Origin of the sequence: Streptomyces sp. RKAG293 (genome assembly GCF_023701745.1) — a bacterium.
Taxonomy (GTDB): domain Bacteria; phylum Actinomycetota; class Actinomycetes; order Streptomycetales; family Streptomycetaceae; genus Actinacidiphila.
This window is the reverse complement of the sequence record NZ_JAJOZB010000001.1, coordinates 4,543,335-4,772,678: the sequence shown is the minus strand read 5'-3', so window position 1 is coordinate 4,772,678 and position 229,344 is coordinate 4,543,335. Positions and strand designations below refer to the sequence as shown.

205 protein-coding genes, 4 tRNA genes, 3 pseudogenes and 1 riboswitch (1 of these 213 cut by a window edge) are annotated in these 229,344 nt (G+C 70.7%); of the genes and pseudogenes, 91 read left to right on the top strand and 121 right to left on the bottom strand.

Going from position 1 to position 229,344, the window contains the following annotated elements; genetic code table 11:
• Positions 1-1,084: the 3' portion of a M18 family aminopeptidase gene (locus LNW72_RS21170; RefSeq protein WP_250976840.1), read on the top strand. It extends 206 nt beyond the left edge of the window; 1,084 of the gene's 1,290 nt are visible here — the last part of the coding sequence; the start codon falls outside the window, past its left edge; its stop codon occupies positions 1,082-1,084.
• A gap of 129 nt (positions 1,085-1,213) precedes the next feature.
• Positions 1,214-1,438, top strand: coding sequence for a DUF6458 family protein (locus tag LNW72_RS21165; RefSeq protein WP_250980246.1), 225 nt, complete (start codon positions 1,214-1,216; stop codon positions 1,436-1,438).
• A gap of 39 nt (positions 1,439-1,477) precedes the next feature.
• Here the strand turns inward: LNW72_RS21165 and LNW72_RS21160 are convergent, their stop codons facing one another.
• Entirely contained in the window at positions 1,478-3,301 is a 1,824-nt protein-coding gene (locus LNW72_RS21160; protein ID WP_250976839.1) for an NHL domain-containing thioredoxin family protein, read from the bottom strand.
• Between the two features lie 39 nt (positions 3,302-3,340).
• Between LNW72_RS21160 and LNW72_RS21155 the strand changes: the two genes are divergently transcribed.
• Positions 3,341-3,835, top strand: coding sequence for an LURP-one-related/scramblase family protein (locus tag LNW72_RS21155; RefSeq protein ID WP_138351247.1), 495 nt, complete (start codon positions 3,341-3,343; stop codon positions 3,833-3,835).
• Between the two features lie 49 nt (positions 3,836-3,884).
• Here LNW72_RS21155 and LNW72_RS21150 read toward each other — a convergent pair whose 3' ends face one another.
• Together LNW72_RS21150 and LNW72_RS21145 are read right to left on the bottom strand one after the other, a co-directional pair.
• Positions 3,885-4,727 carry an SGNH/GDSL hydrolase family protein gene (locus LNW72_RS21150; RefSeq protein WP_250976838.1) on the bottom strand — a complete coding sequence of 281 codons (843 nt, stop codon included), beginning with the start codon at positions 4,725-4,727 and terminating at the stop codon, positions 3,885-3,887.
• Between the two features lie 112 nt (positions 4,728-4,839).
• Positions 4,840-5,616: a carbon-nitrogen family hydrolase gene (locus LNW72_RS21145; RefSeq protein WP_250976837.1), complete on the bottom strand. Its 777-nt coding sequence runs from the start codon at positions 5,614-5,616 to the stop codon at positions 4,840-4,842.
• Between the two features lie 134 nt (positions 5,617-5,750).
• Between LNW72_RS21145 and LNW72_RS21140 the strand changes: the two genes are divergently transcribed.
• A complete protein-coding gene (locus LNW72_RS21140) occupies positions 5,751-6,575 on the top strand; it encodes a maleylpyruvate isomerase family mycothiol-dependent enzyme (RefSeq protein WP_250976836.1) in 825 nt (274 codons plus the stop codon).
• An 18-nt stretch (positions 6,576-6,593) separates the two neighbouring features.
• On the opposite strand, the gene LNW72_RS21135 is transcribed toward LNW72_RS21140, so the two are convergent.
• From LNW72_RS21135 to pdhA (LNW72_RS21110), 6 genes are all read right to left on the bottom strand, one after another.
• Positions 6,594-7,874 carry a nitrate/nitrite transporter gene (locus LNW72_RS21135; RefSeq protein ID WP_374117301.1) on the bottom strand — a complete coding sequence of 427 codons (1,281 nt, stop codon included), beginning with the start codon at positions 7,872-7,874 and terminating at the stop codon, positions 6,594-6,596.
• A gap of 2 nt (positions 7,875-7,876) precedes the next feature.
• Positions 7,877-8,545 (bottom strand): GntR family transcriptional regulator, encoded by a 669-nt coding sequence (locus LNW72_RS21130; RefSeq protein ID WP_250976834.1) that lies wholly within the window; start codon positions 8,543-8,545, stop codon positions 7,877-7,879.
• An 80-nt stretch (positions 8,546-8,625) separates the two neighbouring features.
• On the bottom strand, positions 8,626-8,820 hold the full coding sequence (locus LNW72_RS21125; RefSeq protein ID WP_138351241.1) for a hypothetical protein: 195 nt from the start codon (positions 8,818-8,820) through the stop codon (positions 8,626-8,628).
• Positions 8,821-8,960: 140 nt separating this feature from the next.
• Positions 8,961-10,358 (bottom strand): dihydrolipoamide acetyltransferase family protein, encoded by a 1,398-nt coding sequence (locus LNW72_RS21120; RefSeq protein WP_250980245.1) that lies wholly within the window; start codon positions 10,356-10,358, stop codon positions 8,961-8,963.
• A gap of 56 nt (positions 10,359-10,414) precedes the next feature.
• The gene (locus LNW72_RS21115; RefSeq protein ID WP_250980244.1) at positions 10,415-11,389 is read right to left on the bottom strand and encodes an alpha-ketoacid dehydrogenase subunit beta; all 975 of its coding nucleotides are present in this window, start codon (positions 11,387-11,389) and stop codon (positions 10,415-10,417) included.
• An 8-nt stretch (positions 11,390-11,397) separates the two neighbouring features.
• Positions 11,398-12,534, bottom strand: a complete 1,137-nt coding sequence (pdhA, locus tag LNW72_RS21110; RefSeq protein ID WP_250976833.1) for a pyruvate dehydrogenase (acetyl-transferring) E1 component subunit alpha — start codon at positions 12,532-12,534, stop codon at positions 11,398-11,400.
• A gap of 308 nt (positions 12,535-12,842) precedes the next feature.
• Here pdhA (LNW72_RS21110) and LNW72_RS21105 point away from each other — a divergent pair, with 308 nt between their 5' ends.
• The 3 genes from LNW72_RS21105 to LNW72_RS21095 all read left to right on the top strand — a co-directional run bounded on the left by LNW72_RS21105 (position 12,843) and on the right by LNW72_RS21095 (position 15,107).
• The gene (locus LNW72_RS21105; RefSeq protein ID WP_250976832.1) at positions 12,843-13,508 is read left to right on the top strand and encodes a response regulator transcription factor; all 666 of its coding nucleotides are present in this window, start codon (positions 12,843-12,845) and stop codon (positions 13,506-13,508) included.
• Positions 13,509-13,871: 363 nt separating this feature from the next.
• On the top strand, positions 13,872-14,057 hold the full coding sequence (locus tag LNW72_RS21100) for a hypothetical protein (RefSeq protein ID WP_250976831.1): 186 nt from the start codon (positions 13,872-13,874) through the stop codon (positions 14,055-14,057).
• Positions 14,058-14,072: 15 nt separating this feature from the next.
• A complete protein-coding gene (locus LNW72_RS21095) occupies positions 14,073-15,107 on the top strand; it encodes a phosphotransferase (protein ID WP_250976830.1) in 1,035 nt (344 codons plus the stop codon).
• A gap of 36 nt (positions 15,108-15,143) precedes the next feature.
• Here LNW72_RS21095 and LNW72_RS21090 read toward each other — a convergent pair whose 3' ends face one another.
• Entirely contained in the window at positions 15,144-16,703 is a 1,560-nt protein-coding gene (locus LNW72_RS21090; RefSeq protein WP_250976829.1) for a protein kinase, read from the bottom strand.
• A gap of 210 nt (positions 16,704-16,913) precedes the next feature.
• Here LNW72_RS21090 and LNW72_RS21085 point away from each other — a divergent pair, with 210 nt between their 5' ends.
• Complete coding sequence (locus tag LNW72_RS21085) at positions 16,914-18,641, top strand: protein kinase (protein WP_250976828.1); 1,728 nt, start codon at positions 16,914-16,916, stop codon at positions 18,639-18,641.
• Positions 18,642-18,757: 116 nt separating this feature from the next.
• Here LNW72_RS21085 and LNW72_RS21080 read toward each other — a convergent pair whose 3' ends face one another.
• The 12 genes and pseudogenes from LNW72_RS21080 to pdhA (LNW72_RS21025) all read right to left on the bottom strand — a co-directional run bounded on the left by LNW72_RS21080 (position 18,758) and on the right by pdhA (LNW72_RS21025) (position 33,238).
• Positions 18,758-19,303, bottom strand: a complete 546-nt coding sequence (locus tag LNW72_RS21080; protein WP_138351235.1) for a bacterial proteasome activator family protein — start codon at positions 19,301-19,303, stop codon at positions 18,758-18,760.
• Between the two features lie 142 nt (positions 19,304-19,445).
• Positions 19,446-22,298 carry an ABC transporter permease gene (locus LNW72_RS21075; protein WP_250976827.1) on the bottom strand — a complete coding sequence of 951 codons (2,853 nt, stop codon included), beginning with the start codon at positions 22,296-22,298 and terminating at the stop codon, positions 19,446-19,448.
• Positions 22,295-23,032 (bottom strand): ABC transporter ATP-binding protein, encoded by a 738-nt coding sequence (locus tag LNW72_RS21070; RefSeq protein WP_138351233.1) that lies wholly within the window; start codon positions 23,030-23,032, stop codon positions 22,295-22,297. Before LNW72_RS21070 ends, LNW72_RS21075 begins: the two co-directional genes overlap by 4 nt.
• Before the next feature lie 59 nt (positions 23,033-23,091).
• Complete coding sequence (locus LNW72_RS21065) at positions 23,092-23,799, bottom strand: PadR family transcriptional regulator (RefSeq protein ID WP_250976826.1); 708 nt, start codon at positions 23,797-23,799, stop codon at positions 23,092-23,094.
• Positions 23,800-23,875: 76 nt separating this feature from the next.
• Positions 23,876-24,208 (bottom strand): hypothetical protein, encoded by a 333-nt coding sequence (locus LNW72_RS21060; protein WP_250976825.1) that lies wholly within the window; start codon positions 24,206-24,208, stop codon positions 23,876-23,878.
• A 630-nt stretch (positions 24,209-24,838) separates the two neighbouring features.
• A complete protein-coding gene (locus LNW72_RS21055) occupies positions 24,839-25,795 on the bottom strand; it encodes an NAD(P)H-quinone oxidoreductase (RefSeq protein WP_250976824.1) in 957 nt (318 codons plus the stop codon).
• A 10-nt stretch (positions 25,796-25,805) separates the two neighbouring features.
• Entirely contained in the window at positions 25,806-26,810 is a 1,005-nt protein-coding gene (locus tag LNW72_RS21050; RefSeq protein WP_250980243.1) for a potassium channel family protein, read from the bottom strand.
• Between the two features lie 257 nt (positions 26,811-27,067).
• Positions 27,068-28,669, bottom strand: a complete 1,602-nt coding sequence (locus LNW72_RS21045) for a molybdopterin molybdotransferase MoeA (protein WP_250976823.1) — start codon at positions 28,667-28,669, stop codon at positions 27,068-27,070.
• Positions 28,666-29,615: pseudogene (locus LNW72_RS21040) on the bottom strand (NTP transferase domain-containing protein). The gene LNW72_RS21045 and the pseudogene LNW72_RS21040 overlap by 4 nt, the downstream one beginning before the upstream one ends.
• Before the next feature lie 91 nt (positions 29,616-29,706).
• Entirely contained in the window at positions 29,707-31,053 is a 1,347-nt protein-coding gene (locus tag LNW72_RS21035) for a dihydrolipoamide acetyltransferase family protein (protein WP_250976822.1), read from the bottom strand.
• On the bottom strand, positions 31,053-32,075 hold the full coding sequence (locus LNW72_RS21030) for an alpha-ketoacid dehydrogenase subunit beta (RefSeq protein WP_250976821.1): 1,023 nt from the start codon (positions 32,073-32,075) through the stop codon (positions 31,053-31,055). Before LNW72_RS21030 ends, LNW72_RS21035 begins: the two co-directional genes overlap by 1 nt.
• A complete protein-coding gene (gene pdhA, locus LNW72_RS21025; RefSeq protein ID WP_250976820.1) occupies positions 32,072-33,238 on the bottom strand; it encodes a pyruvate dehydrogenase (acetyl-transferring) E1 component subunit alpha in 1,167 nt (388 codons plus the stop codon). The genes LNW72_RS21030 and pdhA (LNW72_RS21025) overlap by 4 nt, the downstream gene beginning before the upstream one ends.
• Positions 33,239-33,399: 161 nt before the next feature.
• On the opposite strand from pdhA (LNW72_RS21025), the gene LNW72_RS21020 reads away from it, so the two are divergent.
• Entirely contained in the window at positions 33,400-33,882 is a 483-nt protein-coding gene (locus LNW72_RS21020; protein WP_250976819.1) for an Lrp/AsnC family transcriptional regulator, read from the top strand.
• Positions 33,883-33,941: 59 nt separating this feature from the next.
• Here the strand turns inward: LNW72_RS21020 and LNW72_RS21015 are convergent, their stop codons facing one another.
• The 3 genes from LNW72_RS21015 to LNW72_RS21005 are packed head-to-tail and all read right to left on the bottom strand — an operon-like array spanning position 33,942 to position 36,877.
• Positions 33,942-34,706 carry an alpha/beta hydrolase gene (locus tag LNW72_RS21015; protein ID WP_250976818.1) on the bottom strand — a complete coding sequence of 255 codons (765 nt, stop codon included), beginning with the start codon at positions 34,704-34,706 and terminating at the stop codon, positions 33,942-33,944.
• Positions 34,707-34,763: 57 nt separating this feature from the next.
• Positions 34,764-35,366 carry a TetR/AcrR family transcriptional regulator gene (locus tag LNW72_RS21010; protein WP_250976817.1) on the bottom strand — a complete coding sequence of 201 codons (603 nt, stop codon included), beginning with the start codon at positions 35,364-35,366 and terminating at the stop codon, positions 34,764-34,766.
• An 8-nt stretch (positions 35,367-35,374) separates the two neighbouring features.
• Positions 35,375-36,877 (bottom strand): 3-hydroxyacyl-CoA dehydrogenase, encoded by a 1,503-nt coding sequence (locus tag LNW72_RS21005; RefSeq protein ID WP_250976816.1) that lies wholly within the window; start codon positions 36,875-36,877, stop codon positions 35,375-35,377.
• A 121-nt stretch (positions 36,878-36,998) separates the two neighbouring features.
• Here LNW72_RS21005 and paaN point away from each other — a divergent pair, with 121 nt between their 5' ends.
• Both paaN and LNW72_RS20995 read left to right on the top strand, forming a co-directional pair.
• Positions 36,999-38,675, top strand: a complete 1,677-nt coding sequence (paaN, locus tag LNW72_RS21000; RefSeq protein ID WP_250976815.1) for a phenylacetic acid degradation protein PaaN — start codon at positions 36,999-37,001, stop codon at positions 38,673-38,675.
• 136 nt (positions 38,676-38,811) lie between these two features.
• Positions 38,812-39,585, top strand: a complete 774-nt coding sequence (locus LNW72_RS20995; RefSeq protein ID WP_250976814.1) for a TrmH family RNA methyltransferase — start codon at positions 38,812-38,814, stop codon at positions 39,583-39,585.
• A 65-nt stretch (positions 39,586-39,650) separates the two neighbouring features.
• On the opposite strand, the gene LNW72_RS20990 is transcribed toward LNW72_RS20995, so the two are convergent.
• Together LNW72_RS20990 and LNW72_RS20985 are read right to left on the bottom strand one after the other, a co-directional pair.
• Complete coding sequence (locus LNW72_RS20990) at positions 39,651-41,015, bottom strand: HTTM domain-containing protein (protein ID WP_374117300.1); 1,365 nt, start codon at positions 41,013-41,015, stop codon at positions 39,651-39,653.
• Entirely contained in the window at positions 41,012-41,869 is an 858-nt protein-coding gene (locus LNW72_RS20985; RefSeq protein ID WP_250976813.1) for a DUF5819 family protein, read from the bottom strand. Before LNW72_RS20985 ends, LNW72_RS20990 begins: the two co-directional genes overlap by 4 nt.
• Positions 41,870-42,058: 189 nt before the next feature.
• Between LNW72_RS20985 and paaA the strand changes: the two genes are divergently transcribed.
• The 6 genes from paaA to LNW72_RS20955 all read left to right on the top strand — a co-directional run bounded on the left by paaA (position 42,059) and on the right by LNW72_RS20955 (position 46,886).
• Positions 42,059-43,033: a 1,2-phenylacetyl-CoA epoxidase subunit PaaA gene (paaA, locus tag LNW72_RS20980; RefSeq protein ID WP_250976812.1), complete on the top strand. Its 975-nt coding sequence runs from the start codon at positions 42,059-42,061 to the stop codon at positions 43,031-43,033.
• Positions 43,033-43,320 (top strand): 1,2-phenylacetyl-CoA epoxidase subunit PaaB, encoded by a 288-nt coding sequence (gene paaB / locus LNW72_RS20975; RefSeq protein ID WP_374117299.1) that lies wholly within the window; start codon positions 43,033-43,035, stop codon positions 43,318-43,320. Before paaA ends, paaB begins: the two co-directional genes overlap by 1 nt.
• A complete protein-coding gene (paaC, locus tag LNW72_RS20970; protein WP_250976811.1) occupies positions 43,317-44,033 on the top strand; it encodes a 1,2-phenylacetyl-CoA epoxidase subunit PaaC in 717 nt (238 codons plus the stop codon). The genes paaB and paaC overlap by 4 nt, the downstream gene beginning before the upstream one ends.
• A gap of 11 nt (positions 44,034-44,044) precedes the next feature.
• Entirely contained in the window at positions 44,045-44,590 is a 546-nt protein-coding gene (gene paaD, locus LNW72_RS20965) for a 1,2-phenylacetyl-CoA epoxidase subunit PaaD (RefSeq protein ID WP_250980241.1), read from the top strand.
• Positions 44,591-45,646, top strand: coding sequence for a 2Fe-2S iron-sulfur cluster-binding protein (locus tag LNW72_RS20960; protein WP_250976810.1), 1,056 nt, complete (start codon positions 44,591-44,593; stop codon positions 45,644-45,646).
• An 85-nt stretch (positions 45,647-45,731) separates the two neighbouring features.
• Complete coding sequence (locus LNW72_RS20955) at positions 45,732-46,886, top strand: acyl-CoA dehydrogenase family protein (protein ID WP_250976809.1); 1,155 nt, start codon at positions 45,732-45,734, stop codon at positions 46,884-46,886.
• A 23-nt stretch (positions 46,887-46,909) separates the two neighbouring features.
• On the opposite strand, the gene LNW72_RS20950 is transcribed toward LNW72_RS20955, so the two are convergent.
• The 3 genes from LNW72_RS20950 to LNW72_RS20940 all read right to left on the bottom strand — a co-directional run bounded on the left by LNW72_RS20950 (position 46,910) and on the right by LNW72_RS20940 (position 49,835).
• A complete protein-coding gene (locus LNW72_RS20950) occupies positions 46,910-47,242 on the bottom strand; it encodes a rhodanese-like domain-containing protein (protein WP_250976808.1) in 333 nt (110 codons plus the stop codon).
• A gap of 122 nt (positions 47,243-47,364) precedes the next feature.
• Positions 47,365-48,216, bottom strand: coding sequence for a hypothetical protein (locus LNW72_RS20945; RefSeq protein WP_374117298.1), 852 nt, complete (start codon positions 48,214-48,216; stop codon positions 47,365-47,367).
• 170 nt (positions 48,217-48,386) lie between these two features.
• Positions 48,387-49,835: a DUF2252 domain-containing protein gene (locus tag LNW72_RS20940; RefSeq protein ID WP_250976807.1), complete on the bottom strand. Its 1,449-nt coding sequence runs from the start codon at positions 49,833-49,835 to the stop codon at positions 48,387-48,389.
• Positions 49,836-50,076: 241 nt separating this feature from the next.
• Here LNW72_RS20940 and LNW72_RS20935 point away from each other — a divergent pair, with 241 nt between their 5' ends.
• Positions 50,077-52,647 carry a SpoIIE family protein phosphatase gene (locus LNW72_RS20935; protein WP_250976806.1) on the top strand — a complete coding sequence of 857 codons (2,571 nt, stop codon included), beginning with the start codon at positions 50,077-50,079 and terminating at the stop codon, positions 52,645-52,647.
• 152 nt (positions 52,648-52,799) lie between these two features.
• On the opposite strand, the gene LNW72_RS20930 is transcribed toward LNW72_RS20935, so the two are convergent.
• The gene (locus tag LNW72_RS20930; protein ID WP_250976805.1) at positions 52,800-53,237 is read right to left on the bottom strand and encodes a helix-turn-helix domain-containing protein; all 438 of its coding nucleotides are present in this window, start codon (positions 53,235-53,237) and stop codon (positions 52,800-52,802) included.
• A 136-nt stretch (positions 53,238-53,373) separates the two neighbouring features.
• Here LNW72_RS20930 and LNW72_RS20925 point away from each other — a divergent pair, with 136 nt between their 5' ends.
• Positions 53,374-54,021, top strand: coding sequence for an NAD(P)H-dependent oxidoreductase (locus LNW72_RS20925; protein WP_250976804.1), 648 nt, complete (start codon positions 53,374-53,376; stop codon positions 54,019-54,021).
• A gap of 101 nt (positions 54,022-54,122) precedes the next feature.
• Here LNW72_RS20925 and LNW72_RS20920 read toward each other — a convergent pair whose 3' ends face one another.
• Positions 54,123-54,560, bottom strand: coding sequence for a MarR family transcriptional regulator (locus LNW72_RS20920; protein ID WP_250980240.1), 438 nt, complete (start codon positions 54,558-54,560; stop codon positions 54,123-54,125).
• A 230-nt stretch (positions 54,561-54,790) separates the two neighbouring features.
• Between LNW72_RS20920 and LNW72_RS20915 the strand changes: the two genes are divergently transcribed.
• Positions 54,791-56,164 (top strand): MFS transporter, encoded by a 1,374-nt coding sequence (locus LNW72_RS20915; protein WP_374117417.1) that lies wholly within the window; start codon positions 54,791-54,793, stop codon positions 56,162-56,164.
• An 88-nt stretch (positions 56,165-56,252) separates the two neighbouring features.
• Here LNW72_RS20915 and LNW72_RS20910 read toward each other — a convergent pair whose 3' ends face one another.
• Positions 56,253-56,828, bottom strand: coding sequence for a TerD family protein (locus LNW72_RS20910; RefSeq protein ID WP_138351212.1), 576 nt, complete (start codon positions 56,826-56,828; stop codon positions 56,253-56,255).
• Between the two features lie 169 nt (positions 56,829-56,997).
• Complete coding sequence (locus tag LNW72_RS20905; protein WP_250976802.1) at positions 56,998-57,522, bottom strand: PadR family transcriptional regulator; 525 nt, start codon at positions 57,520-57,522, stop codon at positions 56,998-57,000.
• A gap of 148 nt (positions 57,523-57,670) precedes the next feature.
• Here LNW72_RS20905 and LNW72_RS20900 point away from each other — a divergent pair, with 148 nt between their 5' ends.
• The 6 genes from LNW72_RS20900 (at position 57,671) to LNW72_RS20875 (ending at position 63,515) form a co-directional block, all read left to right on the top strand.
• Positions 57,671-58,237: a hypothetical protein gene (locus tag LNW72_RS20900; protein WP_250976801.1), complete on the top strand. Its 567-nt coding sequence runs from the start codon at positions 57,671-57,673 to the stop codon at positions 58,235-58,237.
• Between the two features lie 6 nt (positions 58,238-58,243).
• Positions 58,244-59,593 (top strand): carotenoid oxygenase family protein, encoded by a 1,350-nt coding sequence (locus tag LNW72_RS20895; protein WP_250976800.1) that lies wholly within the window; start codon positions 58,244-58,246, stop codon positions 59,591-59,593.
• A 93-nt stretch (positions 59,594-59,686) separates the two neighbouring features.
• Positions 59,687-60,409 carry an MIP/aquaporin family protein gene (locus LNW72_RS20890; RefSeq protein ID WP_250976799.1) on the top strand — a complete coding sequence of 241 codons (723 nt, stop codon included), beginning with the start codon at positions 59,687-59,689 and terminating at the stop codon, positions 60,407-60,409.
• An 88-nt stretch (positions 60,410-60,497) separates the two neighbouring features.
• Positions 60,498-61,109, top strand: a complete 612-nt coding sequence (locus tag LNW72_RS20885; RefSeq protein ID WP_250976798.1) for a TetR/AcrR family transcriptional regulator — start codon at positions 60,498-60,500, stop codon at positions 61,107-61,109.
• On the top strand, positions 61,093-62,727 hold the full coding sequence (locus tag LNW72_RS20880; protein WP_250976797.1) for an acyl-CoA dehydrogenase family protein: 1,635 nt from the start codon (positions 61,093-61,095) through the stop codon (positions 62,725-62,727). The genes LNW72_RS20885 and LNW72_RS20880 overlap by 17 nt, the downstream gene beginning before the upstream one ends.
• Positions 62,724-63,515: a crotonase/enoyl-CoA hydratase family protein gene (locus LNW72_RS20875; RefSeq protein WP_250976796.1), complete on the top strand. Its 792-nt coding sequence runs from the start codon at positions 62,724-62,726 to the stop codon at positions 63,513-63,515. Before LNW72_RS20880 ends, LNW72_RS20875 begins: the two co-directional genes overlap by 4 nt.
• Positions 63,516-63,622: 107 nt before the next feature.
• On the opposite strand, the gene LNW72_RS20870 is transcribed toward LNW72_RS20875, so the two are convergent.
• Both LNW72_RS20870 and LNW72_RS20865 read right to left on the bottom strand, forming a co-directional pair.
• The gene (locus tag LNW72_RS20870; protein ID WP_250976795.1) at positions 63,623-65,203 is read right to left on the bottom strand and encodes a VCBS repeat-containing protein; all 1,581 of its coding nucleotides are present in this window, start codon (positions 65,201-65,203) and stop codon (positions 63,623-63,625) included.
• Positions 65,204-65,455: 252 nt separating this feature from the next.
• Positions 65,456-65,538, bottom strand: a tRNA-Leu gene (locus tag LNW72_RS20865).
• Positions 65,539-65,952: 414 nt separating this feature from the next.
• Here LNW72_RS20865 and LNW72_RS20860 point away from each other — a divergent pair.
• The 6 genes from LNW72_RS20860 (at position 65,953) to pknB (ending at position 73,922) form a co-directional block, all read left to right on the top strand.
• Positions 65,953-66,813, top strand: coding sequence for a DUF3662 and FHA domain-containing protein (locus tag LNW72_RS20860; protein ID WP_250976794.1), 861 nt, complete (start codon positions 65,953-65,955; stop codon positions 66,811-66,813).
• 10 nt (positions 66,814-66,823) lie between these two features.
• A complete protein-coding gene (locus LNW72_RS20855; protein WP_250976793.1) occupies positions 66,824-67,339 on the top strand; it encodes an FHA domain-containing protein in 516 nt (171 codons plus the stop codon).
• Positions 67,340-67,426: 87 nt separating this feature from the next.
• Positions 67,427-68,896, top strand: coding sequence for a PP2C family serine/threonine-protein phosphatase (locus LNW72_RS20850; protein WP_250976792.1), 1,470 nt, complete (start codon positions 67,427-67,429; stop codon positions 68,894-68,896).
• Between the two features lie 22 nt (positions 68,897-68,918).
• On the top strand, positions 68,919-70,301 hold the full coding sequence (locus LNW72_RS20845; RefSeq protein ID WP_138351201.1) for an FtsW/RodA/SpoVE family cell cycle protein: 1,383 nt from the start codon (positions 68,919-68,921) through the stop codon (positions 70,299-70,301).
• Positions 70,298-71,770 carry a penicillin-binding protein 2 gene (locus LNW72_RS20840; RefSeq protein WP_250976791.1) on the top strand — a complete coding sequence of 491 codons (1,473 nt, stop codon included), beginning with the start codon at positions 70,298-70,300 and terminating at the stop codon, positions 71,768-71,770. Before LNW72_RS20845 ends, LNW72_RS20840 begins: the two co-directional genes overlap by 4 nt.
• Before the next feature lie 178 nt (positions 71,771-71,948).
• Positions 71,949-73,922, top strand: a complete 1,974-nt coding sequence (gene pknB, locus LNW72_RS20835; RefSeq protein ID WP_250976790.1) for a Stk1 family PASTA domain-containing Ser/Thr kinase — start codon at positions 71,949-71,951, stop codon at positions 73,920-73,922.
• Positions 73,923-74,101: 179 nt separating this feature from the next.
• Here the strand turns inward: pknB and LNW72_RS20830 are convergent, their stop codons facing one another.
• The 8 genes from LNW72_RS20830 to LNW72_RS20800 all read right to left on the bottom strand — a co-directional run bounded on the left by LNW72_RS20830 (position 74,102) and on the right by LNW72_RS20800 (position 79,892).
• Positions 74,102-74,779: a Bro-N domain-containing protein gene (locus tag LNW72_RS20830; protein WP_308402145.1), complete on the bottom strand. Its 678-nt coding sequence runs from the start codon at positions 74,777-74,779 to the stop codon at positions 74,102-74,104.
• A gap of 45 nt (positions 74,780-74,824) precedes the next feature.
• Positions 74,825-75,058 carry a hypothetical protein gene (locus tag LNW72_RS41705; protein ID WP_308401997.1) on the bottom strand — a complete coding sequence of 78 codons (234 nt, stop codon included), beginning with the start codon at positions 75,056-75,058 and terminating at the stop codon, positions 74,825-74,827.
• An 85-nt stretch (positions 75,059-75,143) separates the two neighbouring features.
• Positions 75,144-75,836, bottom strand: coding sequence for a class E sortase (locus tag LNW72_RS20825; RefSeq protein WP_250976789.1), 693 nt, complete (start codon positions 75,834-75,836; stop codon positions 75,144-75,146).
• A 44-nt stretch (positions 75,837-75,880) separates the two neighbouring features.
• Entirely contained in the window at positions 75,881-76,891 is a 1,011-nt protein-coding gene (locus tag LNW72_RS41700) for a class E sortase (RefSeq protein ID WP_250976788.1), read from the bottom strand.
• Between the two features lie 544 nt (positions 76,892-77,435).
• On the bottom strand, positions 77,436-78,074 hold the full coding sequence (locus LNW72_RS20815; protein WP_250976787.1) for an aminodeoxychorismate/anthranilate synthase component II: 639 nt from the start codon (positions 78,072-78,074) through the stop codon (positions 77,436-77,438).
• Positions 78,071-78,283 (bottom strand): hypothetical protein, encoded by a 213-nt coding sequence (locus tag LNW72_RS20810; RefSeq protein ID WP_250976786.1) that lies wholly within the window; start codon positions 78,281-78,283, stop codon positions 78,071-78,073. Before LNW72_RS20810 ends, LNW72_RS20815 begins: the two co-directional genes overlap by 4 nt.
• Positions 78,284-78,344: 61 nt before the next feature.
• Positions 78,345-79,067 (bottom strand): class E sortase, encoded by a 723-nt coding sequence (locus tag LNW72_RS20805; protein WP_250976785.1) that lies wholly within the window; start codon positions 79,065-79,067, stop codon positions 78,345-78,347.
• A gap of 42 nt (positions 79,068-79,109) precedes the next feature.
• Positions 79,110-79,892: a DUF881 domain-containing protein gene (locus tag LNW72_RS20800; RefSeq protein ID WP_250976784.1), complete on the bottom strand. Its 783-nt coding sequence runs from the start codon at positions 79,890-79,892 to the stop codon at positions 79,110-79,112.
• Positions 79,893-80,032: 140 nt separating this feature from the next.
• Here LNW72_RS20800 and crgA point away from each other — a divergent pair, with 140 nt between their 5' ends.
• Complete coding sequence (gene crgA, locus LNW72_RS20795) at positions 80,033-80,287, top strand: cell division protein CrgA (RefSeq protein ID WP_250976783.1); 255 nt, start codon at positions 80,033-80,035, stop codon at positions 80,285-80,287.
• A 265-nt stretch (positions 80,288-80,552) separates the two neighbouring features.
• Here the strand turns inward: crgA and LNW72_RS20790 are convergent, their stop codons facing one another.
• Positions 80,553-81,401 (bottom strand): rhomboid family intramembrane serine protease, encoded by an 849-nt coding sequence (locus LNW72_RS20790; protein ID WP_250976782.1) that lies wholly within the window; start codon positions 81,399-81,401, stop codon positions 80,553-80,555.
• An 84-nt stretch (positions 81,402-81,485) separates the two neighbouring features.
• On the bottom strand, positions 81,486-82,019 hold the full coding sequence (locus LNW72_RS20785; protein WP_250976781.1) for a peptidylprolyl isomerase: 534 nt from the start codon (positions 82,017-82,019) through the stop codon (positions 81,486-81,488).
• A gap of 331 nt (positions 82,020-82,350) precedes the next feature.
• Between LNW72_RS20785 and LNW72_RS20780 the strand changes: the two genes are divergently transcribed.
• On the top strand, positions 82,351-83,085 hold the full coding sequence (locus LNW72_RS20780) for a DUF5324 family protein (RefSeq protein WP_250976780.1): 735 nt from the start codon (positions 82,351-82,353) through the stop codon (positions 83,083-83,085).
• A gap of 181 nt (positions 83,086-83,266) precedes the next feature.
• On the opposite strand, the gene LNW72_RS20775 is transcribed toward LNW72_RS20780, so the two are convergent.
• The 3 genes from LNW72_RS20775 to LNW72_RS20765 all read right to left on the bottom strand — a co-directional run bounded on the left by LNW72_RS20775 (position 83,267) and on the right by LNW72_RS20765 (position 88,541).
• A complete protein-coding gene (locus tag LNW72_RS20775) occupies positions 83,267-84,916 on the bottom strand; it encodes an MFS transporter (protein ID WP_250976779.1) in 1,650 nt (549 codons plus the stop codon).
• Between the two features lie 46 nt (positions 84,917-84,962).
• Positions 84,963-88,385, bottom strand: coding sequence for a BTAD domain-containing putative transcriptional regulator (locus tag LNW72_RS20770; RefSeq protein WP_374117297.1), 3,423 nt, complete (start codon positions 88,383-88,385; stop codon positions 84,963-84,965).
• Positions 88,386-88,468: 83 nt separating this feature from the next.
• Positions 88,469-88,541: transfer RNA gene (locus LNW72_RS20765), tRNA-Ala, on the bottom strand.
• Between the two features lie 100 nt (positions 88,542-88,641).
• On the opposite strand from LNW72_RS20765, the gene LNW72_RS20760 reads away from it, so the two are divergent.
• Both LNW72_RS20760 and LNW72_RS20755 read left to right on the top strand, forming a co-directional pair.
• Entirely contained in the window at positions 88,642-89,193 is a 552-nt protein-coding gene (locus LNW72_RS20760; protein ID WP_138351188.1) for a DNA-binding protein, read from the top strand.
• 29 nt (positions 89,194-89,222) lie between these two features.
• Positions 89,223-90,539: a serine/threonine protein kinase gene (locus LNW72_RS20755; protein ID WP_250976777.1), complete on the top strand. Its 1,317-nt coding sequence runs from the start codon at positions 89,223-89,225 to the stop codon at positions 90,537-90,539.
• A 6-nt stretch (positions 90,540-90,545) separates the two neighbouring features.
• Here the strand turns inward: LNW72_RS20755 and LNW72_RS20750 are convergent, their stop codons facing one another.
• The 13 genes from LNW72_RS20750 to dnaA form a co-directional block, all read right to left on the bottom strand.
• Complete coding sequence (locus tag LNW72_RS20750) at positions 90,546-91,862, bottom strand: hypothetical protein (RefSeq protein ID WP_250976776.1); 1,317 nt, start codon at positions 91,860-91,862, stop codon at positions 90,546-90,548.
• A complete protein-coding gene (locus LNW72_RS20745; RefSeq protein WP_308401996.1) occupies positions 91,862-93,256 on the bottom strand; it encodes a hypothetical protein in 1,395 nt (464 codons plus the stop codon). Before LNW72_RS20745 ends, LNW72_RS20750 begins: the two co-directional genes overlap by 1 nt.
• A 48-nt stretch (positions 93,257-93,304) precedes the next feature.
• Complete coding sequence (locus LNW72_RS41695) at positions 93,305-93,808, bottom strand: VWA domain-containing protein (protein ID WP_308401995.1); 504 nt, start codon at positions 93,806-93,808, stop codon at positions 93,305-93,307.
• Between the two features lie 206 nt (positions 93,809-94,014).
• Complete coding sequence (locus LNW72_RS20740) at positions 94,015-94,155, bottom strand: DLW-39 family protein (protein ID WP_018559211.1); 141 nt, start codon at positions 94,153-94,155, stop codon at positions 94,015-94,017.
• Between the two features lie 180 nt (positions 94,156-94,335).
• Positions 94,336-94,409, bottom strand: a tRNA-Ile gene (locus tag LNW72_RS20735).
• 62 nt (positions 94,410-94,471) lie between these two features.
• Complete coding sequence (locus tag LNW72_RS20730) at positions 94,472-95,173, bottom strand: DUF3566 domain-containing protein (protein WP_250976775.1); 702 nt, start codon at positions 95,171-95,173, stop codon at positions 94,472-94,474.
• Between the two features lie 3 nt (positions 95,174-95,176).
• Complete coding sequence (gene gyrA, locus LNW72_RS20725; protein ID WP_138351183.1) at positions 95,177-97,762, bottom strand: DNA gyrase subunit A; 2,586 nt, start codon at positions 97,760-97,762, stop codon at positions 95,177-95,179.
• 41 nt (positions 97,763-97,803) lie between these two features.
• Positions 97,804-99,837: a DNA topoisomerase (ATP-hydrolyzing) subunit B gene (gene gyrB, locus LNW72_RS20720; RefSeq protein ID WP_308401994.1), complete on the bottom strand. Its 2,034-nt coding sequence runs from the start codon at positions 99,835-99,837 to the stop codon at positions 97,804-97,806.
• 257 nt (positions 99,838-100,094) lie between these two features.
• Entirely contained in the window at positions 100,095-100,676 is a 582-nt protein-coding gene (locus tag LNW72_RS20715) for a DUF721 domain-containing protein (RefSeq protein WP_250976774.1), read from the bottom strand.
• Positions 100,673-101,806, bottom strand: coding sequence for a DNA replication/repair protein RecF (gene recF / locus LNW72_RS20710; protein WP_250976773.1), 1,134 nt, complete (start codon positions 101,804-101,806; stop codon positions 100,673-100,675). Before recF ends, LNW72_RS20715 begins: the two co-directional genes overlap by 4 nt.
• Positions 101,807-101,834: 28 nt before the next feature.
• Positions 101,835-102,713, bottom strand: a complete 879-nt coding sequence (gene gnd, locus LNW72_RS20705) for a phosphogluconate dehydrogenase (NAD(+)-dependent, decarboxylating) (protein ID WP_250976772.1) — start codon at positions 102,711-102,713, stop codon at positions 101,835-101,837.
• 86 nt (positions 102,714-102,799) lie between these two features.
• Complete coding sequence (dnaN, locus tag LNW72_RS20700) at positions 102,800-103,930, bottom strand: DNA polymerase III subunit beta (protein ID WP_138351178.1); 1,131 nt, start codon at positions 103,928-103,930, stop codon at positions 102,800-102,802.
• A gap of 844 nt (positions 103,931-104,774) precedes the next feature.
• A complete protein-coding gene (gene dnaA, locus LNW72_RS20695; protein ID WP_308401993.1) occupies positions 104,775-106,544 on the bottom strand; it encodes a chromosomal replication initiator protein DnaA in 1,770 nt (589 codons plus the stop codon).
• A 396-nt stretch (positions 106,545-106,940) separates the two neighbouring features.
• Between dnaA and rpmH the strand changes: the two genes are divergently transcribed.
• The 9 genes from rpmH to LNW72_RS20650 all read left to right on the top strand — a co-directional run bounded on the left by rpmH (position 106,941) and on the right by LNW72_RS20650 (position 113,609).
• Complete coding sequence (gene rpmH, locus LNW72_RS20690) at positions 106,941-107,078, top strand: 50S ribosomal protein L34 (RefSeq protein WP_138351176.1); 138 nt, start codon at positions 106,941-106,943, stop codon at positions 107,076-107,078.
• A 19-nt stretch (positions 107,079-107,097) separates the two neighbouring features.
• Positions 107,098-107,469: a ribonuclease P protein component gene (gene rnpA, locus LNW72_RS20685; RefSeq protein WP_138351175.1), complete on the top strand. Its 372-nt coding sequence runs from the start codon at positions 107,098-107,100 to the stop codon at positions 107,467-107,469.
• On the top strand, positions 107,466-107,798 hold the full coding sequence (gene yidD / locus LNW72_RS20680) for a membrane protein insertion efficiency factor YidD (protein WP_250976771.1): 333 nt from the start codon (positions 107,466-107,468) through the stop codon (positions 107,796-107,798). The genes rnpA and yidD overlap by 4 nt, the downstream gene beginning before the upstream one ends.
• A 3-nt stretch (positions 107,799-107,801) precedes the next feature.
• Positions 107,802-108,941, top strand: coding sequence for a membrane protein insertase YidC (gene yidC, locus LNW72_RS20675; RefSeq protein ID WP_250976770.1), 1,140 nt, complete (start codon positions 107,802-107,804; stop codon positions 108,939-108,941).
• A 26-nt stretch (positions 108,942-108,967) separates the two neighbouring features.
• The gene (locus LNW72_RS20670) at positions 108,968-109,486 is read left to right on the top strand and encodes a R3H domain-containing nucleic acid-binding protein (RefSeq protein WP_250976769.1); all 519 of its coding nucleotides are present in this window, start codon (positions 108,968-108,970) and stop codon (positions 109,484-109,486) included.
• Between the two features lie 103 nt (positions 109,487-109,589).
• Complete coding sequence (gene rsmG, locus LNW72_RS20665) at positions 109,590-110,354, top strand: 16S rRNA (guanine(527)-N(7))-methyltransferase RsmG (protein ID WP_250976768.1); 765 nt, start codon at positions 109,590-109,592, stop codon at positions 110,352-110,354.
• A gap of 233 nt (positions 110,355-110,587) precedes the next feature.
• Positions 110,588-111,637 (top strand): ParA family protein, encoded by a 1,050-nt coding sequence (locus tag LNW72_RS20660; RefSeq protein ID WP_138351170.1) that lies wholly within the window; start codon positions 110,588-110,590, stop codon positions 111,635-111,637.
• Positions 111,634-112,728, top strand: a complete 1,095-nt coding sequence (locus tag LNW72_RS20655) for a ParB/RepB/Spo0J family partition protein (RefSeq protein ID WP_250976767.1) — start codon at positions 111,634-111,636, stop codon at positions 112,726-112,728. Before LNW72_RS20660 ends, LNW72_RS20655 begins: the two co-directional genes overlap by 4 nt.
• A gap of 263 nt (positions 112,729-112,991) precedes the next feature.
• Positions 112,992-113,609, top strand: a complete 618-nt coding sequence (locus LNW72_RS20650; protein ID WP_164295675.1) for a GNAT family N-acetyltransferase — start codon at positions 112,992-112,994, stop codon at positions 113,607-113,609.
• 100 nt (positions 113,610-113,709) lie between these two features.
• Here the strand turns inward: LNW72_RS20650 and trxA are convergent, their stop codons facing one another.
• From trxA to LNW72_RS20615, 7 genes are all read right to left on the bottom strand, one after another.
• Positions 113,710-114,048, bottom strand: coding sequence for a thioredoxin (trxA, locus tag LNW72_RS20645; RefSeq protein WP_250976766.1), 339 nt, complete (start codon positions 114,046-114,048; stop codon positions 113,710-113,712).
• A gap of 47 nt (positions 114,049-114,095) precedes the next feature.
• Complete coding sequence (gene trxB, locus LNW72_RS20640; RefSeq protein ID WP_250976765.1) at positions 114,096-115,046, bottom strand: thioredoxin-disulfide reductase; 951 nt, start codon at positions 115,044-115,046, stop codon at positions 114,096-114,098.
• Positions 115,047-115,147: 101 nt separating this feature from the next.
• Complete coding sequence (locus LNW72_RS20635; RefSeq protein WP_250976764.1) at positions 115,148-116,047, bottom strand: hypothetical protein; 900 nt, start codon at positions 116,045-116,047, stop codon at positions 115,148-115,150.
• Entirely contained in the window at positions 116,044-116,721 is a 678-nt protein-coding gene (sigM, locus tag LNW72_RS20630; protein ID WP_164295677.1) for an RNA polymerase sigma factor SigM, read from the bottom strand. The genes LNW72_RS20635 and sigM overlap by 4 nt, the downstream gene beginning before the upstream one ends.
• A gap of 21 nt (positions 116,722-116,742) precedes the next feature.
• Positions 116,743-118,449, bottom strand: a complete 1,707-nt coding sequence (locus tag LNW72_RS20625; RefSeq protein ID WP_250976763.1) for a protein kinase family protein — start codon at positions 118,447-118,449, stop codon at positions 116,743-116,745.
• 124 nt (positions 118,450-118,573) lie between these two features.
• Complete coding sequence (gene murJ / locus LNW72_RS20620; protein WP_374117296.1) at positions 118,574-120,412, bottom strand: murein biosynthesis integral membrane protein MurJ; 1,839 nt, start codon at positions 120,410-120,412, stop codon at positions 118,574-118,576.
• Between the two features lie 306 nt (positions 120,413-120,718).
• Positions 120,719-123,058, bottom strand: a complete 2,340-nt coding sequence (locus LNW72_RS20615; RefSeq protein ID WP_250976762.1) for a DUF6049 family protein — start codon at positions 123,056-123,058, stop codon at positions 120,719-120,721.
• A 205-nt stretch (positions 123,059-123,263) separates the two neighbouring features.
• On the opposite strand from LNW72_RS20615, the gene LNW72_RS20610 reads away from it, so the two are divergent.
• Positions 123,264-124,679 (top strand): CCA tRNA nucleotidyltransferase, encoded by a 1,416-nt coding sequence (locus LNW72_RS20610; protein WP_250976761.1) that lies wholly within the window; start codon positions 123,264-123,266, stop codon positions 124,677-124,679.
• A gap of 112 nt (positions 124,680-124,791) precedes the next feature.
• On the opposite strand, the gene LNW72_RS20605 is transcribed toward LNW72_RS20610, so the two are convergent.
• The 4 genes from LNW72_RS20605 to LNW72_RS20590 all read right to left on the bottom strand — a co-directional run bounded on the left by LNW72_RS20605 (position 124,792) and on the right by LNW72_RS20590 (position 128,815).
• Positions 124,792-125,580: a proline-rich domain-containing protein gene (locus tag LNW72_RS20605; protein ID WP_250976760.1), complete on the bottom strand. Its 789-nt coding sequence runs from the start codon at positions 125,578-125,580 to the stop codon at positions 124,792-124,794.
• A gap of 48 nt (positions 125,581-125,628) precedes the next feature.
• Complete coding sequence (locus tag LNW72_RS20600) at positions 125,629-126,918, bottom strand: MFS transporter (RefSeq protein ID WP_250976759.1); 1,290 nt, start codon at positions 126,916-126,918, stop codon at positions 125,629-125,631.
• Between the two features lie 146 nt (positions 126,919-127,064).
• A complete protein-coding gene (locus tag LNW72_RS20595) occupies positions 127,065-128,144 on the bottom strand; it encodes an inositol-3-phosphate synthase (RefSeq protein WP_250976758.1) in 1,080 nt (359 codons plus the stop codon).
• A 20-nt stretch (positions 128,145-128,164) separates the two neighbouring features.
• The gene (locus tag LNW72_RS20590; protein WP_250976757.1) at positions 128,165-128,815 is read right to left on the bottom strand and encodes a PadR family transcriptional regulator; all 651 of its coding nucleotides are present in this window, start codon (positions 128,813-128,815) and stop codon (positions 128,165-128,167) included.
• 379 nt (positions 128,816-129,194) lie between these two features.
• On the opposite strand from LNW72_RS20590, the gene LNW72_RS20585 reads away from it, so the two are divergent.
• Positions 129,195-131,951 (top strand): transglycosylase domain-containing protein, encoded by a 2,757-nt coding sequence (locus LNW72_RS20585; RefSeq protein ID WP_250976756.1) that lies wholly within the window; start codon positions 129,195-129,197, stop codon positions 131,949-131,951.
• 93 nt (positions 131,952-132,044) lie between these two features.
• A complete protein-coding gene (locus LNW72_RS20580) occupies positions 132,045-133,586 on the top strand; it encodes a glycosyltransferase 87 family protein (RefSeq protein WP_250976755.1) in 1,542 nt (513 codons plus the stop codon).
• Positions 133,587-133,654: 68 nt separating this feature from the next.
• Here the strand turns inward: LNW72_RS20580 and LNW72_RS20575 are convergent, their stop codons facing one another.
• From LNW72_RS20575 to LNW72_RS20565, 3 genes are all read right to left on the bottom strand, one after another.
• Positions 133,655-134,686, bottom strand: coding sequence for an alanine racemase (locus LNW72_RS20575; protein WP_138351155.1), 1,032 nt, complete (start codon positions 134,684-134,686; stop codon positions 133,655-133,657).
• A 36-nt stretch (positions 134,687-134,722) separates the two neighbouring features.
• The gene (locus LNW72_RS20570) at positions 134,723-135,844 is read right to left on the bottom strand and encodes a peptidoglycan bridge formation glycyltransferase FemA/FemB family protein (RefSeq protein WP_138351154.1); all 1,122 of its coding nucleotides are present in this window, start codon (positions 135,842-135,844) and stop codon (positions 134,723-134,725) included.
• 97 nt (positions 135,845-135,941) lie between these two features.
• The gene (locus LNW72_RS20565) at positions 135,942-136,244 is read right to left on the bottom strand and encodes a hypothetical protein (RefSeq protein WP_164298569.1); all 303 of its coding nucleotides are present in this window, start codon (positions 136,242-136,244) and stop codon (positions 135,942-135,944) included.
• Positions 136,245-136,500: 256 nt separating this feature from the next.
• On the opposite strand from LNW72_RS20565, the gene rpsF reads away from it, so the two are divergent.
• The 8 genes from rpsF to LNW72_RS20525 all read left to right on the top strand — a co-directional run bounded on the left by rpsF (position 136,501) and on the right by LNW72_RS20525 (position 142,812).
• Positions 136,501-136,791, top strand: coding sequence for a 30S ribosomal protein S6 (gene rpsF, locus LNW72_RS20560; RefSeq protein WP_138351152.1), 291 nt, complete (start codon positions 136,501-136,503; stop codon positions 136,789-136,791).
• 65 nt (positions 136,792-136,856) lie between these two features.
• Positions 136,857-137,471 carry a single-stranded DNA-binding protein gene (locus LNW72_RS20555; RefSeq protein WP_250976754.1) on the top strand — a complete coding sequence of 205 codons (615 nt, stop codon included), beginning with the start codon at positions 136,857-136,859 and terminating at the stop codon, positions 137,469-137,471.
• Between the two features lie 43 nt (positions 137,472-137,514).
• Positions 137,515-137,751, top strand: coding sequence for a 30S ribosomal protein S18 (rpsR, locus tag LNW72_RS20550; RefSeq protein WP_031512678.1), 237 nt, complete (start codon positions 137,515-137,517; stop codon positions 137,749-137,751).
• Positions 137,752-137,768: 17 nt separating this feature from the next.
• Positions 137,769-138,215, top strand: a complete 447-nt coding sequence (gene rplI, locus LNW72_RS20545) for a 50S ribosomal protein L9 (RefSeq protein ID WP_138351150.1) — start codon at positions 137,769-137,771, stop codon at positions 138,213-138,215.
• Between the two features lie 231 nt (positions 138,216-138,446).
• Positions 138,447-140,054 (top strand): phenylacetate--CoA ligase family protein, encoded by a 1,608-nt coding sequence (locus LNW72_RS20540; protein ID WP_250976753.1) that lies wholly within the window; start codon positions 138,447-138,449, stop codon positions 140,052-140,054.
• A gap of 3 nt (positions 140,055-140,057) precedes the next feature.
• On the top strand, positions 140,058-140,618 hold the full coding sequence (locus LNW72_RS20535; protein WP_250976752.1) for a DUF4188 domain-containing protein: 561 nt from the start codon (positions 140,058-140,060) through the stop codon (positions 140,616-140,618).
• Complete coding sequence (locus LNW72_RS20530) at positions 140,615-141,730, top strand: hypothetical protein (RefSeq protein WP_250976751.1); 1,116 nt, start codon at positions 140,615-140,617, stop codon at positions 141,728-141,730. The genes LNW72_RS20535 and LNW72_RS20530 overlap by 4 nt, the downstream gene beginning before the upstream one ends.
• Positions 141,727-142,812, top strand: a complete 1,086-nt coding sequence (locus LNW72_RS20525; RefSeq protein WP_250976750.1) for a hypothetical protein — start codon at positions 141,727-141,729, stop codon at positions 142,810-142,812. Before LNW72_RS20530 ends, LNW72_RS20525 begins: the two co-directional genes overlap by 4 nt.
• On the opposite strand, the gene LNW72_RS20520 is transcribed toward LNW72_RS20525, so the two are convergent.
• A complete protein-coding gene (locus LNW72_RS20520; protein WP_374117416.1) occupies positions 142,790-144,157 on the bottom strand; it encodes an MATE family efflux transporter in 1,368 nt (455 codons plus the stop codon). The genes LNW72_RS20525 and LNW72_RS20520 overlap by 23 nt on opposite strands.
• Positions 144,158-144,608: 451 nt before the next feature.
• Here LNW72_RS20520 and dnaB point away from each other — a divergent pair, with 451 nt between their 5' ends.
• A complete protein-coding gene (dnaB, locus tag LNW72_RS20515) occupies positions 144,609-146,075 on the top strand; it encodes a replicative DNA helicase (RefSeq protein ID WP_374117415.1) in 1,467 nt (488 codons plus the stop codon).
• Positions 146,076-146,181: 106 nt separating this feature from the next.
• On the opposite strand, the gene LNW72_RS20510 is transcribed toward dnaB, so the two are convergent.
• Positions 146,182-146,748, bottom strand: a complete 567-nt coding sequence (locus LNW72_RS20510) for a dihydrofolate reductase family protein (protein WP_250976748.1) — start codon at positions 146,746-146,748, stop codon at positions 146,182-146,184.
• Between the two features lie 97 nt (positions 146,749-146,845).
• On the opposite strand from LNW72_RS20510, the gene LNW72_RS20505 reads away from it, so the two are divergent.
• From LNW72_RS20505 to LNW72_RS20485, 5 genes are all read left to right on the top strand, one after another.
• Positions 146,846-148,243 (top strand): serine hydrolase domain-containing protein, encoded by a 1,398-nt coding sequence (locus LNW72_RS20505; RefSeq protein ID WP_250976747.1) that lies wholly within the window; start codon positions 146,846-146,848, stop codon positions 148,241-148,243.
• Between the two features lie 110 nt (positions 148,244-148,353).
• The gene (locus LNW72_RS20500) at positions 148,354-149,103 is read left to right on the top strand and encodes a DUF4097 family beta strand repeat-containing protein (RefSeq protein ID WP_250976746.1); all 750 of its coding nucleotides are present in this window, start codon (positions 148,354-148,356) and stop codon (positions 149,101-149,103) included.
• 204 nt (positions 149,104-149,307) lie between these two features.
• Positions 149,308-149,952: a haloacid dehalogenase-like hydrolase gene (locus LNW72_RS20495; RefSeq protein ID WP_250976745.1), complete on the top strand. Its 645-nt coding sequence runs from the start codon at positions 149,308-149,310 to the stop codon at positions 149,950-149,952.
• A gap of 321 nt (positions 149,953-150,273) precedes the next feature.
• The gene (locus tag LNW72_RS20490; RefSeq protein WP_250976744.1) at positions 150,274-151,782 is read left to right on the top strand and encodes a globin domain-containing protein; all 1,509 of its coding nucleotides are present in this window, start codon (positions 150,274-150,276) and stop codon (positions 151,780-151,782) included.
• Positions 151,775-152,557, top strand: coding sequence for a pyridoxamine 5'-phosphate oxidase family protein (locus LNW72_RS20485; protein WP_250976743.1), 783 nt, complete (start codon positions 151,775-151,777; stop codon positions 152,555-152,557). The genes LNW72_RS20490 and LNW72_RS20485 overlap by 8 nt, the downstream gene beginning before the upstream one ends.
• 75 nt (positions 152,558-152,632) lie before the next feature.
• Here the strand turns inward: LNW72_RS20485 and LNW72_RS20480 are convergent, their stop codons facing one another.
• The 4 genes from LNW72_RS20480 to LNW72_RS20465 all read right to left on the bottom strand — a co-directional run bounded on the left by LNW72_RS20480 (position 152,633) and on the right by LNW72_RS20465 (position 156,187).
• The gene (locus LNW72_RS20480; protein WP_250976742.1) at positions 152,633-153,145 is read right to left on the bottom strand and encodes an NUDIX hydrolase; all 513 of its coding nucleotides are present in this window, start codon (positions 153,143-153,145) and stop codon (positions 152,633-152,635) included.
• Between the two features lie 166 nt (positions 153,146-153,311).
• Positions 153,312-154,211: a LysR family transcriptional regulator gene (locus tag LNW72_RS20475; RefSeq protein ID WP_250976741.1), complete on the bottom strand. Its 900-nt coding sequence runs from the start codon at positions 154,209-154,211 to the stop codon at positions 153,312-153,314.
• A gap of 211 nt (positions 154,212-154,422) precedes the next feature.
• Positions 154,423-155,565, bottom strand: coding sequence for a cystathionine gamma-lyase (locus LNW72_RS20470; protein ID WP_250976740.1), 1,143 nt, complete (start codon positions 155,563-155,565; stop codon positions 154,423-154,425).
• Between the two features lie 244 nt (positions 155,566-155,809).
• Complete coding sequence (locus LNW72_RS20465; RefSeq protein WP_250976739.1) at positions 155,810-156,187, bottom strand: phage holin family protein; 378 nt, start codon at positions 156,185-156,187, stop codon at positions 155,810-155,812.
• A gap of 58 nt (positions 156,188-156,245) precedes the next feature.
• On the opposite strand from LNW72_RS20465, the gene LNW72_RS20460 reads away from it, so the two are divergent.
• Positions 156,246-156,563, top strand: coding sequence for a cupin domain-containing protein (locus LNW72_RS20460; protein WP_250976738.1), 318 nt, complete (start codon positions 156,246-156,248; stop codon positions 156,561-156,563).
• Positions 156,564-156,706: 143 nt separating this feature from the next.
• Positions 156,707-156,925, top strand: coding sequence for a DUF5326 family protein (locus LNW72_RS20455; RefSeq protein ID WP_250976737.1), 219 nt, complete (start codon positions 156,707-156,709; stop codon positions 156,923-156,925).
• 124 nt (positions 156,926-157,049) lie between these two features.
• Here the strand turns inward: LNW72_RS20455 and LNW72_RS20450 are convergent, their stop codons facing one another.
• The 3 genes from LNW72_RS20450 to LNW72_RS20440 all read right to left on the bottom strand — a co-directional run bounded on the left by LNW72_RS20450 (position 157,050) and on the right by LNW72_RS20440 (position 160,344).
• Positions 157,050-158,543 (bottom strand): flotillin family protein, encoded by a 1,494-nt coding sequence (locus LNW72_RS20450; protein WP_250976736.1) that lies wholly within the window; start codon positions 158,541-158,543, stop codon positions 157,050-157,052.
• A gap of 158 nt (positions 158,544-158,701) precedes the next feature.
• A complete protein-coding gene (locus LNW72_RS20445) occupies positions 158,702-158,902 on the bottom strand; it encodes a hypothetical protein (protein WP_250976735.1) in 201 nt (66 codons plus the stop codon).
• Positions 158,903-158,973: 71 nt separating this feature from the next.
• A complete protein-coding gene (locus LNW72_RS20440) occupies positions 158,974-160,344 on the bottom strand; it encodes a YibE/F family protein (protein WP_250976734.1) in 1,371 nt (456 codons plus the stop codon).
• A 61-nt stretch (positions 160,345-160,405) separates the two neighbouring features.
• Positions 160,406-160,518, top strand: a riboswitch (TPP riboswitch).
• On the opposite strand from LNW72_RS20440, the gene thiC reads away from it, so the two are divergent.
• Positions 160,512-162,329 (top strand): phosphomethylpyrimidine synthase ThiC, encoded by a 1,818-nt coding sequence (gene thiC / locus LNW72_RS20435; protein ID WP_285369658.1) that lies wholly within the window; start codon positions 160,512-160,514, stop codon positions 162,327-162,329. Its footprint overlaps the riboswitch before it by 7 nt.
• Before the next feature lie 52 nt (positions 162,330-162,381).
• Here the strand turns inward: thiC and LNW72_RS41230 are convergent, their stop codons facing one another.
• From LNW72_RS41230 to LNW72_RS20410, 6 genes are all read right to left on the bottom strand, one after another.
• Positions 162,382-162,510: a hypothetical protein gene (locus tag LNW72_RS41230; RefSeq protein ID WP_285369657.1), complete on the bottom strand. Its 129-nt coding sequence runs from the start codon at positions 162,508-162,510 to the stop codon at positions 162,382-162,384.
• A gap of 92 nt (positions 162,511-162,602) precedes the next feature.
• Positions 162,603-164,057, bottom strand: coding sequence for an amino acid permease (locus LNW72_RS20430; protein WP_250976732.1), 1,455 nt, complete (start codon positions 164,055-164,057; stop codon positions 162,603-162,605).
• Positions 164,058-164,214: 157 nt separating this feature from the next.
• The gene (locus LNW72_RS20425) at positions 164,215-165,171 is read right to left on the bottom strand and encodes a hypothetical protein (protein WP_250976731.1); all 957 of its coding nucleotides are present in this window, start codon (positions 165,169-165,171) and stop codon (positions 164,215-164,217) included.
• Between the two features lie 715 nt (positions 165,172-165,886).
• Positions 165,887-166,777 (bottom strand): hypothetical protein, encoded by an 891-nt coding sequence (locus tag LNW72_RS20420; protein ID WP_308401991.1) that lies wholly within the window; start codon positions 166,775-166,777, stop codon positions 165,887-165,889.
• Between the two features lie 149 nt (positions 166,778-166,926).
• Positions 166,927-168,171 (bottom strand): metallophosphoesterase, encoded by a 1,245-nt coding sequence (locus LNW72_RS20415; RefSeq protein ID WP_250976729.1) that lies wholly within the window; start codon positions 168,169-168,171, stop codon positions 166,927-166,929.
• Positions 168,172-168,451: 280 nt separating this feature from the next.
• A complete protein-coding gene (locus LNW72_RS20410) occupies positions 168,452-169,552 on the bottom strand; it encodes a LacI family DNA-binding transcriptional regulator (protein ID WP_250976728.1) in 1,101 nt (366 codons plus the stop codon).
• Between the two features lie 293 nt (positions 169,553-169,845).
• Between LNW72_RS20410 and hisC the strand changes: the two genes are divergently transcribed.
• The 5 genes from hisC to LNW72_RS20385 all read left to right on the top strand — a co-directional run bounded on the left by hisC (position 169,846) and on the right by LNW72_RS20385 (position 179,117).
• Positions 169,846-170,919, top strand: coding sequence for a histidinol-phosphate transaminase (hisC, locus tag LNW72_RS20405; protein WP_250976727.1), 1,074 nt, complete (start codon positions 169,846-169,848; stop codon positions 170,917-170,919).
• 240 nt (positions 170,920-171,159) lie between these two features.
• Entirely contained in the window at positions 171,160-172,668 is a 1,509-nt protein-coding gene (locus tag LNW72_RS20400; RefSeq protein ID WP_250976726.1) for a cytochrome ubiquinol oxidase subunit I, read from the top strand.
• 16 nt (positions 172,669-172,684) lie between these two features.
• Positions 172,685-173,686: a cytochrome d ubiquinol oxidase subunit II gene (gene cydB, locus LNW72_RS20395; RefSeq protein WP_250976725.1), complete on the top strand. Its 1,002-nt coding sequence runs from the start codon at positions 172,685-172,687 to the stop codon at positions 173,684-173,686.
• A gap of 83 nt (positions 173,687-173,769) precedes the next feature.
• Complete coding sequence (cydD, locus tag LNW72_RS20390; RefSeq protein ID WP_250976724.1) at positions 173,770-177,318, top strand: thiol reductant ABC exporter subunit CydD; 3,549 nt, start codon at positions 173,770-173,772, stop codon at positions 177,316-177,318.
• Between the two features lie 53 nt (positions 177,319-177,371).
• Positions 177,372-179,117 (top strand): GAF domain-containing protein, encoded by a 1,746-nt coding sequence (locus LNW72_RS20385; protein ID WP_250976723.1) that lies wholly within the window; start codon positions 177,372-177,374, stop codon positions 179,115-179,117.
• A gap of 33 nt (positions 179,118-179,150) precedes the next feature.
• On the opposite strand, the gene LNW72_RS20380 is transcribed toward LNW72_RS20385, so the two are convergent.
• The 5 genes from LNW72_RS20380 to LNW72_RS20360 form a co-directional block, all read right to left on the bottom strand.
• Positions 179,151-180,017: a Cof-type HAD-IIB family hydrolase gene (locus LNW72_RS20380; protein ID WP_250976722.1), complete on the bottom strand. Its 867-nt coding sequence runs from the start codon at positions 180,015-180,017 to the stop codon at positions 179,151-179,153.
• Between the two features lie 126 nt (positions 180,018-180,143).
• Positions 180,144-181,106 (bottom strand): MerR family transcriptional regulator, encoded by a 963-nt coding sequence (locus tag LNW72_RS20375; RefSeq protein WP_250976721.1) that lies wholly within the window; start codon positions 181,104-181,106, stop codon positions 180,144-180,146.
• Between the two features lie 16 nt (positions 181,107-181,122).
• Entirely contained in the window at positions 181,123-182,016 is an 894-nt protein-coding gene (locus LNW72_RS20370; RefSeq protein WP_250976720.1) for a metal-dependent hydrolase, read from the bottom strand.
• Positions 182,017-182,090: 74 nt separating this feature from the next.
• A complete protein-coding gene (locus LNW72_RS20365; RefSeq protein ID WP_250976719.1) occupies positions 182,091-183,953 on the bottom strand; it encodes an SDR family oxidoreductase in 1,863 nt (620 codons plus the stop codon).
• Positions 183,950-184,819 carry a M24 family metallopeptidase gene (locus tag LNW72_RS20360; RefSeq protein WP_250980236.1) on the bottom strand — a complete coding sequence of 290 codons (870 nt, stop codon included), beginning with the start codon at positions 184,817-184,819 and terminating at the stop codon, positions 183,950-183,952. The genes LNW72_RS20365 and LNW72_RS20360 overlap by 4 nt, the downstream gene beginning before the upstream one ends.
• Before the next feature lie 297 nt (positions 184,820-185,116).
• Here LNW72_RS20360 and LNW72_RS20355 point away from each other — a divergent pair, with 297 nt between their 5' ends.
• The 4 genes from LNW72_RS20355 to LNW72_RS20340 are packed head-to-tail and all read left to right on the top strand — an operon-like array spanning position 185,117 to position 188,867.
• Positions 185,117-186,196 carry an ABC transporter ATP-binding protein gene (locus LNW72_RS20355; protein ID WP_250976718.1) on the top strand — a complete coding sequence of 360 codons (1,080 nt, stop codon included), beginning with the start codon at positions 185,117-185,119 and terminating at the stop codon, positions 186,194-186,196.
• Entirely contained in the window at positions 186,186-187,148 is a 963-nt protein-coding gene (locus LNW72_RS20350; protein ID WP_250976717.1) for an ABC transporter permease subunit, read from the top strand. The genes LNW72_RS20355 and LNW72_RS20350 overlap by 11 nt, the downstream gene beginning before the upstream one ends.
• Complete coding sequence (locus LNW72_RS20345) at positions 187,145-188,116, top strand: ABC transporter ATP-binding protein (RefSeq protein ID WP_250976716.1); 972 nt, start codon at positions 187,145-187,147, stop codon at positions 188,114-188,116. The genes LNW72_RS20350 and LNW72_RS20345 overlap by 4 nt, the downstream gene beginning before the upstream one ends.
• Before the next feature lie 31 nt (positions 188,117-188,147).
• Positions 188,148-188,867, top strand: a complete 720-nt coding sequence (locus LNW72_RS20340) for an ABC transporter permease subunit (RefSeq protein WP_250976715.1) — start codon at positions 188,148-188,150, stop codon at positions 188,865-188,867.
• Between the two features lie 37 nt (positions 188,868-188,904).
• Here the strand turns inward: LNW72_RS20340 and LNW72_RS20335 are convergent, their stop codons facing one another.
• Positions 188,905-190,161, bottom strand: a complete 1,257-nt coding sequence (locus LNW72_RS20335) for an MFS transporter (RefSeq protein WP_250976714.1) — start codon at positions 190,159-190,161, stop codon at positions 188,905-188,907.
• Between the two features lie 54 nt (positions 190,162-190,215).
• Positions 190,216-190,926 (bottom strand): FadR/GntR family transcriptional regulator, encoded by a 711-nt coding sequence (locus tag LNW72_RS20330; RefSeq protein ID WP_250976713.1) that lies wholly within the window; start codon positions 190,924-190,926, stop codon positions 190,216-190,218.
• Positions 190,927-191,053: 127 nt separating this feature from the next.
• Here LNW72_RS20330 and LNW72_RS20325 point away from each other — a divergent pair, with 127 nt between their 5' ends.
• Positions 191,054-191,674, top strand: a complete 621-nt coding sequence (locus tag LNW72_RS20325) for a YceI family protein (RefSeq protein WP_250976712.1) — start codon at positions 191,054-191,056, stop codon at positions 191,672-191,674.
• Between the two features lie 82 nt (positions 191,675-191,756).
• A complete protein-coding gene (locus LNW72_RS20320; RefSeq protein WP_250976711.1) occupies positions 191,757-192,518 on the top strand; it encodes a rhomboid-like protein in 762 nt (253 codons plus the stop codon).
• Here LNW72_RS20320 and LNW72_RS20315 read toward each other — a convergent pair.
• From LNW72_RS20315 to LNW72_RS20270, 10 genes are all read right to left on the bottom strand, one after another.
• Entirely contained in the window at positions 192,463-193,794 is a 1,332-nt protein-coding gene (locus LNW72_RS20315; RefSeq protein WP_250980235.1) for a PLP-dependent aminotransferase family protein, read from the bottom strand. The genes LNW72_RS20320 and LNW72_RS20315 overlap by 56 nt on opposite strands.
• 149 nt (positions 193,795-193,943) lie before the next feature.
• On the bottom strand, positions 193,944-194,789 hold the full coding sequence (locus tag LNW72_RS20310; RefSeq protein WP_250976710.1) for an HAD family hydrolase: 846 nt from the start codon (positions 194,787-194,789) through the stop codon (positions 193,944-193,946).
• Entirely contained in the window at positions 194,786-196,063 is a 1,278-nt protein-coding gene (gene serS, locus LNW72_RS20305) for a serine--tRNA ligase (RefSeq protein ID WP_250976709.1), read from the bottom strand. The genes LNW72_RS20310 and serS overlap by 4 nt, the downstream gene beginning before the upstream one ends.
• Before the next feature lie 518 nt (positions 196,064-196,581).
• Positions 196,582-197,508: a prephenate dehydratase gene (gene pheA / locus LNW72_RS20300; RefSeq protein WP_250976708.1), complete on the bottom strand. Its 927-nt coding sequence runs from the start codon at positions 197,506-197,508 to the stop codon at positions 196,582-196,584.
• A 50-nt stretch (positions 197,509-197,558) separates the two neighbouring features.
• On the bottom strand, positions 197,559-198,857 hold the full coding sequence (gene efeB, locus LNW72_RS20295; protein WP_250976707.1) for an iron uptake transporter deferrochelatase/peroxidase subunit: 1,299 nt from the start codon (positions 198,855-198,857) through the stop codon (positions 197,559-197,561).
• Complete coding sequence (locus tag LNW72_RS20290) at positions 198,854-200,743, bottom strand: copper resistance protein CopC (protein WP_250976706.1); 1,890 nt, start codon at positions 200,741-200,743, stop codon at positions 198,854-198,856. Before LNW72_RS20290 ends, efeB begins: the two co-directional genes overlap by 4 nt.
• Positions 200,744-200,754: 11 nt before the next feature.
• A complete protein-coding gene (locus LNW72_RS20285) occupies positions 200,755-201,237 on the bottom strand; it encodes a copper chaperone PCu(A)C (protein WP_250976705.1) in 483 nt (160 codons plus the stop codon).
• Positions 201,234-201,878 carry an SCO family protein gene (locus tag LNW72_RS20280; protein WP_250976704.1) on the bottom strand — a complete coding sequence of 215 codons (645 nt, stop codon included), beginning with the start codon at positions 201,876-201,878 and terminating at the stop codon, positions 201,234-201,236. The genes LNW72_RS20285 and LNW72_RS20280 overlap by 4 nt, the downstream gene beginning before the upstream one ends.
• A 153-nt stretch (positions 201,879-202,031) precedes the next feature.
• Positions 202,032-202,751 carry a YcnI family protein gene (locus LNW72_RS20275; protein WP_250976703.1) on the bottom strand — a complete coding sequence of 240 codons (720 nt, stop codon included), beginning with the start codon at positions 202,749-202,751 and terminating at the stop codon, positions 202,032-202,034.
• Between the two features lie 111 nt (positions 202,752-202,862).
• Positions 202,863-203,645, bottom strand: a complete 783-nt coding sequence (locus LNW72_RS20270) for a hypothetical protein (protein WP_250976702.1) — start codon at positions 203,643-203,645, stop codon at positions 202,863-202,865.
• A gap of 205 nt (positions 203,646-203,850) precedes the next feature.
• On the opposite strand from LNW72_RS20270, the gene LNW72_RS20265 reads away from it, so the two are divergent.
• Positions 203,851-204,294 carry an ATP-binding protein gene (locus LNW72_RS20265; RefSeq protein WP_138351102.1) on the top strand — a complete coding sequence of 148 codons (444 nt, stop codon included), beginning with the start codon at positions 203,851-203,853 and terminating at the stop codon, positions 204,292-204,294.
• A gap of 33 nt (positions 204,295-204,327) precedes the next feature.
• Here LNW72_RS20265 and LNW72_RS20260 read toward each other — a convergent pair whose 3' ends face one another.
• The 3 genes from LNW72_RS20260 to LNW72_RS20250 all read right to left on the bottom strand — a co-directional run bounded on the left by LNW72_RS20260 (position 204,328) and on the right by LNW72_RS20250 (position 208,096).
• Positions 204,328-204,888, bottom strand: a complete 561-nt coding sequence (locus tag LNW72_RS20260) for a winged helix-turn-helix domain-containing protein (protein ID WP_250976701.1) — start codon at positions 204,886-204,888, stop codon at positions 204,328-204,330.
• Between the two features lie 75 nt (positions 204,889-204,963).
• A complete protein-coding gene (locus LNW72_RS20255) occupies positions 204,964-206,415 on the bottom strand; it encodes an aminopeptidase P family protein (RefSeq protein ID WP_374117294.1) in 1,452 nt (483 codons plus the stop codon).
• A gap of 136 nt (positions 206,416-206,551) precedes the next feature.
• Positions 206,552-208,096: a PP2C family protein-serine/threonine phosphatase gene (locus LNW72_RS20250; RefSeq protein ID WP_250976699.1), complete on the bottom strand. Its 1,545-nt coding sequence runs from the start codon at positions 208,094-208,096 to the stop codon at positions 206,552-206,554.
• A gap of 42 nt (positions 208,097-208,138) precedes the next feature.
• Between LNW72_RS20250 and LNW72_RS20245 the strand changes: the two genes are divergently transcribed.
• The 3 genes from LNW72_RS20245 (at position 208,139) to LNW72_RS20235 (ending at position 210,233) form a co-directional block, all read left to right on the top strand.
• The gene (locus LNW72_RS20245; protein ID WP_250976698.1) at positions 208,139-208,375 is read left to right on the top strand and encodes a hypothetical protein; all 237 of its coding nucleotides are present in this window, start codon (positions 208,139-208,141) and stop codon (positions 208,373-208,375) included.
• Positions 208,376-208,675: 300 nt separating this feature from the next.
• Positions 208,676-209,362 (top strand): bifunctional DNA primase/polymerase, encoded by a 687-nt coding sequence (locus LNW72_RS20240; RefSeq protein ID WP_250976697.1) that lies wholly within the window; start codon positions 208,676-208,678, stop codon positions 209,360-209,362.
• A 223-nt stretch (positions 209,363-209,585) separates the two neighbouring features.
• Positions 209,586-210,233, top strand: coding sequence for a hypothetical protein (locus LNW72_RS20235; RefSeq protein WP_250976696.1), 648 nt, complete (start codon positions 209,586-209,588; stop codon positions 210,231-210,233).
• Between the two features lie 268 nt (positions 210,234-210,501).
• Here LNW72_RS20235 and LNW72_RS20230 read toward each other — a convergent pair whose 3' ends face one another.
• From LNW72_RS20230 to LNW72_RS20220, 3 genes are all read right to left on the bottom strand, one after another.
• Complete coding sequence (locus tag LNW72_RS20230) at positions 210,502-211,464, bottom strand: DUF5926 family protein (protein WP_250976695.1); 963 nt, start codon at positions 211,462-211,464, stop codon at positions 210,502-210,504.
• 173 nt (positions 211,465-211,637) lie between these two features.
• Entirely contained in the window at positions 211,638-212,183 is a 546-nt protein-coding gene (locus LNW72_RS20225; RefSeq protein ID WP_250976694.1) for an ATP-binding protein, read from the bottom strand.
• A gap of 143 nt (positions 212,184-212,326) precedes the next feature.
• Positions 212,327-213,157 (bottom strand): glycerophosphodiester phosphodiesterase, encoded by an 831-nt coding sequence (locus LNW72_RS20220; protein WP_250976693.1) that lies wholly within the window; start codon positions 213,155-213,157, stop codon positions 212,327-212,329.
• Between the two features lie 179 nt (positions 213,158-213,336).
• On the opposite strand from LNW72_RS20220, the gene LNW72_RS20215 reads away from it, so the two are divergent.
• Entirely contained in the window at positions 213,337-215,094 is a 1,758-nt protein-coding gene (locus LNW72_RS20215; protein WP_250976692.1) for a trypsin-like peptidase domain-containing protein, read from the top strand.
• Positions 215,095-215,193: 99 nt separating this feature from the next.
• Here LNW72_RS20215 and LNW72_RS20210 read toward each other — a convergent pair whose 3' ends face one another.
• From LNW72_RS20210 to LNW72_RS20200, 3 genes are all read right to left on the bottom strand, one after another.
• Positions 215,194-215,865, bottom strand: a complete 672-nt coding sequence (locus LNW72_RS20210) for a response regulator transcription factor (protein ID WP_250976691.1) — start codon at positions 215,863-215,865, stop codon at positions 215,194-215,196.
• Positions 215,858-216,910 carry a histidine kinase gene (locus tag LNW72_RS20205; protein WP_250980234.1) on the bottom strand — a complete coding sequence of 351 codons (1,053 nt, stop codon included), beginning with the start codon at positions 216,908-216,910 and terminating at the stop codon, positions 215,858-215,860. Before LNW72_RS20205 ends, LNW72_RS20210 begins: the two co-directional genes overlap by 8 nt.
• Before the next feature lie 164 nt (positions 216,911-217,074).
• Complete coding sequence (locus LNW72_RS20200; protein ID WP_250976690.1) at positions 217,075-217,617, bottom strand: hypothetical protein; 543 nt, start codon at positions 217,615-217,617, stop codon at positions 217,075-217,077.
• 200 nt (positions 217,618-217,817) lie between these two features.
• On the opposite strand from LNW72_RS20200, the gene LNW72_RS20195 reads away from it, so the two are divergent.
• Positions 217,818-217,904 (top strand) — tRNA-Ser (locus tag LNW72_RS20195).
• 60 nt (positions 217,905-217,964) lie between these two features.
• Here LNW72_RS20195 and LNW72_RS20190 read toward each other — a convergent pair.
• Both LNW72_RS20190 and LNW72_RS20185 read right to left on the bottom strand, forming a co-directional pair.
• On the bottom strand, positions 217,965-218,195 hold the full coding sequence (locus LNW72_RS20190) for a hypothetical protein (RefSeq protein ID WP_250976689.1): 231 nt from the start codon (positions 218,193-218,195) through the stop codon (positions 217,965-217,967).
• A 165-nt stretch (positions 218,196-218,360) separates the two neighbouring features.
• A pseudogene (locus LNW72_RS20185) lies at positions 218,361-219,280 on the bottom strand (bifunctional DNA primase/polymerase).
• 338 nt (positions 219,281-219,618) lie between these two features.
• On the opposite strand from LNW72_RS20185, the gene LNW72_RS20180 reads away from it, so the two are divergent.
• From LNW72_RS20180 to LNW72_RS20140, 9 genes and pseudogenes are all read left to right on the top strand, one after another.
• Entirely contained in the window at positions 219,619-219,927 is a 309-nt protein-coding gene (locus tag LNW72_RS20180; RefSeq protein ID WP_250976688.1) for a hypothetical protein, read from the top strand.
• A gap of 248 nt (positions 219,928-220,175) precedes the next feature.
• A complete protein-coding gene (locus LNW72_RS20175; protein WP_250980233.1) occupies positions 220,176-221,411 on the top strand; it encodes an acyl-CoA dehydrogenase family protein in 1,236 nt (411 codons plus the stop codon).
• Positions 221,408-222,334, top strand: coding sequence for an OB-fold domain-containing protein (locus LNW72_RS20170; protein ID WP_250976687.1), 927 nt, complete (start codon positions 221,408-221,410; stop codon positions 222,332-222,334). The genes LNW72_RS20175 and LNW72_RS20170 overlap by 4 nt, the downstream gene beginning before the upstream one ends.
• A 1-nt stretch (position 222,335) precedes the next feature.
• The gene (locus LNW72_RS20165; RefSeq protein ID WP_250976686.1) at positions 222,336-223,355 is read left to right on the top strand and encodes an acyl-CoA dehydrogenase family protein; all 1,020 of its coding nucleotides are present in this window, start codon (positions 222,336-222,338) and stop codon (positions 223,353-223,355) included.
• Positions 223,352-223,798, top strand: a complete 447-nt coding sequence (locus LNW72_RS20160; protein WP_250976685.1) for a MaoC family dehydratase — start codon at positions 223,352-223,354, stop codon at positions 223,796-223,798. Before LNW72_RS20165 ends, LNW72_RS20160 begins: the two co-directional genes overlap by 4 nt.
• Complete coding sequence (locus tag LNW72_RS20155) at positions 223,795-224,979, top strand: lipid-transfer protein (RefSeq protein WP_250976684.1); 1,185 nt, start codon at positions 223,795-223,797, stop codon at positions 224,977-224,979. Before LNW72_RS20160 ends, LNW72_RS20155 begins: the two co-directional genes overlap by 4 nt.
• Positions 224,980-225,040: 61 nt before the next feature.
• Positions 225,041-225,886, top strand: coding sequence for a DUF1906 domain-containing protein (locus LNW72_RS20150; RefSeq protein ID WP_250976683.1), 846 nt, complete (start codon positions 225,041-225,043; stop codon positions 225,884-225,886).
• Between the two features lie 203 nt (positions 225,887-226,089).
• Positions 226,090-226,605 (top strand): SigE family RNA polymerase sigma factor, encoded by a 516-nt coding sequence (locus tag LNW72_RS20145; RefSeq protein WP_138359153.1) that lies wholly within the window; start codon positions 226,090-226,092, stop codon positions 226,603-226,605.
• A 69-nt stretch (positions 226,606-226,674) separates the two neighbouring features.
• A pseudogene (locus LNW72_RS20140) lies at positions 226,675-226,899 on the top strand (fatty acid--CoA ligase); the annotation flags it as partial.
• 111 nt (positions 226,900-227,010) lie between these two features.
• On the opposite strand, the gene LNW72_RS20135 reads toward LNW72_RS20140, so the two are convergent.
• On the bottom strand, positions 227,011-228,144 hold the full coding sequence (locus LNW72_RS20135; protein ID WP_250976682.1) for a methyltransferase domain-containing protein: 1,134 nt from the start codon (positions 228,142-228,144) through the stop codon (positions 227,011-227,013).
• The gene (locus tag LNW72_RS20130; RefSeq protein ID WP_250976681.1) at positions 228,141-229,016 is read right to left on the bottom strand and encodes a radical SAM/SPASM domain-containing protein; all 876 of its coding nucleotides are present in this window, start codon (positions 229,014-229,016) and stop codon (positions 228,141-228,143) included. Before LNW72_RS20130 ends, LNW72_RS20135 begins: the two co-directional genes overlap by 4 nt.
• Between the last annotated feature and the right edge of the window lie 328 nt (positions 229,017-229,344).

Here is a 229,344-nt window from a genome sequence, read left to right as displayed (position 1 = left end):
CGTCCCCGAGGGCGCCCGTCCAGAGACCCCGTTCCGGATCATGGGCGCGCACACCGACTCGCCGAACCTGCGGGTGAAGCCGCGCCCGGACATGGGCTCGGCGGGCTGGCGGCAGATCGCCGTGGAGCTCTACGGCGGCCCGCTGCTGAACAGCTGGCTCGACCGGGACCTCGGGCTCTCCGGCCGGCTGACGCTGCGGGACGGCACCTCGCGGCTGGTGAACGTCGACCGGCCGCTGCTGCGCGTCCCGCAGCTCGCCATCCACCTGGACCGGGGCGTCAACGACAACGGCCTGACGCTGGACAAGCAGCGGCACATGCAGCCCGTCTGGGGCCTCGGCAAGGTGACCGACGGCGACCTGATCGACTTCCTCGCGGAGGAGGCCGGGGTGACCGGCTCCGAGGTCACCGGCTGGGACGTGATGGCGCACGACGTGCAGCCGCCCGCCTACCTGGGCCGCGACCGTGAGCTGCTGGCCTCGCCCCGGATGGACAACCTGCTGTCCGTGCACGCCGCCACGTCCGCGCTCGCGGCCGTCGCCGGGCAGGACCTCGCGTACATCCCCGTCCTCGCCGCCTTCGACCACGAGGAGAACGGCAGCGAGTCCGACACCGGCGCGCAGGGCCCGCTGCTCGGCAACGTCCTGGAGCGGTCCGTGCACGCGCGCGGCGGCGACTACGAGCACCGGCAGCGCGCGCTGGCCGGCACGGTCTGCGTCTCGTCCGACTCCGGTCACGCGGTGCACCCCAACTACGTCGAGCGGCACGACCCCACGCACCACCCGCGTGCCAACGGCGGTCCGATCCTCAAGACCAACGTCAACCAGCGGTACGCCACCGACGGCTCGGGGCGCGGCATCTTCACCGCCGCCTGTGAGCGGGTCGGGGTGCCGTTCCAGCACTTCGTGTCCAACAACTCCATGCCGTGCGGCACGACGATCGGTCCGATCACCGCGGCCCGGCACGGCATCACGACGGTCGACGTCGGCGTGGCGATCCTGTCGATGCACTCCGCCCGTGAGCTGAGCGGCGCGGACGACCCGCACCTGCTGGCGAGCGCGCTGAAGTCCTTCATCGAGAGCTGACGCGGGTCCGGCGGAGACCCGCCAACTGCACTGCCGCGCATGGCCGTTCCGGTCGGGGGTAGACGCCCCATCGGAACCAACCGGATCGGAACCGACCGGAACGGCCAACGCACGACGGAGGCGGACACCATGGGCATCGGCGGCTGCATCGCACTGATCGCGGTCGGCGCGATCCTCACTTTCGCGACCGACTGGCACATGTCGGGCGTCAATGTCGACCTGGTAGGCCTGATCATGATGGCCGTCGGGGCGATCGGCGTCGCGGCCTACGTCAGCATCTTCAAGCGGCGCCGGCTGCAGACCGTACGGGGTGGCGTGGAGCCGGTGGTCGAGGAGCGCCGCTACTACGAGTGACGGCCGGCGGGGCCGCGCTCCGGCCCCGCCGACACCACGTCACTCGCCCGGGTCATCCATCCCTGCCAGCACCAGCGCCAGCCGGCTCGCGCCGGCGGCGGCCAGCCGGACCGGGACACCCCAGTCCTGCTGGTGCATATGGCAGGCCGGGTACTCGTTGTCGGGGTCGTCGTCGCACGAGGCGGCCATCGCCGACACATGCAGCACCCCCTCGGCGACCCCGGGATTCAGCACCAGGTCCCGCCCCAGGCCGGTGCCCTTCCCCTCGCCCTCCAGCAGGAGTTCCGGCGGGGTCGAGCCGACCACCAGCCGCGTCGACGGGCCGTAGCGCTCGTCGCTCTTCTGCCCGGCGGGCGCGGTGAAGACCACGTCGAGACGGAACGGCCCCGCGGCCACCTCCGTCGCCGGCCGCTGCGTGCGGTGCGCGGCCGACTCCACCCGCACCGCCTCCTCGGGCAGCCGCAGCCGGGTGAGCCGGTGCCGGGCCGACTCGACCACGACGACGTCCCCGCCCACCAGCACCGCGTCCGACGGCTCCCGCAGATCGGTCGCGAGCGTCGTCACCTCGCCGGTGTCCGGGTCGAAGCGGCGCAGCGCGTTGTTGTACGTGTCGCTGATCGCGACCGATCCGTCGGGCAGCGCGGTGACGCCCAACGGGTGCTGCAGCAGCGCCTGTTCCGCGGCGCCGTCCCGGTGGCCGAAGTCGAACAGCCCGGTGCCGACGGCGGTCCGCACCACGAAGCCGGCACCGTCGCTCTCGACCCAGCGCACGGCCGACGTCTCCGAGTCCGCGACCCACAAACGGTCCCCCGCGGCCGCCAGTCCCGAAGGCTGCGCGAACCACGCCTCGTCGGCGGGCCCGTCGACCAGCCCCTCGTTGGTCGTGCCGGCCGCGACCTCGACGGTCTCCGTCGCCGGGTCGTACGCCCACAGCTGGTGCACCCCCGCCATCGCGATCCACACCCGTCCGGCGAACCAGGCGACGTCCCACGGTGACGACAGCGCCACCTCGTGGGCCGGCCCCGCCGTCGGGAACCCCTGCCACCACTGGCCGCCGGTCCCGGCGAGCGTCGTCACCCCGCCGGTCGCGAGGTCCAGCCGGCGCAGCGCGTGGTTCACCGTGTCCGCGACGACGACGGAACCGTCCGGCAGCAGCGCCAGCCCCTGCGGCTCACTGAACCGCGCCACGTCAGGACCGCCGTCCACCAGCCCGCGCTCCCCGTCGCCGAACCGCCGCACGACGGTCTCGCCGTCCGCACACAGTTCCACGAGCTGGTGCCGGGTCGTGTCCGAGACGAGGAAACCGCCGTCGGCGAGCGCCAGCGCCTTCCCCGGGAACCGCAGATGCGTCGCCACCGGCTCCGGCGCCACGTAGGGCCCGTCGCCCCGCCGCAGCGTCCCCTTGGCGCCGTGCTCCGCCTCCAGCTCCGTGACCAGCGCCTCCAGCGCGTGCGCATGCCCCTCACCGGCGTGCTGCGCGACGACGTACCCCTCGGGATCGACGACCACCAGCGTCGGCCACGCCCGCACCGCGTACTGCTTCCACGTCCCGAGCTCCGGATCGTCGAGCACCGGATGATGCACCTCGTACCGCTCCACCGCGTCCACGACCGCCTGGTGCTCCGCCTCGTGCACGAACTTCGGCGAGTGCACCCCGATGATCACGACGGTGTCCCGGTGCTTCTCCTCCAGCTCCCGCAGCTCATCGAGCACATGCAGGCAGTTCACACAGCAGAACGTCCAGAAATCCAGAATGACAATGCGTCCTCGCAGGTCAGCGAGGGTCAGCTGCTGATCACCGGTATTGAGCCAGCCGCCCTTGCCGATGAGTTCTGGGGCCCGGACGCGCGCACGTGCAGTCATACCCCCATCCAACAGCACGCCCGGGGTAGACATTCCTCCATGAAATACCTGGTGCGGGAGAAGCTGTTCGCGATCGGTGACGACTACTGGATCGAGGACGAACGCGGTGATCGGGCGTTCTACGTCGACGGGAAGGTCCTGCGGATCCGGGAGACGCTGGAGCTGCGGGACGCCCGGGGGGACGAGGTCGCGGTGATCCGGAAGAAGCTGGTGAGCCTGCGGGACACCATGACGGTGGAGCGCGGCGGGGACGTGCTGGTGACCATCAGGAAGAAGCGGCTGACGCTGCTGCGGGACGTGTTCCGGGCGGAACTGGCCTCGGGGGAGGAGCTGGAGGTCCGCGGGGACATCGTCGACAAGGAGTTCGACATCGAGTACGAGGGGGAGCGGCTCGCGCGGATCTCCCGTAAGTGGTTCCGGATGCGGGACACGTACGCGATCGATGTGGAGCGCGAGGACGCGGACGCGGGGATGCTCATCGCCATCGCGGTGTGCGTGGACCGGATGGTCGACAAGGAGCACGGCGACGACTGAGCCGGGGAGGGGGAGGGCAGGCGCCCTCCCCCCACCGGATTCCGCCGGGCTACCGCGCGGCCGCCGCCAGCACCGCGTCGGCCATCGCCTGCTCGCCCCGGGCGTTGGGGTGGAACGGGATCGACGGGTTGGTCGGGATGAGGCCCTCGGTCCAGCGGGTGGCGTCGTCGCGGCAGACGTCGCGGTCCGCGCTGGCCGGGTGGTTGTCGACGAAGTCGGCGCCCTCGGCGTGGGCGACGCGGGCCAGCATCGTGTTCAGGCTGTTCTCGAAGTCGTTCAGGAAGGCCATGTCGCCGCCGGTGAAGAGCACGCGCGGGCGGCACGTTTTCGCGTCGTCCGGGATGAGGTTGAGGTAGCCGACGAGCAGCACCCGGGCGCGCGGGGAGCGCTGATGGATCGTCCGGAGCGCGGCGGCGACCTTCGGCTCGGCCGCCCCGATCCGGTCGTCGAGCCCGCTGCCGTAGCTGTTGGCGCAGGGCTTGCCCGACGGGTCGAGCAGACCCAGGGCGCTGCACTTGACGATGATCCCGGTGAACCCGACGTCGTTGCCGCCGATGGTGAGCGTCACCAGACCGGTGTCCTGGGTCAGTGCGTCGAACTGGCCCCCGGAGGTGAGGGTGCCGGTGTCCGCTCCCGCGCAGGTGACGTCCGTGAGGGTGGCCGACGCGAGGCGCGCGGCCACCAGGTGCGGGTAGTTGTGCGTGGAGCGCATACAGCCCGCGTCCGCCTCGTCCGGTACGCCGGGCGCCGAGGCGGCGGAGTCGCCGAGGGCGGCGTAGCGGACGGGCGGCGGGGGAGCCGACGCCGACGCCCCGGCGGCGGGTACGCCGATCAGTGCGGCGGCCGCGAGGGCGGTGAGGAGGGCGGCGGCTCGGGACAGGGTCTGGGACACGGAGGGCTTCCTGACGCTGGGCGACACGATCACTACTGTGCGTGATCGTGTTGTCGCGCCGTCCGCGAGTCAAGCACCGCCCGGCCGCCGCGCGGCGGCCGGGCGCCTCCGCTCAGCCGAGGCGGCGGTCCCGCAGTACCGGGAAGTCGTGCCGGGTCTTCGTGACGAGGGCGGGGTCGAGGTCGACGGTGAGGAGCTCCTCGCCGGTGCCGGCCTCGGCGACGATGTCGCCCCACGGGTCGACGACCATGCTGTGGCCGGCGAGCTCGACACCCGCGTGGGTGCCCGCCGTCCCGCAGGCCAGGACGTAGGTCTGGGACTCGACCGCGCGGGCCCGCGCGAGCAGCCGCCAGTGCTCGCGCCGCTTCGCCGGCCAGCCGGCCGGGATGACGAGCATCTGGGCCCCGGCGTCGACGAGCAGCCGGAACTGTTCGGGGAAGCGCAGGTCGTAACAGGTCGCCAGGCCCAGGACGGTGTCCGGGAGCTCGACCGTGACGATCTCCTCGCCGGGCGCCATCAGCGCGGCCTCGCCCTGGTCGAAGCCGAACCGGTGGATCTTGCGGTAGGTGTGCCGCAGCTCCCCGTCCGGGCCGAAGACGAGCGAGGTGTTGTAGAGCGGTCCGTCAGGGTCGCGCTCGACGATGGAGCCGGCGTGCAGCCAGACTCCCGCGTCCCGCGCCGCCGCTGACATCGCGTCGGTGGTCGGCCCGTCGAGCGGCTCCGCCTCCGCCGCGAAGGTGTCCGACGCGAAGGCCCCGACCGGCCACAGTTCCGGCAGTACGACCAGATCCGTCCCGCCCTGGGCGCGCACCAGCGCGGCCACCCGGTCGCGCCGGTCGGCGACCGTTTCCTTCAAGTCGACGTCGATCTGCAGCAAAGAAGCGCGCATACACCCACCGCCCATACGTTTGGTCGTCAAGTCGGGCCTACCATCGTCACTCGAAAGCACTGCGTGGGTACCCGCGCGGAGCGTAACTTAGGCGCACACCACCACGACCGCGCATCGATCCGTCGAGGGGTCCCGTGACCGTCCACAGTAAGATCCAGCCGTACATCGACGCCTGGACCCACTCCATAGAATCCATAAACGAATTGGTCGCCCCCCTCGTCGAGGGTGAATGGAACCGGCCGACCGAGTGCCCGTACTGGTCGGTGCGCGATGTCGTGTCCCACGTCATCGGCTACGAGTGCGAGATGCTCGGGGATCCGCGCCCGATCCACACCCTGCCGAGTGATCTGCGGCACATCACCAGCGAGTTCGCGCGCTACATCGAGGTGCCGGTGGACACCCGGCGCCACCACACGGCCCCGGAGATGACCTCCGAGCTCGAATACACGATCATCCGGCGCTCCCGCCAGCTGCGGAACGAGTCGCGCGGGCCCGAGCAGAGCATGCGCGGTCCGATGGGCCAGGAGATGACCCTCGAACACCTGCTGTGGATGCGGACCTTCGACGTCTGGGTCCATGAGCAGGATCTGCGCCGGGCGCTGGGCACGCCGGGGAACCTGGCGTCGCCCGCGGCCGTGTACGCGCGGGACTTCCTGCTCCGCGGGCTGCCGAAGACGATCGCCAAGGACGCCGGCGCGCAGCCGGGTTCCGCGGTGGTCTTCGACATCCACGGCCCGCTGGAGTTCATGCGGACGGTCCGGATCGACCAGGAGGGGCGCGGCACGATCGACTCCGCGGTCTCCCTGGGCCCTGCCGTGACCTTCAGCACCGACTGGGAGACGTTCCTGCGGCTGGTCTGCGGGCGGGTGCGCCCGGCGGCCGTCGCGGACCGGGTGAAGGTGGAGGGCGACCAGGGGCTCGCGAACGCGATCCTGGCGCACATCGCCCTCACCCCGTAGGCGTCCCGTTCCCACCCGCTACACCGGCACGTGCACGCTCTCGACGCGGCTGACCGCGATCCGGTCCTTCTCCAGCCGGGTCGCGCGGCCGCGCAGCCGCAGGATCTGGAAGGTGCCGATCGCCTGGAGCACGAAGACGCTGCACCAGGCGATCCGGTAGTTGTCGCCCGTCGCGTCCAGCAGCACGCCGATCGCCAGCAGCGTGATCATCGAGGCGGTGAAGCCGCCCACGTTGACGATGCCGGAGGCGGTGCCGAAGCGCTCCGGCGGGTTGGCCGGGCGCGCGAAGTCGAAGCCGATCATCGACGCGGGGCCGCAGGCGCCCAGCGCGACGCACAGGCAGATCAGCATCCACAGCGGGACGTGGCCGCCGGGCCAGGAGAGCACGGCCGCCCAGGCGACGGTGCTCGCCCCGATCGCGGTCAGCGTGATCGGCATCCGCGCGCCGTGGTGACGGGCGATCAGCTGGCCGAAGAGCGTGCCGAAGACCATGTTGGCGAGCACCACGAGGGTGAGCATCGACCCGGCCGCCCCGCGCGACATGCCCTGGTCCTCCACCAGGTACGGCAGCCCCCACAGCAGCAGGAAGACCATCCCGGAGAACTGCGTCGTGAAGTGCACCCACATCCCGAGCCGGGTGCCGGGCTCGCGCCAGGCGGAGACGATCTGGTGGCGCACATAGCCGAAGCCGGCGTGCTCGGCGGGGGCCGGCTCGTAGCCGTCGGGGTGGTCCTTGAGGAACAGCAGCACCAGGACGAGGACGAACGCGCCGACGATCGCCGTACCGGTGAACGTGGCGGTCCAGCCCGCCGAATGCAGGATCCGGGAAAGCGCGACCGTACTGATCAGGTTGCCCGCGACGCCGAAGAGCGCGGCGGCCTGCGCGATCATCGGGCCCCGGCGGGCCGGGAACCAGCGCGAGCCGAGCCGCAGCACGCTGACGAACGTCATCGCGTCACCGCAGCCGAGCACCGCCCGGGCGGTCAGGGCCATCCCGTACGAGTGCGACAGCGCGAACGCGAGCTGGCCGGCGGTGAACAGCACGATGCCGATGGTCAGCACCTTCTTGGTGCCGAGCCGGTCGACCATCAGGCCGACGGGTATCTGCAGCCCCGCGTAGACCAGCACCTGGAGGATCGAGAAGGTGGAGAGCGCGGACGCCCCGATGTGGAAGCGCTCCGCGGCGTCGATCCCGGCCACGCCGAGGCTGGTGCGGTGCACCACGGCGACCATGTAGACGAGCGTGCCGATGCCCCACACGGTGGCGGCACGCCGCCCGCCGGGCGGTTCGCCGTTCATGCTCATGCGTCCCCCCGGGCCATGACCTTCACCCACGAGACATGGCGGTGCACCAGGGCGGCGGCGCGGACGCCGTCACCGTCCCTGAGCGCCGCGAGGATCTCGCCGTGCTCCACCAGGTTCTTCGCGACGCGGCTGGGTTCTGCGTGCATCGTGGCCACGCCCATCCGCAACTGCCGGTCGCGCAGCTGGTCGTAGAGGTGGGCGAGGATGCGGTTGCCCGCCGCCCGGACGATCTCGGCGTGGAAGCAGCGGTCGGCGACCGCGAACGCCGCGAGGTCACCGGCGTCGGCGTGCCCCTGCTGCTCGGCGAGCAGCTCCTCCAGCCGGGCCAGCAGCGCGGGCGGCGCGGCGGGCACCAGCTTGGCGACCGCGTGCTGCTCGACGAGCAGCCGCGTCTCGACGACGTCGGCGATCTCCTGCATGGAGACCGGCAGGACGAGCGCGCCCTTCTTCGGGTAGAGCTTGATCAGTCCCTCCGCCTCCAGGCGGAGCAGCGCCTCGCGCACCGGCGTACGGGACACCCCGACGGCCTCGGCGAGATCACCTTCGGTGAGCAGCGTGCCGCCCTCGTAACTGCGGTCGAGGACGCCCTGTTTGACGTGGACATAGACCCGCTCGGCGGCGGGCGGCGGCTTGGCGGCCGGAGCCACCACGGAGGCGGGAATCATGATGGACGCATCATAGATACATCACGTATCCGCGAGAAACCCGCGTCCGCGATACGGACCGGCCGGCCCGTGCGGCCCCGTCAGGGGTGCAGGCTGCTCACCACGTTGGCCGTCGCCGTGAGCCCGTTCTGGATGCTCGGGGCGACGCTGGAGCCCGCGAGGTAGAAGCCGAGGAAGACGCAGACCAGTGCGTGCGAGACCTTCAGCGATCCGCTGCGCAGGAAGACGACCGTCATGATCAGGAGCAGCAGGATCGCGGATACGGATACGGCCACGGTGTCCCTCCGGGCTGAAGCTGGGTTTCCCCCTAATATCGCCACAGATCCGGCTTTTCATGACGGATGGACACGGCAAAGAGGCCCGGACGTTTGTACGTCCGGGCCTCTTTCGCGTGACACTCGGCCGCGCCGCTGAACTACGCCCAGGTCAGCAGGCGCTTCGGCTGCTCCAGGAGCGCCGCGACATCCGCGAGCACCTTCGAGCCCAGCTCGCCGTCGACCACCCGGTGGTCGAACGACAGGGCCAGCGTGGTGACCTTGCGGACCTTCACCTTGCCCTTGTGCACCCAGGGCATGTCCTTGACCGCGCCGAAGGCGAGGATCGCGGACTCCCCCGGGTTCAGGATCGGCGTACCGGTGTCGACGCCGAAGACGCCGACGTTGGTGATGGTCACCGTGCCGCCCTGCATCTGCGCGGGAGAGGTCTTGCCTTCCCGTGCGGTCGCCACCAGCTCACCGAGCGCGGTGGCCAGTTCGGGCAGCGTCTTCGCGCCGGCGTCCTTGATGTTCGGCACGATCAGCCCGCGCGGGGTCGCCGCGGCGATGCCCAGGTTCACATAGTCCTTGCGGACGATCTCCTGGCCGGCCTCGTCCCAGGTCGCGTTCACCTCGGGGTTCCGCCGGATCGCCACCAGCAGCGCCTTCGCCACCAGCAGCAGCGGGCTGACCTTGCGGCCCTCGAACGCCGGGTCCAGCTTGAGCTCCTGGACCAGCTTCATCGTCCGCGTGATGTCGAACGTCACGAACTCCGTGACGTGCGGCGCGGTGAAGGCGCTCGCGACCATCGCCTGCGCGGTGGCCTTGCGGACGCCCTTGATCGGCGTACGGATCTCCCGGGCACCCGGCTCCACGACGACCGCGGGACCCGCGGCGGCAGCGGCGGGCGCCGCCGCCACGGCGGCGGGCTCGGACGGCGCGGGCGCGAGCGCCGCGTGCACGTCCTCGCGGGTGATGGTCCCGTCCCGGCCGCTCGGGACGACCGAGCTCAGATCGATGCCGAGGTCCTTCGCGAGCTTGCGCACCGGGGGCTTGGCCAGCGGCCGGTCCCCGGCCGGCGCGGCGAGGCCGGTGGCCCCGTTCACGCCGTGGCCGTTCAGCTCCGCCGCCGGCCGGCCCTTGGGCCGGTCCGCCGGCTGGGCCGGGACCGCGCCCGGCGTCCTGCGGGCCCGGCGGACGGTCGACGCCTCGGAGACGCCGTAGCCCACCAGCACCGCCTGCCGCTTCGCCGGCTCGGCGGGCGCCGCGGGCGCCGCTTCGGCCGGCACGGCCGCGGCCGGGGCCACGGCGGCGGCCGGAGCCTCGTCCGGGGCGCCCGGGGTGGTGTCCACCGAGATGATGGCGGTGCCCACGTCGACCGTCTCCCCCTCGGGGAAACGGATCTCGTGCACGACGCCGTCGAACGGGATCGGCAGCTCGACGGCCGCCTTCGCCGTCTCGACCTCGCACACGACCTGCCCGTCGGTGACGGTGTCACCCGGCTTGACGTACCACTTGAGGATCTCGGCCTCGGTGAGTCCCTCGCCCACATCGGGCATCTTGAACTCGCGGAAGCGCTGCGCAATGTCGGTCACAGTCACGCTCTCCTCGCCTCTCAGTACGCCAGCGCGCGGTCGACGGCGTCGAGTACGCGGTCCAGGCCGGGCAGGTACTCCTCCTCGAGCCGGGCCGGCGGGTACGGGGCGTGGAAGCCGCCGACCCTCAGCACGGGAGCCTCGAGGTGGTAGAAGCACCGCTCGGTGATCCGGGCGGCGATCTCCGCGCCGGTCCCCAGGAAGACGGGAGCCTCGTGCACGATCACCAGCCGGCGGGTCTTCTCGACCGACGCCTGGATCGTGTCGAAGTCCATCGGCGACAAGGACCGCAGGTCCACCACTTCCAGGCTACGACCCTCCTTGGCGGCGGCCGCGGCGGCCTCCATGCAGACCTTCACCATGGGACCGTACGCCGCCAGGGTGAGATCGGTGCCGGCGCGGGTCACCCGGGCCTTGTGCAGCGGGCCCGGAATGGCCTCGGTGTCGACCTCGCCCTTGTCCCAGTAACGGCGCTTCGGCTCGAAGAAGATCACCGGGTCGTCGCAGTCGATGGCCTGCCGCAGCATCCAGTAGGCGTCCTGCGGGTTGGACGGCGAGACCACCTTCAGGCCCGGGATGTGCGCGAAGAGCGTCTCCGGGGACTCGCTGTGGTGCTCGACCGCGCCGATGCCGCCCGCGTACGGGATGCGGATGGTGACGGGCATCTTGACCTTGCCCAGCGCCCGCGCGTGCATCTTGGCGAGCTGCGTGACGATCTGGTCGTACGCGGGGAAGACGAAGCCGTCGAACTGGATCTCGACGACCGGCCGGTAGCCGCGCAGCGCCAGGCCGATCGCGGTACCGACGATGCCGGACTCGGCCAGCGGGGTGTCGATGACCCGCTCCTCGCCGAAGTCCTTCTGCAGGCCGTCGGTGATGCGGAAGACGCCGCCGAGCTTCCCGATGTCCTCGCCCATGAGCAGGACCTTGGGATCGGTGTCCAGCGACTGGCGCAGCGCCTCGTTGAGGGCCTTGGCCATGGTCAACGTGGTCATGGTCATGGTCAGTGCCCCTCAGTCTCGTCGGCGAACGACGCGAGGTACTCGGCGAACTGCGCGCGCTCCTCGTCGACGAGCGCGTGCCCGTCCGCGTAGACGTTCTCGAAGATCGCCATGGTGTCGGGGTTCGGCATGGTGCGCACGCCGTCCCGCACCCGCTTGGCGAGCGCGTCGCTCTCCTTGTCGATCGAGGCGTAGTACTCCTCGTCGGCGAAGCCCTCGGCCTCCAGGTACGTCTTCAGCCGCAGGATCGGGTCCTTCAGCTCCCACTGCTCGCGCTCCTCGTCGGCGCGGTAGCGGGTGGGGTCGTCGGTCGTGGTGTGCGCGCCCATCCGGTAGGTGAACGCCTCCACGAGCATCGGCCCCTGGCCGGTGCGGGCCCGCTCCAGGGCCGCCTTGGTGACGGCCAGCACGGCCAGCACGTCATTGCCGTCGACCCGGACGCCCGGGAAGCCGAAACCGGCCGAGCGCTGGTAGATCGGCACCCGGCTCTGCTTCTCGGTCGGCTCGGAGATCGCCCACTGGTTGTTCTGGCAGAAGAACACCACGGGGGCGTTGTAGACGGCCGCGAAGGTGAAGGCCTCCGCGACATCGCCCTGGCTGGAGGCACCGTCGCCGAAATAGGCGATGACGGCGGAGTCCGCGCCGTCCTTGGCGACACCCATCGCGTAACCGGTCGCGTGCAGCGTCTGCGAGCCGATGACGATCGTGTACAGGTGGAAATTGTTCTCGTTGGGGTCCCATCCACCGTGATTGACCCCGCGGAACATGCCCAGCAGGTTCAGCGGGTCCACATCGCGGGTCCAGGCCACACCGTGTTCGCGGTAGGTCGGGAAGACGTAGTCGTCCGGACGGGTGGCCCGTCCCGATCCGATCTGTGCCGCCTCCTGGCCGAGGAGCGAGGCCCAGAGGCCCAGCTCGCCCTGCCGCTGCAATGTGATCGCCTCGGCATCGAAGCGGCGGGTCAGCACCATGTCGCGGTACAGGCCACGCAGCTCGTCCGGGGTCAGGTCGATGGAGTACTCGCTGTGCTCGACGCGCTTGCCCTCGGGGGTCAACAGCTGTACGAGCTCGGGCTCGCCCCCACGGCGCTTCGCGCCGCCGCGGGTGGTCCTCCGCGCGGCAGTGCTCTTCACGCTCACGTTCGCTCCTCCGTCTGTCCGGCCCCCGGGATCCGCCGGGAGGCCAGTTGCGGCTCACCTGGTTCGACGCGGCGCACGGGGTATGTGCGGCATGGCCGAGCCAGGCGTGACAGTGCCCCGGCAAGTGGCCTGCAAGAAAGACGTTACCTACTACATCCGCAATCGCGCGAAGGCGTCCTACCTGCGGTTTTGCTTGGATTACCTAGTAAATAGGCGTTGTCGCAGGCCACCGGGACAGAGGAACGGTATCTCGCGGATCGAAATGGCGTAAGAGGTTCTGAGATCGAATCGTGTGGGATGCTCGATTCGTGCGCGAAGACGGAAAAATCCATGTATTCCTCCTCGATGACCACGAAGTGGTCCGTCGGGGCGTCCATGAGCTGCTCTCCGTAGAGACCGATATCCAGATCGTCGGTGAGGCCGGAACGGCCGCCGAGGCCCTGACCCGGATCCCCGCCACCCGCCCTGACGTCGCGGTCCTGGACGTCCGGCTGCCCGACGGCAGCGGTATCGAGGTCTGCCGGGAGATCCGGTCCAACGATCCGGGCATCAAGTGCCTGATGCTCACCTCGTTCGCCGACGACGAGGCGCTCTTCGACGCGATCATGGCCGGCGCGGCGGGTTACGTGCTCAAGGCCATCCGGGGGACGGACCTGCTCAGCGCCGTCCGTGACGTCGCCGCCGGGAAGTCGCTGCTGGACCCCGTCGCGACCGCCCGGGTGCTGGAGCGGCTGCGGCACGGCGCGGACAAGGGCGACGACCGGCTCGCCGACCTGACCGAGCAGGAGAAGAAGATCCTCGACCTGATCGGCGAGGGCCACACCAACCGGCAGATCGGCGAGAAGCTGCACCTCGCCGAGAAGACGGTCAAGAACTACGTCTCCTCGCTGCTCTCCAAGCTCGGCATGGAGCGCAGGACCCAGGCGGCCGCCTACGTCGCCAGGATGCACGCCGAGGAGAACCAGCGGCGCTGAGGCGCCCGGGGCGCCCGGCCGGCGCTCCAGGACCCGCACAGCCGCCCCCGCGGAGCCAGGGACCAAGGACCCTGCCGATCGGGGGCCGCCGCCCCTGTCCCGTCCCGCCCGCCGAACGCCACAGTGGAGAGATGTCCCCACAGGAACGACGCGCGATCGAGCTCGTGGCCGCCGTCCGCTACGGACGCCTGGCCCTCTCGCGCCATGCCATGCCCTACATCGCCGTCGCCCGGCACGTCGTGGTGGACGACCATGTGCTGATCCGCGTCCACCCGCGGCTGGGACATACACGGCGCCTGCGACGGCTCCGTCGTCGGCTACCAGGCCGACAACCTGAACACGGCCACGGACTCCATCTGGGCCGTGCACCTCACCGGCACCGCCCGCGTCGTCCCGGCACCGGAGAGCGCGGACGAGATCTTCGGACCGCTTCCCTCGTTCGTGGACGAGGAGGCCTTCGATCCGGTGTATCTGCGGATCGACCCGCAGTTCGTGGACGTCCAGTTCGTGAAGGGTGTCGCAGGGTGGCCGGAGCTGCACGCCGCGTGATCTACGATTTCCCGGGTGACGGGCACGGCGACGGAGCTGCTCGCTGAGCGCACGCTCGGCACACTGCTGCGCCGTTACGAGGGCGTGGGCACCCCACTGGCCTGCCATCCGGTCCCCCAGGGACTGCTGAACCGCGGCTACCGGCTGGCCACCACCCGCGGCCGGTTCTTCCTCAAGCACTACGTCGCGCCGGACACCGCGGACGCCGCCGTCATCGCCCGCCAGCACCGCGCGACCCTGCTCCTGGACGGCCTCGGGCTGCCCGTCGCCGCCCCGGTCGCCGACACCGAGGGCCGGACCGTCGCCGTCGTCGGCGGGCGCTGCTACGCGCTCTACCCGTGGGTCGAGGGCCGGCACCGGGAGGGCACCGAGCTGACCGCCGCCCAGTCCCGGCGCCTCGGCGCGCTCCTCGGCCATGTGCACGCCGGTCTGGCCCGCGTACAGCCCCCGCCGGAGGCGGACCGGGTCCCGCACCCCAGCGCCGACCCCGGGCGGACGTACGCGCTCATCGACGAGCTGCTGGACCTGGCCCACGCGCACGAGCCGCGCGAGACCTTCGACGAGCTGGCCGAGCACCGGCTGCTGGAGCGCCGCACCCTGCTGGAACGGCACGCCCATCGCCGCCCGCCCGCCCCGGACGGGCCCGCCACGGGCTGGGTGCACGGCGACTTCCACCCGCTGAACCTGCTCTACCGCGGTGACGAACCCGTCGCCATCGTCGACTGGGACCGCCTCGGCGTGCAGCCGCGCGCGGAGGAGGCGGTACGGGCCGCCGCGATCTTCTTCGTCCGGCCGGGTGACGGCAAGCTCGACCTGGCGAAGGTGCGGCCCTACGCGCGCGCCTACCGGCTCGCGGCCGGGGTGACCGCCCAGGAGCTGGCCGCGGCGGTGCACCGGGTCTGGTGGGAGCGCCTGAACGACTTCTGGATGCTGCGCTGGCGCTACCAGGAGCGCGACCGGCGCTCCGACCCGCTCTTCCCGGCGTCCTCCGCGCTCGCGGTGTGGTGGACCCGCGAGTACGAGGCAGTCAGCGACGCGTTCACCGGCTGACCGGCCGCGGGGCCGGGGCCGGTGAACGCGGTCCGGTCAGCCGGTGCCGGGCTTGCCGTTGTTGCCACCGCCGCCGGGGGGCGTCGTCGCGGGCTTCGTCGTCGTGGGGTCGTCGGTCGGCGTGTCGGACGGCTCCGAGGTGGTCTCGGTGGGCGTCGAGGACGGGGACTCCGTCTCCGTCTCCGTCTTCGTCTCCGTGGGCGTCGGGGAGGTGGTGCGCGTCTGCCGGTGGGACGGCGTCGTCGTCGGCGGCTGCGTGATGCCCCCGTCGCCCTGGTTCGGATCCGTGGAGGTGTCCTGGCTCGGCGCGGAGCTCTGGTCCTGCGAGCTCTGCACGCTCGACGGCGCCACGTCCTGGCCCGGATCCTTCTTGTTCCCGGCGTGCCCGACGGCGAAGTACACGCCCATCGAGATCGCCAGCACCGCGGCCAGCACGAAGAGCACCGGCTTGAGCCACTTGTTGCCCCCGCCGCCGCCATGGCCGCCGTGCTGCGGTTCGTGGTAGCCGTGCGTCTCGTCCGCTCCGCCACCGGACGCGCCCAGCAGCAGCGGCCGGCTGAACTCCGCGGTGGTGCTGTTGCCCTGCCGCCCGATCGTCGGGCCGGGGCTCATGCCGGTGCCCGCCGACGGGGTGACCGGTGCCGAGTGCGGTACGACGCCGGTGTCCCAGACGTTGTTCCAGCCGCCCTGCTCCTGCAGCATGTGCAGCGCGTACTGCACGACGCCGCGCATCTCCTCGGCGCTCTGGAACCGGTCGTCCGGGTGCTTGGCGAGCGCGCGCAGCACCAGGCCGTCGAGCTCCGGCGGCACCCGGTCGCTGACGGTGGACGGCACCTGCGGTTCGTCCTGCACGTGCTGGTAGACCACCGACAGCGGCGTCTCGCCGGTGAAGGGCGGCCGCAGCGCCAGCAGCTCGTAGAGCATGCAGCCGGTCGCGTACAGGTCGGAGCGGTAGTCGACCGCCTTGCCGAGCGCCTGCTCGGGGGAGAGGTACTGCGGGGTGCCCATGACCATGCCGGTCTGGGTCATGGTGCTGGCCGCGCCGTGCAGCGCGCGGGCGATGCCGAAGTCCATGACCTTGACGGCGCCGGTGTTGGTGATGATGACGTTGGCCGGCTTGATGTCACGGTGCACGATGCCGTGCTGGTGGCTGTAGGCGAGCGCCTCCAGGACACCGGAGATGATGATCAGCGCCTGGTCGATGGGCGGCGCCTCGGCGCCGGTCAGCAGGTCGCGGATGGTGTGCCCGTCGACCAGCTCCATGACGATGTAGGGGACCGTGCCGGTGGGGGTGCGGTCCTCGCCCGAGTCGTACACGGCGACCACGGCATGGTGGTTCAGCCCGGCGACCGACTGTGCCTCGCGGGTGAAGCGCGCCTTGGAGACCGGGTCCTCCGCCAGATCGGAGCGCAGCAGCTTGATCGCCACGATCCGGCCCAGCCGTACGTCCTCGGCCGCGAAGACCTCGGCCATTCCGCCGCGTCCCAGCCGGTAGGTCAGCCGGTAACGGCCGTCACCGACCATCCCTTGCGCGCCCCACAATTCGGGCGAATCGGACGCTCCGGTTCCTGCGGTCGTCTCATGGGGGTCGACCATCAGTCCTCGCCGTCGCTTGGTGCCTCGCCTTACAGGTTTTCTGGTCGGCCACGCTACCGTCTCCGGGGACGGTGCCGGGCCGCTCATGTATGGGCCCGATGCGCATCAGGTGACGAGATGGTCAACGAACTTGACGTGCCCGCGCGATAAGCCAGACTTGGCGGGCAAGCCGGCGGGCCGATGGGCCCTCTCTAGGGGGAAGCGGTACAGATGAGCAGCGGGGACGGCGCGCAGACCGATTACGCGGGTCGCTCGGTCGGAGGCGGTCGCTATGTACTGCGCGATCTCCTCGGCGAGGGCGGCATGGCATCGGTGCACCTGGGACACGACACGGTGCTGGACCGCCCGGTCGCCGTCAAGACACTGCACACGAGCCTGGGGAACGAACAGTCCTTCCGTGAGCGGTTCCGCCGCGAGGCGCAAGCTGTGGCCAAACTGAACCACACCAACATCGTCTCGGTCTTCGACTCCGGCGAGGACACCCTCGACGGCGCGATGGTCCCGTACATCGTCATGGAGTACGTCGAGGGCAAGCCGCTCAACGTGGTGCTGGCCGAGGACGTCGCGCAGTACGGCGCGATGCCGGCCGAGAAGGCACTGAAGATCACCGGCGATGTGCTGGCGGCCCTCGCGGTCAGCCACGAGATGGGCCTGGTGCACCGCGACATCAAGCCCGGCAACGTGATGGTGACCAAGCGTGGTGTGGTCAAGGTCATGGACTTCGGCATCGCCCGGGCCATGCAGTCCGGCGTCACGTCGATGACCCAGACCGGCATGGTCGTCGGCACCCCGCAGTACCTGTCGCCCGAGCAGGCGCTGGGCCGCGGCGTCGACGAGCGGTCCGACCTGTACTCCGTCGGCTGCATGCTCTTCGAGCTGACGACCGGCCGGATCCCCTTCGAGTCGGACTCGCCGCTGGGCATGGCGTACCAGCACGTGCAGGAGATCCCGCCCGCGCCGTCCCAGTACAACCGGGCGATCACCCCCGGGGTCGACGCGCTGATCGCGCGGGCCCTGAAGAAGAACCCGGCGGAGCGCTTCCCGACCGCGGACGCCATGCACGACGAGCTGGAGCGGGTCGGCGCCTCGACGCAGGCCGGCACCACCCCGCTGATCATCGGCGAGGGCCCGCACGCCCGCAGCCGCGGCGAGGGCGTCTCCGCGACGGTCTTCCCGCCCGCCCAGGGCGCGCTGCACACCCCGCCGCCGAACGTCCACAGCCCGTACCAGACGCCCACGCCGCAGCACAGCGCCTACGGCCCGAGCACCCCGGCGCCCGCGACCCCGGCCGCGTACGGCTACCCGCAGCAGGTCCAGCAGCAGGCGCCGCAGTATCGGACGCCGGCTCCGACGGCCGGGTACCCGATGCAGCCCGGCACGGTCTCCGGCGGACCCGGTGGCGGCGGCAACGGCGGCGGCAGGTCGAGCCGGACCGTGCTGATCGGCGCCACGGTGGCGGTGGCCGCCATCTGCCTGATCGTCGGCCTGATCGTCAAGATGCAGGGCGGCTCGGACGACACCGCCGGCAAGGGCACCGACACCGCCTCCCCGTCCACGTCCGCCGGCCAGTACGTGCCGGGTGCTTCCAGCGGCGGGACCTCGCCGTCGACCGCGGCGAACAACGGCGGGGTCGTCGAGGGCGACAAGACCCGGACGCTGGAGTCGTCGGCGTGCACCGGGGCCACCCAGGGCTTCACCAACACGGACCCGAACATGGTCCTGTTCCCGCAGTTCAACACCAAGTACCGGGACTCCGTCGAGGCGTGCCTGAAGGCCGCCGGCTGGAAGTACACGGTGAAGTACACGAACGAGCAGCAGTGGGGCAAGGGCGCGGTCGTCGACCAGACGCCGAAGGCGCTGGCCGACTACAACGTCACGTGGAAGAACGACGCCAGCAAGATCACCATCTGGGTCTCCACCGGCAAGGGCGCCAGCTGATCCGGCGACAACGGCGGTAACCGCGGAGGGCCCGGCACACATGATGTGTGCCGGGCCCTCCGCGGTGATGTGTCGGTGCTTCCCGGATCCTGGAGGTACGGGTGGTTCCCGGATTCCTAGAGGTACGGGCCGGAGCGGGCGCCCGGGTGGCCGCCCTCGTCCTCCTCGTGCCCGCCCACACCCGGCGGGAGGGCACGGCGCATCTGCTCCAGCTGGGCCCTGGCGGCCATCTGCTGGGCGAACAGCGCCGTCTGGATGCCGTGGAAGAGACCCTCCAGCCAGCCGACCAGCTGCGCCTGGGCGATGCGCAGCTCGGCCTCGGTGGGGATCGAGTCGTCGTTGAAGGGCAGCGAGAGCCGTTCCAGCTCCTCCACCAGCTCGGGCGCGAGACCGTCCTCCAGTTCCTTGACGGAACTGGCGTGGATCTCCTTGAGACGAACGCGGCTCGCCTCGTCGAGCGGCGCCTGCCGCACTTCTTCCAGAAGCTGCTTGATCATGCTGCCGATACGCATGACCTTCGCCGGCTGTTCCACCATGTCTGTCACCGGGACCTCGCGCGATTCCTCGCCGCCGCCAGGGGTGCCGCCGAGCGCCATTCCGTCCGGTCCCACGATCAGGACCTGCGGGCTCTCCTGCGACCGTTCGTTCATCGGCATCTCCATGCCGCCATTCTCTCGCACACTGCGTTCTCCTGAAGGTGTGCCCCCTGATGCGGCTGATCCACCACGTCAGAGGGCACACATTCGGCTGGTCAGGCGGTATTCCGCGGGACGGTGACCCGGTCCGCGGCGCCGCTGTCCTCCGCTACGACGCCTCGCGGCGGGACAGCGAGGTGCGGGACCGGGTGACCAGGGCCGCCAGCAGCGCCGCGCCCAGCGGGACGGCGACGATCAGCGCCGCCAGGGTCGACCAGGGAATGACGATCGGGATGTGCGGAGCACCGCCCATGCCGCCCCAGCCCCGGTCCAGCGCCTCCTGGTAGAACTTCAGCTGCTGCCGTTCCTCGGCCTTGCGCAGCCCGATCGCGGGCAGGACGCCCGCGGCCGAGCCGAGGACGACACCCATCACGGCCACCACCCCGCACTGGAAGCCGGACAGCGTCCGCCGCACCCGTGGATCGGCGCCGATCGCCGCCAGGGTCTTCAGGTCGGGCTCGGCGTCCGCCTGGGCCAGACCGGTGGCGATGCCCGCGGCACCGATGGTGACCAGACCGGCGAAGACGGTCAGCGCCAGCAGGATGATGTTGTTGTCGCTGACGTAGCCCTCCTCGACATACAGGCTCGGATCGGCGCCCAGTTTGGCGAGATCGTCGTCCAGCGCCTGCTGTTCCTTGCTGCTGGGCACGTTCTCGTTCACGAAGTACGAACCGAAGGGAACGGTCTGCAGCCCGGCGGCCTTCGCCGTGGCCGGCGTCATGATGGCGCGGACGCCGTAGGACTCCGTGCCGTCCTGGGCGACGTACGTGGGGAACGACTTCAGCGGTCCGACGGCGTCCTGACCCTCGGGGACCGGCTTCGAGGAGTCCTCGACGATCCGGAAGGTGAGCCGGTTCTTCTCCACGTAGTGCTTGTCGAACAGCACCGTGTGGCCGGCCGCGAGCGCCTGCTCGGCCCCGGGGTCCTTGATGCCGAGCGCGTGGAGCAGCCCGGCGTCACCGATCAGCACATCGGAATCCGTGCTGATGGCGCTGCTGTGGTACCTGCGGTCGCAGCGCCAGTCCTTCGCCAGCTTGCGCCGCTCGGCCACGCTGAACTTCCGGTCGGCGTCCGGCCCGTCCGTGGGGCAGGCGTTGGCCGGGGGCAGCACCATCTCCGCCCGGCCGCAGCCGGGGTTGCTCCGGTACATCGAGCAGGTCTTCTTGCCGACGACCACCCGTGAGACATCCGCGCGGGACGAGACCGGGAAGCGCTTCTCGATGGCCGCCCGGACCGCGTCCAGGTCACGGCCCTGCTCCCGTTCGATACTGACCGCCACGACACCGTAGGGCGCCTGCGCCTCGTACCCGTTGCGCGACTCCAGATCGCTGCTGGCGGTGTACGTCGCCACCGCGACCGTGCCCGCGACGGCCGCGAGGACGGCGGCGACGGCCGGGGCCGTGCGACCCCGGTTGCGCACCGCGTCACGCAGGGCGAGCCGCGGGGAGAGCGGCAGCCAGCCGCCGAGCCGTCCGAAGAGCCCGACCAGGGTCGGGGTCAGCGCGACGATGCCGAGTTCGGCGATGGCGGAGCCGCCGCCGACCGCGAGCACGTTGTCGGTCTTCATCGAGCCGAAGACCGCGATACCGACGCCGAGACAGACGGCGGCGAGGCCGAGCACCGGCAGCACCCGGTTGGCGTGCCGGACGCCGCGGCGACCGGTCAGCGCGGCCAGCACGCTCTGCCGGGAGGCGACGACGGCAGGGACGATGGCGGCCAGCAGTCCGGTGAGGATCGCGAGCAGCCCGATGCCGAGGAGTTCGAGCGGGTGCACCGAGATACCGCCGAAGCGCGCACCGGTGTACTGCTCCAGCGGCTCACGGAGCGCGAAGGTCAGCGCGAGACCGAGCACCGTGCCGACGAAGGCGGCGACCACACCGATCACCAGACCGCCGGACAGCACGATCGCGCGGATGTGGCGGCGGTCGCCGCCGTTGGCCCCGACCAGCCCGAGCTGGCGGCGCGAGCGGCGGGCGCCGACCGCGAAGGCCGGTCCGGCGAGCAGGCAGATCTCCAGCATCGCCAGGCCGACGATGGTCGCGCCCACGGCGAGCAGCGCGGCCTTCTCAGCGGTGCTGCCGCCGTAGCTCTGGTTCCAGTCCGGGTACTTGACGAACAGCGGCACCTCGGAATCGGCCGGCGGGTCGAGCGACACCGCACGGGAGTGCGCGACGACGCTCTTGGCGTTGATCCCCTTCACCATGTTCCACGTGAAACCACCGTCCACGGCCACGAGGTACTTGGACGAGATGCCCGGCCCATCGCGTCCTGCCGCCTTGAGGGCCTTGGCGAGCGGCGCGAGGAAGGCGCCCGGCAGCGCGTTGATCTGCGTCGTCTTCAGCTCACCGGGCAGGTCGTAGGCGCCGACGATCTTGTACTTGGTGGCCAGGTCACGGGCGGAGACCGATGAGCCGACGTGCAGACCGCTCGTCTTGAGGAACGCGTTGGTCGCGATGACCTCGTCCGGTGCGTCCGGGAAGTGACCGCGGTCCAGCTCCATGATCCCGGCGGCCATCGGGTCGGAGGCCTTCAGTTCACGGATGTCGACGTCCAGCAGGCCGTACTTCGTGTGGACCTTGCCCGTGCCGACGGAGTCCTTCAGCGTCTTCGCCCCGGCGGGGATGGCGGCCGGGACATCGACTCCGGGACCGCTGCCGCCCGGGATCGTCTGGCCGGAGGCGTTCTCGTTGACCAGCGACTTGTTCTTGCCGTCCGGGGACTGGTAGACCGGCAGGCCGTCGTACCCGGCGTCGGAGAGCTCGGCGTCGGCGGCACCGAGGGCGCGGGTCAGCGACTGCTCGGCGGTCAACTGCGAGCTGCGGATGGTGATGTCGGCGGCGCTCACGCCCAGGATCGGCAACGCGATCATGGCCAGGACGAGGATGCTGCGTCCCTTGAAGCGCCAGGCGTCACGCCGCGCGATGCGCACCGCGGCACGCCAGGAATTGAGCCAGCCGTTCACTGAGCCACACCGCCGGTGAGCAGCGACTCGGCGTTCGAGCGCAGCGTCGTGTCGACGACGGAACCGTCCCGCAGGAAGACCACCCGGTCCGCCCAGGCCGCGAACCGCGGCTCATGGGTGACCAGGACGCCGGCCGCACCCGCGTCACACCGGGCCCGCAGCAGCGCGAGCACCGACTCGCCGGTCTCGGAGTCCAGCGCACCCGTCGGCTCGTCGGCCAGCACCAGCCGGCGGTCGCCGACCAGCGCGCGGGCGATGGCGACCCGCTGCTGCTGACCACCGGACATCTCGTCCGGGAAGCGGTCGGCGAGGTGGTCGAGGTCCATCTCCTGCAGCGAAGCCAGCGCCTCTCGGCGGGCCTTGCGGGCGGAGGTGCCGTCGAGCTCACGGGGCAGGGCGACGTTCTCGACGGCGGTCAGCGCCGGTATGAGGTTGTAGTCCTGGAAGACGTACCCGATGCTGCGGCGGCGCAGCGCGGCCATCTGCTTGCGGTTCGCGGTGGTGAGATCGGTGCCCTCGACGAGCACCCGGCCCGAGGTGGGGAGGTCGAGTCCGCCCGCGATGGTCAGCAGCGTGGACTTGCCGGAGCCGGACGGCCCCATGACGGCGACGAGTTCACCGGGGAAGACGGACAGGTCGATGCCGCGCAGCGCGTGCACTTCCGTGGTGCCGCTGCCATGAACTCGGGTCAGCTCCTGCAACTGCAGGACGGGCTGATGCTCTTGGGCAGACATGGGTTGATCCCCCTGTGATCAGGTCTGTGGTCAGGTCGGAACGTTGTGCGGCGTACGGGTCAGCGCCGGCCGGGCCTCGAACGCGCCAGAGCGGCACGCAGTCCCTTGTCGTGCGCGGCTTCCTGCTTCGAGCTCTGGTGCGGGGCCTGGTGCGGGGCCTGGTGCGGGGCCTGGTTCGGGTTCGGGTTCGGGTTCGCGTCGTTCACGCCGCCTTTGTCGGTGGCGATCGCGTCGGCCAGCCGTACGAGCCGGGTCTCCGCGTGGTCCAGCCAGCGCGCCTCGGCCTCCGCCTGGAAGATCAGCTGCTCGATGACGAGCAGCCACGCGACGTCGTCACGGTTCTGGTCCTGCTCCAGCGCGACGAGCGCCTGGGCCTTCAGCCGGGTGTAGTCCTGCAGGGCCTGGAGGGTGTGGTGCCGTTGCGCCTGGATGACGGCACGGATGTCGATGTCGGACGAGCCCACGGCCATCGCGAGCTTGATCGCCAGCTCGTTGCGGGGTGGATTCGCCCGGTCCACAGGTGTGGAGAACCAGGTGCGCAGTTCGCTGCGTCCCTCATCGGTGATGGCGTACAGCGCGTGGCCGCCGTCGTCCTCCCCGGCCGGCACGACCAGACCGTCACGCTCCAGCCGTCCAAGGGTCGTGTAGACCTGGCCGACGTTCAGCGGCCAGGTGGAACCGGTACGGGACTCGAACTCGGTACGCAGCTGGAACCCGTAGCGGGGACCGCGATCGAGGAGGGCCAGGAGGCCATGACGGATCGACATACTGAGTATGTATACCGAGTATGGTCACGGAGAGCAAGGTCGGGCCCGCCGACACTCGCCGTCACTCGCCGACGGATCAGCTTCTGCGGAGGCGCAGACCCAGGAAGCCGAGGCCCAGCCCGACCAGGGCCAGCCCGGCGCCGAGCGGCAGCACGCTCACCGCACGGCCGACCGGGTCCCCGGCCTCCTCGTCGACGGCGGGAGCGACGCTCGCAGCGGCCGCCGGAGCGGGCGCCTTCGGCAGCGCCGGAACGGGGACGACGACCGCGGCGGACGGCTGGGGCATCGGGAGCTCGTACGCCTCGGTGCCGCCCGAGCCCTCCGGCTGAACCGAATCCGGAGGCTCATACTCCGCTACGTACAGGTCCTCGTCGGACGCGGTGTCCTCCGCGCTGTCCGGGGCCGACATCCCGTGCGCCCATCCCTTGCGCCACGGGCCCTGCTTCTTCCCGTCGGGCTTCGTCGTGCCGGGCTTCGCCGTGGCCGGTTTCGTCGTGGCGGGCCGGGGCGTGACGGGCTTCGGCGTGCTGGGTTTCGGTGTTGCTGGCTTCGGCGTTGTGGGCTTCGGCGTTGCTGGCTTCGGCGGTGTGGGCTTCGGCGGTGTCGAGGTGGTGCCGGGCCGCGGCGGTTGCTCCGGGGTCATGGGAGGCGCGGGTATCCCGGGGAGGGGCGGCACGGGAGGCACGGGAGGCTTCGGCTGTTCCGGCTGTTCCGGCTGCTTCGGCTGTTCCGGCTGTTCCGGCTGCTTCGGCTGCTTCGGCTGCTGCGGTTGTTCCGGCAGCCGGGGCGTCGCGGGCGGCGGAGCCGCGAACACGGCACCGGCGCCTGCCGACGCCGTCGCGCGGCCCTGCGCGGCCCACCCGGGCGCCACCGGCAGGAGCAGAAGCGCTCCGGTCAGTACGGCTGCCGCCGTCACTCGCCCACCGGGTGCCGAACGCAAGACGCCCGCCCCTCTCAGCCGCCGACTTCATATGTGGCACAAGCCTCACATGAAGCGCCAATTGCGGCATCTTGGGCGGGCGTCGGGGGACGGACGACCTCAGACCGTCAGGACGACCTTGCCGATGTGCGCGCTGGCTTCCACCACGCGATGGGCCTCGGCGGCGTCGGTGATCGGGATCGTACGGTCGACGACCGGCCGCACCGTACCGGCCTCCAGCAGCGGCCAGACATGCTCACGCACCGCGGCCACGATCGCGGCCTTCTCACCCAGCGGGCGCCCGCGCAGCGAGGTCGCCACGACCGCCACCCGCTTGACCAGCATCGTGGCGAGGTTCAGCTCGCCCTTGACGCCGCCCTGCAGACCGATGATGACGAGCCGGCCGTTGACCGCCAGCGCGTCCACGTTCCGCTCGAGGTACTTCGCGCCCATGATGTCGAGGATCACGTCCGCCCTGACCAGCTCCGTGAAGTCCTGCTCGCGGTAGTTGACCAGGATGTCCGCGCCCAGCTTCCGGCAGGCCTCCAGCTTCTCCGCGCTGCCGGCCGTCACCGCGACCTTGGCGCCGACCGCCTTCGCGAGCTGGATCGCCATGGTGCCGATGCCGCTCGAACCGCCGTGGACCAGCAGCGTCTCACCGGGGCGCAGGTGCCCGACCATGAAAACGTTGGACCAGACCGTACAGACGACCTCGGGCAGCGCGGCGGCGGACACCAGATCGACGCCCTTGGGCACCGGCAGCAGCTGACCGACCGGCACGACGACCTTCTGCGCGTAGCCGCCGCCCGTCACCAGCGCGCACACCTCGTCGCCGACCGCCCAGCCGGACACACCGGGGCCGAGCGCGGAGATCCGGCCGGAACACTCCAGGCCCGGGTAGGCGGACGAGCCGGGCGGCGGATCGTAGAAGCCCTGACGTTGCAGCAGATCGGCACGGTTGACGGCGCTGGCCACGACCTCGACCAGGACCTCACCCGCGGCGGGTTCGGGGTCCGCGACCTCGGCCCAGACGAGCGCCTCGGGTCCGCCGGGTTCGGGGATGGTGATCGCATACATGAGCGCGAGGCTACCCTCCGGACGGCAGATCGGGACCCGCACGGTGAATCGCGATCAGGCGGTCGGCGAACTGCAGCGTGGCCGCTTCCGGATCGTCGAAGCCCAGCAGCCGGTGGCCGCGCTTGATGGAGACGACCAGATCGGACACGTCCCGCGGCGCCATGCCCACCTCCGCCTTGGTGACCGGCCGCTCGATGAGATCGAGACCGCTGCCGTACGTGATCAGGTCGTCCATCACCTGCCCCACGCTCGGGCTCAGCATCGACAGGCCCAACAGCCGGCCTGCGGCGCTGGAGCTCGTGATCACCGCGTTGGCGCCGGACTGCCGCAGCAGCGGTGCGTTCTCCTCCTCGCGCACCGAAGCGACGATGTTCGCCCGCTTGTTGAGCTGGCGCGCGGTCAGGGTGACCAGCACGGCGGTGTCGTCGCGCTGCGCCGCGATCACGATCTCCTTGGCGCGCTCGGCCTCGGCGCGCAGCAGCACGTCGTTGCGCGTGGCGTCGCCCACCACCCCGACGAAGCCCTCTGCGGTGGCCGCCTGGATCACCTTGGGGCTGGGGTCGACGATCACGATCTTCCCGACCGGAATCCCCCGGCCGAGCAGCGTCTGCGCGGCGGACCGGCCCTTGGTGCCGTATCCGACGATGACGATGTGGTCGCGCAAGGTGGACCTCCAGCGTTTGAGCCGCCATTGCTCGCGGGTGCGCTCGGTGAGCACTTCGAGGGTGGTGCCGACCAGGATGATCAGGAAGAGGACGCGCAGCGGCGTCACCAGGAAGACATTGCACAGCCGCGCGCTGACGCTGTAGGGGACGATGTCGCCGTAGCCGGTCGTCGAGAGCGTGACCGTCGCGTAGTAGAGCGAGTCGAGGAACGAGACGGAGTCGTCAGCGTTGTCGTGGTACCCGCCGCGGTCCAGATAGACGATGAGAACCGTGGCGAGCAGCACGAGCAGCGCCATCGCCAGCCGCCGGGACACCTGGACCAGCGGGCCGATGGTCTGCCGGGGGAACATCACCTTGTAGGCGAGGCTGCCCGGGCTGTCGTGGTCGGCGGGATGGCTGCCGCGGTGGCCGCTCCCGGCGGGGTCGTGGGTGTGGTCATTGGTGTGCAGGTCGTCGGTGTGGGGGTCGTGCGGGTCGGTCCCGTGGTCGGCGCCGCTGTCCGCCCGGCCCGCGGCAGCGTCGTGGCGGGGCAGTTTCAACGGACTTCACCTCGTGGTTCTCGTGGCTCGCATCGGTCGCGTCGCCCTCTCGGCTTTCGGAACCGGCATCAGCAACCGGCGGTCCCCCATGCCAGATCGAGCACGGCCGTCTCCTGACCGGCCGCCGCGCCGCCGGGCGGAATGACCGCCAGCCCGTCGGCGGTGGCCAGGCCGCGCAGCATGGCGGGGCCGTGGAAGTGCAGCGGGACGACGGCCGATTCGTCGTCGAAGACCACCGGCACCAGCCGGGTGTCGGTCGGATGGCCGGGCACGTCGGCGGTGAGCTCCGCGGTGTACGGCGCCGGGACCGGACGGCCCGCGAGCGTACGCAGCAGGGGAGCGACGAGGGTGATGACGCCGGAGACCGCCGCCAGCGGATTGCCCGGCAGCCCCACGAGGTGCCCGCCCCCGGGGAGTTCGGCCAGCAGCATGGGGTGGCCGGGGCGCACGGCGACCCCGTCGACGAGCAGCTTCGCGCCCAGCGTGTGCAGGACGGGGTGGACGTGGTCGACCGGACCGGCCGCCGTCCCGCCGGTGGTGATCAGCAGGTCGGCGGTGGATTCACCGATCGCGCTCATGAGGGCGTCGACCTCGTCGACGACCCGCCGGGTACCGGTCACCTCGGCGCCGAGCGCCTCCAGCCACGGCGCCAGCATCGGGCCGAGGGCGTCCCGGACGAATCCGGCGTGGGGGAGTCCGTGGTCGAGCAGTTCGTCGCCGAGGACCAGCACCTCCACCCGGGGGCGGGTGATGACGCGCAACTCGTCGTACCCGGCGGCCGCCGCGAGACCGAGCACCGCGGGGGTGACGACGACGCCGGGGGAGAGCAGTTCCTCTCCCCCTCGGCACTCCTGGGCGCGCGGGCGTACGTCCTGGCCGGGGGTGGGCGCGCCGTGGGTGGCGTGCAGCAGCCCGCCGTCGGTACGCCGTTCGGTGCGGCCGTGCTCGTGCCGGATGATCGCGGTGGCGCCGGGCGGGAGGGCCGCGCCGGTCGCGATCGCGATGGCGTGGCCGTCGAGCAGCGCCACTCCGGGCCGCTGGCCGGCGAGGAGCTGCCGGGTCTCCAGCATCCAGGGGCCGGGGCCCGCCACGGCCCAGCCGTCCATCGCCGAGGTGTCGAAGGACGGCAGATCGGTCAGCGCGGTGAGCGGGGCGGCGAGCGCGTGCCCGAGCGCTCCGGCGAGCGGCCGGCTGACGGCGGGCAGCCGCCGGCCAGCGGCACGTGCGGCTCTGCGGGCCTCGGGCCAGGTGAGGTCGTGGTGCCGGGTCCGGGCCCGGGAGGCGGGCTCGTCGGGCTCGGGTTCGTGTCTGGGTTCGGAATCGCGCCCGGGTTCGCGCCCGGGTTCGGGTTCATGTGCGGGTTCGCGTGCGGGGTCGCGTGCGGGGTCGGGGGCTTTCGCGCTGCCGGTGTCGAGCCCCGCGATGGCGAGGGGATCGAGGCTGGGGGTGAGGTCGGGGCCGGGACGAGCGTTGCGGTCGCCGCTTCGGCCCGTCCCGCCGTCCGCGCCGCTGTCCGCGCCGCCGCCCAGGCCGACGGGCCCGGGCCCGGCCGGCCCACCGGTCGCGTACGCGTGGGTGGTCCGGCCCTCGTTGGCGAGCAGCAGGGCCTCGCCCATCGCGCTGAGGGCGGCCGCCTCCTGGTCCGCGGGCCCCGTCGTCCGGCCCGTCATCCGGCCGGGGTCCCTGCCTCGGAAGGCCCGGGATCGCTGCTGCCAGCGGCCTCGGCGGCCTTGGCGGCCGCGGCGGCCTCGGTGGACCAGCGTTCGGCGAGTTCGGCCGCCTTGCGGGCAGCGGTGCGCACTTCCTCGGGGCCGCCGCCCGACCGGGCGGCGGCGTAGCCGACCAGGAAGGTGGTCAGCGGTGCGGCGGGGCGGGCGACACCATGCGCGGCATCACGGGCGAGGTCGAGGAGGACTTTGGTGTCGACCTCGAGCTCGATCCCCAGTTCGGCCTTGGCTGCGGCGATCCATTCATCCAACACAGGCCCATCGTCCCCGATGCGGGGCCCATCGCCGCGCAGGCTCACCCCTGTTCCGGTCGGGCCCGTGCGGCGGCGACATCGTCCCAGGTGTCGCAGTCGAAGGAATCCGAGCCCGAGGGGTCCGGCAGCCGGTGCAGCCGCAGCTCCTCGGTGAGCAGTCGCAGCGGCAGCCCGGCGAGCGTGCCGTGCTCGGTGGCGATCAGTGCCAGCCCCCGGCGCAGCGCCTCCGCACGGTAGGCCGCGGCCAGCGGCTGGTCCCGGCCGGACGGATCGGTCAGCACGACGCCGTCCACGTCCGGCTCCCGCCGCAGCGACTCCCGCAGGGCGTCCGCCGTGGTCCGCGTCAGGAACGGCATGTCGGCGGCGAACACCAGCACCGTGTCGGAACCGGCCCGCGCCAGACCGGCGGCGAGGGCGGGCAGCGGTCCGCCGCCCGGCGGATCCTCCCGGGCCCACAGCACCGGCCGCCCGGTGGGCCTGCGCGGACCGACCACCACCGTGTCGACAGCGCCCTCGCAGGCCTCCAGCACCCGGTCGAGCAGCGGCCGCCCCGCGACCTCCAGCCCCGGCTTGTCCACCCCGCCCAGCCGCCTGGCGGCGCCGCCTGCCAGCACCACGGCGTCATGTGCAGTCATACCGCGCAGTATGCCGTGCGGCCGGGTCCGGCGGTCCGGCGTGGTCGTGCCCGACCCGTCGAGCTCTGGCAGCTGCCAGGGCCCGTACCGCTCAGACCGCGGCGAGCAGCACGGCCGGCTGCTCCACGCAGTCGGCGACGAACCGCAGGAAGCCGCCCGCGGTGCCGCCGTCGCACACCCGGTGGTCGAAGGTGAACGACAGCTGCACGACCTGTCGTACCGCCAGTTCCCCCTGATGGACCCAGGGTTTGGCCGCTATCCGGCCGACTCCGAGCATCGCGGCCTCGGGGTGGTTGATGATCGGCGTCGAACCGTCGACACCGAACACTCCGTAGTTGTTGAGGGTGAACGTGCCGCCGGTGAGATCCGCGGGCGTGAGACGACCGGTGCGGGCCGCCTCGGTGAGACGGCCGATCTCCGCCGACAGACCTGAGGTGGTCCGTGCCTGAGCGTCCTTGACGACCGGGACCATCAGCCCGCGTTCCGTCTGCGCGGCGAAGCCGATGTGCACGGCAGGCAGCCGCACGATCTCGTTCCGCTCGGTGTCGACGGTGGCGTTGAGCTCCGGATACCGCGCCAGTGCCGCGGTGCAGATCCGCGCGAGCAGCGCGAGCACGGACACCTTCGGCCCGCCGCCCGCGTTCATGGCCGCCCTGGCCGCGAGCAGTTCGGTGGCATCGGCGTCGACCCAGCAGGTGGCGTCGGGAATCTCCCGGCGGCTGCGGCTGAGCTTCTCGGCCACCGCTCCCCGGATCCCGCGCAACGGCACCCGCTCCCCCACCACGTCGGCGGCCGGGCCGGCGGGAGCCGCCGGCGCTGTCGCGACCGGTGCCGCCGCCGTGCCGGCGGTCGCCGCGGCGACCGCCCGTTCGACGTCCGCGCGCAGGATCAGCCCGTCCGGTCCAGATCCCGTCAGCGACCGCAGGTCGAGCCGGTTCTCCCGCGCGATCCGCCGCACCAACGGCGAGATGACCGCCACGGGACCGGCCGGCGCGGTCGCGACCACAGCCGCCGCCACCGCTACCGATGCCGGTGCCGGTGCCGGTGCCGGGCTCTGGCCCGCCGCCGGCCGGACCCGGCGGCGCCGTGCGCCCGGCGCGGTCGTGCCGTAGCCGACCAGGACGTTGCCGGATCCCTCACCACCGTCACCGTCGGCGGACGCGGCAGCGCCGGAGGCGTCGGAGTTCACCGCCGTACCGACCGCCACCGTGATCAGAGGACGGCCCACCGCCAGCGATTCGCCTTCCGCGCCGTACCGGGCGGTGACGACGCCGCCGTAGGGGCACGGGACCTCGACCACGGCCTTGGCCGTCTCGACCTCGACGACCGGCTGATCGATGGCGACGACCTCGCCGACCTGCACCAGCCAGCGGACGATCTCCGCCTCGGTCAGCCCTTCTCCCAGGTCGGGGAGGGTGAACTCCTTCACGACGGCCATCAGCGCGCCTCCCACTGGAGCCGGCCGACCGCGTCGAGGATCCGGTCCACGCTGGGCAGATGGTGCCGCTCCAGCATCGGCGGCGGGTACGGGATGTCGAAGCCCGCGACCCGCAGGACCGGTGCTTCAAGATGGTGGAAGCAGCGCTCGGTGACCCGCGCCGCGATCTCCGCACCGGCGCCGCCGAATCCGGTGGACTCGTGCACGACCACGGCCCGGCCCGTCCTGCGCACCGCTGCCGCAACCGTCTCGTCGTCGAAGGGCACCAGGCTGCGCAGGTCGAGGACTTCCAGGTCCCAGCCCTCCTCCTTTGCGGCTTCCGCGGCTTCGAGGCAGACCGGCAGGGAGGGGCCGTAGGTGATGAGGGTGGCGCTGCGCCCCGGGCGCCGCACGACGGCGCGACCTATGGGCTCCACCGGCGCCGGCTCGTCGGCGTTCCAGTCGTCCTTGGACCAGTAGAGCCGCTTCGGCTCCAGGAAGACCACCGGATCGTCCGAGGCGATGGCGGCCCGCAGCAGCCCGTAGGCGTCCCCGACCGTCGCCGGGGTGACCACGTGCAGGCCGGGCGTGTGCAGGTAGTACGCCTCCGAGGAGTCGCTGTGGTGCTCCACACCGCCGATGCCGCCCCCGTAGGGCACCCGGATCGTGATCGGCAGCGGCAGCGCCCCGCGGGTGCGGTTGCGCATCTTGGCCACATGGCTGATCAGCTGCTCGAAGGAGGGGTAGGCGAAGGCGTCGAACTGCATCTCGACGACCGGCCGCAGCCCGTACATCGCCATGCCGACCGCGGCGCCGAGGATTCCCGCCTCGGCGAGCGGGGTGTCCGTACAGCGGCTCTCGCCGAACTCCTTGGTGAGGCCGTCCGTGATCCGGAAGACACCGCCGAGCGCTCCGACGTCCTCACCGAGTACGTGGACGGCCGGATCCTCGGCCATGGCGTCCCGCAGTGCCCGGTTGAGCGCCTGCGCCATGGTGGCGGGCTTGCGCGCGGTGGCGGGGGCGGGGGCGGTCGCGGTGCTCATGAACCGGCTCCGGCGTGCTCGGTGTGATCGGTCTGCCCGCCGTCGTGTTCGGCATCGAGCTCGGCGCGCAGCATGGCCGCCTGCTCACGCAGTTGGGGGGTCGGCTCGGCGTAGACGTGGGTGAAGAGGTCCATCGGGTCCAGCAGCGGTTCGGCGTTCATCCGCTCGCGCAGGTCCGCGGCCATCTTCTCGGCGGCTTCCGCCGCGGCGTGCCGCATCGTGTCGTCGAGCAGCCCGCGCCCGTTCAGCTCCCGCTCCAGCAGGGTGATCGGGTCGTGCTCGCGCCAGGCCTCGACCTCGGAGTCGTCCCGGTAGCGGGTGGCGTCGTCGGCGTTGGTGTGCGCCTCCATGCGGTACGTGACCGCCTCGACGAGGGTCGGTCCACCACCCGAGCGGGCCCGCTCCACGGCTTCGGTGAGCACCTGGTGCACGGCGGGCGCGTCGTTCCCGTCCACGAGCCGGCCGCGCATGCCGTAGCCGACCGCCTTGTGGGCCAGCGAGGGGGCGGCGCTCTGCTTGTCGAGCGGTACGGAGATGGCGAAGCCGTTGTTCTGCACGAGGAAGACCACCGGCGCGTTCCAGACAGCCGCGAAGTTCAGCGCCTCGTGGAAATCGCCCTCGCTGGTGCCGCCGTCGCCGACCATGGCGAGCGCGACCACGTCGTCGCCCCGGAGGCGGGCGGCGTGCGCGAGGCCGACCGCGTGCGGCAGCTGGGTGGCCAGCGGGGTGCTGAGCGGTGCCACATGGTGTTCACGCGGGTCGTAGCCCGTGTGCCAGTCGCCGCGCAGCAGGGTGAGCGCCTCGACCGGGTCCACACCGCGGGCGATGACCGCGAGCGTGTCGCGGTAGCTCGGGAAGAGCCAGTCCTGGGGGCGCAGCGCCATGGCGGCGGCGACCTCACAGGCCTCCTGACCGGTGGTGGAGGGGTAGACCGCCAGCCGGCCCTGCCGGGTCAGCGCGGTGGCCTGCCGGTTGTACCGGCGGCCGCGCACGAGCTGGCCGTAGAGCTCGGTGAGCAGCGCCGGGTCGATCTCGGCGGCGTCGGGGGTGCCCAGCAGCCGGAACGGTTCCGTCTCGGGCAGCAGCGGCGTGGCGTCGATGGGGGGGCGCTGGGGTCCCCCATGCCTGTGGCCAGGGGCGGGTTTCTGGTCCATGACGGTCATCGCGAGCACCTCCTCGTAGGTTGGAGGACGGGTCGCGTCCTCCCAACCGATTGTTCGGTTGTTGGAGGCATTTTGGCCACAGGTACGTTCAGCCTGTGGACAAACGGTTCTGCACAGCCTGGAATGGAGCCAGTCCGTCCATGGTAGGGAGGTCCGGGGGCATGCCGCGAGAACAGATGGCCGAGCCCGATCCGCAGAGCCGTCCCCTCGATCCGATCGACCGGACGATTCTGCGACTGCTGCAGGAGGACGGACGTGCGTCGATCCGTTCTGTGGCCGAGCGCGTGCACGTTTCGCGGGCGAACGCCTACGCCCGGATCAACCGCCTCATCGAGGACGGCGTCATCCGCGGGTTCACCGCCCGGGTGGACCATGAACGCGCCGGGCAGGGCGCGTCGGCGTACATCACGCTCAAGATCGTTCAGAACTCGTGGCGGACGGTCCGGGAAACACTTCTCACTCTTCCGGGTGTAGCCCACATTGCCCTGGTAAGCGGAGATTTCGACGTGTTGATGCTGGTACACACGGCGGACAACCGCAGCCTCCGTGAGCTCGTGCTGACCCGCATCCAGGCCATACCGGAGGTCCTCGGCAGCCGGACCCTCCTGGTCTTCGAGGAGACGGACCTCGTGGTCGGCGACTGAGCCGGCCGGGTAATCCCCGGCCGGCTCGTCAAGCGTGGTGCTCTCTCCGCCGCCGTATCTCAGCCGCCGTACTTCTTCAGGAAGGCGGTGACCTTCGCCCAGTTCTCGGCGTCGTCGAGCATCGAGACGCCGTGATGGATCCCGGTCACGATGTACAGCGAGTTCTCCTTGGCCTTCACCGAGGCCTTGCTGAGCGCCTTGGTGGAATCCGCGAACGCGGTGTCCCCGTCCGCCGCCATGTAGAGGATCGGCGCGGTCAGCCCCGGGACGGCGGCCGCCGCGTCCATCTGTCCGTACTGCTCGGGCGCGGAGAGCGAGACGACGGCGTCCGCCGGCGGCTGGACCTTCGCGGCGGCGGTCAGCACGGAGGTACCGCCCTTGGAGGCGCCCATGAGCACCAATTTCGTCACCCCCTTGCTGCGCAGCAGCTGGGCACCCGCGACGACCTCGGGCAACTCGTCACCGTTGGAGTCGATCGCCAGCACCCGGTAGCCGCTCTTGACCAGTTCGAGCGCCTTGGGCACCCACTGGCAGACGGTTCCGTCCGCCTGGTGCGCGAGCACGATGCCGGTGGCGCCCGTACCCGCCAGAAAGCCGTCCACCGCGTTGCCACCGGTGTCCTTGAAGGTGATCGAGCCGGCCTTGGCCTGGGCCTCGGTCAGACAGTCGAAGGTCTTCACGGTGGCCGTCGGGGACGGCTCCGCCGTCGCCTTGCCACCGCTGCCGCCATCGTCGCCACAGGCCGTCAGGGACAGGGGAAGCGCGGTGGCCAGAGCCGTGGCGGCGAGCGCGCGCAAGATCCGGGTGCGTCCAGCTGAGTACATGGCTGGATGGTGTCGGCGGCCCGCTCACCGGTCAATGGTCTGGACCTTACGGTTCGGCTACGTGCGCAGCCCCTCGAAGGCCAGGCGTACCGCGGCGTCCGCGACGTGTTCCCCGTCGATCGCGCCCTTGGCGTCGGGCCGGTACCACTCGACGATGGAGTTGATCATGCCGAAGAGCAGCCGCGTGGCCAGCCGGATGTCCATGTCGGAGCGGAGATCACCCTCACTCGCCGCGGCCTTCAGCAGGTCGGACACCCGCTGGTCGAACTCCCTGCGTCGCTCCATCGCCCAGCGCTCGGTGCCGGTGTTCCCGCGCACCCGCAGCAGCAGGGTGACGTAGGGCAGCTCGTCCATGAGCACCTCGGCGGTACGCCGGGTGACGTACTCCAGTCGCTCGATCGCCCGTCCCTGCCGTGCCCGCGGCTCGTCCAGAATGCCGAACAGACCGTCCAGAGCACGCCCGACGGCCCGCTGGAGCAGCTCCTCCTTGCCACGCACATGGTGGTAGATCGACGACTTGGAGATTCCGGCGGCCCGGGAGAGGTCCTCCATGGAGGTGCCGTCGTAGCCGCGCTCGTTGAACACCTCGACGGCGACGGCAAGCAGCGTGTCGGGCGTGTACGTGTCCCGCTTGACGCGGGGACTGGGGGGCTCGGCCATGGTCACGATTAGAACAGCTCCGCTTCGGCGGCCTCACGGCGGCGCAGCAGCGCCGACGGTGCGTAGCGGCCGCTGGGGAACGACTCGTGCAATCCGTCCAGGATGTTGCACACCCAGCCCGCCCCGAGGCGGTCGCCCCACGCCACCGGACCGAGCGGATAGTTCACACCGAGCCGCATCGCGGTGTCGATGTCGGCGGGCGAGGCGACGCCCTTGGCGACCGCGTCGGTGGCGAGGTTCACGAGCATCGCCACCGTGCCGGCGACGATCATGCCGGGAACGTCGTCGATCACGCTGACCTGCTTGCCCAGCGCCTGGAACAGGCCGACGGCCGCCTGGACGGCTTCGGGCCGTGCGGTGTCACCCGGGGCCAGGGCGATGCGGGTGGCGGCCCGGTAGTCCAGCGCGAGGTCGAAGTTGATATTGCTGTTGGCCTGATAGGTGGCGTGGTAGCCGTTGGCGAGGAAGAGCCGGGCGTCTTCTCCCACGAGGATCGACCCACGGTCGTCCTCCTCGTGGTTGACGCCGATGCCCGCTTCCTCCATGAGCGCGACGAGTTCCGCCGCCGGCCCCAGGTCCCCGAGGACCGTCACCCGCTCCGGCGCGGGCGCGGGAGCCGCCGTGGCCGGGCGCGGCCGGTCCTCGTCCCCGTAGCGGAACCAGCCGCGCCCCGACTTGCGGCCGAGCAGTCCGGACTCCACGAGGCGGCGCTGGGCGAGCGACGGCGTGAACTTGGGGTCGTGGAAGAACGACTCCCAGACGGAGCGGGTGACGGCCTCGTTCACGTCCTGGCCGATCAGGTCGGTCAGCTCGAACGGGCCCATCGCGAATCCGCCGCACTCGCGCAGGACCGCGTCGATGGTGGCGGGGTCGGCGGCCCCCTCCTCGTGGAGGCGGAACGCCTCGGCGTAGAAGGGGCGGGCGATCCGGTTGACGATGAAGCCCGGGGTGTCGGTGCAGCGCACCGGGGACTTTCCCCAGGCGGCGGCGGTCGCGTACACAGTGGCCGCGGCGTCCTCGTCGGTGGTGGCGGCGGAGACGACCTCCACGAGGGGGAGGAGTGGCGCCGGATTGAAGAAGTGCAGGCCGACGAAGCGGCCGGGACGGCGCAGAGCGCCCGCGACGGCGGTCACGGAGAGCGAGGAGGTGTTGGTGGCGAGCAGGCACGCGTCGTCGACGACGTCCTCCAGCTCGCTGAAGAGCCGCTGCTTGGCCGGCAGATCCTCGATGATCGCCTCGATGACGAGAGCGGCGTCGGCGAGCTCGCCGAGGGTGGCGGCGGGAGCGAGCCTGGCCAGCGCGGCATCCCGTTCGGCCGCGTCCATCCGGCCCTTTTCGGCCAGCCGGGCGAGCCGCGCGGCGACCGCCGACGCACCGCGCTCGGCACTGCCGGGAGCGGCGTCGTAGAGCCGCACGCGATGGCCCGCGACCAGTGCGACCTGGGCGATTCCCTGGCCCATCGTGCCGGCGCCGATGACAGCAACGGTGCGGGTTCGATCAAGCGCGATCATGATGCCGACTGCTCCTCGCCAAGTTGTCCACAGGTCCGGCCGCCCTCTTGAACCGACCGAACATTCGGTTAATCTAGCGGTGTTCCCATATCCAGCCCAGCTCGACGAGGAGTTGGTCCCCATGGCCGCCGATCTCACCGCTGTCCCGTTGATCGAACGGCATCGCGGCACTCTCGACAAGGCACTCGAAGCGATCAGGACCCGTGAGTTCTGGTCGCCGTATCCCGAACACCCGAAGGCTTACGGAGACGGAGCCGACGGCAAGGCCGCGTTCGACGCCCTGCTCGGGCAGCGCTTCGCGCTCGACCAGCCCGGCACCGACGACTGGACCGGCCGCGAGACCTCGCCCTACGGGATCGAGCTCGGGGTCGACTACCCGCACCCGGACATCGAGGTGCTGCTGCCCGCGATGCGGGCGGGCATCCCCGCGTGGCGGGACGCGGGCCCCGAGCTGCGGGCGATGGTGTGCCTGGAGATCCTGGCGCGGATCAATGCCAGGACCAACGAATTCGCCCATGCGGTGATGCACACCTCGGGCCAGGCCTTCACGATGGCGTTCCAGGCCGGTGGGCCCCATGCGCAGGACCGCGGCCTGGAGGCCGTGACCTACGCGTACGCCGAGCAGGTCCGCACCCCGGATGCGGCGGAGTGGGTCAAGCCGCAGGGCAAGCGGGACCCGCTGCGACTGCAGAAGACCTTCACGGCCGTCCCGCGCGGCGTCGCCCTGGTCGTCGGCTGCAACACCTTCCCGACGTGGAACGGCTATCCGGGCATCTTCGCCTCCCTGGCGACCGGCAACCCCGTGCTGGTCAAGCCGCACCCCCGTGCCGTACTGCCGCTCGCGCTGACCGTCGCGGTCGCCCGCGAGGTGCTGGCTGAGGCGGGCTTCGACCCGAACCTGGTCGCGCTGGCCGCCGAGCGGCCCGGCGAGGGGCTGGCCAAGACGCTCGCCGTGCGGCCCGAGATCCGCATCATCGACTACACCGGCTCCACCGCCTTCGGCGACTGGCTGGAGACCAACGCCCGCCAGGCGCAGGTCTACACCGAGAAGGCCGGCGTCAACACCGTCGTCATCGACTCGACGGACGACTACAAGGGGATGCTCAGCAACCTGGCCTTCTCGCTGTCCCTGTACAGCGGCCAGATGTGCACCACCCCGCAGAACCTGCTCATCCCCCGCGACGGCATCACCACCGACGCGGGCCAGCGGACCTACGACGAGGTGGTGGCCGATCTGGCCGCGTCCGTCGAAGGGCTGCTCGGCGACGACGCCCGCGCCAACGCCCTGCTGGGCGCGCTGGTCAACCCGGATGTGAAGACGCGGCTGGAGGCGGCACCCTCGATCGGTGAGGTGGCACTCGCCTCCCGCGCGGTCACCCACCCGGACTTCCCGGACGCGACGGTCCGCACACCGGTGCTGGTGAAGCTGGACGGGGCCAAGCCCGACGACCAGGCCGCGTATCTGACGGAGTGCTTCGGACCGGTGTCGTTCGCCGTCGCGGTCGACTCCACGGCCGACGCGGTGGAGCTGCTGCGCCGTACGGTCCGGGAGAAGGGCGCCATGACGGTCGGCGGCTACACCACCTCGGCCGAGGTGGAACGGCTGCTGGAGGAGGCGTGCTGGGAGGAATGCGCCCAGCTCTCCCTGAACCTGACCGGCGGGGTGTACGTCAACCAGACGTCGGCCTTCTCCGACTTCCATGGTTCCGGCGGCAACCCGGCGGCCAACGCGGCGCTGTGCGACGGGGCATTCGTAGCCGGGCGCTTCCGGGTCATCGAGGTGCGCAGGCCCGCGTAACGCGAGCCTCTCCCCATCCGGCCCCGTCCCGAGTTGCCCTGTCACTCCGGACGGGGCTCCCCCGCCCCTTCCAGACCGGTTCGGCCCAGCTCAGCGCCCTGGCGGGGCAGCCCTCCCGGCGCCGTACGCTGAGGCCATGACGGAAGCGGAAGACGAGGCCGGGCGCGCGGCACGGCAGTGGCGTGAGGCGGCCCCCGGCGCCGTTCTGCTCGACGGCTTCCACGGCCTCAAGCACGCGCTGCGCTTCGGCGCCGAGGTACGGCTGGCACTGACCAGTGACCGGGCCGCCGCCCTGGCGCTCGCCGAAGAGCTCGCGGACGATGTGACCGACCGGCTCCGCGCGATCCTCGTCGAGGTTCCCGGGCAGGTGCTGCGCGAGCTGCTGCCGAGGATCCATCCGACCGGTGTGGCCGCCCTCGCCGTCAGGCCCAGCGCCGGCTCCCACCTCGATGCGCTGAACGCGGCTCCCCGGCAGTCACCCGTCGTCGTCCTGGACAACCCGCGGAACCTCGGCAACATCGGGGCCGTGATCCGGCTGGCCGCCGGGTTCGGCGCGACCGGGGTGATCACCACCGGCGACATCGACCCCTGGCACCCGAACGTCGTGCGCGCGAGCGCCGGCCTGCACTTCGCCACCGCGGTCGAACGGCTGGACCTCCCCGACCTGCCGGCCGGGCCGCTCTACGTCCTGGATCCGGAGGGGAAGGACATCAGGTCGACGGTGATCCCGGACGACGCGCTGCTCGCGTTCGGCTCGGAGCGGCACGGGATCTCGCCGGAGATGCGCGGGCGGGCGACCGAACTGATCGCGGTACCCATGCGCCCGCACGTCTCCAGCTTCAACCTGGCCACCACGGTGGCGATGGCGCTCTACCACTGGCTGCCCGCCCCGGGCGCCGGCCGTATCTAGGGCGTACTCAGGGCGTATCCGGGGCTTGCCCAGTGCTTGTCCGGCCTTTGGGGGCTGGTCCGGCGCTAGACGCGGTAGCCGTCTCCCGCACCACCGGTTTCGCCATGGGCGAGCTGCGGCTCGGTGGCGGGCCGCCCGATCGTCGTACCCAACTCGCGCACCTGGTCCTGGTCCTGGTCCTGATCCTGGTCGCGTGGGTCGCCGGTGCGGGGACCGGCCTGGCCGCGCAGAGCGTTCGGCACGAGGCCGGCGATCCGGCTGCCCGCCCAGCGCAGGAAGTTCGTCGGCAGGAAGACCGCGTCGGCGGCGATCATCGCGAGCGAGAAGAAGGGCAGGCCGAGCACGATCGCGATCGAGGCGTGCTCGATGATCATCGCGATGAGCAGCACGTTCTTCACACGGCGGTTGAAGAGCGTGAACGGGAAGGCGACCTGCACGATCACCGTTCCGTAGGTGATCGCCATGACGATGAGACCGGCACCGGCCAGGGCGTGCGAGAGCGCGGGCCAGGGGGTGAAGTCGTCCAGGTGCAGCGGGTAGTACAGCGCGGTGCCGTCCTGCCAGCGGGAGCCCTGGATCTTGTACCAGCCGGCCGTCGCGTAGATCAGGCAGACCTCGACGACGATCACGAGCATGCCGCCGTTGTGGACGAGGTTGGCGATGATGTCCAGCACCTTGCGGGGCTCGCCGGCCGCGTAGCGCCGCACCGCCCACCAGGCCGCCTGCGCCAGCCAGAAACCCCAGAAGGCCGGCCCCCAGAACTGGCCGAGCTTCCCCAGCAGGGTGACGACGATGAGCGCGGCGCCGAGCAGCGACCACAGGACGACGCCGGTCAGGTCCGGGTCCGGCTTCGGTGCCCGTTCCGGGGCCTGGTCACGCGCCCGGTCCTGCGTCCGCTCCCGCAGCCGGTCGGCGCGTCGTTCGTCGAGGGACCAGACCTGGCCGCAGCGGGTCAGCACGAGGTAGATCGCCATCAGGTGGATGACGTTGTCGCCGCCGTCGCCCATGAAGATGCTGCGGTTCTGCAGCGACAGCACACCGACCATGAACAGCAGGGAGGAAGTCCGGGTCCGCCAGCCGAGCAGCAGCAGCAGGCTCGCGATGATCGAGCCCGCGTAGACCACCTCGAACCAGAGGTGGCTGTCGGTCCACATCAGCACGCTGAACGCGCCGGTGCCGTTGTCGGCCATCAGCCGCTGGGCCATTCCCCAGGTCCACACGCCGTCGGGGCCGTACAGCTCGGCCCGGTGCGGCCACTCGCGCAGCAGGAAGAGCAGCCAGGTCAGCGAGAAGCCGATCCGGACGACCGCGCTCTGGTACGGCCCCACCGCGGTATTGGTGATCCGGGCCAGACCACGGGTCAGCCCGGTGTCGAGCGTGCCGCCGAGCCCCGCGAAGGGGGAGGGCGGCAGATCCTTGCGAACGCTCACGAGGCCTTCTCCTGTCCGGAGGTGGCCACCGACCACCAGAGCGTCTCCTGGTACTGCGTCTCGTTGTTGGGCTTCGCGTCGGTCCACGACGGCGGAGCGACCCACACGGTCGCGGAGCGGGCCTGCACGCGGACGACGTCACCGCCGTTCAGCTGGGGACCGAATCGGTTCTCCACGATCCGCTGCACGTACTCCTGGCTGAGCTGGCCGCGCACACCGGTGGGCGTGTTGTTGGTGCCGTGCGAGGAGGTGTAGAAGCTCCAGGCGCGGCGCAGCTCGTTCTGCCGCGTGTGGCTGGGGGCGACGGTGTGCCGGATGCCGGTCAGGTCGACCGCGGTGAGGTCGACCCAGCCGGTCGTCTGCAGCCTGCCGTCGGGGCTGCGTACCTCGGCGCGTGCCTGCACATGGATGTTCTGCTGGAGCGGGTCGGGCGCGAAGAGCTTCCAGTTCTGCTCGAACTCGGGGTAGATGTACGAGTCGACCGTGGACTGGTACTCCTTGCTGGCCGTGTTCGACGGCGCGACGTGCAGGAACACCATGGCGAGGTGGAAGACGACGCCGACCGCGACGGCCGCGACGGCGAGTGAGACCACGACCCAGGATCCGGTGGACAAGGACGGCAGCTGCCCCGTTCCGGCGGCCTCTCCTGAGGCCTGCCCGGCGTCGGTACCCGCGTCCGTTCCGGCCTCGGCGTCCGCGCGGGTCCCGGCCGCGCCGTCCGCACCGTCGACGGCCCTGTCGCCTGCCCCGGCCCGCACCACCGGAACGGCGCCCGCTCCCGGATCCGTGTCTGGATCCGTGCCCGGATCCGTGCCCGGTCCCGTACCCGGTCCCGGCAGCTCAGGTGGCTCCATGGTCTCCCCGTTCCTCACCGCGCTCCGCTTCCGCACGGAACGCTACTCATGCCCTCGCGCCACCGGTGACCGTACTGGGTTATCCACAGCCCCTGGGATGGCCTTGACACCCCAGGGCGCTCGACCGACCATTGAACCGAACGATCGGTCGGTCGGTTGAGCCGGAGCGGAACAACGTAGGGGGCACACATGACCACGGCAGCCACGGTCGAGGAGGCGGCACCGCAGGCCGGTCTTCTCGCCGCTTTCGAGTCGGCACTTGCCGAAGACTCGCGGATCGAGCCGCGTGACTGGATGCCCGACGCGTACCGCGCCACGCTTATCCGCCAAATGGCGCAGCACGCACACTCCGAAATCATCGGAATGCAGCCCGAGGCGAACTGGATAAGCCGCGCGCCCTCACTGCGCCGCAAGGCGATCCTGATGGCCAAGGTGCAGGACGAGGCCGGGCACGGGCTGTATCTCTACAGCGCCGCGGAAACCCTCGGCGTCGGCCGTGACGAGCTGCTCGACAAGCTGCACGCCGGCCGCCAGCGGTACTCGTCGATCTTCAACTACCCCACCTTGACCTGGGCCGATGTCGGCGCGGTCGGCTGGCTCGTGGACGGTGCCGCGATCACCAACCAGGTGCCGCTGTGCCGCTGCTCGTACGGGCCCTACGCACGCGCCATGGTGCGGATCTGCAAGGAGGAGTCCTTCCACCAGCGGCAGGGCTACGAGCTGCTGCTGGCTCTCAGCCGCGGCACCGAAGCGCAGCACGCCATGGCACAGGACGCGGTGGACCGCTGGTGGTGGCCGTCGCTGATGATGTTCGGCCCGCCGGACACCGAATCCGGGCACTCCGAGCAGTCCATGGCCTGGAAGATCAAGCGGCACTCCAACGACGAGCTGCGGCAGCGCTTCGTCGACATCTGCGTCCCGCAGGCCGAGGTCCTCGGGCTCACCCTCCCCGACCCCGCGCTGCGGTGGAACGAGGAGCGGGGCGCCCATGACTTCGGGGACATCGACTGGACCGAGTTCCACGAGGTGCTGCGCGGCAACGGGCCGTGCAACGAACAGCGGATAACCCAGCGCCGCACCGCCCATGAGCAGGGCGCCTGGGTCAGGGAAGCGGCCACGGCGTACGCGGCCAAGCAGGGAACCGAGCACGGAGAGGTGCGCTGATGACTGCCAACGACTGGCCGCTGTGGGAGGTCTTCGTCCGCAGCCGGCGCGGGCTCAGCCACAGCCACGCGGGCAGCCTGCACGCGCCCGACGCGGAGATGGCGCTGCGCAACGCACGTGACCTCTACACCCGGCGTGCCGAAGGCGTGTCGATCTGGGTGGTCCCGTCCACGCAGATCACCGCCTCGTCGCCGGACGAGAAGGACTCGTTCTTCGAGCCGGCGGGGGACAAGCCGTACCGGCACCCGACCTTCTACAAGATCCCGGAAGGGGTGCGGCACCTGTGAACCCGGTACTCGTCAGCACGGCGCTGCCTCTCGGAGACGACGCCCTGGTGCTCGCCCAGCGGCTGGGGGAGTGGGCCGGGCACGCACCGGTCCTCGAGGAGGACGTCGCGCTCGCCAACATCGCACTGGACCTGCTGGGCCAGGCCCGGGTGCTGCTCTCCCTCGTCGGCGACGAGGACGAGCTGGCCTTCGGCCGGGAGGAACGCGCCTTCCGCAACGTCCAGCTCGTCGAGCAGCCGAACGGCGACTTCGCCCACACCATCGCCCGCCAGCTGTACTTCTCGACGTACCAGGAGCTGCTCTACACGGAGCTGGCCCGGGGCGACAGCGAGCTGGCGCCGCTGGCCGCGAAGGCGGTGAAGGAGGTCGCCTACCACCATGACCACGCCCGGCAGTGGACGCTGCGGCTCGGCGACGGCACGGCCGAGAGCCACGAGCGCATGCAGCGCGGGCTGGACGCCCTGTGGCGGTTCACCGGCGAACTGTTCCAGCCCGTGGAGGGGCTGGGCGCCGACCTCGGCGCGCTGCGCGAGCCCTGGCTGGAGCGGGTCTCCGCCGTCGTCCGGCAGGCCACGCTGACGATGCCGGAGGGGCCGGACGTGACGTCCTGGTCGGCGGGCGCCGGCAGACAGGGCATCCACACCGAGTCGTTCGGCCGGATGCTCGCCGAGATGCAGCACCTGCACCGGGCCCACCCGGGTGCGACATGGTGACCGGTGGCGGCATGGTGACCGACGGCGGGGCGCCCGGCGCTCCGGCTGACGCGATAGCCGCGGGTACGCCGGACGGTGCGCTGGAGGCGGAGCTGCTGCGGCTCGCGGGGTCGGTCCCGGACCCGGAGCTGCCGGTGCTCTCCCTCGCCGAGCTGGGGGTGCTGCGCGGTCTGCAGCTGGTCGGCCCCGGCCGGGTCGAGGTCCAGCTGACACCGACCTACACCGGCTGCCCGGCCATCGACACGATGGTCACCGACATCACCCAGGTCCTGCGGGAGCACGGGATGGCCGAGGTGTCCGTCCGTACGGTGCTGTCGCCGGCCTGGTCGACCGACGCGATCAGCGCCGAGGGGCGCCGCAAGCTCGCCGAGCACGGCATAGCGCCGCCCCGCCCGGTCGGCAGCGGCGGCCCGGTGCCGCTCGAACTGTCGGTGCGCTGCCCGCACTGCGGCTCGGTGGACACCACCGTGCTGAGCCGGTTCTCCTCCACCGCGTGCAAGTCCCTGCGCCGTTGCGAGAGCTGCCGCGAACCGTTCGACCACTTCAAGGAGTTGTGAATGTTCCATCCGCTCCGGGTCACCGGGATCGAGCGGCTCACGGACGATTCGGTGACCGTGACCTTCAACGTGCCGGCCCCCCTGCGTGAGACGTACCGCTTCGCGGCAGGCCAGCACCTCGCGGTGCGCCGGTTCGTGGACGGCTCCGAGATCCGGCGGACGTACTCGGTCTGCGACCCGGCTCCCGGCCCCGAGGGGCCGGAGAGCCTGCGGGTCGGCGTGCGGCTGGTCGAGGACGGTGCGTTCTCGGTGTACGCCCACAAGGAGCTGGCGGTGGGCGACCAGGTGGACGTCATGCCGCCGATGGGCCGGTTCATCCTCGATCCGCGCCCCGGCTACTTCGCGGCGGTGGTCGGCGGCAGCGGCATCACGCCGGTGCTCTCCCACATCGCCACCGTCCTCGGACGGGAGCCCTCGGCCCGCTTCTGCCTGGTGCGCAGCGACCGGACGGCCGCTTCGACGATGTTCCTGGAGGAGATCGCCGACCTCAAGGACCGCTATCCGGACCGGCTCCAGCTGGTGAACGTGCTGTCCCGTGAGGACCAGCAGGCCGGGCTGCCGTCCGGCCGGCTGGACCAGGAGCGGCTGACCGCCCTGCTGCCCGCGCTGCTGTCGGTGGAGACGGTGGACGGGTGGTACCTGTGCGGCCCCTTCGGGCTGGTGCGGGGAGCCGAGCAGGCGCTGCGCGGACTCGGGGTGGACCGGTCCCGGATCCACCAGGAGATCTTCCATGTGGACGACGGCCCGGTGACCGGCCCCGCCCGGACCCCGGCCCCGGCCGGCAGCGTGGTCGCCGCGACGCTCGACGGGCGCGGCGGGAGCTGGCCGTCCGAGGGCGGCGAATCCGTCCTGGAGACCGTGCTGCGCAACCGCTCGGACGCCCCGTACGCCTGCAAGGGCGGGGTGTGCGGGACCTGCCGGGCCCGGCTGGTGTCGGGCGAGGTGCGGATGGACCGGAACTTCGCGCTGGAGCCCGACGAGACCGATGCCGGGTATGTGCTGGCCTGCCAGTCGCATCCGCTCACCGACCGGGTGGAGCTGGACTTCGACGCGTAACGGTGGCCCCTCGCTCTTCCCTCTCACTAGAACGTGTTCTAACCTGACGCACTGTCAGGGACCGTAGCGGTGGGAGGGGCTAGCAGTGGACTTCAGCTTCACCGAGGAGCAACTGGCGGCGGTCGAGGCGGCGCGGGCCGTGTTCTCGGGAGTCGCGCCCGACTCGGTCCCCAGCCCCGCGCTGACCCACGGGCCCGTCGCCGAGGACTTCGACCGCGCCCTGTGGCGCAAGCTCGCGGACGGCGATCTGCTGAGCCTCGCCCTGGCCGACACCTACGGCGGCGCCGGCCTCGACCTGATGGCGCTGTGCCTCGTGCTGCGCGAGGCCGGCAAGGTGCTCGCCCGGGTGCCGCTGCTGGAGACCTACGCCGCCGGGCTCGCCGTACAGACCTACGGCTCCGCGGCGCTGCGCGGCCGGCTGCTTCCGGCGGCGGGCAGCGGCGGGGGCGTCCTCACCGTCGCCGCCAACGGCCGCACCGGCCATGACGGGGCCGAGCTCGCCGTTCAGGCCCGGCACCAGCAGGACGACCGGAACGAGGAGCCGGGGCAGTGGCTGCTCGACGGGGTGCAGACGGCCGTCCCGTGGGCGCAGCAGGCCGATCACATCCTGGTGCCGGCCCACACCACCGAGGGCCGCCCGGTCATCGCGGTGGTCCCCCGGCTCCACGAAGGCGTCACGCTCGCCGAGCAGGTCTCCACCAGCGGGGAGCGGTTCGCCGAGATCACGTTCGACGGGGTACGGATCCCGGCCGATGACGTCATCACCGCGGACGGCGCCTGGGAGTGGCTGCGCAATGTGCTCGCCACCGGCACCTGCGCCCTGGCGCTGGGCCTCGGCGAGGCGGTCCTCGGCATGACCAGCTCCTACGCCAGTAAGCGTGAGCAGTTCGGGTACCCCATCGCGACGTTCCAGGCGGTCGCGGTGCAGTCCGCCGACCGCTACATCGACCTGCGGGCGATGGAGGCCACCCTCTGGCAGGCCGCCTGGCGGCTGAGCATCGACACCCCCGGCGCGCTGCCCTTCACCGGCGATGTCGCGGTCGCGAAGATCTGGGCGTCGGAGGGCGTACGGCGGGTCGTGCAGACCGCGCAGCACCTGCACGGCGGCTTCGGTGCGGACACCGACTACGCGCTGCACCGCTACCACGCCTGGGCCAAGCAGCTGGAGCTGTCGCTCGGTCCCGCCGCCGCCCACGAGGAGGTCCTGGGCGACCTGATCGCCGCCCACCCCCTCGGCTAGGGCCGGCCAAGGTCCTGGGCGCGCTACAGGACGAAGGCCGGGCCGTCGCCGTCCGACACCAGCGGCCGCCCGGCCGCTTCCCAGCCGAGCATCCCGCCGTCCACGTTCACCGCGTCGACGCCCTGCGCGATCAGGTACTGGGCGACCTGCGCCGACCGTCCGCCGACCCGGCAGACCACGTGCACCGTGCCGCCGTCCGGCACCTCGGCGATCCGGCTCACGACCTCACCCATGGGGATGTGGAGCGCCTGCTGCGCGTGCCCGGCCGCCCACTCGTCGTTCTCCCGGACGTCCAGCAGGATGCCCTCGGCCGGAACACCGGCGGCGTCGACCGCGGGCAGCTGGGAGTTGAACATGGGAAGGGCCTCCTCGGCACAACGGGCTCAGCACGAGCTGAGCACGGGATCGGCGCTGGGTCAGCACGCGGTTCAGCGGGCTCAGCGCACACGACAGACACAGCGGACCTGAGAAAACTACCTCAGCCCTCAGCGGGCCGGACCAGCTCGGCGAGCCGTGCCTCCCGCGCCCCGACCTGTTCCAGCAGCTGCTCGGCGATCTCGTTGAGCAGCCCGTCAGGATCGTCGGGGGACAGCTTCATCATCTGCCCGATCGCGCTGCCGTCCAGATCCGTGGCGATCACGGACAGCGCCTCCTTGCGTTCGGCCAGCCACTCCAGCCGGGCGTAGAGCACCTCCGCCTCGGTCGGGAGCTCCTCCTCGAGCACCGGACCGGCCTCCCACTCCGCCCCCAGCTCGCGCAGCCGGTCCTCGTCGGCGTCCGCGTAGGCCTCGTTGACCCGGGCGATGAAGACGCTGCGCCGCTCCTTCTCCGCCTCGTCCTGCGCCAGGTCGGGGTGCGCCTTGCGGGCCAGCTCGCGGTAGAGCCGCTGCGCCTCCTTGCCCGGCCGCACCCGGCGCGGAGGATTGGGGTCCTCGACCGGCCGGACACCGTCCTGGCCGAGCATCCCCTCGAAGAGCTCCTCTATGCCCGGCATGGGCATGACGAGGGCGCGGGCCTCCCAGGCCCGCTCGATGTCCTCACGGTCGCCGCTGTTCGCCGCCACCGCCTCCGCGATCAGGGCGTCCAGCTCGTCCAGCCGGGCATACATCGGGCCGAGCCGCTGGTGATGCAGCCGGGAGAAGTTGTCCACCTCGACCCGGAATGTCTCCACCGCGATCTCGAACTCGATGAGCGCCTGCTCAGCGGCGCGCACCGCCTTCGCCAACCGCTGGGAGGCCGCTTGATCCACCTGTTCCGCTTCCGGGTTCGTCACCCGCACAGCGTACGGATTCCGGCGGCCCCCCGTCCCGGGGCCCGGCACCGAGGCCATACCCCGGAGCCGTACCGCCGGGCCCCACACCCCCTCCGCGCCCTCGAAAGATTCCGTTTCGGCCCAGATCAAGACCGGATCAAGACCGGATCAGACCGGCTCGGAACGGCTCGGTCCAGCCCGGAACGGCTCGGAACGGCCCGGAACGGAATCGAGCCAAGCCCGGCGGTCTAGATTCCGAGTTCCGCCGCGACCTTCCCCGTCCTGATCGCGCCGAGCAGCTCCGCGTGATCGGCCTCCGTGCGGTCGGCGTACGCCACCGCGAAGGACGTGATCGCCGTGTCCAGTTCCTCGTTCTTGCCGCAGTACCCGGCGATCAGCCGCGGATCCGCGCTGTGCGAGTGCGCCCGCGCGAGCAGCGCCCCGGTCATGCGCGCGTAGTCGTCGATCAGCCCCGCCTCCAGCGACGCCGGATCCACGCTCCCCTTCCGATTCCGGAACTGGCGCACCTGGTAGGGCAGCCCGTCCACCGACGTCCACCCCAGCAGGATGTCGCTGACCACCTGCATCCGCTTCTGTCCGTGCACCACCCGCCGGCCCTCGTGCGAGGCGGGCGCATCGTGCGCATCGTTTGAGGAGGCGGCAGAGAAGGTGGCGGTGGCATCCGCCGCCGCGGTGTCGAATCCGGCCTTCGCCACGTACGGCCGCAGCACGGACGCCCGCGCCTCCTTCACCTGGAGCACCAGCGGCTCCCCCAGGTGATCGAGCAGCAGCACCACGTACGACCTGGTCCCCACGCTCCCGGTCCCCACCACCCGGAACGCCACATCGTGCACCGCGTAGCGCGCGAGCAGCGGCAGCCGGTCCTCCGACACCGTCCGCAGATAGCCGTCCAGCGCCCCGGCGACCGCCGCCGCCTCCGCGTCCGGCACCCGCCGCAGCACGGGCAGCGCGTCCACGAAGCGCCGGCCGCCGTCCGCCAGCAGCTCCGTCGACCGCGCGACGAACTTCGCGCTGGTGTTCTTCCGCGCCTTGGCCGACACCTGTTCCAGGGTGCCCAGCAGATCGCGCGCGTCCGCGTGCGCGACCAGCTCCTCGTGCGCGATGGCGTTCCACGCGTCCAGCACCGGCAGCTTGGCCAGCAGCCGCATGGTGCGCCGGTACGCGCCGACCGCGTCGTGCGCCGCCGACCGGCAGACGTCCTCGGACGCGCCCGCCTCCCGCCCGGCGAGCACCAGCGACGCCGCGAGCCGCTTCACATCCCATTCCCACGGGCCGAACAGCGTCTCGTCGAAGTCGTTGATGTCCATGACCAGCCGGCCGCGGGCGTCGCCGTAGAGGCCGAAGTTCGCGGCGTGCGCGTCACCGCAGATCTGGGCGCCGACACCGGTCACCGGGGTGTCGACGAGATCAGCCGCCATCAGCCCGGCGGAACCGCGCAGGAAGGAGAACGGGCTCGCCGCCATCCGTCCGACGCGCAGCGGTATCAGCGCCTCGATCCGGCCGGAATTCGACGCCTCCAGCGCCCCCAGCGGACCCGGCCGGTCCCCGCCGGCCGGCAGATGATCGTGTGCCGACCTGGCCACCCGGCCCCGCAGCGCCTTGCCCGCGGTCCTCGCCGTGGCCTCGTGCGGCCAGCGCGCGAACCCCGTGGTCCGCGGCACCCTCAACTCGCTCATGCGCTCTCCCCGTCAGCGAGCGGACGCACCGATGCCACTTACCCCACCACTGGGGGCAATCTGGCCATTTGGTCGACCCCGCCCGAAGTTTCGTGCTTGCCTTGAGCCAGGACCCTACTCAGCGCCGAACCGCAGGTGCACGACGTTGAACGAGATGACCCGGCTTTCCCAATCCGCCGATACGTCCGAAGACCCGTCCATGGGTCCGGCCGCCGGCGCGGAAGCGAAGACGGAGAAGGACGTGTCCGTCGATTCTGCCTCCGGAAACGGCAGCGGCACCACCGCCGGCAACGGCTCCGGCGCGGCACCGCTCGCCACCACCGGGGTGGCCGCGCTCCTGCGGCTCGCCGTCATCTGCGTGGACCCCGACGGCCGCGTCTCCTACTGGAACCGCGGTTCCGAGGAGCTCTTCGGCCACCGCTGGGAAGGCGTTTTCGGCCATCGTGCCTCCGGGCTGCTGACCTCCTCCGGCGCTCCGCGCCAGGACACCCTCGACCTGCTGGACGACCTCACCCACCCCGCCTGGGCCGGTTCGCTGGCCACCACCGACCGGGACGGCACCGTTCGCGACGTGCTGTGGTGGACGTACCGCATCATGGAGCCCGCCGGCCGCAGCCTGCTGGTCATCGCCGCCAACGCCAAGCCGCTGCGCGCCGGTTCGCTGCGGATCGCCCTCGGCGACCGCCTGCTGCCGTACGCCGCGGAGGAGCCGGCGCGCGAGGCCCGCGAGGGCATCTCGGTCTCCGCCCAGCTCGCGCCCGTCCCCGACCTGGCGCACGCCCGGCAGCTGACCGCCCGGCTCGGCATCGTCCTGCCCCGGGTGAGCACCGGCCGCCTCGAACGGATCATGCGGCAGGTCGTCCCGCTCGGGTACCCCGTCCTGCGGGTGGACGGCAGCACGGAACTGCCGGTCCTGCCCAGGGAGTACGAGGCGGACGGCGGAACGTTACGCCCGGCCCGCACCAACCGCCGGGAGCTGCTCCCCGCGCCCCGTTCGGGCTCCGGAGCGTCCGTCCAGGCGACGGTCACACCGGCCGCCGGGAACTCGGCCGGCAACTCCTCCGGAGGCCGGGCCGCCGGGGTGCGCACCGGCGCCGACGGCCTCACCGCCGTCCCCGTCCCCGCCGTACCGGTCTTCGCGACGCCCGCTCCCGGCCATGTGCTGGACGAGCAGCTCGCGTTACTCCGCGAGACCGGCACCAAGGTCGGCAGCACCCTCGATCTCGACACCACCGCACGCGAGTTGTGCGCCGTGACCGTCCCGCGCTTCGCGGACTTCGCGGCGATCCTCATCGTCGACCAGCTGTTCTCCGACACCGAGCCGCCGAAGGACGACCGGCCGTCCGACACCGTCCTGCTCCGCCGGGTCGCGGTCGCCCTGAACGGGCCGTCCGGCGCCTGGGAAAGCGCCGTCCCGGAGGGCGAGTTGATCACCCTCTCCACCGACGACATCACCCCGCGCCTGAACGAGCCGATCCTCGTCCCCGTCATCGAACCGGGGCTCGCCCAGGACCTCGCGCTCGACCTGGGCGTTCCGGCCCTCGGCCCGCTGCTGCCCGGCCGTTCCATGGTCGTGGTCCCGCTCACCGCGCGCGGCACGGTCCTCGGCCGGATGTGCTTCCTGCGCCAGCCGAACCGGCGCCCGTTCGACGCCAAGGACGCCGCGACCGCGGGCGAGATCGTCACCCGTGGCGCCGTCCACCTCGACAACGCCCGGCTGCACCGCTTCGAGTCCCGGGCCGCCGCGACGCTGCAGCGCAGCATGATGCCGACCCGTCCGCCCAAGATCCCCGGCGTCCGCATCGCGCACCACTACATGCCGGGCGACCGCCAGGCGCAGGTCGGCGGCGACTGGTTCGACGCGATCCAGCTGCCGGGCGGCCGGGTGGCGCTCATCGTCGGCGATGTGATGGGGCACGGGCTGATCAGCGCCGCCGTCATGGGCCAGTTCCGTACCTCCGTCATCACCATGGCCGCCCTCGACCTGCCGCCGGCGCAGCTGCTGCGGCACCTCGACAACCTCGCGCACCGGCTGGGCCCCGAGCACCTCGCCACCTGCGTCTACGCGGTCTACGACCCGATCCACCGCAATCTGACCCTCGCCAACGCCGGTCACATCCCGCCCGTCCTGGCCCGCCACGACGGGGTCAGCGAGCTGCTGCAGATCCCCAAGGGAGCGCCGATCGGCGTCGGCGGCGTGCCGTTCGAGACGGTCGAGATCCCGGTGCCGGACGGCAGTTGGCTGGTGCTGTGCACGGACGGCCTGGTCGAGGTCCGCGGCCAGGGGATAGACGCGGGTCTCGCCGCCCTGTGTGCCAACGTCATCGAGCCGCAGCAGACTCCGGAGGACGTGTGCGCGCAGATCCTCAGCCGGCTGCACTCCGAGGACCGGCGGGACGATGTCGCCCTGCTCGTCGCCCGGTTCGAGGGCATCGCCTCCAAGGACGTCGCCCAGTGGACGCTGCGCATGGACGACGCGGAGGTCCGCACCGCCCGTGAACTCACCCGGCAGCAGCTCGGCATCTGGGGTCTCGACCGGCTCACGGACGTCACGGAACTGCTGGTCAGCGAGCTGGTCACCAATGCGCTGCGGGTGGCGTCGCACGATGTCCAGCTACGGCTGATGAACGTCGGCAAGCTGCTGGTCGAGGTCAGCGACGACGATCACAACCTGCCGCAGCTGCGGCGGGCCGACGCGGACGACGAGGAGGGCCGCGGCCTGGCGCTCGTCTCGCATCTGTCGCGGCGCTGGGGTACGAGCCGCAAGGCGGTCGGCAAGGTCGTCTGGTTCGAACTGCCGCTACCGGGCTAGGACTTCGGCCGTCGGCCGTCGGAAATCACCCGGCACCGGCCGGCCCGCCGAGACCTTCAGCTGTCCAGGCGTTCAGGCGTTCAGACGTTCAGACGTTCAGACGTTCAGACGTTCAGACGTTCAGGCGTTCAGGCGTTCAGGCGTTCAGGCGTTCAGCAGATTTCGTTCTGCTGGGGCCGGGAGGGGCTGGATTGCGCGCCCGCGCACGGCCCTTCCAGGTCGCCCGCCGCGTCGATGCCGCCCAGCAGGTACGTCTCGGCCCACAGACCCAGCTCGTGCAGGGCCGGGCCGAGACCGAGGCCGGCCTCGGTGAGCCGGTAGGTCACGCGCAGCGGTGGACCTTCGTCGACCTCACGGACGACCAGCCCGGCGTCGGCCAGCTCGCTCAGCCGGTCCGACAGCATGCGCTCGCTGATCTTGGGGAGGGATCTCCGCAGGTCGGCGTAGTACGCCGCCCGCTGGGTGAGAACGGCCACGATCAGCCCGGTCCACCGTTTGCCCAGCAGTTCGAAGACGCGCGTGAGCGCGATGTCGACGCCCGTACACACCTCGGCCCCGAGCTCCGCCTGCGCCTGCTGTCCCCGTTGCATGGGTACAGCGTACTGCCGTCCCACTTGCTACTGCAGAAAAGTAAGCTACTGTGCTATCAATAGCTACGTACGAAAGAACGCAGGCGCCCATCGCGTCGCGGCGTTCGCACCGTCTTCCGAAAGTGGAGGCATTCCCATGCCCACCTTGCTGCACATCGACTCCTCCGCCTTCCACGAGGGCTCCGTCTCCCGCGAGGTCGCCGCGACCTTCCGCAAGGAATGGGAGGCGCAGCACCCGGACGGCACCGTGATCTACCGCGACCTCGCGGCCGATCCGCTCCCCCATCTGACCGCCGACGCCATCACCGCGGCCTTCGTCCCGGCGGCCGACCACACCCCCGAGCAGCGGGCGGCCCACGCCCTGCGGGAGACCCTCGCCGGGGAGCTGGAGCAGGCCGACGCGGTGCTGATCGGCACCCCGATGTACAACTTCACGATCCCCTCCAGCCTCAAGGCATGGCTCGACCAGGTGATCATCATCGGCCGCACCGGCGGCGAGGCGTCCACGGTGGCCGGCACCCCGGTCACGGTCGTGACCGCCCGCGGCGGTTCGTACGCCTCCGGCACCCCGCGGGAGAGCTTCGAGTTCGCCTCGAACTACCTGGAGAAGGTGCTCACCGGCATGCTCGGCCTCGAGGTCGACTTCATCGTGCCCGAGCTGACGCTCGCGCATGTGAACCCGGCGATGGCCGACCTCCGCGACCAGGCCGACGCGTCGCGCGCCCGCGCCCACGAGGAAGCGGTCGCCAAGGCCAAGGCGCTCGCCGTCCGCCTGGCCGCCTGAGGCCCACGGCTCCCTCTCCCACATCCCCGCGTTACGCGCCACGCGTTACGCGCCACGCCTTACGCGCCACGCCTTACGCGCCACGCCTTACGAGCCACGCCTTACGCGTCGCCGGCCCCGCCCGATTCCGGGCGGGGCCATTCGCGTCCCTCCAGGGCCTCGATGCTGCGGTTGAACCGGGTGAGTACGTCCTCGAACTGCCCGATCTCCCGCGGCGTCCAGTCCGCGAGCACCCGGCCCAGGCCTTCCAGATGGACCGCGCGGTCGGCCGCCAGCCGGTCCTTGCCGGCACCGGTGATCCGCAGCTTCCGCGCCATTCCGCCGTCCGGATCCGCGACGCGCTCCGCCAGCCCGGCCCGCAGCAGCGCCGCCGTCTGCCGGTTGACCGTCGAGGTGTCGAGGCCGAACGCCTCCGCGAGCTGTCCGATGGACATCGCGCCGTCCGCTTCGATCCTGGTCAGCAGCAGATAGGCGGACTTCTCCAGCCGCCCGCCGGCCGGGTCCCGGCGGGCCATCACCTGGTGCCGGGCGACAAGCATCAACTCCCGTTCGAGTCGCTCCAGCACACTGCCTCCTATGTCACCGCGTCCTGCGCGCCGCGCGTATCCACGAGGTACGCAATGTGCACGATACACATCCTGTGTATCGTGCACATCAACAACTTCACCCGGAGGCGGTACACGTGCCCCAGATATCCGATCCAGCGGCCCGCGACCGGGGCGGCTCCATCGTCGTGGTGCTCGCGTTCGCGGGCATCGTCGTGGCGGTCATGCAGACCCTCGTGGTCCCGCTGATCCCCGAGCTCCCCGAACTGCTGCACGCCTCCGCCTCCGATGCCTCATGGGTGATCACCGCGACCCTGCTGGCCGGCGCGGTCGCCACCCCCGTCATGGGCCGGCTCGGCGACATGTACGGCAAGCGGCGGATCCTGCTGTTCAGCCTCGGCCTGCTGATCATCGGCTCGCTGATCTGCGCCTTCACCACCTCGCTGCTCCCGATGGTGATCGGCCGGGCCTTCCAGGGCGGCGCGATGGGCGTCATTCCGCTGGGCATCAGCATCATGCGTGACGAGCTGCCCAAGGAGCGGATGGGCTCCGCGATGGCCCTGATGAGCTCCTCGCTCGGCATCGGCGGAGCGCTCGGCATGCCGGGTGCCGCGGCGATCGCCCAGCACTTCGACTGGCACTCGCTGTTCCTGTGCTCGGCCGGGCTCGGGGCGGCGGCCGCCGCGCTCATCTTCTTCCTGGTCCCCGAGTCGGCGGTGCGCACCCCCGCACGGTTCGACTTCCCCGGTGCGGCCGGCCTCTCGGCCGGGCTGGTCTGTCTCCTGCTGGCCGTGTCCAAGGGCGGCGACTGGGGCTGGGGCAGCGGCACCACCCTCGGACTGCTCGGCGCCGCCGTACTGATCCTGCTCGGCTGGGGCACCTTCGAGCTGCGGACCACCGCGCCGCTGGTGGATCTGCGGACCACCGCCCGCCCCCAGGTACTGCTCACCAACCTCGCGTCGGTCCTGGTCGGGTTCGCCCTCTTCGCGATGTCGATCGTGCTTCCGCAGCTCTTGCAGTTGCCCAAGGCGACCGGTTACGGCCTCGGCCAGTCGATGGTCGCGGCCGGGCTGTGCCTGGCCCCCGCCGGGCTGGTGATGATCGTGATCTCGCCGCTGTCGGCCCGGATCTCGGCCGCCCGCGGCCCGAAGACCTCGCTGATGCTGGGGGTGGCGGTCGTCGCCGCCGGTTACGCCATGGGGCTGTTCCTGATGGACACCGTCTGGGAGGTCATCCTGGTATCGGCGGTCATCGGCACCGGCATCGCGCTCGCCTACGCCGCCATGCCCGCGCTGATCATGGGCGCCGTGCCGCTGTCGGAGACGGCGGCCGCCAACGGCCTCAACACTCTGATGCGGTCGATCGGCACCTCGGTCTCCAGCGCGGTCGTCGGCGTGGTGCTCGCCCATATGACGCAGCCGTTCGGCGGCGTGCCGCTGCCCACGCTGAACGGTTTCCGGGTCGCGTTCGCGATCGCCTGCGGGGCCGGCCTCGCCGCCCTGCTGATCGCCGCCTTCATCCCGGCCCGCCACGCCCGGCCGCAGGTCGCGGCCTCCGGCCCGGCCCCGGTCAGCGCGCCGGCCGACCAGCCCGCCTAGGAATCCACCGGCGGACACCGCGGACGGAACAGACGGGGAAGGGCCGCGCGACAGTCGTCGCGCGGCCCTTCCTCACATGACGCCGAGGTCAGAGGTTGACGCCGAAGTCCTGCGCGATACCGCGCAGCCCCGAGGCGTAGCCCTGGCCGACAGCCCGGAACTTCCACTCCGCGCCGTTGCGGTAGAGCTCGCCGAAGACCATCGCGGTCTCGGTGGAGGCGTCCTCGGTGAGGTCGTAACGTGCCAGTTCGTTGTTGTCCGCCTGGTTCACCACACGGATGAACGCGTTGCGGACCTGGCCGAAGCTCTGCTGACGGCTCTCGCCCTCATAGATCGAGACCGGGAACACGATCTTGTCGACCTCGGGCGGAACGGTCGCGAGGCTCACCTTGACGGCCTCGTCGTCGCCCTCGCCCTCGCCCGTGAGGTTGTCGCCGGTGTGCTCGACGGAACCGTCCGGGCTCTTGAGGTTGTTGAAGAAGATGAAGTGCTTGTCCGAGACAACCTTGCCGGTCGTATCGACCAGCAGCGCACTCGCGTCCAGGTCGAAGTCGGTGCCGGTCGTCGTGCGCACGTCCCAGCCCAGGCCGACGGTGACCGCCGTCAGTCCGGGGGCCTCCTTCGTCAGCGAGACATTGCCGCCTTTGGAGAGGCTGACACCCATGATGGACTCCCTGCTCAATCCGGCGCGGGCCGCGCCGCTTGACGATTCCTTTGCCCAATAGCTCCAACGGACACCACCCTGCCCCGGTTCCCGCCGGGCTGCCACCCTTGCGCGGCCGGTCCGGACCGGCCGCTCCGCCACTCGGCCGATCGGTGTGCCGGGCCGCGGGTCAGCGCGCGCGGTCCGCGACCTGGTCCGCGGCCCAGCGGGCCCACTCCTCCTGCATGGCGGTGAAGCGCAGCCCGTACTCCAGGGCCAGCCGGCCGTAGACGGAGGGCTGGTCGTCGCCCCAGTTCACCGCCGCCTCCAGCTCCTTCAGCGAGGCCCGGTGATCGGCGGCGCGGGACGCCTCGTTCCCGAGGTACGCGCACGCCTCCACCGGAGTGAGAACGCCCAGGAAGAAGACCCGCAGCAACGTTTCGCTGCGGCGCACCCGGTCGGGTTCCGTCTCGGTGAGCCAGTGCCGCAGCTCGGCGAGGCCTTCGTCGGTGAGGGCGTACTCCTTGCGGCCGCGCGGTCCTTCCGCGGCCACTTCCAGCAGGCCCGTATCGGCGAGACGCCCCAGCTCGCCGTAGACCTGGCTCTGGGTCGCGGGCCAGACATTGGCGAGGGAGGTCTCGAACAGCTTCATCAGGTCGTAGCCGCTGGCCGGACGTTCGACCAAGAGGCCCAGCAGTGCGTGGCGGAGGCTCATGTGTTCCATCCTACCTTCCACTCTTGACACGTCAATGCTGGACGTTCTACTTTTGACACGTCGGAAATGGAATGCCGGACCCGGACCACCATCCGGGACCACCCACCCGGACCACGAACCCGGAACCCGGACCACTGGAAGGCCTGTCATGAACTACCTGCGCGGCTTCATCCCCTGGATCGCCTTCGCCGCCGTCTCCTCGGCCGGCTGGCAGTGGGGGGCTCTCACGGGTCTCGTCCTCGGCATCTGGCTGCTGATCCAGGACCGCAAGGCGGGCATCGCCGCCGAGTCCCAGATTCTGGAGTTCAGCACGATCGCGTTCTTCGCGGTCCTCAGCGTGGTCGCCTTCTCCCGTCCGGACTCCGGCCTGGAGGACTACAGCGGGGCGCTGTCGCTCGGCTGGCTGGCCATCACCGCCTGGGCCACCCTCGCCGTCCGCCGCCCCTTCACCACCGGCATCGCGAAGCGCCAGGCCCCGCCCGAGGTGTGGAACAGCCCGGTCTTCCTCCGGATCAACGTGGTGATCACCGCCGTCTGGGCCGCCGCCTTCACCGTCACCGCCGCCGTGCTGATCCCCGTCTACGCCGCGGACCTCGGCAGCGGTGTCTCGATCCCGATCCAGGTCGCCGGCTTCGTGGTCCCCGCGCTCTTCACCGCCCGCTACCCGGACCGCGTCCGGGCCCGCCTCTCCGAGCCCGGCACGCAGGAAGGCTGACCCCGCATGACCCAGCAGCCCGCCGCCGCCCCGCATCTGTCCGGCAACTTCGCCCCCGTCGCGGAGGAACTGACCGCCTACGACCTGCTGGTCACCGGATCGATCCCGCCCGAGCTGACCGGCTGGTACCTGCGCAACGGCCCCAACCCGCAGGACGCCGCCTCCCCGCACTGGTTCTTCGGCGCCGGAATGGTGCACGGCGTCCGCCTCGAAGGCGGCCGCGCCACCTCGTACCGCAACCGCTGGGTCCGTACCTCGACCTTCACCCACGGCGCCCGGATCTATGACGACCAGGGCAATCTGGATCTCACCGCCGGCCCCGCCAACACCCACATCGTCCGGCACGCGGGCCGCACCCTCGCCCTGGTCGAGGCGTCGTTCCCGTACGAGATCGACTGCCGCCCCGGGCATGAGCTGGAGACCGTCGGACCGTACGACTTCGGCGGCCGGCTCGACACCCCGATGACCGCCCACCCCAAGACCTGCCCGACCACCGGGGAGCTGCACTTCTTCGGATACGGCGGGCTCACCGCCCCGTACCTCACGTACCACCGGGCCGACGCCTCCGGCGAGCTGGTCGTCAGCCGCCCCGTGGACGTCCCGGCGCACACGATGATGCACGACTTCCATCTCACCGCCTCCCACGTGGTGTTCATGGATCTGCCCGTGGTCTTCAACCTCCAGGAGGCCATGCGCCCCGGCGGCGGCATGCCGTACCAGTGGGACCCGGCCTACGGCGCCCGGCTCGGCGTGCTGCGCAGGGACGATCCGTACGGCGCCGTCCGCTGGTTCCCGATCGACCCCTGCTACGTCTTCCACGGGCTCAACGCGTACGACGAGGGTGATGGCGACCGGATCGTCCTGCACGTCACGCGCTATCCGCACCACTACGCGCCGGATCTGGCCCACCGGCCCGCCACCTTGTGGCGCTGGACGCTGGACCTCGTGACCGGCACCGTCGCCGAGGAGCAGATCGACGACCGGCCGTGCGAGTTCCCCCGGGTCGACGACCGGCTCGCCGGCCGGCCGGCCCGGTTCGGCCATGTCACCACCGCCGAGGGGCTGGGACGCGGGCCGGTGGCCGGCGCCCTGGTCCGCTACGACCTGCGGACCGGCGGCGTCAGCAGCCATGAGTTCGCGCCCGGCCGCACCCCCGGCGAAGCCGCCTTCGCCCCGGCCGACGACCTCGCGGGCGGCCCCGGCTGGCTGCTCACCTATGTGTACGACGCCGGCACCGGCACCAGTGACCTGGTGATCCTGGACGCCGAGCACCTCGCCGCCCCGCCGGTCGCGACCATCCATCTGCCCCAGCGGGTGCCCTACGGATTCCACGGCAACTGGCTTCCCGACCAGTGAGCGACCCGCCGGAACCAGCCGGTGGCGATACCGAACATGTCTCATTTCCAGTATACGGAAACAATATTCCGATACAGGCCTCAGAATCTGGGTATGCAGACACAGGCCGTTCCGGCGCGGGAAGCCACCCGGCCGGCTGTCCCGCCCCTCAGGAGAGCCGCCGCCGAACTGGTCGGCACCGCCGCCCTGGTGGCCGTCGTGGTCGGCTCCGGAATCCAGGCCACCCGCCTCAGCCAGGACGTCGGGGTGCAGCTGCTGGCCAACGTGCTGGCCACCGCCCTGGGACTCTGGGTGCTGATCACCCTTCTCGCCCCGGTCTCCGGCGCGCACCTCAACCCCGTGGTCACCCTCGCCGACTGGTGGACCGCACGCGGCGGCCCGACCGCGTACGGCGCCCGGACCGTGGCCCTGTACGTCATCGCGCAGACCTCCGGCGCCATCGCCGGATCGGTGCTCGCGGACGCCATGTTCGACCGCCCGCTGATCAGCTGGTCCACCCACGACCTGTCGGCGGGGCATCTGCTGCTGAGCGAAGTCGTCGCCACCACCGGGCTCGTGCTGCTCGTCACCGGCCTGGTCCGCAGCGGCCGCACCCAGCTGGCACCCGTCGCCGTCGCGACCTATATCGGCGCCGCCTGCTGGTTCACCTCCTCCAGCTCGTTCGCCAACCCCGCCGCCACCGTCGGCCGCTCCTTCAGCGACACGTTCACCGGAATCGCCCCCGGCTCACTGCCCGGCTTCATCGCCGCCCAGCTGACCGGCGCCGTCCTCGGACTGGCCCTGGCCACCGCGCTCTTCACCCCGAAGAAGCCCTGAGAAACCCGGCAGCAGCCCGGCCGAAGCGTCCCAGAACCGTCAGGACCGGGTCTTGATGAAGAACTGAATCACTGCTTCACTCCTACGTATGCCCTACCGCAGGACCCCCACCATCCAGGCGCGCCTCGACGCCCAGCGCGACGCCGTGCTCCACGGAGCGGTGGAGCTGCTCGCCGAACGCGGCTACGCCGCCTGCTCGGTGGCCGCGGTCGCCGAACGGGCCGGTATCGCGGCCGGCAGCGTCTACCGCTCGTTCCCCAGCAAGGCCGAGCTCGTCGCGGAGCTGTTCCGGGTGGTCTGCGGCCGGGAGGTCGAGGCCGTCCGGGCCGCCGCCAACCGGCCCGCCGACCTGCACGGCCGGGTCGCCGCGATCATCGAGACCTTCGCCGGACGGGCCCTGAAGTCACCGCGGCTGGCCTACGCCCTGCTCGCCGAGCCGGTCGACGCCGCCGTCGACGCCGAACGGCTGATCTTCCGCCGCGCGTTCCGCGATGTGATCGCGGAACAGATCGCCGCCGGCGTCGCCTCCGGACGGCTGCCGGCCCAGGACCCCCATCTCACCGCCGCCGCCCTGGTGGGGGCCGTCGGAGAAGCCCTCGTCGGCCCGCTCGCCGACGGCGGCGCACCCGACGACCTGATCCCCGCCCTCGTCTCCTTCGCCCTACGCGCTCTGGGAGGACGCAATGCCGCAGACTCATGAGGTCACCAACCAAGCACCGCCCCTGACCGGCCACGACGTCGCCGCCGACGCCACCCTCATCGAGGGTCTGCACCGCCAGGGCGCCGGCTGGTCCGAGGACTCGCTGCACACCCTGGGAACGCTCGCGGGCACCGAACACGCCCAAGAACTGGGCCGGTTGGCCAACGAGAACGAACCGGTGCTGCGCACCCACGACCAGTACGGCAACCGCATCGACGAGGTCGAGTTCCACCCCGCCTGGCACGAACTGATGGACACCGCCGTCAGCCACGGCCTGCACGCGGCCCCCTGGCGCGACGACCGGCCCGGCGCCCATGTCGCCCGCGCCGCCAAGCTCTACGTCTGGGGCCAGGTCGAGCCCGGCCACATCTGCCCGGTCTCCATGACGTACGCCGCCATCCCCGCCCTGCGCGCCAACCCCGCGCTCGCCGCCGCGTACGAGCCGCTGCTCGCCGCCCGCGAGTACGACTTCGGGCTCCGCGCCCCGGCCGGCAAGCGCGGCCTCATCGCCGGTATGTCGATGACCGAGAAGCAGGGCGGCTCGGACGTCCGCAGCAACACCACCCGGGCCGTGCCGTCCGGCGGCGAGGCCGGCACGTACACGCTGACCGGCCACAAGTGGTTCACGTCCGCGCCCATGTCGGACCTGTTCCTGACCCTCGCCCAGGCCCCCGGCGGCCTCTCCTGCTTCCTGCTGCCGCGCGTCCTCCCCGACGGATCCCGCAACCGCATCCAGCTGCAGCGCCTCAAGGACAAGCTCGGCAACCGCTCCAACGCCTCCGCCGAGATCGAGTACGACGGTGCCCTCGGGTATCTCATCGGCGAGGAGGGCCGCGGGGTCCGCACCATCATCGACATGGTCAACCTGACCCGTCTGGACTGCGTCCTGGGCGCCGCCACCGGTATGCGCGCCGGCCTGATCCGGGCCGTCCACCACACCGCGCACCGCTCGGCGTTCGGTGCCCCGCTCATCGACCAGCCGCTGATGCGCAACGTCCTGTCGGACCTCGCCGTGGAGTCCGAGGCCGCCACCACCGTCGCGATCCGGCTGGCCGGCGCCACCGACCGCGCGGCGCGCGGCGACGCCGCCGAGGAGTCCTTCCGCAGGCTGGCGCTCGCCGTCACCAAGTACTGGGTGTGCAAGCGCGGTCCCGTGCACGCCGCGGAAGCCCTCGAATGCTTCGGCGGGAACGGCTACATCGAGGAGTCGGGCATGCCGCGCCTCTACCGCGAGGCTCCGCTGATGTCGATCTGGGAGGGTTCGGGCAACGTCTCGGCGCTCGACGCGCTGCGCGCGATGGCCCGTCAGCCCGACTCCGTCGAGGCGTTCTTCGCCGAGACCGACCTGGCGGCGGGCGCCGACCGGCGGCTGGACGCGTCCGTGGCGGAACTCAAGAAGGAGCTCGGCGACCTCACCGACCTCGAATTCCGCACCCGGCGCATCGTGGAGTCGATGGCGCTGGTCCTGCAGGGCTCGCTGCTCGTCCAGTACGGCAGCCCCGCTGCCGACGCCTTCTGCGCCTCCCGGCTCGGCGGCGACCACGGCCGCGCCTTCGGCACCCTCCCCGCCGGCACCGACACCGCACCCCTCATCGACCGCGCCCGCCACCTCCTGTGACCGCACCCGAAGACGCCGCCGACGCCCCGGTCCGCGTCGAGCGCGACGGCCCCGTCACCACCGTCGTCCTGAACCGCCCCGGGGCGCGCAACGCCGTCGACGGCCCCACCGCCGCGGCCCTGGCCGCCGCGTTCCGGGACTTCGACGCCGACCCCGACGCCGCTGTCGCCGTCCTGTGGGGCCAGGGCGGCACCTTCTGCGCCGGCGCGGACCTCAAGGCCGTCGGCACCGACCGCGGCAACCGGGTCGCCGAGGACGGCGACGGCCCGATGGGACCCACCCGGCTGCGGCTGTCCAAACCCGTCATCGCCGCGATCAGCGGCCACGCCGTCGCGGGCGGACTGGAACTCGCCCTGTGGTGCGATCTGCGGGTCGCCGAGGAGGACGCCGTCCTCGGCGTCTTCTGCCGCCGCTGGGGCGTTCCGCTGATCGACGGCGGCACCGTACGGCTGCCCCGCCTCATCGGCGAGAGCCGGGCGATGGACCTGATCCTGACCGGCCGCCCGGTACCCGCCCCCGAGGCCCACGCCATCGGCCTCGTCAACCGCCTGGTACCCCCCGACGAAGCCCTGCGGGCCGCCCGCGAACTCGCCGCCGACATCGCCCGCTACCCGGCCGCCTGCATGCGCGCCGACCGCGAGTCCGCCCGCACCCAGGCCGGCCTCCCCGAACCCGAAGCCCTCCGCCAGGAACTCCACAACGCCTCCGCCGCCCTCGCCGGAGTAACCGAAGGCGCCCGCCGCTTCACCTCCGGCCTCGGCCGCCACGGCGACTCCGCCACCATCTGACGACCTGCCCACCCGCTCGCCCGGTCGGGCACCGAACGGCGTCTGCCGCGCACCCCGAGAGGTGCGCGGCAGACGGCTGCCCGCAGGCGTTCCGGCAGGTGGTGCGGTCAGTCGGCCGAGACGACGGTCGTCCAGTCGAGAGCGCCGTGCGCGCCCGTCGCGGGTGCGAAGCCGCCGCCCCTGAGCCCGGCGAAGAACTTCAGGGTGCCGCGCTTGTCGGCCGCGTAGAGGTCGGCGACACCGTCACCGTTGGCGTCCCCTGCGCTGAGGATCCGCGGGTAGGCCGCGGCGGTGAATCCCCTGCCGAACGCCTTCCAGGCCGAAGGGGCGGCGATCGTCCCGTCGGCGTTGCCCGCCGCGAGGGTGATCCTGCCGGACACGTCGTCCCGGAACAGGATGTCCACGATGCCGTCGCCGGTCACGTCACCAGGGGTGATGACGGTGCGGTTCTCCAGGCCGGTGGCCAGCACGGTGGGGGTGATCGATCCGAAACCCGGGTCCCACCGCAGCAGTCGGCCGTTCTCCACGGTGAGCAGATGGCCGTCCCCGCTGCCGTGGAGGAGCTGCGTGGCGCCCTTCCAGCTGGTGCCGTCGGCCCGGGTCCACTTCCCCAGTCGCTGCGTGCTCTGGTCGAAGTCACCCAGACCGTTGTTGCTGTACGCCGTCATGTACCCGGTGTCGCTGACCCTGAGCAGGTCCTGGTAGCCGTCCCAGTCCGAGTCCCCGTTCCGCAGCACGGCACCCGGTGCCCATGCGCTTCCGGAGTCGGCGTACGTCACCGCCTTCTTCAGCGTGCCGTCGCCCTTCCCGTACAGGACATACAGCTTGCCGTCCGCACCGATGGCCAGCAGGTCGGGATGCGCGTCGCCGTTGAGGTCGCCGAAGTGGTCCTGCTCGGCGGCGGACGACACCATGAAGGTGTACTGCGCGTCCTCCGAGAGGTTCCCTGCCCGGTCCACCGTCCGGACGTTGAGCCAGTTCGTCCCCCACTGGGTGGGCGTCAGCTTCACGGTCGCCGTGCCGTGCGGACCGACCGGTACCGACGTGGCACCGATGCTGGGCACGGCGCCGTTCAGCGCGTACTCGAACCGCACGGCGTCGGCCGCGGCCGGCCCGGACACCTTGAAGGTGAAGGCACCCGTGGTGCGGACGGGCGGCGCCGGAGTCGTACCGCCGGACGGCGGGAACACCTTGGACTTCACGACCGGCACGGCGGGCCGGGTGTGGTCGGCGATGAAGTGGCAGCCGGCCGACCAGTCGGAGACCCCACCGTCCGAGGCCGTCTCACGGACCTGCCAGGTGTACGTCACCCCGTCGGTGAAGTCGGCGGCCGGGAGCTGCAGCCGGCGCAGGCCCCCGCCGTACCCGGTCTGCGTGTAGTCGTACGGCGCCGAGCCGTCGCCCGGCTGGATGAGGAACTCGGTGGTGTACGTGACCGTCGACTTGCCGTTCGATGTCGCCGAGAACGTGACGCCCGTGTTTCCGATGTATCCGTAGGGCGCGGTGGCCCCGCAGGCGTCACCCCCGCCCGACGGGGACGGGGTGGTGGCGGGTCCGCTCGGTGCCGGGACCGGTGCGGCGTCCTGGGCGGCCGCCGGGGTCGTGGCTGCCGCGGCGGCGAGCAACGCCGCGGCCGGAACAACGGCGAAGCGCCACCGTCCGGGCAGCCTTCGGTGCATCACGGTCATGAATCCCCCCTCGGGATCCGGCGCGAACGCCGGTGAACGTCCGGTGATCGTCGGTGACGACACCGGCGCTGAATCTACGCGGGGGGTCCGACAACGCCAACGGGGTTCTGGGGATGGCGGAACACGAGGCGGGGCCGCTCAGGAGTGACGAGCGTCACCCGGGCCACGTCCACGAAACAACCGGCCAACGAAAAACGGCCCCTCCGAGCGACTTTCGTCACTCCGGAGAGACCGTTCAACGGTTCTACTCTGTGCGCGAGGGGGGATTTGAACCCCCACGTCCCGAAGGACACTGGCACCTGAAGCCAGCGCGTCTGCCGTTCCGCCACTCGCGCAATAAGTGGCGCCGGTCGATGCTCCTTCACCCTCCGGACCGTGGTCCGGGCAGTGCGGGAGCGCCTTCCGACTCGAGAAGATTAGCACGGCGGCAGGGGTGGAATCACACCCGTTTCCGCCCGCCCACCGGGGCGGACACCGCCCGGCGCCTGAGCCCGCCCGGGTGCCGGCCTCCGAAGCCGTCCGCGCCGTGTACCCCGGCCCCCACCGGGCAGGGTTCACCGGAGAGCACCGCGCTGTACGGCCGCGCCCCCGGTTGCGGGACACTGGACAGGAGCCGCATCTACCATCCGAGTGGACCGTGTGAGGGTTGACACTGCCCCGTCCCACGGGATCGGGGAACCAGCCGTTTTCCCGGCGCGTGGATACGATCAGTAAGCAGTATCGGAAGAGCCCGAGGAGGGAGGTGCCCCATGGGAGTAATGAAGCGCTTCGAGCAGCGTCTCGAGGGCTTTGTGAACGGCACCTTCGCCAAGGTGTTCAAGAGCGAGGTCCAGCCGGTCGAGATCGCGGGCGCGCTCCAGCGTGAGTGCGACAACAACGCCACGATCTGGAACCGCGACCGCACTGTGGTGCCCAACGACTTCATCGTCGAGCTGAGCACGCCCGACTTCGAACGGCTCAGTCCGTACTCCGTGCAGCTCGGCGAGGAACTCGCCGGCATGGTGAAGGACTACGCCAAGCAGCAGCGCTACACCTTCATGGGCGGCATCAAGGTCCACCTGGAGAAGGCCGACGACCTCGACACCGGCCTGTACCGGGTGCGCAGCCGCACGCTCGCGTCCAGCGAGTCCCAGCAACCGCAGCCCCACCAGCAACAGCCGCCGCAGCCGATGCAGCGGCACGAGCCGCCGCGCGCCGCGGCGCCGTATCGTCCCTCGGGACCGCCCCCGATGCCGGCGGGGCCGCCTCCGGGCGGACGTGCCGGCGGACCGGCGCCCGTGACGCGGCTGCCCGGCGCCGGATCGCCGCAGGGCGGTCCCGGCGGCGGCGCGGTGCGGCGCTGGATCGAGATCAACGGCAACCGGCACCAGATTTCCCGGCCGACGCTCGTTCTCGGCCGCAGCACCGAGGCGGATGTCAGGGTCGACGACCCCGGCGTCTCGCGCCGGCACTGCGAAATCAGGGTCGGATCGCCTTCCGTGGTCCAAGACCTCGGATCAACAAACGGCATTGTGGTGGACGGGCAGCACACCTTGCGCGCTACGCTCCGCGACGGCTCTCGCATCGTCGTCGGGAGCACCACCATCGTGTACCGGCAAGCCGAAGGGTGAAGCGGGGGCAATGTCAGAGCTGACCCTGACGGTCATGCGGTTGGGTTTCCTCGCCGTACTGTGGCTGTTCGTCATCGTCGCGGTACAGGTCATCAGAAGTGACCTGTTCGGGACCCGGGTGACCCAGCGCGCGGCACGGCGCGGGGCCGACCCGTCCCGCCCGCCGCAGCAGCGCCAACAACAGGCGCAGAACCAGCGGCAACAGCCGCAGAACAACCGACAGCGCCGTGGCGCCCCGACCAAGCTGGTCGTCGCCGAGGGCTCGCTGACGGGTACCACGGTCGCGTTGCAGGGCCAGACCATCACGCTCGGCCGGGCGCACGACTCAACAATCGTGCTCGACGACGACTACGCGTCCAGTCGGCATGCCAGGATCTACCCGGACCGGGACGGCCAGTGGATCGTCGAGGACCTCGGATCCACCAACGGCACTTATCTGGACCGGAATCGGCTGACCACGCCGACCCCGGTGCCGATCGGCGCGCCGATCCGCATCGGGAAGACCGTCATCGAGCTGCGGAAGTAGTCGCACAATGGGCGAGCGGAGCCAGCGAGCGCGAGCGAGAGGGTGGGCAGCGTGCGGATGTACCCGGAGCCGACGGGCGAGGTGCGCATGACTCTGAGCCTGCGTTTCGCCGCCGGTTCGCACAAGGGCATGATCCGGGAGGGCAACGAGGACTCCGGCTATGCCGGTCCGCGCCTGCTCGCGATCGCCGACGGCATGGGCGGCCAGGCGGCCGGTGAGGTCGCCTCGTCCGAGGTGATCTCCACCATCGTCACGCTCGACGACGACATTCCCGGTTCCGACATCCTGACGTCGCTCGGCACCGCCGTACGGCGCGCCAACGACCAGCTGCGCGTCATGGTCGAGGAGGACCCGCAGCTGGAGGGCATGGGCACCACGCTCACCGCTCTGCTGTGGACCGGGCAGCGGCTCGGCCTCGTCCACGTCGGCGACTCCCGCGCGTACCTGCTCCGCGACGGTCTGCTCACCCAGATCACGCAGGACCACACCTGGGTGCAGCGGCTCGTCGACGAGGGCCGGATCACCGAGGAGGAGGCCACCACCCACCCGCAGCGCTCCCTGCTGATGCGCGCGCTGGGCAGTGGCGAGCACGTGGAGCCGGACCTGTCGATCCGCGAGGTGCGGGTCGGCGACCGGTATCTGATCTGCTCCGACGGGCTGTCGGGCGTCGTCAGCCACCAGACCCTCGAGGACACCCTCGCGGGGTACCAGGCACCCAACGAGACCGTGCAGGAGCTGATCCAGCTCGCGCTGCGCGGTGGCGGCCCCGACAACATCACCTGCATCGTCGCCGACGTCCTGGACGTGGACGACAGCGACACGCTGGCCGGACAGCTGAACGACACCCCGGTGGTGGTGGGCGCCGTCGCCGACAGCCAGCTGCCGCTCTCCGACCCGCGGCACCTGCAGACCCCGGCCGGCCGTGCCTCGGAGCTGGGCCGGACGCCCCCGCCGCAGCAGACGGGCCCCGCGGGCTCCTTCGGCCCGCCCGGCAGCGGCGATCTGACGATGGCCGGCGCGGCCCCGATGGGCTCCTTCGGCGCGTTCGACGACGCGGAGCTCGACAAGCCGGTCAAGAAGCGCAAGTGGCTCAAGCGCTCGGTGATCCTGGTCGTCATCCTCGGCGTCCTCGGCGGCGGCCTGTACGCCGGCTACCGCTGGACGCAGACCCAGTACTACGTGGGCGCCAAGGACCAGCACGTCGCCGTCTACCAGGGCATCGACCAGAAGCTGGCGTGGATCAGCCTGTCGAAGGTCCATCAGGACCGCCCCGAGATCGAACTCAAGTACCTGCCGGCCTACCAGCGCGACCAGGTCGAGGCCACGATCGCGCTGAGCAGCCTCGGCCAGGCCACCGACAAGGCCGACGAGCTGGCCAAGCAGGCCGACGTCTGCAAGAAGGTCGAAGCGGGCAAGACCAACGCCGCGAAGGCCAAGGCCGCCGCGAAGGCGGCCCAGGACAAGCTGAACAAGCCGACCGGCGCGGTCCCGACCCCTGGCCCCACCCTCTCGCCCGACGAACAGAAGCTGGCCCCGCAGTGCGGCACCCAGCAGTAGTACGAGGAGGGGGCAGCTCTTCATGAGTGCCAGCAACACCAGCACCATCTCTTCCGTCGGCGCACCCAGCCGGCGCAACACCGAGCTCGCGCTGCTCGTCTTCGCCGTGCTGATCCCGGTCTTCGCGTACGCGAACGTCGGCCTGGCCAAGGACGGCTCGCTGCCCGCCGGCCTGCTCGCCTACGGCCTCGGCCTCGGCCTGCTCGCGGGCATCGCGCACCTCATCGTGCGGAAGTTCGCGCCGTACGCGGACCCGCTGATGCTGCCGATCGCGACGCTGCTCAACGGCATGGGCCTGGTGTTCATCTGGCGGCTGGACCTGGAGCCCTCGCTGGGCAAGGCGATGGCGCCGACCCAGCTGATGTGGTCCACGCTCGGCGTCGCGCTCTTCGTCGCCGTGCTGGTCGTGCTCAAGGACCACCGGATCCTGCAGCGCTACACCTACATCTCCATGGTGGTGGCGCTGGTCCTGCTGATCATGCCGGTGTTCTTCCCCGGCATCAACGGCGCCAAGATCTGGGTCACCATCCCGGGTGTGGGTTCGCTGCAGCCCGGTGAGTTCGCGAAGATCATCATCACCGTCTTCTTCGCCGGCTACCTGATGGTCAAGCGGGACGCGCTCGCGCTCGCCAGCCGCCGCTTCATGGGCCTGTACCTGCCGCGCGGCCGCGACCTCGGACCGATCCTGGTGCTGTGGGTGCTCAGCCTGCTGATCCTGGTCTTCGAGACCGACCTCGGCACCTCGCTGCTCTTCTTCGGCCTGTTCGTGATCATGCTGTACGTCGCCACCGAGCGCACCAGCTGGATCGTCTTCGGCCTGGTGCTGTCGGCCGCCGGCGCGGTCTTCGTCTCCACCTTCGAGCACCACGTCAAGGACCGCGTCGACAACTGGCTGAACCCGCTCGCGCTGGTCAACGGCGGGGTCACCGAGACCGCCCAGACCATGTACGCGTTCGGCTCCGGCGGCATGTTCGGCTCCGGCCTGGGCCAGGGGTACTCCCGGCTCATCGGCGGCATCGCCCCGAAGAGCGACTACATCCTCGCCACCGTCGGCGAGGAGCTCGGCCTGGCCGGCCTGATGGGCGTCCTGCTGCTCTACGGGCTGCTCATCGAGCGCGGTGTCCGCACCGCCCTCGCGGCCCGCGACCCGTTCGGCAAGCTGCTCGCGATCGGCCTGTCGGGCGCCTTCGCGCTGCAGGTCTTCGTGGTCGCCGGCGGCGTCACCGGCCTCATCCCGCTCACCGGTATGACCATGCCGTTCCTCGCCCAGGGCGGTTCTTCCGTCATCGCGAACTGGGCGCTGGTCGCGATCCTGCTGCGCATCAGCGACACCGCGCGCCGCCCGGCACCCAGCCCCGCCCCGTCAACCGATGCCGAACCGACCCAGGTGGTGCGCACCCAGTGAACAAGCCCCTGCGACGGGTCGCGGTCTTCTGCGGCCTGCTCGTCCTCGCCCTGCTGATCCGCGTCAACTATGTGCAGTTCGTCACGGGTGACGAGCTGGCGAACGACAAGCACAACCGGCGGGTGAGCATCAACCAGTTCGCCCAGCCGCGGGGCGACATCATCGTCGACGGCAAGTCGCTCACCGGCAGCGTCGAGACGCCCGGCAGCGACTTCAAGTACAAGGCCACCTTCAAGGACGGCCCCATGTGGGCCCCCGTCACCGGCTACGCCTCGCAGGCGTACCAGACGACGTTCCTCGAAGGCGTCTACGACAAGTTCCTCACCGGCAACGACGACCGGCTCTTCTTCAACCGCACCATCGACATGCTGACCGGCAAGGAGAAGCAGGGCGGCAAGGTCATCACGACCCTGAACGCCAAGGCCCAGCTCGCCGCGTTCACCGGCCTCGGCAACAAGAAGGGCGCGGTCGCCGCGCTCGACCCCCGTACCGGCGCGATCCTGGCGCTGGCCAGCACGCCCTCGTACGACCCGTCGACCTTCGCCGGCTCCTCCACGAAGACCGACCAGAAGAACTGGCTCGCCCTGCAGAAGGCCAACAACCCCGACGACCCGATGCTCAACCGGGCGCTGCGCCAGGTCTACCCGCCCGGCTCGACGTTCAAGGTCGTCACGGCCGCCGCGGCGCTGGAGAACGGCGACATCAGCAAGATCACGGACATCGACGCGCCGACCGACTCGCCGCTGCCCTACAAGCTGCCGCAGAGCTCCAGGAACCTGGAGAACGAGGGCGACCTGCCCTGCAAGAACGCCTCGCTGCGGGTGGCTCTGAAGGTGTCCTGCAACACCGTCTTCGGTCACATCGGTGACGTGCTCAAGAAGGACAAGATGCGCGAGCAGGCCGAGAAGTTCGGCTTCAACCAGGAGATCATGACGCCGGTCCGCGCGGACGCCAGCGTCTACTCCAAGGAGATGGACGCGCCGTCCAACGTGCTCTCCGCGATCGGCCAGTACAACACCGCGGCCACCCCGCTGCAGATGGCCATGGTCGCCGCCGCCATCGCCAACGACGGCAAGCTCATGCAGCCGTACATGGTGGACAAGCTGCAGGCGCCGAACCTGAACGTGATCGAGCAGACGAAGCCCCACGAGTTCTCGCAGCCGGTGTCGGCCGCCAACGCCCAGAAGCTCCAGCAGATGATGGAGACCGTGGTCAAGGAGGGCACCGGCACGAACGCCCAGATCGACGGCGTCACCGTCGGCGGCAAGACCGGCACCGCGCAGAACGGTGTCGGCAACAGCAAGAACCCGTACGCCTGGTTCATCTCCTACGCCAAGACCGCCGACGGCTCCCCGGTCGCCGTCGCCGTCGTCGTGGAGGACTCCGACGCCTCCCGTGGCGACATCTCCGGTGGTGGCCTGGCCGCGCCGATCGCCAAGAAGGTCATGGAGGCCGTACTGAACAAGTGACACGGGACGCGTGACGCACGTCACCCACCGGGCAGTTTCCTCCCCATAACCACCCCATCGCCGCTCGTGGCGATACCGGTCGGATATCGGGACCCGGTCAGGTCCCGGATCCATCGAGCGTGCCGGGTACCGTATGCCCGAGCATCCACAGGGCACGGTTAAGGGAAGGGCAAGAGCTATGGAAGAGCCGCGTCGCCTCGGCGGCCGGTACGAGCTGGGTTCGGTGCTCGGCCGCGGTGGCATGGCCGAGGTGTACCTCGCCCACGACACCCGGCTCGGCCGCTCCGTCGCTGTGAAGACGCTCCGGGTGGATCTCGCCCGCGACCCGTCCTTCCAGGCCCGGTTCCGCCGTGAGGCCCAGTCGGCCGCCTCCCTGAACCATCCGTCGATCGTCGCCGTGTACGACACCGGCGAGGACTACGTCGACGGTATCTCCATCCCGTACATCGTCATGGAGTACGTCGACGGCTCCACCCTCCGCGAACTGCTGCACTCCGGTCGCAAGCTGCTGCCCGAGCGCTCGCTGGAGATGACCGTCGGCATCCTGCAGGCCCTGGAGTACTCGCACCGCGCCGGCATCGTGCACCGCGACATCAAGCCCGCGAACGTGATGCTCACACGCAACGGCCAGGTCAAGGTCATGGACTTCGGCATCGCCCGCGCCATGGGCGACTCCGGCATGACGATGACGCAGACCTCCGCGGTCATCGGCACGGCCCAGTACCTCTCCCCCGAGCAGGCCAAGGGCGAGCAGGTCGACGCCCGCTCCGACCTGTACTCGGCCGGCTGCCTGCTGTACGAGCTGCTGACCGTGCGGCCGCCGTTCGTCGGCGACTCCCCGGTGGCCGTGGCGTACCAGCATGTGCGCGAGGAGCCGCAGCCCCCGTCGAACTTCGACCCCGAGATCACGCCCGAGATGGACGCCATCGTCCTCAAGGCGCTGGCCAAGGACCCGGACTACCGGTACCAGTCCGCCGACGAGATGCGTGCGGACATCGAGTCGTACCTCGACGGGCAGCCCGTGGGCGCGACCGCCGCCATGGGATCCGTCGGCTACGGCGGGTACGGCGGCGGCTACGGTGACGGCGCGGCGACCACGGCGCTGCCCCCGCAGAACCCCGCGACCTCCATGCTTCCCCCGGTCCGCGACGACGACGGGGGCTACGGCTACGACGACCGCCCCGACCGCCGCCGGCAGAAGAAGAACCACACCTCGACGGTGCTGCTGGTACTGGCCGGCATCCTCGTCCTGGTCGGCGCGATCTTCCTCGGCCGGGCGCTGTTCAGCGACAAGGGCGCGCCGGATTCCCTCACGGCCCCGAACCTCGTGGGGAAGTCCTTCGCCGACGCCCAGAACGCGGCCGCCAACGTCGACCCGTCCATCAAGGTCGTCAAGGGCGACACCAAGTTCTGCGAGGCGCAGCCGGCGAACGCGATCTGCGACCAGCTGCCGAAGGCCAACGACGCGCTCGCGGCCGACAAGACGATCACGGTCTCCATCTCCAAGGGCGTGGCCCCGATCCCCGTCCCGGACGTCGTCAACGACAAGTTCGAGGACGCCAAGAAGTCCCTCGAGGACAAGGGATTCCAGGTCAAGGAGGTGACCGAGACGTCGAACACCAAGGACGACGGCACGGTCACCAAGCAGGACCCCGCGGGCGGCACCCTCAAGCCGAAGGACACGGTCGTCACGCTGACCGTGGCCAAGAAGCCCGAGGAGATCACGGTCAAGGACGTCACGCAGATGCCCCTGGCCCAGGCGAAGCAGACGCTCATCGACCAGGGTCTGAAGGTGCGGACCCAGGACGAGGAGTCGGCCGACAAGCCGGTGGGCTCCATCATCCGGCAGGACCCGGCGGGCGGCAGCACGGCCCAACCGGACCAGACGGTCACCCTGTTCATCGCCAAGGCGCCGCAGCAGCAGAACCTCACCGTCCCCGGCGACCTGGTCGGCAAGACGCTGAAGGACGCCAAGGACCAGCTGGCGGGCATGGGCCTGAAGGTCCAGGTCCTCGGCCCGAAGAAGGACGACGCCGTCGTCGCCCAGTCCTTCCCGCAGCCGAACCAGCCCGTCCAGCAGGGCGGCACGGTCCAGCTCTTCACCACCGGCGGAACCGGCAACGACAACAACGGCGGCCTGTTCGGCAACTGACGGCCCGCCGGGTAGAACCGGAAGTACGAGCACGACGAAGGGGCCACGGACATCCCGTCCGTGGCCCCTTCGTGTGACACAGCGCCGGAACATCCGCGAACCGCCGATGAGGGTCAGTAGTCTGCCTGCCGGGGGCCGCCGCAACTTCGGTTTGCGACGGCCCCCACCTTCGTTCCCGGCTACTGCCGGTTCAGCGCATAGACCGGCGCCCCCTCGTGAGTCCCCCCGAGCGAGCGGATGCAGGCGTGCTTGCGCATGAACCGCAGACACTCGTTGACCCGATGGACCGTCAGGCCGGTCCGCGCCGCGATGGTCTCCAGCGACTGCCGGATCTCCCCGTGCTCAGCCAGCACGGGAGCGATGGCGATGGCCACCGCCCAGACGTCCTCCGTCACGGAGAGCCGCGATTTCCAGTCCGCCAGCACGGATTCCGCCGTGAGCCGGGGCGGCTCCGGCACCGCGGCCGGAGCCGGCTGCGCCTGCCGGGCGAGCATGGCGTCCAGCGTGTCACCGATCCGGTCCATGGCACGGACCAGCCGGTCCTGCGACCGCGCCATGTCCCGGCGCGTCTCCTGCGCCTCGCGCTGTGTGGTGAGCAGCGCCTCGTCCAGCCGGAGGTTGTGCTCCTCCAGCCGGACGATCGCGTCGGCGACGTCCCCCGGCATCGCGTAGGCGGTCGGGGCGCCGGGCGCGGTCGGCTGGATCTCCGCCTTGTCCAGGGAGTACGAACCGTCCCGTTGGACGGCGACGACGACCTCCGCCACCCACTGCTTGAACGGCTCGGACTCCGGCTTCGTGCAGGCGTTGACGAGCCGGACCAGACCCTGGAGATTCACCAACTTCATGTGACTCTTCAGCCCGTGAGCTGCGAACTTGCGTGAACCGTCTGCTCCGGAGACGGTTCACGCAAGTTCCGCCACCGTGGTCGCGCATGTTGCGGGGACGTGCATGCCGAGCGCCTGCCGCGTATTGGTGTACCCCAGATTCACCGCGACATCGACCGCCGGGAACCAGTGGGTTCCGTCCGGCATGGTCAGCCGGCGGACGCGCGACCCCGTCGCCACGTAGACGAAGTCGTTGACATCGATGGCGTCCTGCTGAGCCGCCGTGGCCGGCAGCTTGATGTGTTCGCTCATACGAACCACCTCCTGGGCGGAACGTAGAACGGTGCAAATCGAAAATTCCAGCCTATTGTTGGATGTTCATTAATCCGGGTGACGATCAGCCCAGTTCGGCCGGCGGGGTGCGGTTCGCGTCGACCTTGTCGGTGCGGACCAGTTCCGCCCAGACCACGTAGCGGTTCCGGGAGGTGTAGACGGGGGTGCAGGTGGTGAGGGTGATGTAGCGGCCGGGCTTCTTCTTGCCGGACTCCGTCGGGATCTGGTTGATGACGCCGACGTTGTACTTCGAGGTCTCGTCGAGGACCGAGTAGACCTTGTAGACGTACCAGGTGTCCTTGTCCTCGAAGACGACCGGATCGCCGTTCTTGAGCTTGTCGATGTTGTGGAACTTGGCGCCGTGGCCGTCGCGGTGGGCGGCGAGCGTGAAGTTGCCCTGCTTGTCCCACGGCATGGCCGACTTGACGGGCTGGTCGTAGTAGCCGGCGACGCCCTCGTTCAGGATGTCGGTGTCGGTGCCCTTCTTGACCAGGACCTCGAAGTTCCTGCCCATCGCGGGGACATGGAGGAAGCCGATGCCGTCCTTGGTGTCGAGGCCGCGGGGGCCGGGGGCGGACCAGTCCTGCCGGACCTTGTCGCCGTCCCGCTTCGCGTGGCGATCGGCTATCACGTTCGTCCACCACAGCGAGTAGACGACGAACAGGGCGAGCACCAGCCCCGTGGTGATCAGCACTTCACCGATCACACTGATGATGGCCGCGACCGGGCCCCGCCCGCCGCGATTGGTCGTCGTCACCGCTGTTCCGTTCTGTGGCAGTCCGTGGTCCGGCCCGGGGCCGGTCAGTCGGGCAGCGCGGCAGGCTTGCCCTGACTGCGCGGCCGTTCCTCGACCATCTTGCCCCAGACGATCATCCGGTAAGTGCTGGTGAACTCCGGGGTGCACGTGGTCAGGGTGATGTAGCGGCCCGGCTTGGTGAATCCGGAGCCCTGCGGGACCGGCTGGATGACCTTGACGTTCGAGGGAGACGTGCTCGGCAGCACGCTCGTCATCTCGTACGTGTAGTACGTGCTCTCGGTCTCGACCACGATCTTGTCGCCCGGCACCAGCTTGTTGATGTAGCGGAACGGTTCTCCATGGGTGTTGCGGTGGGCCGCGAGCGCGAAGTTGCCCTGCTTGTCCCACGGCATCGCCGTCTTCAGCGCACCCGTGTAGTGGCCGATCATGCCCTTGTCCAGGACGCTGTGCTTGGAGACGCCCTCGGCGATCGGCGCCTTCACATCCAGTTTGGGTATGTACATGATCGCGAAGCCCTGGCCGGGGGAGAAGGCGTCGGCCTTGCGGTCGTCGTTCTTCTTCGCGCTCGTGTCGTTGTTCCACTGGTTCTGCAGCGCGCTGGTCGCGCCGCTGGCCTGCTGATGGGCGCGGATGTTGGTCCACCAGAGCTGGTACGTCACGAAGAGCAGCATCAGCACACCGACCGAGATGAACACCTCGCCGATCACCCGGCTGAGGATCACCGCGGCGCTGTCCTTGGCCGCCCGCTCCGCCCGTCTGGCCTCCAGACGGGTCATGGGGACCGCCGGAGCCGCCGGAGCCGTCTGGACGGGCTCGGAGGCCGTGGTGGCCCCGGCGGCCGCCCGGCCCCTGGCACGGTGCCCAGCGCCCTGCTTGGCCGCTTTACGGCGCTCGGCACGGCCGCCGGGCGCCGGCGCACTCGTCGCGGGAGCGCCCGCCGCCGTGGCCGCGATCTCGTCCGCGGCGCCGGTCGCACCGGGCTCTTCCGTCCCGGCGGGCTCGTCCGGCGTTCCGCCCGGGCGCACGGCGGGGAACTGCGCCGTCTCGCCGGGCACGCCCCTGCGCCGGACCCTGGGGGGCGTCGGCGTCGGCGTCGGCACGGGGGTGGGGGTGGGGTGGGGGTGGATACCGGCGCGGGCGCGGACACGGCCGTCCCCGTGTCGTAACCGCTGTCGTACCCGCCCTCGTACGCCGTACCGTATCCCTCGTCGTACGCGGCGGGCGCGTCGTCGTACGCGGCGGGCGCCGTGTCGTACGCGGGCGGCGGCGCGCTCACCTGCTGCTCCGGCGCTACGGACGTCTGCTGAGGCACCTGCTGGGACGCCGGCTGCGGCATCTCGTGCGGGCGGAACCAGGGGGAGCCGATGACCTCCTGGCCCGCGTCGGAGGTGCCGGAGGAGTCGGAGGCGTCGGCAGATGCCGGTGGTGCGGGTGTTGACGGTGATGCGGGTGTGGGAGGGGGTTCCGTCGCTTCGGGCGCCGGCCGAAGCGGCCCGCGGCCCGGAAGGGGGTCGCTGAGCGGGTCCGCGAGCTGTCCGACCGCCACCGCGAACTGACCCGTGTCCTCGTAGGACGGGGGCTCGTCCGGGCGGATGCCGGTCACGCCCCGGCCCTGCCGACCACGGGCGCCAGTCCCGTCGAACGGTCGGGGGCGCCTTCGTCTCCGCACGCCACCAGCCAGTTGGCGAGCATCAGATGGCCCCATTCGGTGAGGACCGACTCGGGGTGGAACTGAACGCCCTCGACGGCCGCGTCCCGGTGCCGCAGCCCCATGATGATGCCGCTGTCCGTCCAGGCCGTGACCTCGAACTCCGGTGGCACGGTGTCCCGTTCCACCGCCAGCGAGTGGTAGCGCGTCGCGGTGAAGGGCGACGGCAGCCCGGCGAACACCCCGGTGCCGGTGTGCGTCACGGCCGAGGTCTTGCCGTGCAGCAGCTCGGGCGCCCGGCCGACCACGCCGCCGTAGGCGACGGCCATGGACTGCAGGCCCAGGCAGACGCCGAAGACCGGCACCCCGGTCTCCGCGCAGTGCCGGACCATGTCGATACAGACCCCGGCCTGCTCCGGCGCGCCGGGCCCGGGGGAGAGCAGCACCCCGTCGAAGCCGTCCTGCGCGTGCGCGAGCTCGACCTCGTCGTTGCGCAGCACCTCGCACTCGGCGCCGAGCTGGTAGAGGTACTGGACCAGGTTGAAGACGAAGCTGTCGTAGTTGTCCACCACGAGGATGCGAGCGGTCATCGGACGGCGGCCATCCCGTTCGTCGCGTTCATACCGCTCGTCGCGTTCATACCGTTGTCCACGGTCACGTCGTTGAACGGCAGCAGCGGTTCGGCCCACGGGAAGACGTACTGGAACAGGACGTACACGACAGCCAGTGCGAGCACGAGCGAGATCAGCGCTCTGAGCCACACGTTGCCCGGCAGATGCCGCCAGATCCAGCCGTACATGCGGTGCCTTCCTTCCCGGTTCCCCGGAACAGAGTAAGGGGAGATCGGCGGGACCGGTGGCCTACCCGGACAAACCCTTCGGCTCGCCCTGCCCGGCCGGGCTCACCGTCTCCAGGTGCGCCCAGGCGATCAGCCGGTGGCTGTGGCCCCACTCGGGGTCGCAGGTCGTCAGCGTCAGATAGCGGCCCGGCGCGGTCCAGCCGGACTCCCTCGGCACCGGGTCGATGACGCCGACGTCGGTGGGGACGGTACGGAAGGGGTCGCGGTCCAGGACGTACGTGTACCAGGACGTGCCGTCGAAGAGGTAGACGCGGTCGCCCTTGCGCAGCTTGGGGAAGTCCTTGAAGGGGTCGCCGTAGGTGCGCCGGTGGCCGGCCACCGAGAAGTTGCCGGTCTCCCCGAGCCGCGCGGTGCCCGTGTAGTGCCCCAGCCCCTTCTTCAGCACGCCGGTGCCGGTGCCCTGCAGGACGGGCTTGTGCCAGCCGGAGCCGAGCCGCGGGATGTACATGACGGCGAACGACGTGCCGTTCCGGTACGGCGCCGGTGCCGGGGCGGGCGGGGCGGCGGACGGCGTGCCGCTGGTCGCGGTCGGGGCGGGGGTGGGTTCCGCGGGGGCCAGGGAGCCGGTGGCCCAGGTGTTCTGCAGCCGGTCGAGCTCGCCGTTCATCGCGCTGTCCGCGCGCACACCGGTCCAGAACAGGAGGTAGACGACGAAGAGCACGATCAACGCACCCGCGGTGACGCACAGTTCGCTGAGCGTCCGCACCACCAGCCGGATCGTCATCGGCGCCCCCGCCCCCTCGCCCGCCGCCGGTCGCGAATCCGGTCAGGAGACGGGCTTCGCGTAGTGGAGATCCACTGTGCCGGAGTAGCCGGGAAGAGTCACCCGGTTGTCCGCCTCCACTTTCCAGCCGAGCCCATAGGCGTTGACGTACTGGAGGTAGTTCTGGATGGTCGCGTTCCGGTCGATGGCGGCGCGCAGCTTCTTCTGGTCACCCACAGCGGTGATTCTGTACGGCGGGGAGTAGACGCGGCCCTGCAGGATCAGGGTGTTGCCGACGCAGCGGACCGCGCTGGTGGAGATCAGCCGCTGGTCCATGACCCGGATGCCCTCGGCCCCGCCCTCCCACAGCGCGTTGACCACGGCCTGCAGGTCCTGCTGGTGGATGACCAGGTCGTTGGGCGCCGGGTCGGGCACGCCGGGGACGAGCGCGGTGGCGTTCGGCGGGGCGTCGTTGAGGGTGACGTTCAGTGCCGGTCCGGTCAGCGCCTTCGTGCCGGCTTCCTCTTCGAGCAGATCGAGCTGCTTGCGGTTCGCGTCGGTGGCGCCGACGCCCTGCCGGGTGAGGGTGTCGACATCGTTCCGGACCGCGGTGAGCTGCTTCTCCAGCTCCTGGTTCCGGCTGCTCTGCTTGCGCACGTTGTCCGAGAGCTTGGGCAGCGGGTCGTCGCTGCGGATGTTGACGCCCTTGGCCGTGTCGAAGCTCATCCAGAAGATCAGTCCGGCCAGCGCGAAGACTCCCGCACTGAGCGTCCGCAGTACTACGGTGCGGGTGGAAGGACGAGCGGGAGAAGGACGGGAGGGGGGCGCGTCGCCGGAATCGGTCACCGTACCCTTGTCTCCTTCACACCCGAGGAAGCACTACGCTAACGGACGCCCGTCCGCGGTGGTGCCCCCACCCGCCCGGCCAGCCTCACATCCCCGACATCCCCGCGCGGTTACGCAGCGCATCGACAGGAGAGTTCCTCGTGCCGAAGTCACGGATCCGCAAGAAGGCCGACTTCACTCCGCCGCCGGAGAAGACGCAGTCGATAAAGCTCAAGTCCGGCTTCAACTGGGTCGCACCTCTGATGCTGGCGTTCTTCGTCATCGGTCTGGCCTGGATCGTCCTCTTCTACGTCACGCAGGGCAGCCTGCCGATCGACGCGCTGGGGAACTGGAACATCGTGGTGGGCTTCGGCTTCATCGCGGGCGGATTCGTGGTCTCCACGCAGTGGAAGTAGCCGGCTCCCGAGCTGGCCCGGACGGTTCTCCCCAGAGTTGTCCACACGGTTATCCACAGTGGGGAAAAGGTCGGAAGATCTGTGGATAACCTCTACGAGGTTGACGCCGGTGTGACCGGTGGCCGATGTGTCGGCCACCGGTCTTTCGTTGATCTTGCAGGGAAAACACGATGCGGTGACCGCACGCACACACGTTCCCCACAGGGTGCACAGGATCGGGTACTCGTTGTGGATAACGTCTGATCAACGCCAGTGGTAACGCCCTTCAGGCGGTGATCTGAGCCACGGCGATCCAGCTGGCCACGAGGGTGGCCGCCAGCACCGCCGCACAGGTCCCCCACTGCACCAGATCGCGCCGCTCGCGCGGTGCGTACGCCATCCCGATCGCGATCACCGTGCCGGCCGCAAGGCCGCCGAGGTGGCCCTGCCAGCTGACGTTCGACCAGGTGAAACTGAAGAACAGGTTCAGCCCGAGCAGGATCAGGATCGGCCGCATGTCCATCCGGCTGCGCCGCATGAAGACGGCGGTGGCCCCGAAGAGGCCGAAGATCGCCCCGGAGGCCCCCAGCGCACCCGGGTACGGGGCGAGCAGCAGCACCAGAGCACTGCCGCCGAGCCCCGAGATCAGATACAGCGCCAGATAGCGGGCCCGGCCGAGCGTGGCCTCCAGCGGTGCGCCGATCCACCACAGCGTCAGCATGTTGAAGCCGATGTGCCAGTACTCCTGGTGCGCGAAGACCGAGCTGATCAGCCGGTACCACTGGTCGGGGCCCTCGGAGACGCCGATGCAGTACTGCCGCACGACGGGGTCGCAGTACGCGTACAGCGACAGGTCGCCGGCGAGCCGGTCGCCGAGCGCCTGCACCAGCACGAAGACCGCCAGGTTCAGCCCGATGAGGATCTTCGTGACCAGGTGCGGGTCGGCGGCCACCGTGCCGCCCACGACCGTACGCGGCGCGGGCGTCGTCCGCCGGGCCTCGCCCAGGCACTCCGGGCACTGGAAGCCCACCGAGGCGCTGACCATGCATTCCGGGCAGATCGGCCGTTCGCAACGGGTGCAGCGGATGCCGGTCTCGCGATCGGGGTGCCGGTAGCAGTAGACCGCCTGGTCCATGAGGTCCTCTTCCTGGGGACGCGCGTCGCCCTGCCCCTCCATACGGACGGGCAGGGCGCAGTGTTCCCGAAGAGTACGGCGCGATCAGCCCTCGCGGGTCTCGATCACGACCGACTCGATGACGACGTCCTGCACCGGGCGGTCGGTGCGCGGGTTGGTCGGGGTGGCGATGATCGCGTCCACGACCTTCTGGCTGGCCACATCGGTGACCTCGCCGAAGATGCTGTGCTTGCGGGTCAGCCACGTGGTCGGGGAGACGGTGATGAAGAACTGCGAGCCGTTGGTGCCCGGGCCCGCGTTGGCCATCGCCAGCAGGTAGGGCTTGTCGAACCCGAGGTCGGGGTGGAACTCGTCCGCGAACTCGTAGCCGGGACCGCCGGTGCCGTTGCCCAGCGGGTCGCCGCCCTGGATCATGAAGCCGGTGATCACACGGTGGAAGACCGTGCCGTCGTACAGCTTCGCGTTGGTCGGCTTGCCGGTCTTCGGGTCGGTCCACTCACGCGTGCCCTCGGCGAGCTCGACGAAGTTCTTCACGGTCTTCGGTGCGTGGTTCGGCAGGAGCCGGACCTCGATGTCCCCGTGGTTGGTCTTCAGGGTCGCATAGAGCTGCTCGGCCACGATCTACCTTCCATAGTCTTCGCTGACAGGGACAAATCCTCGCACGGACGAGGAGTGGCCGTCGGCTTCCCCGGCTCCATCGCGTACCGGCGCGCATCTCCATCGCGTACCGGCGCGCATCTCCATCGCGTACCGGCGCGCATCTCCATCGCGTACCGGCGCGCATCTCTATCGCGTACCGGCGCGCATCGTGGCATCGTCGGTGGAAGCTCTCCGTGTGTCCCGCCTTGACCCATATGCCCGGTCGCACATGCCGGACCGGCCGTAAACAGGCATGATTTCAAATCGGGTGGATAGGCGAAAACCGTACGCCACCGAGGAGGAGGTTCCTGTGACCCGCATCGACAGCGTGCGCAACGCAGCCGGGCAGACCAAGGACAGCATGCAGCACGCCGCTGAGGTGGTCGCTCCATACGCCGTCACCGCCAAGGACAGCGCCGCGCACTACGCGGACGAGGCAAAGATCTGGCTGACGCCCCGAGTGGCGACCGCCGCGCAGAAGGCACATGCCGCACTACCGCCCAAGGTCGCTTCGGCCGTGGACACCGCGGCCGTCAAGGCCGCGCTGACCGCGCGCCAGGCCAACGAGTACGCGGCCCCCCGGGTCGGACACGCGGTGGAGGTCACCCGTGCCGCCGCGGGCCCCGCCCGTGACGAGGCCGTGGCACGTGGCGCGGCCGCCCTGGCCGCACTGCAGGGCAGGGTGTCCATCGCCGAGATCGACAAGCTGGGCCGGCAGCACCGGCGCCGCGCCAAGGCGGGCAAGGCGTTCAAGCGCCTTGTGGTGCTCGGCGTGATCAGCGGGGCCGGTTTCGCCGCGTGGAAGTGGTGGAGCAAGCAGACCAACCCGGACTGGCTGGTCGAGCCCGCTCCGCCGACCGAGGTCGCGGACCGTGCCACGCTCAACGGCAGCGGCCCGACCCTCGTCGGCATGGACCGTACGGACAAGGCCGACCCGCTCGACAAGGTCGACGGCTCGCCCGTCGAGCCCCTGGACCCCGAGGTGCAGGCGAAGCAGGCCGAGGCGGACCGGATCGAACGCCCGGACCACGGCGACGAATCCTGACCTCGCACCGCCCCTGATCCCGGGCCGCCCCCGACCCTGAGCCGCCCCTGAACCGGGCCGGCCCGGCAGCCGGTGGCACCGGGGTCCTGGACCTCCTATCGATACAGCGCGTACGCACCTCATGGCGGAGGGCGGGAGACCGGTAGGGTCTCCCGCCCTCCGCCATGCGCGGGGATACGGGTCAGCTGCCGACCAGTTCCCTGGCGCCGTCCGTCCCGTCGGACACGTCGCCGGCCGTCCCACCGTCCTTCGCGCCGTCCTTCGCGCCGTCCTCGTCGGCCGGTTCGTCGATCACCGCGGGGACGCCCCGCAGGGTGCAGAACGCGATGACCGCCGCGACGGCGATCAGGCCGGCGCCCGCCAGGGTGGTGACGTGCATGCTGTGGGTGAAGGCCTGGCTCGCCGTCTCGGCGACCTGCCGCCCCATCGGGCCGGACAGCTGCGCGCCGGGCCCGACCGCCCCGCCGACCGATTCCCTGGCGGCCTGGGCCGCACCGGCCGGAATGCCCGCCGGCAGGTCGAGACCGCCGCGGTAGACACCGGTCAGTACCGAGCCGAGGACCGCGATGCCCAGCGCCCCGCCGAGCTCCATCGCCGTCTCGGAGATCGCCGCCGCGGCGCCCGACCGCTCCTTCGGCACGCTCGCCATCGCCGTGTCGAAGGTGACGGTGAACGTCAGCGTGATGCCCGCACCGTTGACGATCAGGGCGGGCAGCAGCAGCCAGTAGCTGGAGTCCGGGGTGACCAGGCCGAGACCGACCATGCTGACCGACATCAGGACCAGGCCCAGGGCCACCACCTTGGCCCGGCCGATCCTCGGTACCAGGGCGGAGGACAGCGGCGCGGCGAAGGCGGCGGACAGCGGGCCGGGGAGCAGCGCCAGGCCCGCCATCAGCGGGGACCAGCCACGGACGGCCTGGAAGTAGAGCGAGAAGGCCAGCGAGAGCGAGGCCGAGGCGAAGATCGCGACCAGGTTGGCGCTGACGGAGCCGGTGAAGGCCGGGTTGCGGAAGAGCCTGATGTCCAGCAGCGGTGAGGCGATACGGGTCTGACGCCGGAGGAAGACGATCAGGCAGCCGGCGCCGATCGCGGCGGCGATCCACACCGACGGCTCGTGCACACCGTCACGGGCGGCCGTCTTGATGGCGAAGATGACACCCAGCAGACCGGCGATCGAGAGCGGGACGCTGATCCAGTCCAGCCGTCCCGGGTCGGGGTTGCGGGACTCGGGGAGCACGATCGCACCGGCGATCAGGACCGCCAGCAGGACCGGGACGTTGATCAGGAAGACCGAACCCCACCAGAAGTGGTCCAGCAGCGCGCCGCCGACGACCGGGCCGAGCGCGAAGCTGCCCGCCCCGACGCCGCCGGAGATGCCCACGGCCGTGGTGCGCTCGCGGGGATCGGTGAACACGTTGCGGACGATCGACAGCGTCGACGGCATGATCGTCGCGCCGGCCACCCCCAGCAGCGCACGGGCGCCGATGAGCATCTCCGGGCTGGTGGCGTACGCGGTGAGGACCGAGGCCACCCCGAAGGCGCCGGCGCCCAGCAGCAGCAGCTTCTTGCGGCCTATCCGGTCACCGAGGTTGCCCATCACCACCAGCAGGCCGCCGAGGGCGAACCCGTAGATGTCCGCTATCCACAGGATCTCGGTGCCCGACGGCTTCAGGTCGGTGACGAGCGAGGGGATCGCGTAGTTGAGCACGCTGGTGTCGATACCGAGAAGCGCCGCGGCCACACAGCAGATCGCCAGTACCGCCCAACGCCGGGGATCCAAGGGAGTCGTGGAGGTCTGCGCACGCTGCGCCGCCTGCTGATTCTTCGTCATGCCGGTGACTGTGTCAGAGCGTTCTGACCGGTCACTGACCGTTCGCTTACCGCGCAGCGTCGAAGTCGGTCAGCGCCACGACCGTCTGTTCACGGGAGAGCGCGACACCGCGGGCGTGCGCCGCGGCGAAGGCCGTTTCGCCGAGCGCGGCGCGGGCGGCGGCGCCGGCCCGGACGGTGTCCCGGTCGGGCGGCACCTCGGCGCCGCGCAGCGTCCGGGCGACGCCGAGCAGCAGCGCGGCCCGCTCCGGTCCGCCGTCCAGCAGCGCCAGGCCGGCCAGCGCCTCGGCGAAGCTCGCGGCGACCGGGCCGTTGCGGCTCACCAACTCGCCCCCGGGGACCTGGCGGTAGTAGCCGCGGGCCCGCTCCAGGTCCTCCTCGGCCTCGGCGATCCTGGCCAGCCCGATCAAGATCAGCGAACGGTTCATGTCGAGACCGGCCCACCCGGTGCCGCTCTCGCCGAGGGCCAGCTCGCACAGCGCGCGGGCCTCGGCCAGCTCACCGCACGCCCGGGCGACCTCGCCCAGGCCCAGGTGGGCCAGCGCCGTGCAGTCGGGCGCACCGGCCCGGCCGGACAGCTCGACCACCCGCTCGTAGTCGGCGCGGGCCGCCCCGGTGTCTCCGTCGCGGGCACTGCGTTCGGCCCGCCGGCACAGCAGTTGCGCCATGTCCTCGATGGCTCCGAGCGGTTCGACATAGCCGAGCGCCTCATCGGTCAGCGCCGCGGCGCGCTCGTGGTCGCCCTGCCAGTCGGCGAGCTGCGCCAGGACGTCCAGCGCGTTGGCCATCGCCCAGCGGTCGCCGAGTACCCGGAAGCGGGCCAGCCCGGCGGTGAACTCCCGCTCCGCGAGGGCGGTGTCGCCCCGCACCATCCAGTGCGCGTAGCCCTGCCCCAGATGCAGCAGCGCCACAGTCCAGGGGTCACGGCCCGGCTCGTCCAGGGTGAGCGCGATCAGCTCGGCGGCGTCGGCGGTGGGCGCGCCCATGGCCATCGCCCAGATGACGGTGAGGCTGGGGAAGCGCTGCGGAATGTAGTCGAGGGAGGCCATCACCGCGTCGGCGGCCGCCGTGTGCGCGCCCAGCTCACGGTTGTCGGAGACGCCGTTGGCCGCGGCGAGCACGCACAGCACGTACTCCTCGTCGAGCCCCTCCGGCGCCTGCGGCCCGATGATGTCCAGCAGCTCGCGGGCGGGCCCGGCGCCCTCCAGCCGTACGCCGCGCAGCAGCCAGTACGTGGACAGCGGGGCCAGCAGCCGCAGCGCCATCGCGACGTCGCCGTCCTCCACGCGGCGGCGCAACGCGGTGTGCAGGTTGTCCTGGTCGGCGGAGAGCCGTCGCAGCCAGTCGAGCTGTTCCGCGCGCCGCAGATGGGGCTCCGCCGCGGCGGCCACACCGAGGAAGTACCGGGCGTGGGCGCGGCGCAGGGCCGCGGTCTCGCCGGCCTCCGCGAGCCGCTCGGCACCGTAGGCGCGGATCGTCTCCAGCATCCGGTAGCGGACCCCGTCGGCGCCCTCGGGACGGTGGGCGACGACCAGGGACTTGTCGACGAGCGAGTCGATCAGATCGAGCACGTCGAACGCGTCGACCCCGGCCTCCCGCGTCCCGCCGCCGTCCGCCGTGTCGTCCCCCGTCACGTCCTCGTCCGCCGCGCGGTCCGCACAGACGGCCTCGGCGGCCTCCAGCGTCCAGCCGCCGGCGAAGACCGAGACCCGGCGCAGGACGGCGCGTTCGGCCTCCGTGAGCAGATCCCAGCTCCAGTCGACGACCCCGCGCAGCGTCTTCTGGCGGGGCTGGGCGGTCCGGCTGCCGCGCGACAGCAGACGGAACCGTTCGTCGGGCCGGATCCCGGGCCCGTACTCGCTCTGCTCCGGCGCCGCGGAGAGCACGCCGAGCCGGGAGGCGATCTCGGACGCCGACATCGAACGCAGCCGGGCGGCGGCCAGCTCGATGGCCAGCGGCAGTCCGTCGAGCGCCGTGCACACCCGCAGGACGGCATCGAGATCGGCGGCCAGCTCGAACTCGGGCTGCACGGCGACGGCCCGTTCGGTGAACAGCCGCACCGCGGGGAACGCCAGCGCACCGACATGATCCGTGCCGGGCGGCGGCAGCCGCAACGGGGGGATCGGGCAGAGCGTCTCGCCGGGGATCCCCAGCGGTTCACGGGTGGTGGCCAGCACCCGCAGCTGTCCGCAGTCACCGAGCAGCCGGCCGACGATCTTGGCGATCTCGCCGACGACGTGCTCGCAGTTGTCCAGCACGAGCAGCAGCGGGCGGTCGGCCAGAGCCGCGGTGACCCGGTCGACCGGATCGGGCGCCGGACCGGCACCGGGCATCACCCCGGCCTCGCGCAGTCCGAGCGCGCCCTGGATCGCGTGCGGCACCTCGGCGGCATCGGTGAGGCCGGCGAGCTCGACGAAACACGCCTCGCCGCCGTACCGGCCGGCCGCCTCGATCGCGATCCGGGTCTTGCCCGCACCGCCCGGGCCGATGAGGGTGACGAGCCGCCCTTCGGACAGCTGGGCACCGATCCGGTCCAGCTCCTCGTCGCGGCCGACGAAGCTGGTGAGCTGCGTGGGCAGCACGAACCGCGGTCGGGCCGGCGCGGAGGCCGTCGCCGAGGCGGAGGGCATGGTCGTCGCGTTCTTCGCGTTCTTCGCGTTCTTCGCGTTCTTCGTGGGCGTCGTGGGCGTCGTGGGCGATGTTCCACGTGGAACATGCGCGTGCGCGGCGGGCGTCAGCCCCGGATCCCCGCGCAGCACCGCCAGGTGAACGGCGGCCAGTTCCAGTCCCGGATCCGCCCCCAGCGTGTCGGCGAGCTCGCTGCGCGCCGCCTCGTACGCCTCCAGCGCCTCGCTCTGCCGCCCGCTGCCGTACAGCGCCCGCATCAGCTGTCCGCGCAGCCGCTCACGCAACGGATGCGCGTCGACGAGCTCCCGCAGCCCGGCGACCAGCTCCCGGTGCCCGCCGAGCGCGAGTTCGGCCTCCATCCGGTCCTCGGCGGCCGAGACCCGCAGCTCCTCCAGCCGTGTCACCTGCACCTGCGCGAACGGAGCGCCGTCCACATCGGCCAGCGCCGGCCCGCGCCACAGCTCCAGCGCCTCCCGCAGCAGGACGGCGGCACGCGCGGGGTCGCCCGCTGCCAGCGCGTCACGGCCCTCCGCGCTGAGCCGCTGGAAACGGTGCGAGTCGACGTCGTCGGGGTCGATCGCGAGCCGGTAGCCCGCCGGATGGAACTCGATCTTCTGCGGCAGCACCTGGCGCAGCCGGGACACCTGCGACTGGAGGGCGTTCGCGACCCCGGCCGGCGGATCCTCCCCGTACAGGCCGTCGATCAGCCGTTCGGGCGTCACCACCCGGCCCGCGTCGAGCAACAGCAGCGCCAGCAGCGCCCGGCGCCGCGGCCCACCCAGCGCGACCGCGCTGCCGTCCGCGTTCCAGACCTGCGTCGCGCCAAGGATGCCGAACATCACGCCCCCGATTGTGCAGCACCGGATGGTGATCCGATACGCAAATCAGCGCGGGACCGCTGACGGTCCCGCGCTGATCAACACTGTGGAGCCTAGGAGATTCGAACTCCTGACATCTGCCTTGCAAAGGCAGCGCTCTACCAACTGAGCTAAGGCCCCTCTTCGCAGAACAGCGTACCCGTTCCGGGACGCGACCCCGACCCAGTATCCCGGTCCGTAGGATGCTTTGCAGGATTCACGGCCGCAAACAGGAGTGCGTATGGACCCCTCTCCGCACGACGCCGCCAGCCGCGCGCAGGAGCTGCAGCGCAATTGGTACGGCGAGCCGCTCGGCGACCTCTTCCGCCGCCTCATCGGCGATCTCGGGCTGAACCAGGCGCGCCTGGCGGGGGTGCTGGGGCTCTCCGCGCCGATGCTCTCGCAGCTGATGAGCGGTCAGCGCGCGAAGATCGGCAACCCGGCCGTCGTCCAGCGGCTGCAAGCACTCCAGGATCTCGCCGGGCATGTCGCGGACGGCAGCGTGACGTCCTCCGAGGCGACCTCGCGGATGGACGACATCCGGCAGTCGTCCGGCTCCTCCGTCCTCACCGGCACCACCCACAGCTCCTCCTCGGGCTCCGCCGCCGGCGCCGCCCGGCACGTCGTACGGGACATCCAGTCGCTGCTGCGGGCCGTCGCGTCCGCCGAAGAGATTGCGGAAGCGGCGAACACCCTCGCGTCCAGCCATCCACAACTGGCAGAGTTCCTCCATGTGTACGGCGCCGGGCGCACCGCGGAAGCGATCGCCCACTACGAGGCGCACCAGGGCTGACCGGATGAGCAGGGGGCGGGTCGCAGACCATGGGTGAGGTCTTCGCAGGCCGGTACGAGCTGGTGGACCCGATCGGACGGGGCGGCTCGGGCGCGGTCTGGCGTTCCTGGGACCACCGGCGGGGACGCTATGTCGCGGCGAAGGTCCTCCAGCAGAGCGACGCGCACGCCCTGCTGCGCTTCGTCCGCGAGCAGGCGATGCGGATCGACCATCCGCACGTCCTGGCGCCCGCCAGCTGGGCCGCCGACGACGACAAGGTCCTGTTCACCATGGACCTGGTCCGCGGCGGATCGCTCTCCCACCTGATCGGTGACTACGGGCCGCTGCCCCCGCACTTCGTGTGCGCCCTGCTCGACCAGCTGCTCTCCGGGCTGACGGCCGTCCACGCCGAAGGCGTCGTGCACCGGGACATCAAGCCCGCCAACATCCTGCTGGAGGCCACCGGCACCGGCCAGCCGCACCTGCGGCTGTCGGACTTCGGCATCGCCATGCGCAAGGGCGAGCCGCGGCTGACCGAGGTCAACTACGTCGTCGGCACCCCGGGCTACTTCGCGCCCGAGCAGATGATGGGCGCGGAACCCGACTTCCCGGCCGATCTGTACGCGGTCGGCCTGGTCGCCCTCTACCTGCTCAGCGGGCAGAAGCCGGACGCCCAGGCGATCTACGAGCGCTACCTGAACGAGGGCGTCCCGCGCGCCCCGCAGGGTGTGCCCGAGCCGATGTGGCAGGTCATCGGCAATCTGCTGCAACCCGACCCGGACGCCCGCTTCCGCACCGCCACCGGCGCCCGCAAGGCGCTCTCCGCCGTGGTCGAGCTGCTGTCGGTGCCCGGTCTGGACGACGAGCCGGTCGAGGTCTTCGACCAGATCGGCCCACTGCCGGAGGGCTTCGACGCCCAGGGCCCGCACCGGAAGCGGCGTCGGGCCCGGGCCGAGGAAACCAGCAGCTTCCACCTCCCGGCGCCCCAGCCGCCACCGGCCCCGGTACCGTCCCCGTCCCCGTCCCCGGAGTACGCACCGCAGCAGCCGCCCGCGTACGGCTACCCCCAGACGGGAACACAGACCCCACCGCCCCCCGCCCACAACCCGTACACGGCGGCAGCAGCGTCCCAGAGCCACCTCCAGACAGGACCGGCCCAACCCGCGGCAGAGGCACCCACAGGCCCGCCCCAGCTACCGGAACCCACCCGCCCGTACACAGCGGCGGTACCCCCCACACCGCCCCCCGCTCTGCAACCGGTTCCGCAGACACGCCGACCGGGACCACCGGCCAAGCTGGTGATCCCGATCCTGATCGTCGCCGCGCTCTGCTTCGCGGTGGGCATCTGGGCGCTGACAGCGGCCTGAGTTCAGCTACCAAGCAGGCGGCGGCCCGTACCCCGACTGCGGCGCCTGCGACTGCGGCGGCGCCTGAGGAACAGCAACCCGCCGCCGCGCCGCCACCAGCCACACCGCCAGACTCAGCAGCAGGACCGTGCCCGCCCCGAGCGCCGCGAACGCCACCAGCCGCATCGTGGAGCTCGAACCGCCACCCGTGGCGGTGCCGTCGGCCTTCGCCAGATCGTCGCCGCTGATGCTGAACCCGGCCTTGGCCGCGTCACCGTCGTACCCCGGCGAAGGAGTCACCGCCCCCTTGACGTCCAGCCGCAGAGTGACGCCGATCGGGCCGTTCACCACGTCCTTGACGCCCGGGTGCACGCTGACCGCGAAGTAGTACCAGCCCGCGAACCGGGTGGCCGAGACCTTGCTGCCGCTCTCGAACCGGTTGGCGTACGAGACCGGTACGGTCTGGCCGGTGATCGACGTCTGCTTGCCCGCGTAGGACTCCGTGTCGTCGTCGATGTGGCCGCGGGCGGGGTTGTACGCGTCGACCCGCACCCCGGCGCTCTGGAAGCCGTTCTCCTTGGCCGCGGGCGCGTTGGCGAAGTCGGCGAAGAGGACCGCGTGCTGGCCCCAGTCCACCGGCACCTTGTAGAAGCGGGTCTCGCCGGGCAGCACCTTGTCGTTCCAGATGCCGCTCTTGATGGCCGCCGCATCGTTGAAGCTGGTGCCGCCCTGCGCCGGCTTGGGCGTTCCGGTCACCGGCGTGGGAGACGCCTCCGTGGCGCTGGAGGCGGGCGCGGGCTTGGCGTCGGCCTTGAGGGCCGGCTCCGACATGAAACGGATCTCGACGGGCCACTCAGCCGGGTCCGAGGTCCCGGCGCTCTCCCGCTTGATCTGCAGGGTGTAGCGGTTGGCCTCCTGGCACCGCCCGTCCTTCTCGATGGTCCGCGCCGTGTAGCCGCCGACCGGCCGCGCCGCCCCGTCGTTGTCGAAGTGCGCGTCGAAGCTGTCGCAGTCGGTGCCGTCGGCACTCTGCAGCTTGAGGTCGATGCCGTCCCCGTAGGCGACCTTGGCGCCCGGCTTCGGAACGGCGAACGCCGAAAGGTACGCCGAGGACTTCGCGTCCAGGTCCACGCCGTAGTACTTGGTGTCGCCCACCTTGAGGGTGTCCTTGTAGGTGCCGCCCGGCGTGAGCGCCTGGGCCTCGGCCGTCGTGGCCGCGCCCTTCACCGCCGTGCCCTGCGGCTGCCACACGGGCACGGCGGTGTCCGCCAGTGCCGTGCCCTGCAGCCCGGCGAGCGTCACGCCGGCCACCGCAACCGCCACCAACAGTCCGCGTCCGCGCATTACGCTCCGCCCCTCTTCGTCCGGCGCACCAGCGCCACCCCGCCGACGGCCGCGAGCGCGACCGCCCCGCCCGCTCCTGCCGCGATCATGTCCTTGCCGGTCATGAATCCGGTCATGAATCCTCCCCCGTCCGAGCCGCCGCTGTCGCGGCCCGCAGCCGAATCGCCGCCCTTGCCGGCAGCCTTCCCGGCGTCCGGTCCGCCGTCCTGTCCGCCGTCCTTGCCGTCGTCCTTGGTCTGGCCCTTGGCCAGAGCCGGTGCCTGGTACTGCGGCCCGGCCAGTTCGTCGCCCGTCACATCGACCCGCAGGACGACGCCGACCGCCGCGTTCCTCGCCAGCCGCGCGGCCTTCGGGCCGAGCGACACGGCGATGTAGTAGTCCCCGGCACTGTGCACCGCGGGGGCCGAGCCGCCGACGACCCAGCGGTTGGTCCAGGTCACCGGTACCGTCCCGAGCCCCACGGACAGGGGCTTGCCGGTGTAGCTGCGGTGGTCGTCGCCGCCGGAGGCGTCGCGCACCGGCTGCCGGCCCGGCCCGTACGTCCCCGTCTCGACGTAGCTCCAGACGGAGGCCGCGGACGCGTCGTCCAGCACCGGCTCGTTGGCGAACTCGGCCGCATAGCTCAGCTGTTGTCCCCAGCCCAGCCGCACCTTGTAGAAGCGGGTCTGTGCGGGCAGCAGCTTGTCGCGCCAGACGCCCTTGGTGAGCGCGGCCGCGTCGTTGAAGCCGGTGCCGCCCGTGATGTCCTTCGGGTCGCCTGCGAGCGGCGCGGGCTTGTCGCCGTACCCGGTCTCGGCGGCCGCGGGCGTGGTCCCGGCCTTGAGCGGCGCCTCGCTCCCGTACCGGATCTCGATCGGCCACCGGCCCTGGTCGGAGCCGGGGGCGCTGGTCCGGTGCACCGAGAGCAGATACGGGCCGGCCTTGTCACAGCTGCCGTCGCCCTTGGCGGTCGGCACCCGGCTCACCGCCGCGGTGACGATCATCGCGCCCTCGTCCTGCCCGAAGTGCGCGGATCCGGTGTCGCAGGTGAACGCGTACTGGCCGGCCGACGCCGCCTTCAGCTCGATGCCGTCCCCGTAGCCGACCTTGACGCCCGGCTGCGGGACCGCGGTCACCGCGAGGACCGCGGTGGCGGTGGCGTCCAGGCCCGCCGCGTACCAGCGGGTCTCTCCGGGCCCGATGGTGTCCAGGTACTGCCCCGGCGCGACGGCCGCCGCCCGTGCGGCCGTCGTGCCCCCGGTGATGCGGGTGCCGTCGAAGCGGTAGGCGTCGGCGCTGAGCTGTGACGCGCGCACCAGCTGCCGGGCGAGCGCCGCGGCGTCGGGGGCGTCGTAGTACGCGCCGTGTCCGGCCCGGGCGACGCACTCCAGCTCCGCGCGGGCGGCGCCCTTCACCTGGAAGCCGATGGTGTCGATCCGCAGCCCGATCCCGTCCCCGGCGAGCTAGGCCGCCACGTCGCAGGGCTTGGGCGCTCCGCAGTTGGACTCGCCGTCGGAGATCAGCAGGACCGTCCGCCGGCCGTCCTTGGGCAGGTCACCCGCGGCCCGGGTCAGCGCCAGGGCGGTCGGGGTGTCCCCCTTGGGCTGGACGGCCGCCACGGCCCGCTTCATCGCGTCCCGGTCCAGCGGGACGACGGGCTCGGCGAGCTGGGTGTCGTCGCAGCCGTGCGGCTTGCCGGCGCCGTAGACCCGCAGCCCGGTCCTGTGACCGTCCGGCAGGGTGTCCACGACGGTGTTGACGGCCTTGCGGGCCGACTCGATCCGGGTGCTGCCCGAGCCGTCGGCTCCCGCCATCGATCCGGACGAGTCCAGCACCATGATCAGGCTGTCGTCCGCGGCCGGTACGGCGGCCTGCGCGGCCGCCGGCCCGCCGAGCGCCGCGAGGACGGAGATCAGCAGTCCGCCGCTCACCGCCCCGGCAGCCGCGCGCCACTGTGGTCGTTGCATGCTGTGCTCCCCCTCGACCGGACCGGCTTTATTTGCTACCGCGAAGGTATTGATTTGCGTGAGCAAACTCAAGACGTTTCCCGTCACGGTCCCGCAACAGCGGGTGCCCCCTCACACCGAGGCCGGGTTCGGCACGGAGCGCCCGGCCCGGCACAGCAAGAGGCCCCGACCGCTGTGCGGTCGGGGCCTCGGAGCACTTCGGCGTCTCAGACGCTCGCGCCGGAACCTGCCGGTACGGAGTCGGTCGCTTCCGTCCACAGATCCTGCTCGGCGCGGTCCGCCTGGATCTGGCGGTACACGAGGAGCCCGCCGATGGCGGCCAGTGCCACCAGGAGAAACTTCTTCACCGCGCGACCTCGTCCTTCTTGGATTGGGAGAGCCCTGACGCGCCCGACTATACACACCGGCCGATACCGAACGGTGACCTGCACCCGCTCCAACTCCCGTACCGGACAGCATCCGGACAGCCCGCCGGAGACAGCAAACGGCCCGTACGGATCAGGATCCGTACGGGCCGTTCAACGCGGTGGGCCTAACAGGACTTGAACCTGTGGCCTCTTCCTTATCAGGGAAGCGCTCTAACCGTCTGAGCTATAGGCCCGCGCTGCAACGAAAGATTAGCGCACCACAGGCCATGTCCCAAAATCGGAATCCGGCGCCCTGCTACTCGTCCTCGGCGAGCGTCAGCTCGACGCCCCCGACGAAGCCCGCGGACATGTTGTAGATGAAGGCACCGAGGGTGGCCAGCGCCGTCGCGAGGACCACGTCGATCACCGCGATGACCGTGGTGATGACCAGGACGCGGGACAGCGACAGGAAGGACACCAGGTCGAAACCACCGCTGCCACCGCCCTCCGCCGTCGTCGCGTCGCTGATCGTGCTGCCGACGGTGCTGAAGACGCCGATCGCGTCCAGCACCATCCACAGCACCGCCACCGCCACGATCGTGCAGACGCCCAGCGCGATGGAGAGCAGGAAACTGACCTTCATCACCGACCAGGGGTCGGCCCTGGCGACCCGCAGCCGCGCCTTGCGCGTCCGCGGGACGGTACGGGCGGCGGGACGCGGCCTGCGGACGCCCGCGGCGGCCGGCGCCCCCACGCCGGCCCCCTGAGCGGCCGGCGGCGCGTACGCCTGCGCGGGCTGGTGCGGAGGCTGCTCCGGTGCACCGGGAACCCCCGCGCCATAGGTTTGAAGCGGGCCCGCATGATGCGGCGGACGTGTGTCGGTCACGGTGGATCCCCCCTGCTGCGGGCCGCTGTCCGTGGGCGAACCAGGGGCACCGCCGGCACCGGCCTGGGTGGCCGCCTGCGGCCGGTCCGGGCCTGTCGTCCCACCAGCAGCGGCGCCCGTGGCTCCACTCACGGCCTACTCCTCGATTTCAGCGGCCACGGGCTGGTCGCCCTCGGCCTCTTCGGCGTCGACCTCATCGGCCTCTGCCCCAGCCTCGGCATTGCGGGCGATACCGACGACGGCATCCCGCTTGCCAAGGTTGATCAGTTGGACGCCCATGGTGTCACGGCCCGTCTCCCTGACCTCGTTGACCCGCGTACGAATCACTCCACCGCTGAGCGAGATGGCGAGGATCTCATCGGTCTCCTCGACCACCAGCGCCCCGACGAGGGAACCGCGGTCCTCGACGATCTTCGCCGCCTTGATACCGAGTCCGCCACGCCCCTGGACGCGGTATTCGTCCACCTTGGTGCGCTTGGCGTACCCGCCGTCCGTGGCGGTGAAGACGAACGTACCCGGCCGGACCACATTCATCGAGAGCAGTTCGTCGCCCTCTCGGAAACTCATGCCCTTGACGCCCGACGTGGCACGGCCCATCGGGCGCAGTGCGTCGTCCGTCGCGGTGAACCGGATGCACTGGGCCTTGCGGCTCACCAGCAGCAGATCGTCCTCCGCCGACACCAGCTCGGCACCGATCAGCTCGTCGTCGGAACCGTCCGCGGCCTCGCGCAGGTTGATGGCGATGACGCCGCCGGCCCGCGGGGAGTCGTAGTCCTTGAGCGCGGTCTTCTTGACCAGGCCCGCCTTGGTGGCGAGCACCAGGTACGGCACGGCCGCGTAGTCCCGGATCGCGAGGATCTGGGCGATCTTCTCGTCCGGCTGGAACGCCAGCAGGTTCGCGACGTGCTGGCCGCGGGCGTCCCGACCGGCGTCCGGCAGCTCGTACGCCTTCGCCCGGTAGACACGGCCCTTGTTGGTGAAGAACAGCAGCCAGTGGTGCGTGGTGGAGACGAAGAAGTGGTCGACGATGTCGTCCTGCTTCAGCTTCGCGCCGCGTACGCCCTTGCCGCCGCGCTTCTGCGACCGGTAGTCCTCGGTCTTGGTGCGCTTGACGTAACCGCCGTGCGTGATCGTGACGACGATGTCCTCTTCGGCGATCAGGTCCTCGATGGACATGTCACCGTCGAAGGGGATCAGCTTGCTGCGCCGGTCGTCGCCGAACTTGTCGACGATGACCGCCAGCTCCTCGCTGATGATCTGCCGCTGCCGCTCGGGCGAAGCCAGGATCGCGTTGTACTCGTTGATCTTGGCCTGCAGCTCGTCGTGCTCCGCGACGATCTTCTGCCGCTCCAGGGCCGCGAGGCGCCGCAGCTGCATCTCCAGGATCGCGTTGGCCTGGATCTCGTCGATCGACAGCAGGCCCATCAGGCCCTCACGGGCGATCTCGACCGTGTTGCTGCGCCGGATCAGCGCGATGACCTCGTCGATCGCGTCCAGCGCCTTGAGCAGACCGCGCAGGATGTGCGCCCGCTCCTCGGCCTTCCGCAGCCGGAAACGCGTACGGCGGACGATGACCTCGACCTGGTGCGTCACCCAGTGCCGGATGAACGCGTCGATCGACAGCGTGCGCGGCACCCCGTCGACCAGCGCCAGCATGTTCGCGCCGAAGTTGGTCTGCAGATCGGTGTGCTTGTACAGGTTGTTCAGCACGACCTTGGCGACCGCGTCACGCTTGAGCACCACGACCAGGCGCTGCCCGGTGCGCGAGCTCGTCTCGTCGCGGACGTCGGCGATGCCGGCGACCTTGCCGTCCTTCACCAGGTCGGCGATCTTCTGCGCGAGGTTGTCCGGGTTGACCTGGTACGGAAGCTCCGTGACCACCAGGCACTGGCGGCCCTGGATCTCCTCGACGTTGACGATCGCGCGCATCGTGATCGAGCCGCGGCCCGTGCGGTACGCGTCCTCGATGCCGCTGCGGCCCACGACCAGCGCGCCGGTCGGGAAGTCCGGGCCCTTGATCCGCTCCAGGAGCGCGTCCAGCAGCTCCTCGTGCGAGGCCTCGGGGTTCTCCAGGTACCACTGCGCACCGGCCGCGACCTCGCGGAGGTTGTGCGGCGGGATGTTGGTGGCCATGCCGACCGCGATGCCCGCGGAACCGTTGACCAGCAGGTTCGGGAAGCGCGCCGGGAGGACCGTCGGCTCCTGGTTACGGCCGTCGTAGTTGTCCTGGAAATTGACGGTGTCCTCGTCAATGTCGCGGACCATCTCCATCGACAGCGGCATCATCTTGCACTCGGTGTACCGCATGGCGGCGGCCGGGTCGTTGCCCGGGGAACCGAAGTTGCCGTTGGAGTCCACGAGCGGCATGCGCATCGACCAGTGCTGGGCGAGGCGGACCAGCGCGTCGTAGATCGAGGAGTCGCCGTGCGGGTGGTACGTACCCATGACGTCACCGACGACACGGGCGCACTTGTAGAAGCCCTTCTCGGGCCGGTAGCCGCCGTCGTACATCGCGTACAGCACCCGGCGGTGCACCGGCTTGAGGCCGTCACGGACGTCGGGCAGCGCACGCGACACGATGACGGACATCGCGTAGTCGAGGTAGCTGCGCTGCATCTCCGTTTCGAGGCCCACCGGCTCGATGCGCACGGTGGAGATCTCGGCATCGGCGGGCACGGCCGCCTCGTCGTCGGGCGTCACAGGGGGATTCTCGTCGGCCATTGCTGGTCAAAGTCCTTTCGGGCGGCGGCGGTGGGGCCGACTCAGATGTCGAGGAAGCGGACGTCCTTGGCGTTGCGCTGGATGAACGAGCGCCGCGCCTCGACGTCCTCACCCATCAGCACCGAGAACAGGTCGTCGGCCTGCGCGGCGTCGTCCAGGGTGACCTGGCCGAGCACCCGGTGGTCGATGTCCATGGTGGTGATCCGCAGCTCCTCGGCGTTCATCTCGCCGAGGCCCTTGAAGCGCTGGATCGCGTCTTCCCGGACCCGCTTGCCCTGGTTGCGGCCGATCTCCATCATCGCGTCGCGCTCACGGTCCGAGTACGCGTACCCGAAGTCGTCCCGGCTCCACTTGATCTTGTAGAGCGGCGGGCGCGACAGGTACACATGGCCGGCCTCGACCAGCGGGCGCATGAAGCGGAAGAGGAACGTCAGCAGCAGGGTGTTGATGTGCTGACCGTCGACGTCGGCGTCCGCCATCAGGATGATCTTGTGATAGCGGAGCTTCGAGATGTCGAAGTCCTCGTGCACACCGGTGCCGAACGCCGAGATCAGCGCCTGGACCTCGGTGTTCTGCAGGATCTTGTCGATCCGCGCCTTCTCGACGTTGAGGATCTTGCCGCGGATCGGGAGGATCGCCTGGTACTGCGGGTTACGGCCCGACTTCGCGGAACCGCCGGCCGAGTCACCCTCGACGATGAAGATCTCGCACTTCGTCGGGTCGTTCGACTGGCAGTCGCTCAGCTTGCCCGGCAGCGACGCGCTCTCCAGCAGTCCCTTGCGACGGGTCAGGTCACGCGCCTTGCGGGCCGCGACCCGCGCGGTGGCAGCGTTGATCGACTTGCGGATGATGTCCGCGGCCTCGTTCGGGTTGCGGTCCAGCCAGTCCGTGAGGTGCTCGTGCACGGCCTTCTGCACGAAGGTCTTCGCCTCGGTGTTGCCCAGCTTGGTCTTCGTCTGGCCCTCGAACTGGGGCTCGCCCAGCTTGACCGAGATGATCGCCGTCAGACCCTCGCGGATGTCCTCGCCGGCGAGGTTGTCGTCCTTCTCGCGAAGGAACTTCTTCTCGCGCGCGTAGCGGTTGACCAGCCCGGTGAGCGCCGCACGGAAGCCCTCCTCGTGCGTACCGCCCTCATGGGTGTGGATCGTGTTCGCGAAGCTGTAGACACCCTCGGTGTACTGGGTGTTCCACTGCATCGCGACCTCGACGGAGAGCAGCCGCTCCTTGTCCTCCGCCTCGATGTCGATCACGGTGGGGTGAATCAGCTCGCCCTTGCGGGAGTTGAGGTGATTCACGAAGTCGACGATGCCGCCGGGGTAGTAGTACTTCACCGAGCGCACCTGGGGGGCGTCCTCCGCCTCCTCGACCACCTCGGCGCCGACGGTGGCCTTCGCCGACTCGCGCTCGTCGGTCAGAGTGATCGTCAGGCCCTTGTTGAGGAAGGCCATCTCCTGCAGTCGCCTGGACAGCGTCTCGAAGGAGTACTCAGTGGTCTCGAAGATGTCCGGGTCGGCCCAGAAGGTCACCGTGGTGCCCGTGGTGGACGACGCCTCGTTCTTCGCCAGCGGAGCGGTCGGAACACCCAGCTTGTAGTCCTGCGTCCAGCGGAAGCCGTCGCGGTTGACCTCGACGGTGACCTTCGTCGACAGCGCGTTGACGACCGAGACGCCGACGCCGTGCAGACCGCCGGAGACGGCGTAGCCGCCGCCGCCGAACTTGCCGCCGGCGTGCAGCACGGTCATGACGACCTCGATGGCGGGCTTGCCCTCGGACGCGACGATGTCCACGGGGATGCCGCGGCCGTTGTCGACGCAGCGGACGCCGCCGTCGGCCAGGATCGTCACGTCGATGGTGTCCGCGTGCCCGGCGAGGGCCTCGTCGACCGAGTTGTCGACCACCTCCTGGACGAGGTGGTGCAGGCCGCGCTCACCGGTGGAGCCGATGTACATGCCCGGACGCTTACGGACCGCGTCGAGGCCCTCGAGCACGGTGATCGCGCTGCCGTCGTAGACCGGACTGGAGTTCTCGTTGGGGTTGCCGGAATCGGCCACGAAGCGCCCTTTCTGGCACAGCACGAGCCGTCTCCCGCCGAGCGGGATCGGCTGCGTCGTTCGACATGTACCGCGACTGGGCGGCTTACGTATCAGTCTACCGGTAGCGCCGACATGAATGGGGCTTTGCCGGTACCTGAGTTCCCACGTGCCGTCCTGAACCACACTCACCCGACTCCCTACACGTGGACCAGGGCCAGAAACGGCTCACGCAGGCGTCCAGGGCTTCTGGCTGTCAACCCTCGACTACGGTGAGCAGGGTCTCAGCGGACCCACGGCTCTCACCCGTATGTGTCGCCCGGGCCCTTGCTGCCCGGCGCGCGCAGCCGGCCGTAGGTACGCGGCGGCCCCATCGGGCCCAGCACCTTGATCAACTTCACCGTGCCATGGCCCAGATCGCTGTTCAGCCTCGCCACCAGCGTCGGAGCCAGCAGCCGCAGCTGCGTCGCCCACGCCGTCGAGTCGCACTGCACCGTCAGGACGCACTCCTCCTCGTCGTACTTCGCCGGCTCGCAGTGCTGCGCGATGTCCTCACCGACGATCTGCGGCCAGCGGCCCATCACCCCGCCCACCGCGGCCGGCGCCTCCCAGCCGCGCTCGGTGATCAACCGGCTGATCGCGGCACCCAGCGGCAGCGGATCCCGGCCGTCGGCGCGCGCACCGCTGCGCAGGCCCCCGCGGCGCGCCTGCTTCTTCTGCTGCGTCGCCGCGCCCCGCGCCCGCGCCTGCTCCTTGGCGGCGCGCAGCGCGACCCGCGCCAGGTCGACCCCGGACAGCCCGTCGCCGGGGGTCTCCGCGTCCGGTGCTCCCGATGCGGTCGGTTTTCCCGCGTCCCGGCCGTCCGCCGGCAGCTGCCCGCTCATGACACACGCTCCGCTGCGCCCTGCTCGACGGCGAACCGCGCCCCTGCCAGCAGATCCGGCACATCGTCCTCCACAGCCGCGGTGACCAGCACCTGTTCGCCCGGCGCCACCAGCTCCGCCAGCCGTCGGCGCCGCTTGGCGTCCAGCTCCGCGAAGACGTCGTCCAGGACCAGCACCGGCTCCCTGCCGTCCGCGCTCAACAGCTCGTACGACGCCAGCCGCAGCGCCAGCGCGTACGACCAGGACTCGCCGTGGCTCGCATAGCCCTTCGCCGGCAGCCGGCCCAGATGCAGCAGCAGATCGTCACGGTGCGGGCCGACGAGCGTCACCCCCCGCTCGATCTCCTGCTTGCGGGACTCGCCCAGCGCCTCCAGCAGCAGCCCGGACAACTCCTCCCGGCCGCTCGCTCCGGCGAGTCGTTCGCCGATCGAACTGCGGTACTCCAACGCGACCGGGCCGCCCCCGGGAGCCAGCTGCTCGTACGCCTTGTCCGCCAGCGGCTGCAGCGCGGCCGTCAGGTCCAGCCGCTGCGCGAGCAGCTCCGCGCCGACACCCGCCAGATGCTGGTCCCAGACGTCCAGCGTCGACAGGTCGCCGCCCTTGCCGCCGTGCCTGCGGGCCATCGCCGCGCTCTTCAGCAGGGTGTTGCGCTGTTTCAGCACTCGCTCGTAGTCCGAACGGGTACCCGCCAGCCGCGGAGTGCGGGTGGTGAGCAGTTCGTCGAGGAAGCGGCGGCGCTCACCGGGGTCGCCCTTCACCAGGGCGAGGTCCTCGGGCGCGAACAGCACCGACCGCAGAATGCCCAGCACGTCGCGCGGCCGGACCTGGTTCGAACGGTTGATCCGGGCCCGGTTCGCGCGGCCGGGATTGATCTCCAGCTCGATGAGCTGCTGGCGGTCGCCCTGCACCACCTGGGCCCTGACCACCGCGCGCTCCGCCCCCGACCGCACCAGTGGCGCGTCGGAGGCCACCCGGTGGCTGCCCAGCGTGGCCAGGTACCCGACCGCCTCGACGAGGTTGGTCTTGCCCTGCCCGTTGGGTCCCACGAAAGCGGTGACGCCCGGGTCGAGCGGTACCTCGACCCGGGCGTAGGAACGGAAGTCGGCTAGCGACAGGTGCGCTACGTGCATGGCTGTGCGCCGGCCTCCCCGGTGATGACTACTTCTTGTTCTCGACCGCGTGGCCGCCGAACTGGTTACGCAGCGCCGCGATCATCTTCATCTGCGGGGAGTCGTCCTGGCGGGACGCGAAACGGGCGAACAGCGATGCGGTGATCGCCGGCAGCGGCACCGCGTTGTCGATCGCGGCCTCCACCGTCCAGCGGCCCTCGCCCGAGTCCTGCGCGAAGCCGCGCAGCTTCTCCAGGTGCTCGTCGTCGTCCAGCGCGTTGACCGCCAGATCGAGCAGCCAGGAGCGGATGACGGTGCCCTCCTGCCAGGAGCGGAAGACCTCGCGGACGTCGGTGACGGAGTCCACGGCCTCCAGCAGCTCCCAGCCCTCGGCGTAGGCCTGCATCATGGCGTACTCGATGCCGTTGTGAACCATCTTCGCGAAGTGGCCGGCGCCGATCTTGCCCGCGTGGACCGAGCCGAACTCACCCTCCGGCTTGAGCGCGTCGAAGATCGGCTGCACCTTGGCGACGTCCTCGGCGGAGCCGCCGTACATCAGCGCGTAGCCGTTCTCCAGGCCCCAGACACCGCCCGAGACGCCGCAGTCGACGAAGCCGATGCCCTGGGCCTTCAGCTCCTCGCCGTGCTTCTCGTCGTCGGTCCAGCGGGAGTTCCCGCCGTCGACGACGATGTCGCCGGGGGAGAGCAGTCCGGCCAGCTCGTCGATGGTCGACTGGGTGGCCGCACCGGACGGGACCATCACCCACACGACCCGCGGACCCTTGAGGGTGTCCACAAGCTCCTTGAGGCTGTGGACATCGGCGACGTCCGGGTTCCGGTCGTAGCCGATGACGGTGTGGCCCGCGCGGCGGATGCGCTCGCGCATGTTGCCGCCCATCTTGCCGAGACCGATGAGACCGAGCTCCATCACAGATCCTTCGTTCGAAGCGTGCCTGACCTAGACCGAGCCTACGACGGCCCCGCGCTACCGGCTCAGCCGGAGAGGCGCAGCGGTCAGCCGGAGAGGCGCACCGGCATGATCAGGTACTTGTACGCGTCGTCCGCCTCCGCGTCCACCGCCGGGCGGCCGCTGAGCAGCGCGGGCTTGGTGGAGGTGGTGAAGGAGAGCTGGGCGACCGGCGAGTCGATCGCGCTGAGCCCGTCCAGCAGGAACGTCGGGTTGAAGGCGATCGAGATGTCGTCGCCGTCGAGCTTGGAGTCGACCCGCTCCACAGCCTGTGCATCGTCGCTGGAACCGGCCTCCAGGGTGAGGACGCCCTGCTCGAAGCTGAGCCGCACCGGGGTGTTCCGCTCGGCGACCAGCGCGACACGCTTGACGGCCTCGACGAAGGGCGCGGTCTCGATGACGGCGACCGAGGCGAACTCGGTCGGGAAGAGCGTGCGGTACTTGGGCAGGTCGCCTTCGAGCAACCGGGTGGTGGTGCGGCGCCCGGCGCCCTCGAAGCCGATCAGGCCCTCACCGGCACCGGAGCCCGCCAGCGCGATGGAGACGGTGTCTCCGCTGGTCAGGGACTTGGCGGTGTCCAGCAGGGTCTTGGCGGGCACCAGGGCGACCGCGGAGATGTCCGCCTGCTCGGGCTTCCACATGAACTCGCGGACCGCGAAGCGGTAGCGGTCGGTGGCGGCGAGGGTGACCGTGTCGCCCTCGATCTCGATCCGCACACCGGTCAGCACCGGCAGGGTGTCGTCACGGCCGGCGGCGATGGCCACCTGGGCGGCCGCGGCGGCGAAGACCTCACCGGGCACCGTGCCGGAGGCGACCGGCATCGCGGGCAGTGCCGGGTACTCCTCCACAGGCAGGGTGTGGAGTGTGAATCGCGAGCTGCCGCAGACCACGGTGACGCGGGAACCCTCGGTGGAGATCTCCACAGGCCTGTTGGGAAGTGCCCGCGTGATGTCGGCGAGCAGCCGGCCGGAAACGAGGACCGTGCCGTCCTCCTCGACCTCCGCGTCGACCGCGACCCGGGCCGAGACCTCGTAGTCGAAGCCGGAGAGGCTGAGCCTGCCCTCCTCCGCCTTCAGCAGCAGTCCGGCGAGGACCGGTACCGGGGGACGGGCCGGAAGGCTGCGGGCTGCCCAAGCCACTGCCTCGGCGAGTACGTCGCGCTCCACCCGGATCTTCACCGGAACCGCCTCCTGCTTGTTGCTGGCTGTCGGTGAACAGTCTGACAGCCGGCGCCGACAGTCGGTGCGGGTTGAGGTCAAGCCGGGCAGGGCGGTGTCGGGCGGCTCCGGCCCGAGTTGTTCACAGCCCATGCTTCCAAGCAGGTTCCCAGTTATCTATACGTAGTCGTAGTAATAGGTGTTGTGGATACCGTGGATAAGTGGTTCCTGCGCAGGTCAGGGCACGTTTTTTATCCACCGCGCCTGTGGGCGGAGGCGGTGCATAACCACCCGCTTCTGTGGACAGCCAGAAGTTGTGCACACCGCATACACAGGGGACCCCCACTTCTCCCCAGCACTGTCCCCAGAAATACCCGGGTTCTCCCCAGCCCAATCCACCCCCTTGGTGTGACGCGGTTCACTCTCCCCGGGGACAGACGCCGTTTTGTTGCCGAACAGTGGACAAACGTGTGGAGAAGCTGTGTACAACCCCCTTCAGGCTGTGGGCGGCCGGTGGACAACCTCCGGACTGACCGGTAACCACAATCTCTGTCCACAGGCTGTGGATGAAGGTTTCCCACAAATCCACACCCCACTGACCTCGCCTGATGAGTATGCAGCGGGCCTGCCTGTGGAGGCAGTTGGGACAACTTCCCAGTCCCCAGGGTGTGGACGGCCGTTTCCGGCCCAACCTGTGGAGAAGCCCCGGTCACGAGCCCTGATTCGAACAAAAAGAAGCGCCCCGGGAGTTCGACTCCCGGGGCGCTGGGCGTTTCCACCGTGCTTCAGTCGTGATCGATGCCGTGATCGAGGCCGTTGTCCGAGCCCTGGACGGGTCCTGGAGGCGCTCAGGAGGCGCTCAGGATCAGCTCTTGATCCGGTTCGTCAGCTCGGTCACCTGGTTGTAGATGGACCGCCGTTCGGCCATCAGCGCCCGGATCTTGCGGTCCGCGTGCATCACCGTCGTGTGGTCGCGGCCGCCGAACAGCGCGCCGATCTTCGGCAGCGACAGGTCCGTCAGCTCACGGCACAGGTACATGGCGATCTGACGGGCGGTGACCAGCACCCGGCTGCGCGACGATCCGCACAGGTCGTCCACGGCCAGCCCGAAGTACGCCGCGGTCTCCGCCATGATCGCGGGCCCGGTGATGTCCGGCACCGAGTCCTCGCCGCCCGGGATCAGGTCCTTGAGGACGATCTCGGTCAGCTGCAGGTCCACCGGCTGCCGGTTCAGGCTCGCGAACGCGGTGACGCGGATCAGCGCGCCCTCCAGCTCGCGGATGTTCCGCGAGATGCGCGAGGCGATGAACTCCAGCACCTCGGGCGGGGCGTTGAGCTGCTCCTGCACCGCTTTCTTGCGCAGGATCGCGATCCGGGTCTCCAGCTCGGGCGGCTGGACGTCCGTGATCAGGCCCCACTCGAAGCGGTTGCGCAGCCGGTCCTCGAGCGTGACCAGCTGTTTGGGCGGCCGGTCGGAGGAGAGCACGATCTGCTTGTTCGCGTTGTGCAGGGTGTTGAAGGTGTGGAAGAACTCCTCCTGCGTCGACTCCTTGCTCGCGAGGAACTGGATGTCGTCGACCAGCAGGATGTCCATCTCGCGGTACCGCTTGCGGAAGGTGTCGCCCTTGCCGTCGCGGATGGAGTTGATGAACTCGTTGGTGAACTCCTCCGAGCTCACGTACCGCACCCGGGTGCCGGGGTAGAGGCTCCGCGCGTAGTGCCCGATGGCGTGCAGCAGGTGGGTCTTGCCGAGCCCGGACTCCCCGTAGATGAAGAGCGGGTTGTACGCCTTGGCCGGTGCCTCGGCGACCGCCACGGCCGCCGCGTGCGCGAACCGGTTCGACGAGCCGATGACGAAGGTGTCGAAGAGGTACTTCGGGTTCAGCCGGGCGGTCGGCTCGTTCGGCGCACTGCCCTGGCTGCTGCGGCCGGGGGGCGCCTGGTCGTGACGGCCCTGGTCGCGGTGTCCGTCCCGGGGTCCGGAGTCGTGACGCCCCGAGTCGTGCCGGTCGCGCTCCGGTGGCTGCGACCGGTAGCCGGACTGCGGAGCCGGCGGATAGGACTCACGGTCGCGGTCCGCCGGGTAGCGGTCCCGGTCGCTCTGGTAGCTGTCGCGCTCCTGGAAGCCGCCGAGCCGCGGCTGCTGCCAGGGATCGTCGGCGGCGGGCCGCGGCGGCCACTCGTCGGTGCCAGGGCGCCCGGACGGATGGTCGGGGTAGGCGCGGCGCATCCGGGGGCCGTCGTCGTGCGACGGGCGGTCGGACTGCGGGCGGTCGTAGGACTCGTCGTACTCCCGCCGGTGCTGGCCGTACGGAGCGGGCTCCTGGACCGGCTCCTGCGGGGCCGGCGCCGGACCGTCCTGGTCGCCGCCGGACGCGACGGCGATGGCGATGCCGACCGGGTGTCCGAACTCACGGCTGAGGACTTCGGTGATCAGTGGCAGCAGGCGCCCCTCGAGGACGCTCTTGGCGAACTCGTTGGGGGCGGACAGCACCGCGGTGCCCGCGACGAGGGCGAGCGGCTGGGTGCGCTTGAGCCACTCCGCGTCCTTCGGCTTGAGGTCCTCGCTCTCCACCAGGATCTTCTGGAGTACGCGGGGCCACACTGCGGCTAGATCGGCGGATACGTCAGCCACAGTGCACGCTCTCTCAGTCGCTGGTGGTGCCGAGGAATCCCACGAAGGTGTGGTTCTTGGGACGGGCGGGAAGAATGTCGGGTCGGGTGTGCGGTAGATGCCCGAGTTCGGCCACGGTAGTCAGCGCAGGCCCAGTGGTTCAAGTCGTTGTCCACAGGCTGTGCACAAACGGAGCCCCAGGTGACCCCGGTTTGACCGGATGGGTCAACCGCACGTACCGTATCGAGGTCGAGTTGTCGATGGCTGCTGCCGCCTGCCTACCGATGGGCGAGGATCAACCGGGACCCCCTGGAAGATCGTCAAGCGGTGCACCTAAATGGTCCGCGAGTTTTTCGTGGGCGCACGGTGACAGCCAGGCGACGTCCCGCCTCATCCGATTTTCCCTGGAGCCCCCGAGTGAGCAAGCGCACCTTCCAGCCGAACAACCGCCGCCGCGCCAAGACCCACGGCTTCCGTCTGCGGATGCGCACGCGTGCAGGCCGCGCCATCCTGGCGACGCGCCGCGTCAAGGGCCGCGCCCGCCTGTCCGCCTGATCGCAACAGGTCACATGCCGTGCTGCCCACCGAAAACCGGCTGAGGCGGCGCCAGGACTTCGCGGCAGCGGTACGCCGTGGACGCCGAGCGGGTCGCCCGCTTCTGGTTGTCCATCTGCAGGCAGAGACCATGGACCCGCACGTATCGGGGGGGATCACTCCCCCGGCACGTGCGGGTTTCGTCGTGAGCAAAGCAGTCGGCGGAGCCGTGCAGCGCAACCTTGTGAAGCGCCGGCTGCGGCACCTGGTACGCGAGCGACTGGCCCTGCTGCCCCCCGGTAGCCTGGTAGTCGTACGAGCGCTGCCCGGAGCGGGTGGTGCTGACCATGCACAGCTGGCCCGCGACCTGGACGCCGCCCTGCAGCGGCTGCTGGGAGGGGTTGCGCGATGAAGTACCCACTGCTGGCGCTGATCAAGGTGTACCAGTGGACCATCAGCCCTTTGCTGGGCCCGGTCTGCAGGTACTACCCCTCGTGCTCGCACTACGGGTACACGGCCATCGACGTGCATGGAGCGGTAAAGGGGTCGGCACTGACCGCCTGGCGCATCCTGCGGTGCAATCCGTGGTCGCCCGGCGGTGTCGATCATGTTCCGCCACGTAAACGCCCCCCGTGGCACGATCGGCTGCGCAACATGTTGCGCAACAGCAAGGGCGGTCCCTCCGCCGTCGCTGAGACCAGCCCGGCCGCAGAGACCTCGCCCCATGCTCAAGGAGCCTGATTAGTGGACACGATCTCGAATCTGTTCAGTTTTATCACCACGCCGGTCTCCTGGATCATCGTCCAGTTCCACTCGGTGTACGGGAAGATCTTCGGCGCCGACAGTGGCTGGGCCTGGGGCCTGTCCATCGTGTCGCTCGTGGTCCTGATCCGGATCTGTCTGATCCCGCTGTTCGTCAAGCAGATCAAGTCGACCCGCAACATGCAGGCGCTCCAGCCGAAGATGAAGGCGATCCAGGAGCGCTACAAGAGCGACAAGCAGCGACAGTCCGAAGAGATGATGAAGCTGTACAAGGAGACGGGTACCAACCCGCTCTCCTCGTGCCTGCCGATCATCGCCCAGTCGCCGTTCTTCTTCGCCCTGTACCGCGTGCTGAGCAGCATCGCCAACGGTCACACGATCGGTGCGATCAACCAGCCCCTGCTGGACAGCGCCAAGCAGGCGCACATCTTCGGCGCTCCGCTGGCGGCCAAGTTCACCGAGAGCGCTGACAAGGTCGCGGCCCTCGGCGCCTCCATCACGGACGTCCGCGTCGTCACCGCGATCATGATCATCATGATGTCGGCGTCGCAGTTCTACACGCAGCGCCAGCTGATGACGAAGAACGTCGACATGACGGTGAAGACGCCGTTCATGCAGCAGCAGAAGATGCTGATGTACGTCTTCCCGGTCATGTTCGCCGTGATGGGTGTCAACTTCCCCGTCGGTGTCCTCGTCTACTGGCTGACCACCAACCTGTGGACCATGGGCCAGCAGATGTTCGTCATCCGCCGGAACCCGACGCCGGGCAGCCTGGCCTTCAAGCAGCGCCAGGACCGGCTGCGGGCCAAGGGCAAGCTGGTGGAGCCGCCCGAGGAGATCGCGGCCAAGGAGGCCGTCGAGGTCGCCCGCGCCAACCGCCAGCAGCCGAAGCGGCAGACCAAGGCACGCCGTACGACGGCCGCCGGCGCCGCTCAGGGTTCCGCGTCCGGATCGTCGGCCTCGGCCGCTTCGGACACGACGGCCGACAAGCCGAGCCTGACGAAGAAGGAGCCCGAGGACGCCAAGCCGTCCGGTGGCTCCAGCGCGTCCGGCTCCCCCAGAACGTCCAAGGGCGGACAGCGCAAGGGTCAGCAGCGCCCCAAGCACCCGTCCAAGAAGTAGTGCAGAACCTGATGAGGAGCCCATCCGTGACGGAAGGCAACAGCACCACTGTGACCGACGGCGGCTCCGCCGATCGCCTGTCCCGCCTTGAGCAGGAAGGCGAGATCGCAGCCGACTACCTGGAGGGTCTGCTCGACATCGCGGACCTCGACGGGGACATCGACATGGATGTCGAGGGCGAGCGAGCTGCTGTCTCGATCGTCGGCGAATCCTCCAGCCGTGACCTGAACAAGCTGGTCGGGCGGGACGGCGAGGTGCTGGAGGCACTGCAGGAGCTGACGCGTCTCGCGGTGCACCGGGAGACCGGCGACCGCAGTCGGCTGATGCTGGACATCGGTGGCTTCCGGGCCCGTAAGCGGACCGAGCTGGCGCTGCTGGGCGCCAAGGCGGCGGACGAGGCGAAGGGCACCGGGCAGCCGGTCAAGCTCGACCCGATGACGCCGTTCGAGCGCAAGGTCGTGCATGACGCGGTCGCCGCGGCGGGGCTGCGCAGCGAGTCCGAGGGCGAGGAGCCCGAGCGCCGGGTGGTCGTGCTTCCGGTCTGATCGGGCCCGAGCACGGCCCAGTACGGCTCAGTCGGCCCCGTCTGCTCGCGGACGGGGCCGATCCTTGTAAGCCTGGAAGTCGCGGTGTGCGGCAACGGGATCGATGGAAAGGACAGTCCTCGTGACGGAGGAGGCAGCGGAGGCGGCGGCGGAACTTCCCGCACCGCCCGAGCAGGCGCAGGCAGTGTTCGGCGAGCGTTTCGCCGATGCGGTCCGCTATGCGGAGCTGCTGGCCGACGCGGGGGTGCGCCGGGGTCTGATCGGTCCTCGTGAGGTGCCCCGGCTGTGGGAGCGGCATCTGCTGAACTGCGCGGTGCTGTCCGAGGTGATTCCGCAGGACATGACGGTGTGCGACGTGGGCTCCGGAGCGGGGCTGCCGGGGATTCCGCTGGCGCTGGCCCGTCCGGATCTGCACATCACCCTGCTGGAGCCGCTGCTGCGGCGGACCACGTTCCTCGACGAGGTGGTCAAGCTGCTGTCGCTGTCCAATGTGACGGTGGTGCGGGGGCGTGCCGAGGAGATGGTGGGCAAGCTGCCGGCGGTGGATGTGGTGACGGCCCGCGCGGTGGCGCCGCTGGAGCGGCTGGCCGGCTGGGGGCTTCCACTGCTGCGTCCGCACGGCGAGATGGCCGTTCTGAAGGGGGACACGGCCGAGGAGGAGCTGAAGGCGGCACGGGCCGCGCTCGGCCGGCTCGGTGCCGTGGAGACCTCGGTGATGCAGGTCGGCGAGGGCGTGGTGGACCCGCTGTCGACGGTGGTGCGGGTCGTGGTCGGGGAGAGCCCCGGCGGGGTGCGGGCGGCGACGCGCAGGGCCAAGGCGGCGCGGGCCAGCCGGGCGGCGAAGAACCCGGGCCGGCGTCGGTACTGAGGCGCGTTCTACTCCATACAAACGGCCAAAACGACATATTTCGGAGTGTCTCCAAGATAACGGGCACATCGCTGTGCATCGTGTTCCACGTGAAACGTCGCTCCCTGCTCCCAGGAGTCCTCAGTCGCGGTCGTGCCGCGGCTGAGGCGCGCGCCAAGAAGCCCTCAAAGTCGGCCCATGAGGTGGATTCATCCACAGGCAGTCGGGCCTCGCTGGTTCACGACCCCGAAAGCATGGCAGGCTCTGTGCATTGCGAGCCTGTAGTCGAGGAGAGTGAATCCTTGCGGTCCGACGCCAACATCGCGGGGCCGATGACCGATCCGGTCCCCGGTCCCCGTTCGGAATCATTCGGGGGTGATGTTTCACGTGAAACATTGCCCCCGATGGACGACACCCCCATCGGTCGCGCCGCCCAGTTGGCGGTCGAAGCGCTCGGTCGGGCCGGCGAGGGGCTCCCTCGGCCGGCTCAGACCCGAGTGATGGTGGTGGCCAATCAGAAGGGCGGGGTCGGGAAGACCACGACCACGGTCAACCTTGCCGCCTCGCTCGCCCTGCACGGGGCGCGGGTGCTGGTGATCGACCTCGATCCCCAGGGCAACGCCTCCACGGCGCTGGGTATCGACCACCATGCCGATGTGCCGTCGATCTATGACGTCCTGGTGGAGAGCCGACCGCTCTCCGAGGTCGTACAGCCGGTCCTCGATGTCGAGGGGCTGTTCTGTGCACCGGCCACGATCGACCTCGCCGGTGCCGAGATCGAGCTGGTGTCCCTGGTGGCACGGGAGAGCCGGCTGCAGCGGGCCATCGAGGCCTATGAGCAGCCGCTGGACTATGTCCTCATCGACTGCCCGCCGTCGCTCGGCCTGCTCACCGTGAACGCCCTGGTGGCCGGTGCCGAGGTGGTCATCCCGATCCAGTGCGAGTATTACGCGCTGGAAGGCCTGGGGCAGCTGCTGAAGAACGTGGATCTGGTCCGCGCTCATCTCAACCCCAAGCTGCATGTATCAACCATCCTGTTGACCATGTACGACGGCCGGACCCGGCTCGCCGCTCAGGTCGCGGATGAGGTGCGTACCCACTTCGGCAAGGAAGTGCTGCGCACGAGCATCCCCCGCTCGGTCCGGATCTCGGAGGCACCCAGCTACGGCCAGACCGTGCTGACCTACGACCCGGGTTCCAGCGGGGCACTGTCCTACCTCGAAGCGGCGCGTGAGATGGCGTTGCGCGGCGCCGAGGGCACCAATGAGCATGATCAGCACAGCATGTCGGAGGGGATCCAGTGAGTGATCGACGCAGAGGGCTCGGCCGTGGTCTAGGCGCGCTGATCCCGGCGGCACCGTCATCGGCGGGTACATCGCCGTCCGCGGTACCGCTGCTGACCGCGGACCGGAGCATGCTGGCGGCCACCAAGGTCGCCGGTCTGAACTCCAGAGCCCACGATGCTCCGCCGACGGTGGACATCCCGGTTTCACGTGAAACAGAGCCGGATCCGCCGGCGGCCGAAGCGCCCGCGGCGCCGAGCGCTTACTTCGCCGAGCTGCCGATCGACTCGATCACGCCGAACTCGCGGCAGCCCCGTGAGGTGTTCGACGAAGATGCGCTGAACGAGCTCATCACGTCCATCAAGGAAGTGGGCCTGCTCCAGCCGGTCGTCGTGCGACAGGCCGGCCCGGAGCGCTATGAGCTCATCATGGGCGAGCGCCGGTGGCGGGCCTGCCGGGAGGCGGGTCTGGAGAACATCCCGGCCATCGTCCGGGCGACCGAGGACGAGAAGCTTCTCCTGGACGCGCTCCTGGAGAACCTGCACCGTGCCCAGCTGAACCCGCTGGAGGAGGCGGCGGCCTATGACCAGCTGCTGCGCGACTTCGCCTGCACGCATGAGCAGTTGGCCGACCGGATCGGGCGTTCGCGCTCCCAGGTCTCCAACACGCTGCGCCTGCTGAAGCTCTCGGCGCCCGTGCAGCGACGGGTCGCGGCCGGAGTGATCTCCTTCGGACACGCGCGCGCTCTGCTCTCCCTGGAGGACGGGGAGGATCAGGATCTGCTGGCGCACCGCATCGTGGCCGAGGGCCTGTCGGTCCGGGCGGTCGAAGAGATCGTCACCCTGATGAACGCCGAGCCGCAGAGCGCGAAGAAGGCCGTGGGCCCGCGGGCCGGACGGCGGGTCTCCCCGGCGCTGACCAATCTGGCCACGCGGCTGTCGGACCGTTTCGACACCAGGGTGAAGGTCGACCTGGGGCAGAAGCGCGGAAAGATCGTGGTGGAGTTCGCCTCGATAGAGGATCTGGAGCGGATCCTGGGGACGATGGCCCCCGGTGAAGGCAAGGTCCTGGAGAGCAGGCTCGACGAGGAGTCCGACGACGACGTCGAATGAGTCCGCCGTTCAGGGGAGCGGGTGGTGTTCCGGCCGGAACACCACCCGCTCTTTGCTTGTCCTCAGTGTCCTGGGACAGGGGGCGAGACTACGATGCGTAGGGGTAGGGAGCCTCTCTGGGGAGGGAAGCCCATGCGTGCGTCGAAGGTCGGACTGGAGCACGAGCGGCACATGGCCGCTCTCGTGGCAGCGGGACTGGGCTTGGGGGCGGTGGGGGGATTCGTGGGCAGTTTGGTTCGCGACAGAAATGAGGGCCTGGCCGTATGGGGCGTCGGCTCGTTCCGCTCACGTTGGACAACCTCTCGGATCTCCCCAAGCGCTGTAGAGCGTGCGTCTTCTGGGAACTCGATCCGGTAAGCGGTGAGGCCGCCGTCCAGGCGGGCAAGCCGGAGCTGGAGAAGGAGGCGTGGATCTCCGCGGTCCTGCTGGAGTGGGGCTCGTGCGGCCGGGTGGTGTACGTCGATGACGTCCCGGCCGGCTTCGTTCTCTACGCGCCGCCGGCGTATGTTCCCCGCTCCATGGCCTTCCCCACCAGTCCGGTCTCGCCGGACGCGGTACAGCTGATGACCGCCAGGATCATGCCCGGGTACCAGGGGCAGGGCATCGGGCGGGTCCTGGTGCAGACCGTCGCCAAGGACCTGGTGCGCCGTGGAGTCAAGGCCGTCGAGGCTTTCGGCGACGCGAAGTGGGCCGAGCCGGGATGCGTCCTGCCGGCCGACCACCTGCTGGCGGTGGGCTTCAAGACGGTGCGCGCCCATCCGCGGTATCCCCGGCTGCGGCTGGAGCTGCGATCGACGATCTCCTGGAAGGAAGACGTCGAGATGGCGATCGACCGGCTGCTGGGAGCCGTCCAGAAGGAGCCGGTCCTCCGGCCGCTGTGAGCTGTGCGGAACCTCCGGAACGCGAACAGGCCCGCTCCTTCGAGGAGCGGGCCTGTTTCACGTGGAACGGTCGAACGGTGGAACGCCGGACGGCGTCGACTCAGACGGCGTCGCCGATGAAGTCCGCCAGGTCGCGCTTGATGGCGGCCTTCGGCTTGGCACCGACGATGGTCTTCACGACCTCGCCGCCCTTGTAGACGTTGAGCGTCGGGATCGACATCACGCCGTACTTGGCAGCCGTGACCGGGTTCTCGTCGATGTTGAGCTTGACGATGGTGATGTCGTCGGCGTGCTCCTCGGCGATGGCCTCCAGGGAGGGGGCGATCTGCCGGCACGGGCCGCACCACTCGGCCCAGAAGTCGACCAGCACGGGCTTGTCGCTGGCGAGGACCTCCTCGGCGAAGGTCGCGTCGGTCACAATCTTGGTCTTGCCGGCCACGGCAGTCTCCTCAGGCTTGATACGTGTGGGGGAGAGGGTTTTGAGGGTCAGGCGGTCTTCTCGGCGTCCGCGAGGGCGGCGAGGAAGCGTTCGGCGTCCAGCGCGGCCGAGCAGCCGGTGCCGGCCGCCGTGATCGCCTGACGGTAGGTGTGGTCCACGACGTCACCGGCGGCGAAGACACCGGGGATGTTCGTACGGGTGCTGGGCGCGTCGACGGTGAGGTATCCCTCGCCGTCCAGTTCCAGCACACCCTTGAACAGCTCGGTGCGCGGGTCGTGGCCGATGGCGATGAACAGCCCGGTGACGGGCAGCTCCGAGGTCTCACCGGTCTTGGTGCTGCGCAGCGTCAGGCCGGACAGCTTGTTCTCGCCGTGGATCTCGGCGACTTCGCTGTCCCACACGAACGAGATCTTCGGGTCGGCGAAGGCGCGCTCCTGCATGGCCTTCGAGGCACGCAGGCTGTCGCGGCGGTGGACGATCGCCACGGACTTGGCGAAGCGGGAGAGGAAGGTCGCTTCCTCGATCGCCGTGTCGCCGCCGCCGATGACGGCGATGTCCTGGTCCTTGAAGAAGAAGCCGTCACAGGTGGCGCACCAGGAGACCCCGCGTCCGGAGAGCTGGTCCTCGTTGGGGAGGTTCAGCTTGCGGTGCTGGGAGCCGGTGGTGACGATGACGGCCTTCGCGCGGTGGACGGTGCCCTCGGTGTCGGTGACGGTCTTGATGTCACCGCTGAGGTCCACCGCTACCACGTCGTCCGGGATGAGCTCGGCGCCGAAGCGCTCGGCCTGGGCGCGCATGTTGTCCATGAGGTCCGGGCCGAGGATGCCCTCGCGGAAACCGGGGAAGTTCTCCACCTCGGTGGTGTTCATCAGCGCACCGCCTGCGGTGACCGATCCCTCGAAGACCAGCGGCTTCAGGGCGGCGCGCGCTGTGTACAGCGCGGCGGTGTAGCCCGCAGGCCCGGATCCGATGATGATCACGTTACGGACGTCGCTCACGGGTGTCTTCCTCGTCTCTACCGACTACTGCGGGGCCCTGGCGGGACTCTCGTCCTGCCTAACGGATCCTAAGGGTCCAGCATTCCCGCGGCGGTACGCCGTCAGCGCGCGTATGTGTCCTGGCGAAGTACCCGGCCCGGCTTGGTGGAGCAGCCGGCGTCCACGACATACAGATCGACATGGGCCGGGTCGCCGGGATGGGGAAGGACCACCAGATATGCGTCGGTGCCCTCGAAGGGTTCGTGCGCGGAGGCGAGCGGCTGCTCGGAGCGGTGGACGCCGTCCTGCACACACGGCGGCAGGGGGACGGAGTGGGCGCGCAGCGGCGTGGTGGCGGGGGTGTCCGAGCCGAGCGCCGGGCTCTGCGGATCGCTGCCGGCCTTGGCGGTCGAGTACGTCCCCAGGAGTTCATGGACGCGTGCCTGCAGGGCACTCGCGGCCATGGCCTCGTTCGGTGTCTCGGCGGGCGTCCGCGCGGCGCCCTGGGCGCTCGAGTCCTTCTTGGCGGTGTCGCTGCTGGTCGTACCCACGTCGATGGAGTGCAGCAGGACGCCGCCGAAACCCAGGACCGCGACCGTGGAGGCCGTGACGAGCAGTGTCCTGGCCCAGCGGCGCCGGGGGCGGGCGTGGCCGCGTCCGGGTCCCGTGGAGGCCGCAGCGTGGCCGGTGGGCCGATCGGCCGCCGCCGCTGTTCCACGTGGAACCGATGCGTCGGCTGTTCCACGTGGAACAGCCGGGGGCGCCGTCGCGTCGAGCAGCGCTTCGGCGGCGAGTGCGGCGTCGATACGGCCGGCGATGTCGGCGGGCATGCGCGGGGGGCCGGGGAGAGTGCCCAGCAGGTTGCGGATCTCGTCCAGCGAGGTGCGCACGTCGGAGCAGAGCGCGCAGCCGTCGAGATGGCCGCGTACGTCCGCGGAGCGGCCCGGCGGAAGGATGCCTTCGGCCAGGTCCGAGATCTCCGAGACCTCGGGGTGTGCGTCCATCCCCGTCGTCGAAGTCACTGGTGGCCACCTCCGCCCTTTTCCGTTGCCGTCTCTGGGACGGATGTCCCCTCCGTCCGGTTCCTTCCCCGGCCTGGGTCCGCGTTACTCCCCTGGTCGGCGCGCAGATGAGTGAGGAGTGGAAGGAGCCGTGCCCGGCCGCGCGCGCATCTGCTCTTCACGGTGCCGGTCGGCACATCGAGGACGGCGGCGGCCTCGGCGACGGGGTAGCCCTGCATGTCCACCAGGACCAGGGCGGCGCGCTGATCGGGAGGCAGGGTGGCCAGGGCGGTGATCAGTTCGCGGTGGAGCTCGCCGCGCTCGGCGGGGGCGGCGGCGGACTCATGCGGTTCGAGGAGCGTCTCGAAGCGGTCCTCGTCGACGACGGGGGAGGTGCGGCGGGAGGCGGTCTTGCGCGCCCGGTCCAGGCACGCGTTCACGGTTATCCGGTGCAGCCAGGTGGTGACCGCGGACTGGCCCCGGAAGGTGTGGGCGGCGCGGAAGGCGGACACCAGAGCGTCCTGGACGGCGTCGGCGGCTTCCTCGCGGTCCCCCAGGGTGCGCAGGGCGACCGCCCAGAGGCGGTCGCGGTGGCGCCGGACGATCTCCCCGAAGGCGTCGGGGTCTCCCGCGACGTGCCGGGCGAGGAGATCAGCGTCGCTGGCCTCCTCCCCCGGCTTGCTGCCGTCGTCCACAAGCGCCTCCCCGTCCGCCGCTCAGCTGTTGCCGAGGACCTTTATTTCCGTGATGCCGCCACGGAAGCCACCACCGGACTCGGGTGGCAGGTCGGTGATGTGGATCAGGACGTAGCGCGTTTCCACCGGCTGGCCGGCGGTCACCTGAACGGTGCTCCCGGCCTTGGCCGCCGGGGCGAACCGCTGCGGGAAGGCCGCCAGGGCGGTGGGCTGGGAAGCGTCCGGTGCCGCGGCCAGCACCTCTACGGTCTGGCCGGGCACCCACATCGTGAGGTCGATGCCGGTGACCTTACGTCGGCTGCCCAGGTCGACGATGATGCCACTGCCCTGGATGCGGTTGGGCAGGTTGCCGAAGTTCGACTGGCCCTTGTAGTTGCTGGTGATCCAGGAGGTGTCGGCCTTGCCGTCGACGGCGAAGGCGACCTTGTCGGCCGCTATCGGGGCGTCCAGGGGTGAGAACTCACTGGCCGAGGAGATGGCCAGCGGTGTGCCGGGAGCGGCACTGCTGGGGTCCTGGCCGGCCCGCTGGGAGGTGCCGGTGTCGTCCTTGTTCTGTTCCTCGCGGCCCATGAGGGTGTCCGCGAGCTGCCAGCTGCCCAGGCCCAGCGCGGCGATCAGCAGCGCGGAGACGGCCCACTTGAGCACCTTGCCGGTGCGGCCGGGAAGGGCCGGCGGCGGAGCGGGGGGCGCGGGGGCCGGCCGGGGCGTGGCGGGCGGCTGGCGGTAGGGACCCTGCTGGTACGTGGTGCGCTGGTACGGCGAGATGTCCGGCTCGGGAGGCTTGATCCGGGGCAGTCCGGCGACCGCTCGGGCCAGCTCCTCCGGAGTGGTGCAGGGCGATTCCTCGCGGGAGGCGGTGGCGCCCTCGTTGACGAGCGCCCGCATCGCGATCTCGGACAGCCCGCGGTGGACCCCCGCACGCACCTGGTCGGGAGCGACCAGCCCGACGGCCTTGGGGAGGCCGGTGAGGCCGTACGCGTCCTCCTCGTACGGCCAGCGCCGGGTGAGCGAGGCGTACAGCAGCGCGCCGATCGCCTCGGTGTCCTCGCGCTGCGGTCGCTCGGACTTCAGACCGCGCAGTGCGGCGGTGACGGCGAGGCCGCGGATGCGGTACTGCCCGGAGCCGGTGCGCAGGATGGAGCCGGGGCTGAGCCGCAGATGCGCCAGTCCCTCGCGATGGGCGGCGGCCATGGCCTGGGAGACCTGGCTGACCATCTGGTAGGCGTCGTGCGGCTCCAGCGGTCCGGCGGCCAGGCTGTCACTGAGCGCGGCGGCGTCGGGGAGCCATTCGTGGATGACGTAGACGAGGTCGTTCTCCTCGACCGCGTCGAGGACCTGGACGAAGCGGGGATCACCCAGGAGTGCGGCCGAACGGGCGGCGGCGAGCACCTGACGCGCCCTGGCGTGGTCGGCGGGCAGGAGATGGATGCCGACGGCACGCCGTAGCTTCTCGTCGACCGCCCGCCAGCTGCTGAAGCCGTCGAGGCGGGTGACGCACTCCTCCAACTGGTAGCGGCGGGCGAGCTTGTGGCCGCTGTGGAGTTCCGGCGGCTTGCTGTCGCCCTTGTGCTGCTCTGCTGCTGCCTCGTCCTGCGGTGCGTCCCGCGCGTCCTGGGGGTTGTTCTGATCCGTCGTCTCGTCGGGTGTGGCCCCGTCCTGCTGGACGGTGGGCGGCGGCTCGCCGCTCTCATTGGCCACTCCGACGGCAGCCGTACTCCGATCCGCCACCGTCGTTCCTGCCTCCCCATCCGTTGCGCGATCCCACTTCAGAGCCAAGGCCAATTGTGCCCACAGTCCGGCTCTCTGCACGACACACGGCGGGAGCCGATGGTTGCCCGCCGTGTTCTTTCGATCAGCGGCCGAGTCTGCCGCGCACCATTCCGACCATCGCGGTCATTTCCTCGATCCTCATGCGCTTGGCGGCGATGTAGAAGATGCCGATCAGCAGTGCGCCGCCGACGATCAGTGAGACCAGCGAGCCGGACGCCCCGCTGCCCAGCGTCCGGGTGATGCCGTAGACCGCGACCCCGGCGGCCAGGGCGGCGGGGACGCAGGCGCCGGTGAGGCGCGCGTACGTCCGGGTGATGCGCTTGCCGTCGAGGTCGCCGCCCAGCCGGGTGCGCAGCCGCCTGACGGCGACTCCGACGCCGACCGCGTAAGCCAGCCCGTAGGAGAAGGCCATGCCGACCACGGCCCAGCGGGAGGGGAGCACGACGAAGCAGGCCGCGGAAGCGGCGGCGTTCACGGCGGCGACGATCACCGTGTTGTAGAAGGGGGTGCGGGTGTCCTCGAAGGCGTAGAAGCCGCGCAGCACGACGTACTGCACGGAGAACGGGATCAGTCCGATCCCGAAGGCCATCAGGATGAATCCGATGTTGCGCGCGGAGTCCGTGCCGGTGCCGGCGTACAGCAGGCTGCACATCGGGACGCCCAGGGCGAGGAAGGCGAAGGCGGCCGGGACGATGGCCACGGCCGAGGTGCGCAGGCCGTAGGAGATGTCGTCGCGGACCGCGGGTGAGTCCCCGTCGTGGGCGGCGCGGGAGATCCGGGGCAGCACGGCGGCCATGACGGAGACCGTGATGATCGCCTGCGGCATCTGCCAGATCAGCAGCGCGTTGTTGTACGCGGTGATGCCGGTGCCCTGGAAACCGAGCTTGTCGGCCTCGGATCCGGCCCAGGTGGCGAGCTGGGTGACGACGATGAGGCCGGCCTGGTTGGCGAGGACGAAGAAGAACGTCCACTTGGCCAGCTTCGCGGCGTGGCCGAGTCCGTGGCCGCGCCAGTCGAAGCGCAGCCGGAACTTGAAGCCCGCCTCGCGCAGATAGGGCAGCATCGCGATGGACTGCACGGCCAGGCCGAGCAGGGTGCCGATGCCGAGCAGCTGGATGCCCTCGGGGGAGATCGTGGTGGCGTCCATGTTGGTCGTGCCGTAGGAGCCGTAGACCCAGATGAACATGCCGAAGGTGAAGATGACGACGATGTTGTTGAGGACCGGGGTCCACATCATCGCGCCGAACTTGCCGCGGGCGTTGAGGATCTGGCCCATCACGACGTGCACACCCATGAAGAAGATCGTGGGCAGGCAGTAGCGGGCGAAGGTCACCGCGACGTCGAAGGTGGCCGGGTTGTCCGCGATCTTCGTGGACATCATGCGGACCAGCAGCGGGGCCGCGATCACGGTGAGCGTGACGATGCCGCCGAGGATGACCATGACCAGGGTCAGCAGCCGGTTGGCGAAGGCGGTGCCACCGTCCTCGTCGTCCTTCATCGCGCGGACCAGCAGCGGGACGAAGACGGAGTTGAGGCCGCCGCCGACGGTGAGGATGTAGATCATCGTGGGCAGGACCATCGCCACTGCGTAGGAGTCGCCGAGGGTGGCGACCCCGATCGCCGCGGCGATGACCAGGGTGCGGACGAAGCCGGTGAGGCGGGAGACCAGGGTGCCGGCCGCCATCAGGGCGCTGGACTTCAGGATGCTGGCGCCGCGGCCGGCGGAGCGGGGCGCGGGGACCGGGGCCGCCTGCTGCTCCGGCTCGGGCACCACCACGGTGGGCCCGGTGGGCGCCGCGGCGGGCTGCTGGTCGCGGTACAGGTGCGCGAACGCGTCGTAAGGGGGAGGCTCCTCGGCCGCGTGGGTCACCAGGTCGTCCACCCCGACGTACTGCGTGGTGGCGTCGTCGCCGTACGGCATCTGGTACGGCTGTTGCTGCGGGGGCCACGGCTGACCGTACGGCGGGGGCGGCGGCGGAGGGTGCGCGGCGCGGTCGTAGAGGGCCTCGCCGACGGGGTCCTGCGCGGTCGGATCCTGCTGCTGGTAGGGATCGTAGGCGTAGGTGTTCTGCAGGTAGGGGTCCGGCGGGACCGGGTGGTGGCCCGGGGTGGCGGCGGTACCTGTGCGCGCGGATCTCCGGCCGGAGTCTCCCGGTCGCGGTCACCGTCGTACGGCGCGTTCATCTGCCCCACCTTATTGATTGTCCGCTGTCGAGACCCGGCCTGGCTATCGGTCCACCTTCTCACCCGGCGGGGACGGGTCCGTGTTTTCCGCGGCGGTGTCCGGAGCCGGGTCACCCGGCTGCCCGGCTTCGGCGCGGTCCGCACCGTCGCTCTCCCCCACGCCGTCCGCACCGCCCGTACCGTCCGCACCATCGGCACCGTCCGTGCCGTCGTCGCCGTCACCGGCCGCGTCGCCGTCGTCGTCTCCGTCGGCATCGGTGCCACCGGCTCCGGCGGCCGCCTTGCGCTTGCGCTGGTTGTACATCTTCACCCCGGCCAGCGCGAGGAGCAGCAGGCCGCCGGCGATCACCAGCATCACGGTGTCGGTGATCGACGTGACCTTGACGTTGAACGAGATCGGATCGCCGTACTTGACGCCGTCCTTGGTGTAGAGCTGGGCGGTCACCTGTGCCAGGCCGTTCGCGCCCGCCTTGGTGGGGAACTTCAGCGAGCGGGTGTGGCCGCCCTCGACGGTGACCGGCTGGGGGTCGCCGACGTCCAGCCGGATCTGCGCGCTGGAGGTGAGCCGCAGTTCCAGTCCGGTGACGGCCTGCCCGAGTTCGTTCTTCACGGTGACCGGGATCGTGGCACTGCGCCCGGACAGGGTGAGGTTGGTCTTGTCCAGGATGTGCACCGAGCCCATGAGGTCGGTGAGGTAGGAGCCGATCGAGTTACGGAAGAGCGCGGCGCCGACGGGGTCGCCGCGCCAGGCGTTGGACATCGAGCGCAGCACGGCGGCGGTGAAGGGGACGGTGACCCGGTCCTTGCGGCTGAGGATCACCGTGAAGCCGTTGAGCTGGCCCTGCGTCCGCTGGATGTCCTGGAACGCACTGGTGCTGATCTCCTGCTTGCGCAGGTAGTCGGGGTACGCGGAGGTGCCGGGCACCTTGTGGTTGGCGGCCGGGTCGGCGGGCGCCTTGGTGGCCGCGTCGAAGCTGATGGTCTGCGCCCAGGGGCTGTGGCCGACCGCCGAGATGCCCCGGGCCATCTCCTGGGCCTGGGACGCGGTGGGCATGCGCTGCGGGGCGACGACGATGCTGCGCTGCTTGGTCGGCGCCTGCAGGGTGATCATGAGGGTCTGGGAGAGGAACTCCTGGACCGCGAGGGCCGCCGTCGAGGCGCGCGTCATGTCGCCCGCGAACGCCTTGGAGAGGACGGCGTCGGTGACCACCGCCGTGGTGCCGCCGCTGATCGGCCGGGCGGACGTCGGGGTGTAGTCGAGCGAGCCGGTCTCGCCGAAGCTGTCGCTGCGCGCGATGACGTTGTCGGCCCCGCCGGCGGTGGCGACGTCCACGATCGACGGATCGACGGCGCCCTCGGCCGGCCAGGCCACATTGGCGGTCGGTTCGAGGCCGAGGATCGTGTCGACGGTCCTGACCCCCAGATCAGTGGCCGTCTTGAGGTGGCCGAGGGTCGCGGGGACGTCCTTGCCGTGATGGGCGATCGACGCGATGTCGGTGTCACCGAAGGGCAGCGACACCACTTCATGGCCGGCGGTCGCGGACTTCAGGTCGTTGAGCCACTGCTTGGCGTTCTCGGTGCCCGTGCCCGGCGTCGTGTGCGCGATGTCACCGTCAGGACCCAGCACCCGGTAGCTGCGGGTCATGAAGTCGACGGTGGCGAGCAGGTCGGGATCGACGACCCAGGTGATCGGCAGGGTCCTGCCCAGCTCCACCATCTGCTGCAGCCGGCCGCCGGGCGCGAGATCCGCCGCGAGGTCGTCGTCGAGGAAGATCGGACTCTGCTGGTCGTCGGTGTCGCTGCGCACGGCCAGGTGCGGCCGGTCGGCCAGCGGCCACAGGAACGTGAACTGGGTCGGCTTGGCCTCAGCCTTCGCGTACCAGGGGAGAAACGTCCGCTGGATCCCCAGGACGTGGTTGTAGGCCTCGTCGGCGGTCTGGCCGTTGAGGGTGACCCCGAGCTGGTAGACGCCGTCAGCGCCCAGCTCCAGGGCGCTCACGGGCACCTTCAGGGAGAAGGGGCTGCTCGTGCCGGACGGGATGTCCGCCAGCTTGGCCGTGTACTCGTTGAGCAGGCTGCCGTCGTCACCGGTGCTCCCGGTGCGTGCGGCGGCGGAGCTGATCGCGCTGCGGCTGGTCAGCGGGCTGCTGGAGGAGACCCGCAGGCCGGCCTCGGCATGGGTGATCGTGGCCCGTCCGGTGTTGGTGACGGTGCCGTCGACGGTGATCGTGCCGTCCTTGGCCGGGGTGACCGGGTCCATGGATTCCAGGGACACCTGGGCGGTCCGCGATCCGGTACCGGCCGTGGTGGCGTAGGCGGCGGGTGCGGCGTGCACCTGCAGCAGGCCCGCGAAGAGCGACGCCCCGGCGATCAGCGCGGCCACGCGGCGTAGCCGCCGCGGACGAGCCGTGGGTGTACCGGGTGACTGTGCCGCCTCGCCCACTCGTTTGCCCGTCCTGTCGTCAATCGGATGTGCGTCCTGGCATGTTAACGATCGGGCGAGAGGCAAAGTGCTGCGGACTGCTCCATGTGGACCGGGGACATAACGCGGAGGCCAGGAGGCTCGCGGCCACGTACCCTTTTACGTTGTGCCGAATGCCAACAATGACCCCCAGATCCAGCAGGCCCCTCACACGGTCGCGCCGGTCGCCGAAGACCTCGGCCGCCGCTTCCAGGAAGCCGGCTTCAAGCTCGCCCTCGTCGGCGGCTCGGTCCGTGACACCCTGCTCGGCAGGCTCGGCAACGACCTGGACTTCACGACCGACGCCCGCCCGGAACAGGTGCTGAAGATCATCCGGCCCTGGGCGGAGGCCGTGTGGGAGGTCGGTATCGCCTTCGGCACCGTCGGGTGCATGAAGGACGGCTTCCAGGTCGAAGTCACCACCTACCGGTCGGAGGCCTACGACCGGACCTCCCGCAAGCCCGAGGTCTCCTACGGCGACACCATCGAGGAGGATCTGGTCCGCCGGGACTTCACGGTCAACGCGATGGCCGTCGCGCTGCCGGGAAGCGTCTTCGTCGACCCGTACGGCGGCCTCGACGACCTGGCCGGCCGGCTGCTGCGCACTCCCGGTACGCCGGAGGACTCCTTCTCCGACGACCCGCTGCGGATGATGCGCGCCGCGCGCTTCGCGGCCCAGCTGGACTTCGAGGTCGCTCCCGAGGTCGTCGCCGCGATGACGGCGATGGCGGACCGGATCGAGATCGTCTCGGCGGAGCGGGTCCGGGACGAGCTGAACAAGCTCATCCTCTCGGACAACCCGCGCAAGGGTCTGCGGCTGCTGGTCGACACCGGGCTGGCGGAGCGGGTGCTGCCGGAGCTCTCGGCGCTGCGCCTGGAGCGTGATGAACACCACCGGCACAAGGACGTCTACGAGCACTCGCTGACCGTCCTGGAGCAGGCCATCGACCTGGAGACGGACGGCCCCGACCTGGTGCTGCGGCTGGCCGCGCTGCTGCACGACATCGGCAAGCCGCGGACCCGGCGCTTCGAGTCCGACGGCCGGGTCTCCTTCCACCACCACGAGGTGGTGGGCGCGAAGATGACCAAGGCCAGGATGGCCAAGCTCAAGTACCCCAACGACATGATCAAGGACGTCGCCCGGCTCGTCGAGCTGCACCTGCGGTTCCACGGGTACGGCACCGGGGAGTGGACGGACTCCGCCGTCCGGCGTTATGTGCGCGACGCGGGCCCGCTGCTGGGCCGGCTGCACAAGCTCACCCGGTCCGACTGCACGACGCGGAACAAGCGCAAGGCGGCGGCGCTCTCCCGTACCTATGACGGGCTGGAGGAGCGGATCGGCGAACTCCAGGAGCGGGAGGAGCTCGATTCGATCCGTCCTGACCTGGACGGCAACCAGATCATGCGGATCCTGGATGTCCCGCCCGGCCCGGTGATCGGCAAGGCCTACCAGTTCCTGCTGGAGCTGCGGCTGGAGAACGGCCCGATGGCCGAGGAGGACGCGATCGCCGCGCTCAAGGAGTGGTGGGCGACGCAGGGCTGAGCATTCCGGTGGACGCGATGTTCCACGTGGAACATGGCACGGCCCGGACGGCGCGAGGGGCGATGTTCCACGTGGAACATCGCCCCTGTGCATTTCGGTGAGACCGGTGGGACTACTTGTCCTTCAGGCAGAGCAGGAAGTCGCTGCCGCTACCGGACTCGGTGTAGGCGTACTGGAAGTCCGGGGCCGCCGCCGTGCACTTCTTCTCGGCCTCGGAGTCGCCGTACTCGCCACTGATCACGGCCAGGACCTTGTACTGCGCCTTGGCGTCCGTGCAGGAGACGACCTTCAGGTCCGGGTTGCTGTCGCTGGCGCTACCGCGGTGCATGCAGTCGCCGACGACGGCCGTGCTGGCGCTCTTGTCGAGCGCGTTCACCCCCACGATCGCGGCGATCACGATGAGCGGGACCAGGATGCCGTAGGCACCCACGCGCCCGAAGATCGGCTTTCCGGTCTCGCGGGACGGTCCCCAGCCACCGGTGGGCGCGGGGAGCTTGTTGAACTTCCCCCGCGCACCCAGGTTGATGAGCAGGGTGACCGGCGTGATGATGAACGAGGCGATGCCCCACCAGCCCTGCCACAGGGTCTTGGTGGTCATGTCGCGGTGCGTGGCTATGCCGCAGGAGCGGCAGTAGTTGGCCTTCAGCTTGAGGAACCGCATGATGACCAGGAAGCCCTGGTGACCGCGGACCGTGGCGTGGACGGCGGGGTAGCCGCCGCAGAAGGTGCACGCGCCGGGCTGGGCTCCCTGCTGGGGATACGGCTGCGGCCCCTGCTGCCCGAAGGGGTCAGCGCCCTGCGGCGGTTGCGGCTGGCCGTACGGGTTGCCGCCCTGCGGCGGCTGCGGCTGGCCGTAGGGGTTCCCACCCTGCTGGTACTGCGGTGGCGGTGGAGTGGTCATGGGTGTCCCCCGATTGGGATGTATGAGCGACGTAAGAACGGGCGAACACTACTGGAGACCCCTGACACGGAGCATCGCCAGGGCCACCACCGCGTACAGCAGGGCCAGTAGGGCGATCAGGAGCGCGGACCGGCCGTCCGGCGGAAGCATCAGGGCGGCGACTGCCGCGGCACCGACGAAGGCGACGTTGAAGGCCACGTCGTAGAGCGAGAACACCCGTCCCCGGTATGCGTCGTCGACCGAGGACTGGACGACGGTGTCGGTGGCGATCTTGGCGCCCTGGGTGCAGATGCCCAGGGCGAAGGCGGCGACCAGCATGGGCGCGGGGTCGAACGGCAGGGCCAGCGGCGGGAGAAGCACGGCGGCGGATCCGGCGCAGACCGTGATCCAGCCGGCGGTGCCGAAGCGGGCGGTGGCCCAGGGTGTGATGACGGCGGCGGCGAAGAAGCCCGCGCCCGAGACGCCCACCGCGAGTCCGAGCAGGGCCAGACCGCCGCTGCCGTCGTCGCCCGGCCGGTCCGACGCGGTGTTCCAGGCGTAGCGGCACAGCATCAGCAGGACGACGGTGAGTGCGCCGTAGCAAAAGCGCAGGGCGGTCATGGCGGCCATGGCCCGCACCGCGGCCGGGCGGCCGCGCAGATGGCGCAGCCCCTCCGCGAGGCCGTGCACGGTACCGGTCAGCGCGGTGCCGAGGCGTGGTTGGACGAGCTCCGGGTCGGGGCCGAGGAGGTCGCGGTCCAGGGCGAGGGCGGCCAGGCCCGCGCAGAGGTAGACGAACGCGGCGAGCAGCACCACGGTCGCGTCGGCTCCGGCGCCCTTGGCGAGGCCGAGGTGGACGAGGAAGGCGAGACCGCCGCCGGCCGTCGCGGCCAGTGTCCCCGCGGTCGGCGACAGCGAGTTGGCCATCACGAGCCGCTCCCGGTCCACGACGCGCGGCAGTGCCGCCGACAGCCCGGCCAGGACGAAGCGGTTGACGGCGGTGACGGACAGCGCCGACAGATAGAACAGCCAGTCCGGGACATGGGCCAGGATCAGCGCGGCCGTGCCGCAGGAGAGCACCGCGCGCAGCAGGTTGCAGTACAGCAGGACCTGGCGCCGCCGCCAGCGGTCCAGCAGCACCCCGGTGAAGGGACCCAGCAGGGAGTACGGCAGCAGGAGCACGGCCATCGCGGAGGCGATGGCGGCGGGGGACGCCTGCTTCTCGGGCGAGAAGACGACGTACGTGGCGAGCGCGACCTGGAAGACGCCGTCGGAGAGTTGGGACAGCAGGCGCACCGCGAGCAGCCGCCGGAAGTCGCGCAGCCGCAGCAGCACGCGGAGATCGCGCACAACAGCCATGGGCACAGCCTCACATGACGCGTCAGGCCCCGGGCGCAACACCCGGGGCCTGACGGTTACGCGTCGTGCGTGATCAGCGGTTCAGTGGCGATCAGTGGCGATCGGCGGGTCGGTGCCGATCGACCGTGAGCCCGAGCCGGCTGGGCTCAGCGCTCGACCTCGCCCTTGATGAACTTCTCGACGTTGTCGCGGGCCTCGTCGTCGAAGTACTGCACCGGCGGGGACTTCATGAAGTACGAGGACGCCGAGAGGATCGGGCCACCGATGCCGCGGTCCAGGGCGATCTTCGCGGCACGCACCGCGTCGATGATGACGCCGGCCGAGTTCGGGGAGTCCCAGACCTCGAGCTTGTACTCCAGGCTCAGCGGGACGTCACCGAAGGCGCGGCCCTCGAGGCGGACGAACGCCCACTTGCGGTCGTCGAGCCACGCCACGTAGTCCGACGGGCCGATGTGCACGTTGTCGGCACCCAGGTCGCGGTCGATCTGCGAGGTGACGGCCTGCGTCTTCGAGATCTTCTTCGACTCGAGGCGGTCGCGCTCCAGCATGTTCTTGAAGTCCATGTTGCCGCCGACGTTCAGCTGCATGGTGCGCTCCAGCAGGACACCGCGGTCCTCGAAGAGCTTCGCCATCACACGGTGCGTGATCGTGGCGCCGACCTGCGACTTGATGTCGTCACCGACGATCGGCACACCGGCCTCGGTGAACTTGTCCGCCCACTCCTTGGTGCCGGCGATGAAGACCGGGAGGGCGTTGACGAACGCGACCTTGGCGTCGATGGCGCACTGCGCGTAGAACTTCGCAGCGACCTCGGAGCCGACGGGCAGGTAGCAGACGAGAACGTCGACCTGGCGGTCCTTGAGGATCTTGACGATGTCGACCGGGGCCGCGTCCGACTCCTCGATGGTCTCGCGGTAGTACTTGCCGAGACCGTCGTGGGTGTGACCGCGCTCGACGGTGATACCGCTCTGCGGAACGTCGCAGATCTTGATCGTGTTGTTCTCGCTGGCGCCGATGGCGTCCGCGAGGTCGAGGCCGACCTTCTTCGCGTCGACATCGAAGGCGGCCACGAACTCGACGTCACGCACGTGGTAGTCACCGAACTGCACGTGCATGAGGCCAGGCACGCGGCCGTTCGGGTCGGCGTCCTTGTAGTACTCGACACCCTGCACCAGCGACGCGGCGCAGTTGCCCACGCCAACAATGGCTACGCGAACCGAACCCACGGTTGCTCCCTGTGTAATCGTCACGCGGTTCCCCGGTCTCCGGGTTGGCCGCCATGTTCTTGAGTGTTGCGGTCTTGTGTGTTGTCGTCCTGCTCGGCCGGCGGGCGCGTGGTGCGCCCGTTGCGCTCGGTCTCGATCAGCTCGTTGAGCCAGCGGACCTCGCGCTCCACCGATTCCATGCCGTGCCGTTGCAGCTCGAGCGTGTAGTCGTCGAGCCGCTCACGGGTGCGCACCAACGAGGCGCGCATCTTGTCCAGGCGTTCCTCGAGGCGGCTGCGCCGCCCCTCGAGGACGCGCATCCGGACGTCCCGTGACGTCTGGCCGAAGAAGGCGAACCGAGCCGCGAAGTGCTCGTCCTCCCATGCGTCCGGCCCTGAGTGGGCGAGGAGCTCCTCGAAGTGCTCCTTGCCCGCCGTGGTCAGCCGGTAGACGATCTTCGCCCGGCGGCCGACGAGGGGAGCGGCCAGCGGATCCACGTCCGGAACCGTCTCCTCGATCAACCAGCCCTGGGCGACCAGCGTCTTCAGGCAGGGATAAAGGCTGCCGTAGCTGAACGCGCGGAACACACCGAGCGAGGTGTTGAGCCGCTTGCGCAGCTCGTAACCGTGCATCGGGGATTCGCGCAGCAGGCCGAGGACAGCGAATTCGAGGATCCCGGAGCGCTTGCTCACTGCCCCGCCTTCCGTCCTGGCCACCGCTGAACCCGGGTCCGCCCCGGTGTGTGGTGGTGCTTGTGCCGGCCCGATGTATCGAGTCGATACATCGCGACGATAGAACGGCTTGATCTATCTGGCAAGGCGGCCCGCGGTGACCGGTGTCACATCGGGAAACCTGTGAAGCCTCAGCCGTCCGTTATGTGATGAAGGTTGGTGTCACAGGGCTTTTGAGCCTGCGTACTCTGTTCGCCATGCAGAGCACCGGGAACCCTGTGACGCGCGTGAGCGTCTTGGTCCTGGGTGCAGTGCGGCCTGACACTGCCGCACTCAGGGGGACCCACGGATATTCATTGCCGCCTTCAGGCGATCCCGCCTGTTCTAGGAGTAGCTGTTCATGAGCGATCACCGTCGCAAGCCGCCGCAGTCGCCCGGCGGCGGCCGCGCAGCCGCCCGGCGCGGAGCGCAGCAGGAACCGCCGTCGCCGTCCGTCGGCCGGCGCGCCGCCAACCCGCCGTCGCAGGCACCGTCACCCGGCCGTTCCGCCGCTGACGGACCCTCTTATCCCGGCCGCGCGGCCGCGCGCCGTGCTGGGCAGGGCGGTCGCCGCCGTGCGGCGAACGCCGCCGAGGGCGCGGGTGTCGCGGAAGGCGCGGGCGGTTCCGGTGGCGGTGGGCGCCGCAGGCCCGGCGGTGGTGGCAGCGGCAGTGGCAGTGGTCCCGGTGGTCGTGGACCCGGCCGTCCCCCGAAGAAGCGCTTCATCGACTATCCGCGCTGGGGCAAGACCGGCTGGCGCCACTGGATGCCGTCCTGGAAGCAGGTCACGTCGCTGACCATCGCCTTCTTCGGCACACTGGTCGGTATCGCGGGCATCGCGTACGCGATGGTGCAGATCCCGGACGAGAACCTCGCCGCCAAGGCGGAGAACAACGTCTACTACTGGGACGACAACACCCCGATGATCGCGACCGGCGGGGAGATCAACCGCCAGAACGTGACGATCGACCAGATCCCGCGGGCGATGCAGTACGCGGTCATCTCCGCGGAGAACAAGACCTTCGAGGGCGACAGCGGCGTCGACCCCATGGGTATCGCGCGTGCCCTGAAGAACATGGCCACCGGCGGTGAGGTGCAGGGTGGTTCGACGATCACCCAGCAGTACGTCAAGAACTCCCGGCTCGACCAGTCGCAGACCGTCACTCGCAAGTTCAAGGAATTGTTCATCTCCATAAAGGTCGGCGCCAGTGTGAAGAAGCCGGTCATCATGGCCGGCTACCTGAACACCTCGTACTACGGCCGGGGCGCCTACGGAATCCAGGCCGCGGCCCGGACGTACTACGGCGTCGACTCCAAGGATCTCAACCCGAGCCAGTGCGCTTTCCTGGCAGCGCTGCTCAAGGGCCCGACGTACTTCGACCCCGCCGGCGCGGTGGACATCGACTCGCGCGCCACTCCCGAGGCCAACAAGGCCAACTCCATGCAGCGCTGGAAGTGGATCCTTGACGAGGAGGTCAAGGACGGCCACCTGACGGCTCAGGAGCGGGCGAAGTACACGGCGTACCCGACGCCGGGACCGGTGAAGAAGAACGCGCAGATGGCCGGGCAGATCGGCTACCTGGTGAGCCTCGCCAAGTCCTACGTCATCAACAGCACCGGACTCAAGATCACGTCCGACGACCTGGCCAAGGGCGGCTACCAGATCCACACCACCTTCAACAAGCAGAAGGTGGCGGAGCTGGAGGCGTCGATCAAGGCGGTCCGCGACAAGAACCTGAAGCCGGACACCCGCAAGGACACCTCGGGGAAGAACACCACCCTGGACAAGGACGGCGGGTTCGTCGACAAGTTCGTGCAGTTCGGTGGTGCCTCGGTCAATCCCAAGGACGGCGCGATCATCGCCATCTACGGCGGTACCGATGCGGTGCAGCACTTCACGAACAACGCGGACGAGACCGGCGCCCAGGTCGGGTCGACGTTCAAGCCGTTCGTCCTGGCGGCCGCGATGACCCATGGCGCGCGTGACCCCAAGGGGGAAGCGGACCAGGGTGACGACGAGCGCACCAAGGTCTCGCCGAAGAGCATCTTCAGCGGTAAGAACGACCTGAAGATCAACACCTACGACGGCAAGCCCTGGCACGACAACAAGGGGGAGGAGTGGACTCAGCCCAACGACGACGGCGAGTCCGAGGCGAAGGTCACGCTGCGCGAGGCCATGGAAAAGTCGATGAACTCCCCCTACGTCCAGCTCGGTATGAACGTCGGCACCGACAAGGTGCATGACGCCGCGATCGCGGCGGGTCTGCGGCCCTCCGCGTCGAACGGTCTGAACGACTACAAGAACAGCGTCACGTACTCGATCGGCACCTCGTCGCCCAGCGCGATCCGGATGGCCGGGGCCTACGCGACGTTCGCCGCGAGCGGCATGCAGAACGACCCGTACTCGGTCACCAGCGTGTCGGACAAGAGCGGGCAGATCTACAAGCACGAGAAGAAGGCGAAGCTGGCCTTCGAGGCGAACGTGGCCGACACCGTCACCAACGTGCTGCAGGGCGTCGTCCAGAAGGGCACCGGTGAGCCGGCGAAGCTCGACGACGGCCGGGAGGCCGCGGGCAAGACCGGTACCACCGACGACAACAAGTCGGCCTGGTTCATCGGCTACACGCCGGCGCTGTCGACCTCGATCGGCATGTGGCGACTGGACGACAAGGCCGAGGCCAGCAAGAAGACCTTCCTGTCGATGTACGGCACCGCAGGCAAGGCGAAGATGCACGGTAATTCGTTCCCGGCGCAGATCTGGCACGACTACATGAGCCAGGCCCTCAAGGGCACCGCGAAGCAGACCTTCAACGAGCCGTCGAGCGATCCCGGCGAGATGGTCTACGCCCCCGGCACCAGCCCGACGCCCACGCCGTCGCAGACGACGCCCAGCCAGACCCCGTCGACGACCAAGGCTCCGACGACGCCCACGACGACGCCGCCCACGACGCCGCCGACCTCGCCGACCGATACGCCGACGACGCCTTGCGCGCCGCTCGACTGGAACTGCCACCACACGCCCGGCGGCGGCAGTACCTCGCCGACACCCTCGACCACCACGACCCGGCCCGGCAACGGCGGTGGTGGAGGTAACAACGGCAACGACTTCTCCGACTGACGGATGAGCCGTTAGCAGTGCGGCCGGGGCCGCGGAGGGCCAATGCCCTCCGCGGCCTCCTGCCTTCCCAGGCCATGCGGCAGGATGTCCGCCATGACGAGCGTGCGCGAAGACGACCAGCTGGAGGCCCTCGTGCCGCCGACCGACGAGGATCCGGTGGCCGCATCCGCCAGCGAGGTCATCGGCGGGCCGCTGGGACGCCGGGCGGAGACCGGAGCGCACCGCTGGTGGAACCCGCTGCGGGTCCTGGTGATCCTGGTCATCGGCATGTTCGCGCTCGGGATGGTGCAGAAGCTGCCCTGCTACAACAGCGGCTGGTTCCAGCCGGGTGACGCGCAGTACATCCACGCCTGCTACTCCGACATCCCGCACCTGTTCGGCGGGCGCGGCTTCTCGACGGGGATCGTGCCGTACTTCGACCGGATCCCGGACGAGGTCTCCACCGACTTCCACTATCTGGAGTACCCGGTCCTGACCGGCCTCTTCATGGAGGTCGCGTCCTGGTTCACCCCGGACGGCGGCTCGGAGCAGCACCGCGAGCAGATCTACTGGCTGGTCAACGCGGGCATGCTGATGGTCTGCGCGGTGGCCCTCGTGGTGTGCGTCGCGCGCACCCACCGGCGCCGCCCCTGGGACGCCCTGCTCGTCGCGCTCTCCCCCGCGCTGGCGCTGAGCGCCACCATCAACTGGGACCTGTTCGCGGTGGCGCTCACCGCGGGCGCCATGCTGATGTGGGCCCGCAGCCGCCCGCTGGCGGCCGGCGTCCTGCTCGGCCTGGCCACTGCCGCCAAGCTCTACCCGCTACTGCTGCTGGGGGCGCTGTTCGTGCTCTGCCTGCGGGCGGGCTGGCTGAGGGCCTTCTGGACGGCCGTGGCGGGGGCGGTGGGGGCATGGCTGGTGGTCAACCTGCCGGTGATCCTGCTCGCGCGCGACGGCTGGGCGAAGTTCTACTCGTTCAGCCAGGACCGCCGGATCGACTACGGCTCCATCTGGCTCGTCATCAGCCAGCAGACCGGCAAGCCGCTCGACGGCGTCAACTCCTACGCCGTCGCCCTGATGCTGCTGCTCTGCGCGGCCATCGCGGGGCTCGCGCTCTACGCCCCCCGGCGTCCGCGCTTCGCGCAGCTCGCCTTCCTCGTGGTGGCCGCCATAGTGGTCGCCAACAAGGTCTACTCGCCGCAGTACGTGCTGTGGCTGCTGCCACTGGCCGTGCTCGCCAGGCCGCGGTGGCGGGACTTCCTGGTGTGGCAGGGCTCCCAGGTCCTGTACTTCCTGGGCATCTGGATGCAGCTCGCCTATGTGACGGGCGGCAACAAGCACCACGGGCTGCCCCAGGACGGCTACCACCTGGCGATCGTCATCCACCTCCTCGGCACGCTGTACCTGTGCGGCGTGGTGGTGCGGGACATCCTGCTGCCGGAACGCGATGTGGTGCGCTGGGACGGCGAGGACGACCCGTCCGGCGGTGTGCTGGACGGCGCGCCGGACGTGTTCGTACTCGGCCGGGCCCATGAACCGCGGCACGCGGCCCCCTTCACGGGGACGCCGGTGGAGTGGGGCGTGGAACGGCGTGAGACGGCGGGACAGCGGCCGGTGGAGGGCGGGGCCGCGGCGACAGCGGCCGAGACCGGCTGAGAGGCGCTCAGAGCCGCTGAGCGGCGTCCTGTGGCTGGGGTGGCTGGTGGGGTGGCGTCCCGCGGCCGTCAGCGGTCCAGGACGCGGTCGAACTGGGTGGTGGTGTGCCGCAGGTGCGCCACCAGCTCGTCACCGACCGCCGGCGGGGCCACGTCGTTGGGCAGGAACAGGATGGAGACCTGCATGTGCGGGGGCTCCGCGAACCACCGCTGCTTGCCGGCCCACACGAACGGCGACAGGTTGCGGTTGACGGTGGCCAGGCCGGCCCGCGCGACACCCTTGGCGCGCGGCATCAGGCCGTGCAGGGCCTTGGGCGCTTCGAGCCCCACACCGTGGGACGTCCCGCCCGCGACCACGATCAGGTGGCCGTCGTCGGAGGCCTTCTGCTGGCGGTACCCGTAGCGCTCGCCCTTGGCGATGCGCGTGACGTCCAGGACCGCGCCGCGGTACTCGGTGGCCTCGTGGTCGCCGAGCCACATCCGGGTGCCGATCCGGGCACGGAACTTGGTCTGCGGGAACTGCTGCTGCAGCTGGCCGAGCTCATGCGCCTTGAGGTGGCTGACGAACATCGTGTGCAGCGGCAGCCGGGCGGCGCGCAGCCGCTCCATCCAGCCGAAGACCTCCTCCACCGCGTCGGAACCGTCGGTGCGGTCCAGCGGCAGATGGATGGCGAAGCCCTCCAGCCGTACGTCGTCGATGGCGGCGTGCAGCTTGACCAGGTCGTCCTCGGCGACGCCGTGGCGCTTCATGCTGCTCATGACCTCGATGACGACCCGTGCGCCCACCAGCCCGCGCACGCCCTCGACGGAGGACACCGACCGGATCGCACGGTCCGGCAGCGGCACCGGCTCCTCGCCGAGCCGGTACGGGGTGAGGACCAGGAGGTCCCCGCCGAACCAGTCCTTGATCCTGGCGGCCTCGTAGGTCGTACCGACCGCGAGCATGTCGCTGCCGAGCCGGGTCGCCTCGTCGGCGAGCCGCTCGTGTCCGAAGCCGTAGCCGTTGCCCTTGCAGACCGGGACGATGCCGGGGAACTGCTCGGCCACGGACTGCTGGTGCGCACGCCAGCGTGCGGTGTCGACATACAGGGTGAGCGCCATGGCCTGGTCAGGACCTTTCCTTCGTCTGCTCGCCGGTCAGCGGCGGGACATGTAGATGTCGAGTGCCTTGTGGAGCAGTTTGTTGAGGGGGAAATCCCACTCGCCCAAGTATTCGGCGGCCTGGCCGCCCGTGCCCACCTTGAACTGGATCAGGCCGAACAGGTGGTCCGTCTCGTCGAGGGAGTCGCTGATGCCGCGCAGGTCGTACACGCTCGCTCCGAGGGCGTACGCGTCCCTGAGCATCCGCCACTGCATCGCGTTGGACGGCCGGACCTCCCGCTTGTGGTTCGCGGAGGCGCCGTAGGAGTACCAGACGTGCCCGCCGACGATCAGCATGGTGGCCGCGGCCACCGCCTCGCCCTCGTGCACGGCCAGGTACAGCCGCATCCGGTTGGGGTCCTCGTTGTTGAGCGAGGTCCACATCCGCTGGAAGTACGACAGCGGGCGGGGCCGGAAGTGGTCGCGCTCGGCCGTCACCTCGTAGAGCTTCTGCCAGACCGGGAGGTCGTCGTAGCCGCCCTGCACGACCTCGACACCGGCCTTCTCGGCCTTCTTGATGTTGCGGCGCCACAGCTGGTTGAAGCCCTTGAGGATGTCGTCCAGCGAACGGTTCTCCAGCGGCACCTGGTAGACGTAGCGCGGCTGCACATCACCGAATCCGGCGCCGCCGTCCTCGTTCTGCTGCCAGCCCATCCGGCGCAGCCGGTCGGCCACCTCGAAGGCGCGGGGCTCGATGAACGTCGCCTCGACGTCCCGCAGCCGCTTGACGTCCGGGTCCGAGATGCCGGCCTTGATGGCGGGCGCGTCCCAGCGGCGGATGACGACGGGCGGGCCCATCTTCACCGTGAAGGCACCCTGCTGCTTGAGGTGCGCCAGCATCGGCTGCAGCCACTCGTCCAGGTTCGGGGCGTACCAGTTGATGACCGGGCCCTCGGGCAGGTACGCGAGGTACCGCTTGAGCTTGGGGATCTGCCGGTACAGCACCAGGCCGGCGCCGACGATCTGGCCGGTCTTGTCGTCGAACCAGCCGAGGTTCTCGGAGCGCCATTCGTTCTTGACATCCGCCCATGCCGGAACCTGGCAGTGACTGGCCGAGGGCAGGCTCTGGATGAATGCCAGATGCTGCTCACGGCTGATGGTCCTCAGGGTCAAGCTCATGCGGGGCGCTCCCCATCGCTACGACTGCGGTCTTATCTGCGCCGAAGCCTACTGCGATCGGGGAACCGCCCCGCCAGCCCTGTGGACAACTCTCCGGTCAGCCTCCGAAGAACCCTCCGTGTGCCATACCCAGGTAGAAGCCGACCGCGGCCGCGCCGAGCCCGATGATCAGCGCGAAGCGTTCGGCGGTGGTGACGGAGATGAATTGCCCGTATCCCCCGGTGATGATCCCGGCCAGGCCGGTCAGGGAACTGAGCAGATGCAGGCTGTCGAAGATCGACGTGACGATGGCGATGCCACCGAGGACCAGGGTGACCGCGACCAGCGTGTTCTCCAGGGGATGGGCCTGGCCGTCGGTGTTGAACGTGAGGCGATGGGTCCGTGCCGCTTGCTGTGCCATGGGAGACCTCCGTAACGGAGCCGTAGCGCATCGTAGCGCCGTTCCTACCCGATGTGTACAGATTGAGGGCATTAGCGGCCGGATTTCAACCGGAGGCGGTTGTCCGGGTAGTCTGTACGGTCTGCACCGGTGTCTGCGCTGGTCCACAACGATCCACCGTGATTGTCAGTGGTCGGCGCTACCGTTGCGACGCAATGCAAACCCTCCTGCCACGGAAATGCCGTGGCCGCTGAGTCCAAAGGAGGTGGGTTCCACAATGCGTCACTACGAGCTCATGCTCATTCTCGACCCCGATCTCGAGGAGCGCGCTGTCTCCCCGCTGATCGAGAACTTCCTCACTGTCGTCCGCAACGGCGGCGGCAGCGTGGAGAAGGTCGACACCTGGGGCCGTCGTCGCCTCTCGTACGAGATCAAGAAGAAGGCCGAGGGTATCTACTCGGTCGTCGACCTCAAGGCTTCGCCCGAGGTCGTCAAGGAGCTCGACCGTCAGCTCAACCTGAACGAGTCGGTTCTCCGGACCAAGGTCCTCCGCCCGGAACTGCACTGAGCCTGCGGGCTTAGAGCAGTACCGGTTCCGAGAAGCAGCCAGCACACCGCCGAGAGGTCACCACCATGGCAGGCGAGACCGTCATCACGGTCGTCGGCAATCTCGTCGACGACCCCGAGCTGCGCTTCACCCCGTCCGGTGCGGCGGTCGCGAAGTTCCGTGTCGCGTCCACACCCCGCATCTTCGACAAGCAGACCAACGAGTGGAAAGACGGCGACGGCCTCTTCCTCACGTGCTCGGTCTGGCGTCAGGCGGCGGAGAACGTAGCGGAGTCGCTGCAGCGAGGCATGCGCGTCATCGTGCAGGGCCGGCTGAAGCAGCGGTCCTACGAGGACCGCGAGGGCGTCAAGCGGACGGTCTACGAGCTGGACGTCGAGGAAGTCGGCGCCAGCCTGAAGACCGCGACCGCCAAGGTCACCAAGACGACCGGCGGCGGCCGTAGCGGCCAGCAGGGCGGTTACAGCGGTGGCGGTGGCGGTGGCGCACAGGGCGGCCAGGGTGGCGGCAACTGGGGCGGAAGCTCCGGCGGCGGCCAGCAGGGCGGCGGCGGTGCTGCTACCGACGACCCCTGGGCGACCAGTGCTCCGGCCGGCGGTGCCCAGCAGGGCGGCGGCGGAAGCTGGGGCGGGAACTCCGGTTCCTCCTCCGGCGGCGGCTTCTCGGACGAGCCGCCCTTCTAAGGGCGTCACGACACCAACTTCTTGATCAAACAGGAGAGACACCATGGCGAAGCCGCCTCCGCGCAAGCCTAAGAAGAAGGTCTGCGCGTTCTGCAAGGACAAGACCGTCTACGTGGACTACAAGGACACGAACATGCTGCGGAAGTTCATTTCCGACCGCGGCAAGATCCGTGCCCGCCGCGTGACCGGCAACTGCACGCAGCACCAGCGTGACGTCGCCACGGCCGTGAAGAACAGCCGTGAGATGGCACTGCTGCCCTACACGTCGACCGCTCGCTAAGGAAGGGTGACCGAAACATGAAGATCATCCTCACCAACGAGGTCTCCGGCCTCGGCGCCGCAGGCGATGTCGTAGAGGTCAAGTCCGGCTACGCCCGCAACTACCTGGTCCCGCGCGGTTTCGCGATCGCCTGGACCAAGGGTGGCGAGAAGGACGTAGAGCAGATCCGTCGTGCGCGTCGGATCCGCGAGATTCACACCCTTGAGGACGCGAACGCCGTCAAGGCGAAGCTGCAGTCCGTCAAGGTGCAGCTGACCACCCGCGCGGGTGACAGCGGCCGACTGTTCGGTTCCATCACGCCGGCCGACATCGCTGCGGCGATCAAGGCCGCCGGTGGCCCGGACGTGGACAAGCGTCGTGTCGAGGTCGGTACGCCGATCAAGACCCTCGGCGCCCACAAGATCTCGGTGCGTCTGCACCCCGAGGTCGAGGTCAAGCTCGACCTTGAGGTCGTTGCTGCCTGATCTGCCGCGCTTCGGCGCAGCGCGAAGGACCGGTACCCCGCAGGGGGTGCCGGTCCTTCGTTCGTTCCGGGATGTTTCACGTGGAACATCCCATCGGCTGTCGGATGTTCCACGTGAAACATCGGCACCCGGGTGCCCACTTGGTCGCCGCGCGTACTCAGGTAGGTACCGGGCCCGGAGTGAGTAGCGCAGCCCATGCCGGGGACGGGGCCGCGCGGCCACCATGTGGGCATGGCAATGGGAAGCTTCGCGCGGCAGTGGCTGCTGAGAATCATCAGCTTCGGGCTCACCGCTCTGTACCGGCTCTACCGGGTGCACCCCTTCGTATGGCGGGTGATGGCCCGCAACTACCGCCCGTGGATGAGCGGTTTCGCACGCCTCCACGCATGGATGACCTGCCAGTTCGCGGCGCTGGACGTACCGGCGTACGCCGCGCACCTGGAGAACGGCGGCTGGCGGTTCCGCTGGTTCCGGCTCGACTCCTACCCGGCCACCGACAAGGAGTCGTACGTCAAGGCGTACCCGGAGGAGATGCGCTGCTGGAAGGGGCGGGTGGAGATCGCCGGCAGCGTGGTCGACGAGTCCTCCGGCTCGTCCGGCACTCCGTACAACTGGGTGCGCAGCCGCCGCGAGTTGAACACCGTGCACCGCAATGTGGCCGGCTACACCAGCCTGGTCTTTCCCTCGAAGCGGCTCTTCGTGATCAACGCCTACTCGATGGGCGCCTGGGCCACCGGCACCAACACCGGAATCGCCATGGCCCGGATCGCCACCGTGAAGAACACCGGGCCCGATCTGGAGAAGATCGTCGACACGCTGCGGCACTTCGGGCCGCGCTACGACTACCTGGTCACCGCCTACCCGCCGTTCCTCAAGCATCTGCGGGACCGGCTGGCCGGTGAGTCCTGGTTCGAGGAGAAGAGCTACCGGCTCGCGGCGATGGTCGGCGGCGAAGGCATGACCGAGGCGCTGCGCGACTACGTCGGCGATGTGTTCGGCAAGGTCCGCTCCGGCTACGGCGCATCCGACCTCACGATCGGGATGGGCGGCGAGACCACCTTCAGTGTCTGGCTGCGCCGGATGATGCGCGAGGACGCCACCGTCAGGGCCGCCTTCCTGGGCCCGGACGAGCAGCGGCTGCCGATGGTCTTCCAGTACAACCCCCTGGAGACCTATCTGGAGACCGCCGGCGACGACCGGACCGGCGAGGTGCTCTGCACCATCAACTCCACCGCCGTCATGGCTCCCAAGCTCCGCTACAACATCGGCGACGAGGGCACGTTGATGTCCTTCCCCCAGGTCTGGGAGATCCTGCGGGAGCTGCTCGCGGACCGACCGGTCCTGCTGCAGCGCGCGGAGGCCGCCGCCCTGCGCGAGAAGATGCGGCTGCCGCTGCTGTTCCTGTACGGGCGGGCCGACTCGACCGTCTCCTACATGGGGGCCAACATCTACCCGCAGGACGTCGAGTACGGCCTGTACGAGGGCAATCCGATGGCGGACCGGATCGAGAGCTTCTGTCTGGCGCTGGAGGAGGGCGACGACCTGGAGGCGCGGCCCGTCATCCATGTGCAGCTGCGGGAGGGGACGGTGCTGGACGCCGACGGGACCGCGAAGCTCGCGGAGGTGTGCCGGGCCGGCGTGCTGCGGCATCTCGCCGCCTGCAGCCGGGACTTCGCCCAGTCGCTGACGGAGGACTCCTCGGCCGGCGAGGTGGCGGCACGGGTGCACCCGTACGGCTCGGGGCCGTTCGCGGGTGGAACGGGGACCGCGGCCGGTGGCAGCAGCCACGGCATCAAGAACAAGTACCTGCTCGGTGCGACCGCGAAGGGCGGTGCCTGAACCATGCGCAGTACCGACTTCTCGCTCACCCCGGCGCCCGGACAGGCCGGTGCCATGTTCGTCGGCGCCACCCGCTACTCGGGGCTGCGCGCGATCATCACGCTGGGCCCCGGCTATGTGCGGATGGTCCGCGAGATGAGGCGGATGAAGGGCTATGTCTGGCACAAGGTGTACTGGCGCTTCCCCTTCACCCTCGGCACGATCGCGTTCTTCGCCGACCGCGACGAACTGCTGAAGTTCGCCCGGGGCAAGGCCCATCACGAGCTCATGTGCTGGCTGACGGACGAAGGCAAGGGCCGCGCGACCGGCGGCTGGATCCGCATCTACACGGCGGACGCGGCCGGGTACACCAACGGCGTCTGGCGGGCCGAGGACGGTGCGCTGTCCCACGTCGACACCTTCGAGCCGCTGAGCACGGAGCTCTCCGCAGGGCGCGCACCGCGGCCCGTCAAGCATGTGCGGCACGCGAAACGGCGTGCGCGGCGCAGTGCGGAGCCGCGTGGGGCGCAGAGCGGCACAGCGCCGGCGGCGCGGTGCCCGGAGCAGCTGGACGGCAGGCCGTGACCATCACCGTCACCAAGGTCGGCGGACGTAACGAGCTGCGGGAGTTCTGCGAACTGCCGCTGCGGCTCCACCCGCGTGACCGCTACGTGCCGACCCTGGAGCCCCAGATCCGCACCTGGTACCGGGAGCGGACCGTCGAGCTCCATGTCGCGCGCGATGCGGCAGGCACGCCCGTGGGCCGGATCTGCCTGCACCGCTACCCCGCGTTCGACAACAGGATCGGCCGGCGCGCCCAGCTCTTCGGGCTCACCGAGTTCGCCGATCCGCAGGATGTCGGGGAGGACGTGGCCAAGGAGCTCTTCGAGCTGACCGAGCGGGCCGGTGCGGGAACGGATGTGGCGTTCGGGCCGGTCAGTCTGCTGCCCAATCAGTCGGGCGGCGTCATCACGTCGGGGTTCGGCGACCGCGGGTTCATCGACTCCGCCTGGAACCCGGCGTACTACCCGGCCGCCTATGAACAGCACGGCTTCACCCGGCGGTTCGGCGCCGACACCTGGGTCTGCGAGAACCTCGACGGTCCCGCCGCCGTCGACCCCGGCCACGCGTTCCTCTTCGACGACAGCCGCATCGCCGGCGAGGGCCTGCGCATCCACCACGGCTCGCGGCGGAAGCTGGCGGAGCAACTGCCGCTGCTGCGCGGCATGCTCAATGCCTCCTTCGCCCAACTCGGCTACTACACCGAGATCTCCGCCGCCGAGCTGGCGGCCCAGACGGACGGACTGGCCCATCTCCTCGACGAGCAACTGCTGCTCTATCTGACGGCGGAGGGCGAACCGGTCGCGTTCGTGCTCGCCGTCCCCGACATCTCGGAGTTCGTCATGGCGGCCCGTGGCCGGATGGGGCTCCCGCGGCAACTGCGGCTGCTGGCCACCCGCGGCCGGTACCGCAGCGAAGCGGTACTGATCATCAAGGGGACGGTGCCGGGCCACCAGGGGAAGGGCTATCTGACGCTCCTCGCCCGCGAACTGCACCGCAATCTGCGCAGCGGCGGTTACCGGACGTTGCGCAGCACCTTCGTCGAGCACGGGAACGCCGCGTCGGCCGCGCAGTACCGGCGCGTCGGCGGCCGACCGCTGCACGGCTACACCTTCTACGAGAGGGCAATGCGGTGAGCAACCGGGACTCGGTCCACTGGACGGCGCTCCTGCGGGAGCGCGAGGAGCTGTGCCGCCGCGCGCCGAGCGCGCACAACACGCAGCCCTGGGTGCTGCGCTACGACAACGACGCCGTCGAGGTGGGCTGGGACCCGGCCCGGGAGCTGCCCGACGGCGACCCCGGCCGCCGCGATCTGTTCCTGTCCCTGGGCGCCTTCGTGGAGACCTGTCTGATCGTCGCGGCGGACGCCGGGCTCGCGATACGCGCCGAGATCACCGTCGACGAGGAACGGCGAACGGCGGCCCGGCTGGTGCCGGCGCCCGATCTGTACGCGACGCCCTTCAGCGCGCGGACCGTCGGGCTGCGCGGCTGTGCGCGGGGCTCCCACACCGGGGGACGGCTCACCGCGGCGGACCTCGGCGCCGCCAGGGCCGGACTGGAACGGACGAGCCTGGTGGAAGTGCCCGCGCGCGAACTCGCGGGCCTCGCGGTACGCGCCGACCGGTGGCTCTTCGGCAGCGCACCGGTGGTGCGGGAACTGCGCACCTGGCTGCGGCTGAACCGGAGCCATCCGCGGTACGCGGCCGACGGTCTGACGTACGAGGCGCTGGCCATGTCGCGCGCCGAGGCTGCGGGGCTGCGGGCGGTGCTCGTACCGGGCGTCTACGGGGTGCTGCGGCGCCTCGGGCTGGCCCGGCTGCTGGCCGCTTCGCAGAGCGGGCTGCTGCGCTACGAGGGCAGCGTCCTGGTCCTCACCGGGCCGGCCGGGCCCACCGCCTCGGACGCCGGTGCACCCGCCGGGTCCCCGGCGGCCCTGGTCCGGGCCGGGCAGGAGCTCGTGCGGGTCTGGTACGGGCTCGCGGAGCGGGGCATCGCCGTGCATCCGCTGAGCCAGATCCTCGACTGCCCGCGGACGGAGCGGGAGCTGGCGCGGCGCCTGGGAGGCCGTGAACGGCTGCTCGCCGTCTTCCGGGCGGGCCGGGCGGCCGGACCGCCGGTACGGTCGGCACGGATCGGTGTGACGGGAAACCGGTCCAGCACCACCGCCGCGTCCCCCGCAGCGGGCGAGAAGGCGGCTACGCCCGCACCGCACCGGTGACGATCCAGCGGCCGGATCGCGCCCGCAGCTGGAGCGCGACGAGCCGGGTCAGCATCATCAGCGTCATGGCCCACCACAGGGCGGTGAGGCCGCCTCCGAGGGCCGGGACGGCGAGCGCGACGGGGGCGAAGACGGCCAGCGTGCCGAGCATGGACCAGGCGAGGTAGCGCCCGTCGCCCGCGCCCATCAGGACACCGTCGAGGATGAAGACGATGCCGGAGACCGGCTGGCTGACGGCGACCACCAGCAGGACCGGCATGAGGGCGCTCCGCACGGACGGGTCGGAGGTGAAGAGCGTCGCGATCAGCGGGCGGCTCGCGACCACCAGCAGCCCCAGCAGCACGCCGGATGCGATGCCCCACTGCACCATCCGGCGGCAGGCGGCCCGGGCGCCCGCGGGGTCGTCCGCGCCCAGATAGCGGCCGATGATGGCCTGCCCCGCGATGGCGATGGCATCGAGGGCGAAGGCCAGCAGCGACCAGAGGGTGAGCGTGATCTGGTGGGCGGCGATCTCGGTGTCGCCCAGCCCGGCGGCGACCGCGGTGGCGATCAGCAGGACCGCCCGCAGGCTCAGCGTGCGGATCAGCAGCGGAACGCCCGCCTGGGCGCAGGCCCGGATGCCCGCGGCGTCCGGGCGCAGCGACGCGCCGTGCCGGCGCGCTCCGCGGACGACGACGTACAGGTACACCGCGGCCATGCCGTTCTGGGCGATGACCGTTCCCCAGGCGGAGCCGGCGATGCCCAGCCCCGCGCCGTAGACCAGGGCCACGTTGAGCCCCGCGTTGGCCGTGAAGCCGCCGAGCGCCACGTAGAGCGGCGTCCTGGTGTCCTGGAGGCCGCGCAGCACGCCGGTGGCGGCGAGGACGGCGAGCATGGCGGGGATGCCGAACGCACTGATCCGCAGGTAGGTGACGGCGAACGGTGCGGCGGTGTCGGACGCTCCGAAGAGGCCGACGAGTGCCGGAGCCGTGGGGACGACGAGCGCGATGACGGCGACGCCGAGCAGCAGGGCGAGCCAGATGCCGTCCATGCCCTGGCGGATCGCGCCCGGCAGGTCGCCCGCGCCGACCCGGCGGGCCACGGCGGCGGTGGTGGCGTAGGCGAGGAAGACGAAGATGTTGACGGCGGTGGTCAGCAGGGCGGCCGCGACGCCGAGTCCGGCGAGTTGCGGGGTGCCGAGGTGGCCGACGACGGCGCTGTCGACCATGACGAAGAGCGGCTCGGCGACGAGTGCGCCGAAGGCGGGCACGGCGAGTGCGATGATCTCCCGGTCGTGCCGCCGCCGGGTCTCCTTGGAGAGGTGGCGGGGGCGGCTCTTCTGGGGAGGCTCGGCGACCGGGTTCACCACCTCAGGATAATCATCCACAAGTAATACCTGCAAGGCCTGATCAACTATTACGGGTGACTGCGCAGAGTGATCTCCTCCGCGTGGTTTGTCGCGATCTTGGCCCAGCGGCGAAAGTTTTTCTTCTGCACAGCCAGCAGATGCTGAAAGGCCAGGTCAGGGCGGTTCAGGTCGGCTGATTGTGTGTTTGTCCACAGCGGTTTCCCAAGGCCTGTACACAGGTTGAGGCGGCTTCTCCACAGGTTGGATGCCTCCGTCCACAGGGCCTGTGGATAACCGTCTTGGCCAACGGTCTTCTGGGCCCTACCGTGAGCCCCCTGCCCGACGCGCCGTACGAGGAGCCGGGTGTCTCAATTGTCAGAGCCGTGGCGTAAGAAAGAGACGCACGGTATGGCGCCAGGTCGGACGGAGGAGGTGGCGGGGTGACCCAACCCGAACCCGCGGACGACCACTGGGGGGACGAACCGCCGTTCCCCCCGACAGCGGTCCTGGTGACCGGCTGCCGGTCACCCACTTCCGTTCGGGACAGGGCGGCAAGCGCAACAAGAAGGACGACGGCGAGGACCGCAGCAACTGGTCCGAGGGCGGCGGCGGTTTCGAGCGCGTACCGCCGCAGGACCTCGACGCCGAGCAGTCCGTCCTCGGCGGCATGCTGCTGTCCAAGGACGCCATCGCCGATGTCGTCGAGGTGCTCAAGGGCCAGGACTTCTACCGTCCGGCTCACGAGACCATCTACACCGCGATCCTCGACCTGTACGCCCGGGGCGAGCCGGCCGACCCCATCACCACCGCCGCCGAACTGGTCAAGCGCGGTGAGATCACCCGCGTCGGCGGCGCCCCGTACCTCCACACCCTGGTCAACGCGGTCCCCACGGCGGCCAACGCCGAGTACTACGCCGAGATCGTGCACGAGCGCGCCGTCCTGCGCCGCCTCGTCGAAGCGGGCACCCGCATCACCCAGATGGGATACGCGGCCGACGGCGACGTGGACGAGATCGTCAACTCCGCCCAGGCGGAGATCTACGCGGTCACCGAGCAGCGCACGTCCGAGGACTACCTCCCGCTCTCCGAGATCATGGAGGGCGCCCTCGACGAGATCGAGGCGATCGGGTCCCGCAGCGGCGGGATGTCCGGTGTCCCCACCGGGTTCACGGACCTCGACTCGCTGACGAACGGGCTCCACCCGGGCCAGATGATCGTCATCGCGGCCCGCCCCGCCATGGGTAAGTCGACCCTGGCGCTGGACTTCGCCCGCGCCTGCTCGATCGGCAGCGGCATGCCCAGCGTCGTGTTCTCCCTCGAAATGGGCCGCAACGAGATCGCGATGCGCCTGCTGTCGGCGGAGGCACGGGTCGCACTGCACCACATGCGGTCCGGCAGCATGACGGACGAGGACTGGACGCGGCTCGCCCGGCGGATGCCGGACGTGTCGGCGGCGCCCCTCTTCATCGACGACTCGCCGAACCTGTCGATGATGGAGATCCGCGCCAAGTGCCGCCGCCTCAAGCAGCGCAACGATCTGCGGCTGGTCGTCATCGACTATCTGCAGCTGATGCAGTCCGGCGGATCCCGGCGCCCCGAGAGCCGTCAGCAGGAGGTCTCGGACATGTCCCGAAACCTCAAGCTGCTGGCCAAGGAGCTCGAGGTCCCCGTCATCGCGCTCTCCCAGCTGAACCGTGGCCCCGAACAGCGCACGGACAAGAAGCCGATGGTCTCCGACCTCCGTGAGTCCGGCTCCATCGAGCAGGACGCCGACATGGTCATCCTGCTGCACCGCGAGGACGCCTACGAGAAGGAGTCCCCGCGCGCGGGCGAGGCGGACCTCATCGTCGCCAAGCACCGTAACGGCCCCACCGCGACGATCACCGTGGCCTTCCAGGGCCACTACTCACGCTTCGTGGACATGGCGCAGACCTGAGGGCCCGGACTGGAGGGTCTCGCGGCTGATGTCGTCATCGCACGGGCCGTGTCGTACCGATGTCGTCCACGACATCACCGTGAGACCAGCGGGTGGGTGCTGCTGCTCAGCGCCTCGTCTCGTACCTGGTCAGGATCACGCCGCCGGAAAGCGTCCGCGTCTCCACCAGGTTGAGGTTCACCCAGTTGTCCAGCGCGGTGAAGAACGGCGTGCCGCCGCCCACCAGGACCGGCGCGGTGGCCAGCACGTACTCGTCAATCAGCCCGGCCCGCATGGCCGCCCCGGCGAGCGTCGCGCCGCCGATGTCCATCGGGCCGCCGTCCTCGGCCTTGAGCCGGGTGATCTCGGCGACCGCGTCGCCGGTGACCAGGCGGGTGTTCCAGTCGACCTCGTCGATCGTCGAGGAGAACACCACCTTCGACATGCCCCGCCAGCGGCGCGCGAACTCGATCTCCGCCGGGGTGGCGTTGGGCTGCTGGTCGCCGGTCGGCCAGTAGGAGCTCATCGTCTGCCACAGATTGCGCCCGTACAGCGACAGGTCGGTCGCCTGCAACTGGTCCGACCAGAACTGGAACAGGTCGTCGCTCGGCGGTCCGCTCCAGCCGATGTCGTCGCCGGCCGCGGCGATGTAGCCGTCCAGGGTCAGGTTCATGCCGTAGATCAGTTTCCGCATGGCGTCAGCCTTCCGTGAGTCGGTCTCACGCGTACAGACCGGCGCGGCCCGGGAAACTCATCGAGCGATCGGCACGGTTTCTGCGAGGCTGACCCGCATGTCCGAGACACCTGACGTACCTCCCGCCGCACCGACGGCGGAGGAACTGCTGCCCACCACCCGTCGTGCCCTGCTGCACCGGCTCGCCAGAGCGCAGGCCGAGGGCCGTACGCCGTCGATGGTGGGTGCGGTGGTGCGGGACGGGGCCACGGTCTGGACGAGCGGCCGCAGCATGATGGAGGGGCACGGCCCCGACGGGGACACCCAGTACCGGATCGGGTCGCTGACCAAGACCTTCGTGGCGGTGCTGGTGATGCGGCTGCGGGACGAGGGCCTGCTGGACCTGGCGGACCCCCTCGGGCTGCACCTGCCCGACACCGAGCCGGCCCGGGCGACGATCGCCCAACTCCTCGCGCACACCTCGGGACTGGCGGCCGAGACCCCCGGTCCCTGGTGGGAGCGCACCTCCGGTGAGCTGCGCCCCGAGCTGGCCGACCTGCTCGGCGCGGCACCGGTGAAGCATCCGGCCGGCCGCATCCATCACTACTCCAACCCGGGGTTCGCCCTGCTGGGTGCGCTCGTGGAGAAGCTGCGGGGGAAGCCGTGGGGCGACGTGCTGCGTGCGGAGGCGCTGGAGCCGCTGGGCATGACGCGGACGACGCTGCTGCCGCAGGCACCGCACGCGGGCGGCTGGGCGGTGCATCCGTGGGCCGACGTGATGCAGCCGGAACCGCTGCACGACACCGGGCGGATGGCGCCGGCCGGCCAGCTGTGGTCCACTGCGGACGATCTGTGCCGCTGGGCGGTGTTCCTGACCGGGGGCGACGAGCGGGTGCTGAGCGCCGCGACCGTCGCCGAGATGCGTACCCCGGCCGCGGCGCCGGCCGGGGAGGACCGGGACCCCGGCTACGGGCTGGGCGTCCAGCTGCTGCGCCGCGACGGCCGGCTGCTGGCGGGACACACCGGGTCCATGCCGGGCTTCCTGGCGACGCTGTGGGTGAGCGTCGAGGACGGCGTGGGAGCACTGGTGCTGACCAACGCCACGTCCGGGCCGCAGGTCGCCTCCGTCGCGGCCGACCTGCTGGCGATCGTCGCGGACAACGAGCCGCGCTTCCCCGAGCCGTGGCGCCCGCGGTCGGCGGCTGACCCGGCGCTGCTGGCCCTCACCGGCCCCTGGTACTGGGGCACCACACCGTTCGTGCTGCGGCTGCGCGCGGAGCGCGACGTGGAGCTGACGGCACTGGACGGGCGGGGCCGTGGCGCCCTGTTCAGGGCGGAGCCGGACGGGACCTGGACCGGTCTCGACGGCTACTACGCGGGGGAGACGCTGCGCGTGGTGCACGGTGACGACGGCGAGGTGCGCCATCTCGACCTGGGATCCTTCGTGTTCGCCCGGGAGCCGTACGACGAGGCCGCCGGGGTGCCGGGAGGCGTGGATCCGGAGGGCTGGAGGTAGTGCTAGCACCCGTATCAAGAGACCTGATGACCGCATGGGACCGGTGATGGGCGGACCTTAGGTTGGTTGCGGAGCGTCGGACGAGGGTTCCGGCGATCGGGGAGACTGTGATGACAGCCAAGCGTTCCGCCGTACTGATCGTGTCCGCGCTCATCCTGGGAGCCGCGCTCACGGGCTGCGACGGGGTGAGCATCCACAGCAGCCCGGAGCACAAGGCCGTCGATGACGCGAAGGCCGCGGGCCCGGTCAGTGCCGTCGAGGTGGGCACCGGAAGCGGGGATGTCCGCATCCGGCCGGGCACGGGCGGCGGGGTCACCATCCACCGGACGGTGCGCTATCACGGAGACGACAAGCCGACTCCTGGTCAGAAGGTCGAGAACGGCCGGCTGACGTTCATCAACGGCTGCGACAACTGCTCGATCGACTACGAACTGACCGTGCCCGCCGGGGTGAGCGTGAAGGTGAGCACGAGCAGCGGGGACGTCGACGTGCAGGGGGTCGCCTCGGCGGATCTGACGACGCACTCGGGCGATATCGATGTCTCCGGGATCGCGGGGGCGCTGACCACCTCGGCGAGCTCGGGCGATCTGACGGCCACCGGACTCGGTGGAGCCGACGTCAGCGCGACCGCGTCGTCGGGCAACATCCGGCTCACGTTCGCCAAGCCGCCGCAGAAGGTCATGACGAAGGCGTCGTCGGGTGATGTCACCGTCCAGGTGCCCGGGGGCCCGTACGCGATCGATGTCAGCACGGGCTCGGGCGACAGGACCGTGTCGGTGCCGACCGACCCGTCGGCCACCGCGCGCATCCAGGCGAAGACGGGCTCCGGCGATGTCACGGTCAGCCGGGTGGGGTCCTGACCCGTCGCCGAGGGTGCTCCACGGCCTATGACGGTCGGCACCGGTGGCGTTCTCCGGCCGTGATGTTCCACGTGGAACATCACCGCCGGAGCCGTGGCACGGCGTCCCTGCCGCACAAATCGAGTGGCCCGATCGGTGGATCCCGTCGCACGCTGGGAGTATCTCCGCGTAGGCGGGACCGGTACGAAGCAGGGAGACGCTCGCGTGGCACGGCTGCACATTTTCGACATGGACGGCACCTTGATGCACGGCTCCTCGGCGAGCCTGGAGCTGGCCCGGGAGCTGGACATGGTCGAGGAGATCCAGGAGCTGGAAGGCGGGCTGATCCGGGGCACCCTGGACCCGCCGGGGTTCGCGGAGCGGGTGTACGCGCTGTGGGCGACGCTGACGGAGGAGCGGCTGCAGGCCGCCTTCGAGGGTGCGCCGTGGCTCGACGGCATACGCGAGGTCTGGACGGAGATCACCGATCGCGGTGACCACTGCGCGGTGATCTCCCTGTCGCCGGACTTCTTCGTGGGGCGGCTGCGCGAGTGGGGCGTGCACGAGGCGCGCTCGTCGGTCTTCCCGCCGGTGCCCTTCGCGCCCGAAGCGGTGCTCGATCTGGCGGGGATCCTGGTGCCGGAGTCGAAGGTGGGCATCGCCGATGAACTCTGCGCCCAGTACGGGGTGACGCGGGCGGACTGCGTGGCCTACGGGGACTCGCTGTCGGACGCGGCGCTGTTCGGGGTGGTGCCGACGTCGGTGGCGGTGAACGGTGACCACTATGTACGGGATCTGGCCACTCATGCCTATTCGGGTCGCGACTTGCGTGAGGCCTTTGCCCTGGTGAATCAATTCGATCGTGAATGACCGAATGGGGCCACAACTGATACCCGGCTGACGTTGTCCAAACCGAATTCCGTGACTCTGTGGGAAGGGTCACGGGATTTGGCCAACGTGCTCCGGTGAATCGGCCAACGGGGCTTGTCGAACAGCGCGTTCCGGGTATGGTCGACTGCGTTCGAGCGCCTCGGGCCGCCGCAAGCCGACGGATCCTAACCTGAATGCAGCCCCGTTTCCTGTGCTTCCGGCTATTTGTCCGATGCGCCGCCCCTGCGTGACACGCTCGCAACCCACCACGCGTGACACACGTCGGGAAATCGACCGGGGAAGTTCGAGGCGAAGTTCACGATGGACGCTCTGACCACCAACTCGGCCGAGACGGATCCGAACCGGGGCTGGTTCACTCCGCCCGAACGGGAAACCGACTCGCATCAACGCACGGCGGACGGCGGTGAATCCGAAATACCCAGCAGGTCCCCGGCCGCCATAAGACCCGTCGGCAGGGCCGCCGCCCGCAAGCAGCGGGCCCAGCAACAGGCGGACCAGCAGGAGCAGGAGCAGGCGCAGGCACAGGCACAGGAGCAGACGGGCCACCAGGCGGATCAGCCGCCGGACGGGCACGCACCCCCGCCGGAGGCCGCGCCGGTACTCGCCCCGGAACCCGCCCCGGCCCCCATGCCGGAGCCCGCGCCGCGCCTCCCCGGCTCCCAGGCCGCACCCGCGTCCGCGGCCTCGCCGGACGCGCTGCTGATCCGGCGGACCATGGCGGAGGTCGCTCCGGTCGCCGACCGGACCACCGGCTACTTCTACGCCCTGCTGTTCATCCGGCACCCGGAACTGCGCGAGCTCTTCCCGGCGGCCATGGACGCCCAGCGCGACCGGATCCTGAAGGCCCTGCTCACCGCGGCCGAGCACATCGACGACACCGAGACGCTCGTCGAGTACCTGACCAACCTCGGCCGCGGCCACCGCAAGTACGGGACGCAGCCGGAGCACTACCCCGCCGTCGGCGAGGCCCTGATCGGGGCGCTCAGCCGGTACGCCGCGGCCGTCTGGGACCCGCTGACCGAGGCCGCGTGGGTACGCGCCTACACGGTGATCTCGCAGGTGATGATCGACGCGGCCGCCGCCGACGAGCGGCACGCGCCGCCGTGGTGGCAGGCCGAGATCGTCTCGCACGAGCCCCGCACCCAGGACATCGCCGTGGTGACCGTACGGCCCGACCAGCCGTACCCGTTCCTGGCCGGCCAGTACACGTCGCTCGAAACGCCCTGGTGGCCGCGGGTGTGGCGGCACTACTCCTTCGCCTCGGCGCCCCGCTCGGACGGTCTGCTCTCCTTCCACGTGAAGGCGGTCCCGGCCGGCTGGGTCAGCAACGCGCTGGTGCACCGGGCGCGGCCGGGCGACGTGATCCGGCTCGGCCCGCCGGCCGGTTCCATGGTCGTCGACCACACCACGGACAGCGGACTGCTGTGCGTCGGGGGCGGTACCGGCATCGCGCCGATCAAGGCGCTGGTCGAGGACGTCGTCGAGCACGGCCGCAAGCGCTCGGTCGAGGTCTTCTACGGTGCGCGCCACGACCACGACCTGTACGACCTCGACACGATGCTCCGTATGCAGGAGGAGCACTCCTGGCTCTCCGTGCGCCCGGTGGTCGCCGACACCCCGAGCAGCAGCCTGTCGGGCCCGCTGCCGGACATCGTGCGGCAGTACGGCCCGTGGGAGGCGTACGACGCCTATCTCTCGGGCCCGGCCGGGATGATCCGCAGCAGTATGGACGCGCTGGTCGGCGGCGGTATGCCCTCGCACCGCATACGCCACGACGCCCTGGAGGAACTGGTGGCGGCGGGTGACTAGCCGGGTGGAGCGACCGGGCAGCGACGGCGAGCACCTGCTCCAGACGGAGCTGGGCACGGGCCTGCGCGCGGACCGGTTCTACGACGACCAGGTGCGGGACCGGCTCAATCCGCGGATGCGGGAGTTCGTCGCCCGGCAGGAGATGTTCTTCCTGTCCACGGCGGACCGGCGCGGGGAGTGCGACAGCACCTTCAGGGCCGGGCCGCCCGGTTTCGTGCGGATCCTGGACGACAGGACGCTCACGTATCCCGAGTACCGGGGCAACGGGGTCATGGCCTCGCTCGGCAACATCCGCGAGAACCCGCACGTCGGGATCCTGCTGATCGACTTCGCCCGGGACCGGATCGGGCTGCACATCAACGGCCGCGCGCTGCTGATCCCGGACGAGCGGATGCGCGCCGAGCACCCGGAACTGCCGGACGATCCGGTGCCCGGCCGCCGTCCGCAGATGTGGGTCGAGGTGGAGGTCGAGGAGGCCTACATCCACTGCTCGAAGCACATTCCGCGGTTGGTCGCAGCGCCGTTGCAGAAAGGTTCCGCCGCAGGCGGCGGGCGGTCGTGGGGCACCGACGACGTACGCCGCAAGGGCGGCGACCACTTCGGGGCGGCGGCGGAACGCATGCCGGTACAGCCGGTACCGGCGGCTCCCGCGCCCGTGCAAGTGCCCGTGCCTGTGCCGGTGCCCGTCGCGCGGGTGGTGGCCGCGCCACCCGGTCCGGCGGAGCGGCGGCGCGCGCGGCGGCTCCGCGGCTGGTTCCTCCGGCAGGCGGGCTGACGGGCGGGCAGGCCAGCGGGCTGACCGGCAGACGGGCCGACCGGCAGGCAGGGGCCCTGCGGGTCAGCGGCCGGCTCAGCCCAGGTCGGGGCCGACCAGTCCCAGCACGCCTTCGATGTTCGCGTCGAGATAGTGCCGCAGCGTCAGCGGCACCACCTCGACGGAGGCCAGCCCGACCCGGCTGAACGGCACACGGACGACGTCGTACGTCCCGCACGGATCGTCCACCTCGGGGCCGTGCCGGCGGGCCGGGTCCATCGAGGCGAGCCGGCACACGAAGAAGTACTGCACCTTCACGCCGTGGGCGCCGTTCTCCGCGATGTGTTCGACGGTGTCGACGAAGGCCGGGACGACGTCGGTGATCTTGGCTCCCAGCTCCTCGTCCACTTCACGGTGCAGGGCGTCGACGACCGAGGGGTCGTCGTCCTCCACACCGCCGCCCGGAGTGATCCAGTACGGGGCGAGGCCGGGCTTGGTGCGCTTGATGAGGACCATGCGGTCGCCGTCGAGCAGGATCGCGCGGGCGGTGCGCTTGACCACCGGGCGGGTGGCGGGGGCTTCGGCCGGAGTTGCGTTCTCCAGGGGCATGGTTGAGATCTGCCGCGGCACAAGGATCGACAAACGCACCGGGAGCAGTGAATCGGAGCATTTGATTCCCGTTGGCGCGTCAGCGGCGCTCGCCGGGCTCCGCCGGCCACCTGCCAGGGCCCCTGATCCGGCCCCGGCGGCCTTGACGCGGCCGGTGGTACGGCGGCTACCAGCCCTGTGCGGCGGTCAGCAGCCGATCGTGCGCCCGCGCGAGGTGGGGCAGTGCGAGGGTGCCGACCCGGGTGGCCAGGAAGTAGGTCCGCAGCGGTGGCACGGGAGGCTCCAGCAGCAGGGCGATCTCCCCGGCGGCGAGTGCGGGGCCGCACAGATAGCGGGGCAGGACGGCCAGCCCGGCCCCGTCGCGTACGCAGTCCAGGACGGCGCGCAGGTCGGGGACGACGACCGCGGGATCCCGGGTGGGCTTGGCGTCGAAGACGGCCGACCAGTACTGGGACAGCAGCCGGCACTCCTCGTCGCAGGTGACGACGGGCAGGTCGTCGAGCATCTGCGGGCCGTGGTCGCGCACTCCGTGCGGGCCGCCGGCCTGTGCCAGCCAGGCGGGCGCGGCGACCAGGGCGTACTCCTCGTCCCACAGCGGTACGGCCGCTATCAGCCGGTCGCGGGGCTGGACGCTGACGACGGCCAGGTCATGGTGGCCGGCGGCGAGCCCGGCCAGCGCCTCGTCGTCGCCGCTGAGCGAGACCCGCAGGTGCAGCCCGTCGGTGACCAGCGGCGCCAGGGCGGGCAGGATGCGCAGCGCGGTGAACTCGGCGGGGCCCGCCAGATGCAGGCTGTGGGTGCCGGGGCCGTCGTCGTCGGGGGCCGCCGCGGTGATCTCCAGCAGCGCGTCGAGGTGCGGGGCGACCTTGTGCGCGAGCTCGTCGCCCACGGTGGTGGGGGCGACGCCGCGGGGCAGCCGCAGGAAGAGCGGGCGGCCGACCTGCCGTTCCAGCGTGCGTATCTGGCCGGTGACGGCGGGCTGGGACAGGCCCAGGAGCTGGGCGGCCCGGGTGAAGGAACCGGCCCGGTGCACGGTGACGAAGGTACGCAGGAGGGCCAGGTCCACCGTGGTCTCCTCGCAGACAGAACCTGACGCATCGCCAAGTATAAATTTATCGATAGGTCGTACCAGGTACTGTGATTGGACACTGACGCAGAGTCAACTAGCCTTGTTCGAGCGCATCTTCGCGCGTTGCGCCAGGGCGGTTCGAGCCACGAGGGGGGAGGCTCGAACCGCCCATTCTGCGTAGGGCTCCCTGCATATATGCGTAGTGGCCCTACTGAGCGGCGTCCAGGGCGCGGGTGACATCGGCGACGATGTCGGCCGCGTCCTCCACGCCCACCGAGAAGCGGATGAAGCCCGGCGGAACCGCGTCGCCGCCCCAGCGGGCCCGGCGTTCGGCCGTGCACTGGACGCTGCCGAAACTCGTCGCCTCGACGGTGATCCGGAGCGCGGAGAGGAAGCGCTCGGCGTGCTCCTTGCCGGGCAGCGTGAAGGAGACGACGCTGCCGAACCGGCGCATCTGACCGGCGGCGAGTGCGTGCGCCGGGTCGGTGGGCAGGCCGGGGTGGCGCAGCCCGGTCACCTCCGGGCGGTCGGCGAGCGCCGTGGCCAGCTCCAGGGCGTTGGCGGCCTGCCGGTCCACGCGCAGCGAGAGGGTGGCCAGCGAACGGTGCGCGAGCCAGGCCTCCATCGGGCCGGGGATCGCACCGACGGTGTTGCGCCACCGCCGGGTCTGTTCGGCGAGCTCGGGGTCGCGGGTGGTCACGTAGCCGAGCAGCAGGTCGCCGTGGCCGGTCAGGGCCTTGGTGCCGCTGGCGACCGAGAAGTCGGCGCCGAGGTCGAGCGGGCGCTGGCCGAGCGGGGTGGCGAGGCTGTTGTCGACGGCGACCAGGGCGCCCGCCGCGTGCGCGGCTTCGGCGAGCCGGCGGATGTCACAGACGTCCAGGACGGGGTTGGACGGGGTCTCCAGCCACAGCAGACGCGCGCCGTCCAGCAAGGCCAGCTGCGCGTCGTCGCGGGTCGGCGCGAGGCGCACGGTGACTCCGTACGACTCCAGCCGCTGCTGGAGGGCCCGGGTCGTCTGGTAGCAGTCGGAGGGCAGCACGACGGTGTCGCCCGCGCTCATCTGGGACAGGAGCACGGCGGAGACCGCGGCCATCCCCGAGGCGAAGACGGTCGTCCTGGCGGTCGGGTCGGCGGGGGACTCCAGCTCGGAGATCGCGTCCTCGAGCAGGGTCCAGGTCGGGTTCTGCTCCCGGCCGTAGGTGTACGGGCCCGTCGCGTCGCCGGGCAGGTGGAAGTGCGAGACGAAGGTGGGGCCGGGCAGGGAGGGTTCGTACGGCTGGGCGGGCGGGCGTCCGGCGTGCACGCTGCGGGTACTTTCACCGCTGCCGCTCGGGCTGTCGGACTCGGCCATCGCTGCCTCCTGGGACCTGGGGTCGCACCTGCTGCGCGGGTGCGCGCGGGTCCAGTCAACCCGATCCGGGCCGGGGGCCGGGGCCCCCGGGGCGGGGCTTCGAAATCGACTGTCTATGAGCCTGACGGCTCACAAACAGCTCGGCAGCATTTCGAAGTACCCCTCCTCCAACCTTCGGCCGGGGCCCCCAACGGCCCCGGCCCCTCCGGTCCTCGTAACGGCATCGGGTCCTCCTCCCCGGCGCTCAGTCCTCGTCCGGCAGGAGCATGTTGAGGGCCCAGGAGACGATGCTGATGATCAGGCCGCCGATCAGCGCCGCCCAGAAGCCGTCGACGTGGAAGTCGAGGCTGAGCTTTCCGGCGAGCCAGGAGGTGAGCAGCAGCATCAGGGCGTTCACGACCAGCGTGATCAGGCCCAGGGTGAGGATGAACAGGGGGAAGGACAGCAGTTTGACGACCGGCTTGACCAGCCAGTTCACCAGTCCGAAGACCACGGCGACCAGGATGACGGTGAGCACCTTGTGCCAGGTGTCGTCACCGGTGAGGGTGATGTCCTTGACCAGCCAGATGGCCACACCGAGGGCCCCGGCGTTGGCGAGTGTCTTGACGACGAAATTCTTCATGGTGTGATCGTGGCAGAACTGATCGCCCGGGCAAGAGCTGCGACGAGGGAGAGCTGCGATGAAGGTGTTCCGGCTGGACGACCTGGAGGCGGAGCGGGCCGCCAACAACGGGGCCTATCTCAGCTTTCTCCGCGAACGGAACATGTCGGCGGGGCTGTACGCGCTGCAGGCCGGGGAGCTCGATCCGCAGGTCCCGCACCAGCAGGACGAGATCTATCTGGTGGTGAGCGGGCGGGCGGCGATCACCGTGGGGGAGGAGACGACCACGGTGGCCCGCGGCAGCGTCGTCTATGTGCCGGCGGGGGTGCCGCACCGCTTCCACCACGTGACGGAGGACCTGCGGGTCATGGTCGTCTTCTCGCCGCCGGAGGCCTGAGCCCGGGCGACTGAGGGTCGGACCCTGGGGTTCCGTAGGGGAACGGTCAGGGAAGGATCGGGTCTCCGACCCCTCCGCCGGCCCCCTCCGCGGCTCTAGAGTCGAACCACGGGGACAACGAAGGAATCTGGAGGGAAACAGTCATGGAAGAGCTGGTCAAGGGTCTGCCCTGGTGGATCAAGTGGGTGGCGATCCCGGTGATCGCTCTCGTCGTCTTCGGCGGCTTGATCATGAGCCTGGTCGGATTCGTCATCGGTCTGCTGTTCAAGGTGCTGGTCTTCGCGGCGCTGGTCGGCGGGTTGATCTTCCTGGTGAAGAAGTTCACCTCGGGATCCTCGTCCTCCTCACATCGTGACTGGTAATTCCCCGGGGGGCCGGAACCCGTACATCCCGTCCGCCGGCGGCACCCGCCGCGCCGGACGGCCGGGCGGGGGCGGCGCGGCGCGATGACGCGCCCCGCCCCCGCCCTCACTCGTGCTTCGCGGATCAGGCCTGGTCGTCGTCCTGTAGCGGTATCAGGTGGCTGCGGGGCGTCGATCCGTTGGGAGACGCGGGCGGCGGCACGGCGCTGACGCCGTTCTCCGTTCCCATCGACGCGAGCAGCTGGCGGGCCAGTCCGAGCCCGGTGCCGCCCATGGTGAGTGCCTTGGCGAACATGTCGGACATGCCGTCCGCGCCGTTGAGCAGCACCATGTGCTCCACGTTGCCGAACGCCGAGGCGCCCGCCTTCACGATCTCCGGCCAGTTCTCGGCCAGCTGCTGAGCGACCACGGCCTCCTGGTTGGTGGCCAGCGCCTCCGCGCGCGCCTGGATCGACGCGGCCTCGGCCAGGCCCTTGGCCTTCGCCGCCTCGGCCTCCGCGAGCCCGCGGGCCTGCGTCGCCGCCGCCTCGGCCTCACCGGTCGCCCGGGTGGCCGCCGCCTGTGCCAGCCCGCTGACCTTCGTCATCTCGGCCTGCGCGGCCGCGGCTATCTTGACCCGGTTGGCTTCGGCGATGGCCGCCAGCTCGGTCTCCTTGGCCTTCGCCTGTGCCGCCGAGATCCGCACATCGCGTTCGGCCTCGGCCAGCGTCCGCTTCTCGTACGCCTTCGCGTCCGCCGGCTTTCTGACGTCGACCTGGAGCTGCTGCTCGCGGCGCTGCGCCTCCAGCTCAGCGACGCGGGTCTCCTGGACCACGACCTCCTGCTTGGCCGCGGCCTCCGACAGCGGTCCCGCCTGTCGTGATGTCGCGGCCGCCTTGTCCCGTTCGGCCTGGTAGCCGGCCTGCAGGATCTCGCTGTCCCGGGTCGCCTCGGACATCCGGGCGGCGGCCTTCTGCTCCGCCTCGGTGGCCAGCCGGTCCGCCTCGGCCTGGGCGATCCGCGCGTCCCGGTGGACGGCCGCGGCGTGCGGCGCGGCCAGGTTCTTGATGTACCCGGTCGGGTCCTCGATCTCGTGGATCTGCAGCGAGTCGATGATCAGGCCGAGCTTCTCCATCTCCGAGCCGGAGGCGGCCCGGGTCTGCCCGGTGAGCTTCTCGCGGTCACGGATCATGTCCTCGACCGTCAACCCGCCGACGATCGACCGCAGATGACCGGCGAAGACGTTGTGCACCCGGTCGCCCATGAACTTCTGCTGGTCCAGGAAACGGCGTGCGGCGTTGGCTATCGACACGAAGTCGTCGCCGACCTTGAAGATGACGACTCCGCGCACCTTCAGCGGAATGCCCTGCTGCGTCACACAGTCCACCAGCAGCTCGGTCTCGTTGAGATCGAGCGAGAGCTTGCGCACGGCCTGGACACCGGGGACCACGAACGTCCCGCGCCCCGTGACGATACGGAATCCCAGCCCTTCCTCGATGCCCTCGGTGCGGTGCCGGGAACCGGAGATGACAAGCGCCTCATTCGGCTCCGCGACCCGCCACATCAGCTTGAACAGCCCGATCACGATGATGATTGCGGCGAGAACGAGTCCCGCCACGACGCCGATGATCATCGGCATACGCCCCCTTACAGCGGCCCCCATGCGGGGCCTGACGATCGCGAGTGTGCTCCCGCGCAAGGCCGTGGTGAACACCCTGACGGAACCTTGGCGCAGTCTTGATACGAAGCCCGCTCAGCCGACGCGCGAAGCCCGTTCAGCCGGAGTCGGAACCCCGCTCAGCCGAAGGCGGCGGCCACGTAGACCGTCCGCGGGGCCTGGTATTCCACGACCACGATCTGCGTCCCGGTCTCCATGCGCTCGCCCGGTGTGACCGGATACGCGAGGAACGCCTCGGCGCCGCCCCGTACTTGGACGATCACCTCGCCGACCAGCCCTGGGCCGATCCGCCCCGTCACCCTGCCCTGCAGCCCGATCATCCCGGCCATCGTCCCCCCGTTCCCCGTCACAACCCGCCGCCGCCACCCGCCCCCGCGAGTACGGCCTGCCGCTACTTCCCCCGGCGCCGGTGACCGCCGCCGGTCCTCGCGGGGAGAGTGTCCCCCGCGCTCGGTCCGCCCGCCCTCGGTTCCCCCGCCCTCGGTCCGTCCGTCTTCGGTCCGTCCGTCTTCGTAACGCTTGTCCTCGTATTGTGCCGGTCGGCACTGACAACGAGCGCCGCCAGCAGCGTCGTCAGGGGAACCGACGCGACCAGGCCGATGCTGCCGACCAGCGTCCGGACGATCTCCTCCGCCACCAGCTCGCTGCCGGCGACCCGCAGCACCCCGCTGCGCGCCACCGAGAACAGCAGCAGGAGCGGCAGCGCCGCACCCGCGTACGCCATCACCAGGGTGTTCACCACCGACGCGATGTGGTCCCGGCCGATCCGCATGCCGGCTCCGTAGAGCTTGCGCCAACTCGCGCCGGGGTCGGCGTCCTTGAGCTCCCACACCGCCGAGGTCTGGGTGACCGTCACATCGTCCAGGACGCCCAGCGAGCCGATGATGATGCCGGCCAGCAGCAGGCCCTTGATCTCGATGCCGGGGTAGAGGGTGTGGATCAGCCCGGTCTCGTCCGAGGTGTTGCCCGTCAAGTGGGCCCAGGAGATGAAGACCGAGCCGAGGATCCCGATCAGGAAGAGCGAGCACAGCGTGCCGATCACCGCCACCGACGTACGGGCGTTGAGTCCGTGGCACATGTAGAGCGCGATCAGCATGATCGCGCTGCCGCCGATCACCGCCACCAGCAGCGGATCGTGGCCGTGCAGGATCGCCGGGAGGATGAAGAGCGTCAGGATCGCGAAGCTGATGACCAGCGCGATCAGCGCCATCAGACCGCGCATCCTGCCGACGGCGATCACCGCGAGGGCGAAGATCCCGGCCAGCAGCGCGAGCGGGAAGCCGCGGTCGACATCGGTCACCGCGTACTGCAGCTCCTTCGGAGCGTCGGGTGCGTACGCCACCACCACGCCCTGGCCCGCCGTGTAGCGGCGGGTCTGGTCGGGGTGCACGATCTCGGTGAACGTCCGGCCCTGGTCCTTGCCCGTGGTGACCTCGATGGTCGCCTTCTCGCAGCGTTCCGGCGGGGAGGCGGCGGCGCCGGGTGTGGACTGCGCCGGTGACTGTGTGTTCGCCTCGGCGCAGTCGACGTCGTCGATCCTGGTGACCCGCGCCTGCTGTGTCTGCTGGTCGAAACCGACCCCGGTGCGCGCGTGCGGGGGCACTCCACCCGGCCACAGCACGATCAGCCCGGCGAGCACCGCTGCGGCGAAGGGGACCAGAACCACCGCGATGACCTTGCGGAGGTGCTTCGAGACCGGCGGCACCGGACCGTGACCGTGGGTGTGCGAGTGCGCGTGCGGCGACGCCTGGGGGGTGTCCACGGGCCGATCATCGCAAGACCCCCTGGTGTGCGTTCGTCCGCACCCGCTACCGTGGGGGCACCTTTGCAATCGCGGGAGCTCGGAGCACCGGGCTGAGAGGGCGCTGAAGAACTGCGCCGACCGCTGAACCTGTTACCGGGTAATGCCGGCGTAGGGAGTTGGGTCTCATGACCACGCAGGATGCACGCATGCCTGTCTCCGTTCAGTCCGTTTCGACGGAAAAGCCCGTTTCGGCGGAGCCGTCCGTCGCTGCGGAGAAGCGCGAGCCCGGCTGGCACAAGGGCTACCTGACCGGCACCAGGCCGGACATCCAGGTCCCCGTGCGCCAGGTGCACCTCACCACCGGCCGTGACGTGACGCTGTACGACACGTCGGGGCCGTACACCGATCCGAACGTCACCACGGACGTCCGCCGCGGCCTGGCGCCGCTGCGGGAGAACTGGATCATCGGCCGCGGCGACACCGAGGAGTACTCGGGCCGCCCGGTCCGCCCCGAGGACGACGGGATCAAGCACACCTCCCCCCGCGGCGGTCTGCGCAACCTCGACGCGGTCTTCCCCGGCCGCCCCCGGGTGCCCCGCAGGGGGCGGGACGGACAGGCGGTGACGCAGCTCGCGTACGCCCGCCGCGGCGACATCACCCCGGAGATGGAGTACATCGCGATCCGCGAGAACGTCTCCCCCGAGGTGGTGCGCGAGGAGATCGCGGCCGGCCGGGCCGTGATGCCGATGAACGTGAACCACCCCGAGATCGAGCCGATGATCATCGGCAAGCGGTTCCTGGTGAAGGTCAACGCCAACATCGGCAATTCCGCGGTCACCTCCTCCATCGAGGAGGAGGTGGACAAGATGACGTGGGCCACCAAGTGGGGCGCCGACACGGTCATGGACCTGTCCACCGGCCGCAACATCCACACCACCCGTGAATGGGTGCTGCGCAACTCCCCCGTGCCCATCGGCACCGTCCCCCTCTACCAGGCGCTGGAGAAGGTCGACGGCAAGGCCGAGGAGCTGACCTGGGAGGTCTACAAGGACACCGTCATCGAGCAGGCCGAGCAGGGCGTCGACTACATGACGGTGCACGCCGGCGTGCTGCTGCGCTACGTCCCGCTCACCGCCCGCCGCAAGACCGGCATCGTCTCGCGCGGCGGCTCGATCATGGCCGCCTGGTGCCTCGCGCACCACAAGGAGTCGTTCCTCTACGAGAACTTCGAGGAGCTCTGCGACATCCTCGCCTCCTACGACGTCACGTACTCGCTCGGCGACGGCCTGCGCCCCGGCTCCATCGCGGACGCCAACGACGAGGCGCAGTTCGCGGAGCTGCGGACGCTGGGCGAGCTGAACACCATCGCCAAGCGGCACAACGTGCAGACCATGATCGAGGGCCCCGGGCACGTCCCGATGCACAAGATCAAGGAGAACATCGACCTCCAGCAGGAGATCTGCGAGGAGGCGCCGTTCTACACGCTCGGCCCGCTCACCACCGATGTCGCGCCCGCCTACGACCACATCACCTCGGGCATCGGCGCCGCGATGATCGCCTGGTGGGGCACCGCGATGCTCTGCTACGTCACGCCCAAGGAGCACCTGGGCCTGCCCAACCGGGACGACGTCAAGACCGGCGTCATCACGTACAAGATCGCGGCGCACGCGGCGGACCTGGCCAAGGGCCACCCGGGGGCGCAGGACTGGGACGACGCGCTGTCCGACGCCCGCTTCGAGTTCCGCTGGGAGGACCAGTTCAACCTGGCCATGGACCCGGACACCGCGCGTGACTTCCACGACGAGACGCTGCCGGCGGACGGCGCCAAGACCGCGCACTTCTGCTCCATGTGCGGCCCCAAGTTCTGCTCGATGAAGATCAGCCAGGACATCCGCAAGGAGCACGGCGGGGATCTGCTGCTGGACCCGGAGGCCGGGATGCGGCAGAAGTCCGCCGAGTTCGCGGCGAGCGGCAACCGGGTCTACCTGCCGCTGGCCGACTGACCGCTCGCGGTCCGTGGTGAGCGGCGGAGGCTCCCGTCCTGGCCTCCGCCGCTCATCGTCCGGTCTCCTTCTTCTGGATGCAGCGTTCCCCGTTGTCGATGTCACCGATGTACGTCCAGAGCATCGGGGCCGGCTGCCCGGCCTGCCGGTGTTCCGGGTGGTGGGGGTCCGGGCCGCGCATGCGTGAGGTCCCGGTGGGAATCCCACCGGGACCTCTGCGGTGCACTGTGTTCGGGCCGTTCAGGTGCTTCGGGCCGATCGGGTACCGCCGGGTCAGATCAGGTCCATGGCGGCCACTTCATCGGGGCGGCCGTAGCTGACCGGTCCCTGGAAGCGCTTCCGCGCGGTGGCGAACCACCAGACGGTGGCGATGAGCAGCACCACACCCAGGGCGATCGGGGCGTAGTTGAACGAGGTCGTGGTGATCGGGGAGACCTGGGGCAGCATGAACAGCACGCTGCTGAGGACGATCCAGGTCACGGCGACCGTTCCGACGACCTTGCCGTAGCGCCCGAGGTTCCAGGGGCCGGACTCGAACTCGTCACCCAGGCGCAGCCGCAGGAAGATGGGCACGCCATAGGCGAGGAACAGCCCGACGACATTGACGCTGACAATGGCGGTGAAGGCGGTGTGGGACCACCAGCCGGGCAGTACCAGAATGATGGAGCAGGCCGCCGCGAGCCATACCGCCTTGACGGGCGTACGGGTGCGCGGGGACACCGAATGCCACCAACGCGAGCCGGGCATCGCACCGTCACGGGAGAACGCGAAGATCTGCCGGGTATTGCTGGTCATGTTGGCCAGGCCGCAGAACAGCATGGCGCCGATCACGATCAGCAGCAGCAGCTTGGCGGTGCCCATGCCGAGCGCGTCGATGAGAATCTGCACCGGCGGTGCGGCAGAGCTCGCCTCGGCCGCGTAATCACGAATCGCGTACACCAGGGCGAGCATGAGGATCAGGCCGATGCCCGCCGAGTAGGCGATCGACCGCATGATGCCCTTGGGCGCGTTGACCGTCGCCTGCACGGTCTCTTCCGACATGTGGAAACTGCCGTCGAAGCCGGTGAAGGTCCAGCTCGTGACGAGCAGACCGAGCATCGCGCCGTAAATCCCGTTGGAGAAGCCGGTGTTGTTCTCGAAATGCGTCACGAAGGAAACCGACTGGTGGTGGTCGGGTATGACGGTCAGACAGACGACGATCACGACCATGCCGATGAACAGCCACCACACGGAGATGCGGTTCAGCAGGGCGATCAGCTGCACCGTGTAGGTGTTGGCCAGCGCCTGCAGCAGCAGGATCACCGCCGTGATGCCCACGGTGCGCTGCGCCGTCACCTCGTAGTCGGTCCACTGCATCGCGATGAAGGCCTGGATGAAGGTGGCGGCGGCGTAGCCGGTGGCGGCCGTCCCGCCCACCTGGCCGACGAAGTTCAGCCAGCCGGTGTACCAGGACCAGGCGCCGCGGTGCCGCTTGGCGAGCTTGCCCGCGGAGAAGTACAGCGCGCCGCTGGTCGGATAGGCGGAGGCGATCTCCCCCATCGAGGCGCCGACGAACAGCACCATGATGGACACGCCTATCCAGCCGAATATGAGAATCCGCGGACCGCCGGCCGCCATGCCGAAACCGAAGGAGGAGAAGATACCGGCGATGATGTTGATGATGGTGAAAGAGATCGCGAAGTTGTCAAACGCGCGAAATCGCCGGGTAAGTTTCCGCGGATAGCCCATGGCATGCAGCGTCGCGTCGTCGTCGAGGGTGGCGACCGGCGCTGGAGGTCGAAGAGTTTTCGAGTGTGAAAGAGATCTGTGCTCGGTCACAACCGCAGCCTTTCTGAGACATGGAGGACGGGAGGACTTCGTCGTGCGATGTGGAGCGGCAGAGGTGTCAGGCGGCACTCGGAATCGGCAGTCCGCACAGCTTTCTGGCCCTGGTCAGTTGTTCCTCGGGCGCTCCGAACGCACTCCAGGGCATACGGGACGCATAGGGTCCTGATGCCGTGAGGACTTCCCGTGCCTCGAATTCCAGCTTCGCCATGACCAGGGCATGCGCCAGATAAGCCAGGTCGAGCACCGGGGTGAACCGGTACTTGGCCGTCTCGGGAAACCAATGGGTGTAGATCCCCATCGTGGTCGCTTTCCACTGGGGCTGTTCCCAGGTGCGGTCCGCCAGCAGCGCGGAGGGGTCGTAGTCCTCGACCAGCGCCACCAGCGGCAGCAGCCGCAGGGGCGAGTTGGTCGGTGCCCGGTGGCTCAGGAACGAGGCGACGTCCCATCGCGCGCTCGCCGAGCCGCCGTTGCGGGTGAAGAAGAAGGCCAGGAACCGGTGGTGCGCCTCACGGTGCCAGGGGTCGAGCCGGAGGATGTGGGCGAACAGGTACCAGGGCCCGGTCGGCTCGGTCAGCAGTCCGCGCGGCGCGGGGTCGCGGGGTCGCTGGAGCCGGGTGAGCGCCAGTTGGGTCACCCAGGGCGTCGGGTCGGTGGGCAGCATCTCCGAGGCCCGTTCGCACGCGCCCTGCGCTATGCGGACCAGCGCCCCCTCGCGGAGATCGCCGGCGTCGGCCATCCGTAACGCCCGGAGCATCGCCACCCGCGCCCACAGCAGCGCGGACTCGGCGCTGGGTTCCTCGGCCAGCCAGCGTTCGGCCAGGTCGGAATCCGCTGCCTCGGAGGCCAGTACGAGGGACCGGTGGGCCCGCACTTCGAAATCCCCGCGGGTCTCCCTCAGGATCTCGTGTGCGCCGAGGTACCGCCCGGCCTTCACGTCCATGCAGGCCCGGGCCAACTGACGATCATCGGCCGCCGGATGCCACACGTACTGCCCCTCGAACGAGCCAGCAGCCACTATCCCCCTCCAGATCCTGCAGACGACACCACCCGCACACGCACATTCCGGTCATGCTGAATTCAGCCAGACCCTCTGAATTCAGCCAGGCACCTTCCGTAGATCCATCGGCAGCGGGTCACACCCTACTCATCATCAACTCGTATCGAAACCAGTCGTCCGGAGTAACTCGTTCCACGCCAATTGCCGTCTCCCACAATGGAGTCGGGCCTGATCCACGCCGTTCGACTCCCGTCGTCCCGGTGGTCGGGCAGAGTACGACAAAGTATGCTTCTGGCATATGCGCGTGCGCATGGGAACGTCGCCTCTGCACTCTTCCGATCGAATGCCGCTGGAGTGATGGCGCGCCGCTGACCTGCGGTTCTGCGGGAAATCCCGTTGGGAGCGCGCCCATTCGAAACACTCTCGAAGGCGGAGTTGTCCACGGATTGGACTTTGTCGGCCGGCCGCGGCATTGCGTTAACGTTTCAACCAGTTGGGCCCGGAGCCGCAGCATTCTCCTGCGGCTTCGGAGTCCTTCCGCTGTCCGCGTAGCCGGGGAACGCCGCCCTGGCCCGGTGCCCGACGCAGTCGACACCGGGGTGAGGCGGGCTACGCCGTGCCGCCTCCGGCGTACACCGTGGGTGTGTTCATGCGTCACATGGGGGCGGATGTCCCCAAATTCGCCCTATAGGTGCGGAGTTCCGCATTCCGCCCATACGCACAACCTGGTGCGCTATCTCGAACCCTCGTCCGGGCCCGTGAAGTCGGGGCTCGAAAAGTCCGGGCTGGAGAAATCGGGGCTGGAGAATCGGTGGCCGGGTCCTGGGGATTCCTCGGGACCGGGACTGGTGAAGTCCGGGCGGGAATAGCCGAGTCGGGGCATTCGCGAGGGCTGGGTGCCGTTGGGGCGCGGAGCCTCGAAGTCCGGATGGGGCGCCAGCGCGGCGTTCGTTCTGGCTTCGGCGAGGAAGGGCAGGACGCCGCGGTCGCGCAGTGCCCGCCGCCACGCCTCGCGGGCGGCGGCGACCTCGGGCGGGAGCGAGCCGGAATCGTCGTCATGGATGGCGCTCGCGCTGTCGCGCAGGGCGGTGAGGAGCAGGCCGACCATCCCGACCAGGATGCCGCACCCGGTGACGCCCGCGAAGAGCCAGCCGGCGGTGCGCAGCGGTGCGGCGATGGCGGGTTCCGGCGTCATCGCGTGCAGGACGTAGCCGATCAGCAGGAAGATCAGCGCGGCGGTGCCCGCCAGGATGGGCGTCAGCACGGCGACCACGGCGAACAGCCCGGCGCCGGAGCCCGCGGAGTCGGCCACGCCCATGGCGGCGTAGCTGAACGCCCGGTTGTCCGCGGCCGTCACGGGCTCGGTCCGGCGGATGATCTCGGACTCCTCGAGGGCCTCGCGGATCTGCTCGCGGACCTTCAGATACTGCTGGTATTCCGGTGCGGCGCAGGCGGAGATGACCTCCGCGGCGCTGAGCGCCATGGTGCGGAGCTGTTCGCTGTTGAGCACGCCTTCGTGCCCGCCGTGCTCGTCGTGCCCGGTGTCCGCGGTGTGCAGTGCGTCGTCGAGGACTCGTTCGAAGTCCGGGCGGTCTTCGTTGAGCAGGTGTGGAGCGCTGTTCATGTGCATCCCCCGATGCTCCGTCTCCGGTGCCTCCCCGCTGTAAGTGGAGCCGGTCGGCCGGTGAAGCGGAGGAGAGCGTGCCTTACGGATATAGCGATGGTAGAGCGCGGGATGAGGGGGTGACAGAGTGCTTCCCGGAAATCTGCCGATCAGGAAAGGGGTGGTAGTTCGGCAACGAGCAGTCGGCCGTCCATGGTTACGCCACCGTCCATTGCCAATGCCAAGTTCTCGGCATATGCCATCGGGCCATTGACGACCGGGGTGCGTTCCTCCCCGTCCGCGGTGTATTCGCCGCCGACCTCGCCGAGCAGGTACGGGATGGGGCTGTGGCCGTGGACGACCTGGTGGCCGCCGTAGGTGTCGAGGAGTTCCCGGGCGGCCTGCGGGCCGTTGTCGCCGCGGAAGGCGAACCGCTTGGTGAGCTTGCGGAACAGGTCCCAGCACTCGTCCGCGTCGCCGCGCTGAAGGATGCCGGTGACGGCGTCGTTCATCGCGTCGATGGTGGTGCCGTAGTCGAGGTACGCCGTGGTGTCGGAGTGCAGCAGCAGATGACCGTCGGTCAGGTGCGCGGCGTCCAGCCGGGACATCCACGTCAGATGGCGGTCCTCCAGCCGGTCCATGTCGGAGGGCTGGCCTCCGTTGAGCCGCCAGGCGGCGAGGAACGACGCGGTGCCGCCGGTGGAGTTGACGGGGGTGTCGCCGAAGCGGTGGGCGCCGAGCAGCAGCAGCTCGTGGTTGCCCATGATGGCCTTGGCGTAGCCGCCCGCGGCGGCCGCCTCGGCGGAGAGCTGCATGACGAGCTCGATGACGCCGATGCCGTCCGGGCCGCGGTCGGTGAAGTCCCCGAGGAACCACAGCCGGGCGGTGCCCGCCGACCAGTGGCCTTCGGCGTCGATGAGGCCCTGGGCGTGGAGCGCCGTGCGCAGCTCGTCGATGTACCCGTGGACATCGCCGACGACGTAGAGCGGGCCGGGCTGGTCCGCGTCGACGGGAGCTATCACCGGGAGGTCGTGTGCGGTCGGGGTGTAGTCCTCCGGCACCAGGCGGGTGTCGAGCTGGGTCGCCTCGTACCCGGCCGGGGGCGCGGCGGCGGGCGCCTGGGCCGGAGCCGCCGGCGCGGCGAAGGACGCGGGCGCACTTGCCGGCCCGTCCGCACCGCCCGCGGCACCGGTACCGGGCGCACCGAGAACGTCTGGTGTGCCTGGCATCACGGGAGCGCCGGAAGCCTCGGCGAACCCGTACGACCCGTTGCCGGGCGTGGCTGCCTGACCGGTCTCCCGACCGCCTTCCGGTCCGGCCTCCGGACCCGCGTCCGGACCTGCCGGACGCCAGCTCACCATCGCCTTGAGCACGGGCCCGTGACCTGCCCCCTGTGTCATCGACCCCTCCACCATCGCGCCGCCATCCGCCCATCATAGGAATGACGCTGTCGTGGTGTGACATACCTGGGTGCCGGGTTTTCGGCCGGTGCCGACAAACACCCCCTAAATCGGCGTCCTGGGGCGGTCCGGTGGCCGATTCGGGCTCCTGCTCGGACTCCTGTGCCGACTCCTGAACAGGTTTCCGCACGGAGTCCGGTGCTGACTTCCGCGCGGGGTTCCGGTTCCGGATCCCCGCGCGGACTCCCCGGCGGCTCGTGTGCGGTGGTGCGGTGCGGGTTTCCCGGGCCAGGCCTCAGCTCCCGGCCGGACTGCGCGGGGGACTGACCGTGGTGCGGTGGGTACGGCGTTGGGACGAGGTGCGGACGATGAGGTCGGTCTGCATGATCTGCTGGACGGGATGGGTGGCGCCCACCCCTTCGATGGCGTCGATGAGGAGCTGCACCACCGCGGTGCCGATCTTCCCCGGTTTGAGGGAGAGCGTGGTGATCGGCGGTTCGGTGCTCGCGTAGACGCTGCTCTCGCTGCAGCAGACCAGCAGCAGATCGTCCGGTACCCGCAGTCCGTAGCGGCGGGCGGCGGCCAGCAGATCGGTGCCGTTGGGGTCGAAGAGACCGTAGACGGCGTCGGGCCGGTCGGGACGGGCGAGCAGCCGGTCGGCGGCGACGGCGCCCGCGCACGGGTCGTGCGCGGGGTAGGACTCGTAGACCGGTTCCTGGCCCACCCGCTCGCACCATTGCAGGTACGCGGTGGTGGACAGCCGGGTGTAGGTGTCGGTGCTGGTACCGGTGAGCAGGCCGATCCGGCGGGCTCCGGCGGCGGCGAGGTGGTCGAGGATGCCGAGGACGGCTTCCTCGTGGTCGTTGTCGACCCAGGCGTGGACGGGGAGGCTGCCGGCGGGCCGGCCGTCGCTGACCACCGGAACGCCCTGGCGGACGAGTTCCATGACGACGGGGTCGTGGTCGGAGGGGTCGATGACCACGGTGCCGTCGAGCGCGACGTTGCTCCACACGTCATGGCGTGAGGAGGCGGGGAGGATGACCAGGGCGTAGCCCCGGGCGAGGGCGGCCGAGGTCGCGGCTCTCGCCATTTCGGCGAAGTACGCGAACTCGGTAAAAGTGAACGGTTCTTCGCCGTAGGTGGTGACCGTCAGGCCGATTAAGCCCGATCGGCCGGTGCGCAGTGTGCGGGCGGCCGCGGACGGGCGGTAACCCAGCCGTTCGGCGACCTCCCGGACATGGCGGCGGGTGGCGTCGGGCAGTCGGCCCTTGCCGTTGAGTGCGTCGGAGACAGTCGTGATCGAGACACCGGCGGCAGCGGCGACATCTCTGATGCCTGCCCGCTCGAGCCGGCGTCCGATGGGCCGGCTCGCCTGGTGGTTCCCTGCTGCTGTCATGGCGACCCGATAGTAGGGCGGGGTTGGTCCGTCCGCTGGGGCCCGGAAAAGCCATTCAGGCGATACGTTTCTGCAAGATCGAAAGTGCCTTGTGAGGTGTAATGCGCAGCTCACAAGCGCTTTCTTCGCGCGGGTCCCGGTGCCATGGGGGCGATCTCCCGCCCATTGGTTCGTATTGCGTGGAGGTATCAACTCACTCCTACGAGGGATGCGCACCACCGCGCGCGCCACCGGCGCACAGTGTGGCGCACGGCACTTTCCCACTCCCTCACGCCCCCTCGTATGGTGTGGTCATGACCCCGAAGCTGCGCGCGGAACTGGACGGCATCCCCACCTACAAGCCCGGGCGACCCCCGGTCTCGGACGAGGGTGCTCCGGCCTACAAGTTGTCCTCCAACGAGAACCCCTTCCCGCCGCTGCCCGGCGTGCTGGAGGCGGCCACCGCCGCCGCGGGTTCGTTCAACCGTTATCCCGACGCGGCGTGCACCGAGCTGATCGCCGAGCTGGCGCACCGCTTCGGCGTGCCGCAGACGCACATCGCGACCGGCACCGGCTCGGTCGGCGTCGCGCAGCAGCTGCTGCAGTCGACCGCGGGGCCGGGCGACGAGGTCATCTACGCCTGGCGCTCCTTCGAGGCGTACCCGATCATCACGCGGATCAGCGGCGCGACCCCGGTGGAGGTGCCGCTCACCGAGGGCGAGGACCACGACCTGGACGCGATGGCCGCCGCCATCACCGACCGGACCCGGCTGATCTTCATCTGCAACCCCAACAACCCGACGGGCACCGCCGTACGCCGTGCGGAGCTGGAACGCTTCCTCGACCGGGTGCCGTCCGAGGTGCTCGTGGTCCTCGACGAGGCGTACCGGGAGTTCATCCGGGACGCCGAAGTGCCGGACGGTGTCGAGATCTACCGCGACCGCCCGAACGTGGCGGTGCTGCGCACCTTCTCCAAGGCGTACGGCCTGGCCGGTCTGCGGGTGGGCTTCGCCATCGCGCACGAGCCGGTCGCCGCCGCGCTGCGCAAGACCGCGATGCCGTTCGGTGTGAGCCAGCTCGCGCAGGACGCGGCGGTCGCCTCGCTGCGCTCCGAGGAGGCCCTGCTGGAGCGGGTGGCCGGCCTGGTCACCGAGCGGGACCGGGTCGTCGGGGCGCTGGCCGCGCAGGGCTGGACGCCGGCGGAGACGCAGGCGAACTTCGTCTGGCTGCGGCTGGGGGAGCGCACCCTGGACTTCGCGGCGGCGTGCGAGCGGGCCGGGGTGGCGGTACGGCCGTTCCCGGGCGAGGGCGTGCGGATCACCATCGGCGAGACCGAGGCCAACGATCTGCTGCTGAGCACGGCGGACGCGTTCCGCAAGGAGCTGTAGCAGCAAGCGCGCCGGCACCGGACCGTGGCGCCGGCGCCTTTTACCACCTGCCGTTTTCGCCCCCTTCCACCCCCCGGTGGGAGGGGGCGAACTGCTGTGCGCGATACTTAGCTTGTGAATGCGTTCACTTTCACAAGCGGACGTGTTTGCCCCCTTTCCTATGGGTTTCACGCGAGGGTTGGGGCGAAAAGTTCGAGTTTGGACCGGTGCAGGCAACCGGTACAGGTAAGGAGTCGTGACGTGCAGCTCTCGCTGGAAACCGTCGACGTCGCGCGATGGCAGTTCGGCATCACCACCGTCTACCACTTCCTCTTCGTCCCGCTGACGATCAGCCTCTCCGCGCTCACCGCGGTCCTGCAGACCGCGTGGGTCCGCAGCAAGAACGAGAAGTACCTCAGGGCCACCAAGTTCTGGGGCAAGCTCTTCTTGATCAACATCGCCATGGGCGTGGCCACCGGGATCGTCCAGGAGTTCCAGTTCGGCATGAACTGGTCGGACTACTCCCGGTTCGTCGGGGACATCTTCGGTGCCCCGCTCGCCTTCGAGGCGCTGATCGCGTTCTTCTTCGAGTCCACGTTCATCGGGCTGTGGATCTTCGGCTGGGACAAGCTGCCGCAGCGCATCCACCTCGCCTGCATCTGGATCGTCTCGATCGGCACGATCCTCTCCGCGTACTTCATCCTGGCCGCGAACTCCTGGATGCAGCACCCGGTCGGCTACACCTACAACAAGGTGACCGGCCGCGCCGAACTCACCGACTTCTGGAAGGTCATCACCCAGGACACCACCCTGGTCGTGGTCTTCCACACCATCACCGCGGCCTTCCTCACCGGCGCCGCGTTCATGATCGGCATCTCGGCCTACCACCTGGCGCGCAAGAAGCACATCGCCGTGATGCGTACCTCGCTGCGGCTCGGTCTGGCCGTCGCCGTCGTCGCGGGGCTGCTCACCGCGATCAGCGGTGACTCGCTCGGCAAGGTCATGTTCAAGCAGCAGCCGATGAAGATGGCCGCCGCCGAGGCGCTGTGGGACGGCGAGGGGCCGGCCCCGTTCTCGATCTTCGCCGTCGGCGATGTCGACAAGGGCCACAACAAGGTGGCCGTCGAGATCCCCGGGATACTGTCCTTCCTCGCCGACGGCAACTTCTCCTCGTACGTGCCGGGCATCAACGACGTCAACAAGGCCGAACAGCAGAAGTACGGCCCCGGTGACTACCGGCCGAACATCCCCACCGCCTACTGGGGTTTCCGCTGGATGATCGGCTTCGGGATGACGTCCTTCGCGGTCGGCCTGGCGGGGCTGTGGCTCACCCGCCGCAAGCTCTGGGTCGCCGAGGAGCACCGCACCGGCGAGGACGAGGCGCCGAAGCTGATGCTCACCAGGAACACACCGCTCGGCGACCGGTTCGCCGTCTGGTACTGGCGGATCGCGCTGTGGACGATGGTCTTCCCGCTGCTGGCCAACTCGTGGGGCTGGATCTTCACCGAGACCGGCCGGCAGCCCTGGGCCGTCTACGGGCTGCTCCGCACCTCCGACGCGGTCTCCCCCAATGTCTCCACCGGCGAGGTGTTCGCCTCGCTGATCGCCTTCACCCTGCTCTACGCGGTGCTCGCGGTCGTCGAGACCAAGCTGCTGCTGAAGTACGCCAAGGCCGGGCCGCCGGAGCTGACCGATTCCGACCGGAACCCGCCCACGAAGATCGGCGGCGACTCCACCGACGCCGACCGGCCCATGGCCTTCTCGTACTGAGAGGAAGGAGCGCGACATGCACCTGCACGACGTCTGGTTCGTACTCATCGCCGTCCTGTGGACCGGCTACTTCTTCCTGGAGGGCTTCGACTTCGGGATCGGGATCCTCACCAAGCTGCTGGCCCGCGACCGCCCCGAGCGCCGGGTACTGATCAACACCATCGGCCCGGTCTGGGACGGGAACGAGGTGTGGCTGCTCACCGCGGGCGGTGCGACGTTCGCCGCGTTCCCCGAGTGGTACGCCACGCTCTTCTCCGGCTTCTATCTGCCGCTGCTGATCATCCTGCTCTGTCTGATCGTCCGCGTCGTCGCCTTCGAGTACCGCTCCAAGCGCTCGGAGGACCGCTGGCAGACCTGGTGGGAACAGGTGATCTTCTGGTCCTCGCTGCTGCCGTCCGTGCTGTGGGGCGTCGCGTTCGCCAACATGGTGCGCGGCGTGAAGATCGACGCGAACAAGGAGTACGTCGGCACCTTCTGGGATCTGCTGAACGTCTACTCGATCCTCGGCGGGCTCGTCACCCTCACGCTCTTCACCTTCCACGGCGCGGTGTTCGCCGCTCTGAAGACGGTCGGCGACATCCGGACCCGGGCCCGCCGGCTCGCCTTCCGGCTGGGCATCACGGCCGCGGTGCTCGCGGTGCTCTTCCTGGGCTGGACCCAGAAGGACAACGGGGACGGCACGACGCTCGGCGCGCTGATCGTCGCGGTGGTGGCACTGGTCGCGGCCGTCTGGATGATCCGGATCGGCCGGGAGGGCTGGTCCTTCGTCTTCTCCGGCATCACGATCGCGGCGTCGGTGGCGATGCTCTTCCTGGCGCTCTTCCCGAACGTCATGCCGTCCTCGCTGAACGACGCGTGGAACCTCACCGTCACCAACGCCTCGGCGACGCCGTACACGCTGAGGATCATGACCTGGTGCGCCGCGATCGCGACGCCGGTCGTGCTGATCTACCAGGGGTGGACGTACTGGGTGTTCCGCAAGCGGATCGGCACCCAGCACATCGCCGAAGTCCACTAGGCGTTTCCGCCACATCCGGCCACGGTCCGGCGCCTGCCGCCTGCCGCCGCCGGCCGAGCTCCTCGCCGAAGGGAATGTTCCACGTGAAACCAGTCGATCCGCGTCTGCTCCGGTACGCCCGTGCCAGCCGTGTCTTCCTCGTGGCGTCCGTGGCCCTCGGTCTGGCCGGGGCGGGGCTGGTCGTCGGCCAGGCGATGCTCATCGCCGAGATCGTCGTCGGCGGATTCCAGCACGGTCTCGACGCCGGCGAGCTGCGCACTCCGCTGCTGCTGCTCGCCGCCGTCGCGGCCGGCCGGGGGATCGTCGCCTGGCTGACCGAGCTGTGCGCGCACCGCGCCAGCGCGGCGGTCAAGTCGGAACTGCGCGGCCGGCTGCTGGAACGGGCCACCGCCCTGGGCCCGTCCTGGCTCTCCACCCAGCGCACCGGTGAACTCACCACGCTCGCCACCCGTGGGGTCGACGCGCTCGACGACTACTTCGCCCGCTATGTGCCGCAGCTCGGACTGGCCGTGGTCGTACCGGTCGTGGTGCTCGCCCGGATCGTCACCTCGGACTGGATCTCGGCGCTCACCATCGCGCTGACCCTCCCCCTCATCCCGCTCTTCATGGCGCTCATCGGCTGGGCCACCCAGGACCGGATGAACCGTCAGTGGCGGCTGCTCGCGCGGCTGTCCGGGCACTTCCTGGACGTCGTCGGCGGCCTTCCCACCCTGAAGGTCTTCGGCCGGGCCAAGGCGCAGGCCGAGTCGATCCGCACCATCACCGACGAGTACCGGCGCGCGACGATGCGGACGCTGCGCATCGCGTTCCTGTCGTCCTTCGCCCTGGAACTCCTCGCGACGATCTCGGTGGCGCTGGTCGCCGTGGGCATCGGCATGCGGCTGGTCCACGGGGACCTGGACCTCTACACCGGGCTCGTCGTCCTGGTGCTCGCGCCCGAGGCGTATCTGCCGCTGCGGCAGGTGGGCGCGCAGTACCACGCGGCCGCCGAGGGGCTGGCCGCCGCGGACGAGGTCTTCGCCGTCCTGGAGACGGCTCCGGCCACCGCCGGGACGCTGCCCGCCCCCGATCTGCGGCACGCGGTCGTCACCGTGGACGGTCTGACGGTGCACCACGACGGCCGCGAGCGGGCCTCGCTCCCCGAGGTCTCCTTCACCGTCTCCCCCGGTGAGACGGTCGCCGTCGTCGGTCCCAGCGGTGTCGGCAAGACCACGCTGCTGGCCGCGCTGCTCGGTTTCGCGCAGCCGTCCGGCGGCCGGATCCTGGTCGACGGCGCCGATCTGGCGTCGCTCGACCCCGGGAGCTGGCACCGGCAGATCGCCTGGGTCCCGCAGCGGCCGCACCTCTTCGCCGGGACCGTCGCCGAGAACGTCCGCCTCGCCCGGCCGGACGCCACCGACGAGCAGGTGCGGACCGCCCTCCGGGACGCCGGCGCCCTCGACTTCGCCGGTCTGGACACTCCGCTCGGTGAGGGCGGCGCCGGAATCTCCGCGGGCCAGCGCCAGCGGCTCGCCCTCGCCCGCGCCTTCCTGGCCGACCGCCCGCTGCTGCTGCTCGACGAGCCGACCGCCAACCTCGACGGGGACACCGAGGCCGCCGTGGTGGCCGCCGTCCGCCGGCTGGCGGTGGGCCGCACCGTCCTGCTCGTCGTGCACCGGCCGGCCCTGCTCGCGGTGGCCGACCGCACGATCCGGCTGCGGCCCGCGCCGGCCGCGGCGACCGCCGTTGGAGACCGGAGTCCCCTGGCAGCTCGTCAGGAACCGCTGCGGGACGGCACGTCGGCCGCGCCGCCCGTCCCGCCCGTGGACGCTCCGCCGGCCGCCGGTGGGGGACGTCCGCTGCGGCGGGTGCGGCGGATGGCGGGGCCGTTGCGCGGACGCTTCGCGCTGGCGCTGCTGCTGGGCGCGCTGGCGCTCGGCTGCGCGGTGGGTCTGATGGCGACGTCCGGATGGCTGATCAGCCGGGCGTCGCAGCAGCCGCCGGTGCTGTACCTGATGGTCGCCGTCACGGCGACGCGGGCGTTCGGGATCGGGCGGGCGGTCTTCCGCTACGCGGAGCGGCTGGTGTCGCACGACGCGGTCTTCCGTTCGCTCGCGGACCTGCGGGTGGCCGTCTACCGGCGGATCGAACGGCTCGCTCCGGCGGGTCTGCGGGCGACCCGGCGCGGCGATCTGCTCTCCCGGCTGGTCGCGGACGTCGACGGACTGCAGGACTACTTCCTGCGCTGGCTGCTGCCCGCCGGTGCCGCGGCGGGTGTCTGTGTGGCATCGGCGGCGTTCACCGGCTGGCTGCTGCCCGAGGCGGGCGTAGCGCTGGCGGCCGGGCTGCTGATCGCGGGCGCGGGGGTGCCGGCGCTGTCCGCCGTCCTGTCGCGGCGGGCCGAGCGGCGGCTCGCGCCGGCCAGGGGCGAGCTGTCGACGCAGGTCGTGGACCTGCTGACCGGCACCGCCGAGCTGACGGTGGCGGGCGCGCTGCCCGGCCGGCGGGAGCGCGCCGCGCGCTCCGACCGCATCCTCACCCGGATCGCCGCCCGGTCCGCCGCGACGACCGCGCTGGGCGCCGGGCTGACCGCACTGGTGTGCGGTCTGACGGTGGTGGCCTGCGCGTACGCCGGGATCCAGGCCGTACGGGACGGCCGGCTCGACGCGGTCGCCCTGGCGGTCGTGGTGCTCACCCCGCTCGCCGCGTTCGAAGCGGTCACGGGGATGCCGCTGGCGGCGCAGTACCGGCAGCGCAGCCGGGCGGCGGCGCTGCGGGTGCACGAGGTGCTGGACGCGCCGGAGCCGGTCCGGGAGCCGGAGCGGCCGGCGGAGCCGCCGGCGCTGCCGTTCCCGCTGGTCGTCCGGGATCTGACGGCCCGCTACCCGGGCCAGGACCGGCCGGCGCTGGCGGGTCTTGACCTCGAACTGACGCGGGGTCGCAGGATCGCGGTGGTCGGCCCGTCGGGTGCGGGCAAGACGACCCTGGCGCAGGTGCTGCTGCGCTTCCTGGACGCGGAGAGCGGTTCGTACGCCCTCGCCGGTACCGAAGCGGCCGCGCTGGACGGCGACGCGGTGCGCCGGCTGGTCGGCCTGTGCGCGCAGGACGCGCATGTCTTCGACAGCTCGGTCCGCGAGAACCTGCGGCTGGCGCGCCCGGCCGCCGATGACGACGCGCTGCGCGCGGCCCTTGCCGCCGCCCGGCTGGACGCGGACCTCGACACGCTCGTCGGCGAGCACGGGGCCCGGCTGTCCGGCGGGCAGCGGCAGCGCCTCGCGCTGGCCCGCGCGCTGCTCGCCGACTTCCCCGTCCTGGTGCTCGACGAGCCGGCCGAGCACCTGGACCTGCCGACCGCGGACGCGCTGACCGCGGACCTGCTCGACGCCACCCGGGGCCGTACGACCGTGCTGATCACGCACCGGCTGGCGGGCCTGGCCGGGGACGCCGTCGACGAGATCGTCGTCCTCGACCGGGGGCGCGCCGTGCAGCGCGGTACGTACGCGGAGCTGGCCGCCGTCGAAGGACCGTTCCGCCGCACACTCGAACGGGAGCGCGCCGCGGATCTGGCGGCGGACGTGGCCGGAACGACGGACGCTTCCGGAACGACCGACGCTTCCGGAACGACGGGCGTGGCGGACCTGGCTGCGGTCTGACCTGGTGACGGTCCGACCGGCGAGGATAAAGCGGACGAAATACGCTGATGGGCATGGCAGACGACAGTGCGCCGACCACTCTCAGCTTCCAGGGCATGGCCTCGCAGATCACCGTGCGCCTGCCCGAGCTGCTGGAGGCCGTCGTCTCCGTCGGAACCGGCCTCGAGCTGCACACGACGCTGCGCAGGATCGTCGAGACGGCCGCCGAACTGGCCTCCGCCCGCTACGCGGCGCTCGGCGTGCTCAACGCCGACGGCACCGGCCTCGCCGACTTCGTCACGCACGGCATCTCCGAGGAGGACGCCGAACGGATCGGCGCCCTCCCGGACGGCCGTACGGGGCTGCTCGGCGAGCTCATCCGCCATCCGGTGCCGTTGCGGCTGGCCGATCTGACGAAGGACCCGCGGTCGTCGGGGGCCCCGCCGGACCACCCCCCGATGCACGCCTTCCTCGGGGTGCCGATCCGCGTCCACACCGAGGTCTTCGGGAACCTCTACCTGACCGGGAAGCGCGGTGGCGGTGAGTTCACCGAGGAGGATCTGCACGTGGTGCGGATCCTGGCCACCGAGGCGGGGATCGCGCTCGGCAACGCGCGGCTGTACGAGGCCACCCGCCAGCGCGAGCGCTGGATCAACGGCTCGGCGGCCCTCACCACCGCACTGCTGACGGGCGACGCGGCCGAGGACGCGCTGGACGTCGTCGCCGAGCAGGCCCGCAAGCTGGCCGAGGCCGCCGCCGGGCTGGTGCTGCTGCCGACCGCGGAGGGCGGCCTGGAGGTCGTCGCGGTCTCCGCGGACGAACCGGCCGGGATGCTCGGCACCGTCATCGACGCGGCGAGCCCGGTCGCCGAACTGCTGCTGAACGGGGAGCCGGTCTTCGTCGACGACTCCTCCATGGACGTGCGGATGACCACCCATCTGGCGCCCCGGTTCGGTCCCAGCATGATGCTTCCGCTCAAGAGCAACGGCCGGGTGATCGGCACACTGGCGCTGCCGCGCGAACGCGGCGGCAAGCTGTTCACCGAGGTGGAGCGCACGCTGGCCACCCAGTTCGCCGCGCAGGCCGCGCTGGCGCTGCTGCTGGCCGACGTACAGCGCGACCGGGAGCGGCTGGCGGTCTACGAGGACCGCGACCGGATCGCCCGTGACCTGCACGACCTCGTCATCCAGCGGCTGTTCGCGACCGGTCTGATGCTGCAGGGCGCGCAGCGCCGCTCGGTGGTCCCGCAGGTGCGGGACGGGATCGGCAAGGCCGTCGACGAACTGGACGCCACCATCCAGGAGGTGCGCACCGCGATCTTCGCGCTCCAGCAGGCCCCCGCCGACGCACCGGCCGGCCTGCGGACGCGGGTGCTGCGGGAGATCGGCACGGCGGCCGTCCCGCTGGGCTTCCAGCCGTCGGTGCGGTTCGTCGGTGCGGTGGACGCGCTGGTCGGCGAGCTGACGGTGAAGAACCTGATCGCCGCACTGCGCGAGGTGCTGTCCAACGCCTTCCGGCACGCCGGCGCGAGCCGGATCGACGTGGTGATCGACGCGACGGTCACCCTTCCGGGCGCCGCCGGGGACGACGGCGACGGTGACGGGGGCGGTGACCGTGACGGTGGCGGTGACGGGGGCGGGGGCGGTGTGACGGGAGTGCGGCTGACGGTCACCGACGACGGGGTGGGCATCCCGGAGGAGGGCCGCCGCAGCGGACTGAGCAATCTGGCGCGCCGTGCGGAGGCCCTCGGCGGGTCGAGCGATTTCGGGCCGGGGCCGGACGGGGTGGGGACGACGGTCGTCTGGGAGGCGCCGCTGTAGCGGCGGCCGCCCCGTCGGGTCCGTCCGGCCGGTTCAGTTGCTGCGGGCCGCCAGGATCCCCTCGATGATCCGGGCGACGCCGTCGTCCTCGTTGGCGGTGGTGCGGTGTGTGGTGGCGGCCAGCACCGCGGGGTGCGCGTTCGCGACCGCGTACGAGGTGCCCGCCCAGCTGAGCATCGCCAGATCGTTCGGCATGTCGCCGAACGCGACGACCTCCTCGGCCGACACACCGCGCTCCGCGCAGCACCGGGCGAGCGTGGTGGCCTTGCTGACCCCGGGGCCGCTGATCTCCAGCAGCGCGGACGCGCTGGAGCGGGTGATCTCGCCGTGCTCCCCGGCGGCGCTCAGCGCCATCGCGAGGAATGCGTCGGGGTCGGCGTCCGGGTGCTTGGCCAGCAGTTTCAGCACCGGCGCACCGTTGTCGGCGAGCAGTTCCTCGGCGGGCGCGATCACCGCGTCGGGCATCGGGGCGTACGGCGGGTACGCGGGCTCGTACGAGAAGCCGTTCGTCCGTTCCACGGCGAAGGTCGTGCCGGGGACGGCCGCGCGCAGTGCCTCCACGACCGTGAGCGCGTCCTTGGTGTCGAGCGGGTACGCGGCGAGCAGTGTGCTGCGGTGCAGGTCGTAGACGGCGGCGCCGTTCGCGCAGATCGCCATCCCGTGCCGGGCGGTGTGCTCGGCGACGACGTTCATCCAGCGGGCCGGCCGCCCGGTGACGAAGAAGACCTCGATACCCGCCGCTTCGGCGTCCGCGAGCGCGGCGATCGTCCGGGCCGAGACCGTCTTGTCGTCACGCAGCAGCGTGCCGTCGAGGTCGGTGGCGATCAGCCGGGGCGTGCGGGACGACGGGCGGGCGTCCGGGGACTGGGGATGCTCGGGGGCTGAGGTCACACCCCCCATCCTCCCGTATACGGCCACGACACCCGTACACAGGTACGGGCGCGCCGCTCCCGCCCTCGGAGTACAGCTCGATCTCCACCCGCGGGTGATCCGCCGAGTCCGACTGCTGGTGGCTCTTGGAAACGATCATCCCTGGCCGCTCGGGCCGCCGGTCCGCGGGCCGTCCTCGGTGGGGAGGCCGGCGAGGGTGTCCATGGTGCGTGCCCGTACCTCCCGTTCGGCGGCGGCGGCGATGAAGGCCGGGACGTTGCGGCGGCCGACCAGCTCGCGGACGGCGCCCACGGTGTCCGCCGGCAGCGAGACCGGGACGTGGGCCGGCTCCGTCGGGAGCTCCACGTCCGTCGTGAGATCGCCGAGGTGCCTTCTGACCTGCTCGGTGGCCATCATGCGCATCGCGCGGGCCAGTTCCGCGTCGATGGTCTGCTGGGCGAGCGGCCGCAGTCGCCGGACCAGGGACGCCGCCTCCGTCGCCTCCGCGTCGGTGGGCGGATGGTCCAGATAGCGCTGGAAGACATGCTCGGTCGTGAACTGCAGGAACCGCTCCGAGATGTACTCGACCTGGATCCGCAGCTCCCGCAGATGACCGGTGATCGCGGTCAGCGGGACGCCCGCCGCGTACAGCTCGACGGCGACGGCCAGTTCCTGGGGACTGGGGACGAGGAACTCGTCCTCGCTGCCGGGGACGGTCTCCAGCACCCCCAGGTCCAGGGCGTCGACGATGGCGGCCTGGTCGGGGACGCCGCCGAACGCCTCGGTCAGCTCGGCGCGGGTGATCCGGGCCGGGGTCTCGTCGGACCAGGGCCTGTCCACCTCGTTGACCAGGCCGAGGACCCCGCCGAGCCCGGTGCCCGCGTCCCACGCCTCCAGCAGCTCCTTGATGCTGGCCAGCGTGTAGCCGCGCTCCAGGAGGTCGGCGATCTGCCGCAGCCGGGCCAGGTGCGTGTCGTCGTACACGTTGGCCCGGCCCCGGCGTTCCGGTTTCGGGAGCAGCCCGCGGTCCTGGTAGCCCCGGATCGTCCGGACCGTGGCGCCGCTGAAGTGGGCCAGGTCCTCGATCCGGTAGGCGCGATGCTCGGCGGAGACGGTCAAACGGTCCTCCCTGGACTCACGAGGCGGCAGCGCGGCCTATCGCGCCCGCCGCGATCCGTGCCGCCGGGGAAGTCGCCAGGTACTCGACGGCCCTGCGCAGCGACCCCTCCTGTGACGGATGGTACGACCGCCGGAGGTATCTGGGCATGGCCATGTTCAGCGCGGCCCAGGAGGGCAGCAGCCCCTTGGCGGCCGCCGCGCGGTGGTCACGGAAGCGGTACCTGCCGTGCGGCAGCTGCGGATCGTGCCGCATCAGGTAGCGGGCCCCGGTCACCCAGAGATAGGCGAGGGCCGGCCAGGCGAGGACCATGCCCTCCGCGCGGCGCAGATAGCGCGGCAGGCCCTCCCCGGCGACGTGCTGGTACATGTCGAAGGCGACGGCCCGGTGCTCGACCTCCTCGGCGCCGTGCCAGCGCAGCAGGTCCAGCATCACCTCGTCGGTGCCGGCGTCGTCCAGTGCCCCGGCGGCCAGGATCCAGTCGCCGAGCACCGCCGTGAAGTGCTCGATCGCGGCGATGAGCGAGAGCCGGAACTTCAGCCACTCGGCCCTCGGTATCGGTGAGCCGAACGGCGGCCTCTCCCCGAGGAGGACGTCGAACATCCACTCCACATGCCGGGTGTAGCGGTCCGTGTCGAGGTTCTGCTCGGCCAGATGCTCCAGGACGTAGGCGTGCTGCACGCTGTGGGTGGCCTCCTGGCCCATGAACCCCTTGACGTCCTTGAGCAGTTCCTCGTCCGTGACCAGGGGCAGGGCCTCCTTGAAGACCTTGACGAACCACCTCTCCCCGGCGGGGAGCAGCAGGTGCAGCACATTGATGACGTGGGTCGCGGTCGGCTCGTCCGGAATCCAGTGCAGCGGCGTCTGCTTCCAGTCGAACGAGACCCGGCGCGGTTTGATCGCGTAACTCATGGTGTCGTGACCTCCTTACCGGGGCTTACCGGGGCTTGTGAGGACTATCGGGGTTTACGGCGACTCACCGGGGCTTACAGGGGCGGGTCGAGACGGGCCAGACCGCGCAGCGCCCTGGGGGACAGCCGGCCCAGCAGCCGGGCGCCGCGCGCCTCGGGGGTGACCGGGACGACCGCGGAGTTGCGCATCACCGCGCGCACGATCGCCTCGGCGACCTTCTCCGGCGGGTAGTTGCGCAGTCCGTACAGCCGGGACGACCTGGCGCGGCGCCGGTCCTGCTCCGCGTCGGTGACCCCGGCGAAGCGGGTGGTCGAGGTGATGTTGGTGTTGACGATGCCGGGGCAGATGGCGCTCACCCCGATGTCGTGCGGGGCCAGTTCGGCGCGCAGGCATTCGCTGAGCATCAGCACGGCCGCCTTGGAGGTGCTGTACGCGGGCAGCGCGCGCGACGGCTGGAAGGCGGCGGCCGAGGCGGTGTTGACGATATGGCCGCCCTGGCCGCGGTCGACCATCTGCCGGGCGAAGAGCCGGCAGCCGTGGATGACGCCCCACAGGTTCACGTCCAGCACCCGCTTCCAGTCCTCGGTGGTGGTGTCGAGGAAGGAGCCGGCCAGCCCGATACCGGCGTTGTTGACGACGACGTCGGGCACGCCGTACTCGGTGGCGGTCTTCTCCGCGAGCTTCTCCATGGCCTGCTCGTCGGAGACGTCCACGGTCTCGGCCCAGGCGCTCGGAGCGCCGATCAGCCGGGCCAGTTCCGCGGTGCGGGCCGCGGACTCCGCGTCCCGGTCCACCGCGATGATCCGTGCCCCCGCCTCGGCGAAGGCGAAGGCGGTGGCGCGTCCGATGCCGCTGCCGGCGCCGGTCACCAGCACCAGCTGACCGGCGAACCGCTCACCGGCGGGGCCGGGCTTGTCGGGGGTCTTCCGGGCGGGACGGCCCTCTTCGTTGGACGTCACGAACTCACCGATCCACTGGGCGATCTGATCCGGGCGGGTGCGCGGCACCCAGTGCTTGGTCGGAATGGTGCGGCGCCGCAGGTCGGGGACCCACTGCTCCAGCTCGTCGTAGAGCTTCTCCGAGAGGAACGGGTCACCGGTCGGGGTGATCAGCTGCACCGGCACATGGGCGTAGGCGTCCGCGCGCGGCGCGCGCAGCCGGTCCCTGACGTTGTCCCGGTAGAGCCACGCGCCGTGCGCGGCGTCCTCGGGCAGCGAGGCCGTCGGGTAGTCCGCCGAGGAGATCTTCTCGGCGCGGGCGAGCAGCTTGGGCCACTGCCTGCCGAGCACTCCGCGCCAGGCCAGCTCCGGCAGCACGGGCGTGTGGAGGGCGTACACGTACCAGGACTTGGCGCCCTGGCCGAGGAGCTGGGCGAGCCGGCGCGGGGTGGGCCGTGCGACGCGCTGCTTGATCCAGTGGCCGAAGTGGTCGAGGGAAGGCCCCGAGATGGAGGTGAAGGTGGCGATGCGGCCCTCGGTCCGCCCCACGGTGGCGAACTCCCAGCCCTGGACCGAGCCCCAGTCGTGGCCGACGAGGTGGACCGGCCGGTCCGGGCTGACCGCGTCCGCGACGGCCAGGAAGTCGTCGGTCAGCTTCTCCAGCCGGAAGCCGCCGCGCAGCGGTTCCGGCGCCGTCGAGCGGCCGTGGCCGCGCACGTCGTAGAGCACGACGTGGAAGCGGTCCGCGAGCCGGTCGGCGACCTGGGACCAGACTTCCTTGCTGTCGGGGTAGCCGTGCAGCAGCACCACGGTGGGCAGCGACGCGTCCCCGTACTCGGCGACGCACAGCTCGACCCCGTCGCCCGCCACCCACCGCTCGCGCGCCGCCCCGGACCCGCCGCCCGCCCCGGACCCGCCGCTCGCTCCCGACCCGCTGCCCGCCCCCGACCCGCCGCCGTTCCCGCTCCCGGTCCCGTCTCCCGCGCCGTCTCGGCTCATACGGCCAGCCCCGCTTCCTTCCAGCGCTTCACATGCGGCAGTTCGTCGTCCAGCCAGTACGCGTCCGTCGCGGTGACCACGAGGATCTCCTCGAACTTCGCCCCGGTCCCGCGGAATCCGAGATGGGGCTCGACCGCCCACAGTCCGGGCTGCGGCGGGTGGTCGGACATCCGGTACGGGCTCCACAGCGGGGACCAGCCGTCCCGGTGGCCGTGCAGCGCGTCCTTCGCCAGCCCCTTGAGGCTCTGGGTGCCGAAGCCGGCGATCTGCGGTGACCAGCGCCGCTCCCGCACGCGGTCGACCTTGTGGGCGATGACGCCGAACGGATAGGCGCGGTGGCGGTTGGCGTAGCCCTGCTTCGCCATCAGCCGGTCCACGTCCTCGTAGATCGCCCGCAGCGAGCGGCGCTCGCGCACCTCGCGCAGGATCAGCTCGCGGTGCTCGCGCAGATCCGCCAGCAGCCGGTCATGGACCGGGTTGAGGCCGAGGCACCCGGAGTACCCGATGTCGGCGGTGAACCCCTTGTAAATCGGGGCGGTGTCCAGGATGAAGGGCATGCCCGGCTCCAGCCGGCGCTGCGTGGGGAAGAACTGCAGCGGCACCTTGAAGCCGGTGAAGGCCGTCCGGTCCCCGAACCAGGCGAACGGCAGGTGGAACCAGTCGCGCACACCCCGCTCGCGCAGCCACTCCCGCATCATGCGGGCGGCCTCCCGCTCGGTCACCCCCGGTTTCAGCTGCGCCGCGACCGCCTCGGCGCACGCGTACGCCAGTCGCTGCACCTCCCGGAACCCGTCCAGCCCGTCCGGATTCCTGCTCCGCCCGTCCGAACCGTCCAGCCCGTCCGACCCGTCCGATGGATGAATCATCACGACCGCCCACCCCTCAGTACGGCACCCAGCACGGCATGCGCCAACCCTGACATCGATGAATGTGACATCACTTCATGGCAGGGTCAAGGGTGCCCGCACCGCCTGTGGAAAACTCCCGCCCCGCCGTCCGGGCCCGTCACCCGGACTCCCACCCGGACTCCCACCCGCCCCGCCACCCGGACCCCCGCCGGAACGCCATGCCCCTGACATCAGTCCGGCGCTCGGAGGAGATCCCCTACGGGAGGTCAGCCCGCAGGACTACCCCGATGGGGCCCCGCAGAGGGACGCTCCGATGTGGTCCGCGCCACTACCGTCGACAACGTGACTGTGATCGTGACCGAAAGCCTGAGCAAGCGGTACCCGAGGGTGACCGCCCTGGACCGGCTCTCCGTGGACATCACCCCCGGCGTGACCGGGCTGGTAGGTGCCAACGGAGCCGGCAAGTCGACCCTGATCAAGATTCTGCTGGGTCTGTCCCCGGCCACCGAGGGCCGTGCCGCCGTGCTCGGACTCGACGTGGCCACCGAAGGCGCGGCGATCCGCAGTCTCGTCGGGTACATGCCCGAACACGACTGCCTGCCGCCCGATGTGTCGGCGACCGAGTTCGTCGTCCACATGGCGCGGATGTCCGGGCTGCCGCCCGCCGCGGCCCGCGAGCGCACCGCCGACACCCTGCGCCACGTCGGACTGTACGAGGAGCGGTACCGCGCCATGGGCGGCTACTCCACGGGCATGAAGCAGCGCGTCAAGCTGGCGCAGGCACTCGTGCACGACCCGAAGCTGGTCCTCCTCGACGAGCCGACCAACGGCCTGGACCCGGCGGGCCGCGACGAGATGCTCGGACTGATCCGCCGGGTCCACAGCGACTTCGGCATCTCCGTCCTGGTCACCTCGCACCTGCTGGGCGAGCTGGAACGCATCAGCGACCACGTCGTCGTCATCGACGGCGGAAAGCTGCTGCGCTCCTCCTCCACCAGCGACTTCACACAGGCCACGGCCTCACTCGCGGTCGAGGTCACCGACACCGACCGGCACCCGCACGGCACCGACGCGCTGCGCGCGGCGCTGACCGCGCTGGGGGTCTCGGTGCAGGGCGAGGGGCCCGGATCCGGCGGCGCGAACATCGGCCACATCCTGCTCGTCGAGATGGACGGCGAGGCCACCTACGACCTCATCAGGGACGCGGTCGCCGAACTCGGCCTGGGCCTGGTCCGGATGGAACAGCGACGTCACCGGATCGCGGAGGTCTTCAGCACGGACGACGAGACGGACGACGAGACGGATACCGAGACCGGTGCCGACTCCGACGTCCTCGAGACCGCAGGCGCCACCGGCAGCCGGCCGCAGAAGGGAGGCAGCCGAAATGCAGCCTGACACCGTTCCCGCATCCGTTCCCGCATCCGCATCCGCACCTGTTCCCGCCCCCGCATCGCCGGAGGCCCAGCGCAGCGCCGATGTCATCCACAACATCGGCTACCGCCACTACGACGGCCCGCGCCTCGGCCGTGGCTACGCCCGCGTCTCGCTCTTCTCGCAGAGCCTGCGCGGCGCCTACGGCCTCGGCCGGTCGGCGAAGTCCAAGGTGCTGCCGATGCTGCTGTTCGCCGCGATGTGCGCTCCCGCGCTGATCATCGTGGCGGTCGCGATCGGCACGAAGATGACCAAGCTGCCCATGCAGTACATGCAGTACACGATCTTCCTGCAGATGGTCATCGCGCTCTTCGTCGCGGCCCAGGCCCCGCAGTCCGTCTCCCGTGACCTGCGGTTCAAGACGACGCCGCTGTACTTCTCGCGCCCCATCGAGCGCATCGACTACGTCGCCGCCAAGTTCGCGGCGATGACGGCGGCGCTGTTCATCCTCACCGCGGTGCCGCTGGTCATCCTCTACGTCGGCGGACTGCTGGCGAAGTTCGGCTTCGCGTCCCAGACAGCCGGGTTCGGAAAGGGAATCGTGGCCGCTCTCCTGCTCTCCCTGCTGCTGGCGGGCATCGGCATGGTGATCGCCGCCATCACCCCGCGCCGCGGCTTCGGCGTCGCCGCGATCATCGCGGTCATCGCCATCTCGTACGGCGCGGTCAGCGCGATCCAGGGTGTCGCCTACAGCCAGGGCAACTTCGAGGCGGAGGGCTGGTTCGGCCTCTTCTCCCCGATCAGCCTGCTGGACGGCGCACAGTCCTGGTGGCTCGGCGCCACCGTCTCGAACCCGGGCAACTACGGCCCGCCCAACGCCTTCGCGGGCACCGTCTACCTGCTCGTGCTCCTCGCCGTCATCGCCGGCTGCTTCGGCCTGCTGATGCGCCGCTACCGGAAGGTCGGACTCTCGTGACGACGATCACCATCGACAACGTCTCGCGCTGGTTCGGCAACGTGGTGGCGGTCAACGACGTCACCATGTCGATCGGCCCCGGCGTGACGGGCCTGCTCGGCCCGAACGGCGCGGGAAAGTCCACCCTCATCAACATGATGGCCGGCTTCCTCGCCCCGTCCACCGGCTCCGTCACCCTCGACGGCACGCGGATCTGGCGCAACGAGGAGGTGTACCACCACATCGGGATCGTGCCCGAGCGGGAGGGGATGTACGACTTCCTCACCGGCGCGGAGTTCGTCCTCGCCAACGCCGAGCTGCACGGACTGTCCGACCCCGGCGCCGCCGCCCACCGGGCGCTGGCCACCGTCGAGATGGCGTACGCGCAGGACCGCAAGATCGACACGTACTCCAAGGGCATGCGGCAGCGCGTGAAGATGGCCTCGGCCCTCGTCCACGACCCGTCGGTGCTCCTGCTCGACGAGCCCTTCAACGGCATGGACCCGCGCCAGCGGCTCCATCTCATGGACCTGCTCCGGCAGATGGGCTCCGACGGCCGCACGGTGCTGTTCTCCTCGCACATCCTGGAGGAGGTCGAGCAGCTCGCGAGCCACATCGAGGTCGTGGTGGCCGGCCGGCATGCCGCCTCCGGTGACTTCCGCAAGATCCGCCGCCTGATGACGGACCGCCCGCACCGCTACCTCGTACGGTCCAGCGACGACCGGCAGCTGGCCGCCGCGCTCATCGCGGACGCGTCGACGGCCGCGATCGAACTCGACTGGTCGGATGATGGGAGGGGCAGCGCGCAGCGCTTCGCCGGAGGGGCGGGGGCGGGTGACGGGCGGGCGCTGCGCATCCAGGCGATCGACTTCTCCGCCTTCACGGAACTGCTGCCGCGCGTCGCCCGCGAACACGGCATCCGGCTGTACACGGTCTCGCCGTCCGACGAGTCCCTGGAGAGCGTCTTCTCCTACCTGGTCACGGCGTAAGCGGCCCAACGGCCTTAAGGAGTCCACAGCGATGTACAACCCCACCGTGGCCCGGCTCACCTTCCGGGCGCTGCTCGGCAGGCGCCGCGCACTCATCCTCTGCGCGCTGCCCGCGCTGCTGATCGTCATCTCCGTCGCCGTGCGCGCCCTGGCCGGGGTGGACGACAACGTCACCAGCGACCTGCTGGGCGGCTTCGCGCTCGCGACGATGGTGCCGCTGATCGGCGTCATCGCCGGTACGGGCGCCATCGCGCCGGAGATCGACGACGGCTCGATCGTCTATCTGCTGGCCAAGCCGCTGAAGCGGCCGTCGATCATCCTGACGAAACTGGCCGTCGCGATCGGCGTCGCCATGGCGTTCTCGGCCATCCCGACCTTCATCGCCGGCTACATCCTGAACGGCAACAGCCAGCAGCTCGCGGTCGCCTACGGCATCGCCGCGGCCGTCGCGTCGATCGCCTACGCCGCGGTCTTCCTGCTGCTGGGCGTCGTCACCCGGCACGCCGTGGTGGCGGGACTCGTCTACGCGCTGGTCTGGGAGTCCCTCATCGGCAACCTCGTCCCGGGCGCCCGCACCCTCAGCGTCCAGCAGTGGTCGCTGGCGCTGGCGCAGAAGATCGGGGGCGGCGACATCGTGCAGTCCGACGTCGGGCTCCCGGTCGCGATCGTCCTGCTCGTCGGGGTGACCGTCGCCGCCACCTGGTTCGCCGCGCAGCGGCTGCGCTCCCTCACCCTGGCGGGTGAGGAGTAACCGGGCGGCGACGGACGGGAAGGGCAGGGGCCGGGGGTCAGACCTTGCGGTCCCTGCCCGCGCCCAGTCCCGCGGCGAGCTGCGCGCCGCACAGCAGCAGCATCAGCACGATCGGCGCGGTCCAGCCGCCGCTGCTCTGGTAGAGCGCGCCGGCCGCCAGCGGTCCGGCGGCGGCGAGCAGATAGCCGACGCCCTGGGCCATGCCCGACAGCCGTGCGGCGGTGAACGCGTCCCGGCTGCGGAGCACGATCATCGTCAGCGCCAGCCCGACGGCGCCGCCCTGGCCGACGCCGAGCAGCGCGGCCCACGCCCAGGCGCCGCCGACCGGGTCCACCAGGAGCCCGGCGTATCCGGACGCGGTCAGGCCGACGGCGACGGCCACCAGCGGACCCTGGTTGCGCATCCGGCCCGCGAGCAGCGGGAAGACGAACGCGCCCACCACCTGGACCAGGCTGCTGAAGGCGAAGACGATCCCGGCGGCGCTCCTGCTCATCCCGTGGTCGGTGAGGATCGTCGGCATCCACGCGATGACGACGTAGACGAGCAGCGACTGCAGGCCCATGAAGCAGGTGACCTGCCAGGCCAGCGGCTTCCGCCAGACCCCCGCGTCCCGGACCGGAACCGGGCTGTTCGGCACAGCGGGGGCAGGCGCGGCGGAACGGCTCCTGCGGGACAGCACCACCTGCGGGAACCAGACCGCCGCGGCGACGGCCGCCGGCAGGGCCCAGAACGCCAGCGCGGCCTGCCAGCTGCCGCCGAACGACTTCTCCAGCGGGACGGACACCCCGGCGGCGGTCGACGCGCCGATGACCATCGCGCAGGTGTAGAGCGAGGTCATGCTCGCGGCCCGGTGCGGGAAGTCGCGCTTGATCAGACCGGGCATCAGGACGTTGAGCAGGGCTATCGCCGTGCCCAGCAGGACGCTTCCGGCGAACAGCGCCACGATGGAGGACAGCGACCGCACCACGATCCCGGCGGACAGCACCGCCAGCGCGGCGAACAGCACCTGCTCGGTGCCGAACCGCTGGGACAGCCGGGGCGCGACCATCGATCCCAGCCCCAGGAAGAGCACCGGCACCGACGTGACCAGGCTGCTGACCGTCGAGGAGAGCCCGTAGTGCGCGCTGACGTCGCCGACCAGCGGCGCCATGCTCGCCAGCGCGCCCCGCATGTTGAGCGAGGCCAGCACGATTCCGGCCAGCAGCAGTACGGGGTGGGAGAGCAGCCGGCGCGACCCGGACGGGTGGCCGGGCTCCGCGTCGATGAGCGGGACGGTGGCGGTCGGATGTGACAAGACGGGCCCCTTCCGGGTGGGTGACGCGTTCTGAGGGGACGGTGCCGGTGCCGTTCAGCCGGCCGGGCGGTCCGGTCCTGCCGCGAGGAGGGCTTCGACCGCGCGCAGCGGCTCCCGCAGCAGCGCCCGCGCCGCGCTGTCGGCCGCCTGCGGATCCCCCGCCTCGATGGCGTCGACCAGCGCGGTGTGCGTCCCCAGGTCGATCGGCGGCATGTCGCTGTCGCCGACGGCGGCGAGCAGCGTTTCGCGGACCGACGAGCTGAAGTAGCGGTAGACCTCGGTCAGCGCGGCATTGTGCGCGGCGTCCACGACGCACTGGTGGAAGTGGACGTCGTCGTCGGCCTGCGTTCCGCCGATCAGTTCCGCGCCGTGGTGGTGCACGCTGCCGAGCGCGGAGCGCATCCGCTCCAGGTCCTCCGGCGTCCGCCGGACGGCGGCCAGCCGGGCGCCCTCCGCCTCGAGCGCGAGGCGCAGCTCCAGTACGTCGCGGATACCGGCCCTGCGCATGCCCAGCAGCACGGCGGCGGGGTCGGCCCGGGAGATCACATAGGTGCCCTGGCCCTGCCGCGACTCCAGCTGGCCGGCGTGCGCGAGCACCCGGACCGCCTCGCGGACCGTGTTGCGGCCCACGCCGAGGAGGTCGGCCAGTTCGTGTTCGGTCGGGATGCGCATCCCGACCTGCCAGGTGCCGGCGGCGAGCTGCTCGCGGAGCTGCTCGACGACGGTGTCGACCAGGGACCTGCGGTCCCCTGAATGAAGGATCATCCGGTCATCCTACAACTGCATCCGCAGTCCCGTTCCGTCATCCGTTCGGGTGAGGTTGTTGAAAGTTAAATGGAATGGAGTTATGGTGAATGAAGTTGAACGTTGAACCACTCGTAAGGAGCACATCATGGGCCTCTTCAACCGCACCAGGACCACCGACGCCGGCACCGCGGGCAGCACCGTGACGACCGCCCCCGCCGCGAGCGACCTCTCGCACCTCACCGGCGAGTACACCGTCGACCCGACCCACAGCGAGATCGGCTTCTCCGTCCGGCACGCGATGGTCACCACCGTCCGCGGCCAGTTCGCCGAGTACGAGGGCGCGCTGCACCTCGACGGGAGCAACCCGCACCTGTCGACCGCCGAGCTGGTCATCAAGGTCGCCAGCATCGACACCAACCAGGCCCAGCGCGACGAGCACCTGCGCACCGGTGACTTCTTCGACGCCCCCGCCTTCCCGGAGATCACCTTCCGCTCCACCGACGCCGAGCGCCTCGGCGAGGACTCGTACCGCATGACGGGCGACCTCACCATCAAGGGCACCACCCGCCCGGTCACGCTCGACCTCGCCTACAACGGCTCCGCCAAGGACCTGTACGGCAACGAGCGCGTCGGCTTCGAGGGCACCGCGAAGATCGACCGCACCGACTGGGGCCTGAACTACAACGCCGCCCTGGAGACCGGTGGCGTCCTCATCGGCGAGCAGGTCAAGCTGCGCTTCGACATCTCCGCCATCAAGGGCGCCTGACACCCCCTGCCGGGTGTGGGCGATCACGAACGTCCGAAACGCGATTGGCCGGGTCAGCCGGCCCTGACAGATGATGTGGGGGATGGCCGCAGAGCAGGACACCCCGATCCCCGTCGAGCGCCGCCGCATCACCCTCCAGGGTGTGGGGCGCTTCGGCGCTTCCTGGGTGCGTTCCTCCCCCGGGACCCACATCTGGCTGCTGATCCTGACGATCACGACCTGTGTGGTCGCCGTCGTGTCACCGCACGTGCGGGCGTATCTGCTGCACCACGTCAGCACCAACCTCATCGAACTGCGGCAGCACCCGGTCCGGGTGCTGCTCGCCAGCGCCCTGTGGGTCGCGACCCCGTCCGGCTTCGCGATCTACTTCGTCTTCTACGAGCTGATCCACGCGCCCGCCGAACGCTGGATGGGCACCTGGCGCTGGCTCGTCGTCGTCGCCACCGCGCACATCGGGGCCACCCTCGTCAGCCAGAAGGCCGTACTGTTCGGCATCCATTACGACCGGCTGCCGCGGTCCCTCGCCCACACCGTCGACGTCGGGGTCAGCTACGGGATGGCCGGTGTCGTCGGCGTGCTGACGTATCTGGTGCCGCGCCCCTGGCGGTGGGGCTATCTGCTGGGGATCCTGACGTTCTTCACCGTGCCCGTCCTGACCAGCCGCACCTTCACCGACCTCGGCCATCTCACGGCCGTCCTCATCGGCCTGGCCTGCTACGGGCTGACGCCGACCGCGCGGCTGCCGGGCGGTCCGCGCCGCCCGGAGCCCCGTACCGGTCACCGGGAGGTCAGCGACCGCCGGCCGGCGGAAGTGCCCGGCACAGGGCTTCCAGGGCGCCGCTGAACGCATGCTCGGACGGCGTGCCGTAGCCGACCACCAGCCCGTCCTGCACATCCATCGCGCTGTCGGGATGGCGGTATCCGGCCAGTCCGTCCAGGACGAGACCCTGCCGGAGCGCGGCCCGGACGGCGGCGCTCTCGGTGCCGGGCGGAAGGTCCAGTACGGCGTGCAGCCCGGCCGCGACACCGGAGACGCCGATGTGCGGGGCCCGCTCGGCCAGCGCGGCGACGAGCAGGTCGCGCCGCCGGCGGTAGTGCTGCCGCATCCGGCGGACATGGCGGTCGTACGCGCCGGAGGCGATGAGATCCGCGAGGGTCAGCTGGTCCAGGGCGCCGGCCGTGGCCTCCCGCTCGCCCTTGACCGCCACCACCTGCTCCACGAGCGGTCCTGGCAGCACCATCCAGCCCAGCCGCACCGCTGGTGACAGGCTCTTGCTGACCGACCCGAGGTAGACGACGCGTTCGGGTTCGAGGCCCTGCACCGCGCCGACCGGCTGCCGGTCGTAACGGAACTCCCCGTCGTAGTCGTCCTCCAGGACGATGCCGCCCGTCGTCCTGGCCCAGTCGACGACGGTCGCCCGCCGCCCCGGACCGAGCGGCCCGCCGGTCGGGAACTGATGGGCGGGGGTGAGCAGCACGGACCTGGCGCCGCTCGCCGCCAGCTCCCCGGTGCGAGCGCCCTCGGCGTCGACCGCCAGCGGCACCGTACGGACCCGGGCCGCCGCCAGGATGCCGCGGTGGAAGGGCAGCCCGTACGCCTCGACGGCCATCGGGCCGCGCAGCACCTGGACCAGCAGCCGCAGACCGTGGGCGAAACCCGAGCAGACGACGATCCTGGCGGGGTCGGTACGCACCCCGCGGGCGCGGGCGAGGTACTCGGCCAGCGCCTCGCGCAGCTCGGGTCGGCCGTGCGGATCACCGGGACCGAACGCCTCGGTGGGTGCGGCGGTCAGCGCGCGGCGGGCGGAGGTCAGCCAGGCGGCGCGGGGGAAACTGCCGGCGTCCGGCTGGCCCTGCAGCAGGTTGTACGCGGGCCGCGGGGCGCGCGGGGAGGGCGCGGTGGCGGGGGCCGGGTTCGGCTTCGGGGGCGCGGTGCGCGGTGCGACACGGGTGCCGGAGCCCTGGCGGGCGGTGAGCCACCCCTCGGCGACGAGTTCGGCGTACGCCTCGGCGACGGTGTTGCGGGCGATGCCGAGGTCGGCGGAGAGCGAGCGGTACGGCGGCAGCCGGGTGCCGGGGGTGAGGCGGCCGGTGCGGATCGCCTCGCGCAGCCCCCGCATCAGCGAGGCGCGCCGGCCGCCGGGGCCGGTCAGGTCCAGATGGAGATCGCTGCCGACGAACCCGTCGGGACCCGGCCCCGCACCGTCAGCCGCACTCGCATCCCCACCCGCCGGATTGACCCTGCGAACCGTCATGGGACCGCACGCTACTACCGGGCGCTGTGCGGCCCGGGGGTGACGGCGAAGAGCCGTTCCAGGACGACCGCGATGCCGTCCTCGTCGTTCGAGGTGGTCACCTCGTCCGCGACGGCCTTCAGCTCGTCGTGCGCGTTGGCCATCGCGACGCCGTGCGCGGCCCACGCGAACATCGGCAGATCGTTCGGCATGTCGCCGAAGGCGATGGTGTCGGCGGCCGTCAGGCCCAGCCGGCGGGCGGCGATGGAGAGGCCGGTGGCCTTGCTGAGGCCGAGCGGCAGCAGTTCGACGATGCCCTCGCCGGCCATCGTCACCCCGACCAGATCGCCCGCGACCTCGCGCGCGACCTGGGCCAGACCGTCGTCACCCAGGCCCGGGTGCTGGAGGTAGAGCTTGTTGAGCGGGGCGCTCCACAGCTCGCTGTCGTCCTGCATGTGGATGACCGGCAGCTCGGGATTGTGCTGGTATCCCGCGCCGATCAGGACCTCGCCGTCCAGGCCGTCCCGGCTCGCGGCCAGGAAGAGCGGGCCGATCTCGGCCTCGATCTTGGCCAGCGCGAGCCCGGCGAGCTGGCGGTCCAGCGTCACGGACGTCAGCAGCCGGTGTTCGCCCGCGTGGTAGACCTGCGCGCCCTGCCCGCACACCGCCAGGCCCTCGTAGCCGAGGTCGTCCAGGATGTGCCGGGCCCAGGGCACGGAACGGCCGGTGACGACGATGTGCGCGGCGCCCGCCGCGGTGGCCGCGGCGAGCGCCGTCCGCGACCGCTCCGAGACGGTGTGGTCGCCGCGCAGCAGCGTGCCGTCCAGGTCGGTGGCGATCAGCCGGTACGGGAGGGGCGCGGAGGCAGCGGGTGAGCTCACTTGCTGACCGGCTCCAGGAACTCACGGCCGCCCAGGTACGGGCGCAGCACTTCCGGGACCCGGACCGAGCCGTCGGCCTGCTGGTGGTTCTCCAGGATCGCCACGATGGTGCGCGGTACGGCGCACAGCGTGCCGTTGAGCGTGGCGAGGGGGCGGGTGCCGTTCTCGTCACGCAGCCGGATCGACAGCCTGCGGGACTGGAACTCGGTGGTGTTCGACGTCGAGGTCAGCTCGCGGTACTTGCCCTGGGTCGGGATCCACGCCTCGCAGTCGAACTTGCGCGACGCCGAGGAGCCCAGGTCGCCCGAGGCCAGCTCGATCACCTGGAACGGCAGTTCCAGGGCGGTGAGCCACTGCTTCTCCCACTCCAGGAGCCGCTGGTGCTCGGCCTCCGCGTCCTCCGGCGTGGTGTAGACGAACATCTCGACCTTGTCGAACTGGTGCACCCGGATGATGCCGCGGGTGTCCTTGCCGTACGACCCGGCCTCGCGGCGGTAGCAGGGCGAGAAGCCCGCGTACCGCAGCGGCAGCTTCGCCGCGTCGATGATCTCGTCCATGTGGTAGGCGGCGAGCGGGACCTCGGAGGTGCCGACCAGGTACAGGTCGTCCTTCTCCAGGTAGTACACGTCGTCGTCGACCTGGCCGAGGTAGCCGGTGCCGGCCATGGCCGCGGGCTTGACGAGGGTGGGGGTCAGGATCGGGACGAAGCCGGCCGCGGTGGCCTGCGCGATCGCCGCGTTGACCAGGGCCAGCTCCAGCAGCGCGCCGACGCCCGTCAGGTAGTAGAAGCGCGAGCCGGAGACCTTGGCGCCGCGGTCCACGTCGATGGCGCCGAGGATCTCGCCCAGTTCCAGGTGGTCCTTGGGCTCGAAGCCCTCGGCGGCGAAGTCGCGCGGCGCACCGAGCTGCTCGAGGACGACGAAGTCCTCCTCGCCGCCGATCGGCGTGTCCGGGTGCACGAGGTTGCCGAGCTTGAGCAGCAGGCTCTGGGCCTCCTGCGCGGCCTCGTTCTGCTCCGCGTCCGCCGCCTTGACCGCGGCCGAGAGCACGCCGGTCTTCTTCAGCAGTTCGGCCTTCTCGTCCCCCTGGGCCTTGGGGATGAGCTTGCCGAGCTGGCGCTGCTCGGCGCGCAGTTCGTCGAAGCGATGACTGGACGACCTGCGCCGCTCGTCGGCGGAGAGGAGGGCGTCGACGAGCGCGACGTCCTCTCCACGGGCACGCTGGGAGGCGCGCACACGGTCGGGGTCCTCACGAAGCAGGCGAAGGTCAATCACGGCTACAGGCTACCGGGGCGGCGGGGTCCAACGCGACAAGTTAAGGGCTTTTAGTGGCGTTATGTCCGTTTACGGGAAAAGGGGAGCGAAATGCAATAACGGACAAAAGGTCACCGTCAACCGAATTCACCGCATCCCTCCATCGGGGCACCGTCCTTGTGGAGAACGGGAGTTGGGAGGGGGTGCGGACCCCGGTTATCCACAGGTGGATGGGGATTCTTTTCCTTTGTCCACAGGTTGTGTGTGCGAACTGTGGAAGACGGAGTTGATCGTTCCGGGCGTCCGGTGCTCGGCGAAGGATTCCCGGTCCAAACCCTCTTAACACTCACTTTCGAGTGAGAAGTGTTCCCCCTATAGAGTTGATCAGAGGAATTGGGCTGACGAAGGCCGACCTGGACCACTGTGGACGGGCTCGGTGCCTGTGTACCGATTTGTCGACTAGGTCAGATTGGTCTGTCGACTTATCCCCAGTTATCCCCAGGCTGGACCTCTGCCCTGTGGATAACTCCGTGGACAACTCAGCCCCGGCCGTCCAGCGCCCGGCCCAGCCAGTCCGCGGCCTCGGTGAACTCGTTGTCGGTCGTGCCGGGGCGTACCTGGGGACGGACCTCGTCGGCCCGCGGGTACGAGCCGAGGAACCGGACCTGCGGGCAGATCCGCTTGAGCCCCATCAGCGCCTCACTGACCCGCCGGTCGGTGATGTGCCCCTCGCAGTCCACCGAGAAGCAGTACCGGCCGATGCCCTCGCCGGTCGGCCGGGACTCGATGCGCACCAGGTTCACGCCGCGCACCGCGTACTCCTGCAGCAGCTCCAGCAGCGCGCCCGGGTGGTCGTCGCCCAGCCAGAACACCGCCGAGGTCTTGTCCGCGCCGGTCGGCGCCGCCGGGCGGCCCGGCCGGCCGACCAGGACGAAGCGTGTCGCCGCGTTCTTGGCGTCGTGGATCTCGGTGACGAGCGGTTCGAGACCGTACGTGGACGCCGCGAACTCGCCCGCGAACGCACCGTCGAACCGGCCCTCCTGCACCAGCCGCGCCCCGTCCGCGTTCGACGCCGACGACTCCCACAGCGCGTCCGGCAGCTGGGCCCGCAGCCACTTGCGCACCTGCGGCTGCGCGACCGGGTGCCCGGTCACCGTCTTCACGTCCTTGAGCTTCGTGCCCGGCCGCACCAGCAGCGCGAACGCGATCGGCAGCAGTACCTCGCGGTAGATCATCAGCGGTGTGCCGGTCGCCAGCTCGTCCAGGGTGGCGGTCACGCCGCCCTCCACCGAGTTCTCGATGGGCACCAGCGCCCCGCCGGCCTCGCCGTTGCGCACGGCGTCCAGCACGGCGGGCACCGACACCATCGGGACCAGCTCGCGGGTCGCCGCCTCGGGCAGCGTTCTGAGCGCGGCCTCGGTGAAAGTGCCTTCAGGACCCAGATAGGTGTAGCGGCTCGCCGACATACCGTCACCCTAATGCGCCGGACGGGTTCACGACTCCCGCGGCCGCCGCCTCACGACTCCAGCAGCCGCTGCCCCACGTACTCACCGGGGCCCGGCGCACCGGGGACCGCGAACAGGGCGCTCGACTCATGGCGCAGGAAGCGGGACAGCCCGTCCCCGCGGTCCAGTTTCCGCTGGACGGGGACGAATCCGCGCTGCGGATCGGCCTGCCAGCAGACGAAGAGCAGACCGGCGTCCGGGGTCCCGTCGGAGCCGATGCCGTCGTGGTACGAGAACGGCCGGCGGAGCATCGCCGCTCCGCCGTTCGAGGCGGGCGCCGCGACCCGGATGTGCGCGTCGCCCGCGATGGCGGGCGCCCCCTGCGCGTCCCGCTGGTCCAGGTCGACCGGGGTCGTCCCGGTGCCGCCGGACAGCGGTGAGCCGTCCGACTTGCGGCGGCCGATCACCTTCTCCTGCCGCTCCACGGACAGATGGTCCCAGGAGTCGAGCAGCATCCGGATCCTGCGCACCACCGCGTACGAGCCGCCCGCCATCCACTGCGGCGAGCGGGCCGTGCCGCCGGCCGGAACGAAGATCCGTCCGGCGAAGTCCGGGTCGGTGGGCTTGGGGTTGTTGGTGCCGTCCACCTGGCCCATGAGGTTGCGGGACGTCATCGGCCGCGGGGTCGCCCCCGGTGTGCGGTTGAAGCCGTTCATCTGCCAGCGCACCCGGGCGGTGTCCCCCGCGGCCTTCTGCAGCACGCGCAGGGCGTGGAAGGCGACGAGCGAGTCGTCCGAGCCGATCTGCACCCACAGGTCGCCGTTGCCGCGGGCCGGGTCCAGCGCGTCCGCGGAGAACGGCGGGAGCGGCGCGAGGGCCTGCGGCGCCCGGTCCTCCAGACCGGTCTTCGGGAACAGCGAACCGCCGAACCCGAAGGTGACGGTCAGCGAGTTCGGGCCCGCGTCGTGGGCGATCCGGTCGTCGCCGCTCACCGGCAGGCCGCCGACCAGCTGCTCGGCCGTGTCCGACCAGCGCCGCAGCAGCGCCGCGACGTTCTTGCGGGTCTGCCCCGCGGTGAGGTCGAAGGCCACCAGATGGCCGCGGGCCTGCTGCGGGGTGGTGATGCCGGCCTGGTGCGCGCCGTCCCGGAAGGGGACGGCGGTCGTGCCGACCGACGCCAGCGCCGTCGGCTCGTCCCGCAGGGCGGCGGCGCCGAAGGCCCCGCCCACGCCGCCGGCGACGAGGCCGGCCGCACCGGCCGCTCCCGCGGTGCCGAGCAGCCGCCGCCGGGTGAACTGCCGCCCGGCGGGCCGCTCGTCGGCGGCCCGCTCGCCCGTCGTCCGGTGTTCGGTCGTGCGCTGCTCGGTCATGACGTGATCTCTACGTTCCTGGTCTCGGTCACCTGGTCGATCTCGGAGGTCCGCACGGTGACGGACACCTCCCACGTTCCGGCGATCGGCAGCTGCACCGAGGCCGCGGTCCAGTGGCCGACGTCGAGGTGCTGCAGCGGTACCGGCAGCGGGCCGATGTTCTTGGCCTTGAGGGTGAATTCGAGCTTCACCTCGGGCACGTCGACCGGTACCGGGTCCGCACCGGAGATCAGGACGTGCACCTCGTTCTGGCCGACCCGCCCCGGATCGATGGTGATCAGGGCCTGGCCCTTCCCCTTGGGGCCGCCGGTGTCGTACGGGATGCGCACGCTGAGCGGCAGCCCGGAGGACGGGGAAGAGGTGGCGGGCGCGGGCGCCGAGCCGGTCTTCTCCTGTGCCGCGCGGCCCGGCTGGGTGCCGGTGAGCAGCGTCGTCACGGCGAGCACGGCCACCGCGACCACGACCTCGGCCAGCACCGACTTGCGCAGCCCGCTGCGTTCGAGGTCGGCCTCCCGGGTGCGCTTGGCCTGGGTCTTGTCCCGCGCGGTGCGCTGCAGCCGCAGCTGCGCCTGGCGGGCGGGGTCGGTGGACGAGCCGGCCACCACGCGCTCCGGCCGCTTGACGGCCGCCGCGGCGGTGACGGAGACGGCGGGCGCGCCGAGCCGCGCGGTCCAGCGCCGCGACAGCCAGGCCAGCTCGACGAGCAGGACGACCAGGCCGATCTTGACGAGCAGCAGCTGCCCGTAGGAGGTGGAGACGAAGGCGTCCCACGAGCCGAGCTGCCGCCAGGACTGGTAGATGCCGGTGGCGACCAGCGTCGTGACCGCCGCGAAGCCGATGCGCGAGAACCGCTGGACGGCTTCGCGTTCGATGCCGAGCCCCGCCACCAGCGCGGTCAGCAGGGCGGTCAGGCCGCCCAGCCACACCGCCATCGACAGCAGGTGCACGACGTCGACCGGCATGGCGAGGCCGGACTGGATGCCGACGGAGGCGTGTTCCGCCATCGCCCAGGTCGCGGCGATGCCCGTCGCGATGACCCCGCCGCCGATGCCCAGCCCCCAGGCGAGGTCGGCGCGCTCGGCGCGCTCGCTCTCGTTGGCGGGTGTTCCGCGTTTGGCGTACGAGCCGAACAGGACCGCCAGGAAGACGGCGGCGGCCGCGAGCAGCAGCAGCCGGGACAGCAGGGCGGCGCCCGGCCGGGTGTTGAGCACGTCGCGCATCACGCCGAGGTCGAACGCGTCACCGAGCCCGCTGCCGTTCACATACGGTCCGCGCAGCATCAGCAGCGCGATGGTGGACGCGACGAGCGCGACCCAGCCGCCGACCGCGATCCGCTGCATGGGGCGCAGCAGCGCGCCGCGCGGCCAGCACACGGCGAGGAAGACGGAGGCGCCGACGAGCATGGCGTACCCGGCGTAGGCGACGTAGCGCCCGATGCCGTAGAGGACGCCCGCGGCGCCGCCGCCGACGGCCTGCTCCTGGTCGGCGAGGACGACGGAGGTCTTGGAGGGGGCGCCGACGGAGAACGTGAACGCGCCCGCGACCGGGTGGCTGTCCTCCGAGACGGCCTTCCAGGCGACGGTGTAGGTGCCGTCGCCGAGTCCTGCGCGCAGCGCGACCACGGCGGTGGAGCTGTTGCCGCCGGCGTGCTGCGGCGTGCCGCTGTCCACCCGGCTGCCGGCCGGGTCGAGGACCCGCAGCGAGTCGGCGGACAGCAGCACGCCTTCGGAGAAGGTGAGCAGCACCTGCTGCGGCGCCGTCTTGACGACGGAGTCCTCCCCGGGGGTGGTGTTCACCAGCGCGGCATGCGCCGAAGCCGGGGCGGCGGCCCCGAGTACGACGGCGAGCAGGGCGCCCAGTACGACCAGCGCACGCCTGATGGTCATCGTTGCTCCCCTCAGTCCTTCGGCCGGTAGCCGGTCGGCTCGACCGGCACGGTGACGCCGATCGGGCCGGCCGTCGCGAAGTGCAGTTCCATGGACACCTTGTCGCCGGCCACCGGCTTGTGGGTCAGTTCCATCAGCATCAGATGATTTCCGCCGCTGCTGAGCGTAAGCCGCCCGCCCGCCGGGACGGTCAGGGAGTTCACCTTGCGCATCCGGTTGTCGGTGGTGGTGTGCATGGTGATGTCGGCGGCCAGGTCGCTGCTGACCGAGGTGAGTTCCGCGTCGGTGTCGCCGGTGTTGGTGACCGTGAAGTACCCGGCGGCCATGTCGGCCATCACCGGCTGCGGTATGTACGCCCCGCTCACCGAGAGCTCCGGCCCCTTCGTCCCGGCGTGTGCCGAGGCGTCGGCCGCCGATGAGCAGCCGGCGAGCGCGAGGGAGCCGGCGAGGGCGACGGTGGCGGTCAGGGTGCGGGCGGGCCTGCGGCGCCTCACGGTGCCTCGCTCCTGATGAGCTTCGGCAGGTCGGCGGCGAACTCGTCCGAGGTGGTGCCCGACATGTAGAGCACGTGCCCCTTGTCGTCCTTCGGCCAGAAGGCCAGCACCTCGGCGCCGTGCGTGACGGTGATGCTGCCGTCCTTCTCCGTCACCGGCTTCTCGATGCCCACGCCGACCGATTTCGCGGCCTGCTGGATCGTGCCGAAGTCACCGGTCAGGCCGATGAAGTCCTTGTCCTGGGCGGCCAGCCATGAGCCGAGGCGCTGCGGGGTGTCGCGGGCGGGGTCGGTGCTGACGAACACCACCCGCAGTTTCTCCTGGTCGGGCTTGGACAGCCGCGACTTGGCGATGGCGAGGTCGCTCATCGTCGTCGGGCACACGTCCGGGCAGTGGGTGTAGCCGAAGAAGAGCAGGACGGGGCGGCCCGCCGTCTCCTTGACCAGGTCGTAGGGCTTGCCGTGGGTGTCGGTGAGGGTCAGTCGCGGCTTGCTGAAGGGGGCGTCGAGGAGGGTGCCCGGCTTGGACGCCGCTCCGGAGACGACCGCGAGCGGCTCCTTGGAGTCGCCGCTGGAAGCCCCGCATCCGGCGAGGGCCGCGACGGCCGCCAGGGCCACGCCGATCTTGATCGTTGTGCGCATGAGAGTTCCCGGGGAGTGCGATGGCGGGGCCGGGCGGCCGTACGGCTCGGCGGCGTACCGATGCGGCGGCGTACCGGGACCGCGGGGTCCCGGCACCACGTACGGAGCATCGGACGTGCCGACGACGTGCCTTACGGCCGCCCGGCCGGTGCGTCAGGCGGAGGTGCGGCGGCGTCCGGCCAGGACACCGAACGCGACGCCGATGACACCGATGACGATTCCGGCCACGCCCAGGATCCGCGCGGTCGAGTCGCTGCTGTCGGAGTCGGCGGCCGCGGCCGCCGTGTTCTTCGCCTTGGTGTCGGCGGCGGGGGCCGCGGCGCCGTGGGCGTCCGCCGCCGGCGCGGTCAGCGTCAGCGCGGGCGCCGGGTTCGCCGGCTCGGCCGCGCCGGGCTTCTCCTCCTCGATCCAGCGGACGACCTCGTTGTTCGAGTACGTCTGGAGGGCCTTGAAGACCAGCTGGTCCGTGTCGTCGGGCAGCGGCCCGAACGAGACGGGGAACTGCTGGAACTGGCCGGGCTCGATCGTGCCGCCGCTCCAGGTGATCTTCGTGACGGCCTCGGTCACCTGCTTGCCGTGCATGGTCATCGGCTTGGCGAGCTTGGTCTTGGTGACCTCCACCTTCCAGCCGGGCACGGCCTGGGTGGAGACGGACGCGATCGGGTGGTCCGCCGGCAGGTTCACTTCGACCTTGATCGTCGAGGCGTTGTCCCGCTCGTTCGGGACCTTGAACGCGACGGTGCTGTAGCCGCCCTTGGGAGCGCTGCTGGGCGTGACGGAGACATGGGCGAAGGCCGGTACGGCGGCCATCAGCAGCGCGGAACCGGTGAGCGCGCCGACGGTGGTCAGGCGGCGCATGCGGGAACTGTTCATGAGGCAGGACTCCACGGTGAGTGGTGGGGGAAGGGTCGGCGCGGATGCGGAACGCGCGAGACCGCCGCCCCCGTGGACCGGTGGGAACCGGACCGGTGGAGACCGCTCGCGTCAGACCGCCAGGGCGTAGGCCGGTGGCCCGCGCCGCGGCAGGCTGTGGCGCAGCCGTACGCTGCGCGCCGATACCCGTCCGGCGGCGAACCGGCGGGGCCGGAGCGCGGCGAGCCGGTGGTCGGCCGCTCCGGCGACCAGGACGCGCACCAGCGCGACGAACACGCCGCGCAGCACGTCGGCCGACAGGCTCACCAGCCGCCACAGGGCGGCCTCGCCGCGCCGCAGCAGCCATCCGACGGCCAGCGCGGCGAACAGGTGGGCGAGCAGCATCGGCAGCGAGTACGCCATCGCCGCGTGCATTCCGGTGATCCCGGTGTCACCCGGTCGAGTGACCGGGCTCATGGACATCGCCGACGCCGGGTCGATACCGGCGTCGCGGACGATCCGTTCCGCGCTCTGCTGGGTGAGGGCCGCCGACGAGGTGTGGCTGCCGCACAGCAGCCGGCCGGCCAGCGCCAGGACACCGGCGGAACCGTCCCGGCCCGTCGCGGGGTCCGCGCAGGCCTGTCCGGCGCCGAACACGGCGTGCAGCGCGAGCTGCCCCAGCGCGAGCGTCGTGGCGATCCCCCGCAGCGACCGTTCCCGCCCGGCCAGCGGCGCGGCCACGGCGAAGACCACGAGGCTCCCCACCACCAGCGCGCCGGCCGGCACCCCGTGACGGGACGCCAGTCCGTGCCCGGCCGCGGACAGCACGACACAGACCGCGGTGAACACCGCGGCCCGCAGCAGTCGCAGCCCGGCGCCCGCGCGCACGGGGGAAACGGAGGATGGGGATGCCATGACGGGCGTCATCCTCTCACCGCCGGGAACCGGCGCATACGGGGGGTGTCCGGCTTGCGGTGGTGCGGGCGAGTCGCCCTTTTACACCTGTACGCCGGGGTCCCACATCCGCCGAATGAGCGGCATCACGCCAAGAGGACGCTTACGGGGCGCATTTCGTGGCTATAGGTATCCGTAAGTCGAGCCGCGGCCTGGAGGCTGGAGCATGAGCATCTGGTGGTCTCTCCACTTGCGGCGCGAGGCCGCGAGCGTTCCGCTCGCCCGACGACTGCTGCTGGGGACGATGCAGACCGCCGGTGTGGACCCGGAGATCTGTTACGACCTGTCGGTGGCACTGTCCGAGGCCTGTGCGAACGCGGTGGAACACGCGGGCGAGGGTGACTACAGCGTGACGGCGCGCATCGACGGCGACCGCTGCCGTATCGAGGTCGCCGACTCCGGCCCGGGCTTCGCGCCCGACCGGCCACGTCACCAACTCGCCCGGCCGCTGGCCCTGAAGGGCCGGCATGCCGAGGACGGACGGGGACTGTTCCTCATCGAGGCGCTGGTGGACCACGTCCACTTCCACAACCGGCCGGGCCACGGCGCCGTGGTGACGATCGACAAGGTCCTCAAATGGCGGGACGACTCGTTGCTCAAGGCGTCCTGAGCGGAACGGAGCCCGCCGGCGGGCGGGGGCCGGCTAAGGGGCGGCGGGGCCTTCCCCCGCCTCCTCGTCCGCTGCTTCCGCTGCTTCCGCTGCTTCCGCCCGCACGGGAAACGCCATCACCGTGGCGCCGAGCAGGACCGAGCCGGGGGTGTGCGGGGCGCGGGCGGCCTCGTGCAGATCGGCGAGGAGCTCCGCGATGCGCGTGCGGAAGGTGTCCCAGGCCTCGGGCGCGACCCACAGTTCCGCGTCGGAGGTCACCCCGTCCTGCCCGGGTGCCCGGCGGGCGGCCCGGTCGCGCAGGTTGTGCGCGAGCGCCTCGGCGAGCAGCGGGGTGCCGTCCTGCCGGTCGGACAGCGGGGTGCCGTGCACGGTGCGGTAGCGCCGTTCCCTGCCGCCGCGGTGGGAGCGGACCTCGCTGAGCTCGACGAGTCCCGCGGCGTCCAGCCGGCGCAGATGCTGGCTGGCCAGGGCGTGCGAGATGCCCAGCTCCCGGGAGAGCTCCGCCGCGGAGAGCGGGGCGGCCCACATCAGCGACAGCATGCGCAGCCGTACCGGATGGGCCAGGGCGCGCAGCGCGGGGTCGGTTGTCGTCACGGCGGCCAGTAAACCGCCCCGGGTGCCTGTCGCGGCACCCGAGGCGGATCACCCATGTCACGCATGCCGGGCGTGTCAGCCCTTGAGGCCGGCCATCCACGCCTCGACCTCGTCGGAGCGGCGCGGCAGCCCTTCCGACAGGTTCCGGTTGCCGTCGGCGGTGACGAGGATGTCGTCCTCGATGCGGACGCCGATGCCGCGGTACTCGGCCGGCACCGACAGGTCGTCCGCCTGGAAGTACAGACCGGGCTCGACGGTCAGCACCATGCCGGGCTCCAGCACGCAGTCCACGTACGTCTCGGTGCGCGCGTGCGCGCAGTCGTGGACGTCCAGGCCGAGCATGTGGCCGGTGCCGTGCAGGGTCCAGCGGCGCTGCAGGGCGAGCTCGAGGACCCGCTCGACCGGGCCCTCGACGAGGCCCCACTCGACGAGCTTCTCGGCGAGCACACGCTGCGAGGCGTCGTGGAAGTCGCGGTAGGCGGCGCCGGGCTTGACCGCCGCGATGCCCGCCGACTGCGACGCGTGGACCGCGTCGTAGATCTTGCGCTGGATGTCGCTGAACCGGCCGTTGATCGGCAGGGTGCGGGTGATGTCGGCGGTGTAGAGGCTGTGGGTCTCCACGCCGGCGTCCAGGAGCAGCAGCTCGCCGGAGCGGACCGGGCCGTCGTTGCGCACCCAGTGCAGGGTGGTGGCGTGCGGTCCCGCCGCGCAGATCGAGCCGTAGCCGATGTCGTTGCCCTCGACGCGGGCCCGCAGGAAGAACGTCCCCTCGATGTAGCGCTCGGAGGTCGCCTCGGCCTTGTCCAGCACCTTGACGACGTCCTCGAAGCCGCGGGCGGTGGAGTCGACCGCCGCCTGCAGCTCGCCGATCTCCCACTCGTCCTTGACCAGCCGGAGCTCGGAGAGGAACTCCTTCAGCTCGGCGTCGCGCTCGGCGGTGACCTTGTCGGTCAGCGCGCCCTCGACGCCCGCGTCGTAGCCGCGGACCACCCGTACGGGTCCGGTCGCCACGGCCAGCTTCGCGACGACCTCGCGGACGTCGGAGCACGGCAGGCCGAGCAGCTGGGCGCCCTCGGCGAGGCTGTTGCGGCGGCCGGTCCACAGCTCGCCCTGGCCGTCGAGCCAGAACTCGCCGTTCTCGCGGCTGGAGCGGGGGAGCAGGTACGCGGTCGCGTCGTGTCCCTGGCCGCCCTTGGCGGGCTCCAGGACGAGGACGGCGTCCTGCGTCTGGTCACCGGTGAGGTGGACGTACTCACTGGACGCGCGGAAGGGGTATTCCGTGTCGTTGGAGCGCGTCTTGAGGTTGCCCGCCGGAATGACCAGCCGCTCGCCCGGGAAGCGGGCGGACAGCGCGGCCCGGCGGCGGGCGGCGTGGGGCGCCTGGGCGATCGGCCGCAGGTCGTGCAGTTCGGTGTCGGCCCACTCGGACTTCATCAGTTCGGCGAGCTCGTCGGAGACCTCGGGGTAGAGACCGTTCTTACGCTGCTTGATCGGCTGCTCTTCGGCCGCTTCGACCTCTTCGGACACGTCCTGCCTCCTCGCAATAGACCGATCCATCGTATGTGCGTACGGAAGACCGATTACAGAGGGCTTAGGTCACGAAGTGCGGCAAAGCGGACCTGGTGGTGCTGGACAGGTTCTGCGTGGTCGGGGTTCCGGGGGCTCAGTCGAAGCGGACGGCGAGCAGGACGACGTCCTCCGGGCTGTCGAGGGTGTCGAGCCCGTCCGGCAGCACGGTGCGCAGCACGTGGTCGGCGAGCAGGTCCGGGTCGTCGCGGGTGGCGCGGGGCGCGCTCTGGGCGGCGGCGTGCAGCCGGGCGAGCGCGCGGTCCATCGGTTCGCCGGTGCGGTGCAGCAGGCCGTCGGTGTAGAGCAGCAGCGTTTCTCCGGGCTCCGGCCGGACCTCGACGCTGGGCGCCTCCCAGCAGCTCAGCATGCCCAGCGGGGCCGACAGCGAGGTCTCGACGTACTCGATGCGGTGGTCGCCGATGATCAGCGGCGGGCAGTGTCCCGCGCCGGCCAGGACGAGCTTGTGCTGATCGGGCTCCGCGTACGCGAACAGGGCGGTCGCCGAACGGGCGGGCTCGGTGAGCCGCAGCAGCAGCTCCAGGTCGGACAGGACGGCGACCGGGTCCTCGCCCTCCATGACGGCGTAGGCGCGCAGCGACGCCCGCAGCCGGCCCATCGCGGCGACCGCGCTGGGACCGGAGCCGGTGACGCCGCCGACCGCGAGGCCGAGCGCGCCTTCGGGCAGCGGCAGCGCGTCGTACCAGTCGCCGCCGCCCCGCGGCCCGGTGTCGTGCCGTACGGCCATCCGTACGCCGGCGACCCGCGGCAGCCGGGCGGGCAGCAGCTCCTCGGCGAGGGTGGCGAGGGTGCCGCGGGCGCGGCTCAGTTCCAGCTGGCGGGCGATGTGTTCGGCGGCGTACCGGCCGTAGAGGCCGACGAGATGGCGCTGGCGTTCGACCGGCGCGGCCGGTTCGTCGTACAGCCAGACGGCCGCGCCGAGATGGCCGGTCCGCTCGGTGGTGAGCCGCAGCGCGTAGCTGGCGTCGAAGCCGAGGTGCGCGGCGACCTCGCGGTGGCGCGGGTCGAGGCCGGGCTCGTGGGGCAGATCGGGGTGGATGATCTCGTCGCGGCCGGCGGGACGGTCGCTCTGCGTGGCGCCGGACGCGCTCGCGGCGGGGGTCGCGGGCGGTGTCGTGGCGGTCGTCGTGGGCGCGGCGGGGTCCGCGGGCGCGGTCGCGTCCGGGTCGTCCCCGGTGCCGGCGGGGCCGCCGGGGATGCCCGTGCCGGTGGTGCTGTCGGCGCTCTCGTCGGTGCCGTCGAGCAGGATCCCGTAGGAGGCGGCGCCGTGCGGCACGGTCTCGATGGTGCCCAGGTCGGCGTGGCCGAGGCCGAGGCCGACGGTGGTGTCGGGACCCAGCCGGTCGGCGGGTTCCAGGACGAGCAGACCGCGGCGCGCGCCGACCAACGCGGCGCCGGCCCGCAGCACTTCCCGCAGCGCTTCGTCGAGGCCGGTGGTGCGCGCGAGGCGTTCGGTGAGCTCGTGCAGTGTGGTGAGATCGGAGATCCAGCAGGCCAGCCGGTCCTGGACGGCCGCGAGCCGATCCACGGGGCGGCATTCGGCCGCAGGGGCGGAAGTGTGTGGCGCGGCGGGAATGGGTGGCTTGGTTCCGGCCACTTTTGGCACCCGGGTGGTGCTCATGGCCGACGGCTTCCCGTGAGATCACGGTCTGCGCGACGAACCATGCTATTTGTCGGCGATTCAGGATTTTTGCCGACTCGCGTGCGGGGCTTGATGAAGCAGGTCAATTGCGTCAATAGCATCGCAAACCCCCATATCGTGCTGCGCCGCTACCAGTTTTCCACTTGTACACGCCTGATCGTGGGCATGTCCAGGATTGTGCTGGTAGAAGGAGTGGTGTCGTACTCCGAAAGCTTGGCCGAAAATGACCACACCCGAAGACAATTGACGGTCGACTGATGCCGTCCAACAGCGCGTCATATTCACGGTGGTGGGTAGGAACCCGGTGTCTGGCTCCAGCGTCCTACTAGTAGATGACGGCCGGCCTACCCCCGAGTGGCGGGGTGTTCCCACACCCAGCGGAACCGCACAGCGCGGCATACAGAGCAGACAGAACAGCAAGCGCCATGCGTGCGCCACCCCTCGCCACGTTCCACGCTCGGCTAGCAGCGTGATGCGCTGCCTTGTAAGCGGTGTGCTCGAGATTACGTTGTGTCATGGGCAGATCCTCTGAGCGTTAACGGAAAGGAACTTTGCGCTATGCGCGAGATCCTCGGAAGGCGACGCAAGCTCTCGCTCCGGTGGAGAGGCCAGTCCGCGCTGCTCAGCGCGGTTCTCACCTACACGGAACAGTGGAAATGGCCGGTGGTGCCCGGTGTCGGGCACGACCGCCGCGGTTCCTGGCGGGCGGCGGGAGCGCAGCCATGCGCCTGCCCGCGGCCGGACTGCCCCGTCCCCGGCGTGCACCCGCACGATCCCGGACTCATGGCGGCCACCCGCGACCCGCGCATGGTGCGCTGGTGGTGGACGGCCCGCCCCGACGCGCCCGTGGTGCTCGCGACGGGCGACCGCGTCTCGGCGGTCAGCCTGCCGGCCGTGGCCGGTGCGCGGGCCCTGGACACCCTCGACCGGCTGGGCGTCCGGCTCGGCCCGGTGGTGGCCACCCCGACGCGCTTCGTCCTGCTCGTCGCCCCTTACTCCCTGGAGGAGTTGGGCGAGTTGCTCGATTCCCACGAATGGGTGCCCAGCTCGCTGCGCTATCACGGGGAGGGCGGCTACGTGGCGCTGCCGCCGTCGAGCAGCAGTGCGGGACAACTGCGGTGGATCCGGCCGCCGGTGGTCGACGACGGCACCACGTCACCGTGGCTGCCGAGCGTGGCGCTCATCGTGGACACCCTCGTCCGCGCGGGCCGGACGGCACCGGACGGAACGCACCTCACGTACTGACGGAACGCGCCTCACGTACTGACCTGACGCACTTCCACGCGGTGAGGGGGCCGGGGAGAGGCGCGCGCCGGCCCGGTGTGCCGGGCTCTCGGCGCCGTCACTCGTTCGGGTAGCAGCAGGGGGCCGTTGCCCGGTATCCGGGGCAATGGCCCCCTTTTCGGCGTGATCGGCCCGATAGGTTCGGCGCACCGCACCAGCCGCAATCCTGGACAGGTGGAACCCGATGGAGCGCGCTCCGAATCTGCGCATGATCGCCCTCACCAGTGTGATCGCGCTGGCGGTGGTGCTGCCGCTGGCCGCCGCCACCGCGGGTCCCTCCGACTCGGCGGGTCCGCCGGCCCGCGCGGCGCGGAGCGACCAGCCGCGGTCCGTGCCGGCGGTGGCGGACGGTCCCGGTGCGGGGCCCGTCGACGGGCTGCTCCCGGGGCTGCGGCCGGCCCCCGGCGGTTCTTCGGCCGCGGGGTCCGCCCGGGGGTCGTCCGAGGGCTCCGGGGCGGGCTCGGGCGCCGGATCCGCCGCGCCGCGGCCGGTCGCGGCCTGCGGGCCCCAACTCGCCTCGCCCGAGGGCGTCCAGGCGCAGACCTGCACCATCGCGGTGGGCGGCGACACCTGGGCCCGTACGTACTACCGCAACGGGACCGGCGGCCCGCTCGGCGGAGTGCTGACCCTGATGCGCCCGGACGGCCGGACGGTGCGGGTGGAGTGCCCGGTCGGGGCGGGGAACGGTCCCGGTTCGTGCGAGACCCCGCGCGAACGGACGGTGAAAGCGGTTTCGCCGGCTGACGGCACGGCGCAGATCTACAGCGCTGTTGCGGAGTTCGCTTCGGCGGGAAGTGAGCGAATGCTGCTACGGGCCGGTAGCAATCGGTAGCAATAGCTGAACAGAAAATCAGCCAATGTAGATCAACTTCCGGACATCGCCTGGTGAGGGGGGATCCGGGCATGGCAAAACCCGGTCGCTGGCGACGGGGGATGCACCAGCGACCGGGCTGTTTAAACGGTAACAAGATTTCTTCCGTACGCAAATTCGCGAGATGCAACCGGAAGCCGTAATTGCCGGTGGGCAGGCGGAGTTGTGACCGGAGTCACTCGTTCCGCGGCGGCCCGCCGCAGTGCGGGCCGCCTCCGTTCCGCCCGGCTCAGCTGAGCGTGATCTGCCGGTTCATGAAGCCGCTGCGGGCACGGCGTTCGTCCCCGGTCAGCGGTGCGGTCGAACCGAGCGCCTCCAGGAGCCGCTCGCCGAACGCGGCGGCCGGCTTCTCGACCTCGTCCGCGCCCATGCCCACCGGCAGGTCCCACACCGGTACGACCAGCCCGTGCGCACGGAACGAGCCGACCAGACGGGTGTTGTCGCCCAGCGAGGACGCCCCGGCGGCGTGCAGCCGCGCCATGGCGTCGAGGAGCTGCTCCTCCGGGTGCGACATCACCCAGCGCAGGTGGTTCTTGTCCGGCGTCTCGCACCAGTACGCGGCGTCCACACCGGACAGCCGGACGGTCGGGATGGCCGCGGCGTTGGCGCGCTCCAGCGAGGCGGCGATGTCGCCGGAGGCGTCACCGGCGTTCTCCAGCCAGAACTCGAACGCGGTGTGCACCACCGGCTCGAACGGCGCGTCCAGGTCCAGCAGGTCCTGCATGCGCGGGCCGTCGCCGTCGGTGCGGGCGCCCTCGACAGGCGAGCCCGGCTCGGCGGTCAGCGCGCGCTGCAGGATGTCGGCGAGACCGCGGCTGAGGTCGCCGGAGGCCGTGTCGTTCTGCAGGCCCAGCAGGACCTTGCCGCTGTCGCGGCGCAGCCCCGGCCACGCCATCGGCAGCACGGTCGCCAGGGTCAGCGACGGCACGTCCGCGGGCAGCCCGCCCTTGAGGGTCAGCTCGACGGTGGCGGCCGGCACCAGCTCGCGGAGCGCCACCCAGTCGCATTCGCCGGGCAGCCCCTCGAAGGGCCGCAGGACCAGCTCGGTCACCGCGTGCGAGGCCTCGCGGCCGTGGCACGCCTTGTACCGGCGGCCGGAGTTGCAGGGGCACGGCTCCCGCGCGCCGACTACTGGGATCTCCCCGTCGACGATCTGCGGGGCATTCGTCTTCGTCGGGCGCTTCTTGGCCATGGCTCGATCTCTCCCGGTACGGCTACGTTTCGGCCGTGAGCCTAGCGCTCGCCGGGCCCCCAGCCGGAAACGCGCGGGGGAAACCTTCGACGGATCCGGGAAAGAGCGGCGAACGATCGCCGTCCGAAGGCCGTCCCACGGCCTCGTCCGGGGCCGGTTCCGACCCGGGACCGCTACGGAAGATCGTCGAACGGGTCCGCGAAATCGATCGGGATGTCCAGCCGCGGCGCCAGGTCGTCGCGCCGCGCGTGCCGGCTCCTGACCGGCAGCAGGGCCCATACGGTGACCTCGCCCGGCCCGTCCCGCACACCCCAGCGCAGCGACAGGTTGCTGACGATGCCCAGCCCGCGGCCGCCGCGTGCGGTGAGCGACGGGCTGGCCGGCAGCGGGCGGGTCGGGCCGCCGCCGTCGGTCACTTCCACGCTGAGCAGGCCGTCGTCCCCGATCCGCCACGCGGCGCGGATGCCGCAGGGGTCGGCCGCGTCGTCCACCTCGCCGGGTTCTTCGTCCGGACCGTCGCAGAGGGGCCGCGCGTGCCGGTAGGAGTTGCTCAGCAACTCCGACAGGATCAGCACCGCGTCGTCCACCACCGGCTCCGGCACCTCGTGCGCGCACAGCTCACTTCGGAGCCTGCGCCGTGCCTCCGCCACGCCCATCGGACCATGCGACAGGGCCATGGTCGAGGACGTCGGCACCTCTTGGGCCACCACCAACGCCACCCCCGAGACCTCCTTCACCCCACGCCACGGGATGAATGCCCCCTTGGACTGGACCGGAAACAAGCCAACTGCGATCTATTGGGGCACTCACATCGGTCGAACACGGTCCGAACGCGCCGGTGCACTCCCCGTAATACCGTTATTTACCGCCCCAATTGGGACAGCACCTGCTTCGGCCGATTGGTGATGATCGCATCGACCCCGAGCCGCACGCACAGGTCGACGTCGGCCGGGTCGTTCACCGTCCACACATGGACCCGGTGCCCCGCCCGGTGCAGCCGTGCGACGTACCCCGGATTCGCCCGCAGGATCCGCATGCTCGGACCGGCGATGCGCACCCCGGCGGGCAGCCGGCCGTCGCGGTGCCGCGGCGAGACGTACTGCATCAGATAGACGGTCGGCAGCTCCGGCGCCGCCGTGTGCACGCGGCGCAGCGAACGGGACGAGAAGCTCATGACGCGCACCGCGGAGCGCTCCCCCGGCGGCGGCGCGTCGAGGCCGAAGCGGCGCAGCAGTTCCAGCAGCCGTTCCTCGACCTGGCCGGCCCAGCGGGTGGGGTGCTTGGTCTCGATCGCCAGCTCGACCCGCCGCTCGGTGTCCGCCACCAGTTCCAGCAGCCGCTCCAGGGTGAGCACGCTGCTGCGCTCGTCATCGGTGGTGTCCGGGGCCTCGCCGTCGGTGTGCTGCCCCTTCCATGAACCGAAGTCCAGCGTGGCGAGGTCGGCCAGTTCCATCGACGAGACGGCGCCGCGGCCGTTGGACGTCCGGTTCACCCGCCAGTCGTGCACACAGACCAGTTCGCCGTCGGCCGTCAGCCGGACGTCGCATTCCAGGGCGTCGGCACCGTCCTCGATGGCCCTGCGGTAGGCCGCGAGCGTATGTTCGGGTACGTCCTCGGACGCCCCCCGGTGGGCGACGACCTGGATCGGGTTCCCGTCCGGGAACGCATCCCGGACCGCATGCGCAGAAGTCACCGGGCTATGGTGCCATCGCTGCGCGTCGCGGTGGAAAGCCGACCGCGCGCGCCTGGGCACCGCCACACCCCCGGCTCCATACGCGGGCCATACACAGCTACCGCTTACGGCGGTCCGACACCCAGTGGGAAATGCTGTGACCAGTCCGACACCCGCGCTCTGACCATAGGAGAACCGCTGTGAGCACCGAGAACGAGGCCGGCCAGGTCCCGGCTGCGCCCGAGTCCGGCGCGGAGTCGGTCGCGCCGGAGCGCGGCGAGCTCTCGAAGGCGGCCCTCCCGGCCGAACCCGCCGCTCCCGCCGCCCCGCCCGTGCCCCCGGCCGAGCCGCCGACCGCCGTCCTGCCGGTGGTGCCGCCGGCCCCGGACGGGATCCCCGCGCCCGCCGCGCCGGTGGCCGACGCCCTGCCCGCACCGGCCCCGGCCTCCGTGTCGCACGGCGACCCCACGCCGCCCGCGGCGTACAGCGAGCCCGAAACGCCGTACCGCGAGCCCGCCCCGTCCTACGGGGAGCCCGCCGCGCCCGCGTCGTACCGCGAGGTCGCCGCGTCCTACAGCGAGGCCGCCGCGGACCCGTACGCCACGCCCGCCGCGGACCCGTACGCCACGCCGGCCGCCGTGCCGGCCGCGGCGCCCGGCCAGCCGCAGCCCGACCCGTCGCAGGCCCACGCCCAGCAGCCGTACCCGGGCGCCCCGCAGACGGCGCAGTTCCCGCAGTACGCCGGTGCGGTCCCGCAGCCCGGCCAGCCGGGTGGCCCCGGCGGCCCGGTGTGGGGCGCTCACGTGCCCGTACCGCCGCCCGCCGAGCGCAAGCCGCGCGGCCTGGGTTCGATGGTCGCCGCCGTGCTGGTGGCCGCGCTGGTCGCCGGTGGTGTCGGCGGTGGCGTCGGCTACTGGGCCGCGCGGCACGAGGACGACTCCAACTCCACCACCGTCAGTTCGTCCTCGGACCAGAAGGTCCTGGACCGTGCGCCGAACTCCGTGGCCGGCATCGCCGCGAAGGCGCTGCCGAGCGTCGTGACGATCGAGGCGTCGGGCGGCAGCGAGAGCGGCACCGGCACCGGCTTCGTCTTCGACAAGCAGGGCCACATCCTCACCAACAACCACGTGGTGGCCCCGGCCGCCGACGGCGGCAAGCTGACCGCGACGTTCTCCAACGGCAAGAAGTACGACGCCGAGGTCGTGGGCCGCGCCCAGGGCTACGACGTCGCCGTCATCAAGCTGAAGAACGCCGGTGACGCCAAGCTCGACCCGATCCCGCTCGGCGACTCCGACAGCACCAAGGTCGGCGACGCCACCATCGCCATCGGTGCCCCCTTCGGCCTCTCCGGCACCGTCACCACCGGCATCGTCAGCGCCATGCACCGTCCGGTCGCCTCCAGCGACGGCCAGGGCGCCAGCGCCTCGTACATGAGCGCCATCCAGACCGACGCCTCGATCAACCCCGGCAACTCCGGCGGCCCGCTCCTGAACGCCAACGGCGCGGTGATAGGCATCAACTCGGCCATCCAGTCCGCCGGCGGCGGTGGCGGTGACGGCCAGACGCAGGCCGGCAGCGTCGGCCTCGGCTTCGCCATCCCGATCAACCAGGCCAAGCGCGTCGCCACCAACCTCATCGCGACCGGCCAGCCGGTCTACCCGGTGATCGGCGTCTCCCTCGACACCCAGTACCGCGGCGAGGGCGCCAAGGTCACCGAGAACGGCAACAGCGGCAACCCGGCCGTCGTCCCCGGCGGCCCCGGCGACAAGGCGGGCCTGAAGCCCGGCGACATCATCACCAAGTTCGACGACACCGTCATCGACAGCGGCCAGACCCTGATCGGCGCCATCTGGCAGCGCCAGCCCGGCGACAAGGTCACCATCACCTACACCCGCGGTGGCAAGACCTCCACCGCCACCCTCACCCTCGGCAAGCGCGACGGCGACGAGAAGAACTGACCCTGGCGGTCAGGAACGACAGGAGGTGAGGTGCCGGTTCGCCCGGCACCTCACCTCCTGTCGTTTCCCGTTCATCGCCCTGCGGCTCGACGGTTCCGGTCAGGCGAGGCCCGCCGCGATGGCGCGGCGCACGGCGTCGGCCCGGTCGCGGATGCCCGCCTTGGCGAACAGGTTGTTGATGTGGGTCTTGACCGTGGCCTCGCTGATGAACAGCTTCTCGGCGATGGCCCGGTTCGGCAGGCCCTGCCCGATGAGGGTGAGCACTTCGCGCTCGCGGCGGGTGATGTCCTCCGGCAGCGGCAGCGGCTGATCCGCCGCCGCAGGCTTGGTGCGGACGGAGGCGAGGAGCCGGTTCTGGACCTCGCGGTCGAGCACGGACTGGCCGGCGGCCGCCGCCCGGATGGCCCGGACGATGTCCTGCCGACCGGCGTTCTTGGTCAGATAGCCGCGGGCTCCGGCGCTCAGCGCGGCCAGGATCGAGTCGTCGTCGGCGAAGGTGGTCAGCACGACGACGGCCACCTCGGGGTGTTCCTCGGTCAGCCGGCGGGTCGTCTCGATGCCGTCCATGCGCGGCATGCGCAGATCCATCAGCACCACGTCGACCGGCCCGGCGGCGACCGCGGTCAGCACCTCGGTGCCGTCCGCCGCCGCCGCGACGACGTCGATGTCCTCGGCCAGCGCGAGGACCGCGGCCAGCGGCTCCCGGATGGCGGCCTGGTCGTCCGCGACGATCACCCTCAACGGCTGCTGCTTCTCGGTCCGTTCACTCATACGGGATCACTGCCTCCACCTGCCAGCCGCCCTGGTCCGGTCCCTCGGTGACCGGCCCCGCGGTGATGGTGCCACCCAACAGGGCGACGCGTTCGCGCATTCCGATCAGTCCCATGCCGCTGCCGGCGCTCACGGGCGCCGTACGGGTGGCGGGCCGGTTGCGGATCCGCAGCGCCGTCGACGAGGCGGCGAACACCAGCTCCACCGCGACGTCCCCGCCGGGCGCGTGCCGGGCCGCGTTGGTCAGCGACTCCTGGGCGATCCGCAGCAGGTTCTGGCCCACCTGGGCCGGCACCTCCCGCTCGGTCCCGACGACGGTGAGGACGTCGTGGTGGCCGGACGATGCGAGCATCGCGGTCAGGCTCTCCAGCAGCGGCAACGCGTCCTCACGCAGGGCGTGCACGGTCCACTGCGCCTGTTTCAGGCTCTCCTTGACGAGGCTGTGCGCCTTGTCGTTGGCCTCCCGGACCTTCTCCAGGTCACCGGTGTCGAGCAGCGCGTCGGCCAGCTCCAGCTGCATGTTGATCCCGGCCAGCGAGTGCGCCAGGACGTCGTGCACATCGCGGGCGATGCGGCTGCGCTCGGTCAGCACGGCGGTCCTGGCCTCGGCCCGGGCGGCACGCTCGGCGGACTCCGCCGCCGCGAGCACCGCCTGCATCGCCCGCTGCCGGCCGCGGCGGACGATACCGGGCAGGACCGGGATGCCGGTGGCCAGGCCGACGGTCCAGGGCAGGACCTGGTAGCCGGGACCGAGGCGGAAGTAGAGGGCACCGGCGCACAACAGGCTGCACAGCAGCGCGAGAACGAGGGCCGGCCGGGCCTCGAGGCGGTAGCCGATGTGGCCGGCGAGGAAGAAGGCGAAGAGATAACCCGATCCGGTGCTGCTGACGCCGATCAGCGCGGCGGCCGCGACGATGCCGGACGTCAGCCAGTACAGGGCGAAGCGCGGCGGCACATCGGTCTCGGGCAGCGTCCGGGCCAGCAGCACCGCGCAGTTGATCACGAAGAGGACGGCGACCGCCAGGCCGCGGCCGCTGAAACCCATGGGCCGGATCGTCACGACTCCGGCGGCGATGACCCCGATGGCCACCAGCCAGAGCCCCCAGGGGTCCCGCTCGGGGAACGGCCGGCGGGCCGGCGCCTGGTGGGGCGCCGACCCGGGGGCGGGGGCGTTGTCGGGTATGGGCACGGCGTGACGATAGCCCACGGTCAGGCGGCACGTTCGAGGGTGGACCGGCCGCGGTCCATGGTCCGGGCCGGCTGCAGGTGGGCCGTGATCCGGCTCCGTACGAAGATCGTGGCGAGGCGGGTGACCACCTCGGTGAGTGCCATCAGGACGAACGCCGCGACCCAGGCCTGGTCGCTGGTGATGTGGTGGGTGATGCTGAACCGGGCCACGTCGTCGGATCCGCCGTGACTGACCCACAGCTGGAAGCCCATCCGGGCGCCCATGCCGAGCACCCACAGGGCCGCCGAGACCAGACCGGCCTTGATCAGGAGGTGCCCGCCCACGGAGCGGATCCGGGTGTAGACCCCGCCGGCGATGCCGAGGACGGCGCCCGCGCCCATGAGGGCGCCGATCAGCACCAGGTCGTTGCCCGCGGTGGGGATCGTGTCGAGGTACGTGTAGGCCACGAAGCTCACGATGCCCAGCGGAATCAGGAAGGACCGCAGGTCCAGGCGACCTTCCCGCAGTTGCCGGAAGACGACCAGGACGAGGGCGATGTCGGTGATCCACTCGGTTGTTGTCATGCCCCAAGCCTGCTGCCGCACGGCTTTTCACACCTGGACCCCTGGGTGGAACCACGGGTGGAGTTCCACCCGCCCGGCCCGCCGGCGGGCCGGGCGGCCGCCCTTTCCGGGAGCGAGCGGCCCAGGTGTGAGCCACCGGCCCTCCCGGAGCGCGCCAGACGCTAGGCTGTAGCCGCTCCACCGCAGGTGGGCGGGGCGCGGGAGGATTGCCCGAGCGGCCTAAGGGAACGGTCTTGAAAACCGTCGTGGCAGCGATGTCACCGTGAGTTCGAATCTCACATCCTCCGCAGCACGAAAGGGCGTCCGCAGGTGCGGGCGTCCTTTCGTCGTCCTTCGCTCAGCGACTCTCAGAGCCGGTGGACCTGGTAGGAGCGGTGGCGGCCCGGGACGCGGGAGAGGACGCCCCTGCTCTCCATGATCTGCAGATGGTGGGCGACCGTCGCGGGGCTGCGCAGGCCGACGGCCGCGCCGATCTCCCGGACGGTCGGCGGGTAGCCGTAGAGGTCCGTCCACTCGACGATGACCTTCGCGATCTGCTCCTGGCGATCGGTCAGGTACCGGGGCCCGTCCGCGCTCATGGCCGCGCCCTCTCGTTCGTCACGCTACGCGTGGGGTCCGGTGCCGTGGGCCGGGTGGTCATCTCTCGGCGGACTCCGTGGAGCGGCGAGCCGGCGCAGGGCCGTGCGCGCCGCGGGCGGGAGCCCGAACGCGTCACAGCTCGGCAATTCAAGCACGTGTTCGAATTATGGCGCAGCCTGGCGGGCGGCGGAGGCGACGGTGGCGGCGGCTTCCTGGCGGGGGAGGCCGGTCCTGGTGGCGGCGTCGATGAGGGCGGGGGCGAGGCTGTCGCCGTGGCCGGATTCGTAGGCGCGGCAGGCGGCCCAGTAGAGGCGCGTGTTGCGCTGGCCGCGGGGCGAGTCACGGACGAACTGGACGAGGGCCAGCGCGTGGCGGGGGCGGTGCGGCGGGGTAAGGGCGGCGGGGGCGGGGTGAGGAGGCGGAGCAGCCGGGCGGGGGCCGGGGCCGCCGGGAGGCCGGGGGAGCGCGGCGCCAGCAGATAGCGGCCGGCGTTGGTGATGGAGCCGGGGCCGACGAGGTAGCCGCCGTGGCCCCGGACGTCGATGCCGGGTCCCGGGGCGGTGCCGGGCCTGCCGACGGAGTTGGGGACGGTGATGCCGGCGGGGCCGGTCAACCACAGGTGGCGGCCGCCGCTGGGGGTGAGGACTGTGACGGTGTCCGGGACGGCGAAGCCGTGCTCGTGCGCCAGGGCGGCGAGGGCCGCGATGCCGTCCAGGCCGTGCTTGACGTCCAGGTCGAGGCCGATGAGGTGGTGCGGGGCGCGGCCGCAGGCGATGCCGTAGCCGGTGGCCCAGGGGGCGGCGGCGAACAGTGCGCGGACGGCGGCGGGTTCGGTCGTGGCGTCGTGCACCCCGTGGCCGATCCGGCCGCATTCGCCCAGGCAGCGAACGGGCGGCGAAGCGGGCGGGGAGGCAGGCGGGGAGACGGGTGAGGAGCCGGGTGAGGAGCCGGGTGGGGATGCGCCGCGGTGTGGGGAGCGCACGGCGGGGAGCTTGGTGCGGGACAGCGGGATGACCGCCAGGTGCCGCGAGGCGGCGGCCAGGGCGTTGGCGAGCGCGGCGGCGTACAGGACGGAAGGGGCCATGCCTCCAGTTTCGTACTCACGTTCGAAAAAGGGGAGAGGGTGCAGGTGGGAGATTGCCCGGCGCGGGCGGACGGCGCGAAGGTTGGCCGAAAATCTGCCTGAACGTTTCCGCTCTTGTGGGGTGGCGATCCGGGCGGAGAAAAGACGATGAAGGGTATTTCGATGGCACTTTGAATGTTTGTCGACAGATCGTCACGCTTGCGAGCTAAATAGCCCGTCCGGTCTGGTTCGCCGGGGATTGCGTGGGCAACTCTGATTCCGGCGACGTCGTACCAGTCGGCGGAGCGGTCGGCCAACCGTCCCGCACACCCCCGTTTTCGGTTCCCTGGAGGAACAACATGGCAAGCATCCGTACCTTCCGCGTCCTCGCCGCGGTGGCGGCACTTCCCCTCGCCGCGGTGCTCTTCGCGGGCTCGGCAGCTGCTGACGACGGCGCCTTCGCCGGCGACCACTCGAACGCGACCATCGTGAGCAACTCCGGTGGGAACGTGGGTGGTTCGAACCACGGCAATGTGACCACCACCCAGCAGGGCGCGAGCGGATCGGGCGCTTCGAACCAGAACAACACCGCGAGCGTGAACGGTTCCGGGTTCACCGCGATCGAGCAGAGCAACGTGAACGTGCACTTCACCCCGCTGTGGTGGTGACGAGCCCGTACGACCGGGATCAGTGACACGACCGCGCGGCGGCACGCTCAGTGCCGTCGCGCGGTCGCGTTCTGCCGGGAGGATGGCTCGGTGGTCACGACTCCGGCCGGGTTCGGCGGTCCCGGCCGGCGGTCGCGAACTTTCATCCACAGCCTGTGGACAACTTCTCGTGTCTTGACAGGGGTGGGGCGGGGCGGAGAATCTGACGGTCAGTCAGAAAATCTCACGAACCCGTGGAGGCCGTCGCCGTGCACCTCGCCCCCACCCCGCGCCAGCACCGGCTACGGGCCGAGCTGCGCGAGTACTTCGGCCGCCTGATACCCGAGGAGACCCGTGAGGCCCTCCGGGCCGAGCCGCCGGGCGGACCGCTCGCCCGCGGTCTCCTCCGCCGGATCGCCGCCGACGGGCTGCTGGGCCTCGGCTGGCCCACCGAGTACGGCGGACAGGGCCGCGGCCCCGACGAGCAGTTCGTGTTCTTCGACGAGTCCTACCGGGCCGGCGCCCCTGTGTCGATGGTCACGCTCAACACCGTCGGCCCGACCCTGATGAAGTTCGGGACGCCCGCGCAGAAGGAGTACTTCCTCCCGCGGATCCTCTCCGGCGACTGCGTCTTCGCGATCGGTTACACCGAGCCGGACGCCGGCACCGACCTCGCCTCCCTCCGCACCCGCGCCGTCAGAACCGGACCGGAGGAGCCTGAGGGCGCGGCCGAGAGCGGGGCCGAGGGCGGGGCCGAGGGAGAGGGCGGGAGCAGCGGCGACGGTGACTGGCTGATCGACGGCAGCAAGACCTTCACCAGCAACGCCCAGGGCGCCGACTGGATCTGGCTCGCCTGCCGCACCGACCCCGAGGCGCCCAAGCACAAGGGCATCTCGATCATCCTCGTCCCGACCGACGCCCCCGGCTTCTCCTGGACCCCGATCCACACCGTCGGCGGCCAGACCACCAGCGCCACGTACTACGACGCGATCCGCGTCCCGTACGGCAACCTCGTCGGCGAGGAGAACGCCGGCTGGTCGCTGATCACCAACCAGCTCAACCACGAGCGGGTCGCGCTGGCCGCCATCGGCATGCAGGCCGAGGACTTCTACGACGCGGCCCTCGCGAGCGCCCGCACACCCGACGAGGACGGCACCCGCCGGATCGACACCCCCTGGGTCGCGTCCCGGCTGGCCGAGGCCCACGCCCGGCTCTCCGCGACCCGGCTGCTCAACTGGCGCCTGGTCCAGGACGTCGGCGCCGGCACCCTCACCCCGGGCGACGCGTCGGGCGTGAAGTTCGCCGGCACCGAGAGCGCGATCGAGGTCTACCGCGCGCTCCAGGAAGCCGTCGGCGAGACCGCGCTCGTCAGGGGCGGCGAGAACGGCGAACTGGAACGGATGAACCGGGCCGCGCAGATCAACACTTTCGGCGGCGGCGTCAGCGAGGTCCAGCGGGAGATCGTCGCGACGATGCGGCTCGGGATGAAGAGGAGCAAGCGGTGACGGACGAGGCAGTGGCCGGCGATCTGTACGAGCGGCTCAAGGTCTACGTGGGGCGGACCGCCGCGGCCGGCGGCGAGGGCAAGGACCCGGTCAACGAGCCGATGATCCGCCACTGGTGCGAGGCGATGGGCCACCCCGTCCCGGCCGACGGCTCCGCCCCCGCCACCATGCTCCAGGTGTGGACCATGGGCGGGCTCTCCGGCCACACCGCCGGCACCGCCCGCTCCAGCGCCTACGACGACGTCTTCGAGCTCCTCGACGGGGCCGGCTGCACCTCGGTCGTCGCGACCGACTGCGAGCAGGAGTACCTCCGGCCGCTGCGTCCCGGCGACCGGATCACGTTCGACGCCGTCATCGAGTCCATCTCGCCGCGCAAGACCACGAAGCTGGGCACCGGCCACTTCGTCACGACGCGGATGGACGTCCAGGCGAACGGCGAACCGTCCGGCACCCACCGCTTCCGCATCCTCAAGTACGCGCCCGCGAAGCCCGCGAAAGGCCGGGCGGCAACCGCCGCGAAGACCCCGCGGCGCCCCCGCCCGGTGATCAACCGCGACAACGCCGCCTACTGGGAGGGCCTGGAGCGGCATGAGCTGCTCATCCAGCGCTGCTCCGGCTGCGGCACGCTGCGGCTGCCGTGGCTGCCGGGCTGCAACGCGTGCGGCTCACCGGACTGGGACACCGTCCGGGCCGCTGGAGAGGGCACCGTCTTCAGCTATGTCGTCATGCACCATCCGCCGTTCCCCGCCTTCGACCCGCCGTACGCCGTCGCCCTCGTCGAGCTGGCGGAGGGCGTGCGGATCCTCGGCAACGTCACGGGAGTTCCGTACGACAAGGTGCGCGCGGGCCTGCCCGTGACGCTCGAATTCCTGACGGTCGACGGCGAGTTCACGCTGCCCGTCTTCCGGTCGGTGGAGGACTGACATGGACTTCACACCCACCGAGGAGCAGCGGGCGGCCCGTGAGCTGGCGGCCGAGATACTCGACCGCAGCGCCGAGCCGTGGAAGGCGCTGTGCGAGGCCGGGCTGGTGGCCGCCGTCGAGGAGGTCGGGCTGCTGGGCCTGGTGCTGCTGCTGGAGGAGGCGGGCCGCAGGACCGCCGAGATCCCGCTGGCCGCGACCTGCGCGTACGGTCTGCTGCCGGTCGCCGCGCACGGCACGGACGAGCAGCGCGCCCGGCTGCTGCCCGGTCTGCGCGACGGTTCGTACATCGCCACGGGCGCCTTCCCGCACCGGTCCGCGCGGGCCGTCGCGAGCGGCGACGGCTGGCGCCTGACCGGCACCTTCCCCGTCGTGCCCTGGCTGCGCGAGGCCACGCACGTCCTCGTCCCCGCCGATACCGGCGCGGGTACGGACACGGTCACGCGGCTGTTCTGGCTGCCGGTCCCGGCCGGTGCGGAGCCCGTCGACACCACCGCCCCCTGGGCCGCCGCCCGGCTCGTCCTGGACGGCACGCCCGCCGAGCCGCTCGGTGACGCGTCCGCCTACGCGGAGGTCCTCGCACAGGCCCGAACCGCCTTCGCGGGGCTGCAGGCCGGCGTCTGCGCCGGGTCGCTGGCGCGCGCGGTGGCCTACACCTCCGTACGCGAGCAGTTCGGGCGCCCGCTGTCCACGAACCAGGGCGTGCTGCTGCGCGCCGCCGACGCGCACATGGACACCGAGGCGATCCGCGTCACCGCCTACGAGGCGGCCTGGCGCTTCGACCACCACCTGCCTGCCGCCTCCCACGCCCTGACCGCCGCCTGGTGGGCGTCCGAGGGCGGCAAACGCGTCGTCCACGCCGGGCAGCATCTGCACGGCGGCATCGGTGCGGACCTCGAACACCCCGTCCACCGGCACTTCCTGTGGGGCCGTCAGCTGGACGCATATCTGGGCGGCGGCGCGGAGGTGCTCGCCGAACTCGGTGTGCTGCTGGGCGCACCCGACACGGAGGAGGCCGTATGACGCAGTCCCCGGTCCGGATGCCGGCCGGCTCCGTGCGGGCGGGTGACGAACTGCCGCCGCTGCGCGTCCCGGTCACCCGCACGCTGATCGTCGCGGGGGCCATCGCCTCGCGGGACTTCCAGGACGTGCACCACGACGTGGAGCTCGCCCGGGAGAAGGGCTCGCCGGACATCTTCATGAACATCCTCACCACGAACGGCCTGGTCGGCCGCTACATCACCGAATGGGCCGGGCCCGGGGCGGTGCTGCGGGCGGTACGGATCCGGCTGGGCGCGCCCAACTACCCGGATGACGAGATGGTGTTGACCGGCAAAGTGACGTCCGTCGAAGCCGATATGTCAGGAAGAACCGTCGAGATCGCCGTCCTCGGCGTCAACAAGCTCGGCCACCACGTCACCGGAACAGCCACCGTCGTGCTCCCGACCCCGGAGGCAGCCGTATGAGCGTCCGCAACCGCGACAGCCTCGGCGGCCGGGCCGCGATCGCCGGGATCGGGGCGACGGAGTTCTCCAAGGACTCCGGCCGCAGCGAACTGAAGCTCGCCGTGGAGGCCGTACAGGCGGCGCTGGACGATGCCGGGCTGACGCCCGCCGACGTCGACGGCATGGTCACGTTCACCATGGACATCAGCCCGGAGATCACCGTCGCCCAGGCGGCCGGCATCGGTGAGCTGTCGTTCTTCTCGCGGATCCACTACGGCGGCGGGGCGGCCTGCGCGACCGTGCAGCAGGCGGCCATGGCGGTGGCGACCGGGGTGGCCGACGTGGTCGTCTGCTACCGCGCGTTCAACGAGCGGTCCGGCCGGCGGTTCGGATCGGGGGTGCAGCAGCGCGACCCCTCCGCCGAAGGGGTGGCGCTCGGCGCCAATCTGCCGTCCGGCCTCCTCACGCCCGCGTCGTGGGTCGCGATGGCGGCGCAGCGGTATCTGCACGCCTTCCGGCTCGATCCGTCGGCCTTCGGCCCGGTCGCGGTCGCCGACCGCCGCCATGCCGCGAACAACCCCGCCGCGTACTTCCACGGCAAGCCGATCACCCTCGCCGACCATGCCGCCTCGCGCTGGATCGTCGAGCCGCTGCGGCTGCTGGACTGCTGCCAGGAGACGGACGGCGGCCAGGCGATCGTCGTGACATCGCCGGAGCGGGCCCGCGATCTGCGGCACGCGCCCGCCGTGATCGCCGCCGCCGCGCAGGGCGCCGGCCGCGCGCAGGAGCAGATGACGAGCTTCTACCGTGACGACCTGACCGGGCTGCCGGAGATGGGGGTGGTCGCCCGCCAGCTGTGGCGGACCTCCGGGCTGACGCCGTCCGACATCGACACGGCCGTGCTCTACGACCACTTCACCCCGTTCGTGCTGATGCAGCTGGAGGAGTTCGGCTTCTGCGGACCGGGGGAGGCGGCGGACTTCGCCGCGGACGGCGGGCTGGAGATCGACGGCCGGCTGCCGGTGAACACCCACGGCGGTCAGCTCGGCGAGGCGTATCTGCACGGGATGAACGGCATCGCCGAGGGGGTCCGCCAGTTGCGCGGGAGCAGCGTCAACCAGGTGGCGGGCGCTTCGAACGTGCTGATCACCGCTGGAACGGGCGTTCCCACGTCGGGGCTGGTGCTGTCCGCAGACGGCTGAACGGGTGGTGGGGCGGGCGTGTCTGCCCGGTGCCGCCGCGAGGGGCGCGTTGACTCGCGCCATGCGTGGAACCAAGCAGATTACCCGATATGTCCTTTCGGTCCTGGCGGCTGTGGCGACGCTGGCCTGCCTGGTCAGCGGCGGCGTCGCGGCGGCCGACCCCTCCGCCGAATCGCTGCAGGGGGCCCGGTTCTTCCAGGGCACCGGCTTCGAGACCTGCGAGACCCCGACCGCCGACACGTTGCAGGCCTGGCACGGCACCTCCCCGTACGGCGCCGTCGGCGTCTACTTCGGCGGCCGGGCCCGCGCCTGCCCGCAGCAGCCGAACCTGACCCCCTCCTGGGTGCGGACCGTGAACACCGGGGGCTGGAGCATCCTGCCGATCTATGTGGGCTCGCAGTCGCCCTGCACGACGAGCAGCACGAAGAAGGCGTACACGATCGACACGGCCAATCCGGCGGGGAGCGGTGTGACCGAGGCCAAGGACGCCGTCCAGCGCGCCCATGACCTCGGCTTCGTCGAGAACAGCGCCCTGTACCTGGACATGGAGTCGTACGACATCCGCACCGCGTCCTGCACGGCGCCGACGCTCGCCTTCGTCCAGGCCTGGGACAAGGAGGTACGCCGGCTCGGCTACATTCCGGGCTTCTACAGCAGCGCGGACTCCGGCATCATGCACATGGAGCAGGCCCGCGCCGCCGGCGCCGCCGACCTGCCGAGCGTCCTCTGGTACGCCCGCTGGAACGTCACACCCACCCTCGAGTCCGAGCCGGTACTCCCCCGCGACGTGTGGACGCCGCACAGCCGCATCCACCAGTACACGGGGAACGTCACCGAGCAGTACGGGGGCCGGACGATCAACATCGACCGCGACCTCATCGACGCCCCGGTCGCCGTGATCGGCTAGCGCCGGACCGCGGCCCCGTCCTCCCGGCCGCCCCCGCCCCACCCCCGACCCCACCTCCCGACCCCACCCACGGGCCCGTCTTCCTCAGGGGCGGGTCCGCCTACGGGAGGTGGGGACAGCCCCCGTCCTACGACTTCAGGGTGATCCCGCTTCGGCACCTCCGGCGGATCCGCCGGGCGGGCGGCGCTCATAGCGTTGAGGGCATGACCACGCCTGTGTGCACCAGCACCAGCACGATGCAGTTCTCCAGCTACGTCCGGGCCAAGGGCCCGACGCTGCTGCGTACCGCGCGCTCGCTCACCGCGAACCCGTGCGACGCGGAGGACCTGCTGCAGACCGCGCTGACCAAGACGTACCTGGCATGGGACCGCATCGACGACCACCGGGCGCTGGACGGCTACGTCCGCCGCACGCTGGTCAACACGCGCACCTCGCAGTGGCGCAAGCGCCGCATCGACGAATTCGCGACCGAGGACGTCCCCGAGCCGCTGTCCACCGCCCCCGACCACACCGAGCAGCAGGCCCAGCGCGACGCGCTGCTGCGTGCCATCTCCCGGCTTCCCGCCCGGCAGCGGGCGATGGTGGTACTGCGCTACTACGAGGACATGAGCGAGATACAGACGGCCGAGGCCCTCGGCGTCTCGGTCGGAACGGTCAAGAGCGCGGTCTCCCGGGCCCTCGGGAAATTGCGCGATGACCCTGAATTGCGCGCCAGGTAGTGACATACCGACCGGTATGGAAGCAGAATCACCGGGACCTTACCCGCACGTAACCCGTGGAGGCTTCCGGTGCTGAGCACGATGCAGGACGTACCGCTGACCGTCACCCGCATCCTGGTCCATGGTGCTCTGGTGCACGGCCGGTCCCAGGTGACCACCTGGACCGGGGACGCCGAGCCGCACCGCCGCTCCTTCCGCGAAATCGGGGTCCGGGCGATCCAGCTCGCGAACGCGCTCCGCGACGAGCTGGGGGTGGCCCGGGACGAACGGGTCGCGACCCTCATGTGGAACAACGTTTCTGTTGCACTCGCGTGCTGAACAGTAAGGGGATCAGCCCTATGACCAGCGGAAACACAGCGCCCCCGGCCGGGAGAGATCCCAACCGGGGGCGTTGTCGTTCGGCTGTCAGGCGAGTTCGGCCTGCCAGTTGCCGCGGGCAAGAATGGTTCGGCCGTCCGGCTTGATGATCACCCGGGCGCCGCGTACGGGTAGCTCGCCGTTGATGAGCCAGTGACTGCGGATCTCGTCGAGCAGATCCCAAAGTCGCCGCGGGCCGCCCTGGTGCACGGTGGGTCGCTCGGTGCCGGCCGCGGTGGCGCGGGCCCATGATCCGTCGGGGTGCGCCATGATCGCGACCCGTTGTTCGCCACTCCGGTACACATGTTCGATTCCGGGTGCCGTGACGCTCAGCATGGATGAGAGGTCCCATGCGTTCTCGACGTCGACGATGGGATACGGGCCCGTGGTGACGTCTTCGCCGTCGAGGCCGTGTGCGGCGCCGAGCAGGACGGACAGGGCCGGCGGATAGTCCTCGCCGTGCCGGGCGTGCATGAAGCCTGCACGGTCCCAGGAGACGCGGCCAGATGCGCCGCCGTCCTCGTTGCGCTTGGCGGTGATGATGAGGGAAGTGCCGGCGATGGTTGTCACAAGCCAGCCGCCGAGGCGGAGTGAGGAAAGCCAGCTCTCCGGGATGGTGCGCACGGCGACCGTGGCGACGATGCGGTCGAACGCGGCCGGCCCGCCGGGTAGCGGTCCGGTGGCGTCGACGGCCTCGACGGTGGGGCGCAGGCCGGCAGCGCGAAGGCGCTCGCGTGCGATCTCCACGAGGTAGGGATCGACGTCCACGCTCGTCACCCGGCCGGAGCCCAGCCGGTGCGCTGCTAGGGCGGTTCCGTAGCCGCTGCCGGTGCCGACGTCGAGCAGGGTCGAGGTGTCGTTGATGCGGGCGTGCTGGTAGAGGTTGAGGAGAAGGCTGGGCAGCGTGGTCGAGGAGGTGGGCAGGCCGGTCGGGCGGTCTTCCGGCTTGGCGTGATCGGCGTGGAGCGGTCCGACCCGCGTCAAGAGGGATGTATCGCGGTACGCGGCGTCGAGCCACTCCTCGTCGGTGTGCGGGGCGCACAGGGCGTATGTGCCGTTCTCGCGGTCCCACCATCGGGGGACGAACAGGTGTCGCGGGGTGCGGGTGACGGGCGCCCACCACGGAGAGCCGCGGTGGGTAATGCCCTCGGCGAGGGCGACGGCAGAGGGTTCCCAGATCACGCGATCACTCCGAGGGACGGCGCGGGGGCGAAGTCGTAGGCAGGATCGCACGCGGTGGTGTTCGCCGGGTCACAGTCGCCCGAGTCGTCCGGGCTGCACCCCGCGCGGGGCGCTGGTACAGCGCTGGTCATCTGCGCCCATCGGTCGCTGCCGAGGATGTCGGCGAGGCGTTGCTCACGGACGTTTCCGGCGATCATGAAGCGGCTGAGGATGCAGCCGGATACCTCGCCGTCGGGGGAGACTGAGACGCGGTGCCGGAAGCAGTGACCGCACAGTTCGGATGTGCCCGGCACTGTGCCGGCGGGGGCCGCGCGGCCTACCTGGCGGGCCCGGTCGACTTGAATCGACGTGACGCCGAGGCTCCGTAGTTCGTCCTTCGCCTGCGCGATGCGCTGGCCGGCGATCACCTCGACAATGCCGGCGCGGAGGGGGATGCCGCGGCGGACGGCCTCGATGATGTTGGTGCGAGTGCGGGTGTAGCTGCCGGGCCCGTTGGTGATCTGCTCGTGCTCCGCGGCGTCGTCGCTGTAATAGGAGGTGGCGAGGCAGACGCCGGGGCGGTTGAGAGCAGACCAGATACCGGGGCGCACGTGGGTGAGGTTCGAATAGACCTCGACCTTAAGCCCGGCGTCGAGGGCCTGGTCGATGAAGCGCGGGAGGTGTGGCGAGAGGGTCGGTTCGCCGCCGATGAACTGCACCGCGGGGATCCCAAGTTTCGCGATGTCCGCGATGACTTGCTGCCAGTTCGCGCGGGTCATGGCGCCGGCGGACACTTTGGGCCCGGAATCGGTACAGCAGTGCGAGCAGCGCAGTTGGCACGTGCCGGTGATCTCAAGTTCGACGGACAGGATTCCTTCTAAGGCTGTGCTCATGGAGGCGGTACCTCTCGTACGGCGGGTTGCGACCCTGGCCCCTCGGTCGCCTGGGGTGGTGCACCGCCCCCGAGTCCGGGGGGAGCCGTCACATGACGCGGGGGCGGCGGTTCGTGAGCGGCGCGTTAGGCCGCGGTTTTGCGGTGACGCCCGGTTGGGAGGCAGGGCGGCGGGCGCCGCGGGGCGGTGCCGTCCTTGCGCATGATGGCGTGCAATACCCGCTGGTCGAGTTCGTACAGGCAGGCACGGCAGCAGGTCATAGCGGCGTGTATGCCGCTGGACTGGATAGGGCCCAACCACGTCACCTCTACATCGAGGCGCCCGCACC

Bases quoted from the DNA above. Each gene is read 5' to 3' on its own strand.
- LNW72_RS20580 (WP_250976755.1), top strand. From the start codon at position 132,045: ATGACGAGCGTGCGCGAAGACGACCAGCTGGAGGCCCTCGTGCCGCCG.
- rsmG (WP_250976768.1), top strand. From the start codon at position 109,590: ATGGAAAGGACAGTCCTCGTGACGGAGGAGGCAGCGGAGGCGGCGGCG.
- LNW72_RS20660 (WP_138351170.1), top strand. From the start codon at position 110,588: ATGGCAGGCTCTGTGCATTGCGAGCCTGTAGTCGAGGAGAGTGAATCC.
- LNW72_RS20555 (WP_250976754.1), top strand. From the start codon at position 136,857: ATGGCAGGCGAGACCGTCATCACGGTCGTCGGCAATCTCGTCGACGAC.
- LNW72_RS21030 (WP_250976821.1), bottom strand. From the start codon at position 32,075: ATGAGCACCGCGACCGCCCCCGCCCCCGCCACCGCGCGCAAGCCCGCC.
- LNW72_RS21045 (WP_250976823.1), bottom strand. From the start codon at position 28,669: ATGACGGGCCGGACGACGGGGCCCGCGGACCAGGAGGCGGCCGCCCTC.
- LNW72_RS20325 (WP_250976712.1), top strand. From the start codon at position 191,054: ATGGGCCTCTTCAACCGCACCAGGACCACCGACGCCGGCACCGCGGGC.
- LNW72_RS21145 (WP_250976837.1), bottom strand. From the start codon at position 5,616: ATGCGCGCTTCTTTGCTGCAGATCGACGTCGACTTGAAGGAAACGGTC.
- LNW72_RS20275 (WP_250976703.1), bottom strand. From the start codon at position 202,751: ATGAACAGTTCCCGCATGCGCCGCCTGACCACCGTCGGCGCGCTCACC.
- LNW72_RS20940 (WP_250976807.1), bottom strand. From the start codon at position 49,835: ATGAGCGAGTTGAGGGTGCCGCGGACCACGGGGTTCGCGCGCTGGCCG.
- paaA (WP_250976812.1), top strand. From the start codon at position 42,059: ATGACCACGGCAGCCACGGTCGAGGAGGCGGCACCGCAGGCCGGTCTT.
- LNW72_RS20445 (WP_250976735.1), bottom strand. From the start codon at position 158,902: ATGATCGGGCTGCAGGGCAGGGTGACGGGGCGGATCGGCCCAGGGCTG.
- LNW72_RS20205 (WP_250980234.1), bottom strand. From the start codon at position 216,910: ATGGGTTTCAGCGGCCGCGGCCTGGCGGTCGCCGTCCTCTTCGTGATC.
- LNW72_RS20815 (WP_250976787.1), bottom strand. From the start codon at position 78,074: ATGACCGCTCGCATCCTCGTGGTGGACAACTACGACAGCTTCGTCTTC.
- LNW72_RS20510 (WP_250976748.1), bottom strand. From the start codon at position 146,748: ATGCGGAAACTGATCTACGGCATGAACCTGACCCTGGACGGCTACATC.
- LNW72_RS20715 (WP_250976774.1), bottom strand. From the start codon at position 100,676: ATGAGCGGGCAGCTGCCGGCGGACGGCCGGGACGCGGGAAAACCGACC.
- LNW72_RS20490 (WP_250976744.1), top strand. From the start codon at position 150,274: ATGGACGCTCTGACCACCAACTCGGCCGAGACGGATCCGAACCGGGGC.
- LNW72_RS20165 (WP_250976686.1), top strand. From the start codon at position 222,336: ATGGACTTCACACCCACCGAGGAGCAGCGGGCGGCCCGTGAGCTGGCG.
- LNW72_RS20270 (WP_250976702.1), bottom strand. From the start codon at position 203,645: ATGGCATCCCCATCCTCCGTTTCCCCCGTGCGCGCGGGCGCCGGGCTG.
- LNW72_RS20760 (WP_138351188.1), top strand. From the start codon at position 88,642: ATGGACCCCTCTCCGCACGACGCCGCCAGCCGCGCGCAGGAGCTGCAG.
- LNW72_RS20370 (WP_250976720.1), bottom strand. From the start codon at position 182,016: ATGAGTTACGCGATCAAACCGCGCCGGGTCTCGTTCGACTGGAAGCAG.
- LNW72_RS20880 (WP_250976797.1), top strand. From the start codon at position 61,093: ATGCCGCAGACTCATGAGGTCACCAACCAAGCACCGCCCCTGACCGGC.
- LNW72_RS21010 (WP_250976817.1), bottom strand. From the start codon at position 35,366: ATGGCCGAGCCCCCCAGTCCCCGCGTCAAGCGGGACACGTACACGCCC.
- LNW72_RS21135 (WP_374117301.1), bottom strand. From the start codon at position 7,874: ATGAACGGCGAACCGCCCGGCGGGCGGCGTGCCGCCACCGTGTGGGGC.
- LNW72_RS20945 (WP_374117298.1), bottom strand. From the start codon at position 48,216: ATGGCCTCGGTGCCGGGCCCCGGGACGGGGGGCCGCCGGAATCCGTAC.
- LNW72_RS21160 (WP_250976839.1), bottom strand. From the start codon at position 3,301: ATGACTGCACGTGCGCGCGTCCGGGCCCCAGAACTCATCGGCAAGGGC.
- LNW72_RS20985 (WP_250976813.1), bottom strand. From the start codon at position 41,869: ATGGAGCCACCTGAGCTGCCGGGACCGGGTACGGGACCGGGCACGGAT.
- LNW72_RS20930 (WP_250976805.1), bottom strand. From the start codon at position 53,237: ATGCAACGGGGACAGCAGGCGCAGGCGGAGCTCGGGGCCGAGGTGTGT.
- LNW72_RS20315 (WP_250980235.1), bottom strand. From the start codon at position 193,794: ATGCGGGGGCTGCGCGAGGCGATCCGCACCGGCCGCCTCACCCCCGGC.
- LNW72_RS20790 (WP_250976782.1), bottom strand. From the start codon at position 81,401: ATGGACCAGGCGGTCTACTGCTACCGGCACCCCGATCGCGAGACCGGC.
- LNW72_RS20650 (WP_164295675.1), top strand. From the start codon at position 112,992: ATGGGGCGTCGGCTCGTTCCGCTCACGTTGGACAACCTCTCGGATCTC.
- LNW72_RS20540 (WP_250976753.1), top strand. From the start codon at position 138,447: ATGGCAATGGGAAGCTTCGCGCGGCAGTGGCTGCTGAGAATCATCAGC.
- LNW72_RS20460 (WP_250976738.1), top strand. From the start codon at position 156,246: ATGAAGGTGTTCCGGCTGGACGACCTGGAGGCGGAGCGGGCCGCCAAC.
- LNW72_RS20350 (WP_250976717.1), top strand. From the start codon at position 186,186: ATGCAGCCTGACACCGTTCCCGCATCCGTTCCCGCATCCGCATCCGCA.
- LNW72_RS20450 (WP_250976736.1), bottom strand. From the start codon at position 158,543: ATGCCGATGATCATCGGCGTCGTGGCGGGACTCGTTCTCGCCGCAATC.
- LNW72_RS20605 (WP_250976760.1), bottom strand. From the start codon at position 125,580: ATGACCACTCCACCGCCACCGCAGTACCAGCAGGGTGGGAACCCCTAC.
- LNW72_RS20155 (WP_250976684.1), top strand. From the start codon at position 223,795: ATGAGCGTCCGCAACCGCGACAGCCTCGGCGGCCGGGCCGCGATCGCC.
- LNW72_RS20385 (WP_250976723.1), top strand. From the start codon at position 177,372: ATGGCAGACGACAGTGCGCCGACCACTCTCAGCTTCCAGGGCATGGCC.
- LNW72_RS21120 (WP_250980245.1), bottom strand. From the start codon at position 10,358: ATGCCCGATGTGGGCGAGGGACTCACCGAGGCCGAGATCCTCAAGTGG.
- LNW72_RS20415 (WP_250976729.1), bottom strand. From the start codon at position 168,171: ATGGTGGAGGGGTCGATGACACAGGGGGCAGGTCACGGGCCCGTGCTC.
- LNW72_RS20850 (WP_250976792.1), top strand. From the start codon at position 67,427: ATGACTCTGAGCCTGCGTTTCGCCGCCGGTTCGCACAAGGGCATGATC.
- LNW72_RS20340 (WP_250976715.1), top strand. From the start codon at position 188,148: ATGTACAACCCCACCGTGGCCCGGCTCACCTTCCGGGCGCTGCTCGGC.
- LNW72_RS21035 (WP_250976822.1), bottom strand. From the start codon at position 31,053: ATGGCCGTCGTGAAGGAGTTCACCCTCCCCGACCTGGGAGAAGGGCTG.
- LNW72_RS20330 (WP_250976713.1), bottom strand. From the start codon at position 190,926: ATGATCCTTCATTCAGGGGACCGCAGGTCCCTGGTCGACACCGTCGTC.
- thiC (WP_285369658.1), top strand. From the start codon at position 160,512: ATGACCACGCAGGATGCACGCATGCCTGTCTCCGTTCAGTCCGTTTCG.
- LNW72_RS21090 (WP_250976829.1), bottom strand. From the start codon at position 16,703: ATGGTCGACCCCCATGAGACGACCGCAGGAACCGGAGCGTCCGATTCG.
- LNW72_RS20810 (WP_250976786.1), bottom strand. From the start codon at position 78,283: ATGTACGGCTGGATCTGGCGGCATCTGCCGGGCAACGTGTGGCTCAGA.
- rpsF (WP_138351152.1), top strand. From the start codon at position 136,501: ATGCGTCACTACGAGCTCATGCTCATTCTCGACCCCGATCTCGAGGAG.
- LNW72_RS20750 (WP_250976776.1), bottom strand. From the start codon at position 91,862: ATGCGCGGACGCGGACTGTTGGTGGCGGTTGCGGTGGCCGGCGTGACG.
- LNW72_RS20245 (WP_250976698.1), top strand. From the start codon at position 208,139: ATGCTATTTGTCGGCGATTCAGGATTTTTGCCGACTCGCGTGCGGGGC.
- LNW72_RS20805 (WP_250976785.1), bottom strand. From the start codon at position 79,067: ATGACGATCCGGCTGGTGGTGCGGACGCTCAGCGAACTGTGCGTCACC.
- LNW72_RS21020 (WP_250976819.1), top strand. From the start codon at position 33,400: ATGCCGCGAGAACAGATGGCCGAGCCCGATCCGCAGAGCCGTCCCCTC.
- LNW72_RS21080 (WP_138351235.1), bottom strand. From the start codon at position 19,303: ATGGAGATGCCGATGAACGAACGGTCGCAGGAGAGCCCGCAGGTCCTG.
- LNW72_RS20455 (WP_250976737.1), top strand. From the start codon at position 156,707: ATGGAAGAGCTGGTCAAGGGTCTGCCCTGGTGGATCAAGTGGGTGGCG.
- LNW72_RS20235 (WP_250976696.1), top strand. From the start codon at position 209,586: ATGGAGCGCGCTCCGAATCTGCGCATGATCGCCCTCACCAGTGTGATC.
- LNW72_RS20600 (WP_250976759.1), bottom strand. From the start codon at position 126,918: ATGGCTGTTGTGCGCGATCTCCGCGTGCTGCTGCGGCTGCGCGACTTC.
- LNW72_RS20505 (WP_250976747.1), top strand. From the start codon at position 146,846: ATGTCCGAGACACCTGACGTACCTCCCGCCGCACCGACGGCGGAGGAA.
- LNW72_RS20860 (WP_250976794.1), top strand. From the start codon at position 65,953: ATGGGAGTAATGAAGCGCTTCGAGCAGCGTCTCGAGGGCTTTGTGAAC.
- LNW72_RS20500 (WP_250976746.1), top strand. From the start codon at position 148,354: ATGACAGCCAAGCGTTCCGCCGTACTGATCGTGTCCGCGCTCATCCTG.
- LNW72_RS21005 (WP_250976816.1), bottom strand. From the start codon at position 36,877: ATGATCGCGCTTGATCGAACCCGCACCGTTGCTGTCATCGGCGCCGGC.
- LNW72_RS20570 (WP_138351154.1), bottom strand. From the start codon at position 135,844: ATGAGCTTGACCCTGAGGACCATCAGCCGTGAGCAGCATCTGGCATTC.
- LNW72_RS21165 (WP_250980246.1), top strand. From the start codon at position 1,214: ATGGGCATCGGCGGCTGCATCGCACTGATCGCGGTCGGCGCGATCCTC.
- recF (WP_250976773.1), bottom strand. From the start codon at position 101,806: ATGCACGTAGCGCACCTGTCGCTAGCCGACTTCCGTTCCTACGCCCGG.
- LNW72_RS20885 (WP_250976798.1), top strand. From the start codon at position 60,498: ATGCCCTACCGCAGGACCCCCACCATCCAGGCGCGCCTCGACGCCCAG.
- LNW72_RS20160 (WP_250976685.1), top strand. From the start codon at position 223,352: ATGACGCAGTCCCCGGTCCGGATGCCGGCCGGCTCCGTGCGGGCGGGT.
- LNW72_RS20380 (WP_250976722.1), bottom strand. From the start codon at position 180,017: ATGGGGGGTGTGACCTCAGCCCCCGAGCATCCCCAGTCCCCGGACGCC.
- gyrA (WP_138351183.1), bottom strand. From the start codon at position 97,762: ATGGCCGACGAGAATCCCCCTGTGACGCCCGACGACGAGGCGGCCGTG.
- LNW72_RS41705 (WP_308401997.1), bottom strand. From the start codon at position 75,058: ATGAGCGAACACATCAAGCTGCCGGCCACGGCGGCTCAGCAGGACGCC.
- rpsR (WP_031512678.1), top strand. From the start codon at position 137,515: ATGGCGAAGCCGCCTCCGCGCAAGCCTAAGAAGAAGGTCTGCGCGTTC.
- LNW72_RS21085 (WP_250976828.1), top strand. From the start codon at position 16,914: ATGAGCAGCGGGGACGGCGCGCAGACCGATTACGCGGGTCGCTCGGTC.
- cydB (WP_250976725.1), top strand. From the start codon at position 172,685: ATGCACCTGCACGACGTCTGGTTCGTACTCATCGCCGTCCTGTGGACC.
- LNW72_RS20280 (WP_250976704.1), bottom strand. From the start codon at position 201,878: ATGCGCACAACGATCAAGATCGGCGTGGCCCTGGCGGCCGTCGCGGCC.
- LNW72_RS20130 (WP_250976681.1), bottom strand. From the start codon at position 229,016: ATGAGCACAGCCTTAGAAGGAATCCTGTCCGTCGAACTTGAGATCACC.
- paaD (WP_250980241.1), top strand. From the start codon at position 44,045: ATGGTGACCGACGGCGGGGCGCCCGGCGCTCCGGCTGACGCGATAGCC.
- LNW72_RS20890 (WP_250976799.1), top strand. From the start codon at position 59,687: ATGCAGACACAGGCCGTTCCGGCGCGGGAAGCCACCCGGCCGGCTGTC.
- LNW72_RS41230 (WP_285369657.1), bottom strand. From the start codon at position 162,510: ATGCGCGGCCCGGACCCCCACCACCCGGAACACCGGCAGGCCGGGCAG.
- LNW72_RS20585 (WP_250976756.1), top strand. From the start codon at position 129,195: ATGAGCGATCACCGTCGCAAGCCGCCGCAGTCGCCCGGCGGCGGCCGC.
- LNW72_RS41695 (WP_308401995.1), bottom strand. From the start codon at position 93,808: ATGCAACGACCACAGTGGCGCGCGGCTGCCGGGGCGGTGAGCGGCGGA.
- pheA (WP_250976708.1), bottom strand. From the start codon at position 197,508: ATGTCGGCGAGCCGCTACACCTATCTGGGTCCTGAAGGCACTTTCACC.
- LNW72_RS20565 (WP_164298569.1), bottom strand. From the start codon at position 136,244: ATGGCACAGCAAGCGGCACGGACCCATCGCCTCACGTTCAACACCGAC.
- LNW72_RS20960 (WP_250976810.1), top strand. From the start codon at position 44,591: ATGTTCCATCCGCTCCGGGTCACCGGGATCGAGCGGCTCACGGACGAT.
- LNW72_RS21070 (WP_138351233.1), bottom strand. From the start codon at position 23,032: ATGTCTGCCCAAGAGCATCAGCCCGTCCTGCAGTTGCAGGAGCTGACC.
- LNW72_RS21050 (WP_250980243.1), bottom strand. From the start codon at position 26,810: ATGTTCCCCCGGCAGACCATCGGCCCGCTGGTCCAGGTGTCCCGGCGG.
- LNW72_RS20920 (WP_250980240.1), bottom strand. From the start codon at position 54,560: ATGCTTGTCGCCCGGCACCAGGTGATGGCCCGCCGGGACCCGGCCGGC.
- LNW72_RS20925 (WP_250976804.1), top strand. From the start codon at position 53,374: ATGCCCACCTTGCTGCACATCGACTCCTCCGCCTTCCACGAGGGCTCC.
- LNW72_RS20470 (WP_250976740.1), bottom strand. From the start codon at position 155,565: ATGGCCGAGTCCGACAGCCCGAGCGGCAGCGGTGAAAGTACCCGCAGC.
- pknB (WP_250976790.1), top strand. From the start codon at position 71,949: ATGGAAGAGCCGCGTCGCCTCGGCGGCCGGTACGAGCTGGGTTCGGTG.
- rplI (WP_138351150.1), top strand. From the start codon at position 137,769: ATGAAGATCATCCTCACCAACGAGGTCTCCGGCCTCGGCGCCGCAGGC.
- LNW72_RS21130 (WP_250976834.1), bottom strand. From the start codon at position 8,545: ATGATTCCCGCCTCCGTGGTGGCTCCGGCCGCCAAGCCGCCGCCCGCC.
- LNW72_RS21065 (WP_250976826.1), bottom strand. From the start codon at position 23,799: ATGTCGATCCGTCATGGCCTCCTGGCCCTCCTCGATCGCGGTCCCCGC.
- LNW72_RS20915 (WP_374117417.1), top strand. From the start codon at position 54,791: ATGCAGACCCTCGTGGTCCCGCTGATCCCCGAGCTCCCCGAACTGCTG.
- LNW72_RS20265 (WP_138351102.1), top strand. From the start codon at position 203,851: ATGAGCATCTGGTGGTCTCTCCACTTGCGGCGCGAGGCCGCGAGCGTT.
- LNW72_RS20480 (WP_250976742.1), bottom strand. From the start codon at position 153,145: ATGCCCCTGGAGAACGCAACTCCGGCCGAAGCCCCCGCCACCCGCCCG.
- efeB (WP_250976707.1), bottom strand. From the start codon at position 198,857: ATGACCGAGCAGCGCACGACCGAACACCGGACGACGGGCGAGCGGGCC.
- LNW72_RS20230 (WP_250976695.1), bottom strand. From the start codon at position 211,464: ATGGCCAAGAAGCGCCCGACGAAGACGAATGCCCCGCAGATCGTCGAC.
- LNW72_RS20240 (WP_250976697.1), top strand. From the start codon at position 208,676: ATGCGCGAGATCCTCGGAAGGCGACGCAAGCTCTCGCTCCGGTGGAGA.
- LNW72_RS21015 (WP_250976818.1), bottom strand. From the start codon at position 34,706: ATGTACTCAGCTGGACGCACCCGGATCTTGCGCGCGCTCGCCGCCACG.
- LNW72_RS20905 (WP_250976802.1), bottom strand. From the start codon at position 57,522: ATGAGCCTCCGCCACGCACTGCTGGGCCTCTTGGTCGAACGTCCGGCC.
- LNW72_RS20465 (WP_250976739.1), bottom strand. From the start codon at position 156,187: ATGAAGAATTTCGTCGTCAAGACACTCGCCAACGCCGGGGCCCTCGGT.
- LNW72_RS20870 (WP_250976795.1), bottom strand. From the start codon at position 65,203: ATGACCGTGATGCACCGAAGGCTGCCCGGACGGTGGCGCTTCGCCGTT.
- gnd (WP_250976772.1), bottom strand. From the start codon at position 102,713: ATGGAGCTCGGTCTCATCGGTCTCGGCAAGATGGGCGGCAACATGCGC.
- LNW72_RS20995 (WP_250976814.1), top strand. From the start codon at position 38,812: ATGACGGAAGCGGAAGACGAGGCCGGGCGCGCGGCACGGCAGTGGCGT.
- LNW72_RS20360 (WP_250980236.1), bottom strand. From the start codon at position 184,819: ATGATTCATCCATCGGACGGGTCGGACGGGCTGGACGGTTCGGACGGG.
- LNW72_RS20180 (WP_250976688.1), top strand. From the start codon at position 219,619: ATGGCAAGCATCCGTACCTTCCGCGTCCTCGCCGCGGTGGCGGCACTT.
- LNW72_RS20775 (WP_250976779.1), bottom strand. From the start codon at position 84,916: ATGACGAAGAATCAGCAGGCGGCGCAGCGTGCGCAGACCTCCACGACT.
- paaB (WP_374117299.1), top strand. From the start codon at position 43,033: ATGACTGCCAACGACTGGCCGCTGTGGGAGGTCTTCGTCCGCAGCCGG.
- LNW72_RS20855 (WP_250976793.1), top strand. From the start codon at position 66,824: ATGTCAGAGCTGACCCTGACGGTCATGCGGTTGGGTTTCCTCGCCGTA.
- LNW72_RS20420 (WP_308401991.1), bottom strand. From the start codon at position 166,777: ATGAACAGCGCTCCACACCTGCTCAACGAAGACCGCCCGGACTTCGAA.
- LNW72_RS20150 (WP_250976683.1), top strand. From the start codon at position 225,041: ATGCGTGGAACCAAGCAGATTACCCGATATGTCCTTTCGGTCCTGGCG.
- LNW72_RS20290 (WP_250976706.1), bottom strand. From the start codon at position 200,743: ATGACCATCAGGCGTGCGCTGGTCGTACTGGGCGCCCTGCTCGCCGTC.
- paaN (WP_250976815.1), top strand. From the start codon at position 36,999: ATGGCCGCCGATCTCACCGCTGTCCCGTTGATCGAACGGCATCGCGGC.
- LNW72_RS20845 (WP_138351201.1), top strand. From the start codon at position 68,919: ATGAGTGCCAGCAACACCAGCACCATCTCTTCCGTCGGCGCACCCAGC.
- LNW72_RS20755 (WP_250976777.1), top strand. From the start codon at position 89,223: ATGGGTGAGGTCTTCGCAGGCCGGTACGAGCTGGTGGACCCGATCGGA.
- LNW72_RS20250 (WP_250976699.1), bottom strand. From the start codon at position 208,096: ATGAGCACCACCCGGGTGCCAAAAGTGGCCGGAACCAAGCCACCCATT.
- LNW72_RS20910 (WP_138351212.1), bottom strand. From the start codon at position 56,828: ATGGGTGTCAGCCTCTCCAAAGGCGGCAATGTCTCGCTGACGAAGGAG.
- LNW72_RS20950 (WP_250976808.1), bottom strand. From the start codon at position 47,242: ATGTTCAACTCCCAGCTGCCCGCGGTCGACGCCGCCGGTGTTCCGGCC.
- LNW72_RS20430 (WP_250976732.1), bottom strand. From the start codon at position 164,057: ATGGGCTATCCGCGGAAACTTACCCGGCGATTTCGCGCGTTTGACAAC.
- LNW72_RS21055 (WP_250976824.1), bottom strand. From the start codon at position 25,795: ATGTATGCGATCACCATCCCCGAACCCGGCGGACCCGAGGCGCTCGTC.
- LNW72_RS20575 (WP_138351155.1), bottom strand. From the start codon at position 134,686: ATGGCGCTCACCCTGTATGTCGACACCGCACGCTGGCGTGCGCACCAG.
- LNW72_RS20320 (WP_250976711.1), top strand. From the start codon at position 191,757: ATGGCCGCAGAGCAGGACACCCCGATCCCCGTCGAGCGCCGCCGCATC.
- pdhA (WP_250976820.1), bottom strand. From the start codon at position 33,238: ATGACCGTCATGGACCAGAAACCCGCCCCTGGCCACAGGCATGGGGGA.
- LNW72_RS20410 (WP_250976728.1), bottom strand. From the start codon at position 169,552: ATGACAGCAGCAGGGAACCACCAGGCGAGCCGGCCCATCGGACGCCGG.
- murJ (WP_374117296.1), bottom strand. From the start codon at position 120,412: ATGCCGTACGGCGACGACGCCACCACGCAGTACGTCGGGGTGGACGAC.
- LNW72_RS20900 (WP_250976801.1), top strand. From the start codon at position 57,671: ATGAACTACCTGCGCGGCTTCATCCCCTGGATCGCCTTCGCCGCCGTC.
- LNW72_RS20895 (WP_250976800.1), top strand. From the start codon at position 58,244: ATGACCCAGCAGCCCGCCGCCGCCCCGCATCTGTCCGGCAACTTCGCC.
- LNW72_RS20365 (WP_250976719.1), bottom strand. From the start codon at position 183,953: ATGAGCCGAGACGGCGCGGGAGACGGGACCGGGAGCGGGAACGGCGGC.
- LNW72_RS20535 (WP_250976752.1), top strand. From the start codon at position 140,058: ATGCGCAGTACCGACTTCTCGCTCACCCCGGCGCCCGGACAGGCCGGT.
- LNW72_RS21115 (WP_250980244.1), bottom strand. From the start codon at position 11,389: ATGACCACGTTGACCATGGCCAAGGCCCTCAACGAGGCGCTGCGCCAG.
- LNW72_RS20210 (WP_250976691.1), bottom strand. From the start codon at position 215,865: ATGAGTGAACGGACCGAGAAGCAGCAGCCGTTGAGGGTGATCGTCGCG.
- LNW72_RS21155 (WP_138351247.1), top strand. From the start codon at position 3,341: ATGAAATACCTGGTGCGGGAGAAGCTGTTCGCGATCGGTGACGACTAC.
- LNW72_RS20190 (WP_250976689.1), bottom strand. From the start codon at position 218,195: ATGAGCGCGGACGGGCCCCGGTACCTGACCGATCGCCAGGAGCAGATC.
- hisC (WP_250976727.1), top strand. From the start codon at position 169,846: ATGACCCCGAAGCTGCGCGCGGAACTGGACGGCATCCCCACCTACAAG.
- yidD (WP_250976771.1), top strand. From the start codon at position 107,466: ATGAAGTACCCACTGCTGGCGCTGATCAAGGTGTACCAGTGGACCATC.
- LNW72_RS21060 (WP_250976825.1), bottom strand. From the start codon at position 24,208: ATGTCGGCCCCGGACAGCGCGGAGGACACCGCGTCCGACGAGGACCTG.
- LNW72_RS20200 (WP_250976690.1), bottom strand. From the start codon at position 217,617: ATGACAACAACCGAGTGGATCACCGACATCGCCCTCGTCCTGGTCGTC.
- LNW72_RS20145 (WP_138359153.1), top strand. From the start codon at position 226,090: ATGACCACGCCTGTGTGCACCAGCACCAGCACGATGCAGTTCTCCAGC.